The organism is Vescimonas coprocola, from assembly GCF_018408575.1.
Lineage (GTDB): Bacteria > Bacillota > Clostridia > Oscillospirales > Oscillospiraceae > Vescimonas > Vescimonas coprocola.
In genome coordinates this window covers 2,113,532-2,344,217 of the sequence record NZ_AP023418.1, presented here as the reverse complement: position 1 = coordinate 2,344,217, position 230,686 = coordinate 2,113,532, and the positions used below count along the sequence as shown (strand labels likewise).

Genomic DNA, 230,686 nt, shown 5'->3' with positions numbered 1-230,686 from the left:
CGTTTTCCTTTTCGCCCATTTCGGTCAGCTTCCTGCGCAGCTTCAGAATCTTCTTTTGCAGCTGCTCACGCTCATCGGAATATTCCTGCGAAAGAACACAGTAGTTATCCTCCGAGGTCTTGCCGCTGAGCTTGTCCTCATAAAGCGTTTTCAGTAGCTTGGGAATGATCTCAATTTTGCGCTGGTTTTCCCGGTCTTTTCAGCGGATACAGCACATCCCTCCAACCCGCACACGATCCCGCAGCCCCTGCATTTTCCAGAAACCCCCAACAGCGGCGGCTACATATTTTTGCCGCCATTGCAGAAAATAGGCATACCGCCGATGAAGAAGGGCAAGCACACCCACCATCGCCGGTAACAAAACTCAACAGCTGGAGGATGTATATAGATGAAAGCAACTGGGATCGTGCGGCGCATCGATGACCTGGGCCGGGTCGTGATCCCCAAGGAGATCCGCCGCACCATGCGTATCCGTGAGGGCGACCCGTTGGAGATCTACACCACACGGGACGGGGAAGTCATTTTCAAGAAGTACTCCCTCATCGGCGGGCTGGAGGACTTTGCCGCCCAATTCTGCGACACCCTGTCCCGCAACACGGATTTCACCGCCGCTGTCACCGACCGGGACGGCATCGTGGCCGTAGCCGGGGCCGGGAAGCGGGAGCTGCTGGGCAAGAACCTTTCTCCGCAGCTGGAGCAGATCATGGAGCAGCGCAGCATCTATCAGTACCGCTCCGGGCAGGAGCGGCTGCCGGTCTCCGAGAGCACCGGGCAGTATGCGGCGGCGGTGGCCGCCCCCATCCTGTGCGGCGGCGACGTGTTGGGGCTGGTACTCTTTGTCTCGGCGGAGGATCGTCTCCCCGGCGAGGGGGAGTACAAGCTGGCCCAAGCCGTGGCGGGTTTTCTGGGCAAGCACATGGAGACCTGACTGCAAAGGGAGCCGGGAGAGCGATGCTCTCCCGGCTCCCTTCGCCCGTTTATCCCAGCAGCCCGAAGGCTCCATGGATCAGCATACAGACCGCCATCCCCACCGCCGTCGGCAGCACCATGGCCAGCAGCGTCCACCGGCAGCCGCCGGTCTCCCGGCGGATGGTGAGGCAGGTGGTGCCGCAGGGGAAGTGCAGCAGGCACAGGGCCATCATACACAGGGCCGTCTCCGTGGTCCAGCCGCTGTGCAGCAAAATGGCCCGCAGCGCCTCCAGCCCGCCGCACTCCGTCAGCGTCCCGGTGTGCAGATAGCCCATCAGCAGAATGGGCAGCACGATCTCATTGGCGGGAAAGCCCAGCAGAAAGGCCAGCAGCACCATGCCGTCCAGCCCCATGAGCCGTCCCAGCGGGGACAGTACCCCGGCGGCCCGCTCCAGCAGAGAGACGCCCCCGGCGTCCATGTTCCCCATCCCCCAGATCAGCAGCCCCGCCGGGGCCGTCACCGTCAGCGCCCGTCCCAGCACAAACACCGTCCGATCCAGCAGGGAGCGCACCAGCACCCGCCCCACCTGGGGCAGGCGATAGGGCGGCAGCTCCAGTGAAAAAAAGGAGGGCTGTCCTCGCAGCACCGTGGCGCTCAGCAGCTTGGACATGGCCAGCGTCATGGCCACGCAGAACACGATGACCCCTAAAAACACCGCCGCTGCCAGTGCCGACCGCCCCGGCCCGGCGGCATCCCCCAGAAAGAACAGGCCGATCAGGGCGATCAGCGTAGGGAAGCGGCCGTTGCATGGAACGAAGCAGTTGGTGAGGATGGCCACCAGCCGCTCTCTGGGGCTGGCAATGATGCGGCAGCCGGTGACGCCGCAGGCGTTGCAGCCGAAGCCCATGGCCATGGTGAGGCTCTGCCGCCCGCAGGCGCCCGCCGCCCGGAAGCACCGATCCATGCAGAAGGCCACTCTGGGCAGATACCCGGCGTCCTCCAGCAGCGTGAACAGGGGGAAGAAGATGGCCATGGGAGGCAGCATCACCGCCACCACCCACGCCACCGTCCGGTAGATGCCGTCCACCACAGCCCCCTGCACCCACCACGGCGCTCCTGCCAGCAGACCCCGCAGTGGTTCCTCCAGCGCCGTCAGCCACCGGCTCAGCAGCCGGGAGGGGGCATTGGCCCCCTGTATGGTCAGGTAGAACACCAGCCCCAGCAGCAGAAGCATCACCGGAAAGCCTGTAAGCCGGGAGGTCAGCAGCCGATCCAGCCGCCGGTCCGGGGCGTGGGGGTCTGGCCCGGCGCACCGGACGCACTGCCGCCCGATCTCCTCCGCCAGCGCCACCACCGACGCTGTCAGGCTGTCCCGCAGGGCCTGCCCGGAGAGCGCTCCCAGCCGTTGCTGCGCCCGCTGCCACAGGGACTGTTCCCCCTCTGTGGGCGGGCTTCCCCACAGCAGCGCCACGGCCCGGCGGCGGGACATTCCCGTCTCCAGCAGTCCCAGCGCCGCCTCCACCGGAGGGGCGTAGGTCAGCTTCCAGCCGTCCTCCCATGGCTCCCGGCGGCACACCTCCGCCGCCTGATGCCGCAGCTCCGCCAAGCCCTTCCCGCTGCGGGCGGCGGTGGCCACCACCGGCACATCCAGCAGCTGCCCCAAGCGCCGGATCTGGGGCGTGACACCCCGGCGGGCCGCCTCGTCCATGAGATTCACGCACAGCACCAGCCGCTGGGTCTGCTGGCGGAGCTGTAGGGCCAAGATCAGCCCCCGCCGCAGGCAGGAGGCGTCCACTACCACAATGACGGCATCCGCCTGCCCGCTCTGCAAAAACGCCCCGGCCACTTCCTCCTCCGGCGAATCCGCCGCCAGAGAATAGGTCCCCGGCAGATCCACCAGCCGGAACCGCTGCCCCGCCTGCGAAAAATACCCCTCTGCCCGCTCCACGGTCTTGCCGGGCCAGTTGCCCGTGTGCTGGCGCAGCCCTGTCAGGCGGTTGAACACGGTGCTTTTTCCCACATTGGGGTTTCCCGCCAGCGCCACGGTATATGTATGCTCCACCACGCCTCCCCCTTCCCTAAGGATAGACCATTGTATGCCGCCCACCTCCGTTGGGTGCGGGGAGGGTGCGGAAGGGCCTCCAAGAGCGCACAAAAGCCCGCCAGCGGCGGGCTTTTGCGATGACGGAGAGGATGGCGGGCAATGCCCTCCCGACGCCAAAGGCGGCAGCCCTATGGGCTGCCGCCTGAGTCTGTCGAGAAAAGTGAGAACCTCTCGTCAACGGGGAGGAAGGGTGTGTGCGGGAAACCCGGGAAGGGTGTCCTGCACGATGATGATCCCCATTTTTCAGAACTTTTTTGAAGTTCTGAAAAATGCCTCAGCGTGTCGAAAAGACTTTTTCGATACGCTGAGGCGGCAGCCCTATGGGCTGCCGCCTTCTTACTCTGTAGGGAAACGGAATCACTCGGCCTTTTCCACAGCCTCGGTGCGGTAGATGAAGCGCACAGCGCCGTCCATGCCGTCCGTCAGACCGGAGAAGCTGCGGTAGTTGCGGGAGACCTCCACCGTGGCGGTCAGGCGCTCCGCCAGACCCTCCACGTCGTCGCCCAGCACGCTGACCAGCTTCTCCACGCCCTCCTCATTGAACTGCTTCAATCCATCGGAGAGCTGCATGGCGCCGTCCCGCAGCTGCTTCACGCCATCCAGCAGGGCGGGCATATTGCTCTGGAGCCGCTGAGCACCGGCGGCAGCCTGATCCACACCGGCGGTGTAGCTATTCAGGCCCATGTAGAACACGTTGTACTGGTCCAGCTGCTGCTTCAGGCTGCGGATCTGCACGGCACCGGCGGAGGCCTGCTCCGTAGCGGCCATGATCTTCTGCTGCACCTCGTCGGAGGCCATGGTCTCCTCGATCTTCAGCTGCACCTGCTGCTCCGTGGCGGCGTCGATCTTCTGCCGGATCTCCTCCGTCCCCATAAGGGCCGTCACATTCTCGGAGATGGTCTGCTGCATAGCCGGAGTCTGCACCTGCATCTCTACGGCGGCATCCACCTGCGCCTTCAGTTCAGGACTCTGCTGATACTGCTCCATGGTGTAGCCCATGGCGTTGAGCACCTGCCCCAGCACCTGCTGGCGCACCTGCTCCGTCACCTGCGCCGTTACCTGCTGCTGCACGGCCTCGGTCACAGCGGCACGGATCTGATCCCGTGCGGCCTCCACGGCGGCAGTCACCTGCTCACGGGCGGCCTGCTCGGCCAGCGTACCGGCCTCGTCCAGCTGGGCCAGCACGCCGCTCAGCACGGTGGTGTAGTTGTCAATGGTCAGGGAGGGGATGGTGATGCCCGCCTGCGCCAGCTGGGGCTGCAGCTGCTCATCGGCCATAGCCAGCAGGGAGGTAAAGACCTGCTTGGCCCCGGCGTTCAGGGCGCTGCTGTTGGAGCTGAGCTGATCCAGACCGTCCGTCAGCTGATCCACGCCGTCAGACAGCTGTCCGCAGCTGTCCAGCAGCGTGCAGAGTCCGTCATACAGCTGGGAGGAACCGTCCATCAGCTGATCCATGGCATCCGTGAGCTTGCCCAGAGAATCGGACAGGCTCCCCAGATCGCCGGAGGTAAGGTCGTCGGTATCCACCTCGTTGAGGAGGCTGTTGGAGACGACGGTGAGGGTGGTCTCCAGCGTAAAGTCCGTCACATCGGCACTGATCTCTACATAGTCGGGCAGGTCCAGCTGCTCCTTGCTGATGCCCAGATCCTCCTGCAGGCCGGGGAAGGCCATGCCCATGACGGCGATGCGGTCGCCGTCGTTGATGAGCTTACCGTTGGAGACGGTGACATTGGAGAAGTGGGAGGTATCCAGCAGGGCACCGGTAAGGGCCACGAAGGGGACATACACCTTCTGGCTGACGCCGTTGACGGTACGCACCTCATACTGGTTGTTTTCATACTCGAAGCGGATGGTCACCTTGCCGCTCTTGCCCGCCAGCTCGCTGGGGGTGACGGTCTTGCCGTCCAAGGTATAGTGGATGCTCATGCTCACCGGCAGCTCCTTCTGGATGGTGCCGGTCCAGCAGTCGTCCTTCACCTGCTGGGCGTCGTTCAGGCTCTCGATGGCCTTCTGGGCCTCGGCAGGCAGGGCGTTCTTGATCCAGTCGCTGACCAGAATTTTCTGGGTGCTGCCGTCGGCAGCGGTCATGACGTAAACCGTCTCGTCCTTGACGGCCTCCGTGTCGGAGGCGGAGGCAGCCGTCACCACGGCGGACGGGGCCTCGGTATCATTGGCGTCCTTGCCCACGGCGTAGGTGGTGACGCCGGCGGCGCCTACGGCCACCGCCATGGCTAAGATCACAGCCAGAAATTTATTCTTTTTCATTTTACAACCTCCTGTTTACCAATGAGATGGGTCATACCACGGGTGGTGCGGCACACGATGCCGTCGCACAGGATCAGCAGAGCCGACAGCACCAGCAGCACCAGCAGCACGCTGATGATAGCGCCACGGGCCATCAGCATACACATGGAGCCCACGATATCGATGTTGGAATACAGCGCCACGCCGAAGGTGGCGGCGAACAGGCCCATGCCGCTGACGATGATGGAAGGGGCCGAGGTCCGCAGGGCGGTCATGACGGCCTTCTTCTTGTCCTCGCCATTGAGCCGCTCCGCCTTGTAGCGGGTGGTCATCAGGATGGCGTAGTCCACCGTAGCGCCCAGCTGGATGGTACTGATACAGATGGGGGCGATGAAAGGCAGCGACTGACCCAGCACATGGGGCAGGCCCAGATTGATGAAGATAGCCAGCTCGATGACGGCGATCAGGATGAAGGGCAGGGAGAAGCTTCCCTCTACCAGCGTGATGATGATAAAGATGGCGGCGATGGAGATGGCGTTGACTACCTTGAAGTCGTGGTCCGTCGTCTCGATCATGTCCTTCATGCAGGGGGCCTCACCGATGAGCATTCCGCCCTCGTCGTACTTTTTCAGGATGGCGTTCAGCTGATCGATCTGCTGATTGACATCATCGGAGGCCACCTTATACTCGGAGTTGATGAGCAACAGCTCCCACTGGTCGCTCTCCAGCATGGAGCGCACGGAATCCGGCAGCACCTCCATGGGGATCATGGGACCTACCACGCTCTCCATGCCCAACACATACTTCACGCCCGGCACCTGCTCCATCTCGTCGATCATGGCCCGGACGTCGCTGTCCGGCAGATCGGCGTTCACCAGCAGCATATGGGTGGAGGCGATGTCAAACTCCTCGGAGAGCTTCTTGTTGGCGATGACGTACTCCATGTCCTCCGGCAGGCACTGGCCCATGTCGTAGTACACCTCATCGTTGGTCTTATCATAGCTGATGTAGGCCGGGGCAACAAGCAGGGCGAAGATCACCAAAAACACGGGGAAAATCTTGCACACGCCCTTGGCAAAGCCTCCCATATCGGGGATCAGGGACTTATGCCGTGTCCGCTGCAGAGGCTTATCAAGCACCAGGATCAGGGACGGCAGGATGGTCACGCAGCCCAGCACGCCCAGCAGCACGCCCTTAGCCATGACGATACCCAGGTCACGGCCCAGCGTGAAGGACATGAAGCACAGGGCGATGAAGCCGGCAATGGTGGTGGCAGAGCTGCCGATGACGGAGGTAAAGGTGTTGTGGATGGCCACCGCCATGGCCTCCTTGTGGTCGCTCTGCAGGGTCAGCTGCTCGTTGTAGCTGTGCCACAGGAAGATGGAGTAGTCCATGGTCACAGCCAGCTGCAGCACCGCAGACAGGGCCTTGGTGATGTAGGAGATCTCTCCCAGAAAGAAGTTGCTGCCAAGGTTATACACGATGGCCATGCCGATGCTGGCCAGAAACACGAAGGGCACCAGCCAGCCGTCCAGCAGCAGCATCATGGCGGCGCAGGCACAGGCCACGGCCAGCGCCACATAGATAGGCTCCTCCTGCTCGCACAGGTCCTTCAGATCCGTCACCAGTGCCGACATACCCGACACGAAGCACTGCTTGCCGGCGATGGAGCGGATCTCACGGATGGCGTCCATGGTCACGTCCTCCGAGGTGGCGGAGTCGAAGAACACCGCCAGCATGGTGGCGTCATCGGTATTGAACTCGTTATACAGCTTATCCGGCAGCAGCTCCATGGGGATGGAGAGGTCCGCCACGGAATCGTACCACAACACGCTCTCCACGTGGTCCACCTGCTGGATCTTCTCCTTCAGCTGGGCCACCTCCTGCACCGGCATATCCTGCACCACGATGAAGGAGAAGGCTCCCTTGCCGAAGTCCTCCTTCAACGTCTCCTGCCCGATGACGGTATCCATGTCGCTGGGCAGATAATCCAGCATATCGTAGTTGATCCGGGTACCCAGCATCCCAAACACCGCCGGCACCAGCAGGATCAATGCGATCATCAGGATCAGAACACGGTTTTTTACCACCGCTTTAGACAATCCCATTGCATCTCGTTCCTTTCTCACTTGATCTCAAATTCGTCTGTCTCGATGACGTCCGGCTGCTGGTGGCGGATGATCTTCACCGTCAGCAGAGCCACCAGCAGATTCATCACGCCGTCCAGAAACAGCGACGCACCCAGGAGCATGGTCAGCGCCTGCGCCCCCTCGCCGGGCCGCAGCACCAGCAGCACGCCCAGCACACCGGCGCACGCCGCCGCCAGCAGGATGGCCCACCAGCGGTCGATGCCGAAGCGCTTGGCGTCCACGGCGATCTGCACCTTGAACAGCCCGTCCGACAGCACCAGAATGCCGTACACCACGCACAGAAAGCCGATGGTCTCGCCGGGATGGGTCAGTGTTACGATGCCCAAGGCCATCAGCAGCACGCCGAAGGCCAGATCGTACTGGAAGGCCAGCCGAAACAGGTCACGGGACAGATACCCCGCCACCTTCACGGCACCAAACACGATCATCCCAATGCCCAGCAGCTCTCCGATGACGGCCACCGACACGCCGGGCCATACAAACAGCACCACGCCCAGCACGCACAGCAGCACCGACATGATGATGTATCCTGTTTTGGCCGCTCGCATAGGGGTCACAGAACGCATGATACGCATCTCCCTCACTTTTGATGGTCTGAGTTTACCGCTTTCGGCGGCGGGAGAAAATGGACAAAAAATGCCGGGTGTCTGAAAGTCAGACACCCGGACGCAAATTGCCCAGTTTTTAGGCAGTCAGGGGGTATTTGCCTAAATTTTCAATGGTCCTCCCGGCTGCGCTCGATGATGAGCTCCGGCAGGCCGTGGCACAGGCGGCTGATACGCCGCAGCTCCTCCAGCGCCTCATCCTGCATCCCGCCGCTGATCCAGTCGATGCACATTCCGAAGAGTTGGCACTTGATGAAGCGGATCACCGCCCGGCGGTCCGCCTCCGGCAGCTGGTGCTGGGGGAAGGCGGTATCGATGTAGGTGGTGACGGCGTACTCGCACAGACGCATGGTGCTCTCCTCGAAGAGGTCACGGTTCACGGAGTGGTAGATGTGCATCACGGCGCTGCGGTTTTGCAGAGCGTAGCGGAAGGCCATCTCGCAGCACTCGTCCAGCGTGGAGATGGTGGGGTACTCCTCAATGAGCTGGTCGGTGTAGGAGGTGATGATCTCAGCGATGAGGGAGGGGATATCCTGAAAATGGTAGTAAAAGGAGTTGCGGTTGATGCCGCATTTTTCCACAATATCCCGAACGCTGATCTTGTTCAGAGGTTTTTCGTTGAGCAGCTGCAAAAACGCCGTTTCAATGGCCTGCTTGGTAAAATTTGCCATACATACCTCCGTCTCTTCTGCACATACTCTCTCGGAAAATTGATTATAACAGATTTTTCCCCGGCTGACAACCCTCCCAAAGCGCCCAAAATGGGGCATACTATCCCTGCCGTCACGACCGACGGCAGCCAAGAACAGGAGGTCCATGCCATGCGAAAGAAAAAGCCCTTTCACGACCCGGCGCCGGATATCCACGACTTTCCCGGCGTTCCGGAGAGCACCTTCGATCTGGTAAACCAGTACGGCACCTACAACATCCAGCCCACCTCCCACACGGAGAATCTGTTTCCTCTCATCGGGCCGGAGCTGCCGGAGCGCTGGCGCACCATGCGTCTGGGAAAGGACGATCTGGAGGACTTGTAGCGGAAGTCTGCGGGGCAGACGCATCAGGGGCGGGCGCATTTGCGCCCGCCCCTGATGCGCTTTTCTCTTGCAGGCTGTGTCGAAATATGGTAGGATGGATGTATACCATATGGTATAGCGACCCCCAAATACATGATTCGGAGGAAAGAGAAGCGATGAAGCAGATGAAACGGGCCGCAGGTCTGCTGCTGGCGCTGGTACTGGTGCTGAGCATGGCCGCCTGCGGTAAGAAGGACGGAGACGGCGGCGACAGCCAATCCGGCTTCCAGCGTGGCACGATTGAAAACGGCATTTACACCAACACCTTCGTGGGCATCGGCTGCCAGCTGAGCGATGACTGGACCTACTACACCGACGAGCAGCTGGCAGAGCTGTCCGGCGTGGTGGCCGAGAGCAGCGAGGAGATGCAGAAGGCCATGGAGGATGGCAAGAGCACCTATGATATGTTCGCCAGCGCCATGGAGGGCCTTGTGACCATAAACGTGGTGTATGAGGATCTGGGCGCTCTGTACGGCAAGCTGCTGGACGAGGCGGGCTATCTGGAGATCGCCGTACCCAAGCTGGAAGATGCTCTGGCCTCCATGGGGCTATCCAACGTGAAGGTGGAGCAGACTCCGGTGCAGTTCGCCGGTCTGGTTCGGGAGGGCGCTGTTATCTCCGGCGAGATGGACGGCGTCCCCATGTATGAGACGCTGGTGTGCATCAAGCAGGAGGGCTATATGTGCTGCGTGACCATGTGCAGCTGGACGGAGGATATCACCGCCGATCTGGCGGAGCTGTTCTATCAGGCGTAAGCCAAGGCGAAACAAATAAACAGGAGGCCGCAGACAATGCCTGCGGCCTCCTGTTTTTTTGGTTTATTACAGCTCCGGGGCGGCGTTGGTGCGCTGGGAGCGCAGACGGTAAGTGACCTTCTTCAGCTTCCGGCTTCTCATGGAGCTGATGGCCGTGGGGATGGCGCCCAGCAGCGTGAAGGCATACAGCTTCACCAGCTCCCCGATGTAGGTGGAGGAATCGATGATCTCCTGACGCAGCATCTCCGGGATCATGCGGAAGCAGTCCAACAGGCTCAGCTCGTAGTAGTCCTTCAGCTCGTTATAGACGGCGACGGACCAATCCAGCTGGTAGCCCACGTAGGTCATGCCCAGCATCAGCACGATGCTGACCACCAGACCCACGGTGGAGAACCGGCCGCCCAGCAGCTCATAGCCCTTCATGGTGCAGATGGCCATGACGATACCGCTGACTGCCGCCACGTAGCCCAGCTGGCCCAGCAGCACGATGCACGCCACGCCCAGCAGAGAACCCAGCAGCGCACCCACGGTGCCGGCCACCACGTTCTCCTTCTTGCCCAGCTCCGCCTGCTGGTTCTGCTCCTGCAGATGGCCCAGCTGCTGGTAGCAGCTGTCACACAGCAGGGAGGGGACCCCGGTCATGATGCAGGGGTCCGTCTCCACGGCGCTGCCGCAGTTCTGGCAGCAGTTATCATAGCCGGAGGCGTGCAGGAACTCCACCACGGCGGCTACGGCCTCCGCCAGCTTCTCCACCTGATTGGGATTGCCGAAGCGGACATTCAGGGTCAGCTCCACCCGGCTGCGCCGGACGGAGACGCCCGTCACCAGACGGGTCCCCTTGACGAATTGCCGGATGGCGGACTGATCCGGCTCCTGCCCCAGCTTGTGCAGGGACAGGGTCATAACGGCAAGGCCCTGATCGTTGCGCCAGAGCATGGTCTGGTAGCCGCCGACGCTGCCGAAGAGGATGCTGCTCTCGCCGTCCACCGTCAGATGCAGACGCTGGGCGGTCTGGTCCAGAAAGGTCTTTTCTTTTTGAGTCATGGGGTAGTTCTCCTTTTCTCTCTTTCACATGGTTTACACACAACTAGGCCGGAGGATCGTCAGAAGGAGACGACCTCCTCCTTGGGCTTTTCGCAGGGGGCGATGGCGGTGACATACAGCACCGGGCCCTCGCCCTGATAGGCGTCATTGGCCTCTTTCTTCACCGTGGCGGTGATCTCCACCCACTGGCGGTTCTTGAACCTCTCCAGCCCCTCGCCCTTGGCCACCAGAGCCAAAAACTGCATATCGTTCTCGCAGCAGACCATGGCGAAGCGGCCGGGGCAGTGGACACCCTTGAACTTCTTGGAGTGGCACATGACGGCCTTATACCGCACGGTGACACCGTCATAGCGGTCGGGGTTGTCCATCATATCCACATACCAGACACCGTAGTCGTCGTCCGGCACATCCAGATGGCCGTCGGAGAGATCGAAGGGGGACATCTCCGGAGTGACGTACTCCTCACTGGTGCCGTCCTCGTTCTCCAGATAGATATCGGCCCGGCGGTTCACCATCCGCAGGTTGCGGCTGCGGAGCTGGGCCCGCAGCTCCTCGTTGCAGTGGTTGAAGATCAGCATATCGGCGTTGCTGATCTTCTCCATCATCAGCTGGCCCATATTCTTCACATACATCTCGAAGCTTCTGGCGTCCACCAGACACATGATCTGGTAGAGGATCCAGTTGGCAGGCAGGCCGTCCCGGTACAGAGGCTCGATCATCCACATACCGTTATACTCGATGATGACCTGCTTGGGCCGGTACTGCTTCTCCAGCTTCTTGAACAGCTCCGGAGTCAGCTGACTCTGCTCGTCCACCGTGTAGGTGAACACATTGCCCAGCACACGGGGGTCGTACTCCAGCTCCCCCTCCTCGCAGCAGATCAGCAGGGTGCGGTCCTCCTCGGCAAAGCCGTCCCGGAGGATACCGTTGATGAAGCCGGTTTTTCCGGAATCCAGAAACCCGGCGATGAGATAGACAGGAATATCCATAGTTCCTCGCTCCTTACAGGTGTTACAGGCTGAACAGCTCTTTGAGCTTGTCCTCCTTCAGCTGGGCGCCGATGACGCACAGGCGGCCGGTGTAGTCGGCGCTGCCGTAGCGGACGTCCTGCTCCTCAGGGACATAGTCGAAGTGCAGCCACTTGCCGCCGCTGGGAACGATGCCCTTGGCCCGGAGGATGGCGCCGTAGTCGCCGGTATCCAGCGCCGTCAGGATGCGGCGGATGTCCTCCTCCGTGTAGGAGTGGACCGTCTCGGCGCCCCAGCTGGTGAACACCTCGTCGGCGTGGTGGTGATGGTGGTGGCAGGAGCACTCCGGGTCGTCGCACTCGCCGTCATGGTGATGGTGATGCTCATGCTCGTCGTGGTCATGATGGTGGTCATGTTCCTCGTGGTCATGGTGGCAGCAGCCCTCGTGATGGTGATGCTCATGTTCGTCGTCATCGTCATCATCGTCGTGGTGATGGCCGCAGCAGCAGTGGCCCTCGTCCTCGTCGTGGTCATGATGATGGTGATGCTCGTCATGGTCATCATGCTCATCATGGTCGTGGTGGTGATGGTGGTGCTCCGCCTCCTCCGCCTCGTGCTCGGCCTGCATCCTGGCCAGCAGCTCATCGGCCAGAGAGACCTTTTCCACAGCGGACAGCAGAGTCTTGCCGTCCAGCTGGTCCCACGGGGTCGTGAGGATGGCGGCGGTGGGATTCTTCTCCCGCAGCAGAGCCACGGCGGCCTCCAGCTTTTCCTGAGACAGCTTCTGGGTCCGGGAGAGGATGATGGTGCCGGCAGACTCGATCTGATTGTTGTAGAACTCACCGAAGTTCTTCATATACACCTTCACCTTGGTGGCGTCGGCCACGGTGACGAAGGAGTTCAGCTTCATATCCGGCTCGTCCCGAACGGTGTTCTCCACCGCCACGATAACGTCGGAGAGCTTACCTACGCCGGAGGGCTCGATGAGGATGCGGTCCGGGGCGAACTGCTCATGGACCTGGCGCAGAGCCTTGTTGAAGTCACCCACCAGAGAGCAGCAGATGCAGCCGGAGGACATCTCGCTGATCTGCACGCCGGAATCCTTCAGGAAACCGCCGTCGATGCTGATCTCCCCGAACTCGTTTTCAATGAGTACCAGCTTCTCGCCCTGATAGGCCTCGCTGAGCATCTTCTTGATGAGCGTGGTCTTACCGGCGCCCAGAAAACCCGATACAATGTCGATTTTTGTCATAAAACAACCCTTCTTTTCTCCTCCACCATGGCAGAGGACAATTTTTCTCTTATATCATACCCTATTTTTCCAAAAATGCAAGAGGGGGAGACGACTCTCCGCCGCCGGGGCGGAAAACTTTTCTTGACAGGATACTCATACGGCGTTATACTGTACTCACTATAAACGAAAGGAGGCGTACACCATGACGAAGATCAAGCTGACCAGTAAGGGGATCATCGTGTGCGCCGCCGGATCGGCCCGATAAAGGGGCCGATGTGACCGTACTCTGTGTGCGTCCCCGTCCGGGGGCGCATTTTTTGTACGCTGCCGGATGCCGGCGGCGTTTGGACAGGCGGTCTGCGGGCCGCCGGGAGAGAGAAGGAGGCTTATGGAAGAGAATCGATCGACATTCAAGCTGTCGGGGCGGGAGAAGGCCGGGCTCATCTGGCACTATCTGCGCCCCTGCTGGGGGCATTTTGCGGCGGCGCTGCTGTGTGCGTGCCTGTCCATGGCGCTCAACGCCCTGACGCCCCAGATCATCCGTATCACGGTGGACTCCATTCTGGGATCCGAGGAGGCCAAGCTGCCGGCGCTGGTGCTGCGGGTGCTGCCGCTGGAGACGCTGCGGCAGGAGCCTGTCACGGCGCTGTGGTGGGCGGCGGGGGCCGTCATGGTGACGGCGCTGCTGCGGGGCCTGTGCAGCTTCGGGCAGCGGGCGCAGCTGTCCCGTGGGTCCGAGGCCTACGTCAAGGGGCTGCGGGATGACCTGTACCGGCGCATCCAGTATCTGCCCTTTGCGTGGCACAAGCAGCACCCCACCGGCGACATCATCCAGCGCTGCACCTCCGATGTGGACGTGATCCGCACCTTCGTGTGCAACCAGCTGGTGGAGGTGGTGCGGACGGTGTTCCTCATCATCCTGTATCTGTGGATCATGTTCCGCATGAACGTGAAACTGTCCCTGATCGCTCTGGCCTTTATCCCCATTGTGGGCCTGTCGTCGGGGGTATTCTACCGGAAGATTTCCTCCCGGTTCAAGACTGCCGACGAGGCCGAGGGCGAGGTGACCGCCTGCGCTCAGGAGAACCTCACCGCCGTGCGGGTGGTGCGGGCCTTTGGCCGGGAGAAGTATGAGGAGGACAAGTTTCAGGCCAAGAGCGAGCGATATGCCGGACTGTGGATCCATCTGGGAAAGCTCCTGTCGGTATACTGGGCGTCGGGGACGCTGCTGACGTGCCTGCAGGTGATGGTCATCATTCTGGCGGGCATCCATGAGAGCGTGGCGGGAGCCATGACTCTGGGCGCCTTCGTGGCCTTCGTCAGCTACAACGAGTCCCTGGCGTGGCCCGTGCGTTCTCTGGGCCGGGTGCTGTCGGACATGAGCAAGGCCGGGGTGTCCATGGACCGTGTGGGCTACATCCTCCGCTCCCCGGAGGAGCAGGAGCAGCCCGACGACGTTCCCTTCCCCGGCGGGGACATCGTATTTGACCATGTGACCTTCGGCTACGAGGGGCAGCCTGTGCTGAAGGATGTGTCTTTCACCATCCGGGAGGGGGAGACCTTCGCCGTGCTGGGCGGCACCGGCTCCGGCAAGAGCACGCTGGTGCATCTGCTGGACCGGCTGTACGACGTGCCGGAGGGTTCCGGCCGCATCACCATCGGCGGTGTGGACCTGCGGCACATCCGGCGCAGCGACCTGCGGCGGCACATTGGCCTTGTTTTGCAGGAGCCCTTCCTGTTCTCCCAGACCATCGGGGAGAACATCCGGGCTGTGCGCCCCGATGCGCCGGAGGATGCCATGCGCCGTGCGGCGGCCATCGCCTGCGTGGACGAGGCGGTGACCTCCTTCCCGGAGGGGTATGACACCATCGTGGGGGAGCGGGGCGTGACTCTCTCCGGCGGACAGAAGCAGCGGGTGGCCATCGCCCGGATGCTGATGCAGCAGGCCCCGGTGATGATCTTCGACGACTCCCTGTCCGCCGTGGACGCCGAGACGGACGAGAAGATCCGCACCGCCCTGCGCCGGTCTACCGGCAAGGCCACGGTGCTGCTGATCTCCCACCGGGTCACCACCTTGATGCAGGCCGACCGCATTCTGGTGCTGGACGGCGGCCGGGTGGCGGAGCTGGGGACTCACGCCCAACTGGTGGAAAAGCCCGGCATCTACCGGGATATCTATCACATTCAGATGCAGAGTGCCGACCGGGCGCTGCTGGAGGAAGGGGGGAGCGAGCATGGCGGCCATTGACGAAAAGGAATATACCCAATCCTTCGACTGGAGGATCTGGAAGCGGCTGGGGCCGTTCCTGCGGCCCTATCGGGGGGCCTTCGTGTCCATGCTGGTGTTCAACGGCATCTGCGCTCTGGTGGACGTGGTGCTGCCCCTGTTCCAGAAGTACGCCATCCAGAACTTCATCGAAAAGAACACCCTGACAGGGCTGCTGCCCTATGCACTGGCGTATCTGGCGGTCATTCTGGTGCAGGCCCTGTCGGTGGTGATCTTTGCCCGAAACTCCATGCACATCGAGATGAATCTGGGCAAGGATATGCGTGGGGCATTGTTTCACCATTTGCAGACCCTGTCCTTCTCCTTTTATAACGTGACACCGGTGGGCTATCTGCTGACCCGTGTCATGAGCGACACCAACCGCATCTCCAGTATGCTGGCGTGGAACTTTACGGATATCCTGTGGGCAATGTTCTATGTGCTGGGTACCTTTGCCGCCATGCTGGCGCTGAACTGGAAGCTGGCGCTGGCGGTCATCGCCATTGTGCCGGTGATGGCCATTCTGACTGGGTATTTTCAGAACCGCATCCTCCACTGGAACCGGAAGGTGCGTAAGCTGAACTCCCGCATCACCGGAGCCTTCAACGAGGGCATCACCGGCGCACGCACCACCAAGACGCTGGTGACGGAGGAGCAGACCGCCGACGCCTTCCGCAGTCTCACCCGACAGATGCACGACTCCGGCATCCGGGCAGCCCGGCTTAATGCGGTGTTTATCCCGCTGGTGCTGTTCTTCGGCACCATGGCGGTGTCTATCGTGCTGCTGCGGGGCGGCTATATGGTGCTGGATCAGGCGCTGGAGCTGGCCACTCTGTCGGCCTTTACCACCTATGCTGTCAGTATCTTTGACCCCATCCAGATGACCGCCGCCAATCTGGCGGAGTTCATCTCTCTGCAAGCCTCCATCGAGCGGGTAACCGACCTGATGGACGAACAGCCGCAAATTCAGGACACCCCGGAGGTCATCGAGAAATACGGCGATGCCTTCCACCCCAAGCGGGAGAACTGGGAGCCGCTGCGGGGCGAGATCGAATTCCGGGATGTGACCTTCCGCTATCCCGACGGCGGCGAGAACGTGCTGGAGCATTTCTCCCTCCACATCCCCCAGGGGACCACGGTGGCCATCGTAGGCGAGACGGGGGCCGGCAAGAGCACCCTCATCAATCTGGCCTGCCGGTTCTTTGAGCCTACGGAGGGACAGATCCTCATTGACGGCGTGGACTACCGCCAGCGCAGCCAGCTGTGGCTCCACTCCAACATCGGCTATGTGCTGCAGAATCCCCACCTGTTCTCCGGCAGCGTCCGGGAGAACATCCGCTACGGCAAGCTGGACGCCACCGACGAGGAGGTGGAGGCCGCCGCACGGGCCGTGTCGGCGGATACGGTGGTGGACAAGCTGGAAAATGGCTGGGACAGCGATGTGGGTGAGGGCGGCGACCGTCTCTCCACCGGCGAGAAGCAGCTGATCTCCTTTGCCCGTGCCGTGCTGGCCGACCCCCGCATCTTCGTGCTGGATGAGGCCACCTCCTCCATCGACACCCAGACGGAGCAGCTGATCCAGAACGCCATCGACCATCTGCTGACGAACCGCACCTCCTTTCTGGTGGCCCATCGTCTCTCCACCATCCGCAAGGCGGACGTGATCCTGGTGGTGAAAGACGGCCACATCGTGGAGCAAGGCAAGCATGAGGAGCTGCTGCGGCGCAAGGGGTACTACCACGACCTGTACAGCAAGCAGTTCACTCAGGAGAGCGCCGCCCGCATCTTGGGCGAGGGCAGCGCCCAATAAAGCACATATCAGAGCAAACAGCCCCAGCTCCGGCGCAGCACTGCGCCGGAGCTGGGGCTTTCTGCGTGGCGGCGAGGGTACGCCGTCATGTCCCGGCCACGGGATATAGGGTAAAAAGCAGCGGGCCGCCGGTATATCCGGCAGCCCGCTGCTTTTGATATCCTTCCGGCAGAGAGGGGCTTTGACGGGAAAGGAAACACAAAGCAGACCGGAGATATCTATCAGGAATGCATGACTTTCGGCTGAAGTTTGAGGAGGTTTTGCCGGAGTCAGATAAGCTTGTAAATGCCGGCAGCGCCCATGCCGCCGCCGATGCACATGGTGACCATGGCATATTTTCCGCCGGTGCGGCGCAGCTCATTCAGGGCCTTGATGGTCAGGAAGGCACCGGTAGCGCCCTGGGGATGACCCAGTGCCATAGCGCCGCCGTTGGGATTGGTCTTGGCGGGGTCCAGCCCCAGCGTTCTCATGCAGGGGATAGCCTGCGCCGCAAAGGCTTCGTTCAGCTCCACCACGTCCATATCGGCCACGGTGAGGCCCGCCTTTTCCAGCGCCTTGGGGGCGGCGTAGATGGGGCCGAGGCCCATGTAATCCGGCTCGCAGCCGGCCACGGCGAAGCTCAGCAGCTCTGCAACGGGCCGGATACCCAACTCCTTGGCCTTGCTGTCCCGCATCAGCACCACAAAGGCGGCAGCATCGCTGGTCTGGGAGGAGGTGGCGGCGGTCACAAGGCCGCCCTCCTTGAAGCAGGGCTTCAGCCCTGCCAGCGCCTCCAGCGTGGTGCTGCGGCGGATCCCCTGATCCTTGTCAAAGACGATGGGATCCCCGTCGGCATCCACGCCGGGCAGGGGGATGATCTCATCGTCGAACTTACCGGCGTCCTGTGCCGCCGCCGCACGGCGGTGGCTTTGGAGAGCCAGCTCGTCCATCTCCTGACGGGTGATGCCGTAGCGGGCGGCTACATTCTCCGCCGTCAGGCCCATGGGCATATACTCCTCCTCCCGCTGGCGCAGCAGGTCGGGATCGAAGGTATCGCTGATATCCAGATTCACCGGGCAGGCGGTCATGGACTCCACGCCGCCGGCCACCATTACATCCGCCACGCCGCAGGCGATCTGGCCCGCCGCCAATGCAATGGCCTGTAGACCGGAGGAGCAGAAGCGGTTGATGGTCATGCCGCAGACGCTATCCGGCAGGCCCGCACGGGCGGCCACCAGCCGGGCCATGTTGAAGCCCTGCTTGCGCTCCGGGATGGCGCAGCCAACGATGAGGTCGTCGATCTGATCGGCGGGCAGCTGGGGGACACGCTCCAGCACGCCCTTAAGGGTGAGGCCGCCCATGGTCACCGGATGCATATTCCGCAGGGCGCCCTTTTTTCCTGATTTTGCAACGGCGGAGCGGCCGTAGCCCACTACCACCACATGGTCAAACTGTCCCATTAGCAATCTTCCTCCATTTCTTTCAGCTCCGGAGAGACAATGAGCGGCGGCTCCACGGCGGAGCAGATCTCCTCCACGGAGTGGCCCCGGCGCAGCTCGGAGAGCACCAGACCCTCCGGCGTCACATCGATGACGCACCGCTCGGTGACGATATGATCCACGCACCGCCGCCCGGTATAGGGCAGGGTACATTCCTTGACGAGCTTGGGGGAGCCGTCCTTGGCGCACAGCTCCATGGCCACGATGACTTGCTTGGCCCCGTTGACCAGATCCATGGCCCCGCCCATGCCGAAGGCACGGTCGGGGGTGGCCCAGTTGGCCAGATCTCCGTGCTGGGAGACCTGAAGCGCTCCCAGCACCGTGGCAGCCATGCGGCCGGAGCGGATGATGCCGAAGGACTTGGCCACGTCAAAGGCGCAGCCCCCCAGCGCCGGGAGATAGGGAATGCCGCCGGCGTTAAAGAGCCGGTCGCTGATCTCGATGCCCTGCGCCGTGGCCCCTACGCCGATGAAGCCGTTCTCCGTCTGGAACAGGACACCGCTCTCGGCGTAGTTGCCGCAGAGGCTGGGGATGCCGATGCCCAGATTGACCACGTCACCGCTGTGGAAATACCGGGCCGCACGACGGGCGATAAAATGTCTGTTATCCATAGTCGTGCCTCCTTACACCAGGATCATATCCACGAACATACCGGGAACCTCCACCTCGTCGGGTGTGATCTCTCCCAGATCGCAGAAGTGGTCGCACTCCACAATGGACAGGTCCCCGCAGGTGGCCACGATAGGGTGGGAGGCCCGGCCGGTGCTGCCCCGGTAGGCCAGATTGCCGATGGGGTCGGCACGGCGGGCCCGTGTGATGGCGATATCCGCCCGGAGGGCGGTCTCCAGCAGGTACTGCTGTCCGTTGGCGGTGATGAGCTGCTTGCCCTCCTCCACCACGGTACCAAGTCCCGTTTTGGTGAGAACGCCTCCCAGTCCCATACCGCCGCAGCGGATGCGCTCGATCCAGCTGCCGATGGGGCTGAACTCCGCCTGAAGGGTACCAGCCTGGATCTGTGCGTTGGTATCCGGGTTGGTACCCACATGGGTGGTGATGATGCGGTCGATGACCTTCGCCCGGATCAGGCGGCCAATGCCCACACCGGGGTCGCTGGTATCGATGGAATAGACGGTCAGATGCCGGGCGCCGCTCTCCAGAATGCAGTCGATGAGCCGCTCCGGCATCCAGTGGCCGGTCTGGCCGCCGATGGCGATGGTCTGGCCATCCTTGAAGCAGGAGATGATCTTCTCCCGTGTAGTGACTTTACTTTCCATGTGGGGCCTCCTTTCCGGCGGTAAGCGGGACGATACAGTTGAGAATGAGCCCCACGGCAGCCAGCACGGCCGCAGCGGCAAAGGCCCACGTATAGGCCCCGTCCGGGGTGCGCAGACGCACCGCCAGCACCGGGCCGATGAGGCTGGCCAAGCCGAACACGATGTACATGACGCCGTAGTTCTCGGTGATATATTTGCTGCCGAACACCTGCGCCGTCAGCGGCGTCAGGACGGAGGCAAAGCCGCCGTAGCAGCTGGCCGCCACACCCATGGCGATCACGGCGGGAACGGTGGCGTGGCAGAGGGTCAGCAGCAGCATGGCGAGGATGCACACCGCCGACACGGCCGTCACCACACGGCGCAGGCCCAGTCGGTCAGACAGGCTGCCCCACAGGAAGCGGCCCGCCATGTTGCAGGCGGCAAATACGCTGACAAACACCGCCGCCGTAGCGCTGGTGAAGCCGTAGGCGTTCTGGAGAATGGGGGAAGCCTGGCTGATGACGATGACGCCGGCCACCAGACCGCAGGTGAAGATGACCACCATCCCATAGAAGGCCGCCGTTTTGACCATCTGGCCCCGGCGCAGTCCCTCCGCCTGAATGGGAGCGTCGCCGGAGGGGGGGCACAGGGCCTCCCGCAGATCCTGCGGGGGCTCTGCCAGCAGGGTGCTGCCCAGCAGGATCAGCACCAGAAAGGCACCACCCAGAATGCAGAACGTCCCCCGCAGATTCACGCTGCGGATCAGGGCCGCTGCCACCGGCGCCCAGAGAATGGCTCCGGAGCCGTAGGCCGCTGTGCCGAGGCCGGAGGCCATACCGGACTTTTCCGGGAACAGGCGCACCACATAGGCCATCATGGCCGGGTAGACGAAGCCGGTCCCCAGACCGGAGAGAATGCCGTAGAACAGGTAGAGCTGCCACACGCCGCCACTGATCCAGCCGGTGGCCATCAGGCCCGCCCCGAACAGAACGGCGCCCACCACCACGCAGCGCCGGGTCCCCAGACGGCGGATCAGGCCGCCGAAGAACAGCGGCGCCATGGTGGAGCACAGCACCGTCACCGTATACGTCAGGGAGACCTGCTGATCCGGCCAGCCGTGGGCGGCGATGATGGGGGTCTGAAGCACGCTCCATGCGTAGCCGAAGCCGGCGCAGATGCAGATCAGGAGACTGGCGATCATGGCCGGCCAGCGGCGCTTGAGGAATCCGTTGATGTCGTTCATAGGGAGCCTCACAGCTTCTTATGGAGCTTCAGGATGTCGATGAGCATCTGATCCCGGTAGGCGATACACTCGGCATTGGTGTGGCCGATGTAGTCGGGGAAGTTGGCCATCTCCTGATTCACGCCGGGCTGGGCCACCTGCGCCCAGTTGTCCGGCTGGTGGGTCCAGCTGGCCATATCCTCCAGCCAGCGGTCGCCGGAATTGCCCAGCATCTCCACCATGCCGGTGAGGCCGCCGGGGTTGCCCATCTGCATGATCATGTTGTGGCCAAAGATGGCCCAACGGATGCCGGGACCGTACACCAGTGCCTTGTCCACATCCTCCACGGAGCATACGCCCCGCATCACCAGATCCTGCACCTCACGATACAGGGCCAGCTGCAGACGGTTGGCAATGAAGCCGGGGCACTCCTTACGCAGCAGAACGGCCTCCTTGCCAATGGACTGATAGAAATCATAGGCCAATTGGACGCAGTCATCGTCCGTCTTGTCGCAGCGGGTGAGCTCCACCAGAGGAATCAGGTGCGGGGGATTGTAGGGGTGAGCTCCGATGCAGCGCTCCGGGTGAAGCGCCTCGGCCACGATATCGGAGATCAGCAGGCCGGAGGTGCTGCTGGCGTACAGGGCGTCCGGGGCGGCATACTGCTCCACCTGCGCCAGAATGGAGCGCTTGATCTCGATGCGCTCCGGGCCGCTCTCCTGAATGAACTGGGCGTCCTGCACCGCCTCCTCCATGGAGGTGGTGGGGCGCACGCAGGCGATGATCTCGTCCTTGCGGGCGGCGGTGATGGCGTTGTGGGCCACCAGTGTGTCCAGACTGCGGAGCATCTGGTCGTGGCTCTTGGCCAGCTGCTGGTCGTTGATGTCGTAGAGGGTGACGTGCAGGCCCTTCAGGGCATACTGGATGGCCCAGCTGGAGCCGATGACGCCGCCGCCGACACAGGCGACATTTTTGATATCAGAAACGTTCATACCGTCCTCCTTCAGCGAACCAGCGGCGGGATGCCCAGAATTTCACGGGCCTCGGCGGGGGTGGCAGGCTGATTGCCGAAGAGCTTGACGGCCTCCACGGCCCGCTGCACCAGCATCTGGTTGGTGGCCATGATCTTCTTGCCGTTTTCGTCCTTGCCGAAGATGACGTTATCCTCCATCCCCACACGGATGTGTCCGCCCAGCGCCAGAGCGGCGTACAGGATAGGCAGGTGGGCGGCGCCGATGCCGAAGGCGGACCACGTGGAGCCGGCGGGGATGCGGTCCTTCAGATAGATCAGGTTCTCCACCGTAGCGGGCATACCGCCCAGCACCCCCAGACAGAACTGGTAGTGACAGGGGGTGGACAGGTGGCCCTTCTTGACGAAGTAATCGGCGATGCCCAGCATACCGGCATCAAAGATCTCGATCTCCGGCTTGATGCCCTTTTCCAGATAGGCATCGCCCAGCTTCTGCAAAAACTGGGGGCTGTTGACGAACACGCCGCCGGGCATCCAGTTGAAGCTGCCTGCATCGTAGGAACCCATTTCAATGCCGGGAACGGTCATGTGGTGCAGAAAGCGCTCCTCGTCGGTGGCGGGATGCTCCGGGGAGGCCCCGGAGGAGGTGCAGTTGATGATAACGTCGCAGTCCTTGTGGGCACGGATGCCCTCCACGATCTCACGGAAGGCCTGCGTGTTCATAGCACCCTTACCGTCGGCGGCACGGGTGTGGATATGCACCACGGCAGCGCCCAGCTGCCAGCACTCATAGGCGGCCTGCACGATCTGCTCCGGCGTTTCGGGAATATGATAGCCCGCAGGGGTGACAGCACCGGTGAGGGCAGCGGTAATGATGGTTTTTGCCATAGGAAACAACTCCTCGAAATAGGTTTGACCGGGGCCGGAGGCAGCGTACTGCCTCCGGTCTGCGGTACAGAGAAAGGAAAATCAGTCCTTCTTCTCCGGGCGATAGGGGGAGACCTTCTTGTTGGGGTCGAAGGGGTTGACCTCCTTACCGGCCTCCACCTCCTTGAACCACTCGAAGGGCTTGGTGCGGAAGCCCGCCCAGCTCTCACGGGTGGGAGGCTGCTGCATCCAGTCGTGGCAGTAGCGCCAGTCGTTGGTCTGGCTGATGTACTTCTCGTCCTGCTGGCCGGCATGGGTGTCGCCCATCTCACCGGCGGCGATCCGCAGCAGGGAGCCGTACTGCTCGGAGACGGTGTGCAGCTTCAGGTCGTCCACCAGCAGCTTCTTCAGAGGACGCTTGGCAAGGTTGGACATGATGGTGCGGTTCTCATAGGGCATGGTCTTCCACAGGCGGGCGATCTCCCATGCACGCTCCATGACCTTGTCCTTGGGCACGACCTCGCTGACCATGCCCCAATCCAGCATCTGCTGGGCCGTCCACTGGCGGGCGGTCATCATGTAGTAATTACCACGCTTGGTGCCGAAGTAATGCTGCGCCATGAGACCCATGCCGTCGCCGGGGACCAGGCCGCCGTGGGCGTGGGGAACCTCCATCCATGTGTCGTCGGAGCAGATGGTCACATCGCTGAGCATGGCGGAATCCCAGTGGAAGCCGGGGCCGGGAATGGCACCGATGGTGGGTACGTCCAGATCGAAGATCATGTTCTTGATGAGGTTGGTGTCATCGAAATACTGGTGCTGGAAGCGCTGGGTGGGCAGCTCGGAGTAGGTCTCCCAGCCGTTGGGATCGGACTCGGTCATCCAACTGTCGCCGATGTGGGTGAAGATGATGATCTCGTTCTTGAAGTCCAGAGACAGGACACGCACCAGCTGGCCGATGGCCCGGTGGGACATACCGCTGTGCTGCATGGGGCCGTCCAGCGTCTTCCAGGTGACCTGTAGGATGCCGTCCTCACGGTACAGGTCGGCGAAATCCTTGAACCACTCCTTGTACTCTTCCAGCTGGGGGAGCTTCACATAATCTGCCAGGGGCTTACTCATAATCATTTACCTCCAAAAAATTATTTTGTTCGTTGGTTTCGGATAGATGGGACTATATCAGGCAGGCGGCACTCAATAGAGCAGCATTGCCATGACCACTGCGATGATACCGGCCAGCAGGTTCACCACCACGGACATCATGAACTGCTGGAAATAGCCCTCCTTATAGGACAGCTTGAACACAGACAGCTGGAAGGCGATGGCGCCGTTGTGGGGCAGGGAGTCGAAGCCTGCGCCGGAAATGGCGGCAATGCGGTGCAGAGCGCCCAGATTGATGGAGGGGTTGGCAAGGATGGAATCACCAAAGTTCTTCATGAACAGGGTGACGCCGCCGGTGCCGTTGGCGCACAGGCCGGACAGCAGGTTCACCGCCACGAAGGTCAGCAGGTAGGGGTGCATATTCATGGACAGCACCTTCTCCACCAGCAGGGTGAACACAGGGGTAGCCTGTACCACGGTGCCGTAGCCCACCACGATGGAAATGAACACCACGGGGATCAGGGAGCCCTGAATACCACGGACGCAGGTCTGGAACACATGGGGCAGGTACTTGGGGCCTACCAGCACGAACACCAGCACGATGGACAGCACCTGTGCATAGGTGGTGGCCTGCAGGGCGGTGATGCCCAGCTTCTGGAACAGCAGGCTCAGGCCGATGATGGCGGCCACGCAGAGATAGCCCTTCCATGCCGGAGGCAGCTTGGACTCGTCCTCGTCGTTCTGGGGGTCATCGGTATAGGAGACGAAGCCCTCGCCCTTCTTCTTCAGGCGGTTGGTGAGCATGATGAGGTAGACCACGATGAACACCACAGAGAAGGCGGTGCAGACCAGGCTGATGCCCACACCGGCCATGGTGGTGGTGCCCAGATAGGTGGTGGGTGCGATGTTCAGGGCGTTGGGCATGCCCACCAGTGTGCCGTAGGCCACGGAGCCTGCACCGGCGGACATGGCGGCCAGCGCCACCTTACGGGACATATTCAGCTTTTTCAGCACCGGCAGGGCAATGGCCAGAATGGCGTACTGATAGGAGGCCACACCGGCCGCCATCATCAGGCAGGTGATGACAAACAGGGCCACGGCGATCCATTTCTCGCCGAACACTTTAATCAGGTGCGTCGCCATGGCGGAGCCGAGGCCGCTCTCCATCAGGCAGAAGCCGAAGGCGCCGCCGATGGTATACAGCAGCAGGAACTGCTGGAACATGGTGCCTACGGAGGGGAGGAAGGCTGTAAAAATCGAGGTGATGCCATCCGGCGTGCAGAAAGACACCAACAGGGTGCAGGCAAAGACCGTCAGAAACAGGTTGACGCCCTTGAAGCTCAGATAGAAGAACAAGGCAAAGGCAACCACGACGACGATCAGGGAAATAAGGGTGGTAGTGGACACAGATCTCTGATCTCCTTTCTTTTTAAGAAGCAGGAATGTAGGTTACTTCTCAAACACATGGGGAAAACGACGGGGCCGGGGAGGCGGGTTGCAGGGCCGCCCTCCGTAGAACCCACCCGGCGCTGCCCGGAACAGCACCGGCTCACGGCATAGCTTTTTAGCAAAGGGCGTGCCAATTTATTTGGTGATGTCGGAAAATGTCGGCATTACGGGGAAAATTTTTTTGTTGACTTCTCCACCATCCGGCTTCCAAAAAACAGATGATGCGAAAACGCATCATCCCCCCAGTGATTCGGATAATGCAAAAACGCAGCCGATGCAACATTGCATTGACTGCGCTTCTGCGCTAAAAACGGGCCATTTGACAGATCAAAGCCCGTATTTTTTACGCTTGCGGACAATGGTGGATTGATCTGTTTTCAGCAGAGCCGCTGCTTTATAGCTGCTGGGGCAGCGCTTCAGGGCGTCGGCCAGCACGTGCTTTTCGCAGAACTCCATGTAGGCCTTCAGGGAGAAATGCTCCGGGTCAAACTGATAGAATGCCTCCCAGTCGGCGGGATAGATCTCCGGTGAGGTGGAGCGGACGGCATCCTCCCCCAGCAGCGGGGCCAGATCCTGATAGATCTCCAGCGTCCCGGCGGCGCTGGTGACCAGCAGCCGCTCCACCACGTTTTTCAGCTCCCGGATGTTGCCGGGCCAGTCGTAGGCCTTCAGCTGTTCGATGACTCGGCGGGAGAGGACCTTGGTGCGGCTGTAGCGCTTGCAGTAGTAGTCCAGAAAAAAGGTGGCCAGTGGGGCGATATCCTCCCGGCGCTCCCGCAGCGGGGGCAGCTCCAGCGGAATGACGTTGAGGCGGTAGTAAAGGTCCGCCCGGAAGGTCCCGGCCAGCACGCCCTCCTTGAGGTTCTGGTTGGTGGCGGCCAGCAGGCGGAAGTCGATCTCCTGCTCCTCCACAGCTCCCAACCGCTTGCTCTTGTGACTCTCCAGCACCCGGAGGAACTTGCCCTGCAGCGCCAGCGGCAGGGAGTTGATCTCGTCGAGGAACAGCGTGCCGCCGTGGGCCGCCTCAATAAGCCCGGGCTTGCCGGTATTCAGGGCTCCGGTGAAAGCGCCCTTGGTATAGCCGAACAGCTCCGCCTCCAGCAGGTTCTCCGGCAGGGCGGCGCAGTTGATCTCGATGATGGGGGCATCGGCTCGGCTGCTGTTGCGGTGGATGTACTTGGCCAGCACCTCCTTGCCGGTGCCGGTCTCGCCGGATATGAGGACGGTGGAGTCCGTCTGGGCCACCTGAGCGGCAGTCTGGAGGATGGCCTGCATGGCGGGACTGTCTGCGATGATGGTCTCCTTAGCCCGTGTGCGTTCCGGGGAGAGGGCCGGCACCTCGATGGTGCTGTCGTCCTCATAGAGGATAGCCTGCTGATACCGCTTGGCCAGCAGATCCAGCCGAACGGTCTCCACCAACATATACTCCACCTCGCCGCCGCTGCCGAAGATGGGGGTGGCCGTGGCCAGCTGGCGGTAGTGATACCCCTTGGGGGTGAGGACGTTGTTCACCACGGAGACCTTTTTCTTCTCGGTAAAGGCTGTGACGGCCACGCTCACCGACACCTGTCCCTCCGGAATCAGCTGGAAAGCGTTGAGGCGCAGCGCCTCCTCCCGTGTGGCGCCCACCATCTTCAAAAAGGCATTGTTGCAGTAGATGTAATCTCCCTTGCGGTTGAGGATGTAGATCCCCTCATTGATGTTGTCGAAAATTTCGGCCATGAGCAGTGGATTGGCCACAGAGATCCCTCCGTTTCTGTCAGAAAGGTGTCCTGAGTGGACGCCGGTTTTTATGGGGCTACTTTTTACGGGGCTATTGTAATATAAATCCCGGCGGCTGTCTACCGGGATTTTGCCGGAGGGCCTCCCTATCTGTTCATAAAATTTTCATATTATTCCTGTTGCCATTTTGTAACTTTTTTTATATAATACCTTATGGTGACATAATACGGCGCAGCCCGACAGGGTTCGTCGTTTCAAATGCAGCGGGCCGGGTCTCCGGCAACGAGGGATATGATATGATTCGATTGAAGGACGTTGAAAAAACATACGAAAACGGGACGGAGGCCCTGCAGGGCATCTCCTTTACCATTGAGGACGGGGAATTTGTGTTTCTGGTGGGACCCTCCGGCTCCGGTAAGTCTACCATCATCAAGCTCCTGACCGGCGAGGTCATCCCCACGGCGGGGCGGGTCATGGTCAACGGCTTCTCCATGAGCCGCATCTCCGACCGGCAGATCCCCTATATGCGCCGCACCATCGGCGTGATCTTTCAGGACTTCCGGCTGATCCCCAAAAAGACGGTGTTCGACAACCTGAGCCTTGCCATGCGGGCGGTGGGGGCCACGCCCCGTGACATCCGCACCCGCATCCCCTATGTGCTGGAGCTGGTGGGGTTGAAGGGTATGGAGGACCGGTACCCCGACGAGCTGTCCGGCGGTGAGCAGCAGCGTGTGGCCATTGCACGGGCGCTGGTGAACAACCCCAGCACCATCGTAGCCGACGAGCCTACCGGCAATCTGGACCCCAACCGCTCGCTGGAGATCATGACCCTGCTGGAGCGCATCAACGCCCTTGGCACCACCGTGGTGGTGGTGACCCACGAGCGGGATCTGGTGAACCACTTCGACAAGCGGGTCATCATGATCGATCACGGGCAGGTCAACGGCGACGGCGTGGGAACGTATGAGGTATAACAGATGAAGCACGATTTTCGATATTTTTTCCGGGAGGGCATCCGCAATATGTTCTCCCACGGATTCATGTCCTTCGCCGCCATCGGCGTGACGGTGGCGTGTCTGGTGATCATGGGGACCTTTTCGCTGGTGGCCTATAACGCCAACGAGAACCTGAAGGATCTGCAGAAGGAAAACGCTGTGCTGGCCTTCGTGGATGAGAACCTCTCTGACAACGAGGCCAAGGCCCTGCAATCCACGCTGGAGAAGATCCCCGGTGCGGCGGACTGCACCTTCGTCTCCCGGCAGGAGGCACGGGACAGCTACGTGGAGCAGTACGACGAGGACGACCTGTACAGCAACCTGGACCCCTCCATTTTTCGCCATCGGTACGTTATCCATCTGACGGACGCCGCACAGATGCAGCAGGTGGTATCCAATCTGGAGGCCACCCCCGGCATCGTAAAGGTCCGGGCGGACGAGGCCATCTCCAACGGGTTTTTGACGGTGCGGAATGTGGCAAGCCTCATCAGCATCGCCCTCATTGCGGTGCTGCTGGTGATCTCGGTATTCATTATCTCCAACACCATCAAGCTCACCACCTTTGACCGGCGGGATGAGATCGCCATCATGAAGATGGTGGGCGCCACCGACGGCTTCATTCGATGGCCCTTCGTCTACGAGGGTCTGCTCATCGGTCTGATGGGCGCCGTCATCGCCTTTGGGCTGCAGTGGCTGCTATACGAGGCCATTTCCAAGGGCATCGCCGGGTCTGATACCCTGCAGCTGCTGCGGGTGGTGTCCTTCCGGAAAATTTGGGGGCCGGTGGCCGGTGTGTTCGGTCTGGTAGGGATTCTGGTGGGCGTGGGCGGCAGCCTGACCGCCATCCGGAAGTTCCTGAGAGTATAAGGAGGAGTGCAGCATGAGTAAGAAAAAATGGTGCGGCCTGCTGGCCATTCTCATGGCGGTGAGCATCGTGTTCACCAGCGGCGCTCTGCGCCCGGTGAACGTCTATGCCGAGACCATCGCAGACCTGCAGGAGCAGTCGGAGGAGCACCAGAAGAAGCTGGAGGAGATCAACCAGCAGATCGAGGAGGCCGAGGCCAACAAGGCCGATGCGCTGGAGCAGAAAAACCTGCTGGATCAGCAGGCGGACGTCCTCCGCAGCCAGATCTCCAACGCCCAGCAGCAGATCGATGCGCTGGAGGCGGAGCTGGCGGACAACCAGCAGAAGGAGGAGTCCCAGTACGACCTGTTCTGCCGTCAGGTGCGGGATGAGGAGGAGCGGGGTACCGCCTCCTTCTGGTCGGTGATCTTCAAGGCCACCAGCTTCAGCGATCTTTTGGGCCGCATCGACTTCATCAACGAGGTGGCCGAGCACGACCAGAGCGTCATCAACGACCTGCGGCAGCTGCGCCAGCAGATGCAGGCCGACCGGCAGGCGCTGGAGGAGCAGCGCTCCCAGCTGGAGAGCCGCCAGACGGAGCTGGACAGCCAGCTGGAGGCAGCCACCCAGCTCATTGCCAAGTACAACGAAACGGCGGACGGCCTGAACGATCTGGCCGCTCAGGAGAAGGCAGCCGCCGATGAACTGGACGCTCAGATCCAGGCCCGGAGGGAGGAGGAAAACCGGAACAACGGCGGCGATAACAGTGGAGGCGGCGGCGGTGGCGGTGGCAGCGGCTCCGACGAGACGCCCTCCTCCGACGGGTACATCTGGCCCTCGGACTGCCGGCTCATTACCTCCGGCTACGGCGGGCGTGACCAGCCCACCCCCGGCGCCAGCACCAACCACATGGGCGTGGACATCGGCGCCTCCTACGGCAGCTACATCTACGCTGTGAAATCCGGCACCGTAGTGGGTTCTAAGTACAGCTGGGGCGGCTACGGCAACTATGTGGAGATCGACCACGGAAACGGCAACTTCACCCTGTACGCCCACATGAGTGAGCGTCTGGTGGAGGTGGGCGAGCATGTGGAGCAGGGCGAGGTCATCGGCCTGTGCGGCTCCACGGGCATCTCTACCGGCCCCCACGTCCACTACGAGATCTGGGAGAACTACAGCCGCATCAATCCGCTGAACCGTCTGCCGGGGTACATCCCCTATTGGTGGTAAGCGGCCTTTTCCCCACCTGCACCGCTTGGTGCAGGTGGGGAATTTTTTATGCCGTCTTTCTCCCGCCGCCGGGCCATAGACTGGTGGAAAGGGGGCGCTGTGTTATGGTGGGATATGTGCGATGGGAGGAGAAGCGGAAAAAGCTCACCCTGCGGCGCTGTCCGCTGGGAGACGGGGAGGTGTGCCTGCTGGAGGGCGGCGGACGGCTGAATCGGCGGGTACAGCGCCGGGTGCGGCAGGCGGCACAGGCCATGGCTGACGCCGGGGTGCGGTATGCGGCGGCACCGCCGGAGTGGGCGGCGCTGCTGCTTCCCCTTCGGCTCCCGGCCCCGGTGGCACTGCGGCGGGCCATGCTGGGGCAGCTGGTGGACTGCGCCTGCAGGCAGCTGGGACTCTGCCGGTCACAGGCCAGTGTGGTGCTGCGGGCCTCCCGGCCCGACGGAGCCGTTACGGAGGCGGCGGATCTGCTGGCCCGGCGGGTGCGATATCTGTCGCCGCAGCTGGGCCGGGGGCAGGAGGAGCTGCAGCGATCCCTGCGGCACCGGTACGGGCTGGGGGAAGGCTCCCCGGCGGCGCAGCTGGCGGTGTGCTTCGGCGCAGCGGCGGAGGGGCTTCCCTCCCTGCTGATAGGGGAGAGCCATCAGGAGGTACGGTATGTATGGGCCGAGCCGTGGCGGGAAAAAATGAAGCCGTGGGCAGCGGAGGAACCACTGCTGGCGGCGCTGCTGGCGGAGGGAAGCCTTCCGCCGGGTGCGGCTGTCCCGGTGTGGGTAGGACTTGACACCGGCGGGGAAAGAACTTATAATGCAGAGTGATATAGTGTCTGTACTATTTTTGTTATAGTGTTTATACTAATCTCGTGCGGCCATGCCGTATTTGTCAACAGAAAGGAATGGATTCCATGGTAAAAGAATTCAAAATGAGTCAGGAGCGGTACGACGAGCTGAAAAAGGAGCTGGATTACAGCAAGACCACCCGTGCCGACGAGATCGCAGAGCTCATCAAGGAGGCCAGAGGCTTCGGTGACCTGTCGGAAAACAGCGAGTATGACGAGGCCAAAAACGAGCAGGGCAAGCTCTACTCCCGCATTGCCGAGCTGGAGAACATCCTGCTCCACGCCGTCATCGTGGACGAGACGGACATGGATTCCGACAAGGTATCCATCGGCTGCCGTGTCACCGTGACCAACCTGGATAACGGCAAGACCCTGCCGGAGTATACCATCGTGGGCTCTCAGGAGGCCAACGTCATGGAGCGGAAGGTGTCGGAGGATTCCCCCTTCGGCAAGGCCCTGATGGGCAGCAAGGCCGGCAGCGAGATCACCGTGGAGGCCCCCAAGGGCGTTATCCGCTACCGGGTGGACAAGATCGAACGATAAGGAGACCATATCTATGGCACAGCAGAATCAGAATCAACAGGACCTGCGGGAAATTCTCCAGATCCGCCGGGATAAGCTGGCAGCCCTGCAGGAGGCGGGTATGAACCCCTTCGAGATCACCCGCTATGACGTGACCCATCACGCACAGGAGGTCAAGGATCAGTTCGACCAGCTGGAGGGACAGACCGTCTCTCTGGCGGGCCGTCTTATGAGCAAGCGGGGCATGGGCAAGGTGTCCTTCTGCGATCTGAAGGATAAGTCCGGCCGCATCCAGATCTACGCCCGGAAGGATGAGATGGACGAGGAGGCCTATGACCGCTTCAGGAAATATGACATCGGTGATATCGTAGGCGTCAAGGGCGACGTGTTCCGCACCCAGAAGGGCGAGATGAGCATCCGGGCCCATGAGATCACCCTGCTGTCGAAGTCCCTCCAGCCCCTGCCGGAGAAGTTCCACGGTCTGACGGACAAGGAGCTGCGCTACCGCCAGCGGTATGTGGATCTCATTATGAATCCCGAATCCCAGCGGAACTTTGAGATCCGCAGCAAGTTCGTAGCGTATCTGCGCCGGTATCTGGACAATATGGGCTTCATGGAGGTGGAGACCCCCGTGCTCAGCCCCATTGCCGGCGGCGCCAACGCCCGGCCCTTCATCACCCACCACAATGCTCAGGATATCGATATGTATATGCGGATCGCCACGGAGCTGCACCTGAAGCGGCTCATCGTGGGCGGTCTGGAGCGGGTATACGAGGTGGGCCGCATCTTCCGCAACGAGGGCATGGACACCAAGCACAACCCGGAGTTCACCACCTGTGAGCTGTATCAGGCCTACACCAATCTGGACGGCATGATGGATATCCTGGAGGGCATCCTCACCGGAGCCGCCAAGGAGATCCTCGGCACCTACCACATCCAGTGGCTGGGCCACGACGTGGATCTGACCCCCAGCTGGAAGCGCATCACCATGGCCGATGCCGTGCAGAATGTCACCGGCGCCGACTTCATGGCCATTGAGGGCGATGATGACGCCGCCGTGGAGCTGGCCAAGAGCGTAGGCGTGGACATGGAGGGCGTGGCCCGGAAGTGGGGCAACGCCCTGTACGAGACCTTCGACCAGAAGGTGGAGGAGACGCTCATTCAGCCCACCTTCATCACCATGTACCCGGTGGAGGTGAGTCCGCTGGCCAAGCGCAGCCCGGAGGATCCCCATCTGACGGAGCGGTATGAGATGTTCGTCTGCGGCTGCGAGATGGGCAATGCCTTCTCCGAGCTCAACGACCCCATCGACCAGCACCAGCGCTTCAAGGCTCAGGCGGAGAAGCGGGCCAATGGCGACGAGGAGGCCGACATGATGGACGAGGACTTCGTGCTGGCGCTGGAGTACGGTATGCCCCCCACCGGCGGTCTGGGCTTCGGCATCGACCGCTGCGCCATGATGCTCTGCGGCACCGACTCTATCCGGGACGTGATCCTGTTCCCGACAATGAAGCCGTTGGACGCTGACAAGAAGGGTTCCAAGGAAGTTTCGGCTCCTGCGGAGGCTGCTCAGGCGGCTCCGGTTGTGGAGGAAAAAATCGATTTTTCCAATGTGGAGATCGAGCCGTTGTTCCAGGATCAGGTGGATTTTGACACCTTCTCCAAGAGCGATTTCCGTGCCGTGAAGGTTAAGGAATGCGAAGCCGTGAAGAAGTCCAAAAAGCTCTTAAAGTTCGTTCTGGACGACGGAACCGGCGTAGATAGGGTCATTTTGAGTGGTATTCACGAATATTATGAGCCGGAAGAACTGGTCGGTAAGACCTGCATTGCAATCACCAATCTGCCTCCGAGAGCGATGATGGGCATTGACTCTTGCGGTATGCTGATCTCCGCCGTGCATCACGAAAACGGCGAGGAAAAGCTCCATTTGCTGATGGTTGATCCCCACATCCCCGCCGGCGCAAAGCTCTATTGATTGACCTTAAATTGTCGGTGCTTACGCCACAACTTACGCCAATTTACGCCTCACTTACGCCAAAAATGCGATTGAAATTTTGCGATTGCAGGCAAGTTCCGATAGCATAAGTTAAGTTCATATGATTTAAGCCCGCTGATTTCGGTCAGCGGGCTTTTTCTGTTTCTGCCCCTATTACATCTTTGTGATGTGATAGGGGCTTTTTTGTTCTTGTGAGGAGGCGAGAAAATTTTCAAAAGAATATTTTGAAAAATCTTTTTATTTTGGCTCGAAATTTTCCCAATTAAGTATTGAGGGACAAAAACCTCACGAACCTTGAAAACAGAATACACATTCAACAGGTACATTCCTGATCGGGGGTGAAAGCCCCAGCCGAATGAAGGTGCGCCACGAACTTCCTGCCCGAAAGGGTCATCACGGAAAGCAAGGTTGGTAGCGATTCCGAACCATTCTGAAATATCCGCTTGCTACGGATAAGGCGATGAAACGATTCAGGGACAATGATACTTCCCTATGGGGCTGGCGGAGTACCCGGCAGAGGTAAGATTCCTATGAGTTCGGTCAGCAACCGAACGCCTGTTGATTTCCTTTTACGCATTTGGGGGATGAGATCGAGTTAAATGCGACCACCAAAGCGCAGGACTCGCTTCCTGTGTTTTGGTGGATCAGCCGATCCAAATCTAATAAGAAGGCAAATCACAGCGGCAATGCGGGACATCTGCGTTGCCGCTGTGATTTGCAAGTTGGAAAATACGCCGAGCGTGTGATATAATGGGGGTGACAAATCGGAATTTGTGGAGATGATAGGAGTATTTATGAATAAAAAATTAGTGAAAGAATTTTTAATAATAACATTTGTTATAATGCTAATATTTTGGGGTGGTTGTGCTTTAATTAGTCAAATATTTATCTTGACAATAAATAATATATTTTTAAGGATTATGCACATTATTGGGGGATTTTCTCCAACTATTGCCTCTTATATATCACTAAAGAGAAATAACAAAGTTAAGAATTTAAAAGAATGGTTAAAAAAGATATTTGATATAAAACATAATATTTGGACTTATGTTTTAGTAATTTTATTTGTATTGATTTATTATGTTTTGGGGTGTGCAATAAATGGATTTGAATTTGGTGCTCCTATATTTATGCTTATAGTAATTTTACCAATGATGTTATTTGGTGGTGGAAATGAAGAAGTTGGATGGAGAATGATTTTACAACCTGAATTGGAAAAGAAATTTGGATTTCATATAGCAACAATCTTTACTTCTATTATTTGGTGGTTATGGCATTTACCAATATTTTTCATAATAGGAACAGCAAATGCAAATATGAACTATTTTCTTTTTGGAATAATGTGTTTAACCTTATGCTATGCTTTGGCAACAATAAGAAAGGTATCGAAAGGTGTATTTCCTTGTATATTAACTCACTGTTTAATAAATGGCTTATCTGCAATATTTGTATTTAATTATAGTTTGTTAAGTTGTTGTATAACTTTAATTGTAACAATAATAGTATCAATACTAATTTTAAATGTAAATAAAAGATATATAAGATAATAACAAATTCCAGTTTGTAGAAAAGAAAAAACGGGATCGTGCGGAGGAAATTATGAATGAAGAATGCTTGATCTGCAAAGCCCCACTTACCTATCTCGAAGCCGATATTCTGATGGAATGTGAGATTTGCCATAAGAAAGAAAACAGCAAGACGCGCTGCGTGAACGGACACTATGTATGCAGCGAATGCCATACCCGAGGGCTTGATCGCATAATTTCGTTGTGCATGGCGAGCGCATCGAGAGATCCTATCGCCATCATTGAACAGATGATGGCGCTGCCCACCTGTCATATGCACGGTCCGGAGCATCACGTGATGGTCGGAGCGGCGCTGCTGACGGCGTACCACAACGCAGGCGGAGACCTTGATCTTCGCAGCGCATTGACGGAGATGATGAATCGAGGACGGAGCGTTCCCGGCGGCGCTTGCGGCTTTTGGGGTGCTTGCGGTGCGGGAATCAGCACAGGGATGTTTGTGTCCATCATTTCGCAGTCTACGCCCCTGACCAATGAGCCGTTTGCACTGTCCCACAAAATGACGGCAAAATCGCTTCAAGCGATCGGCGAGATCGGAGGTCCACGCTGCTGCAAGCGGGATTCCTTCCTCTCCATCCTTGCTGCCATTGACTTTGTAAGGGAGCATTTCGGCGTTGAGATGGAAAAGCCGGAGATCGTATGCCATTACTCCGCGCAAAACAACCAGTGCATCGGCAAGCGCTGTCCGTTTTCCAAGGTGAATCATTGAGAAATATCAAAACAGTTAGTTAGGAGATGATCGTATGAGAATCCTATCTGAATTATCTTGGTTGTGGGAAACGCTGGGCATTGCGCTTGCGGCTGCGGCTGTCTGCATAGCTTGCGCCGCACTGATCTGCAAGGCAGCGAAGAAGAAACTCAGCAAAAAGGTGTTGGCCGCCATAGGAGCAGCGGCATTTGTGGGTGCGATTCTGGCGGTCATTCTGATCGCCCGGACGCCGATGCCGCTTTGACAGGACAGAATGTGCAGAGCGATGAGATCAACTCAGTATGGCGGCGCTATGATGACCGAGAAAGAAAAGATGCAGAAGCAGATGCTCTATGATATGGACTATACGCCGAGGACACCGGATGAGATGATAGGTGTGCTTTCCCACAAGTAAACAGGGAGGGCCGGAGCATACGCTCCGGCCCTCCCTGGTTTTCGGTTATTTTTCCACAGGCGGCGTTCCCTGTCGGCTCACTCCACCACGGGGAGACTCTTCACCACGGCGGCGCAGCGGGGGCAGAGGTCCTCGTGACCGGCCACGGTACCCACGCTGGTGAGCATCTTCCAGCAGCGCTGGCACTTGGTTCCGGCGGCAGGACGAACGGTAACGGACAGGCTGTCGCCAGTCTCCACACGGACCTGAGACACGATCAGCAGGTCCGCCAGAGCACCCTCCTCCATCTGGCCCAGGAAGGCATCCTCGGCGGGAACGGTGAGGTCCACCTCGGCCTCCAGACTCTTGCCGATGGTCTTGTCGGCACGGGCCTGCTCCAGTGCGCCGTTGACGGCGGTGCGGACGGCGGCGATGCGGTCCCAGCGGGCCATCTCCTCCGGGGAGAGAGCGTACTGGGTGTAGGGCTGCACCATCTCATTGAGGAGCACATTGCGCTCATCGTCGCCGGTACGGTGGGGCATGGCCAGCCAGATCTCGTCGCAGGTGAAGGCCAGAATGGGGGCGAACATCCGGGTCATGGCATCCAGGATCAGGTACAGGGCCGTCTGGGCGCTGCGGCGGCTGAGGCTCTCGGCCCCGTCGCAGTACAGGCGATCCTTGATGATGTCGAAATAGAAGGAACTGAGCTCCACCACGCAGAAGTCGTTGACGGCGTGGGACACCACATGGAACTCATAGTTGTCATAGGCGGTGAACACCTTGGCGATGAGGGCGTTGAGACGGGTCATGGCCCACTTGTCCAGCTCCAGCATATCCGCCGGGGCCACCAGCGTGTTGGGGTCAAAGTCCGTCAGGTTATCCAGGCAGAACTTGGCGGTGTTGCGGAACTTCAGATAGTTCTGGGACAGCTGCTTAAAGATCTCGTCGGAGCAGCGGACATCCACATGGTAGTCGGAGGAGCCGGCCCACAGGCGCAGCAGATCGGCGCCGTACTTGTTGAACACCTCTGCCGGGTCCACGCCGTTGCCGAGGGACTTGTGCATGGCACGGCCCTGACCGTCCACGGTCCAGCCATGGGTGACGCACTCCTTGAAGGGAGCGCCACGGCCCAGAGCGCCCACGGCGGTCAGCAGGGAGGACTGGAACCAACCACGGTACTGGTCAAGGCCCTCCAGATACATGGTGGCGGGCCAGAAGCCCTGCGTGCGCTCCATGGAGGCGAAGTGGGTGGAGCCGGAGTCGAACCAGCCGTCCAGCGTGTCGCTCTCCTGCTCAAAGCCGGCGGACTTGCCGCAGTGGGGGCAGGTGAAGCCCTCCGGCAAAATCTCCTCCGCCGTCATCTCGAACCATGCGTTGGAGCCCTTCTCCTCGAACAGGCGGGAGACGGCGTCGATGGTCTCCGGCGTGCAGATGGGCTTGCCGCAGTCCTTGCAGTAGAACACGGGAATGGGCAGACCCCAGCGGCGCTGGCGGCTGATGCACCAGTCGGTGCGCTCCAGGATCATGGAGCGCATCCGGTCCTTGCCCCAGGTGGGCACCCAGCGCACGTCCTCACAGGCAGCGCAGGCCTCGTCCTTGAAGGACTCCACGGAGCAGAACCACTGGGGAGTGGCCCGGAAGATGATGGGCTTCTTGCAGCGCCAGCAGTGGGGATAGCTGTGGACGATCTCCTCGCTGGCAAAGAGAGCGCCGCTCTCCTTCATATCCGCCAGAATGACGGGGTTAGACTCCTCGGTCTTCATCCCGGCGTACTTGCCGGCATAGTCGGTGTGGCGGCCCTGATCGTCCACCGGCACCACCATATCCATACCGTAGCGCAGGCAGGTCTGATAGTCGTCGGCACCGAAGCCGGGGGCGGTGTGGACGCAGCCGGTACCGGAGTCCATGGTGACGTAATCCGCCAGCACCAGACGGCTGGTCTTAGGCAGGAAGGGGTGGCTGGCCAGCATATTCTCGAAGAAGGCGCCGGGGTGGGTCTCCACGATCTCGTAGTGTTCCACGCCGCCGATCTTCATGACCTTTTCCACCAGCGGCCGGGCCATGATATACATCTCGCCGCCGTCGGCACGGACCACGGCGTACTCCTCCTGCGGGTGCAGGGCAATGGCCAGGTTGCCGGGCAGGGTCCAGATGGTGGTGGTCCAGATGACGAAGTTCAGCTTGCTCTTATCCAGATGGGAGAGCTTGCCCAGATCGTCGTACATGGGGAACTTCACATACACCGTGGTGCAGGGGTCGTCCTGATACTCGATCTCCGCCTCGGCCAGCGCCGTCTCGTCGTGGGGGCACCAGTACACGGGCTTGAGGCCCTTGTAGATGTAGCCCTTTTCATACATCTTGCCAAACACACGAACCTCCTGCGCCTCGAAGGCGGGGTCCATGGTCTTATAGGGGTGATCCCAATCGCCCACCACGCCCATGCGCTTGAAGCCCTGACGCTGGACGTCGATATAGTGGTCGGCAAACTCATGGCAGGCGGAGCGGAACTCCGCCACGCCCATGGCCTTGCGATTGAGCTTGTTCTGCTTGATGATGGCGCTCTCGATGGGCATACCGTGATTGTCCCAGCCGGGGATATAGGGGGTGTAGTAGCCCCGCATGGCATAGCTGCGGGTAATGAAGTCCTTGATGGACTTGTTCAGGGCGTGGCCCATGTGCAGAGCGCCGTTGGAGAAGGGAGGGCCGTCGTGCAGGGCGAAGCGGGGCTTGCCCTCGTTCTTCTTCAGCAGCTCGTGATACAGGTCCAGCTCCTCCCAGTGCTTGAGCATCTCCGGCTCCCGCTTGGGCAGGCCCGCCCGCATGGGAAAGCCGCTCTTGGTCATGTTCAGCGTCTTTTTGTACTCCATGTGTTACCTCCGTGTATGAAAATATATTTGAAAACAAAAAAATGGCCCTTGTCTCCGTAAGAGACAAAGGCCACTAAGAAACCTCTGCGGTACCACTCTTGTTGCCGCACCGGGTGCGGCCGCTCTGCCCCACGAGCCGTGGGGGGAAGGGAAGATAACGGCCCTCTGCCGTCCGGGCTTACTGCCGGTTCAGCCGGATGCTCCGGGGTGATCTTCACCGCTGTCCTCCGTGTCCGCCTTGCACCATACGGCGGCTCTCTTGGCATCGGAGGGACGGGCTACTGTCCCCATCCTCGCAGATATGCATATTCTCCCTTTACTATACCCACTTTTGCGGGGTTTGTCAACGGGAAAAGTTTACTTATTCATGGCCACCAGCGCCATGGCGCCCATGCCCACATACACCACGCAGAACAGGATCAGCAGGGCGGAGATCACGGTATCCATGGTGCCGCCCACCTTGCGCTTGCCGGGATAGCGCTTGCGGACGTAGTACATGAGGCCGCACACGGCCCCCACCAGCACCATCATCCATGCACCGGCCACCACGTTATCCTTCCATACGGTGCTGCGCAGCACCAGCGCCGCCACCAGCACCACGAATACCACGCCGATGAGCACCTTCATGGTGGTGGACATCTTCTCCGGCTCCTGCCGGGCGGAGGTGCTGCGGACCATAGAGCCGGTATCCTTCTGGTAGTTGGAGCCGTTCTTCTTGTGGTGGATGTTCTTGTTGGGGTTGCCGATGGCCTTGCGCTTGTCCCGCTCCATACGGGCGTAGTTGTTGGTCATATCATAGGGTTCTTTCTTCGCCATGTTCATTCTCCTTCGATCGGTAAATGTTCCAGCTCTCTGCGGAGCAGGTCAAAGGCACAGTGGGATGCCAGCATCCGCACCCGGTCCCGTCCGCTGCCGCAGTTCATGTGCCGCACCGCCGTGCGCTCCGGGGTGCTCAGGGCCACGAACACCGTGCCCACAGGGTTTCCCCGGTCGTCGCCGTCGGGGCCGGCCAGCCCCGTGGTGGCCACGGACAGGTCGCTGCCGGTGATGCGCCGCACGCCCTCCGCCATGGCTCTTGCCACCGGCTCGGACACGGCGCCATAGCGGTCCAGCGTCTCCTGCGGCACGCCCAGCACAGAGGCCTTCACCTCATTGGTATAGGATACCACACCTCCCCGGAACACGCAAGAGGCACCCGGCAGATCGGTGATGCGTTTTGCGATAAGGCCGCCGGTGCAGCTCTCCGCCGCCGAGAAGGTCTTGCCGTGCTGGTGCAGCAGGTGCAGCACTGTCTCCTCCAATCCGGAGACATCGATGCCGTAGAGGTAGGCGCCCAGCCGTCCACGCACCTGCTCCAGCAGCGGCGCCATACGCTCCTCGCAGGCGGCAGGACTGTCGCCCTTGGCGGTGAGCCGCAGCATCACCTCGCCGGTCTTGGCATAGGGGGCCAGCGACGGGTTCACCGCCTGATCCATCAGATCCCCCAGCAGCTCCTGCACCTGCGGCTCCGACAGGCCGAAGATCCTCAGGTCGTGGGAGAGGATGGTCCCGCTGCTCTGGCGGCGCAGCCACGGCAGCAGCGCCGTCTCCGTCAGGTAGCGGCACTCCGACGGCACGCCGGGCAGCAGCACCGCCGTCACGTCACCGGCGCAGAACACGCAGCCCGGTGCGGTGCCGACCCGATTGCAGAACACCTCACAGCCCTCCGGCAGCTCCGCCTGATGCAGGGTGCCGGGCGGCATCTCTCGGTGGAAGATGATGTCGAAGTTGCGGCGGATGTCTGCCGCCGCCTCCGGGTGGAAGGTCAGGGGAACATCCAGTACCCGGCAGACCGTCTCCTTGGTGAGGTCATCATAGGTGGGGCCAAGGCCGCCGGTGAAGATCAGCAGGTCCGCCCGCTTCCGGGCGATGGCGATCGCCTCCTCCAGCCGTTGGGGGTTGTCGCCCACCACGGTATGGTACAGCACGTCCACACCTACGGAGGCCAGCGCCTGCGACAGCTCCTGTGCATCGGTGTTGGCGATGTTGCCCAGCAGCAGCTCGGTACCCACGGCGATGATCTCTGCGTGATAGGTCATAGGCTCACTTCCTTTGATGATTTGCTTTTAGGAGGTGTCTCCGAAGGAACGTGCCTCCGGCGGCATACTTTTTGTCAGCAGGTTCTCTTTCTCACTTGATCTTCACGATGTCCCGGTTCTCCATGGCCCGCTGGACCAGACCCGCCACGTCCAGCGCCTGCTCCATCTCCCGGACCTCCTCCACATGGGGCTTCGTCTTGGGATGGCGAGGGGTGAACACCGTGCAGCAGTCCTCATAGGGCAGGATGGAGGTATCGAAGGTGCCAATATGGCGGGCGATGCGGACGATCTCCTCCTTATCCATGCCGATGAGGGGACGCAGCACCGGGAGGGTGGCAGCGTCCTCACTGACGGCCAGCGCCGCCATGGTCTGGCTGGCCACCTGCCCCAGACACTCGCCGGTGACCAGTGCGCCGCAGCCCAGCTCGTGGGCCAGCGCATCCGCCAGACGCATCATGAACCGGCGCATGATGAGGGTGAAGTGATCCTCCGGGCAGCTGCGGCGGATCTCCTCCTGGATCTCCGCAAAGGGTACCACATGGACCGTCAGGCGGCCGCACCACGGCACCAGCTCACGGGCCAGCTGCAGCACCTTTTCCCGTGCCTGCTCGCTGGTATAGGGAGGAGAGGCGAAGTGGATCATCTCCAGCTGAACACCACGCTTGGCCATCATGTAGCTGGCCACCGGGGAGTCGATGCCGCCGGAGAGCAGGCTCACCGCCCGGCCCCCCATGCCGATGGGCAGGCCGCCGGCAGCGGGCTCGGCGGGGGCGTGGACGTAGGCGGCATCCTCCCGCACCTCCACATACACCGTCAACTCCGGATGGTGTACATCCACCTTCAGGTGGGGATAGGCCTCGTGAAGCTCGCCGCCCACCCACTGGCTCAGCTGAATAGAGCTCATGGGGAAGGACTTGTCGGCACGCTTGCTCTCCACCTTGAAGCTGCGGGCCGCCGTCAGGGCCTCCCCCAGATACGTCTTGGCGGTGGCCAGAATGGCCTCCTTCTCCTTGGGGCAGGGAACGGCCCGTGCAATGGCGATGATGCCGAACACCTGCTTGCAGGCGGCATAGGCCCCGGACAGATCGCAGGTCTCCTCCGCCGGCTCCACATAGATGGTACTCTGCTTGGAGTAGATGCGGAACTTGCCGAAGCGGGCGGTACGGCGGCGGATGTTGCTCATAAGCTTCATCTCAAAGCTGCGGCGGTTCAGGCCCTTCAGGACCACCTCGCCCAGCTTACACAGAATGATCTCATTCATAGGTGTTTCTCCTTGTATCTTCAGGTTATCCATAACAGGTAAACGGTATCACTTCAGCATGGCGCTGCTGCGGTACTGGATGGCCTCCGCCAGATGGGCCGGGAGGATCTGCTCCTCGCCCTCCAGATCGGCGATGGTGCGGGCCATGCGGAGGATGCGGTCGTGGCTGCGGCCCGTCAGGCCCAGCCGGTCGAAGGCCCCCTGCATCAGCTTCTCCCCGGCGGTATCCAGCTGACAATACTGCCCGATCATGGCGGGGGTCATATAGGCGTTGCAGGTGACGCCGGTACCCTCGTAGCGCCGCTGCTGCGCCTGTCGGGCGGCGTTGACCCGGCTGCGGACCTGCTGAGAGCTCTCCGGCTGCTCCTTGCGGCGCATGGCCTCGTACTCCACCGACGGCACCTCTACGTGCATATCGATGCGGTCCAGCAGGGGGCCGGAGATGCGGCGCAGGTAGCTTTGCACCTGACTGTCCGTGCAGGTGCAGCGGCCGGAGGGATGGCCGAACCAGCCGCACCGGCAGGGATTCATGGCGCACACCAGCATGAACCGGCTGGGCAGGGTCAGGGAACCGGAGGCACGGGTGATAGTCACCACACCGTCCTCCAGCGGCTGGCGCAGGGTCTCCAGCGCCGCCTTGTCAAACTCCGGCAGCTCGTCCAGAAACAGGATCCCGTTGTGGGCCAGAGAGATCTCCCCCGGCCGGGGTACCGTGCCGCCGCCGGACAGGGACACCGGGGAGGCGGTATGATGGGGGCTGCGGAAGGGACGATGGGTCACCAGCGGGTGGCTGGGCTCCGTCAGCCCCGCCACGGAGTAGATCTCCGTGGTCTGGAGGGACTCCTGCCGGGTCATATCCGGCAGGATGGAGGGCAGCCGCCGGGCCAGCATGGACTTGCCGGAGCCGGGGGAGCCCACCAGCAGCACATTGTGTCCGCCGGCGGCAGCGATCTCCAGCGCACGCTTCACGTTCTCCTGTCCCATGACCTCGGAGAAGTCCGGCATAGGCAGCGTCTCGCCGGTGGGCTGCCACCGCTCCGCCGGCGGGATAGGCGTCTCGCCCCGGAGGTGCTCCAGCAGCTGGGCGACGGTTTCCACCGGGTACACGGTGACACCGTCGGCCAGCGTGGCCTCGGCGGCGTTCCGGGCCGGGACATAGAGCTTGCGGATGCCGCACCGGGCGGCGCACAGGGCCATGGGCAGCACCCCCGCCACCGGGCGCAGGGCGCCGGTGAGGCTCAGTTCCCCCAGAAAGGCGGCGTCCTCCGGCAGGGGCGGCAGCTCCTCCGAGGCCGTCAGCAGCCCCAGCAAGATGGGCAGGTCGTAGACCGTCCCCTCCTTCCGCTGGCCCGCCGGGGCCAGATTCACCGTGATGCGGCTGACAGGGAACCGGGCGCCGCAGGTCTTGACCGCCGCCCGGACCCGCTCACGGGATTCCCGCACGGCGGCATCCGGCAGACCCACCACATCGAAGGCCGGGAGCCCTCCCGACAGGAAGCACTCCACCGTTACCTCATATCCACTGATGCCCGACAGCCCCAACGAGCGCACCGACACCACCATTGCTCCGTCACCCTTTCCCGGAAGTTCCGCAGTTTTCTCTTTATTTTATCACAGTTTTCTCCGGCAGGAAACCCTTTATCGCTCCCCGGCGGCAAGATTTCCGGAAAAATGTCTGAACCACCGTGATAATTTTCACGCACCATGAAAAAAAAGTGTTATTTCGAGGAAATTTTTCATTTTTGACATTTACATCCCGGAAAGACTGTGCTACAATCACAATGTATGGTATGTTTGGTCTCTCTTAAAAAACGGTAACACGTTGACAAAAAAAGGAGGTTCATTTATGGAAAGAAAAATGAAATCCATGGATGGCAACAACGCAGCGGCGCACGTTTCCTATGCGTTCTCTGAGGTTGCGGCCATCTATCCCATCACCCCGTCGTCCCCCATGGCGGACTTCGTGGACCAGTGGTCCGCCAACGGCCTGAAGAACATCTTCGGCACGAAGGTCAAGGTGGTGGAGATGCAGTCTGAAGCCGGTGCCGCCGGTGCAGTTCACGGCTCTCTGGGCGCAGGTGCGCTGACCACCACCTACACCGCCTCTCAGGGTCTGCTGCTGATGATCCCCAATATGTACAAGATCGCAGCCGAGCAGCTGCCCGCCGTGTTCCACGTCTCCGCCCGTACTGTGTCCACTCAGGCGCTGAACATCTTCGGTGACCACTCCGACGTCATGGCCTGCCGCCAGACCGGCTTTGCCATGCTGTGCGAGGGCAACGTGCAGGAGGTCATGGACCTGTCTCCCGTGGCCCATCTGGCCGCTCTGGAGGGCAAGGTCCCCTTCATCAACTTCTTCGACGGCTTCCGCACCAGCCATGAGATCCAGAAGATCGCCGTGTGGGATTACGAGGATCTGAAGGATATGTGCGACATGGACGCCGTGAAGGAGTTCCGTGCTCACGCCCTGAACCCGGAGCATCCCCATATGCGGGGCAGCCACGAGAACGGAGATATCTACTTCCAGCACCGTGAGGCCTGCAACAAGTACTATGCCGCTCTGCCCGCCGTGGTGGAGAAGTACATGGACAAGATCAATGCCAAGCTGGGTACCGACTACCAGCTGTTCAACTACTACGGCGCACCCGACGCCGACCGGGTCATCGTGGCCATGGGCTCCATCTGCGACGTGGCGGAGGAGGTCATTGACTACCTGAACGCCCACGGCGAGAAGGTGGGTCTGGTGAAGGTCCGTCTGTTCCGTCCCTTCGCCCCGGAAAAGCTGGTGGCCGCCATTCCCGCCACCGCCAAGCGTGTGGCCGTTCTGGACCGCACCAAGGAGCCCGGCGCTATGGGCGAGCCCCTGTATCAGGATGTAGTCACCGCTCTGGCCAACGCCGGCAAGAACGACGTGCAGGTCATCGGCGGCCGCTACGGTCTGGGCAGCAAGGATACGCCTCCCGCCTCCGTGTTCGCCGTGTATGAGGAGCTGAAGCGTGACGAGATGAAGCGCCAGTTCACCATCGGCATCGTGGACGACGTGACCAACCTGTCCCTGCCGGAGGATAAGAACTGTCCCAACACCGCCGCCCCCGGCACCATCGAGTGCAAGTTCTGGGGTCTGGGCGGCGACGGTACCGTGGGCGCCAACAAGAACTCCATCAAGATCATCGGCGACCACACCGACAAGTACGTGCAGGCCTACTTCCAGTATGACTCCAAAAAGACCGGCGGCGTGACCATCAGCCATCTGCGCTTCGGCGATCACCCCATCCGCTCTCCGTACTATATCAACAAGGCCGACTTCGTGGCCTGCCACAACCCCTCCTACATCACCAAGGGCTATAAGATGGTCAACGACGTCAAGCCCGGCGGCGTGTTCATGATCAACTGCCAGTGGGATTTCGAGGAGCTGAACCACCACCTGAAGGCCGACGCCAAGCGCTACATCGCCCGCAATAACATCCAGCTGTATACCATCAACGCCATTGATCTGGCCATCGAGATCGGTATGGGCAAGCGCAACAACACCATCCTGCAGTCCGCTTTCTTCTCTCTGGCCAAGGTGCTGCCGGAGGAGGACGCCATCCGCTTCATGAAGGAGAAGGCCAAGGCCTCCTACCTGAAGAAGGGTCAGGACGTGGTGGATATGAACTACAAGGCCATCGACCTGGGTGCCACCGCCTATAAGAAGATCGACGTGCCCGCCGAGTGGGCCGACGCCGTGGACGAGCCGGATACCCGCGAGCTGAAGGGTAAGCCGGAGCTGGTGAAGATGGTCAAGGAGATCCTGGAGCCTGTGGGCAAGATGGACGGCGACAGCCTGCCCGTCTCCGCCTTCGCCGAGCACGTGGACGGTCAGTTCGAGCTGGGCGCCTCCGCTTACGAGAAGCGTGGTGTGGCCGTGTCCGTCCCCACCTGGGACGCCAACAAGTGCATCCAGTGCAACCAGTGCGCCTATGTCTGCCCCCACGCCACCATCCGTCCCTTCGCTCTGACCGCCGAGGAGGCCAAGAACGCCCCGGAGGCCGCCAAGATCGTGGATGTGAAGGCCGGCAAGGGCAAGGGTACCTATCAGTTCACCATGGCCATCAGTCCTCTGGACTGCATGGGCTGCGGCGTCTGCATCGGCGTCTGCCCGGTGAACGCCCTGTCTATGGTTCCTCAGGAGGGTGAGCTTGCGCAGCAGGATGTGTTCAACTACTGCGTGGCCGAGGTGTCCGAGAAGAAGGATATGCAGGACAACACCGTCAAGGGCAGCCAGTTCAAGCAGCCCATGCTGGAGTTCTCCGGCTCCTGCGCCGGCTGCGCCGAGACCAGCTATGCCCGTCTCGTCACCCAGCTGTTCGGTGACCATATGTATATCTCCAACGCCACCGGCTGCTCCTCCATCTGGGGCGGTCCTGCGGCTACCTCTCCCTACTGCGCCAACAAGGAGGGCCACGGCCCCGCATGGTGCAACTCCCTGTTTGAGGATAACGCCGAGCACGGTCTGGGTATGTACATCGGCCAGAACAAGATCCGTCAGGATCTGGCCGAGGAGACCCGCCAGCTGATCGCCGTGGAGTGGGCTCGTCCCGAGCTGAAGGCCGCCGCTCAGGCATGGCTGGACACCATGGAGGACGGCGAGGCCAATGCAGAGGCTGCCCGTGCCTTCGTCAAGGCTCTGGAGGACAGCATCTGCACCGTAGAGGAGCTGGCTGCCGTGCCTCAGTTCGCTGAGCACGCCGCCCAGCTGAAGGCTAAGGGCGCTCTGTTCTGCGACTGCGCCGCCTGCACCATCGCCGCTGACCTGCTGAGCAAGAAGGAGTATCTGGCCAAGAAGTCCATGTGGATCTTCGGCGGCGACGGCTGGGCCTACGACATCGGCTACGGCGGTCTGGACCACGTCATCGCCTCCAAGCAGGATGTGAACATCTTCGTGTTCGATACCGAGGTGTACTCCAACACCGGTGGACAGGCCTCCAAGGCCTCCAACATTGGCCAGGTCTGCCAGTTTGCCGCAGCCGGTAAGGAGGTCAAGAAGAAGAGCCTTGCCGAGATCGCCATGCAGTACGGCTACGTGTACGTGGCTCAGGTGGCTATGGGCGCCAATCCCGCTCAGACCATCAAGGCCATCGCCGAGGCCGAGGCCTATCACGGCCCGTCCCTGATCATCGGCTACAGCCCCTGCGAGATGCACAGCATCAAGGGCGGCATGATGAACTGCCAGAAGGAAATGAAGCGTGCCGTGGACTGCGGCTACTGGAACCTGTTCCGCTTCAATCCTGCTGCTCCGGCAGGCCAGCGCTTCTCCATGGATTCCAAGGCGCCCGCCGGCGGCTATCAGGAGTTCCTGATGAACGAGGCCCGTTACAGCCGTCTGACCCGTGAGTTCCCCGATCGTGCCGAGGCACTGTTTGCCCGGAACGAGGAGGAGGCCAAGAACCGCTATGAGCATCTGCTGAAGCTCATTGAGATGTACGACAAGTAATCTCGGTTCGCAAGATAAAATAAAGGGAGCGCTGCGGCAATGCCGCAGCGCTCCCTTTTGTTTGGTGGACGCCTGCATAATAAAGAAACGTCCCCCGGCAGGATATCCTGCCGGGGGACGTCGGGTAATATCAGTCGTTGGTATAGTTATCGAAGTAGCCCTGAATATAGATGACAGGGGTACCCTTGTCGCCGGAGCCGCTGGTCAGGTCGCACAGGGAGCCGATAAGATCCGTCAGGTGCCGGGGGGTCGTCCCCTCGGACACCATGTTGCCCACCAGACTGACGGAGGCATCCTTTTCCCGGATCTTCTGGGCCACCGCCTGCTGCAGCGCCTCGCCGGACAGGTCACCGAAATCGTGGTCCGCCAGATACTTCAGCTTCAGCTCGTTGGGTGTACCCTCCAGACCGGCGGTATAGCCGGGGGAGACCACGGGATCCGCCAGCTCCCAGATCTTACCGACAGGATCCTTGAAGGCACCGTCGCCGTAGACCATGGCCTCGATGCGCTTGCCGGTGGCCTCGCTGAGCCGCTGGCCGATGGCCTCGGCCACCACGTCGGCATCACGGGGGAAGAGCTTGACACGGGTGTCGTCGGCCTTATTGCTGCCCAGCAGGCCGTACTGCGGATTATAGCCGCTGCCGTTGACGGGAGCGGTCAGCAGATCGTCCAGACCCAGCACCACACGGGCGCCGGCCTTCTTCAGCAGGCGCTTGCTGCGCTGGCGGGTGTGGATATCGCAGCAGATGACGGTATCGGTATAGTCCAGCACCGTCTGCACCCGGTTGGCGAATACGATCTCCGCCTGAGCCCCGGCATCCTCGATGATGCCCTTATAGAAATCCACATAATCCACACCGGTGAAGGGATGGATCACCTTGCCGAAGGCGGCCCGGAACTGCTCCAGATCCAGCACGTCGTGCCACGGGTCGATGCCCGCCTCGTCCAGCTGATCCAGCGACACCAGATGGTTGCCCACCTCGTCGGAGGGATAGCTGAGCATCAGCACCACCTTCTCCACACCGGCGGCGATGCCGCTGAGCAGCAGGGAGAAGCGGTTGCGGCTGAGGATGGGGAAGGTGACGCCCATCGTCTTGCCGCCGGTCTTGGCCTTCACGTCGGCGGCGATCTGCTCCACCGTGGCATAGTTGCCCTGGCAGCGGGCCACCACGGACTCGGTGACAGCCGCCACATCCTTGTCATGGGGCTGGATGCCGTTCTCCTTCAGTGCCGTCAGGACGGAGGAGACCACGCCCTCCACCACATTGTCACCCTCACGGAAAATGGGGGTGCGAACGCCCCGTGCCACCGTACCCAGTGTTCTGCTCATATGAAAAACTCCTTTGTATTGGATTCGTTCGGTCGTACCATTGCACAACATTCTTATTATACGCCTAAAAAACAATAAGTAAAATGCAATTTTCTAATAAGCAACATAAGTTGTTTTAATGTGGCTCCGAAAAACGCACCCCTGCCGCTGCCGGCAGGGGTGCGTTCACGATCCAAAGGCTTATTCGCCGCTCTCTCCGTCGCCGCCGCTCAGGAAGCGGTTCACCAGCTCCAGCGTGTGGGCATCGTCGGTGAAATTGTCCAGATTCAGCACACAATCCCAGTCGTTGCCGGTGATGTCCACCTGCAGGGGGCTATAGCCGGTATCCGACAGGATGTCGCTGATCACCCGGCCCTGGGCCACGTCCTGCTGAGCCGCCTGATACAGCATCTGGGCCTCCACCGCCGTGAGGTTCCGGACGTCGCCGGTATCCACGGAGTAGATGCTGCCGCCCAGCGGAGCGGAATCCGCATCCGCCGTGCCGGAGATCACCAACTCCTGCCGCGCCAGCGGCGTGGACATCATGCGGTTGATGGCCGTATAGAGGGCGGAAGCCCGCCGCACCGGCACGTTATAGCCCCGCTCCAGCGTGGAGCCGTCGGTGAGGGTATACTTCAGGCGGATCCAGATGTACTGGCCGTCCTCTATAAGCGGCGTGCCGTCCAGATCGACGTCGCCGTCCTCCGCCTGCTCCAGTATGGCCCGGTGGATGGCCCGGATGGCCTCGATGGTCTCGGTATCCCCGGAGGTGGCCGTAAAGGGCTGAATGTTTCTGCACTGAGCGGTGACACTCTCGATCTCGTCGGCCTTTGGCACCCGGCGCTCCACACCGGCCACATCCATCCGCACGCACACGCACACCGCTGCCAGCAGCGCCGCCAGCAGCACCGTACCCTTCCAGGTGCGGCGGAAAATTTTCAGGGATTTCCCCAGCAGCATGGACATTCCGAAGCTGCACACCAGCGTCATCAGCACCACGCACAGCAGCATTCCCGGCAGGTAGGCCCGGATATCATTGGAACGGGCCAGACCGAAGGTCACGCTGTACAGGATCATGCCCAGCGCCAGACCGCCTATGCAGCCCACACCGTAGCGCAGCACCGGCCGCATCCACGGGAAGGCCGCCACATCGCCGGAGAGCTCGCTGCGCCGCCGGATACACAGCATACAGGCCAGTGCAAGGATCGCCACCGCAGCGGCGGCATAGATCCCCAGTGCCTGCCAGCCGCCGTTTTCCAGCGGGCTCACATCAGCGCTGACGACGGGATAGCCCACATACTCAGCGACGACGCCCTGAGGATCCGTCAGCCGGCGGACCAGCTGCACCACCGGAGTACACCACAGGGTGAAGCTGCCGAAGCCATCCTCCTGATAGCCGAAGATGAACAGCTCAGCCAGCCAGTGGATCAGCTGCATGACTGCCATCACCAGAAAGTTTATCCCCACATACAGCACAGGCACCGCCAGCAGCCAGCCGGTGAGCATGGCGCACAGCGTGCCAAGAGCCAGAAAGAAGATCTCCGCCAGCGTCACTACCGCCAGCCATACCAGCAGCGGACCCGGCTCGCCGCACACCAGCAGGCTCACCAGTACCACCAGCAGATTCCCGGCGGTGAGCATGGCAAAGCCCGTCAGCAGCTGGGTGAAAAACAGGGTCTGCCGCTTCAGGGGCAGGCTGTGTATCAATCCCACGGACCGGCCGTTCATCAGGTAGGAATACAGGGCCATGGCCAGCACACCGCCGAACACAAAGGCCATGATGACACCCATGCTGTAGGTACCCTGGCACACCTCCGAAACCGTCCGGGTCCCGTAGCTTGCGCCCTCGGCTATGTGCCGCAGATACAGCTGCACCGGCAGCGCCACCAGCCAGATGGCGGTATACAGAAACGGAATGGGCCAGTGGCGGCGCAGATCGCTGCGGGCCAGTGCCGGATTAAAGAACGATGTCACGGACCGCATAGTCAGCACCTCCCAGCTCATAGATAAAGATCTCCTCCAGCGTCAGTGGAATAGCCTCCAGCAGCAGGGGAGCGGTGATCTGCATCCGGTTCAGGATACTCTCCCGGTCGCCCCGGAGGATGTAGGTATGCACCCGGCCCACGGTGGAGTGGTGCAGGATATTCAGCTCCGCCGGCAGGCGGGGCTCGTCGCCGGGGTACACCACCTGCAGCTTCACCGTGGTATCCTGCAGCTCCGACAGGCTCCGCTCCAGCAGCACCTTACCCTGATTCATGATGCCCACATGGTCGCAGACATCCTCCAGCTCCCGCAGGTTATGGCTGGACACCAGCACCGTGGTACCACGCTCCGCCACGTCCCCCAGCAGCAGGGACCACACCTGCCGCCGCATCACCGGGTCCAGACCGTCCACCGGCTCATCCAGAATGAGGTACTCCGGCATACAACACATGGTCAGCCAGAAGGCCGCCTGCTTCTGCATCCCCTTGCTCATGCGCCGCAGCATCTGGCGGTCATTCAGGGGGAACACCTGCTTCATCTTCTCGTATCGCTCCCAGGAGAAGGAGGGGTACGCCCCGGCGTACAGCTTCGCCATCTCGGCAATGGACGCCTGCGGGAAATAGTACCAGTCATCGGGGATCACCACCATGCGCCGCTTGGCGTCGGTGTTCTCCCAAATGGGAGCGCCCTCCAGCAGAAGTTTGCCGCTGTCGGGGCGGTATACGCCGGTAAAGTGGCGGATGATGGTGGACTTTCCGGCGCCGTTGGGGCCAACCAGCCCATATACCGTCCCCTTGGGTACGGTGAGGGTGGCGCTGTCCAGTGCCCGGAAGCCGTCAAAGCTCTTGACCACCTCTTTTGCCTCAAGCATTCTCGTTTCCTCCTCTCCACAGGGCGATCCACTCACCCTCCGTCATGCCCAGCTCCCGCAGCTCCTGCACCAATGGCTGCACCTTGGCCTCCACCTCCCGGCGGCGGACCAGATTCTGCTCCTGTCCCTCCGCCACGAAGGTACCCCGGCCTGCCACGGAGTAGACGTAGCCCTCCATCTCCAGCTGGGCATAGGCCCGTTGGATGGTGTTGGGGTTGATGGCCAGATCCATGGCAAGGCTCCGAACCGACGGCAGCTTTTCCCCCGGTGCCAGCACACCGGTGACCATCAGCCGCCGCAGGCCGTCCTTCACCTGCTCATAAATGGGACGGGCGTCCCGATAATCCAGACGGATCAAAGATGCACACTCCTTCCTCGTGTACTATTCATGTTAGTACACTTAGGTTAGCATGAAACCACCCCCGTGTCAATAGGGAACTGCGTAGAATCCTACTAATTTCCACGGTTTGCGGGCATAATATTCCCGATCTGCTTGGCGAAGGGAGGGAGAAATATGCACGCATATGTCCATCGGGAGACCTGTATCCAGTGCGGTCTGTGTCCCGGCGTATGCCCGGAGGTGTTCAGCATCCTGCCGGGGGAGTCGGCGCAGGCCATCACAGAGCCGATACCGCAGGAGTATCTGGCGGCGGCGCAAGAGGCGGCGGACAGCTGCCCCGTGGGGGCTATCGAACTGAAGTGACGGCGGTTTGATCCTTTCCGGCAGCGATTTCTGTTTTGTCTCCGGCGGGTAGCTGTTCCCAGCAGCTTTTTCTTTATGTCTCCGACGGCCCACTTTTCCCAGCAGCTGGAAAAGTGGGCCGTCGGAGGCAAAAGTCCCCTCCACAGCGGAAAATTTTTCGATTTTCCCACGGTTTTTCGGAATTTATTCTTTACATCCGGAGGATTTTATGGTATTTTATCAGAGTACGCTGCGATGCGTATGGACTTGCCCCTGTTCTTAGTCCCGTGGACGCTTCACCCGTCCCGGCACTCAGACTGCGGGCCAACTAAAAGAAAGGTGGAAACACAACTATGATGCAGAAGGATCAGAAGACCTCTATCATCGAGGCCAACCGCACCCACGCTACCGACACCGGTTCTCCCGAGGTTCAGGTGGCTATCCTCACCGAGCGGATCAACCAGCTCACCGCCCATCTGAAGGTCCATCCCCACGACTTCCACAGCCGTCGTGGTATGCAGATGATGATCGGTAAGCGCCGTCGTCTGCTGGACTATCTGGCCAAGAAGGACATCGAGCGTTATCGTGCCCTCATCGCCAAGCTGGGTCTGCGTAAGTAAGCTGAAAACAGGGTGGTGTGCAGGGCGCACCACCCTTCTTTCACAATTTCCCCGCCCGTATGCGGAGCCGCTTTCAGCCTTTAGCAGTTGAAAATGTGTCGGAAGATGCTGGAAAATCCCTCCTCCGACATGGTTTCAAGTGCTAAATGGTTTGGCTCCCATACGGAAAAATTCAATGAAAAGGAGCTATACCATGTCTACCATTATCACCAAGCGCCAATTCCCCAACTACCACAAGTATACCATGGAGCTGGCGGGCCGTCCTCTGACGCTGGAGGTCGGGAAGCTGGCCGAGCTGGCCAACGCCGCCGTCATGGTCACCTATGGCGAGACCAGCGTGCTGTGCTGCGTCACCGCTGCCGCCCGTCCCCGTGACGGCATCGACTTCTTCCCCCTGAGCGTGGACTTCGAAGAGAAGCTGTACTCCGTGGGCCGCATCCCCGGCAGCTTCAACCGCCGTGAGGGCCGCCCCGGCGAGAAGGGCATCCTCACCAGCCGTGTCATCGACCGGCCCATCCGACCCCTGTTCCCCTCCGATTTCCGCAACGACGTGTCCGTCATGTGTACCGTCATGAGCATGGACCACGACTGCTCCGCAGAGATCGCCGCCCTCATCGGCACCTCCGCCGCTCTGGCCATCTCCGATATCCCCTGGAACGGCCCTGTGGGCGCTCTGAAGGTGGGTCTGGTGGATGGTGAGCTGGTGCTCAACCCCAACAGTGAGCAGCGCAAGGTCAGCGATCTGGATGTCACCGTGGTCTCCACCGGCAAGAAGGTGGTGATGATCGAGGCCGGCGCCAATCAGGTGGATAACGACACCATGTACCGTGCCATCCAGCTGGCCCATCAGGAGAACCAGAAGCAGGTGGCCCTCATCAACCAGATGGTCTCCGAGATCGGCAAGCCCAAGTTTGACTATCCCCACGCCGACTTCAATCAGGAGCTGTTCGACAAGATCGTCCACGACTTCATGGACGAGGCCAAAGCTGCCATGGACACCGACGACAAGAACGTCCGTGAGGCCCGCTGGAATGAGATGATCCAGCACTGGCATGAGAAATATCTGGAGGAGTATCCGGATATGGATCAGTATCTGGAGGAGTTCACCTACAAGTTCCAGAAGAAGATCGTCAAAGCATGGCTGCTGGAGGGCCACCGTGTGGATGGCCGCCAGAAGAACGAAATTCGTCCCCTGTCCGCCGAGGTGGGCGTGCTGCCCCGTGTCCACGGCTCCGGCCTGTTCACCCGCGGCCAGACGCAGGTGCTGTCCGTGGCGACGCTGGACACCCTTTCCGCCTGCCAGAAGCTGGATACCATCTGGGAGGAGACGGAGAAGCGGTATATGCACCACTACAACTTCCCCGGCTACTCCGTGGGCGAGGCCAAGCCCGCCCGCAGCCCCGGCCGTCGTGAGATCGGCCACGGCGCTCTGGCGGAGCGGGCCCTGCTGCCTGTGATCCCCCCGGTGGAGGAGTTCCCCTATGCCATCCGTGTGGTGTCTGAGGTGGTATCCTCCAACGGCTCCACCTCTCAGGGCTCCATCTGTGGCTCTACGCTGGCTCTGATGGATGCCGGTGTACCCATCTCCGCCCCTGTGGCCGGTATTTCCTGCGGTCTGATCCAAGACGACGACGGCTCCTTCACCACTTTCATCGACATTCAGGGCGTGGAGGACTTCCACGGCGAGATGGACTTCAAGGTGGCCGGCACCAAGAAGGGCATCACCGCCATTCAGATGGACCTGAAGAACGACGGCCTGACCATGGAGATCATCCGCAACGCTCTGGACATCACCTACGATGCCCGGTGCCAGATCTTGGATCAGATCATGCTGCCCTGCATTGCCGAGCCCCGGCCTGAGGTCAGCAAGTACGCCCCCAAGATGCTCACCATGCACATCGATCCTGACCGCATCCGTGAGGTCATCGGCAAGGGCGGCAGCGTCATTCAGAAGATCGTGGCCGAGTCCGGCGCCAAGATCGACATCGACGACGACGGCACCATCCACATTGCCTCTCCCGACGCCGAGAGCTGCGCCATCGCCAAGAAGTGCATCGATGACATCGTCTTTGTACCGGAGGTGGGCAAGCTGTACTACGGCCGTGTCGTGCGCCTGATGACCTTCGGTGCCTTCGTGGAGATCGCTCCCGGCAAGGATGGTCTGGTGCATATCTCCAAGCTGGCCGACAAGCGCATCGAGAAGGTGGAGGACGCCTGCAAGGTGGGCGACATGATGTGGGTCAAGTTCATGGAGATCGACGAGAAGGGCCGCTGGAACCTGTCTCACAAGGATGCCATGAAGGAGATCCGGGCCAAGGAGGCCGCCGGGGAGAAGATCCAGTAATTCTCCGGGACGGATCAGCCAATTCTGTGTATAAAGAGTTCCCCATGCAGTGCATGGGGAACTCTTTTTTCGTTTTTACCTGATGCCTCCGACGGATCGCTTTCTGCCGGATGGAGAAAATGATACATCTCCCATTGGGATCCCCCCTCCCAAAAGCAAAAACACCCCCGCCCCTATGTAGGGGCGGGGGTATATTTCCTATGGAACAGCGCTGCCTTACTGGCGCTTCTCCCGGTCGTAGCTCACCACCACACGGCGGTTCGGCTCGCTGCCGATGGAGTAGGTGGTGATGCCCGGCTCGTCCTGCAGGGCGGCATGGATCACATGGCGCTCATAGGCGTTCATGGGCTCCAGCGTCACGCTGCGGCGATACTTGGTGACCTTGCCGGCCACCTTCCGGGCCAGAGACTCCAGACTCTGCTCCCGCTTGGCCCGATAGTTCTCGGCGTCCACGTGGACCCGGATGCGCTTATCCGCACCGGAGTTGACGGCGTAGTTGGTCAGCTGCTGGATGGCGTCCAGCGTCTCGCCGCGGCGGCCGATGAGCTGGCCCAGCTTCTCGCCCTCCAGCGTCACCTGATACCGGCCCTTCTCCTCCAGCGCCACATTCACCTGAGCGGGGCTGTTCATGTGCTGCAGCAGACCCTCCAGAAACTCCCGGATACGGCGGGCGTTGTCGTCGTCGCAGGTCCCGACCGTCACAGTCTTCTGCTCCGGAGCCTTCTCCACCGGCTTCGTCTCCGGCTTTTTAGGCTCCTGTTTCTTGGGTTCGGGCCTTACTTCCGGCTTTTTTCACCTCTGCCTTGGGTTCCGGCTTCTTTTCCACCTTTTTGGTGGGTTCGGCCTTCTTCTCCTCCGGCTCGTCGGTGCCGTAGGTCACACGGATACGGGCGGGCGAACCGCCGATGCCCAGAAAGCCGCTCTTGGCACGCTCCAAGATTTCCAGAGACACGTCGTCCCGCTCCAGACCCAACTGGGTCAGTGCCTTACGGACAGCTTCCTCCTCGGTCTTGCCCGTTACTTCGATATAGCTCATAGACAAAACTCCTTATTCGTAGTGCTTTTCATCATAGGCACGGCCACGTGCATAAGGCCGCTGGCCCACACGTCCGTTTTCATTGGTGCCGCTGTGCTTTTCCTCGCCGCCCTGCTTTTTCTTCTTGGGCTGGGGCTTACGGTCATTGCGGCCACCGCCGTTCATCTGCTGCTGGGCCATGAGTTCCTTCTGCTTCTGGTACTTGGCGTAGCGCTTTTCACGGGCGGCCTTTTCCTTCTCGGTCTCCTCACGATCCAGGATCTTATTGAAGTACTTGTTGAGAGTCACCTCCTGGATCAGGGAGAACACGGTGTTGGCGATCCAGTAGATGCACAGTGCGGCGGGCAGCATATAGCCCATCCACAGGGTCATCAGGGGCATCAGGTACATCATGGTCTTGGCGGAGCCTGCGCCCTCGGTGCTGTTGGTGCGCATGGTGATGATGCTCATCACCAGCTGGGCCGCCGCCGAGATCACAGGCAGCAGCAGGATGCCCCACACGGGCCAGCCGCCGCCGGGGAACTGGCTCAGCAGCGTGGAGGGCTGAGACGCCAGATCCATCCCAAGGAAGCTGTAGTTCAGGTCCACCAGACCATCGAACTTCCCGGCGAAGCTCTCCCAGTGCTCATGGATGAATTTGGCCAGATAGATCTGGTCATAGGTGTTGTTGCTGGCCTCATAGCCCAGCGTACCTGCCAGCGTGCCGATCTCCTCGATGACGGAGGTGGACAGGCTCATGAAGTACCGCAGGGGGGTACGGATGATGGCGTACAGGGCGATCAGGATGGGGAAGGGGATAAAGGACCACAGGCAGCCGGACATGGGGTTCACGCCCTCACGGGCGTACAGGTCCGCCATCTCCTGCTGCTGGCGCTCCCGATTGTTGGCGAAGCGGGTCTGGATATCCTTCACCTTGCCCTGCATCCGGTTCATCCGGAGCATACTCTTCTTGCTCTTGAGCTGGAAGGGCAGGATCACCAGCTTCACCACCAGAGTGAAGAGGATCAGAGCCAGACCGTAGGACCCGGTGAGACTGTAAAACAGCCGGGTCAGCCACGCAAACGGCACGCAGATATAATAGCCGATTTGTGCAAACATGGGGTAGATACCTCCGTTTTATAATGGGATGGGAAAAACGAGGCTGTTGCGTCAGGGGACAGGGTCATACCCGCCCTTGTGGAAAGGATGGCATCGCATCAGACGGCGCAGGGCCAGAAGGCCGCCCTTGGCGGCGCCGTATTTCTCCACCGCCTCCACGGCATACTCCGAGCAGGTGGGGATATAGCGGCACCGGGGCGGAAAAAGAGGGGAGACGGAGGTCTGGTAGAACCGGAACAGCTTCAAAAGCGCCCGCTTCATGCCGTCTCCTCCGGCACGAGGCCCGCCTGCCGCAGCAGGCGGAGATACGTCTCGTCCAGCTGCTGATAGGTGCTGCGGACGGCCCGCCCACGGGCCACTAAAATCACGTCGAAGCCCGGCTGCATCTCCGGCTTGTGGAGCCGGTACAGCTCCCGGAAGCGGCGGCGCACCCGATTGCGGACCACGGCGTGGCCCAGCTTGGTGCTGACGGTGATCCCCAGACGGGACTGTCCCTGACGGTTTTTCTGCCAATACAGCACCATCTGCGGCGACACCAGACTCTTGCCCTTGCGGTAGATGCGGCGGAACTCATAATTTTCTTTTACCGTGACGGCTGCCTTCATAGCGTCCTCTTTTACCAATCTGAATTACATAGACCAATAGGGACGGCGGTTTTTCCCATCCACCGTCCCTGTTTGATTATCTATGACCGATGCACTTTCCGTGACCTCAATGGGTCAGGCGAGCACGGCCCTTGGCACGGCGGCGAGCCAGCACCTTACGGCCGTTGCGGGTGGCCATTCTCTTGCGGAAGCCGTGCTCCTTGGAGCGCTGACGCTTCTTGGGCTGATAGGTACGGAACATTGCATGACACCTCCATCTTTTGTAAGATCAGGCGGCAGAAAAAGCCTCTGCCGCACATACTCGACGGCGGGTGGGAAGCATTCTCCCACGGCCGCAGTTGACATTCGTCAGGCGCTTAAAATTAGCGCATTTGTCATTATACATGAGCTTTTTCCGCCTGTCAACAAAAATCTGAAGGGGAAAAGAGCGGGTTCTTATGAAAAGCGGTGTGTTTTTTCGGCAAAAGCCTGAAATCTGGTGGTTTTCCTCCGGTTTTTCTCCCTACATCTTGTGCCTTCCGGTGCGTCATTTTTTGCAGCTTATATTAGAATAAGTGTAGACTTTTCCGGGGGTTTCTGCTATACTATTCTCGGATAAATTTTTTTCAAATACAGAGATAGAGATCCATCAGGGGGAAAGGGGCGCTTTCATTGAATTCCATTTCTGACGTATGGCAGAGCGTACTAAGCCGATTACAGGAGCAGCTCAGCGAGACCACCATCCGCACATGGTTCGACGAGGTGGACGTGGTCACCATGGAGGACTCCGCCTTCGTGCTGCATTGCAGCAACTCCTTCAAAAAAAGCACCATCGAGACCCGTTTCATGAAGCACATCAAGGCGGCGCTGAAGGACATCTTCTCCTCCGATCTGGAGGTGAAGATCCTCAACGACGAGCAGCTGGCTGCCTATCACGGTGTGGCCCCGGATCAGCCCGGTTCCCTGCTGGATTCCGACGCCTTCACCTTCGAGACGTATGTAGTGGGGCCGCAGAACAAGCTGGCCTATGCGGCGGCACGGGCCGTGGCGGATAAGCCGGCGGAAAACTTCAACCCTCTGTTCATCTACGGCGACTCCGGACTGGGCAAGACCCATCTGCTCTACGCCATCGCCCATCAGGTCAAGCGCAAGCGGGAGGACCTGCGGATCGTGTACATCAAGGGCGACGACTTCACCAATGAGCTGATCGCCTCCATCCGGGAGGGCAGCAACGCCGAGTTCCGGGAGAAGTACCGGCAGGCGGGCATCCTGCTGGTGGACGATATCCAGTTTATCGCCGGCAAGAAGCAGACTCAGGAGGAGTTCTTCCACACCTTCAACACCCTGTATGAATCCGGGCGGCAGATCGTGCTGACCTCCGACCGTCCGCCCCGTGAGATGACCCAACTGGAGGATCGTCTGCAAAGCCGCTTCGTGTCGGGCCTTATGGTGGATGTGGCCCCTCCCGACTTCGAGACGAGACTGGCCATCATCAAGAACAAGGCCGCCATGCTGGGGGTAAAGCTCCCCGACGAGATCTACGGCTACATCGCCGAGAACGTCACCGCCAACGTGCGGCAGATCGAGGGGACCCTGAATAAGCTGCTGGCCTACCGGGATCTGCTGGGGGATCAGGTGGACGAGCAGTCCGTGGGCCGTGCCGTCCGGGATATGCTGCAAAAGAGCAACGAGTACATCCCCTCGCCGTCGGTGATCATCAGCTATATCTGCAAGTATTTCAGCGTGGAGGAGGATGTGCTCCGTGGCCAGCGCCGGGGTCGCAACGAGGTCAACGCCCGGCAGATCGCCATGTACCTCATCCGCCGCATGACCAATCTCTCCCTCAACGACATCGGCAAGGAATTTGGTGACCGGGACCACACCACGGTGCTGCACTCGCTGGATAAGGTGGAGAAGCAAATGCGTACCGACCCCGCCTTTGCCGAGGTGGTGAAGGAGATCACCACCAACATCAACGCCAAGCGCTGACCCCTACTTTTCCACAAGGCTCTGTGGATTCCACAGGGAAAAGCTGGGGAGAAGAAAACACCGTCGTTCCCTGTGGAAAAAGGGGAGGTTTCGTCCACAAACAGCGGTGGAGAACAAACCGTGTCGCAGCAAGGGTTTGCGCCGGTTTTCCACAAGAAAATTCTCTACTGCGGCTGTTACTGAATAAAAGATTAGTTTATGTTCTCTTTCTGAGAAGCATGACAAAAATCGTTCGACAAGAAAGGAAGAAAAATATGCTCCGTTTCTCCTGCGAAAAAGCGCTGCTGCAAAGTGCCGTCAATACCGTATCCCGTGCCGTGGCCGCCAAAAGCTCCATCCCTGCGCTGGAGGGGATCCTTGTAGAGGGCAGCGACCGGCTGACCATGTCGGGCTACAATATGCAGACCGGCATCCGCACCGCCTTTGAGGCCGAAGTTCACGAGGAGGGCCGCATCGTCCTCAACGCCCGCCTGTTCGGTGAGATCATCCGGAAGCTGCCGGACGATCTGGTGGTATTTGCGGCGGATGAGAAATATATGGTGCGCCTGACCTGCGGCGACGCCAGCTTCGAGATCATGGGCCTGTCCGCCGAGGACTACCCGGAGCTGCCGGAGGTGGATGACGAGTACTCTGTGGCTATCCAACAGGGGACCCTGAAGGCCATGATCAACCAGACCAGCTTCGCCGTCTCCACCAACGAGACCCGTCCCATCCACACCGGCTCCCTCTTCGAGATCAACGAGCAGGGCCTGACCATGGTGTCCGTGGACGGCTTCCGTCTGGCTCTGCGGCGGGAGCCGCTGGAGCGCATCGACGGCGGCGCTTTCCGGTTCGTGGCCCCCGGCTCCGCCCTCAACGAGGTGGAGAAGATCTGCGAGGACAGCGACAACCTCATGACCATCATTCAGGGCAAGCGCCATCTGATGTTCGAGACCGGCTCCACCCAGCTGATCTGCCGCCGTCTGGAGGGCGAATTTCTGGATTACCGCAACGCCATCCCCCGGAATAATCCCATCTCCATTCTGGTGGATACCAAGGCCATGCTCAACAGTCTGGACCGTGTCAGCGTGGTCATCAGTGAGAAACTGAAAAGCCCCGTCCACTGCATCTTTGATGCCGGCCGGGTGTATCTGTCCGCCAAGACCGGCAACGGCGAGGCTAAGGACATCTGCCCCGTGGAGGGCGACGGTCAGGGGCTGGAGATCGGCTTTAATAACCGCTTCTTCATGGACGCCCTGCGCTATGCCCCGGCGGAGAAGGTGAAGATGGAGCTGAACACCGGCATCTCTCCCTGCATCATGACCCCCGTGGAAGGGGAGGAGAATTTCCTCTATATGGTCCTGCCGGTGCGGCTGAAGGCATGATAACAAACTGAAATATAGAGAGAGGATTATACGGATAGTTGTTGAACGGGGCGTTTTGCTTGTCTCCGGCAGCCTGTTTTTCCAGTAGCTTTTTATGCCTCCGGCGGCATACTTTTTGCCAACAGCAGCAAAAAGTATGCAAAAAACGCCGCTTGAAACCGATGGTTTCAAGACTTCCTTTACTCTCAAGAGTTGCGTTCGTTATGGGACATAGTGGGAATTGACTCAGCAACAGACCCGCTGCCGCTCCCACTCTGGTGGAGGAAATGTTGCGTTTACCGCTGGGGCAATCCGTTTCCCACGGTAGAACAGCACGTTCCTTCAAACTCCCAATGCAGCGGCAGCGTGAGTAGAAATACGCCAATTCCCTTTTTCGGCAGGACTTAGACCACAGCTCTTGCAAACGAGAAGGAAGTGCAGAAACCATGGGTTTCTGCTGGCGTTCTTTGGGTACTTTCTGCCGCTATTGGCAGAAAGTGACCCGCCGGAGGAACAAAAGAAAAACTGCTGGGAAAAGTGGGCCGTCGGAGACACGTTCCCTATGCAAAAGGGTCTATTGAAAGAAGATCACCCGTCGGAGGAAAAAAAGAAACCCCACCTCATTACCTCACAGGAGGACATCTATGGAAACCATCACCATCACCACAGAATACATCAAGCTTCAGGACCTGTTGAAGCTGGCGGCCGTCACCGCCACCGGCGGCGAAGCCAAGCTCCTCATTCAGGAGGGCCAAGTGCTGGTCAACGGCGAGGTCTGCACCCAGCGGGGCAAGAAAATCCGCCCCGGCGACGACGTGGAGGCCGAGGGCCTGCACTACGGCGTGCGCTATGCGGATTGACGCCCTGACGCTGGAGGGCTTCCGCAACTACGACCGGCAGGCCCTGACCTTCCACCACAGCTGCAACGTCATCTACGGCGAGAACGCACAGGGCAAGACGAATCTGCTGGAGGCCATGGTCTATCTCTCCTGCGGCAAGTCGCCACGGGCCAGAGCGGACCGGGAGCTCATCGGCTTCGACCGGGACAAGGCCCGCATCCTGGGGCAGATGTTTACACGGGACCGGGAGTTCCGCACGGAGGTGGAGCTGTTCCGTGGCCGCCGCCGCAAGGCCAGCGTCAACGGCGTTCCCGCCAAGAACAACGCCGCCCTCTCCGACGTGCTGCACACCGTGTTCTTCTCCCCGGAGGATCTGATGCTCATCCGGGAGGGGGCTGCCGCCCGCCGGCGGTTCATGGACCTGTCCCTCTGCCAGCTGCGGCCCCGGTACGGGGAGGCACTGGCGGAATACCACCGGCTCTATGAGCACAAGACCCGCATTCTCCGGGACAGCGGCGACTACCCCCAGCTGCTGGCCACCCTGCCGGACTTCAACCGGCGGCTGTGTCAGGTGGGAGCGGTGCTGATCCACTACCGGGCCAGATATTGCCGGGCACTGGCAGAGTATGCGGCGCAGGCCCACTACGAGTGCTCCGGCCAGCGGGAGGAACTGGAGCTGCGCTATCAGACGGTCAGCACCGTTCACGACCCCTTTCTCCCGCAGGAGCAGCTGTTTGCGGCCCTGATGGAGCATCAGCAGAGCCATGAGCAGGCGGAGATCGCCTCCCGTCTGTGCCTCTCCGGCCCCCATAAGGACGATCTGGAGGTGCTGGTCAACGGGCGCAGCGCCCGGCAGTTCTGCTCACAGGGACAGGTCCGCACGGCGGCGCTGGCTCTGAAGCTGGCGGATCGGGAAATTCATAAAAACACCATGGGGGAATACCCCATCATGCTGCTGGACGACGTGCTGTCGGAGCTGGATCCCCGGCGGCAGGAGTATGTCCTCAACCGCATCGCCGGGGGGCAGGTGTTCATCACCTGCTGCGAAAACGACCGGCTGGACACCCTGCTCTCCGGCAAGGTGTTCCATATCCGTGGCGGGGAGGTGCTGGCATGAGCTATCTGCACATCGGCAAGAACGTCATGGTCAGCCGCCGCCGCATCATCGGCGTGTTCGATCTGGACATCACCTCCCAGTCCCCCCGGACCAGAGAGTTTCTGGACCGGGCGGAGAAGGACGGCGTGGTGCTGGACGCCTGCGACGATATCCCCAAGTCATTTCTGGTGTGCGACCACCCTTACCATAAGCAGCTGGTCTATATCTCCCAGCTGAACACACAGACGCTTCAGAAGCGCACGGAAAACGATCAACCTGCCGTCACCGGCGGGCAAGGAAAGGAAAGAACCCATGTCTGAACTGGAAAAAGTAACCGCCGTCACCACGGAGTATGACGCTTCGGAAATTCAGGTGCTGGAGGGACTGGAGGCGGTGCGCAAGCGCCCCGGTATGTATATCGGCTCCACCTCCGCCTCCGGATTGCACCATCTGGTCTACGAGATCGTGGACAACGCCATCGATGAAGCGCTGGCGGGCTACTGCACGGATATCACCGTTACCATCAACGAGGGCAACACCATCACCGTCACCGATAACGGACGTGGTATCCCCGTGGATATCCAGAAGCAGACCGGCCGCCCGGCGCTGGAGGTGGTATATACCGTACTGCACGCCGGCGGCAAGTTCGGCGGCGGAGGCTATAAGGTCTCCGGCGGTCTCCACGGCGTGGGCGCCAGCGTGGTCAACGCCCTCTCCGAGTGGCTGGAGGTGGAGGTACACAAGGGCGGAAAGATCTATCAGATGAAGTTCTCCCGTGGCGCCATCACCCAGGAGATGACCGTCATCGGTGACACCGACCACACCGGCACCACCGTCCGCTTCAAGCCCGACGGCGAGATGTTCGACACGCTGGAGTACGACTACGAGACCCTCCACACCCGGATGCGGGAGCAGGCGTTTTTGAACGCCGGTCTGCGGATCTCCATTGCTGACCGCCGCCCCGGACAGGAGCAGGAGGACACCATGTGCTACGAGGGCGGCATCCGGGAGTTCGTTACCTGGATCAACCGCAACAAGACCCCGCTGCACGAGGAGGTCATCTACATGGCCGGTGCCAAGGGAGACTCCACGGCGGAGATTGCCATGCAGTATAACGATAGCTACGCCGAGACCATGGTCTCCTTTGCCAATGACATCCACACCCCGGAGGGCGGTATGCACGAGACGGGCTTCAAGGCGGCCCTGACCCGTGTGCTCAACGCCTACGGCATCAAGTACGGCATGATCAAGGAGGGGGACAAGGTCTCCGGCGAGGACGTCCGGGAGGGCATCACCGCCGTGATCTCCGTAAAGCTGACGGAGGCCCAGTTCGAGGGCCAGACCAAGGCCAAGCTGGGCAACGCCTATATCCGCACGCTGGTGGACGGCCTTGTCTCCGACCAGCTGTCGGTGTATCTGGAGGAGCATCCGGTGGTGGCCCGCACCATTCTGGATAAGGCGCTGACGGCCAACCGGGCCAGAGAGGCCGCCCGCAAGGCCAGAGAGTCCATCCGCCGCAAGACGGCGCTGGGCGGCGCCGCCATGCCGGATAAGCTGCGGGACTGCAACGAGAACAATCCGGAGCTGACGGAAATTTATATCGTGGAGGGCGACTCCGCAGGCGGCTCCGCCACCCAGGGCCGTGACTCCCGGTTTCAGGCCATTCTCCCCCTGTGGGGCAAGATGCTGAACGTGGAGAAGGCCAGAGCCGACAAGGTATACGGCAACGACAAGCTCCAGCCGGTGATCACGGCGCTGGGCGCCGGCATCGGGGAGGAATTTGACCTGAATAAGCTGCGGTACCACAAGATCATCATCATGGCCGATGCCGACGTGGACGGCGCCCATATCCGGACGCTGCTGCTGACCTTCTTCTTCCGGTTCATGCGGCCCCTCATCGAGGAGGGCTACGTCTATTCCGCCGTGCCGCCGCTGTATAAGCTGACCCGTGGCAAGCAGCAGCGGGTGGCCTACACCGACGAGGAGCGGGACGCCATCTCCTCCGAGATGCGGGACGGCAACCCCAATGTGAAGATCGACATCAACCGCTATAAGGGCCTTGGCGAGATGAACCCCCACGAGCTGTGGGAGACCACCATGGACCCGGAGAAGCGCACTCTGCGCCGCATCACGCTGGACGACGCCGTCAAGGCGGACGAGACCTTCACCGTCCTCATGGGCGAGAAGGTGGAGCCCCGAAAGGAGTTCATCGAGAAAAACGCCAAGTACGCTGTGAATCTGGATTATTGATCCCCAATCCTCTGACAAGGAGTAACAATATATGAGTAAGAAACCCCAATACGATCCTGAGGAGATCCGCTTCCCGGACCAGCACATCGTCGAGCGCTCGCTGGTGCCGGAGATGGAGAAGTCCTACATCGAATACGCCATGTCCGTTATCGTGGGCCGGGCGCTGCCCGACGTGCGGGACGGCCTGAAGCCTGTCCACCGGCGTATTCTCTACGCCATGTACGAGGACAACCTCACCAGCGACCGCCCCTTTAAGAAGTCCGCCACCTGCGTGGGCGACGTGCTGGGCCGGTATCACCCCCACGGCGACGCCTCCGTCTACGACGCTCTGGTGCGTCTGGCACAGGATTTCTCCATGCGTTATATGCTGGTGGACGGCCACGGCAACTTCGGTTCCGTGGATGGCGATCCCCCCGCTGCCTACCGTTACACGGAGGCCCGTCTTTCTAAAATTTCCAATGAAATGCTGCGGGATATCCGGAAGGACACCGTGGACTGGGACCCCAACTTTGACGAGAGCCGCAAGGAACCCCGTGTGCTGCCCAGCCGCTTCCCCAATCTGCTGGTCAACGGCTCCTCCGGTATCGCCGTGGGTATGGCCACCAATATCCCACCCCACAACCTGCGGGAGGTCATCGGAGCCTGTATCCACGTGCTGGATGATCCCGATGCCACGCTGGCGGATCTGATGACCTATATCAAGGGTCCCGACTTCCCCACCCGTGGCCTCATCATGGGCCGCAGCGGCATCCGTGCCGCCTACGCCACCGGCCGTGGCCGGGTGGTGATGCGGGCCCGCCACGAGTTCGAGGGGTTCGGCCACGACCGCACCCGTATCATCATCACGGAGCTGCCGTATCAGGTGAATAAGCGGATGCTCATCAAGAGCATGGCCGATCAGGTGGAGGACAAGCGTCTGGAGGGCATCTCCGACATCCGGGACGAGACGGACCGCAACGGTATGCGGATCGTCATCGAGCTGAAGCGGGACGCCAATCCGCAGGTGGTACTCAACCGCCTGTTTGCACAGACCCAGCTGCAAACCACCTTCGCCATCAATATGCTGGCGCTGGTGAATAACCAGTCCCAGCCGAAGATCCTCTCCCTGCGCCACATCATCGACGAATATCTGGCCTTTCAGGAGGAGATCATCGTCCGCCGCACCCGCTATGACCTAAAGGACGCACAGGCCCGTGCTCACCTGCTGGAGGGTCTGCTCATCGCACAGGACAACATCGACGAGGTCATCCACATCATCCGCACCAGCTACGACAACGCCAAGGAGAACCTTATGTCCCGCTTCGGGCTGGACGATGTGCAGGCACAGGCCATTCTGGATATGCGCCTGAAGGCGCTGCAGGGGCTGGATCGTGAGAAGCTGCAGGCGGAGTACAAGGAGCTGGAGGAGAAGATCGCCTACTTCCTGAAGGTGCTGTCCGACGACGCTCTGGTGCGCTCCATCCTGAAGGAGGAACTGTCCGCCATTGCCGAGAAGTACGGCGACGACCGCAAGACGGAAATTCAGGACGTGGAGGACGAGATCGACATCGAGGACCTCATTGAGGAGGAGGAGTGCGTCTTTACCCTGACGGAGAACGGCTACATCAAGCGCACCGCCGTCAGTGAGTACGCCGCCCAGAGCAAGGGCGGCATGGGTAAGAAGGGCATCACCACCCGTGACGAGGACACCGTGGTGGATGTGTTCACCGCCTCCACCCACGACTATCTCCTGTTCTTTACCGATACCGGCAAGGTCTACCGCAAGAAGGGCTACCAGATCCCGGAGAGCGGCAAGACCGCCAGAGGCACCAACATCGTCAACATCCTGCAGGTGGAGCAGGGGGAGAGGATCCAGACCATGCTCCACTACCGGGAGGCCGGGGAGGGCCAGCTGTACCTCTTCATGACCACCCGCAACGGTACGGTGAAGCGTCTGCCGGTGGAGACGCTGAAGAATCTCCGCAACAACGGCATCCGGGCCTTGACGCTGGACGAGGGCGACGAGCTTATCAACGTGCAGGAGACCGACGGCAGCCAGCGCATCCTCATTGCCACCCACGACGGTCAGGCGGTGTGCTTCGACGAGACGGACGTGCGTGCCATGGGCCGCACCGCCGTGGGCGTCCGGGGCATCCGCCTGCGGGAGGGCGACTATGTGGTGGGCGCCGCCAGAGCCGAGGCCGGCAAGACGGTGCTCTCCATCACGGAGCGTGGCTACGGCAAGCGCACCCCGGTGGAGGAGTACCGCATCACCAGCCGTGGCGGTCTCGGTATCCGCAACTATATGGTCACGGAAAAGACCGGATCCATTGTGGGCATCAAGGTGGTGGACGGGCAGGAGGATCTGCTGCTGATGACGCAGGCGGGTATCCTGATCCGCACGGCGGTAGACAGCATCCGCATCGCCGGCCGGGCCACGCAGGGCGTTATCGTCATGCGCTTTAAGGAGGAGGGCGACCACGTCATCTCCATGGCGCTGGCGGACCGGGAGACGGAGAAGGAAACCGCCCCGGCAGAGGAATAAGCCATGGGGAAGAAAAAGGAGCAGTACTGCCCCCTGACCCGGTGGCAGTACTTCACCAAGACCCTGTACCACGATCCCTCCTCCACGGGGGAGTTCACCTATGACGGTGTGGTGTACCGCAAGAGCGAGGCCCTCCAGACGGTGGAGAGCCGAAACTCCCGGCTCCAGATGGGGCTGGTGGGCCTGATGTTTCTGGCCTTTGTGCTGGCTACCTATTTCCGCAGCGCCATGCCGCTGGCGGCAGGCATCCTGCTGATCGTGGCGGGGCAGGCTCTGCGTCTGAGCCGTCTGCCCAAGGACATCCTGTCCCACCTTACCGACACCGGACGGAGGGAGCTGTGATGGAATCATTACAGGTCATCGCCCGCATCCATACGGAGCTGCCGGAGAAGTTCGGCGTGCCGCGCCAGAGCGGGCTGGTGCCACAGCTGCGGGGCCGCATCGTCTTTGAACCGGCCTACCGGAATCCGGACGCCGTCCGGGGACTGGAGGATTTCTCCCATCTCTGGCTCATCTGGCAGTTCTCCGAAGCCATCCGGCAGGACTGGTCCCCTACGGTGCGGCCACCCCGTCTGGGGGGCAATCGCCGCATGGGGGTCTTTGCCACCCGTTCTCCCTTCCGCCCCAACCATCTGGGCCTGTCCTCGGTGCGGCTGGAGCGGGTGGAGCAGAGTGAGGCGCTGGGGCCGGTGCTCCATGTCTGCGGCGCAGACCTGATGGACGGCACGCCCATTTTTGACATCAAGCCCTACCTCCCCTATACCGACAGCCATCCCGATGCCGTGGGGGGCTTCACCGACGGACTGGAGAGCCGCTGCCTGCGGGTGGAGTGTCCGCCCCGGCTTCTGGAGTGCATCCCGGCGGACAGCCGGGAGGGCCTGCTGGGCGTGCTGGCGGGGGATCCCCGTCCCCGGTATCAGGAGGACCCCCAGCGGGTATACGGCATGGGCTTTGCGGGGCAGAACGTGCGATTCACCGTGGACGGGGAGACTCTCACCGTGCATTCCATTGACCCGCTGGAGAAGTAACGCCAATATAGAACGGCATAAGGAACAACGATGAAGGCTGTAACCATCTGCACCGACGGGGGTAAAACCGCTATGCGGTTTTACCGGTGATGCCGTTCTGCTCGCCCCTTGCGGGGCCACCGCAGAATATGGCGGACGGGCCCGCCGGGTCAGGGCCGCCCGATAAAACCATTGGGAGCAACACAAGAACGCCTATGAAAACTGTAACCATCTACACCGACGGGGCCTGTTCTGGCAACCCCGGTCCCGGCGGCTGGGGAGCCATTCTGGAGTGGAACGGTATCGAGAAGGAACTCTCCGGCGGCGAGCCGGAGACCACCAACAACCGCATGGAGCTGACGGCGGTGATCCGGTCGCTGGCTCTGCTGAAGGAGCCGTGCATCGTGGAGCTGTACTCCGACTCCAAGTACGTTATTGACGCACTGGAGAAGGGCTGGGTCTGGGGCTGGAAGAAGCGGGGCTGGGTGAAAAGCGATAAAAAGCCCGCTTTGAACGTGGATCTGTGGGAGCAGCTGCTGCCCCTGATCCAGACCCATCAGGTACACTACCACTGGGTGAAGGGCCACGCCAGCAATGAGAAAAACAACCGCTGCGACCAGATGGCTGTGGCGGAGAGTAAGAGGTTCTGAGAAATTCACAGAAAGTTCATGTGGATTTCATGATTCTGCCATCTTTACAGGGTATTATCTTACTCGTACAAAGGAACCATTCCTTATGTGATTTTCTCTCTCTCCTAACAAACACACAGCAAAAACGCCAGCCCTTGGGGCTGGCGTTTTTGCGTCTCTCCTGCAAGAAAATATTTTTCTGTGCAAGGAGAGGTTTTTCTGTTTAAGGAGAGGCTTTTCTGTTTCAGGAAAGATTTTCCCTGCTTGTCGGGGAACTTTTTGCGTCCGTTTTTCAGGGGGATATTTTGGCCTGCCTGACCAAGTGATTTTTTCGGCTGCCTGATGAAAAAGTGTTTGGCTCTGCTTGCCGAGAAGAATTTTCGTCTCCCTGTCGGAGTCATTTTTTCGCCTGATTGCGGGGATGGATTTTCCCTTTCAAGGGGCAGCCGAGCCTGTCCATGCGGACAGGCTCGGCACGATTTTGGACGGATCGGACAGACAGGACGTCACACGCCACGGAAGAAGGCCCGGATGGCTGCCTCATCGGCGGCGACGCTTCCCTGAGCGAAGCCGCTGCGTCCGCCGCCCCGACCGTGGAGGGCGTCGTTCATATGCTTCACGAACTCCCGCAGGTCTGCTCCCGGATGGATGACGGCGTACTGATACTGCTCCCCCTCTCCGGAGAACACGGCGCATCGCCCGCCGCAGGTACGGCTCACGGCGTCGCACAGCCGTCGGGTGCCGTCTCCCGCCAGATCGTGCCGCACCAGCAGCACCTCTCCGGCGTCCCGGTACTGCTCTGCCAGCAGCCGGAACAGCTCCTCCTCCAGTCCGGCGCACCGGGCCTTCAGGGAGAGGACCTCCCGGCCCTGCCGTTCCACAGCTGCGGAGGTGTCGCCGGGCTTCACCGACAGCTGCTGCCCGATGGATCGGTTCTGCTGCCAGCTGCGGCACAGGTGGGCCATGGCCCGGCCGCCGCACACCAGCTCCAGCCGCACCCCCTCCCGGAGCTTCTGGCAGGAGAGAAATTTCACCAGCCCCACCTGCCCGCTGCCGGAGACATGGGTGCCGCAGCAGGCGCACAGATCGGCCCCCGGAAACTCCGTCAGCCGCACCGTCCCCGTCAGGGTCTTTTTGCTGCGGTAGGGGAGGGCCTCCCGCTCTGCCGGGGAGGGGAATGTCACTCGGCAGGGGTGATCCTCCCAGATGTATCGGTTGGCCTGCCGCTCCACCTCCAGCACCTGCTCCCAGCGGATGTCGGCGTTATAGTCGATGGTCACGACATCGGTCCCCATGTGGAAGCCCACATTGTCGCAGTGGAAGGCGGCGCACAGCATCCCGCTGACGATATGCTCCCCGGAGTGCAGCTGCATATGGTCAAAACGCCGCTGCCAGTCAATGGCGCCGTGGACGGTGCTGCCCACCGCCAGCGGCCCGGCGCAGGTGTGGCAGACGACCCCGTCCCGCTCCTGCACGTCTGTGACCGCCACGCCGCCCAGGACGCCGTGGTCGGCGGGCTGCCCGCCCCCCTCCGGATAGAAGGCGGTGCGGTCCAGCACCACCAGATACCGGCCCTGCTCCTCTTGGCACGACAGCACCGCAGCGTCGAACTCCCGGAGATAGGCGTCCTCATAATAGAGCTTTGTGGTTTCCATAGGCGTCTCCTTTGCGTTTTTTTCCATTATGCCACAAACGCCGCCCCATTGCAACGCCGCCTATTCCGCCAGCGCCGCCAGCTCCTCCGCCGTCAGCCCCGGCTGCACCGCCAGCGAGATGCCGTAGCCCAGCAGCCGCCCCAGTTGTCGGACCTGCCGATCGATGTCTCTGGGGGTCACATACAGCCCCTGCGGTGCCGCTTCGGTGCCGCTGCCCAGCGCCGCCCCGTCGATGACCGTAGGCACTCCCACAGCGATGACCGGCACCCCTACCGTCTCCCGATCCACGGCGGTGCGGTGGCTGCCCACCCCGGAGCCGGGGATCAGCCCCGTATCCGCCAGCTGGACGGTACGGCACAGCCGCCGGGGACTGCGGGCCGCCAGCGCATCCACGGCGACGACGGCTGCCGGGCGCACCGCTCCCGCTGCCGCCCGGATCAACTCACAGGTCTCCATCCCCGTCCGGCCCAGCACCTCCGTACACAGGGCGGAGAGCTCCCCTATGCCCCGGAACGGCTCCTGCCCGCTGCGGACCAGATGCCGGGTCACCAGCAGATGATCCACCGCCGTGGGGCCGATGGCGTCGCAGGTCATGTCCCGGTTGCCGATGCCCGCCGTCAGCACCGGTCCACGGGGCAGGAGCTCCGCCAGCAGGGAGGCAAGACACGCCGCCTGCTGCGAAAAGGGCTGGCTCTCCAGCTCCATGGTGACATAGCGTCCCACGGGCTTTCCCAGCGCTCTGGCTCCCGTCTCGTCCAGGATCCGTACCTCCGTCACGGAGACGCCCTGCCGCCGCTCCGTCCGGGTGACTACCCCGGAGAGTTCTCCGGCTGCGGGGCCGCCTGCCTGCAAATTTTCCGCTGCCTCCAGCGCCAAGTCCGTCCGGATCTGCGTCATACTTGTGTTTCCCCCTCCCGTTGTGCCACAAAATGTGGTAGATTACGGGTAGTTTCCCGCAAAAAATAGGGAATATGCAAAAAAGAATGGCAAAAATTCAAAAAGTGCTTGCAATTTTCAGATAAAGATGTTAAAATATCATCCTGCGTGGATGTTTCATTCCAACGCAGCTACTTTATCGTCGGGGAGGTGTTTGGTTTGCCGAATATCAAGTCTGCTAAGAAGCGTGTGCTGGTGTCCGAGGCTCGTAATGCCCGCAACAAGGCCAATCGCTCTGCACTGAAGACCGCTATCAAGAAGTTCGAGGCTGCTGCCGTGGAAGGCAATCGCACCGAGGCCGAGGGCGCTTACAAGGTCGCAGTGAAGTCCATTGACAAGGCTGCTGCCAAGGGTCTGCTGCACAAGAACAACGCTGCTCACAAGAAGAGTGCGCTGACGCTGAAACTCAACCAGATTGGCTGATCCAAACCAAAGGACACCTGCCGGGTGTCCTTTTTTTTGCCCGGCCGTCGGAAAGTGCGGCCAACAGGGGAAAAGACACAACAGAGCGTAATTTTTCAAAGAAAAATTACGCTCTGTTGTTGGTCAAGTGCCGTTTTGCGGCTTATTTGTAGTAGTCCGTGCCGTCCTCGATGACCATGGGCAGGCCGTTGTGGTACACCGGCAGGGTCTGGAACTTGAAGCGACTGGCCCTGTGCATCCGGTCGATCTTCTCCCGGACGGCCTCGTCCGGGCAGACGCCCCGGCGGATATACTCGTTGACGGCGTGATAGGAAAAGCCCAGATTGTCCTCGTCGGTGAGGCCCGTCAGACCGTCGGAGGGGGGCTTGATGAGGAACCGCTCCGGCAGGCCCAGCGCCCGGCCCAGAGCAATGACCTCCTCCGTGGTGTACATCCCCAGAGGGGAGAAGGCACCGGCGCTGTCGCCATAGATGGTGCAGTAGCCCACCCAGTCCTCCGACAGGTTGGAGGTGTTGAGGACGATGCCTCCCTCCACGGACTGGGCCACGGCATAGAGGGTGGCCATACGGATGCGGGAGGGGAGATTCACCACGGTCTGGCGGCTGGGGGTCAGGCCCGCCTGCTCCAGCTGGGACAGTACCCCCGCCACGGCATCGTGGATGTTGCAGGTGCAGTGGGGGATCTGCAGATGCTCCACCAGCGCTTGAGAGTAGTCGATATCCGGCTGAATGCCGTCGGGCATCAGCACGCCATAGACGTGGTTCCGGCCATAGGCCGCCACCGCCATGGCCGCCACGGTGGAGCTGTCCTTGCCGCCGGAGATGCCGATGACGGCGGTCTTGCCGCCGCAGCCGGCCATCTGCTGGCTCATCCACTCCAGCACCCCGGCAAGCTGGAGCTGTACGTTGAATCCGCTCATGTGATCCCTCCTGTGAATGGTTGATGGATGGGGGAGGTGTCCCCGTTGATGGCTTATTGTACTCCCATTTTCCACAAAATGCAACTGCCGCCCGCTAGGGGCTGCGGAGGGATTTTCCGTATTCCATAGAAAACCGGCGGAAAAGGATCGGATTTCCGGCTTTTCCCGCATTTTCTTTTGGCAAACGACGTGGTAGAATATAGAACAGATCAGAAAAAACGACCCCAAGGAGGAATTCTATGAAGGATAACAAACTGGGTATCATGCCCATCTCCAAGCTCATTTGGAATATGTCCCTGCCCATCATCGTGTCGATGCTGGTGCAGGCCCTATATAATATCGTGGACAGCGTGTTCGTCTCGCAGGTCAGCGAGCAGGCCCTTACCGCCGTGACGCTGGCCTTCCCGGCCCAGAACCTGATGATCGGTCTGGCCACCGGCACCGCCGTGGGCGTCAATGCCCTGCTGGGCCGGGCGCTGGGCGCCGGGGACGGCAAGCGGGCCGATCAGGTGGCCATCAACGGCATTTTCCTGGCGGTGGTGGGCTTTGTACTCTCCGCCGTGCTGGCCCTGTGCTTTGGGGGGACCTTCTTCCGCACCCAGACGGACATCGACTACATTGTGGATAACGGCATCACCTATCTGCGCATCTGCTGCTGTGCCTCGCTGGGAATGTTCTGCCAGATCATGTTCGAGCGCCTGCTGCAGGGTACCGGCCGCTCCATCCTCTCCATGTACACCCAGGGGCTGGGCGCCATCGTCAACATCGTGCTGGACCCCATCTTCATCTTCGTGTTCAAAATGGGCGTGGCGGGTGCCGCTGTGGCCACCGTTATCGGCCAGTTCTGCGGCTGCGGTCTGGCTCTGTATATGAACCTGCGGAAGAACCACGATCTGCACCTTCGGTTCCGGGGCTTCCGGCCGGACTGGAAGATCGTGGGCAATATCTATGCCATCGGGTTGCCCTCCGTGGTGATGGTGGCCATCGGCTCGGTGATGACCTTCTGCATGAACAAGATCCTCATCACTTACCACTCCGCCAAGGAGACGGCGGCTACCGCCTTCGGCATCTACTTCAAGCTCAACAGCTTTGTCTTTATGCCGGTGTTCGGCCTGAACAACGGTGTGGTTCCCATCGTGGCCTATAACTACGGCGCTCAGAATCGCCGCCGCATGATGGAGACCATCAAGCGCAGCGCCATCTATGCCTCCTGCATCATGGTGCTGGGTATGGCCATCTTCTGGGCCATTCCGGGGACGCTGGTCAGTATCTTTAACGCCACGGAGACCATGAAGCAGGTGGCCGTTCCGGCCCTGCGGATCATCTCCCTGAGCTTCTGCACGGCCGGGGCCTGTATCGCTCTGGGCAGCTCCTTCCAGGCGCTGGGGAAGTCGGTGTACTCCATGATCACCTCCATCATCCGCCAGCTGGTGTTTCTGGTACCCATCGCCTATGTGCTGGCCCGCTACGGCCAGTCCATAGGCAACGACGATCTGGTGTGGTGGTGCTATCCCATTGCGGAGATCGCCTCGCTGGGCGTGACGATGCTATTCTTCCTGCGGGTGTACCGTACCGTCATCGCCAAGGTGCCGCTGGACGGCGCTCCCTCGCTGGAGGAGCTGGAGGAGGAGCAGTAAAATTCTTCCATGAAAAGGAGCGGCAGGCGCATAGCGCCTGCCGCTCCTTTTTGCCGCCTCCTTCAGCGGATGAAGTTCGTCTGGTGGCCGCGCTCCGGAGCAGGGAAGTCGTACCCGGCCTCCCGGCCTGCCTGAATGCAGTGCAGCAGCCACGCCATGCTGCGGCCCAGATTCCGCATGGTCTGGAGTCCCTCGCCGTCCAGCATCACATCATCGGGACAGTGGCCGTGGACCATGTTCCAGTAGGTGGAGCCCACCGTTACCATGTTGGAGATGCCGAAGTACTTGCCCAGAGCGTCCAGACTGGCGGTGGTGCCTGCCCGCCGGGCGGAGGCCACCGCAGCGCCGGGCTTTCCGGCAAAGGCGCCGCCTCCGGCGTAGAATACCCGATCCAGGAAGGACAGCACCCGTCCGCTGGGATGAGCGTAATAGACCGGTGTGCCGAATACGAAGCCGTCGGCCTGCCGGGACTTGGCGATGAAGTCGTTGACGCCGTCATCGGTGAATACGCAGCCGTTCTTGCTGCACTGGTTGCAGCCGATGCAGTCCCGGACGGGGCCGCCGTCCAGCTGCACGATCTCGTAGTCGATGCCCGCAGAGGTCAGGGTCTTGCCCACCTCCGTCAGGGCGGTGTAGGTGCAGCCCTTGGGGTTGCAGCTGCCGTTGAGCATTAGAACCTTCATGGGATGATACCTCCTTGAAAATGTGTGATGTGTGGTTTTCTCTTTTATACCCCCGGCGGGTAGCTTTCTCTTTTGTCTCCGGCGGCATATTTTTCCTAATGGGGACAATCCTCTCATGTCTCCGACGGGTGACTTTCTGCCGCTATTGGCAGAAAGTTACCCGTCGGAGACACGTTCCTTATGCAAAGCGCTGCTGTTGACAAAAAGTATGCCTCCGGCGGGAAAACAAAAAACTGCCATTGAAAGAACGCACCTTACCGGTGGTAAAAAATCCACCGGCACGTCCGCAAGATCGATCAGGATGCAGCATCAGCCGCCCCGAAGGTTCGGGACGGCTGATGCTTGAGCGATTAATAGGCCAGCTTCTCCGTCAGATAGGCTTTCAGCTGGCTGATGGGAACACGCACCTGCTCCATGCTGTCCCGCTCCCGGACGGTGACGCACTGGTCGCCGGGATTCTCCCCGTCGCCCACGGTATCGAAGTCCACGGTGATGCAGAAGGGCGTGCCGATCTCATCCTCCCGGCGATAGCGCTTGCCGATGGAGCCGGTCTCGTCGAAGTCCAGCATGAAGTCCTTGCACAGCTCGTTGTAGATCTCCATGGCCGGCTCGCTGAGTTTCTTGCTCAGAGGCAGGATGGCTGCCTTATAGGGGGCCAGCGCCGGGTGCAGCCGCAGCACCACACGCACGTCGTCCTTGCCGTTTTTATCCTGTCCCACGACCTCCTCGTCGTAGGCGTCGCACAGCACTGCCAGCACACTGCGCTCCACGCCCAGAGAAGGCTCCACCACATAGGGGATGTAGCGCTGGTTGGTCTCCGGGTCGAAGTAGGTCAGATCCTTGCCGGAGACGTTCTGGTGCTGGGTCAGGTCATAGTCGGTGCGGTCCGCCACGCCCCACAGCTCGCCCCAGCCGAAGGGGAACAGGAACTCGAAGTCCGTGGTGGCCTTGGAGTAGAAGCACAGCTCCTCCGGGTCATGATCCCGCAGCCGCAGGTTCTCGTCCTTCAGACCGATGCCCAGCAGCCAGTTGTGGCAGAAGGTGCGCCAGTACTGGAACCACTCCAGATCGGTGCCGGGCTTGCAGAAGAACTCCAGCTCCATCTGCTCAAACTCCCGGACACGGAAGATGAAGTTGCCGGGGGTGATCTCGTTGCGGAAGGACTTACCGATCTGGCACACGCCGAAGGGCAGCTTGCGCCGTGTGGTGCGCTGGGTGTTGACGAAGTTGGTGAAGATGCCCTGCGCCGTCTCAGGCCGCAGATACACCGTGTTCTTGGCGTCCTCGGTGACGCCTTGGAAGGTTTTGAACATCAGGTTGAACTGCCGGATGTCGGTGAAATTGTGCTTGCCACAGCTGGGGCAGGGGATGTTGTGCTCCTCGATGAAGTCCTTCATCTCCTGCTGGGTGAAGGCATCGATGGGCTTGGGCAGCTCCACGCTGTTCTCGCCGCACCAATCCTCAATGAGCTTGTCCGCCCGGAACCTCTCCTTGCACTCCCGGCAGTCCATCAGAGGATCGGAGAAGCCGGACAGATGGCCGCTGGCCACCCAGGTCTGGGGGTTCATGAGGATGGCGGCGTCCTGCCCCACGTTGTAGGGATTCTCCTGAACGAACTTCTTCCACCACGCCTTTTTGACGTTGTTCTTCAGCTCCACACCCAGAGGGCCGTAGTCCCAGGTGTTGGCCAGACCTCCGTAAATTTCGGAGCCGGCAAAGACGAAGCCCCGATTTTTGCACAGGGCCACGATCTTGTCCATGGTTTTTTCCGTGTTTTTCATGACGATTCTCCTTTGTATGATGATTTTTCAGCGCAGTTAAAATAAAAAACGCCCTGAACTGCCGACGCAGCTCAGGGCGAACTAAAAAGTCCGTGGTTCCACCTGAATTTGGATTGCTCCACACTCTCGTGCCGCTAACGGGGCTTCCGGCGGGCATTTCCTCCCGCAGCTCCGGGCCGCCACGCCCATCATCGCCTGTAACGCTTCAAGGGTATCATGTTTTCCCCCGTCCGTCAAGGGGGAATTTCCCCGGTGCTTGGTGTGTTGGGGGTGCCTCCGGCAGCATCCTTTTTGCTGCTGTTGGCAAAAAGGATGCCGACGGAGGCACAGAAGAAAGCTACCCGCCCAAGGAAAAGCCTGTTTGACGGAAGTACGTCCCATCAAAAAGGATGGCTGCCGCTGGCAGCCATCCTTTTTGATGAACTTATTCCTCCTCCTGCGCCGTGATCTGGATATGCAGCTCATCCAGCTGCTTTTGCTCCACGGTGGAGGGAGCGCCCATCATGACGTCCTGAGCGTTCTTGTTCATGGGGAAGGGGATGATCTCCCGGATGGAGCTCTCGCCCGCCAGCAGCATCACCATGCGATCCACGCCCGGAGCGATACCGGCATGGGGAGGTGCGCCGTAGCAGAAGGCGTTGTACATGGCGGGGAACTTCTTCTTCACGTCCTCCTCGCCCAGCCGCACCAGCTCGAAGGCTTTCACCATGATCTCCGGGTCGTGGTTCCGGACGGCGCCGCTGCTGAGCTCCACGCCGTTGCACACCAGATCGTACTGGTCGGCAGTGATGGTCAGGGGATCGATCTCGCCCCGCTCGGCCTTCAGCAGCACCTCCAGCCCGCCGCTGGGCATGGAGAAGGGGTTGTGGCAGAACTCCAGCTCACCGCTTTCGTCGCCGATCTCGTACATGGGGAAGTCCACGATCCAGCAGAACTCGTAGCGCTCCTGATCCATGTGACCGGCGCAGGCGGCGCCGAAGGTCTTGATGAGTACACCGGCGGACTTGGTGGCTGCTGCGCCGGCCGCCACCACCACCAGCGTATTGGGTGCCAACGTCAGAACCTGCTCCAGCTGGGACCGCAGGCCAGTGACGAACTTGGCGATACCGCCGGCCAGCTCGCCCTTCTCATCCACCTTGAACCAGTAGGCCTTGCTGCCGGACTGCACCTCGCAGTCGGACAGGAGCTTTTCTACCTGCTTGCGGGTCAGAGCGCAGTCGGAGATATCTACCATCTTCACGGTCTGGCCCCGCAGAGGCTCAAACTCGCTGTTTTCAAAGAGGTGGGTGACGTTCTTGCAGGTCAGGTCGATGCGCAGATCCGGCTTGTCGGAGCCGTAGGTTTCCAGCGCCGTGTTATAGGGGATGCGGCGGAAGGGGGCGGCAGAGGCGACGTCATAGGTGCCGAACTTGGCGAAGATAGGGGGCAGCACGTCCTCCAGCACGGCGAATACGTCCTCCTGTGTGGCGAAGGCCATCTCCATATCCAGCTGGTAGAACTCGCCGGGGGAACGGTCGCCACGGGCGTCCTCGTCCCGGAAGCAGGGGGCGATCTGGAAGTACCGGTCGAAGCCGGAGGTCATCAGCAGCTGCTTGAACTGCTGGGGAGCCTGTGGCAGGGCATAGAACTTGCCGGGATGCTTCCGGGCAGGCACCAGATAGTCCCGTGCGCCCTCCGGGGAGGAGGCCGTCAGGATGGGAGTGGTGATCTCCAGGAAGCCGTGCTCCGTCATGGCGGCCCGCAGAGCGGCCACCACCTGGCAGCGCAGGACGATGTTATTTTTCACGGCGGGGTTCCGCAGGTCCAGATACCGGTACTTCAGGCGCTGGGTCTCGTCGGCCTCCCGGCTGCGGTTGATCTCAAAGGGCAGGCTGTTGTAGCGGCAGCGGCCCAGCACCTCGATCTTGCTGGGGACCACCTCAATGTCGCCGGTGGGCAGCTTGGGGTTTTTGCTGGCCCGCTCCCGGACGACGCCCTCCACGCTGATGGTGGACTCCTTGTTCAGGTCCCGGATGATGGCCATCATCTCCTCGGACTCGATGACCACCTGCGTGGTGCCGTAGAAATCTCGCAGCACCACAAAGGCGAAGTTGCTGCCCACCTCCCGGACATTTTCCATCCAACCTACGATCTTCACGGACTTCCCGGCATCGGCCAGCCGCAGCTCCCCGCAGGTATGGGTACGCATCTGCATCATAGCTTTCACTCCTGTTTCTGATAATGTATCGTAATATTTCTATGGAATATTGCTTCCTGTTATCGGTTTTTGTCCTTATTCCACGATAACGCTGCCCTGCTCCCGGAGGGCCAGCCCCTCCCGGATGCGCTGGAGGGTCTCGTCGAAGGGCAGTGTGGTCTGCTCGCCGGAAACCATATCCTTGCAGGCCACCACCCCGGCGCTGACCTCGTCGTCTCCCAGAAACACCACATAGGGGACGCCGATCTTGTCGGCATAGTTCATCTTGGCCTTGAACTTCTTCTGCTCGGTGTAGAGCTGGGTCCGCACTCCGGCTGCCCGCAGCCGGGTGGACAGCTGGATGGCGGGGGTCAGCTCCGCCGTCATGGGCAGGATCAGCACGTCCGCCGGGGCCGTGGGCAGCTGGGGATTCAGCATCCCTTGCTCGCCCAGCACGTAGAACAGTCTCGTCAGGCCGATGGAGATGCCCACGCCGGGCAGCTGCCGGTCGGTGTAGTACTCCGCCAGATTGTCGTACCGTCCACCGGAGCAGACGGAGCCGATCTCCGGATGATCCAACAGGGTGGTTTCGTACACCGTGCCGGTGTAGTAGTCAAGCCCACGGGCGATGGTCAGGTCCACGGCGAAGTTCTCCTCCGGTACGCCGAAGGCCGCCAGATACTTCACCACCGTCTCCAGCTCGGTAAGGCCGGCGTCGAACACCTCATTGCGGCCCCGATAGCCCTCCAGCGCCGTCAGCACCTCCTGATTGGAGCCGGTGATGGCGATGAAACGCAGGATATCCCCGGCGGCCTCCTCGGTGAGACCCAGCTCCCCGGTGAGAAGCCCCCGGACCTTGTCGGGGCCGATCTTATCCAACTTGTCCACGGTGCGCATGATGTCGCCGGACTGCTCTGTCAGCCCCAGCATGGCATAAAAGCCGTTGAGGATCTTCCGGTTGTTGACCCGGATCTGGAACCGCTTCAGCCCCAGCCGGGTGAAGGTCTGGTAGATGATGGAAGGGATCTCCGCCTCATTGGCGATATCCAGCTTGCCGTCTCCGATGATGTCGATGTCCGCCTGATAGAACTCCCGGAACCGGCCCCGCTGGGCCCGCTCCCCCCGGTACACCTTACCGATCTGATACCGGCGGAAGGGGAAGGACAGGTCGCCGCCGTGGAGGGCCACATACTTGGCCAGCGGCACCGTCAGGTCAAACCGCAGGGCCAGATCGGCGTCGCCCTTCTGGAAGCGGTAAATTTGCTTCTCCGTCTCGCCGCCGCCCTTGGCCAGCAGCACCTCGCTGGCCTCGATGACGGGGGTATCCAGCGGCGTGAAGCCGTAGAGAGCGTAGGTCTTGCGGAGGATGTCCATCATCCGCTCCAGCTGCTGCTGCGGGGCGGGCAGCAGCTCCATAAAGCCGGACAGCGTCCGGGGGGTGATCTTTGCCATAGTCATGCTCCTTTGTGGAAAAATGTGGGAATTTGTGAAAAGCGTGCCGCACCGACGGCAGGGGAGGGGAGATGCGAAAAAACGCTCCCGTCCCGTGATTGGGACGAGAGCGCATTGCTTCGTGGTGCCACCCAATTTCGGCCGTAAGGCCCTTTCAGACTCCTGTTGCGGGGAGTCGGCCGCAGATGTCTCCATCTCCGCTGGTGAAGCCGTCCTTCACGCTGTGTGCCGCAGTGCGCTTGCAGCCGTGGCGCACCTCTCTTCACCGGCAGGGACAGGCTACTCATGCTCCGTCATAGCGGTTTGAACGCAGTCTATTGTAGGGGATATGCAGGGAAATGTCAAGCGGTAAAGGGCTTGGTTTTGGGATTGACGATGTTGCGCCAGTCCAGATCGCCACGGGCCAGACCCAGCACCAGCATCTCCGCAGAGGCCAGATTGCTGGCATAGGGGATGTTGTTCTGGTCGCACAGGCGATAGATGTTGGCGATGTCCTCGTTGGGGGCCTTGTTGCGGGGATCGTCGAAGCACAGCACCAGATCGATCTCGTTGTAGGCGATGCGGGCAGCGATCTGCTGGCCGCCGCCGTGGGAGAAGGACAGGAACCGGTGGATGGTCAGCCCCGTGGCGTCGGAGATGATCTGGCCGGTGGTGGCGGTGGCGCACAGGGTATGCTGGGCCAGAATCCCGCAGTAGGCGGTGCAGAACTGAGCCATCAGCTCCTTTTTGTTATCATGGGCGATCAAGGCGATATTCATGTTATTCGCTCCTCTCTTCTATGGATTCAGATACGCATCAGGGGGATACGCTGCCCCATGATGCGCCGTGCAATATTCTCGTAAGCCCTTGCGGCGTAGTTGCTGCACTCCCGCAAGGGGATGCCGGTGTTTAGGGCATAGGGGACGTTCCGGTCCTCCGGTACCACGCCCAGCAGCGGCAGACCCGCTGCGTCCATGGCGTCGTCGATGGTGGTGTGAAGGCTTCGCAGCAGCTTCTTCTCCACCCGGCCCACCACCAGATGAAGGTTGCCCCGTCCCAGACGATCCAGCTCCATGACGGTGCGCTGGGCGTCCCGCAGGGAGGAGGCGTCGGTGTTGGTGACCACCACCGCCCGGTCGGCGTAGTCGCTGGCCAGATGGAAACCCATCCCCAGCCCCGCCGGGGCGTCGATCAGGCAGTAGTCGTAGGTCTGCCGGATGCGGTCCAGCAGCGCTTTCATCTGCTCCGGTGCAATGGGCATGGGCCGGGCCGACAGGGGGGCTGTCAGCAGGTGCAGCTTGGGATACTTGGGGTGCTGCACCACGGCATCCTCCAGCGTACATCGCCCGGCGATGACGTCGGTGAAGTCCATCAGAGCCCGGTCGCTGAGCCCCAGTGCCAGATCCAGATTCCGCAGGGTGATGTCGCAGTCCAGACACAGGGTGCTGCACCCCAGCGCCGCCAGCGCCAGCCCCACATTGGCTGTAAAGGAGGTCTTGCCTGTGCCGCCCTTGCCGGAGACGACTGCTATGATTTTACCCAATTTTATACCTCCTTGCGTCATTTGAAAAGGAAAAAATGAAAATTTTCAGAAAAATTTTCTCAAATCCAAGACTTCTGGACATTTATGTCCCGGCTTTATCGCAGGGGTGCTTTCTTGATGCGGGCGAAGGCACGGGGGAAGCCCGCCGGCGTGGGACGCTCCTTCCGGATGCGGACGACCCGGTGGGTCACCTCCGTTCCCGGAATGGTGTAGTCCGTCACGTCCTCCACAGCGCCGCCCAGCTGGGCAATGGCGCTGCGGGCCTCTTGCAGCTCCGGGTCGCTCTCCACGGATTTCATGGCCAGAAACACGCCGCCCACCTTCACTAGCGGCAGCGTCAGCTCGCACAGTACATTCAGCTGGGCCACCGCCCGTGACGTGGCGATGTCGAACTGCTCCCGGTGCTTCCGGGCGAACTCCTCCGCCCGTGCGTGGACGCAGCGCACCCGCCGCAGTCCCATGGCGTCGGCGGTCTCCCGGAGGAAATCCACCCGCTTGCCCAGACTGTCCAGCAGCGTCAGGTCGAAGTTCGGCTCCAGGATCCGCAGGGGCATCCCCGGAAAGCCGGCGCCGGTCCCCACATCCACCACGGACTTCCCCTGGAAGTCCGCAGCAGTCAGTAGGTACGCACAATCCAGCAGGTGCAGCGCCGCCACGTCGCAGGGATCGGTGATGGCCGTCAGGTTCATCACCTGATTCCTCTCCAGCAGCCGCCGGGAGAACTCCTCCAGTCCCTCGATGGCCGCTGCATCCGCCGGCAGCCCGTAGGCCGCCAGCCCCTCCCGCAGCAGCTGCTCCGGGGTCACTGGTTCTTCTCCTTCAGCAGGTCACGGATCTCCGTCAGCAGCTCCTCGCTGGTGGGACCCTTGGGCTCCTCCGGGCCGGGGGCCTCTTCCTTCTTCTTGTGGAAGCGGTTGATGGCCTTGATCATAAGAAAGATCACCAGCGCCACCAGAATGAAGTCGATGATGGTGGTGAGGAAGGTGCCGATGCCCAGCGTCACGGCCTCTGTAACCACTTTATCGCCGTTCATAACGGCGGGCTTCAGTACGATATCCAGCTGGCCCAGATCGATGCCGCCGATGAGCATCCCCACCAGAGGCATGATGACGTCGTTGACCAGAGAGGTGGTGATCTTACCGAAGGCGCCGCCGATGACTACGCCGATGGCCATGTCCAGCACGTTGCCCCGCAGGGCGAACTCCTTGAACTCGCTCAGAAATTTCTTCATGGATATCCTCCGAGAGTTTACATAATCAGCGTTTGGGAACCAGCTTCTCGCAGCCGCCCATGTAGGGCTGGAGCACCTTGGGGATCAGCACGGTGCCGTCGGGCTGGAGGTTGTTTTCCAGAAAGGCGATGAGCATCCGGGGAGGGGCCACGCAGGTGTTATTCAGGGTGTGGCACAGCTGCATCCGGCCGTTCTCGTCCTTGTAGCGGATCTTCAGGCGGCGGGCCTGTGCATCCCCCAGATTGGAGCAGGAGCACACCTCGAAGTACTTCTGCTGCCGGGGAGACCAGGCCTCGATGTCGCAGGACTTGCACTTCAGGTCCGCCAGATCGCCGGAGCAGCACTCCAGCTGCCGCACGGGGATATCCAGAGAGCGGAACAGCTCCACGCTGTAACGCCACAGCTTCTCGTACCACGCCTTGGAGTCCTCCGGCTTGCAGACCACGATCATCTCCTGCTTTTCAAACTGGTGGATGCGGTAGATGCCCCGCTCCTCGATGCCGTGGGCGCCCTTCTCCTTGCGGAAGCAGGGGGAGTAGGAGGTCAGGGTCTGGGGCAGGCTCTCCACCGGGACGATCTGGTCGATGAACTTGCCGATCATGGAGTGCTCACTGGTACCGATGAGGTACAGGTCCTCACCCTCGATCTTATACATCATGGCGTCCATGTCCGTCTGGCTCATGACGCCCTCCACCACGCTACCGTGGATCATGAAGGGGGGGATGCAGTAGGTGAAGCCCTTGTTGATCATGAAGTCCCGGCCATAGGCCAGCACGGCCTCGTGGAGCCGGGCGATGTCGCCCATGAGATAGTAAAAGCCGTTGCCGGACACCCGGCCCGCAGCGTCCAGATCGATGCCGTCGAATCGCTCCATGATGTCCGTGTGGTAGGGGATGTCGAAGGCAGGCACCGTAGCCTCGCCGAAGCGCTCTACCTCCACGTTGCAGCTGTCGTCCTTGCCGATCGGCACGGAAGGGTCGATCATCTGAGGGATCACCAGCAGGATGTGGTGGATCTGCTGGCTCAGCTTCTCCTCCATCTCCTCCAGCTGAGCCAGACGGTCGGCGTCGGCCTTCACTTGCGCCTTCACCGCCTCGGCCTCCTCCAGCTTGGAGGGATCCTTCTTCGCCTGTCCCATCAGCATCCCCACCTGCTTGGAGAGCTTGTTGCGCTGGGCCCGCAGATCATTGCCCTCGTTCTCGGCGGCTCGCTTCTCGGCATCCAACGCAATGACCTCGTCCACCAGCGGCAGCTTGGCATTCTGGAACTTCTTGCGGATGTTCTCCTTTACGGCATCTGGGTTCTCCCGGATAAATTTGATATCAAGCATAGTCTGACCTCTTTCTGTGTTTCACGTGAAACACTTATTTGGTTTTCAGGGCGTGGAGGGCGTCCAACAGCTGATTCAGATCCTCCACCCCGTAGTATTCCAGTTCGATGCGGCCCTTTTTTCGGCCCGTGACAATGCGGCAGCCCCGGCCCAGACGGCTACCCAGTTCCTTGGCGGCCTCCTTGGCATAATCGACGGAGAGCCCATCCGGTTCCGGCTGCTCCGGCTTGGGGGGAGCCGTCAGCTTCTTCACCAGCTGCTCTGTCTGCCGCACCGACAGCTCGTCCTTGATGATGGCGTTAGCCGCCGACTCCTGCATGGCAGGGGAGAGGGGGAGAATAGCTCTGGCGTGTCCGCTGGAGAGCCGCCCGTCCTCCACCATGGCCCGCACCGGGGGACACAGCTTCAGCAGGCGCATGGCGTTGGCTACGGCGGACCGGGATTTGCCCACCCGCTGGGCCGTCTCCTCCTGGGTCATGTTGTACTGCTGCATCAGCGTCTGGTAGCCCTCAGCCTCCTCCATGGGGTTCAGATCCTCCCGCTGGAGGTTCTCGATCATGGCCAGCTCCATGGCCTTGCGGTCGTCGGCCTCGATGACGATGGCCGGCACCTCCGACAGACCCGCCATCCGGGCGGCCCGCCAGCGCCGTTCACCGGCGATGATTTGATAGTACCCTGACTGCAGCTTTCGCACCGTCAGGGGCTGAATGATGCCATGCTCCCGGATGGAGTCCGCCAGATCGGCCAGAGCGTCCGGGTCAAATTGCTTCCGTGGCTGGGAAGCGCAGCTCTCTACTTGGGAAATGGGCAGGTACAGACTGGTTTTCTCCTCTTCGGGGGTCATCACATCGTCCCCCAGCAGGGCGGCCAGTCCCCGACCTAAGCCCTTGGATGCATTCGCCATGGGATCGCTCCTTTCATCCGTTGTTTCTCTTCAAAAACTCCTGTGCCAGCTGCACATAGGCCTCAGCCCCGCGACAGCTGCGGTCATAGGAGGTGATGGGCTTTCCGTGGCTGGGCGCCTCCGAAAGCCGCACATTCCGGGGAATCACCGTGGCGTAGACCTTGCCGGGGAAGAAGCGCTTCACCTCTTGGGCTACCTGAATGGCCAGATTGGTGCGCCCGTCGAACATGGTCAGCAGCACACCCTCGATCTCCAGCTTGGGGTTCAGGCTCCGCCGCACCAGCCGCACGGTGTTCATCAGGTCGGACAGCCCCTCCAGCGCATAGTACTCCCCCTGCAAAGGTACCAGCAGGGAGTCCGCCGCACACAGAGCGTTCAAGGTCAGTAGTTCCAGCGACGGGGGGCAGTCGATGAATACATAGTCGTAGTTGTCCCGCACCTGCTCCAGCGCCATCCGCAGCCGAAACTGCCGCTCCGGCAGGTCGATCATCTCCACACTGGCTCCGGCCAGTGCCTTGCTGCTGGGCAGCACGTCACCATAGGAGGTGCGGACGATGGCCTTTTCCGTCTCCACGCTGTTGATGAGCACGTCATAGATGCCGTTGGATACGGTCTTGTCCACGCCCATACCGGAGGTGGCGTTGGCCTGCGGGTCAAAGTCGCACAGCAGGATGCGCTGCCCGGCGGCCTTCAGGGCAGCCGCCAGATTCACGCAGGAGGTGGTCTTGCCCACACCGCCCTTCTGATTCACGATCGCAACGATTTTCGCCATACGCAACCCCCGTCACTCTTAGAGTTCTCTAATATGAGAATATTATATCAACTGTCACAATTTTTTTCAATAGGGAAGGAGCATACTTTGCAAAAAAAGAGATGTTTCACGTGAAACATCTCTTTTTTCCTATGCACTTGTCTCCGGTAATTGTTTCACGTGAAACAATTACACCAACAGAACGCCGCCCACGGGGGGGAGGGTCAGCCGCAGCATCCCATTCCGGGCGAAGAAGTGCTGTCCAGTCAAGGCATCCTTAGCCAGCGCTCCCGCCCAGGGGATGGACAGCTCCAGCGGCTGCATCCCGGCGTTCATGGCCGCCACCGTCACCTCGTCCTCGGACTGCCGCCGCAGCACCAGCCCACCGCCCACGGCGTAGAGATAGCCGATATCTCCGCACTGCAGGGATAACCGCTGCTTCCGCAGAGTACCCAGCTGACGGAAATACGCCAGCAGCGACGAGTCCTCCTGCCCCCACGGGTAGGTGCCACGGTTCAGGGGATCCTCGAAGCCCTGCATTCCGGCCTCGTCGCCGTAAAACACCGTGGGGGAGCCGGGGAAGCTGTACAGCAGCAAAGCGCCCAGCCGCAGCCGGGCCAGCCCCATGTCCAGCTCCTCCGGACTGAGGCGGTACGCTGCCCGGTCGTCTTTGCTCTCCGGTGTCCGGGCCGCTCCCAGCATGGTCAACAGCCGGGGCGTGTCATGGGTACCCAAGATGTTCAGACCGCTGTGAAAGGCCGCAGGCGGATAGTTCTCCCGGACCTCCTCCATGTCCCGGCGGAAAGCCGACGCATCACCGCCCCGCAGCCAAGCCAGCGCCGCCGTACGGAAGGGGTAGTTCATAAGCCCGTGGGTCTCCCGGCCCAGCAGATACCTCCGCCGATGGGAGTAGGCGATCTTGTTGCTGCCGTCCTCCCACACCTCGCCCAGCAGGAAGCTGTCTGGCTTCTCGGACTCCATGGCCTGTCGAATTTCAGCGATGAAGTCATCGGGCAGCTCGTCCGCCACATCCAGTCGCCAGCCGTCGGCCCCTTGCCGCAGCCAGTGCCGCACCACGGAGTCCTGACTCCGCACGATGAAGTCCCGATAGGTGGGCGCCTCCTCGTTCACCGCTGGCAGGGTCCTTACCCCCCACCACGCATCGTAGTCCGTGGGCCACGGATGGAAGCTGTACCAGTCGAAATAGAGAGAATCCTGACTCTGCGCCGCCCCCAGCTCTGGGTAGAAGCCTTCGGCGTTGAAGTAGCGGCTGTTGCTGCCGGTGTGGTTGAATACACCGTCCAGCAGCACCCGGATGCCCCGCCGGTGGGCCTCCCGGCACAGCTGGCGGAAGTCCTCCTCCGTCCCCAGCATGGGGTCGATGCGGCGGTAATCGGCGGTGTTGTAGCGGTGATTGCTGTCCGCCTCGAAAATGGGACACAGATACAGCGTGGAGACGGAGAGACTCTGCAAATAGTCCAGCTTGGAAATAATTCCCAGCAGGCTTCCGCCGAAGTAGTCGTTGTTGCGAATTTCGCCCGCTTTATCGGGCTGCCATTGGGGGGTGTCGTCCCAACGCTGATGCACCAGTCGCTGCCCCACCATGCCGTGGCCGTCCGGCACCGCCAACCGGCAGAACCGGTCGGGAAAGATCTGATACGTCACCCCCCGGCCGAACCAGTCGGGGGTATGGGTGGGCTCATACACCGTCAGCTGCCATCGCTGACGGTCCGCCTCACCGCCGCAGCCATTGCGTCCCAGCCAGAGGAGGGAGCCGTCGGGCCGCCGCACCCGGAAGGCGTACCAGATCAGCTCCGGCTCCACCGGTGCCGTCAGCACGCCTTTCCAGCCATCGCCGGAGGGGGAGAAGGGAACCTCCTGCTCCAGCCCGGCAAATTCCTGCCGTACCAGCAGGCAGCACGCCTCCAGCGGCTCATCGGCCCCCAGAGTAAAATGTACCTCGGCGCCGCAGGACACGGCGCCGAAGGGATCCTTATATCGAACATCACGAGAATCGAACCAAACAGACATGAACAGGGACCTCTCAGTTTAACAGAGTATTTTCGCCGATGATGGCGGTGCCGATCTCCTCCCGGCTGAAATAAGCATTGAGGATATCCACCGCCGTCTCCGCCAGAGCCGCACCGGCGCCGCCCTTTTCGATGACCACCGCCACGGCGATCTGGGGATCGTCATAGGGGGCAAAGCACACGAAGGTACCGTTGTTGGCATCGGTGACGCCGGTCTCCGCCGTACCGGTCTTGGCACCGGCGGGCACCACGCACTTGGAAAAGTAGGTGGACAGGCTCCCGGTGGTCAGATCGTGCATACCGGTCTTGATGGCCTCCACCGTGCTGTCCTGCATCTCCACCACGTTGACGGGGTCCTTGTCGTAGGCATAGACCACGGCGGAGTTGTTATAGGTCTTGACGTTTTTCAGCAGGTGGGCCGCATAGTGCTCACCGTTGCCTACCAGCGTGGCGATGTAGTTGGCCAGCTGCAGCGGCGTAAACAGGTTATAGCTCTGGCCGATGGCGGCGGTCAGGGTCTGACCGTCGGACCACTCCAGATCGTTGGCCTCGGCGTACTCCGGGGAGGCCAGAGCGCCCTTGGCCTCGGCGCTGTTGGGGCCGCCGATCTCGATGCCGGTGTACTGCCCCAGACCGAACTGGGTGGCATAGTCGTCCAGCGTCTTAATGCCCGTCAGACGGCCCACCTCATAGAAGAAGTAGTTGCAGGATACGGTGATGGCCTCCGACACGTTCACCCGCCCGTGGGTGGAGCCGTAGGAGCTGTAGATCCAGCACCGGGGCTGGGGGGAGGAGTAGTAGTCGTAGATGCCCCGGTCCAGAATGGTGGTAGAGGGGGTGATGACACCGGATTCCAGCGCCGCCACCGCCGTGCAGGGCTTGAAGGTGGAGCCGGGGGCGTAGGTGCCGCCAATGGCCCGGTTGAACAGGGGAGCTCCCTTGTCGTCGGAGGCCAGCGTGTCATAAATTTCGTCCCACTTGCTGATGTCATAGGTGGGGTAGGAGGCCAGCGCCAGCACCTCACCGCTGCCCACGCCCACCACCACGGCGGCGCCGCCACGGCGGATGCCGTCCTTCTCGGTCATATCACCGATGGTCTTGCTGAGGGCTTTTTCCACGTCCTCCTGCAGGTCGATGTCCAGCGTCAGAGCCACGGTGTTGCCGGGCTTGGGTTCCTTGGTGTAGAACTCACCGGTGATCTGGCCATCGGAGGTGGTGGTAATGAGTTTGGTGCCGTTCTCGCCGTGGAGATACTCCTCGAAGGCCTTCTCCACGCCGCTCTCGCCCACCAGAGCGTCCATGGAATACCCCTTGTCCCGGTATCCCACGATGCCGTTGTCCGGATCGCCCACCCAGTCCTCCTGATAGATGGGACTCAGCCGCCCCAGCACATGGGCGGCGTAGGTAGTGTCATACACACGGGCCGAGGCCGTGCCGGTGGTGACACCGGCATAGCGGCCGTCCACCACCTGATTGATGAGCTCCACCGACACATCGCTGGCGAAGGTGTAGGTACCCCCCGCGATGTCCCGCAGGGCCAGTTGGTAGCGCACGCCGATGATAGCCCGTGCGTCAGTGTCGGAGTAGCTGTCCGCCACGCCGTAGAGCTTGCGCAGTTGGGCCATGAACAGCGGGGCCTCCTGCGTGGGCCGCAGGGTACCCACCGTGATGGCGGGCAGATCCTCCGATTCCAGATATTTCCGGAAGGCACCCTCGTCGGTGGGGGTGGTGTAGGTAAAGGGCGGCTCCTTGCTCACCGGCAGGGTGTCCGTCCACTTGACGTTGTTGCTGCGGCACAGCTCCAGCAGCCGGAAGATGGCGTCGTTGCAGTCCGTGTCGCTTTCAAATTCCTCGTCGGAGAACACCAGCGTATAGGTCAGCCGGTTGGAGATCAGCACCTTGCCGTTGCGGTCGGTGATGATGCCACGGGAGGCCTCCACCGTCTGAGCGGTGGCGTTGCTGGCCAGCGAGCGAGCCTTATAGTCCGATCCGTTGAGGATCTGTGTATTGTACAGTACACCGCAGAAGATCAGCAGGATCATCCCGAAGATCAATACCAGCGGCACCAGCCGGGATTTGGCCAGATAGGATTTCATAGCATACTCCTTTCAGGGGACTCACTCGGAGTAGATCCGCCGGCGCACCCAGCGGAAGGGAAGATAGACCAGCACCGTCAGCGGCAGTGTCACCAGGATCTCCCGCCCTGCCAGTGACGAGGCGGCGGAGAAGGCCACCCCCTGCTGATACGTCATCAGCAGAATTTGCAGCCCATCGGTGATGACCAGCGCCGCCAACCCCATGAGCACGGCGCACAGAAGCCCCGGCGTAATGAGGTAGTTGGCCACGGCAGCGGCGGCCAGCGCCGCCAGAAAAAATGCCAGAATATGGAAGCAGGGGATCAGCCCCGGCTGGGTCAGATCAAACAGCAGACCCATGGCCAGCGCCACGCCCATGCCGCCGTAGGCTCCCTCGAACATAGCTAAGACCGCCACCATCACCGGGGGCAGATAGGGATGCACGTGCAGCAGGGAGATGTGATCCAGCGCCAGCCCCTGCAATAAAAGCAGCAGAAAAACACCTGCGGTGTAAAACACCCATTTCCAGATGGTATCACGTCGGCTCATAGTGTCTCCCTCAGTCCACGGTGTCGAAGGAGGTGATGACAAACACCTCCGACAGGGAATCCAGATCCGTCTTAGGGGCCAGCACCGCATAGCGGGTCAGGCCGTTGTCATCGGTGCGGATCTCCTCCACAGAGCCGATGACCAGCTGGGAGGGGTAGTAGCCCCCCAGCCCGGAGGTGACGATGAGGTCGCCGTTGATGAGACTGGATTCCCCCTCCAGATACGACAGCTTCAGCCGCCCTGTCTCCATCAGGGCCAGATCGCCCATGGCCACCGTCACCTCGCCGGTGCGGAATACCCGTGCGCCCAGGGAGGAGTCCGTGTCCAGAATGGTGGTGATGGTGGACCAGTTGAGTCCGGCCTCCCGGATGACCCCCACCAGATTGCCCTGATCGTCCACCACGCAGTTGCCCACGGCAATGCCGCTGGAGGTGCCCTTGTTGAGGGTCATCACACGGGACCAGTTGGAGGTGCTGCGGTCCACGATAATAGCGGATTCAAAGGTGAAATCCCGCCGCTGCTGCCGCAGATTCAGCAGGTTCCGCAGCCGCTGGTTCTCCTCGCTGTCGATCTTGGTCTGATCCAGCTGCCGCTGCAGCTCGGCGTTCTCCTTTTTCAGGTCCGCATTCTCCTGCTGCAGCGCCTCTACGTCCTCGAAGCGCTGGCTTATGGAGCTGAACCACCCGCTGACAGCGGAGCCTACCGCCCGGAAGGGGGAGGCAATGACGCCCCCGGCGTTCTGGAGAAAGCCGGTCTGGGAGCTGAGAGCGGAGGCCACGCACAGCAGCACCGCCACCACCGTCACCGCCGCCAGCATCATGATGCCGTTTTTCTGGAAAAAATTCTTCATAGTCCTGATTCCTTATTACAAAGTAATGCCCATTACGCCAGCAGCGTCACACCGAATTCCGCCAGCATCCGGCTCAGCAGCACCACCGGCAGACCCATGACGTTGAAAAAGTCCCCGTCGATGCGCTCCACCAGCAGCGCTCCCTGCCCCTGTACGCCGTAGGCCCCGGCCTTATCCATGGGCTCGCCGCCCCGGATATAGGCCAGCAGCTCCTGCCGGGAGGCCTCCCGGAAATAGACGTCGGTGGACTGGGTGCGGGTGAGGGCCTTTTCCCCCTGCCGCACCGTCACGCCGGTGCAGACCTTGTGCTTTCGTCCGGACAGCGCCGTCAGCATGGAGAGGGCCTCCGCCTCGTCATGGGGCTTCCCCAGCCGCTGGTCGTCCAGAAAGACCATGGTGTCGGCGGTGATGACGATGGCATCCGCCGGCGCCTGCACCGCCTGAGACTTCTCCCGGCTGATGTAGGCCACGATATCCTCCGGCGCCAGCTCCGGGGGATACCACTCCTCCACGTCCGGCACGGAGATTTCAAATTCACGGAGCCCCATGCGCCGCAGCAGCTCCTGCCGCCGGGGGGAGCCGGAGGCCAGTATGATCCTCGCCATGACCCTTACCTCCCGGTGGAGCCGAAGCCGCCGGAGCCCCGTTCCGTCTCGTCCAGCTCCTCCACCACCGTCAGGGTGGGCCGCAGAATGGGCAGCACCATCAGCTGGGCGATACGGTCGCCGGGCTGGATGGTGTAGGGGACGTCCCCGTGGTTCACCAGCCCTACCGTCAGCTCGCCCCGGTAGTCGCTGTCAATGACCCCCACGCTGTTGGAGAGGGTGATGCCGTGGCGGGCGCCCATGCCGCTGCGGCTGCACACCAGCGCCACATACTCCGGCCCCGGCAGGGCGATGGCGATGCCTGTGGGGATACCCTGCCGCCCGCCGGGAGCCAGCGTCACCGGCTCCTCCATGCAGGCGCACAGATCCATGGCCGCCGCACCGGCGGTGGCGTAGGCGGGCAGGGGGAATTTCGTTCCCATCAGCGGCGATACCGCCTTGACCTTCAACTCTATCATAGCAAATTTACTCCTAAAATATAAAAACGAATTGTTAAAATCGATTTTCGTCCCCTAAAATCTTCCGTTATTCCTTTTCCGGCACCGTGATATCCGCCACGGAGTAATCCCCCAGATCCAGCAGCTGCCGGACGCAGTAGGGGATAGGCCGGTGGAACACCGGCCCGTCCACGGCGATGGTGTGGAATTCTCCGTTCTCGCCGCAGATGTCCACGCCGCAGGCGATCATCTCCTCCACCATGGCCCGGTCCATGACCCGGCCCAGCAGCTGCCGGGGCAGCACCCGGCGGTCCAGCGTCTTGATGAGACACCGATACCCCAGTTCCAGCACCTCCCGGACGTTCTCCTGCCGGTCGTGGTGCCACAGGGGGTATACCGCCTCCAGCCCCACGTTTCGGCAGCGCTCCTCGCCCCAGGCCCGGTTGTTCTCAATGTCAATATCCCCGAAGCACACCAGCTCCACCCCCTGCTCCTTGGCCCGGCGCAGCGCCGCCTCCATGGACAGATGGTACTCCTCGCCGCCGGTAGGCACCGCCAGCAGCGGCAGCTCCAGCGCCTTGCCGTATTCCTCCAGCAGTGCCGGGTCCACCCCGTGGAAGTAGGAGCGTCCCGCTTCGGGATTGAACATCACCAGCAGCGCCATAGGCTCTGCTCCCGCCTCCAGCATTTTGTGCAGGCACAGGGTGCTGTCCTTGCCGCAGCTGTACGACAGGATAAATTTCTTCCCGGCCACGCCGGCCAACGTATTTTCCACCGAAGCCTCCTGTTTTGGGACAATGTATTGATAACTTATAGGAATTTTTCCATTAAAAATAACGAGATGTATTCACTCTACCCCCCGGTAGAACAGACCCCGTGTCAGATCGGCCGGGATATAGTCCCCCTGCCCCTGATACCGCTGCAGCGCCGCCACGCACTCCGCCGGGGATTCCGTGGTGAACCGCAGCCGGGCATAGGTGAGCCCCAGCCGCCGCCACTCCGGCTTGTCCGCCAGAAAGAGGGTACGGCTGTTCTCCAGCTCGTTGCGGTGGCCCCATGCGGGCATCAGCGGGAATCGGGCCCCGGTTCGGTCGGTGAGGACGTTCTCCCCGGTGCAGCGGCAGGCGGCGGAGCGCTTCCGGTAATCGCTGCTCACATCGCAGCAGCCCAAGCTGTTGGCAATGACGCAGTTCTCCATCAGCATCAGCGGCAGGCGGCCATAGACCACTGCCTCGCAGGGCAGATACTTTTTCAGATCCCGGATCTGCTGATGCCGCAGCTCGAAGGATACGGCGCCGGTGGAGAGCCCCAGCTCCCGCAAAAACAGCAGCGCACGGGAGTTGAATACGTTCATCCCCAGATCGCCCCGCAGCGGCAGTTCCAGCCCCTCGGCAATGGGCAGATGACCCAGATTGCTCACGGCCACGGCGGCCAGCACCTGCCGGTGCCGCACCAGCATCTCCCGCAGCACCGCCTCGTCCTCCGTCCGGAAAATGCGGGGCAGCACGGCGCAGAAGGACGTCCGGTCCAGATACGGGGTCACATCCAGCGTATCCAGCCACTCCACCGGCAGATAGATCATCTCCGGGCGGCAGTCCGCCAGCGCCTGCGTCAGCTGCGCCGGCTTCTGGAGGGAGCAGGTCAGCAGCGGCTGCGCCGGCTCCACCGGGGCATCCGGCAGCGGTTCCGGCTGGGCGATCCGGCGTTCCGGCACGGCACACAGGGTATCCTCCAGCGCCGCCAGTCCCTCCCGCCGCAGGGCGTTGACCGCCCCGGCGGAGAGCATCAACCCCTCCTCCAGCGTCACCCGCACCTCCCGGCAGCGGAAGGTGGTGCCGCCGGTCTTTTTCAGACGGGCCTGCAGCTCCTCCGCCGTCAGCGCCCGGTTTCGGGCGGTCTCCGGCACGGGGCCTGTCACCTCCGCCCGCTGATCCCCGGCCCGCACCGTCAGGCGCACCGGCTCACCGGCCCGGCAGACGCAGTCCATGTCCACCGCCACCGTCCGGCGATCCCCCTTTTCGTACAGTGTCCGGGCCTGGGCAAACAGTTCCTTGGGCTCCGGGACATTCTCCGGCCGGGTGCCGAACATCTGCGGCCCCTTCCGGCCCAGATAGTATCCGTCGGTGAAGCCGCTGCGGCTGAAGGCCAGCTCCAGCTGCCGCTGCTCCTCACGAGTGGGGCGGCGCTTTTCGTCCAGCAGCCGCCGGTAAATGGAGGTGATGACCGCCACGTACTCCGGCCGCTTCATGCGCCCTTCCAGCTTCAGGCACGCCACCCCCATGTCCTCCAGTTCCTGTAGGTAGGGGGAGAGGTTGGCATCCTTCAGGCTCAGAGGATGGCCTCCCGCCGCCGGGGCATTGACCCCATAGGGCAGGCGGCAGGGCTGAGCGCAGGTACCCCGGTTGCCGCTGCGTCCTCCGATAACGGCGCTGAGGGCGCACTGACCGGAGTAGCACATACAAAGAGCGCCGTGGGCAAAGACCTCCACCTCCGCCGGACAGTCCCGGCAGATGGCGGCAATGTCCCGGCGGGACAGCTCACGGGCCAGCACCACACGGGTAAGGCCCAGCTCTGCCGCCCGGCGTGCGCCCCCCAGCGTGTGCAGGCTCATCTGGGTGCTGGCGTGGAGGGGCAGCTCCGGCGCCGCCTGACGGGCCAGCTGCCACACCCCCCAATCCTGGATCAGCACCGCATCTGCCTCCAGCCGGGAGGCCTTGTGCAGCAGCTCCGCCGCCCCCGGAAGCTCCCGGTCGGTGAGCAGGGTGTTCAGGGTCAGATAGACCTTCACCCCTCGGAGATGGCAGTACCGCACCGCCTGCGCAAACTCCTCCTCCGTGAAGTTTTTGGCGCTGCGCCGGGCGTTGTAGGCCCCGAAGCCCATATACACGGCATCGGCGCCGCTCTGCACGGCGGCCACCAGAGAATCCCACCCTCCGGCGGGAGAGAGCAGCTCCGCCATTACTTGTGACCCTGCTGCGCCTTGAACAGCTGCCGCTTCAGCTCCGAGGCCTCCGCCTTGGCCTGAGACGCCTCGTCCAGATATGTTTTCAGCTGACGACGCAGATTCTCCGCCGCCTCCTGAGCCTTCAACAGCTCGTCCGCCAGATTCACCGCCGTCAGCACGGCGGCGTCAATGCGGCTCACATGGGCGCCCTCCTGCAGCTGCGTCATCTTCTCATCCACCAGAGCACCTACCTTCTCCATGTAGGCGGCGCTCTCATCAGCGACCAGGGTGTAATCCTCGCCGCAGATGCTCATTGTGATACGATTCGCCATAGTGACCTCCTGCTTTCTATGTAAACTGAGTATTTCTGGATAGCTATACAGAATCTATTATAGCACAAAATCCCACCGGGAAAAGACTTTTCTTCCCCAAACGGGGATTTTTCAAAAAATCCCGGCGGGACGCTTTACGCAGACGGGGTTTTCGTGTAGAATAGAGGGACGAAAAGAGAGGGGGCGCAGCGCCGTGGCGGGATATATCCTCCGGGAGGATCAACCGAATATCGTGCTCCCGGCCCAGCAGGCGGACCGCCTCATCGGCCGGGGCGACGGGGATGCGGCGCTGCTGTATCTGTGCCTGCTGCGGGCGGACCGTGGTGTCACGGCGCAGGAGCTGCAGCGTCGACTGAAGTGGAGCCAACTGCGCCTTCATGCGGCGGAGACGGCCCTTCAGGAACTGGGACTCATCGACCGGCCCCCGGAGCAGAAGCCCCCGGAGCCGGCGCAGGAGCGCCCGGTGTACACGGCGGATGACCTGACGGATCTCCTCACCGGCGACGCCGGCTTTCGGATGCTGGTGCCCCAGACGGAGGAGAAGCTGGGCAAGCGCCTGAAAACGGCGGACCTGCAAATTCTGGCGGGACTGTATGATGATCTGGGCCTTCCGGCGGATGTGATCTATCTGCTGGTGTGCCACTGTGTCACCCGTTCCGAGGAGCGCTACGGCCCCGGACGGCGGCCCACCCTCCGCCAGATCGAGAAGGAGGGCTATCACTGGGCGCAGCGGGGCCTCTTCGATCAGGAGAGCGCTTCCCGGTATCTGCGGGATTGGAACGTCCGCCGCTCCGCCATGAGCCGGTATATGCAGGTGCTGGGGCTGGGCGACCGCCGCCCGGTGGAGAGCGAGGAGCGCTACATCACCGACTGGATGGACAAGGGCTTTCCCCCGGAGACGGTGGCGCTGGCCTACGACAAGACGGTGTTTTATAAGAAGGAGCTGAACTGGCGATATCTTAACGGGATCCTGCGCCGCTGGCACGAAAACGGCTGGCATACGGAGGAGGAGGTCCGCCAGAGCGATAGCCGCAAGCCCTCCCGGCGGGAGGAGAAGAAGGACGACTCCCGTATGGAGAAATACATGAAGTGGTAAGGAGGGAACTCCATGGCATACGATGGAAAGGTGCTGCGTCAGGCCACCCTGCGCTTTGACGAGGACAAGCAGCGCCGTCAGGAGCAGCAGCGCCAGCGGCAGCAGCAGGTCTATCAGCAGTGTCCGGAGCTGGAGGGCATCCAGCGGGAGATCCGGGGCACCATGGGCGAGATCATCGCCTCCGCCCTGCGGCGTGGCACGGACCCTCTGCCCGCCATCCGGGTGATCCGGGATAAGAACCTCTCCCTGCAAAGGCGCCGGGCGGAGCTGCTGGCCCAGCTGGGCTATCCGGAGGATTATCTGTCGGAAAAGCCCCGCTGCCCCCTGTGCGGCGATACCGGCTACCGGGGCGACGGCCTGTGCAGCTGCCTGAAAAAATACTATGCACAGGAGCAGATCCGGGAGCTGAGCCGGATGCTGGACATCGGCAGCCAGAGCTTTGATACCTTCGAGCTGGACTGGTATTCCCCGGATCGTGGCAGCCTGCCCCGCTCCCCACGGGAAAACGCCCAGCGGAACCTGAACCTGTGCCGGGACTTTGCTGCCCGCTTCCGTCCGGGGCGGGAGAATCTGCTGCTGTTCGGTGCGCCGGGGCTGGGGAAGACCTTCCTCTCGGCCTGCATCGCACGGGTGGTCAGCGAGGATGGCTTCTCTGTGGTATACGATACGGCGGGCCATGTGTTCAGCCAGTTTGAAAGCGCCAAGTTCCGCCGGGACGACGACGGTGATACCGCCGGGGAGGACGTGGAGCGGTGCATGAACTGCGATCTGCTGATTCTGGACGATCTGGGAACGGAGATGACCACCAGCTTCGTTCAGAGCGCACTCTATCAGCTCATCAATGGCCGTCTGCTGGCGGGGAAAAGCACCGTCATCAGCACCAATCTGGACCCGGAGGAGCTGGGCCGCCGCTATGGAGCGCCGCTGCTGTCCCGTCTGGAGGGGGAGTACCAGCTGCTGCCCTTTGTGGGGACGGATATCCGCCGCCTGAAGCGTGAACGGGGATAAGCTTTGGATCTGCCGTCGTGCATCAGAATAGGACAGACTGCAAAGGGCAGGCATCACATGATGCCTGCCCTTTGGCTAAGGTGAGGGATGTTTTTCATTTTTCCGGCGCACGGTTCCCAGCAGCTTTTTATGCCTACGGCGGGTGCCTTCCTTTCCATAGCGAAAGAAAGATTTACCGTCGTGTCAGCCGGTTTCCAGCCGTTTGCGCAGCGTGAAAACCGGGACGCTTCCTCGAAACCGCCTTGCTGCATCCGCCACCGGCGGCGGTTTTGCATACTTTTTGCCGCTGTTGACAAAAAGTATGCCGCCGGAGACAAAAAAAGCTACCGGAAAAAGTCACCCACCGGAGAAAAAACAAGCCTTCACAGCGATCTGCTGCCGAAAAATCTCATCTAAGTGAAAAAGTTGATTTCCCGACACGTTGCGGGGGATTTTTCATCCCTCCCCGGCTAAAATAGAGGGCAAAAGGAGGGAACCGCCATGATGCATCCCCGCAAAGGCGAATTTTTTTCCAGCCGTGTCCGCTATATTTCCCTGAACCAGATCCGCTCCAATCCCCAGCAGCCCCGCCGCAGCTTCGACGAGGATTCCCTGTCGGAGCTGGCGGAAAGCATCCGCAGCTACGGCATCCTCCAGCCCCTGACGGTGCGCCGTCAGGGGACAGGCTATGAGCTGGTGGCCGGAGAACGGCGCCTGCGGGCCGCCGCCATGGCGGGACTGCGGGAGGTGCCGTGTCTGGTGGCGCAGGTAGGGGAGGAGGACTCGGCGCTGCTGGCGCTGATGGAGAACCTCCAGCGCCGGGATCTGGATTGCTGGGAGGAGGCGGAGGCCCTGTCCCGGCTCATCGCCCGCTACGGGCTCAGCCAGGAGGAGGCCGCCCGTCGTCTGGGCCGCTCCCAGCCGGCGGTGGCCAACAAGCTGCGGCTGCTGCGGCTGCCGGACTCCGTGCGGCAGTTTTTGCAGGAAAACGGCTTGACGGAGCGCCATGCACGGGCGCTGCTGCGGCTGGGGACGGAGGAGCAGCAGCTATCGGCGGCGCAGGTATTCTGCCGGCGCAGGATGAATGTGGCCGCCGCCGAGGCCTACATAGAGGATCTGCTGCACCGCCAGCAGGTGACGCCCCCCAAGGGCCGCACCACCTACATCATCAAGGATGTCCGGCTGTTCCTCAACAGCGTGGATCGGGGCCTGCACCTGATGCGTCAGGCGGGAGTCAACGCCGACTGGGGCCGTCAGGATACCGACGAGGAGATCCTTCTGACCATCCGTATTCCCAAGCGGGTGCGGACATAATGCGGCGAAGTGTATAAAAAACGGCGTCTGTAATGAAATTGTAACCTATTTTGCCCCTTTCCGTAGTATACTGCATGATAGCGCAGTGTGCGCTGCACTGTATAGTAAAGGAGGGGCTGTATGGAAGCACAGAAGCCCTTGGAGCAGGAAACGCCGGAGACCACCCCACAGGAGGCCCCCACGGCTACCATCCCGCAGCCGGAGAGTACCCCGGCAGCGAACCCGGAGGCGGACCCCATCCCGGAGGAGATGGACGCATCGCCGGAGTCCCCGGCCAAAAAAACCGCTGGGAAGCTGGCGGCCCTCATCGGCGGCGGCATCGTGGCGGTGCTGGGCATATTCTATCTGGTTTTGTGCATCGTCTCCGCCAGCCACGGCACCATCCTCGGCCGCACCGACGTGATGGGCGTGGATATGAGCGGCCTGACCGTCCCGCAGGCGCAGGAGCGCTGGCAGCAGGAGGGACAGGCCGTATGCCAGACGGCTCAGCTGCCCCTGACGGTGGACGGTGAGACGGCGGGACAGGTGTCCCTGTGGGAGCTGGGGGTCTCCGTGACCCCGGAGACGGCGGCCCAGCTGGCCTATGACGCCGGACACAGCGGCCATTTTCTGGAAAACGGCTGGAGCCTTCTCCGCAGCTGGTTCCGGGAGACGTCCCTGACCCCGCCGTGGACGGCGGATGACGCCGCCTTGCAGGAAAAAGCGGCGGAGCTGGCAGAGCAGCTGGATATGGCGGCTGTTGACGGGGCCTGTCGGCTGGAGCAGGGAAAAGAGGACGGTTTTTTGGTGACGGTGCCAAAGAACGGCCGCAAGATAGACCTCCCGCGGTTAACCGATGCCCTGCGGGCGGCGCTGGCCGCCGGGACGTTGGAGCCGGTGACCTGCGCCTATGAGGTGGTGGAGGCCAAGCCCGTGGACTTCGACGCCTTTGCCGAGGCCTACGCCACGGCGAAAAACGCCTCCTATAACGCCGCCGCCGATCAGGTGGAGGAGGGGACGGTGCAGGTGACCTTTGATGCCGCCGCCGCCCAAAAGCTGGTGGCTCAGGCTCAGCCGGGACAGGAAATCACCGTTCCCGCCCAGATCCAGCAGCCCAAGGTCAGCAAGGCGGCGCTGGAGAAGGTGCTGTTCCGGGACGTGCTGGCCAGCTGCACCACCTACGTCAGCGGCGCATGGGGCCGCATCCAGAACGTCCGCAAGGCGGCCCAGAACATCTCCGGCACGGTGCTCAACTGCGGCGACCAGTTCAGCTATAACGACGCCATAGGCCCTACCACGGCGGACTACGGCTTCTACGCCGCCCCCGGCTACGTGGGGGGCAAGACGGTGGATGTCTACGGCGGCGGTGTGTGTCAGGTGTCCTCGACCCTGTACTACGCCACCCTGAAGGCTGATCTGGAGATCGTCATGCGTTACTGCCACCAGTACGCCCCCGGCTACATCAAGTGGGGGTGCGACGCCACGGTGTACGATGGCTTCCCGGATTTCATCTTCGCCAACAACACCGACTACCCCATCAAGATCGTCACCTATTGGAACGACAACAACGTGACGGTGGAGATCTTAGGCACCAAGGTGGATGACAGCTATGTGGAGATGGTCAGCGAGACGGTGGACGTCATCCCGTGGGAAACCGTCTATGAGGAGACGGATGAGCTGGCGCCGGGGGAGAAGCAGGAGATCCAGACCCCCTATACCGGCTATGTGGTGCAGACGTGGCGCAATGTCTATGCCGGGGACGGGAGCCTCCTCTCCAGCACCTTCGAGGCCACCAGCAACTACGAGAGCCGGGATCAGATCATCCGCATCGGCAAGGCAAAGCCCTGAGAGCCATACATACTGCCTCAAAAGCAGCAAAAGAGCCGCACCCACAGGTGCGGCTCTTTTCTTATGGAAAGCATAGGGGGTGCGGTCGTTTCGCCCGAACCCCACATTACCGGCACAGATAGGAGAACCAGCCCTCGCTCTGGCGGGTGCGGAGGATGTCCCATCCCGCTTCCCGCAGGCGCTGGGCCACCTCCTCTGCCCGGTCGTCGATGATGCCGGAGCACAGGAACAGGCCGCCCTCCTTCAGGAAGGGACGCACCTGACCGGACAGGCCGATGATGACGTCCGCCACGATGTTGGCCACCACCATGTCATAGCCCCCGCCGATCTCCGCCTTCAGCTGCTGATCCGACAGCACATCGCCCCACCGGACGGTGTATCGGGAGCGGTCGATGCCGTTGAGGGCGGCGTTTTCATAGGCCACCTCCACGCACTTCTCGTCGATGTCGCAGGCGAAGGCGTGCTCCGCCCCCAGCCGCAGGGCGGCGATGGAGAGGATGCCGCTGCCGCAGCCCAGATCCAGTACCCGCTCACCGCCGTGGATGGTTTCCTCCAGCGCCGTCAGGCACAGCCGGGTGGTGGCATGGCTGCCGGTGCCGAAGGTGAGCCCCGGATTCAGGATCAGAGGGATGCGGCCCTGTGTATTGGCCTGCTCCCACTCCGGCACCACAATGAGACGTTCCCCGATCTCCATGGGCTTATAAAACTGCTTCCAGTTGTTCTCCCAGTCGGCGTCCTCCAGATTGTTCATGGTCAGCAGCAGGGGAGCGTACTCCGGGTGCGCCGCCTTCAGCTGCGACAAGGCCATCCGCACCTGCGCCAGCCGGTGATAGCCCTCCGGGTCGTCTGAGAGGTAGAAGGTGATGCGGCAGAGGCCCTGCTTCTCCTGCATCAGTTCCTCGTCCACATAATCCCAGTACTGGTGATTGTGCTCCAGAAAATCCCGGAAATCCCCCTCGTCATCAATGACCAGCCCCGTGATGCCCTGCTCCTCCAGCAGCTGCGACACCGGGTCCAGACCCGCCGGGGAGGTGTCTAGTTTCAATTCCAGCCACTTCATGCCTTACCGCTCCGTTCCCACGAAGAACAGGCCCATGGTGTTGGGGCCGGTGTGGCTGCCGATGACCGGCCCGATGTAGTGGATGCGGATATCCGTGGTGCCGAAGCGGCGCTGGATCTCCGCCGCCACCTGCTTGGCCTCCTCCTGGCAGTCGGCGTGGCAGATGAACATGGTCTGCTTCTCCGGCTCGATAGCCAGCCGCTCGATGGCGTCCAGCAGGGCCTTGAGACTGGCCTTGCGGCCACGGGCCTTACCCACCATGGTCAGGCGGCCCTCGTTATCCGTGTGCATCACCGGCTTGATGGAGAGCATGGTGCCCACCAGCGCCGTGGCGGCGGAGACCCGGCCGCCACGCTTCAGGAAGTTCAGGTCATCCACGGTGAACCAGTGGCAGACGTGGAGCTTGTTGTCCTCCACCCAATCCCCCAGCTGGCTGAGGGTCAAGCCCTCTTTCTTCTTCTGAGCCGCCAGATACACCAGCAGTCCCTGCCCACGGGAGGCGCTGAGGGTGTCGATGACCCGGATGGTGCGCTCCGGGAAGTCCGGAGCCACGTTCTCCGCAGCGATCACGGCGGACTGATAGGTGGTGGACAGCGCCGACGAGAAGCACAGGCACAGAATATCCTGTCCCCGGCCCAGCACGGTCCGCATGGCGTCCTCGAACTGGCCCACGTTGGCGGCGGCAGTGGTAGAGGTCTTGCCAGCCCGCAGCCGCTTGTAAAACTCCTCATTGGTAATGTAGCGGCCGTCCAGCGTGTTGGGGTATTCCTCCCCGTCCATGGTCATGGTCAGGGGCAGCACCTCCAGCTCCAGCTCACGGGCCATCTGGTCGGTGAGGTCGCAGCAGCTGTCGGTCATGATGATGTAATCCTGCATGGGTAGCTCCTCCTTTGGGTGGTTGATGAAACGGGGCAGCGCCCCGGATGGGATGATGGGATGAATCTAATATATCATATCAGGATAGACGAAAAAAGTGTCGGAATAGAATTTACAACTTGTTCATAAATTATTTTCCTACGCAGAAGCGGGAGAAGATGGTCTGCACCAGATCTTCTCGGATGCGCTTACCGTTCAGCTCTCCCAGCGCCTCCAGTGCCGCCTCGGCGTCGGTGAGAACGACGTCGGGGGTCATGCCGTCCTCCAGCGCCCTGCGGGCGGAGCGGACAGCCTCCAGACTGCGGGCCACGGCGTCAGCCTGCCGGGCGTTGGTGAGAAGCTCCCCTTGGGCCTGTCTCCCGGCGGGATACAGGGCCTCCACGGCCCGGCACAGGGCGTCCACGCCCTCTCCTGTGGCGGCGGACAGGGGATAGACCTGCCCGAAGCGCTGCGACAGCGCCGCCGGTTCCACCCCGGCGGGGAGGTCCGTCTTGTTGACGATGACCAGCTGCCGGGGAACGGCGGCAGCGGTGGCGATGGCGTCCTCGTCCTCCGCCGTCAGGGGCCGGGAGCCGTCCAGCACCAGCAGGGCCAGCGCCGCCTGTCGGGCGGCATCACGGGTGCGCTGCACCCCCAGCCGCTCCACGGCGTCTCCGGTGTCCCGCAGGCCGGCGGTGTCGCACAGACGCAGCAGCACATGGCCCACCTGCACCTTCTCCTCCACGGTATCCCGCGTGGTGCCGGCCACGTCGGTGACGATGGCCCGGTCATAGCCCAGCAGGGCGTTGAGCAGAGAGGACTTTCCGGCGTTGGGCTTGCCTAAAATCACCGCCGGGACGCCCTGCCGCAGCAGCTGTCCCCGGCGGAAGGTGGCCAGCAGCGTCTCCAGTGCCGTCTCGCTGCGGGCGAGGGTCTGGGACAGCTGACCTTGGGTCAGGGGATCGATGTCCTCGTCGGGGTAGTCCACCACGGCATAGAACCGGGATACTACCTCCATAAGCCCGTCATAGATCTCCTCTACGCCCCGGCTGAGACGGCCCTCCAGCTGCCCCACAGCGTTGCGGGCGGCGGCGGGAGATTCGGCGTCGATGAGGTCCGCCACGGCCTCTGCCTGAATGAGGTCCATCCGCCCGTTGAGGAAGGCCCGCTGGGTGAACTCACCGCCTCTGGCCTGCCGGGCGCCTTGGGCGAACAGGGCGTCCAGTCCCTCGTTCAGCACCACCGGAGAGCCGTGGCAGTGGATCTCGGCGCAGTCCTCCCCGGTGTAGCTGTGGGGGCCGGGGAACAGCACCGCCAAAGCGCTGTCTATGATGCGTCCCTGCCGGTCGTGTAGGTCTCCCAGTACCATCCGCCGGGGGGCCTGTCCGCTGATGGGGCCGCCGTGGGCGGGGGAGAATACGACGTCCAGGATACGCCGGGTGTCCGGGCCGGACAGACGCAGGATGCCGATGGCGGAGGGCAGCTGCGGTGTGGCGATGGCGGCAATGGTATCGGGCATGGGAGTCACTCCTTTTGGGGGGATGTTTCATGGTATGATGTATGGCATTATACCATGAACGCCCGAAAAAACCAAGCTGTTTTGCAATTTGCAAAGAGAGGGGGCCATGCCCGCCCCCCCAAGGGGGACACTTTCGCCAACGGGGCGGAAGGGTGTGTGCGGGAAACCCGGAAGGGTGTCCTACACGAGGATGATCCCCATTTTTCAGAGCTTTTTGAAGCTCTGAAAAATACTTCAGCATGTCGAAAAAGCCTTTTCGACATGCTGAGGGCCATGCCTTGCGGCATGGCCCCGGAGAAAACGCTGAGGAAAAAGGTCACTTATGTTGAGGAGAGGGATCACTTACGTTTGAGGAGAAGTAGGGGTCACAGCAGCTTCACCGCCGCCGCCAGCAGGCACAGGCCCAGAGCCAGCGCCAGAGTGCTCAGACGGTTTTTCAGCCGATGAGACATGGAGAAAATCACTCCGCCAGAACCTTGCCCATGGCCCGGCAGGCCTCCAGTGCGGCGTCGTCCGGCGTCTCGCAGCAGATGACACTCTCGCACACCAGATTGATGCCTGCGTCGTCACAGTCCTTCTCCCAGTCACGCATCCACTGACCGTCACCCCAGCCGTAGGAGCCGAACAGGCCCACACTCTTGCCGCCCAGACGGTTCTTGCAGCCGGAGAACATGGGCTCGAACTCGCACTCCTCCAGCACCTCGGAGCCCATAGCGGGGCAGCCGAAGGCGATGGCATCCATACCGGCCAGAGCGCCGGCATCCACGGCGTCGGGAGTCAGCAGCACCGCCTCGGCACCGGCCTCCTTCATGCCCTCCAGCACCGCCTGAGCCATGGCCTCCGTGTTCCCGGTGCTGCTCCAATACACTACCGCAGTCTTTTTCATGATGGTTTCGTTCCTTTCTCTGTTGAAAAATATGTCACACGGCCAGCTGCGCCAGTCCGGAGCCTGCCCGCCACAGGGCGCAGCACCGGTCGGTGCAGCGCTTATACTGACGGAACAGCTCCTTGGCCCGCTCCTCGTCGCCATAGACCTTCCACAGTCCGGCACACTTGAAGCGGCAGGCCTTGTTCTCGATGAAGCCCCGTACATCCTCCGGAGGATAGCTGAGGAACAGCCCGATCTCGTGGGGGAATTCGTCATTTTCCCGCAGACGACGGATGAGACAGGCCACGCACTGCCCGGCGCTGTGACATGGGTACCCGGACTCCTCCAGCAGGCGCACGGCCTCGGCATCCTCCAGATCCTGCCGCAGGCGGCTGGGCCGGTAGAGGTACAGCAGCGCACGGCCGCCGTCAAAGCGAAGGGGCAGCAGACACAGGCCCTTGCCCGCCAGCAGACGGTTGATGCGGCGCACCTCCTGCCGCAGCTCCTCCGGGGAGTCGCAGGGACAGGAGAACAGGCTGCCGGTCTTGATCCCGGCCAGAGTAGGGGCGCACTGACGCACCACAAGCTCCTCAGACATGATGTAAGCCCTCCTTATCCGGCGTGCTTTTCCAGAATGTTCCGTAGAGCGGACAGGGAGCTGGTGTGACAGCGCTCGATGACCGTGTCGCAGCTCCTCAGCTCCCGCAGGGCGCTCTGGACCATTTTGTGGGACATGGTGCTGGTGAAGAAAATGGTCAGATCCGGGTCGCCCAGCTTGTTTTTCAGGCCGCCCACAGGCTTGATAAAGACCTTGGCCCGACAGCGGTAGGATTGACACAGATCCATATAGCGGCGCTCCATACACTCGTTGCCGCCCAGAATGACAATGCTCATAGGTGTTCCTTTCTTATCATGGCTTCCCGGCCGACAAATATGCGGCGGGGAGATGGCTGGTTGATTTCGCTTACCTGATTCGTGGTTCTGCGATGTTCTGATGCTCTAATGATCCGGTTGGTTAGATACATCTAACTTGGTGGTAGTTTAACATCTCTAACTGCGCTTGTCAACCCTTTTTTCAAATTTTACCTACCACGTAGGTGGGAAAGAGGATGGCTCGCCCGTGAGGGGGAGATTTCCGGCGTTTGCACGCCGCCGGAGGCAAAACAGAAAAACTGCCGGCAAAAAGCATCCCGCCGGAGACAAACAGCAGGCACGCAGGAACCACCCTGCGTGCCTGCTCTATACGCATAAGGCTGTCCCACCGCTGTGGTCAGCTCTCCATCATCAGCTGAATGATCTGCTTGTCCGTCTGCGCCATGCCCAGTCGGGCCAGCCGGCCCACGTTGGCGATGGTGTTCTCCACGCCCTTTTTCACGATGCCGTCTCCGCCAAAGAACTGGTTGCCGCTGCGATACATGGCCAGCCCCAGCAGCCCGGCGTCCACGGCGGCGGCGATCTTGGCGGCGCAGCTGGCCTTGGCCCCGTCGCAGATGATGCCGGAATCCATGGCTACGGTATTGACCACCGTGTGGGCCACGGTGTCGTAATCCCCGCCCTGCAGATACGCCAGCCCTGCGGCGGCGCCGCATCCGGCGCTGACGGCTCCGCAGTAGGCGGACAGCCGCCCGATGCCGGTTTTCAGGTGGATGGTCACCAGATTCGCCACCGCCAGCGCCCGCAGCAGCTCCTCATGACTGCGGCCCGTGGCACGGGCGCAGACGATCACCGGCACACTGGAGGTAATGCCCTGATTGCCGCTGCCGGAGTTGATGACCACCGGCATCTCGCACCCGTTCATCCGGGCATCGCTGGCTGCGGCGGCGTAGGCCCGCATCCGATAGGACAGATCCTCCTCATGCCCCCGCAGCAGGGTCTTGCCGATGTTGGCCCCGTAATCGTGGCGCAGGCCCTCCTCAGCGATGGCCATGTTACACCGGATCTGCTGCTCCAGCACCTCCTCCACGTCCTCCGTGGAAAGACAGTCGGCAAAGGCCACGATGCCCTCCACCGTCAGGCAGCTGCGGTCTGTGAGACTGCCGGAGCCCTCGGAGATCTCCCGCTCCAGCAGTACCTGACCGTCCCTCCGGACGGATACCACGTTGGTGTGGTGGCCCACAAGGCGCACCTGAGCGCTGTCCGGGCCGTGAAAAACCGTCACCTGAATGTCGAAGATATAGGGCGTGTCGGCATGGCGCACCTCCACCGGCACGACCTTCAGGAAGGGAGAGATGGCGGCGCTCTGCGCCTCCGTCATGCCGGAGAGCACCTCCAGCTGGGCCTCGGCGTCTCCGGCCACAATGCCCGCCGCCGCAGCTGCCGGGATGCCCCGCAGCCCGCCGGTATGGGGGACTACCACGCTTTTGACGTTCTTGATGATGTTGCCGCTGACCTCCACCAGCACCCGATCCGGCAGTGCGCCCAGAACGCTGCGGGCCTTGGCGGCGGCGTAAGCGATGGCGATGGGCTCGGTGCAGCCGGTGGCGGGGCGCAGCTCCTCCCGGAGGATCTGCACATACTGCCGGTAGCACGCATCGTGTCGTTCCATACGATCCCTCCTGCTCTTTTTTATCCATCTTACCGTATCCCCGCCGGGAAGTCAATCTTTGTCCACAAATAGCGCACAAATTGCAAAGCACGCAGGCCCATGCGGGACCTGCGTGCCTGTATTGTGCTTATTGCTCCAACAGCGCCTCCAGCTGCAAAAGCAGCTCCAGCGCGCTGTGGAAGGAGAAAACGGCGCCGCCCTTCAGGTCACGGAGCTGCCCCTGCCAGCTGTAATGCTGGCGCAGCCGGACCTCCAGCTCCACATCGGCGGGGGCCGCCGCAGCGGAGGGCTTTTCCGGCACGGGACTGTCGGTGGCGGTGTTCATCCACTCCTCCAGCAGGACGATGAGCCGGGCCAGACTGGTGAACTCCGCCCGGCAGCCCAGAGCGGCGCTGTACACATAGCCGCAAAAGCCGTTCTCCCGGCTCTGGAGCGTCAGGCGAAAGGCCCCCAGACCCGGCGTAATGCTTCGGTTTTCTTGCATGGAGTGATCCATCCTTTCTGAAACCGGCGGCGGAGCCGTCCGGTGGGGTGTCAGTCTTTGGGTTCGGCCAGATGGACCATGCCCCGCAGATCGATGGCCCGAGTCTGAAAAACGGCGCTGCTTTGGGCAAAACGCTGGTGCATCGCCTGCTGGAGCCGCTGAGCGATGGCGCTATGGGTCTCCGACCCGGCGCCCGGCAGCAGCACCCAGTATTGCCCGGCGCCAATCTGAGTGAAGGGGTCGCCGGAGCGCAGGCAGCCCTGCAGGATCAGCTTCATCTGCTGCATATAGACGGCATTTTTCTCCGGCTGCGCCTCCCAGCCCTCCAGACACAGCATCAGCAGCTGGGCCTTCAGGTCGGGGTCACGGCGCATGGAACGCAGGTACAGCAGCACGATCTCCCGAAAGGTGCCGTTGTCGCAGGCCAGCGCCCTGCTCTCGCCGTCGCCGGCCAGCAGGAAGGTCTCCAGAGCCGCCGGCCCCATGCCGCCGCCGTACAGTTCCTGCGAGGCGGTGAGGCGGGCGGCCTCCAGCTCCGGGGAGGGGGTCAGGCCGTAACTCTCCTGATACAGCTTTTGCAGGGCCTCGTAGTGGTCCAGCGCCTGCTGGGCCTGATGGCTCCGGGTGAGATTCTGCATCAGCAGCAGATTGAACTCCTCCGACAGAGGGTCCAGATGCACCGCTTGGGCGCACAGGGCCGCCGCCTCGGCGTACTCCTGAGTCCTCATCAGCTCTTGCACCAGTCTGCGGAACAGCCGCACAAACAGGGAGCGATAGTAGGCGTGAAGATCGGTACACCACAGTTCGTCGGCCGCATCCGGCAGAAAATCCCCCTGATACAGATCGGCGGCCTCCCGGCCCAGTGTCCGGAGCTCCTCCGGGTCGGGGGTCTCCAGCGCCCGGCGGGCCAGATCCTCAAAGACATCCACGTCCAGCCATGTATCGGTTCCGGGAACCCAGCGGTACAGGCCGTTTTCGTAGCGAATCATGCCCTTGGTGTCGGAAAAGCCCAGTGTAGCCATGGCGTTGCGTGCCCGGCTGGCGTTATTTTGCAGAGTGCTGGCAGGATTGCTGCCGCTGCCGTCGGGCCACAGAAGGTCGATGAGCTCCTGAGCGGGGATGCCCCGATCCCGGTGCAGGATCAGGTAGGCCACCAGCGTCCACAGCCGTCCGGAACGGCCGGCGAGACTGACCATCCGGGGCTCCTTCATGCCGGTCTGCTGCAGGGCAAACCACCCCAGCATCGTGGCCCGGATGTGTGCGATCTCTCTCATAATCAGCCTCCTCTATAGGGGTGCGGTGCTCTGTCCCGGCCCCACGCTGCGATCATATCATGGAGGAACAAGGGCGGATCCGCATCCGTCCTTGTCCATCGGTGGTACGATCACTATATCACAATTCAAACCGCTTGTCACTCGGAAATTTTGGGCCTTGTGCGCTGGGATGCACAACTGCCCGGCGTATACAAGGGGATAAAAAGCCGAGGAAGCTGCCCGCAGGCAGCTTCCCCGGTGAATGAGTCAGCCAGTGATTGTTTGTTACCGGCTGCGCTTTTTGCGGGAGGGAATGACCGTCACAGCCATACCGGAGATGGCCAGCAGGGCCAGCCACAGCACCAGAGTGCTGCTGTCGCCGGTGGTGGGCTTGCCGGGCTCCACGGGAGTGGTAGGCTCCTCAGCGCCGCAGCGGCTGCACTTGCCATCCTTGTAGTCGTGGCCCAGAGCGGGAATCACCTCGCCCTGCTTCACGACAGTCTGGCAGACCTTGCAGACCTCGTTGCCGGTGTAGCCATCCTCGGTGCAGGTGGCATCCTTGGCACCCACCAGTTCCGTGTCGTGGCTCTTGGCGGGAATGACCTCGGTCTTGCTGGAGGTATACTCCTTATCCTCGAAGGTGACCTTAGCGGTATAGGTGCGGACGCCGGTGGTCTCGCAAGCGGCGGGCGTGGTGACAGCGCTGGTCACCTCTGCCGTGACGTTTTTCACATGGGAAGTATCATTGCCGCAGGTGAATGTGGCAGAAGCGGTGAAATCATCGTTCCACTTCCACACCGGGGCGCCATAGGCATGACCGGTAGCGGGGATGACCTCGGTCTTGGTATCGGTGTAGTCCTTACCATCGAAGGTGACCTTAGCGGTATAGGTGCGGACGCCGGTGGTCTCGCAAGCGGCGGGCGTGGTGACAGCGCTGGTCACCTCTGCCGTGACGTTTTCCACATGGGTGGCATCGTTGGTGCAGGTGAAGGTGGCAGTGGCCTTGAAATCATCGTTCCACTTCCACACCGGCTCACCGTAAGCATGATCGGTAGCGGGGATGACCTCCGTCTTGGTGTCGGTGTAGTCCTTACCATCGAAGGTGACCTTGGCGGTGTAGGTGCGAACGCCGTCCGTCTCGCAAGCGGCGGGCGTGGTGACAGCGCTGGTCACCTCTGCCGTGACGTTTTCCACATGGGAGGTATCATTGCCGCAAGTAAAGGTGGCAGAAGCGGTGAAATCATCGTTCCACTTCCACACCGGGGCGCCATAGGCATGACCGGTAGCGGGGATAGCCAGCTTCTCCAGCGTCGTCTCGGTCTTGCCCTCGGCATCGCTGAACAGCTTGCCGCAGACGGAGCACTTCCAGTAAGCCTCCACGCCGGCGGTCTCGCAGGTGGCAGGAACCTTCTCCACAGCGGTCAGCTGGTGGCCCACAGGGGGATCGGGCAGATCCGCCAAAGCGGCATCCACGTCGGCCTGAGAGACGTACAGAGTGGTCAGCACGTCCATAGCGGCGTCATAGGCCTTGGTCAGGCAGTTCTGCTCCAGATAGTAGGGGTTCGCCTCAATCTCGGCGTTGATGGCCGCTACACGGCGGGTCAAAGCGTCTTTGTTGGCCATGTCAAAGTAACCGGCACTGTCGCCGGAGCCCATGGCAAAGCCGCCGCCGATGTCGGAGCCGTAGGCCACCGTGAACTGCACACGCACCACGTCGCCCTCGGACAGATAGGAATCGGCAAAGCCCACGTTGGGGAATACGTTCTTCAGGCAGTACATCCAGCCGGAGGCGCTGGTGTAGTCGAATTCACCCAGACTGGTCTCGTCCGTCCGGGTCTGGATATCGAAGTTCTTCTCCTCCAGCTTCTCCCGCAGGGCCTGGGGGATGCTGTCGCCGGTGGGATCAATGCCCGCCAGCGCATCGCCCTGGATGTGGGACAGATAGAAGCCGCTCTCCAGAGAGCCGGTGTTGCTGTAGGTAAAGCCTCTTTCCTCCAGCAGACGGGCCAGCGCCTGAGCAGCGTTCTCGCCCTCGATGATGTCCACATAGCAGGGCTCAATGATGTAGCCGCCGCCCAGAGACAGGGCCTCCACGGTGAACACGGCCTTGCCCACCACATCACCGGGCTCGGCCTTCACATAGGTGATGGTATAGGTTACAGAGGCCTTGTGGGCCTTGACAACGACGGTGTTGACGCCCTCCTTGGTAAAGTGCAGGGTATAGCTGGTCTTGGTGTCATCGTCCCAGTTGACGGACACCGGATCACCGTTGAGGAGCACGGTGACCTCGCTGGCAGGCAGCTTGTTGCCGTCGCCGTCCTTGGCAAAGACGTCGAAGGTCATGCGGGAGTTGCGCTGGGTGATGCCATCCTCCAGCGTGGTCTCCAGCGTGACGATATCCTCCCGTACCGTCACCTCAAAGGTGGTGGTGAGCTGACCGAAGGTCACGGTGATGGCCTGCTGCCCCACGGTTTTCAGCAGGGTGGGGGAGAGGGTGTACTGGTCGGCGGACAGGGTGGAAGCGCCGTTTTTGGTGACAGCCTGCACCACCAGACCGGCGGTATTCAGCGTGTCGCCCTCGGTATAAACGGTTTTCTTGGGCAGAGTCTTGACCTGAATGGCAGTGACCAGAGGCAGCTCCACATTCACGGCCTGATCCTCACCGCCCACCACGGTCAGTGTACCCTTAGCGGGCAGATAGCCCTCCTTGGTGACTACATAGCTCCACTTGCCGCTGGCCAGCGTGCGGGTGGCGGAGGCAGCGGTGGCGTTGATGGTGACGGTATCGTTGCTGCTGTTGGTCAGCTGGATGGTGCAGCTGTTGACGGCGTTTCCGGAGTCATCCTTCACGGAGAAGGTGACGTCCGCCGTATTGGGCTTGACCACAGGGATGGTGATATCCGGCAGGGCGCCCAGCTTGAAGCTGCTGTAGCTATGGGGAACACTGATGGAGAGATTGGGCAGGGAATTGCGGTGCGAGCCGATATCCTTGCAGTTGCCGTAGAAGCTGAGAACGCCGTTCGTCAGGACATAGGGCTCATCAGCATCCCAGTCGGCGGGGATCTTTACCTCCACGGTGCGGCAGCTGTCGCCGTCCGCCCGGTCGAAGAGGTGACGCTGGTAGAAATACTTATCGCCGGTGACGGTATCGCCGCTGCCGGGATCGGTGTAGGAGACGTAGGCGTAGAGGCTATACAGGTTCGCCATGGTGTTGGCGGGGTGATACACGCCGGTGAGCTGCACGGTGACGGTGTCGCCGGGCAGGATATCACGGGTGGGGTCGGTCTTGTTGGTGATGACTACCCCGGCCTTCTTCACGGTGATGACCTGATAGGTGTCGGCGCCATCCTTGCTGATCTTGACGATGTTTTTGCCCTCGGTGAGAGTCAGAGTCACGTCGCCGCCCTTGGTGGTCACACCGTCGGTGCCGAAGCCGCCGGTGTAGGTCATGGCCGTCTCGGTGAGCGTGGGGCGCAGCAGGGTGACGGTGCTGCCGGCGGCGGGCCGGAAGGTGTACTGGCAGCCGTCATCGCCGGTGTAGTACAGCACGTCTGCCTCAGCATCCAGCTTGTTACCGGCCACCTTCCGGTCACCGTTGTTGATGGTCATGTTGGCATCCGGGCCGTTGGCGGCGTTCTCGCCTACCTCCACCACCACCACACCGGTGTTCTCCGGCCAGATGGCGCCAAAGGTCTTGTTCTTGTTGATGTCCCAGCCGCAGTCCGTCACATACATGGCGTCATAGGTCACCAGAACGACGGCCGTACCGGCGCTGTTGGCGGTGATGCGGCCGCTGTCATCCACGCTGACCACATTGGTGCCGTCCACATCCAGTGCCGTGTAGTGGAACACGGGCTCCAGCGTGGAGCCTCTGCTGCCGGCGGCGTAGCTGTTGGAGATCTGGAACATACGCAGGGGCGCAGCTGCTTCATGCCGCCCACGGTCAGGGCGACGCTGCCGGTGTAGTCCACACCGTTGAGGCGGATATCCGCCGCATCACTCTCCTCGTCCCGGAGAATGGCCTTGGGATTGCCGGTCATGGTTTTCGTCAGGTCATATCGGGTGGTGGCGCCGGTGGATTTGAACATACCGGTGGCGGTGACAAGCCCGTCGCCGGCGGCCTGATAGATGTAGCTGCTGCCGGCCGCCAGCCGGAAGGTGTAGACGTCGCTGTCATCGCCGGTGAGATCGGCATCGCCGGGAATCAGCGTACCCTGCCCATAGGTGGTGGAGGGAATGCTGTGCATGACGACACGGCCGCCCTTAGGCACCACGAAGCCGGTGCTCACGATCTGGGGCAGAGTGACGCTCCACGTAGCAGAGCCCGTCAGCTTCTGGCTGGTGGGCTGGGAGGCCTGATAGCCCTCGGCCGCTCTGGCCTCGGAGGGCTGGACGGACCAGGTGTAGGTACCGGGGGCCATGAGGTAGGGGTAGCCTACATAGCTGCCGGACTGATGGGGCTCGCCGGGGGTCATGACGGTGCCGTCGGCGGCCTTGACCTCGGTGGTGAAGTCATCTGCCGTCCAGCCGATCTCGATGGCGTAGACATAGACCAGATACAGCTCGAAGGTCTGCTCACCGCTGCCTTCGGTGACGGTGAGGGTGCCTGTGCCAAGGAGATATTCGCTGCCCCGCACAGTGTCCCGTGCCTCATAGGTATAGACGCCGGGAGCCGTCAGAAACTCATATACGTTGTAGTCGCCGCTGGTGTCTGCGGGGATGGATACGGGCTGGCCCGCAGCATCCTTCAGGGTCAGGGTCATGCCGGTACCCCGGCCCTGGGAGGTGATGATCTTCACCTGCCGCATCCCCTCCGGAACGTTGACCGTCACGGGAGCCACGGCGCTGGTGACACTGGTGGGCTTGTTGCCCGCCACGGTGTTGGTGACCACCACACGGTACCAGAAGCTGCCCGGCGCCTCGGTGGAGGGGGTGTAGCTGCTCTGGGTGGCGTCGGTGATGTCCTCGAAGCCGTCGGCGGCGGAGGTGGTGCTCACCTGCCACTGATAGCTCAGGGTGCCGCTGCCGGTGGCCTGCACCGCCAGAGCGTTGGCCCTATCGCCGCAGGTGTAGGTGACAGCCGTCGTGGACAGGTCCGCCGTCAGAACGGGAGCCGGGGCGGCGGGGGAGTCGTCCTTCTCCACGAACTCCAGAATATAGGCGGAGCTGGTGTCTGCATAGCTCCGGGTCTTGACCAGAGACAGGTTCTTCTCGTAGCCGCCGGTGCGGGTCTCGATGGTATAGGGGGCGGAGGAGCCTACCTCATCTGCTGACCAGTAGTCCACGGGAGCCGGCCAATCATTCAGACCGTCCTTCTGTGTGTAGCCGCTGCCGGAGCTGCTGGCCTTATCCAGATAGACGGTGCCGTAGAGCTGGACCGTCTTGGTCCCGGCGGGGACAGTGACCTTATAGTGGGGGATATCCTCCCACGCAAAGGTCAGATAGTCTACAAATTCATACTCCAGCGCATCGCTGCTGCCCACCAGAGTGATCTTCTCGGGCTTTGCATCGGCGGCGGCCCAGGCCGAGACCGGCAGGACGCTCACCAGCATCAGCAGGGACAGCATCAGCGCAAGGAGCTTCTTTCCGTACGACGTGCTCTTTGTCTGCATTTCGTTTCTCCTTTTCTCAAATATGTCGTGGTGTCAGTGGGATCGGCGGCCCTGCGTGCAGGCCGCAGCCCTCACCTCCTCTCCGATGGGATTTTCTTGTCTGCCGTACGGACCCCCGTGGCCGGGGGCGGCTTTTGCTGATGGCACAAAGCAAAAGCGTCCGTGCCGCCGGTTCGGCAGCACGGACGCATCAAGGGCGTTCTCTTTGTGCAGGCAGTCCCGGTGCAGGCAGGTACCGCAGCGGACGGCCCGGTGTATCTGACTTATCCGTCCCGTCGGACTTGCCGCCGGGAGGGCTTCACAGTGACCCACTCGCAGGGATTTGCACCCTATTCCACCTGTCCCCTCACAGGGACGGGACCGTCTGCTGAAAAAGAAACGGAGTCCAGTTCAATGGCTGGAACGTTATCCTCCTCATCATAACACAAGGGCGACCGTTTTGCAATATCATACCGAAAAATCATTTGCCGGAAAAAGGCCGGCCACTGCCGGGGAAACCCGAACCCCGCCCGGCAGAAAAAATTCCCCGGACAGGACACTGTCCGGGGAATGCTTCGGTGCGATAGACTCGGCTTTACTCGATGGAGATGGTGTAGTAGTACACCGGCTGACCGCCGCTGAGGAGGGAGATCTCCGTCTCCGGGCAGGCCTTGGTGAACAGGGCCTGCGCCGCCTCGGCCTCCTCCTGCGACACGCCCTCGCCGTAGAACAGGGTGACGAAGGCCGCCTCCCGCTCCGCCGCCAGCGCCGCCAGTCGGGTCAGCAGGGAGGTGATGTCCCGCTCCGTGCCGAAGAGCTTGCCGTCCAGCAGGGCCAGATAGTCGCCCTCGTTGATGGCGAAGCCGTCGAAGTCGGAGTTGCGGGCGGCATAGGTGATCTGGGCCGTGGTGACAGCGGCGGCCGCCTCGGTCATGGCCGCAAGAATGGCCTGCGGATCCTCCTCCGCCGTGTCCACGCTCATCATGGCGCTGATGCCCTGAGGGATGCTGTGGGTGGGTACCACGATGACCTGCTTCTCTGTCAGCCCCACGCACTGCTGGGCCGCCATGACGATGTTCTTGTTGTTGGGCAGCACGAACACGATTTCGCTGGGGGTGTGGTTCACCTCCCGCAGAATGGCCTCCGTAGAGGGGTTCATGGTCTGGCCGCCGGATACCACCCGGTCCACGCCCAGATCCCGGAAGGCCGCCGCCAGTCCGTCTCCGGCGCATACCGCCAAAAAGCCGTAGCACTTCTCGGCAGGGGCCACAGCCTGCTCGGCCTGCTCCAGCTCCGCCTCGATGGCGTCCAGATCGTCGGTGCTCTGGGCCTTGCGGCCCGCTGCCAGATCGGCGGCCTGGGTCCGCATATTCTCGATCTTGGCCAACTCCAGCGTACCGTATCGCTGGGCCGCCGTCAGGGCCTCACCGGGGGTGTCGGTGTGAACATGGACCTTGAAGGACTCGTCGTCCTCGCCGATGACCAGACTGTCACCGATGCTGTCCAGATAGGCCCGGAAGGGGGCCAGATCCACGTTGGGATCGTTCTTGCGGACGATGAACACCGTGTCGAAGGCGAAGGTGATGTCCTCGTCTCCGATGGCGGCAAAGTCCGCCTTGTCGTGCTCCGGCTCCTCCTCCACCTCCGGCATGGGCTCGCCCCGCAGACTGCTGAGCATCCCCTCCAGAATGATGAGGTAGCCCTTGCCGCCGGCATCCACTACACCGGCCTTTTTCAGCACCGGGTTCATCTCCGTGGTCTCGGCCAGCGTCTCATAGCCCGTGGCAATGGCCTCCGCCAGCACATATTCGGCGCAGTTCTGCTCCTGCGCCGCCTCCTCAGCTCTGGCCGCCGCCAGACGGGATACCGTCAGCACCGTGCCCTCGGCGGGCTTCATCACGGCGCCGTAGGCTGTGGTCACGCCCTCGGACATGGCCGCCGCCAGCTGTACGCCGTCCATCTCCTCCAGTCCCTTCACGGACTTGGAGAGTCCCCGGAACAGCAGGGACAGGATAACACCGGAGTTTCCGCGGGCGCCCCGCAGCAGGGCGCTGGCGGTGATCTTGGCGGCCTCGCCCACCGTGGCGGGCTCGCACTTTTTCAGCTCCGCCGCAGCGGTCTGGATGGTAAGGCTCATATTGGTGCCGGTATCGCCGTCCGGCACGGGGAATACGTTCAGGTCGTTGATGGCCTGCTTTTCACGGGTGATACAGGCGGCGCCGAAGGCGACCATCTGCTTGAAGGCGCCGCCGCTGATTTTTTCTGTCATGCTCTTGCTTCTCCTCCTACCGACGTTCATCAAACGGTGATGGAGTCCACAAAGACATTCACTTCACGGACCTCCACGCCGGTATTTTTGGTGACCACATATTTGACCTCGCCCATAATGGAGCGGCATACCGTGGCGATATTCACACCGTTCTCCACGATGATGTGCAGTTCGATGGACACCGTGCCGTCCTCGTTATAGGTGACCTTTACGCCCTTGCTCATGGCTTCCCGGCGCAGCAGATGGACCAAGCCGTCCGTCATGCTGCGGTAGGCCATGCCCTTGACGCCGAAGCAGTTGGTAGCGGCGGCGCCGGTGATGCTGGTGAATACGGCGCTGCTGATACTGATCTCGCCCCGCTGGGACTGGACCTTAATCATAGTATTCTTCCTTTCCGTTCAGGATAAAGGGCAGACTGCCCGATGATACGATTGATACTAATACAGAGCATTATATCGCATTTATCCGCAGATAACAAGGGGAAATTGCAAAAGAGGGCATCATGGCGTACATATTCCGCTTCCTGCGGCGCAAACTATGGGCGTTTCCATTTTATGACGCAGGAGGTAGCGCAAGCTATGGTGAAAGATTTCATCGACACAAATGAGTTCACACGGGAGCAGCTGGTGGATATGATCGAGCTGAGCCTTGCCATCAAGCGGGCCATCCGCAGCGGGTATTATCCGCCCCTGATGCAGGACATGACACTGGGCATGATCTTCCAGCAGTCCTCCACCCGTACCCGTGTCTCCTTCGAGACAGCCATGAGCCAGATGGGCGGCCACGCCCAGTATCTGGGACCGGGAATGATCCAGCTGGGCGGCCACGAGACCATCGGGGATACCGGCAAGGTGCTGTCCCGTCTGGTGGATGTGGTGATGGCCCGTGTCATCGAGCATCGGACCGTCGTGGAGCTGGCCCAGTCCTGCACCATCCCGGTGCTCAACGGAATGTCCGACTACAACCACCCCACGCAGGAGATCGGGGATATGTGTACCATCTTCGAGCATCTGCCCCCAGGGCAAGCGCCTGAAGGACGTGAAGGTGGTGTTCGTGGGGGACGGCACGCAGGTCTGTGCCTCGCTGGGCTTCATCACCACCAAGCTGGGGATGCACTTCGTCCACTACGGCCCGGCGGGCCACCAGCTGACGGAGAAGCATCAGACCATTTTAGAGCGCAACTGCCAGCTCTCCGGCGGCAGCTGGCTGGTGACGGATGACCGCTCCGCCGTCCGGGACGCCGATTTCATCTACACCGACGTGTGGTACGGCCTGTACGAAAATGAGATGCCCAAGGAGGAGCGGGTGCAGGTGTTCCACGACTATCAGGTGAACCGGGAGCTGATGGCGCTGGGAGCCATCGGCTGCAAGTTCCTCCACTGTCTGCCGGCCACCCGTGGCGAGGATGTGACGGACGAGGTGGCGGACTCCGCCTCCTCCCTGTGCTGGGAGCAGGCCGGCAACCGCCTGACGGCCATGCGGGGCCTGCTGGTGTACTTCACCCGCTGCCGCCCGGAGCACACGGAGCTGGAGATCGCCGCCGCACGGGACACGCTGGAGCGGTTCCTGCAGGACCGCATCTACTGCTGACGGCCTATGGAAAACCGCAGAAAATTCCGCTTGGCGGATGTGATCCTGTCCGTCATCTGCGTGGTATTCGTGGCGGAGGCGGCGGCGCCGGTGGCCTCCATCGGCAACAGCCAGTACTTCTGGTGGCTGTTCATGATCGCAGCGTTCCTGCTGCCCTACGGCCTCATCGCCTCGGAGCTGGGGACGGCCTTTCCCGGTGACGGCGGCCTGTACGACTGGATCCAGACCGCCTATCCCGGCACCTGCTGGGGCGCACGGGCCTCATGGTACTACTGGATCAATTTCCCGCTGTGGATGGCATCTCTGGCGGTGGTATGCCCGGAGCTGCTGGAGGTGATCTTCGGCGGGCGCATCGGCCCGGTGTGGTCACTGGTGATCCAGCTGGCCTTCATCTGGATCGTCACATGGATCGCCGCCTATCCGGTGTGTGACAGCATCCTGATCCTGAACCTCAGTGCCGCCATCAAGATCCTGCTGGCGCTGACGGTGGGGGTGCTGGGCATCGTGTACGTGTCGAAAAACGGCTTCGTCAACAGCATGGAGGCCCGGACCTTCCTGCCGTCCTTCGATCTGAACAGCCTGTCCTATATCTCCGTCATTCTCTTTAACTTTCTGGGCTTCGAGGTGGTCTGCACCTACGCCGACAATATGCAGGCCCCCCGGCGGCAGATCCCGCAGGCCATCGTCACCGGCGGCATCGTCATTGCCGCCATCTACCTGTTCTCCGCCTTCGGCATCGGCGCCGCCGTGCCGGTACGGGACATCAGTCCGGATTCCGGTCTCATCGATGCCGTGTCCCTGATGACCGGCGGGGCCGGCGGTACGCTGGTGCGGGTGGTGGCTCTCTTGTTTTTGGTGACGCTTTTTGGTAATATGATCTCATGGTCCATGGGCGTCAACTCCACCGCCGCCTACGCCGCCGATCGGGGCGATATGCCGGCGGTGTTCGCCCGGCGCTGGAAGCGCAACGATATGCCCGTGGGTTCCGCCGTCACCAGCGGCATCGTGGCCTCTGCCGTGTGCCTGCTGGGGGCGGTGATGGAGCGGCTCAGCCCCGACTCGTCCCTGTTCTGGAGCTTCTTCGCCTTGAATCTGGTGATGCTGCTGCTGAGCTATCTGCCGGTGTTCCCGGCGTTTCTGACCCTGCGGCGGAAATTCCCGGATCGGGAACGTCCCTTCCGGGTGCCGGGCCGCAGCGGCTTTCTGAAGTGGCTGGCCTATGTGCCTATGGCCCTGATCATTCTATCCATCATCTTTACCGCCGTGCCGCTGTCGTGGGATCGGGAGACTCTCACCGGCGTGCTGCCCATCACCGTCGGCTCCGTGCTGAGCGTGCTGCTGGGCGAGGTGCTCATTGCAGCCCGGCGGCCCCAACACTGATTGCAGGAGGAAGCATTATATGGCAAAACGTATCATCGGCTCTACCCCCAAGGCGGACGGCTATCGGATGCCTGCGGAATTTGAACCCCAGGACGGGGTGTGGATGCTCTGGCCGGAGCGCAACGACAACTGGCGCAGCGGGGCCAAGCCCACACAGGAGACCTTCTGTCAGGTGGCCCGTGCCATTGCCCGGTTTGAAAAGGTCACCATGTGCGTCAGCGCCGGACAGTATCAGAATGCACGGGCCCGCCTTCCGGAGGAGATCCGGGTGGTGGAGGTGTCCTCCAACGACGCATGGGTCCGGGACTGCGGCCCCACCTTTCTGGTAAACGGACAGGGCGGCCTGCGGGCGGTGGACTGGACCTTCAACGCATGGGGCGGCCTGTACGACGGCCTGTACTTCCCGTGGGACAGGGACGATCAGGTGGCGCAGAAGATCTGTGAGATGGCGGACGTGGACTCCTACCGCACGGAGGGCTTCGTGCTGGAGGGCGGCTCCATCCATGTGGACGGCGAGGGTACCGTGCTGACCACGGAGATGTGCCTGCTGTCCCCCGGCCGGAATCCCGATCTGTCCAGGGCGGAGATCGAGGAGAAGCTGTGCCAGTATCTGGGCTGCGAGAAGGTGCTGTGGCTCCGGGACGGCATCGATCCCGACGAGACCAACGGCCATATCGACGATGTGGCCTGCTTCGTGGCGCCGGGGGAGGTGGCCTGTATCTGGACGGAGGACAAGGACAACCCCTTCTATCAGGCGGCGCAGGACGCCTACCGCACCCTGTCTCAGGCCACCGACGCCAAGGGCCGGCGGCTGAAGGTGCATAAGCTGTGCCTGACCCGTGAGCCCTGCCGGCTGGAGGGCGCCGAGACCATCGACGCCGTGGAGGGTACCGTCCCCCGTGAAAACGGCGAGGTGAGCATCGCCTCCTATATGAACTTCCTCATTGTCAACGGCGGCGTGATCCTGCCCCAGTACGGCGACGAGAACGACGCTCTGGCAGTGCGGCAGGTGCAGGAGATGTTCCCGGACCGTGAGGTGGTGGGCGTGCAGACCCGTGAGGTGGCCTTCGGCGGCGGCAATATCCATTGCATCACCCAGCAGCAGCCTCGTCCCTGACGGACAAAGCAAGGGGCAGTGGCTGAAACAGGGAAGCAGCCGAAACGGGAGAATAACAGCTGAAGCAAGAAAATGATTAGCAAAAAGGAACGTGCCATGGCACGTTCCTTTTTGCATGGGGAGCATCTCAAGTGGAGAAGAGTATTTCCCTGCTTTGCCTCCCCGCAAAAAAACAGGCGGGTGATCCTCACCCGCCTGTTTCTCACAAGCTCGCTCAGTTGAACAGCTTGGCAATGGAGATCTCCTGATAGATGCGCTCGATGGCCTCGGCAAACATGGGGGCCACAGACAGATACTTGATCTTGCTGCACCCCTCGCCCATGGACTCCGGAATGGTATTCAGCAGCGCCAGCTCCTCGATGCAGCTGGCCTCCAGCCGCTCCAGAGCGGGGCCGGACAGCACACCGTGGCTGGCGCAGGCGAACACGCGGTTGGCGCCGCCCACCTCCACGATGGCCTTGGCGGCGTTGCAGAGGGAACCGGCGGTATCCACCATGTCGTCAAAGAGGATGCAGTCCTTACCGGCCACGTCGCCGATGACGTTCATCACCTCGCACTGGTTGGCCTTCTGGCGGCGCTTATCCACGATGGCAAGGTTCATATGCAGCTTCTGGGCGAAGGTCCGGGCACGGGCCACAGAACCCACATCCGGGGACACCACCACCATATCCTCGGCCTTGGAGCCGAACTTCTTGGCATAGTAGTCCACGAAAACCGGGTTGCCCAGCAGGTTGTCCACAGGGATGTCAAAGAAGCCCTGGATCTGGCTGGCGTGGAGGTCCATGGTCAGCACACGGTCCGCTCCGGCGGCGGTGAGCATATTGGCCACCAGCTTGGCGGAGATGGGATCACGGCTCTTGGCCTTGCGATCCTGACGGGCATAGCCGAAGTAGGGGATCACAGCGGTGACACGACCGGCGGAGGCCCGCTTGCAGGCATCGATCATAATGAGCAGCTCCATGAGACTGTCGTTGACGGGCTTGCAGGTGGAGTTGATGAGGAACACATCGCTGCCTCGAACGGACTCGTACAGGGAGACGGAGGCCTCGCCGTCAGCGAACGACTTGACCTCGGCCTCACCCAGCTTGGTGCCGATAAGCTTGCAGATCTCCTCCGCCAGCGCCGGATTGGAGTTGCCGGTGAAGAGCTTGATGTCCTTGCCATGAGAAATCATTGTTTTACACACTCGCTTTCTATCATATTCCAAAAATTTCTCTCTCTTGGTGCAGATATATTGAGACGACTGCCGTCGTAACTCACGTTATTTCTTCCACGTTTTCCGCAGCCGGTCCGCCCAGCCCCGGATGTTGGTCTGGCGCTGACGGGCGATGGCCAGAGCGCCCTCCGGCACATCGTCGGTAACGGTGGATCCGGCGGCGGTGTAGGCCCGGTCCTCCACGGTGACGGGGGCGATGAGATTGGTGTTGCAGCCCAGAAACACGTCGTCGCCAATGGTGCAGCGGTGCTTTTTGTGGCCGTCATAGTTGGTGGTGACGGTGCCGCAGCCGAAGTTCACCCGCTGTCCCACGTCGCTGTCGCCCACATAGGTCAGATGGCTGATCTTGGTGCCGTCTCCGATGACGGAGTTCTTCACCTCCACGAAGTCCCCTACCCGGCAGTGGTCACCGATACGGCAGTTGGGCCGGACATAGGTGAAGGGCCCCACGGTGGTGTGACTGCCGATGGTGCTCTCATTGACCTGCGAGGCGTTGATGGTGGTGTCCTTTCCCACGATGCAGTCCCGCACCATGGCGTTGGGGCCGATCTCACAGCCGGAGCCGATGGCGGTATGGCCCCGGAGGATGGTGCCCGGCAGCAGCGTCACGCCGGGAGCAATGGAGCAGCGGGGGTCGATATAGGTGGTGGCGGGGTCTACGACGGTGACGCCCGTCATGCGCCGCAGCAGCAGCTCACGGGCATCCGGCATAGCGGCGTTCAGCGCCGCCTCATCCGCCACCGGGCGGAATACCGGCGGCAGCGTCTGCGTCTGCCACAAACTGCGGATACCGCAGGCCTCCGCCGGGCAGTCCGTCAGAGGGATGCCGCTCTCCAGCCGGGCCTTCAGCGTCCCGACCTCGGCGGCGTATACGCTGCGGCTGTCCTCCGGGCCGTACACCGGCACCACGGGGCCGGGGACCACGATGACCTCACCCTCTGCATCGGCCAGCGCCTCCTGAGCGGAGGCGAACAGCCGGGTGTCGAAGCCCTCCATGACCTCCCGTACCTCATCCTGCCACGCCTCGTCACACACAATAAAAAACCGCTGAGCGCCGCAGACCGTCAACTCCTGTGCCACCCAGGTCAGTACCGGGCAAAACAGGATCGGCCGCAGCATCAGCGGTTTGTCACAGGGGGCGCAGCCGCCCTTCAGATCCAAAAATACCACACTACGATCCATGGGAATCCTCCCCCTCTCTGCATACTGCCTCTATTATAACAGACTTTACAAAGAAATCCAGTATTTTCACATATTTTCCCGGCAATAATTTTTCTCAGGGCAGGAAATCTCTCCCACGGAGGAGAGGGAGCCGCAAAAAGCGACGGTTTTTGCGGTGAAGCGAAGGAAAATTTTATATTTTTAAGAAAAAATATGTGGATTCTGCAAGTTATAGTTGCATTTTTTTGCGGATTGCATTACAATACATGAATCGATGAAACGATGCGCCCGCGGGGGCGGGAAGGGAGGGAGCGGCTCCGTGCTGAATATCGTATTGGTGGAGCCGGAGATCCCCCAGAACTGCGGCAATATCGCCCGCACCTGCGCCGCTACCGGCAGCCGCCTGCACCTGATCCGCCCGCTGGGCTTTGATATCTCCGACCGGGCCGTGAAGCGGGCGGGGTTGGACTACTGGCATCTGGTGCAGGTGCAGGACTACCAGAGCCTGCCGGACCTCTTTGCCCAACACCCGGAGGCGGGGGAGGAACTGTGGCTGGCCACCACCAAGGCCCCGCAGGACTATACGCAGGCCCACTTCACGCCGGACAGTTGGCTCTTCTTCGGCAAGGAAACGGCAGGGCTGCCGGAGTGGTTCCGCACGGCCCACCGGGAGCGCTGTATCCGTCTGCCCATGCGGCGGGAGGCCCGCAGCCTGAATCTCAGCAACTCCGTGGCCATCCTCACCTACGAGGCCCTGCGCCAAAACGGCTTCCCCGGCCTTACCGGCACGGGGGAGATGGCGGAATAAGTACTATTTTTCATAAAGGAGTCTACCGATATGAACTACAATAAAAAGACCATCATGGATGTAGACGTGGTGGGGAAGAAGATCCTGCTGCGCTGCGACTTCAACGTCCCACAGGATAAGGCCACCGGTGCCATCACCAGCGACAAGCGCATTGTGGCAGCCCTGCCCACCATCCGGTACCTGCTGGAGCGTGGGGCGGCGGTCATCGCCTGCTCCCATTTAGGCAAGCCCAAGGGCCAGTGGAAGGAGAGCCTGACGCTGGCTCCTGTGGCGGAGCGGCTGAGCCGGCTGCTGGGTCAGGAGGTCATCTTCGCCAAGGACATCGTGGGCGAGGACGCCAAGAGCAAGGCGGCGGCCCTGCAAGGCGGCCAGATCATGCTGCTGGAGAATCTGCGCTTCGATCCCCGTGAGGAGAAGAACGACCCCTCCTTCGCCAAGGAGCTGGCCTCCATGGCGGAGCTGTATGTCTCCGATGCTTTCGGCACGGTCCACCGGGCCCACGCCTCCACCGCCGGTGTGGCGGCTTTCCTGCCCGCCGTCTCCGGCCTGCTGGTGGCCCGTGAGCTGGAGGTCATGGGCGGTGCATTGGATAACCCCAAGCGTCCCTTCGTGGCGGTGCTGGGCGGCGCCAAAGTCTCCGACAAGATCAATGTCATCAACAATCTGCTGGATAAGGCTGATACCGTCATCATCGGCGGCGGCATGGCCTATACCTTCGCCAAGGCGCAGGGCGGCTCCATCGGCAAGAGCCTGTGCGAGGACGATAAGCTGGACTACGCCCGCCAGATGATCACCAAGGCGCAGGAGAAGGGCGTGAAGCTGCTGCTGCCTACGGACACCGTGGCCGCCACGGAGTTTGCCGCCGATGCCGAGAGCCTTGTGGTCCCCACCGACGCCATCCCCGACGATATGGAGGGGCTGGACATCGGCCCGGAGACGGTGCAGCTGTTCTGCGACGCCGTCCGTGGCGCCGGCACCGTGGTGTGGAACGGCCCCATGGGCGTGTTCGAGTTCGAGAAGTTCGCCGCCGGCACCCGTGCCATGGCGCAGGCGCTGGCCGACAGCGGCGCCGTGACCATCGTGGGCGGCGGTGACAGTGCGGCGGCTGTGGAGCAGATGGGCTTTGCCGATCGGATCACCCACATCTCCACCGGCGGCGGCGCCTCTCTGGAATTTCTGGAGGGCAAGGAGCTGCCGGGCGTGGCGTGCCTGCTGGATAAGTAAACACAGAGCGTTGTGTGTTCTATGATATATAGGGAAAGATATGTAAGGAAAGAGGAGCAAGAGAAATTATGAATCGCAGATACCGTAAGACCATTATCGCCGGCAACTGGAAGATGAATAAGACTGCCAGCGAGACTAAGAAATTTGCCGAGGAGCTGAAGGCCATCCTGCCCAAGGCCAAGTGGTGCGACGTGGTGGTGTGCGTCCCCGCCGTGAATATCCCCGCCGCCATGAAGGCCTTCAAGGACGTTCGGGTGTCCGTGGGCGCTCAGAACGTATTTTATGAGAAGTCCGGCGCCTACACCGGCGAGGTGTCCGCCGATATGCTGAAGGATCTGGGCGTCAAGTACGTCATCATCGGCCACTCCGAACGGCGGCAGTACTTCGGTGAGACGGACTTCACCGTCAATAAGAAGGTGCTGGCGGCGCTGGAGGCGGGCCTGCATCCCATCATCTGCGTGGGCGAGAGCCTGGAGCAGCGGGAGCTGGGCATCACCATGGAGCTCATCGCTCTGCAGGTGAAGTCCGCTCTGGCCGGCGTACCGGCGGAAAAGGTCCGCAAGTGCGTCATCGCCTATGAACCCATCTGGGCTATCGGCACCGGCAAGACCGCTACCGCCGAGCAGGCGGCGGAGGTCTGCACCTTCATCCGCACCACCGTGCGCCACCTGTACGGCGCCCGCATCGCCCGCTCCGTCACCGTGCAGTACGGCGGCTCCATGAAGCCCGCCAACGCAGCGGAGCTGCTGAGCCAGCCGGATATCGACGGCGGCCTTATCGGCGGGGCCTCCCTGAAGGCGGCGGACTTTGTGGAGATCGTCAACGCCGCCAATCAGGAATAAGCCTGCGGGAGGAACTGCTATGGGTAAAACGCCTACTACTCTCATCATCATGGACGGCTTCGGCCTGACCCAGCCCGGCCCCGGCAACGCCGTCAGTCTGGCCAATACCCCGGTGCTGGATCGCCTGTGGGCGGATCATGCTCACACCACCCTGTCCGCCAGCGGACTGGACGTGGGCCTGCCGGAGGGGCAGATGGGCAACAGTGAGGTGGGCCACACCAACATCGGCGGCGGCCGGGTGGTGTTTCAGGATCTGCCCCGCATCAGCCGTGCCATCGAGGACGGCACGTTCTTTGCCAACGAAGCCTATAACAAGGCGGTGGACGACTGCCTGCAAAAGGGGACCCGGCTGCACCTGTGCGGCCTGCTGTCCGACGGCGGCGTCCACTCCCATATTCAGCATCTGTACGCCCTGCTGGAGCTGGCCCGCCGCAAGGGGCTGGACCGGGTGTATATCCACGCCTTTCTGGACGGACGTGACGTGTCCCCCACCAGCGGCAAGGGCTTTGTAGCGGACTGCGCCGAGACCTGCCGCCGTCTGGGGGTAGGCAAAATTGCCACCGTCATGGGCCGCTACTATGCCATGGACCGGGACAACCGCTGGGAGCGGGTGCAGCTGGCCTATGACGCCATGGTCTACGGCGAGGGCAACCAGAACCCCGACCCGGTGGACGCCGTGGCCCAGTCCTATGTGGCAGGCGTCACCGACGAGTTCATGGAGCCGGTGGTCTGCGACAGCGACGGCACCGTCTCCGATAACGACAGCGTCATTTTCTTCAACTTCCGTCCCGACCGGGCCAGAGAGATCACACGGGCCATCGTGGACCCGGACTTCACCGGCTTTCAGCGGGAGTTTTTCCCCACCACCTACGTCTGCAATACGGAGTACGACGCCTCCATGCCCAACGTGCTGGTGGCGTGGCCCCGTGTGGCGGTGAAGAACGGGCTGGGCGAGTACCTCAGCTCACTGAGCCTGACCCAGCTGCGGATCGCTGAGACGGAGAAGTATGCCCACGTCACCTTCTTCTTCAACGGCGGTGTCGAGAAGCAGTATCCCGGCGAGGACCGGGTGCTGGTGCCGTCCCCCAAGGTGGCCACCTATGACCTCCAGCCGGAGATGAGCGCCTATGAGGTGTGCGACAAGTGCGTCGAGCGCATCAACTCCGGGGCCTACGACGTGGTGATCCTGAACTTCGCCAACTGCGATATGGTGGGCCATACCGGGGTACTGGAGGCCGCCGTGAAGGCGGTGGAGACGGTGGATACCTGTGTGGGCCGTGTGGTGGAGGCCACCCTGAAAATGGGAGGCATCGCCATGATCACCGCCGACCACGGCAACGCCGAGGTGATGCGCCAGCCCGACGGCAGTCCCATGACCGCCCATACCACCAACCCCGTGCCCTTCATTCTCTGCGGTGCCGGCACGGAGCTGCGGACCGGCCGTCTGGCGGATATCGCCCCCACCATTCTGGATGTGATGGGTCTGGCCTGCCCGCCGGAGATGGACGGTAAGAGCCTCATCGTCCGGTGAGAAAAATGCCCTTCCGCCGAAAAAATGATTAAAAAAGTCTCTGCCTGTGCATACTGAGGGCAGAGACTTTTTTGCGTCCCATTTCGGCGTGCCGCACACCGTCAACCATGCGGCTTCCGGCGCTCTGCGCCGGAACGGAAAGGCAGCTATGAGCAGAATCGACCGTTCCAAGTCCCGCTCCGCCGGCGGCAAGGGCTTCTACATAGCCCTTGCTCTCTGCCTTGCGGCAGTGGGAGCCATCGGCTATTTCACCCTGATCCGCCCCGCCAACGTCACCATCGACGACCCCACCCCGCCCACCCGGCAAACCGAGCGCAATGACGCCCAGTGGACGGCCCCGGTGCTCCAGCCGGAGCCCATAGAGGTCCCGGCCGTGGAGGAGGAGCCCGCCCCGGAGCCGGAGGACCTGCTGCCGCAGGTAGTGTCTCCGCTGGACGGCACCACCGTCACGGTGTTCAGCACCACGGAACTGATGTATGACGAAACCATGGCGGACTGGCGCACCCACAACGGGCTGGATATCCAAGCCGCCGAGGGTGACGCCGTCAAAACCGCCGCCAGCGGCATGGTGGTGTCGATCAAGAGCGACGAGCTTATGGGAACCACCGTGGTCATCGAGCACGCCGGCGGCTACACCACCCAGTATAGCTGCCTGCAGGCTGAACCCCCGGTAACGGAGGGCCAGCAGGTGGCGGCGGGGGATATCATCGGTCTGGTGGGCAGCACCGCTGCCGCCGAGAGCAGCATGGGCCCCCATCTGCACTTCTCCGTGGCCAAGGACGGCGTCATCATTGACCCGTCGGAGTATATCGGCTAAGCCGTGCAGCGCGGGCATCGTCCCCCGACCAACCACGCACCCATAAAAGGCCCCGCTGCGGCATCGCCGCAGCGGGGCCTTTTGCGAGAGCCGCAAAACCTGCCAAAAACGTTTGAAATGTATGGAATATTTGGCTAAAAATTTCAATATTTTTGGCTCATATGTTCAATTTTTATGGAAAACGCACAGAAAATTCGTGTACCATTTTGCCCAAAAGCCGCAGACAGTCCCGCCGCCGGTTTGGTATAATATACCCGGAACAAAAAGAGCCGTCCCGGACGGCGAAAACGCAACAGGGTGAAAGGAAAAGGATTATGGCCATCAAAATTGGTATCAACGGCTTCGGCCGTATCGGCCGTGTGGTGCTGCGGATTCTGGCGGAGGATCCGGAGCAGTACGAGATCTGCGGCATCAACCTCCGCAAGGCGGACGTGGACTACATGGTGTATCTGCTGAAATACGACTCCGTATTCCGCAACTTCAACGGCACGGTGGAGCACGAGGGCGGCGACCTGGTGGTCAACGGCCATAAGATCAAGGTGTTCAGCCAGTCTGACGCCGCCATGATCCCCCTGGCATGAGTGCGGCGCCGAGTACATCATCGAGTCCACCGGCGCCAACAACACCACCGAGAAGGCCTCCCGCCACTTCAAGGGCGGTGCCAAAAAGGTGCTTCTGACGGCCCCTGCCAAGGACGAGGTGACACCCACCTTCGTGTTCGGCGTCAACGACAGCCTGTACCGCCCGGATATGAAGGTGGTCTCCAATGCCAGCTGCACCACCAACTGTCTGGCCCCGCTGGCCAAGGTGGTGCATCAGGAGTTCGGCATCGAGCAGAGCCTCATGTCCACCATCCACGCCTCCACCGCCAAGCAGAAGGCCGTGGACTCCCGTGGCGGCAGTGACTGGCGCACCGGCCGCTCCATCCTCAACAACATCATCCCCACCTCCACCGGTGCCGCCAAGGCCGTGGGCCGGGTCATTCCCTCCCTGAAGGGCAAGATGACCGGCATGGCCTTCCGTGTGCCAACGGCGGACGTGTCCGTGGTGGACCTGACGGCCCGCCTGTCCCGCACCACCACCTATGCCGAGATCTGCTACGCTATCCGCCACGCCTCGGAGACGTACATGAAGGATATCATCGGCTACACCACCGATCAGGTGGTGTCCACCGACCTCATCGGCAACCCCTGCCCCTGCATCTTCGACGAGACTGCCGGCATCATGCTGGACCACGACTTCGTCAAGCTCATCGCCTGGTACGATAACGAGTGGGGCTACAGCAACATGGTGGTTCGTATGCTGCGGCATATGTACGAGCAGGATCAGGCTGCCCAGTAAGCTTCTTTTTTCACCCAAACCATACAAAACCGGGAGCGGAGCCGTTTCGGCCCCGCTCCCGGCCTTCTGCGCTCCATCGACAGGCAAGGCCCCTCAGTCATTTGGCTGAGGGGCCTTGCCCTATAAGGGGGGAAAAGAAGGGTATCAGATTCAGAACCGCCGTCTCCGCCGACGGGGCGCCATACCGGTGACGGCTGCGCCGTACATCCTGACGGTCCCGACGCTCTGTCTCACGGGGAAGCTCCCTTCGGTTTGTAACGATTCCGTGAATCCTGCGGCAGGGCGCTTGCTTTCGCCGGGACCGGGTGCTACACTTTATCTATTATGCGGTGCAGTTCCCAAGGAGGAGCGTTCTATGGTCAAATTCAGCGTGAAAAAGCCGCTGACTGTCTTTGTGGCGGTGCTGGCTGTGTTGGTGCTGGGCGTGGTGGCGTATCTGAAAATGACGCCGGACCTGCTGCCCAACATGGATTTCCCCTATGTGGTCATCGTCACCACCGACCCCGGTGCCAGCCCGGAGGCGGTGGAGTCCGCCGTCACCCGGCCCATGGAGCAGTCCATGTCCACGCTGGATCAAATCAAGTCCGTGACCTCTACCTCGCAGGACAGCGTCTCCATGGTGGTGCTGGAGTTTGAGGACGGCGTGAACATGGACACCGTCAGTGTGGATATCCAGCAGAAGATCAACATCCTGCAAGGCTCTTGGGACGACGGCGTCGGCACCCCCTATGTGCTGAAGATCAACCCCTCCATGCTGCCGGTGCAGGTGGCGGCGGTGTCGTACAGCGGCAAGGATGTGACGGAGCTGTCGGATTTTGTGGAAAACACCCTCACCCAGAAGCTGGAGGGCATCTCCGGCGTAGCCAGCGTCACCGTCAGCGGCACGGTGCAGCGGCAGGCCCATATCATCCTCAGTCAGGAGAAGCTGGACGCCCTCACCGCCACGCTGCGGGAGGCCATCGGCAAGACACTGGACGAGACGGCCAGCCAGCTGGAGGGGACCCGCAGCCAGCTGGAGAGCGCCAAGGGGGCCATCCGCTCGACGGAGGAGTCCGCCGTCCGGGAGGCCGCCATGCAGGCCCTGACCGCCGTGCAGCAGTCTCTGACCACCCTCCGCAGCAGCGAGAGCCGGCTGGAGGCGAACCTGAAGGAGCTGGCGGAGATTCAGGCACTGAAGGTGCAGCTGGATGCCAAAAACGCCGTCTATCAGGCCCGGATGGAGGCCATCCGGCAGGACGATTCCCTGACGGAGGAGGAGAAGGCGGAGCAGCTGGCCGCCATCGAAAACGACCCGGAGTACATCCAGCTGCAGGCGGACCTTGCGGAGCTGGAGCTGCGAATCGCCGCACTGAACACCTCGTGGGAGCAGGCGGCGGAGGACGCCAGACGGTGGCGGGAGACGCTGGAGCAGCTAAAAGAGCAGATCCGCCGGCTGGAGGATGATTCCGAGGTGGCCTCCATTGCCGATGAGGTAACATCGGGAGTCATCACCATGGCCGATGGCGTCACCCAGCTCCTCTCTGCCAATGTGCAGCTGGACAGCGCCTTGACCCAGCTGGAGCAGGGTCTCCGGACGCTGGAGTCCTCCCGTGCCTCGGCGCTGGAGCAGGCGGACCTCTCCGGGGCTCTGAACATCCAGACCATCACCGCCCTGCTGACGGCTCAGAACTTCTCCATGCCTGCCGGGTATCTGCAGGAGAACGGTGTGAACTACATGGTTTCCGTGGGCGACAGCATCTCCTCCCGTCAGGAGCTGTCGGACATGGTGCTCTTTGATCTGGGTCTGGAGGGCGTGGAGCCGGTGAAGCTCTCCGACGTGGCGGAGATCGTGGTGACGGATAACTCCGATGAGATCTACGCCAAGCTCAACGGCGACAACGGCGTCATCGTCTCCTTCAACAAGCAGTCTGCCTACGCCACGGCGGAGGTGTCCGACAACATTCAGGCCCGCTGCGACACGCTGGAGAAAGAGTACGACGGCCTGCACTTCGTGCCGCTGATGGATCAGGGGGACTACATCTATATCATCATTAACTCCATCCTGTCCTCCTTGGGCTGGGGCGCTCTGTTTGCGGTGCTGATCCTGTACCTGTTCCTGAAGGACCTGCGGCCCACCCTCATCACCCTCTGCTCCATCCCCGTCAGCGTGATCTTCGCCGTGGTGCTGATGTACTTCTCCGGCGTCACCATCAATATGATCTCCCTTTCGGGTCTGGCGGTGGCAGTGGGTATGCTGGTGGATAACTCCGTGGTGGTCATCGAGAATATCTACCGGCTGCGCTCCAAGGGAGCCACCGTCATTCAGGCGGCGGTGTCCGGTGCGGCGCAGGTGGTGGGGGCCATCACCGCCTCCACCCTGACCACGGTGTGCGTGTTCCTGCCCATTGTGTTCGTGGAGGGCATCACCAAGCAGCTGTTCACCGATCTGGCCTTGACCATGACGTATTCTCTTCTGGCCAGCCTCATCGTGGCCCTGACACTGGTGCCGGCCATGGCCTCCGGGATGCTGAAAAAGGAAAAGGCCGTGAAGGCCGGCCTGCTGGAGCGGGTCTATCCCGCCTACCGCAGGGCGGTGGGCTGGTCGCTGGGCCATAAGACCGTGGTACTGCTGCTGGCGGTGGTGCTGCTGGCTGGCTCTGCGTGGGGTGCCGTCAGCCGGGGCTTCGTGTTCATGCCCCAGATCGATATGAATAACATCAGCCTCACCGTTACCATGCCGGAGGGCATCAGCCGGGAGGAGGCGGTGGCACTGGCGGACGAGGTGGTGCGCCGGGCCGGTACGGTGGAAAATGTGGATGCCGTGGGTGCCATGATGTCCTCCGGCAGCGGCATGGATATGAGCAGCATGATGGGCGGCTCCGGCGGTGCCTATGATGTCACCGCCTACGTCACCATGCCGGAGGGGGCCTCCGGCGCCAAGGCAGGCAAGGCCATCAAGGAGCTGTGCGCCGACCTGCCCTGTCAGGTGACGGCCTCCGGCTCCATGGACAGTATGTCCACCTATCTGGCGGGCAGCGGCGTCTCTCTGAAGGTCTACGGCGATGACATGGAGGACCTCCAGACCTCCGCCAAGGCGCTGGCGGCGGCCCTGAAAACCGTGGAGGGTACCGGCGAGGTGTCCGACGGTCTGGAGGAGGCCACCACGGTTCTCCACATCTCCGTGGACCGCAACGCCGCCATGGAAAAGGGCGTCACCGTGGCGCAGGTGTATATGGCGGTGGCCTCTGCCCTGACCAACACCTCCGCCTCCTCCGGCCTGACGCTGGATGGGCTGGAGATGGAGGTTTCCGTCCAGTCCCCGGAGGAGAGCCGCATGACCCGTGAAAAGCTCATGGATCTGGAGATCACCCCGTCCAGTGGTACGAATCTAGACAGTATGAGTAACATAAGTGGTATGAGCGGCAGCACCTCCTCCATGGGCGGAATGTCTGCGCTGGCGGGCGGCAGCACGTTCTCCGGCGGCAGCGCCCTGACGGACGCTGCCGGTCAGGAAGTGTCCAGCTTCCGTCTGGGCGACGTGGCCACCATTGAGGAGACCGTCAGCCTCGGCAGCATCCAGCGGGAGCAGCAGCGCCGCTGCGTTACCGTCACGGCGGAGGTAGCCGAGGGCTACAACGTCACCAAGGTCACAGCCGCCGCCCAGACGGCGGTGGCCGGGGTAGACCTGCCGCAGGGCATCACCGCCCGGTTCAGCGGCGAGAACGAGGCCATCATGGATGCCATGGGCCAGCTGCTGCTGATGCTGGGGCTGGGGGTGCTGCTGGTGTATCTGGTGATGGTGGCGCAGTTCCAGTCGCTGCGCTCCCCGCTGATCGTCATGTTCACCATCCCGCTGGCCTTTACCGGCGGCTTTCTGGCCCTGCTGATCTCCGGCATCGAGCTGAGCGTGGTGTCCCTCATCGGCTTTGTGATGCTGGTGGGCGTCATCGTCAACAACGGCATCGTGCTGGTGGACTACATCAACCAGCTGCGCCTGTCGGGGATGGAGCGGCGGGAGGCCATTGTGGAGGCCGGTGTCACCCGTCTGCGGCCCATTCTCATGACGTCCATGACCACCGTTCTGGGCCTTGTGGTCATGGCCTTCGGCGGCGACGCCGGTACGGCTCTGATGCAGCCGGTGGCGCTGGTGTGCATCGGCGGCCTGCTGTACGCCACCCTCATGACGCTGCTGGTGGTGCCGTGTATGTATGACCTCCTCAGCCGCCGGGAGCTGCGGAAGGTGGAGGAGACGGACCTGCAGACGCTGGATATCTGATGAGATAGAGGACTCTTCGGAGACTTTCTCTGATAGGCAAATAGACAAAAAGCAGGCACATGGCCATCCGGCCATGTGCCTGCTTTTTGTCAGGAGCCCGTATGGGACCGGCGCAGATGCTCCACCAGCGCATATACGATGCGGACGTCTGCCTCCGTCAATCCGGAGATGCTGATGGAGGCGGAGCTGATCGCAGTGTTTTATTTTGCGCTGCGGCTCAGCGACAAGCGCAAAAACGGCTGAGCGGGACAGTGTTTTGCTCTGCATGGGAGATGGTCAAGGGATTTGACGCAGGATGGGCAGATCTCTGCCCGGCAAAGCCATGCTTGCCCTCGTCCATCTATGGTATTCTGAACAGAAAAAACAGGGAGACGGCCCGGCATAGACGGGTGTCCGTAAAACAGTTGATCCTCCGTATGGCTTAGACCATGCGGAGGATTTGTTTATGTCTAATCTTCAAACTTGCTGGCGGCAAACGGTTTGTCAAAACCGTTTGCGGACGGCAAGTCCACAGGGGATAGCCGCTTTAGCAGCGCAAGGGGGTGTAGCCACCTTGACGGAAGGTCGTGACGAAACATGTTCGGTCGGGCAGTTTTCTTCTGCTGACCGGGAATGAAGCGACCCAGGACGCACATACTCCCGATAGGAGAGTATAGAAGTGCGCCCTTTAGTTCCTAAAGGGATTTTATCAGTTCGACAAATCGGAAGTTTCCGTTGCTTGTCTATTTATATAAAGCCTCTTTTTTTGCTTCTTCAATCAATATAGGTTGAATTAAAGGATATGTCCAATTTTCAACTAACTTATCTGAAATCAATATCTTCTCAATCTCACTATGTAATTCCTCAAATGAGTTAATGTCTGCAATAAATAACATTCCGAAAGTTTCATCATCAATATTTTCATTTACTCGTGTCTTTCCTTTAACAGAATACACACATATTGGTTCAATTCTAAAATCAACTGCTCCTGTTTCTTCTTGTAATTCTCTTTTAGCTGTTTCTAAAATACTTTCTCCAGGTTCTCTGTGACCTCCTGGTATTTCATAAGTCTCTCTTTCTTTGTGTTTACAGAATACCCACTTGTTATCTGTTTTGGATATTATCACTGCAAACTTCAAAAATTCATCTGCGACATTGTCATAAAATTTTACTTCTACCATTCTATCAATACCTCGTCAAATTCAAATTTATCTAACTGTTTTATGAATTAAAATCTACTGATTGTAATGATACAACACTTCTTTTCCATGCCTTTCAGCATACTCAATTTCTTTTTTCACAGATGTTCCAATATAACCATCCATATTTACAACATATATTCCATCACTTAAATCTATTTTTCTGTAATGAGCATCTTCAAGTTTTAAAAGTTCATCTTCAGTTGGAACAATATTATCTTCACAATAAACACATTGTAATATATTATATCTTATATCCTTTGCTTATTTCAAGGTCATAAGCAATTTTTTTCATATCTTCGGCAAATTTCATGCTTCCACAAATTGTATAAGTTTTCACCCAATCACCTCATCAAATTCCGATTTGTTGCTCACTTTTCGTATTCAAATTATACCATAAAACTTGTGAACAGTTCTACCGCAACTTTGGACTATATGAGAAAAGTCCGAACAGTTTTCTGCCCGGACTTCCTCGCTCAATCATAAATCAATTCCGCTTTCACAATCTCCTCTGCCTGTGCCTTGCAAGCGTTCATCTGCCGCACCCATTCCATTTGATTATCGGCTTTCAGTTGCTCGGTCACGCCGTTTTGCTCTGCCAGTGACCGCACGATCAGCTTCATGCGGTTTCGTGCCGCTTCGTCAATCTTAGCGCAATACTGTCTTACATACACCCAGCTATGGGCCGCCTCTCTGTTTTTTGGTCCGCAGATATATGGCAGCGAGGAGGCTGCCGCCATTATGCGGTGCGGTGGCTGTTTCTCCGCCGGAGCACCAGCAGCAGGAGCGCCAGACCGGCGCAGGCTGCCAGCACGATCACCCACAGCGTCAGGGGTGCCTCGTCCCCGGTGGGGGCGGCGGGCAGCTTCTCGGTGACGGTGTCCGCCTGCCGGAGCTCACGGCTGGCCTGAGCGTCGGCAAAATACTTGCCGCAGGCGGCGCAGTACCAGTACTCGATGTTGCCGGGGGCCTCCGTGGTGGCGGCCTTGGCCTCCACATGGCGCAGATCGGCGTGACGATGGGCGTCCACGTCGCCGTAGGCCCCGCCGCAGACCTCACACACGGCCCGGTCCACGCAGGTGGCCTCGCCGCCGGTGCAGCTCTCGGTCTCCAGAGCGCCGCAGCCGGAGATGGTGCAGGTGCGGGTGTGGGTGTCGTCGCCGTTGGAGCTCCAGTCGCCCCAGGTATGGCCGTCGTTGACGGTGATCTCCAGCCGGGACTCGTTGCCGGCGGGATCAGTGGCCGTCACCAGCTGCGTCCCCTCGGCGGGCCGGAGCACCAGCCGGCCCTCTGTCAGCTCCACGGGAGTGCCGTTTACGGTGACGGTGACGGGGTATGCGTCGGTGATGGTCAGGGTCACTGCGGCGCAGTACACGCCGCCGTTTTCAGCCCCGGTGATGGCGGGGGCCGTGGCGTCCAGCACCATGCCGTCGGAGCGGAGGCAGGTGACGTTGCCCGCCCGGTCGGTGATGCGGGCATAGACCACATACGCGCCGTCCGGAGCCAGCGCCAGCGCCTTTTCATAGGGCAGGAAGGTCTCCTGCTCCAGCGCCGGGATGTCCAGATCCTCGGCGCTCAGCAGATACTCCGTGGCCGCCACGCCGCTGGTCTCGTCGGCAGAGGTGATGACCACAGTCTGCTCCTCCCGATAGAAGAGGTCGAAGGTGATCCTGGACAGGAAGGACTGCCAGGCCGTCCGCTCGTCCACCCGGATCTCGCCGGTGGGCTGGGTGCGGTCGATGCGGTACTGCTCCGTCACCTGAAGGGAGATGGCACCGGTGGCCAGATCCTTCACATAGAAGGTCAGCCGGCCCTCCGCCGTCTCGTCGGCGGCCCGCAGGGTCTGCTGCCACACGCCGTCGGCGGTGTCCGTCAGGGACAGGAGATAGCCCTCCGCCGCCGTCACCACGAAGTCGTGGTTGATCCAGTCGTTGGAGTTGACGGCATACTCGCCGCCGGTGAGGGCGTAGGGGAGGATGGAGGCAGTAATGCCGGTGGGCTGGGTCAGGGCGTAGTTCCCGGCGTCAGCGCCGGTGAGGGAGAACTCGGTGAAACGAATGGCGATGTCCTCTGCCGTCCGGATGGAGGTGAAGGAGGGAGCCCCCTTCACCAGCGCCACATGGTCGCCGGACACGGCGTTGCCCAGAGTGGGCTCACCGTCGTACTCCGCCCGATCCGTGCCGTCGTAGAGCTTATCCTGAATGTGCAGGTCCTCCACCGTTACCGGCCGGACGGTGATGTCCGCCGTGGTGCCGGCAGGCTGGGAAGCCAGGGTGTAGTTTTCGGCGGCGTCGCCCTCCAGCGAGAAGCCGGAGAAGGAGACGGTCTTGCCGGTGCCGACGTTCTTGCCGTCGTAGGCGGCAGAGCCGGTGACGATGCGGAGGTCATTGCCGTCGAAGTTGGCGCTGAGGGTGCCGCCCGTCACGATGGTGGCGTCGGTGGTGCCGTCATAGGTCTTGGAGGGCTCCACGGTGACGCCGTCGATGGTGACACTCTTGGCGGTGATGCGGAAGTTCCGCTGGGCGCTGGCGGAGGCGTAATCGTCGTCGGCCGCCGCCGTGACCCGGACGGTGTAGCTGCCCACAGCCTTGGGGGCCTGCGTGGTGAACTCGCCGCCCTGCGCCCGGTATTCCACCGTGAGAGCGCCGGTTCCGAGAGAGGTGATGGCGGGAGTTTCCACCGGCTGGCCGTTGTAGTCACGGCTCACGTCATCCAGAATGGCGACGCTGCCTTCGGCCTTCTGGACGGACAGGGCCACGGAGGTCATGGCCGGTGCCTCGCTGGCCTCGTAGCGGGCGTTGTAGGCCACGTCCAAGGGGGCGTAGGTGACGTACAGGGTGTAGTCCCCGGCGGCCAGCGCCTGCAGCGTGGCGGCAGGCAGGGTCACGGTGCCGTCCTCGGCGGCGGTGAAGCCCGCCAGAGGCGTGCCGTCCGCCAGCTGCACGCCGGTGACGGTGTTGCCGTTGAGGGCGACGTGGAAGGAGACATCCTGTCCGCTGCGCTTAACATAGGTGATCTGCCGGGTATCCGCCTGAGCGTCGGTGTAGACCACCACGCCGTCGGAGTTCAGAACGGTGATGTTCCCGGCCCGGTCCGTGACCCGCAGGTACGCATAGCCCTTCTGGCCGGGCTGGATGGAGAAGCTGCCGCTGCCGTCGGTGAGGGATAGGTCCGTCCAGCTGCCGGTGATGGCGTCCTGACTGGCAAAGACGGTGTCAGACAGCATCCATGCCGCCGTGTCCACGCCGCTGCCCAGGTCGGAGGCCGTTACCGTCACGGTCTGGGTGCTCTTGAAGAACAGGCCGAAGGTGACGGTGTTCAGGAACTGGCGGAAGGGATTCCCGGCGATGGTCAGCTCCGCCTCCGGCGGGGTGATATCCGCCACGCCGGTGACGGTGATGGTCAGGTCGCCCTCCACGCTGGGGATCAGGCACTCGTCGAAGTCCACATCGCCCATGCCGCCGGGGGTCTGGCCGTTGACCAGCAGGGAGTAATCCGGCAGCTTGGAGTAGCCGGGGGCGATATCCACCCGGAACCGGTAATCCTGCCCGTGGCGGACGGTGGTCTCGCCGGTGAAGGTGAAGCCTGTGCCGGTGGGCGGTGTCACGGTATAGGTCCGATACACCGACACCGTGACAGTGGTGCGGTTGCCGGCCACGTCTACGGCCACGATCTCGTGGGAGACGTTGTCGGCAGGGAGGGTGTACAGGCTGCCCTCGGCGGTGGCGGGCTGGCCGTCCACCGTGACGGTGAAGTCATGGGCGTCGGTGACGGTGAAGGTCACGTCGTCGTAATAGGTCTCACCGTCGGTGATGCCGGTGATGACCGGGGCGTCGGCGTCCTCATCTGCCACATGGCCGCAGCCGCACAGCAGCTTCTGGTTCAGCCAGACGTACTGGTGCTGGGCATGGGGAACCACGTCCACGCCACCGACGATGGGGACATAGCCGTTGATGATGCCGCCGTCGGAATAGGCGTAGCCCTCCGCCAGAAGGGCGGCGCAGGGGCTGCCATCGATCTGCGTGATCTCGCCGAAGTGGCCGCCGGTGAGAGCGCCGCCTCCGCCGGACTGGACGTTGACGCTGCCGAAGGTGCCGGCGCTGGCGACCAGCTTGCCGCCATGGTTGATGGTGACATCACCGGTGAAGGTACCGCCGGTGACGGTCACGGTGTCGGAGATGGTGACGGCACCGAGGAAGCTGCCGCCGGAGACGGAGGAGCCGTCCTGCAAGGCCACGGCACCGTAGAAGGTGCCGCCTTCGATGCGGTTGGACCCGAAGATGCTGGCGGAGCTGGTGTAGCTGCCGCCGGAGAGGGTGACGGCGGCATCCTTGGCCAGCGTCACCTTGCCGCCCAGCATCACGCCCTGCGCCGCCGTCAGCGTGAAGGAGCCGCTATTGACGGAGATGGGATCGGTGCTGCTGCGGAGAACCGTGAGGGTGCAGCCACGGTAGGCATCGGTCCGGGCCAACGCCAGAGCCTCCGACAGGGACAGATAGTAGCCGGTGGAGCCGTTCAGCTCCACGGAGGCGGCTACCTCCGCACGGCACTGGCTGCACCGATTGTCGGCATCCACGCCGGGGTGGTCACAGGTCAGCTCCCGTACTGTCAGAACGTCGGTGCGGACGGAATAGCCCTTGTAGGAGAAGATGCCGTAGTACTGGGCCGGCCCGTCGATGAAGGTGTAGATGGTGAAGGGGTTCTGCCAGGCCACTGCACTGCCGTAGCTCTTGATCCGGTCGGGATCGCCCACCTGATACCACTGGAACTCGATGGTGGGGCTGCTCTCGGGGATGTGGAAGGTGACCTCCGTGACGAAGTCCGGCCGATAGCCGACGGGGGTGGTGGGATAGAGGTCCGTGTCCACAGGGTAACGGGTGATGGTGAAGGGAGGTGTGGTGACGGTGACGTCCTCCAGATAGCGGAGATTTTCCTCCATGACCACGTCACCGGTATTGGCGTAGCTGCCGTCGGCCTTTTGGAAGGTATAGCCCTCCGCCGGGAAGAACAGAGGCGTGCGGGAGGTATCCTCGCCGCTGTAAGCGATGCGGGCGAAGGTGCCGCCGGTGACGGACAGATCAGCGCTGTCGGAGGCCAGATACACCCGGTTGAACTGGCCGCCGGTGATGGCGACATGGCCGCCCAGCACCAAAATGGTGCCGTCCCGCCACAGCTTACCGCCACCCTGACTGTCGCAGATGGTGAGACTGGCGTCGATCATCAGGTCGTTGGAGCCGGAGAGGGTCTTGCCGTTGAGATCCAGCGTATAGGTGCCGGTGGGGAGGCCCATGCTGCCCCAGAGGGCATCCCTCAGCAGGGTGATGGCGGAGCCCTCCAGCGCTGCGGCATACTGGGCAGCGTCCTCAAAGACGGCGAAGTAGCGGAGGGTATCATCCTTAGCCACCTTGGCCACCATCTTGGTGCCGCAGATGCGGCAGGTGATGCCGTCGATCTCATCGTGGGGGCAGGAGACCACGGCGACATTTTCCAGCGTGGGCGTGATGTCACTGCGGCGGATCAGCTGGCCGTCCGCCTGCTGATAGGCAGTGCGGAAGGGCAGAGCCGCACGGGGATATACGGCATCCTCCGACGTAATGCGGGCGAAGGTGCCGCCGAAGAGGGTCACGTTGTAGGCCTGAAGGTTCAGCGTGTTTTCAAAGCAGCCGGCCTCCACCGTCAGGCGGCCGCCCTTTACCGTCAGTGCCTGACCGGTGATCTTGCCGGAGCTGGTGCTGTCACGGATGGTGAGGTTGCCGGAGCTCTGCTCCAGCGTCATGGGAGCCGACAGGGTCAGGGTGTGGCCCTCCAGCGCCAGCACGGCTCTTATGCCGTCCAGAGAGAAGGCATCGGCAGGCAGAGAGGCATTGGTCAGCATGACCACCGCCGTGAAACGGGCGCCGTCCTCGTCGGCATCGGCGGAGGTCAGCGCATCCTCCAGATGCGGAAAGAAGGCGTCGTTCCACCGGGCCTCTGCCTGAAGGCCGCAGTGACTGCACAGGCCGGTATCGTCAAAGCCGTGACCGGCGTACCACTGGAAGTGAACGGTGGTGCCGTTGCCGGCCTCGTCGGTGACGGTCAGGGTCTGCTGTCCCTCCTGAGAGCCGGAGACGGCGCTGAGGCGGAGAACATACCAGCCGTCCTCGGCGGCGTAGGTCATCTCCGTGCCGTTGAGGGTGACGCTCTTGAGATGGTCATCCCGGAAGGCGATGCGGAGACCGTCCTGGCAGTAAATTTGGTTCTCGGCCACATCGGAGGAGATCTCCGGGGCGGTGGCGTCCACCGTCAGGTCATCGGTGCTGAGGTAGGTGACATTGCCCGCCCAGTCGGTGATCTTGGCATAGACGATGCTGGTCTGATCGTCCGGCAGGGCCACGGCCTTGCCGGGATAGGGCCGGAACTGATGGGCAAGATCGCCCATCTTGTCGGAGGTATAGCGCTGATCCGTCACCAGATACTCCACCGTCACGGGGTAGAGCTCGGGGTCATAGCCGGCGTGGTCAACGCTGTCATCGGCAGCCTCGATGGTGAACCGGGCGCCGGTGGGGAAGAACAGGCCGAAGGTGACGGTGTTCAGGAAGTCCTGCCACCAGTTGTTTTCATCGATGATGATCTTGCCGGTGGGCGTGCGCAGGTCCTTGAGGGGAGTGCCGTAGGAGACGCCGCACAGGGAGCAAACCGGCAGCGTAAAGTAGCTGTCCGGTATCTGGCCGTCGTGGGGGCAGGCATAGCCGCAGCCGCAGTAGCCCGGCCGTCCGCTGCGGACGTTGTGGGTGTGGGCCACCACCTGCACCTCGCCGCTGAGCGTATAGGTGCCGGAGAAGCGGCTGAAGGAGGGCTCGGTACCCAGATCCACCGGCGTGCCGTCGGCGTGGGCCAGCGAATAGCCCTCCTTCAGAATGGCCAGAAGGGTGGCGGCGTTGGCCTCCGTCTCGTGGATGGAGTAGGACAGGCCGTTGTGGAAGGTGCCTCCGGCGATGGAGACGTGGGGTGTCTCCGCCGGAGCAGAGGCGTAGGTGCCGGCAACCCGGCCGGTGAACTCGCCGCTTTCGATGGTGAGACGGGCACCGTCGGGGGCATAGACGGAGGCGCTGGTGTCGCCGTTGGGGGGCGTGGCCCCGATGGCGGTGACATTGGCCAGCGTCACATGGGTGTCGGTACCCAGAAGGGTCAGGGCCTGGGCCTTGCTGCCGTTGCCGGTGCAGAGGTTCTCCAGCGTGCCGTTTTCGATGCGGAGCTGGCCGCCGGTGACGGTGACGACGCCCTCCTTATCGTCGGAGGTCTTGCCCGCTATGGTGTGGTTGTGGAGGTCCAGCGTGAAGCGACCGCCGGTGATGGTCACCACCGGGTCGTGGACCAGAGGCTGGCCGTCGTCGATGAGATCTGTCAGCAGCCGCAGGGTGCAGCCCTGATGCTCCTCCGTCTGGGCGGCGGTGAAGGCTTCGCCGGCGGCGGCATAGCGCTGGGTGACGGCACCGTCCGTCAGGAGCACAGCCTCGTATACCCGCTTGCCGCACTTGGTACACAGGCCGGTATCATCGCTGGCGCTGTGGAGGCAGGCGGCTGCGGACAGGGACAGGGCTGCCGTGCCGTCCTTCCGGTATTGCTTGTTGGAGAAGGTGTAGCCATCGGTGAGGGTGTCGGCCTCGGCATCGTAGGCGGAGGAGGCGGTGATCTCCGGCAGGAGGCTGCCGTCTGCCAGAGCGGTGGCGTAAAGGGCCATGTTCCGGCCGGTGACGTAGAGACTCAGGGGCTGGGCGGCGTCCTCGGTATTGGTCATGGTGAGGGTAGAGCCGGTGCCGAGGATCCGCATACCGTAGCTGCGGTCATCGTTGGAGACACCGGCTCTGGCGTAGATGGTGCCGCCGCTGAGCTGGGTCTTGGACTTGTTGGAGACCACGCTGAGGGCCGCCAGTGTCCCGGAACTGGCGTTAGGGGTGTCGCCGGTGGTGGCCCGGAGGGTGCCGCCGCTCATGGTCAGCTCATCGCTTCCGTAGAAGCCGTAGGCGCTGTAGTCCAGTTCCCGGTCCGTGCCGTTGGCGGTGCCGATCAGCTCACCGCCGGTGATCTTGGCGGTGCCGGTGCAGTAAAGGCCGTAGGCGTTAAACTGGCCGCCCCAGGTCTGGTACGACGAGTCGGGGCTGCCGGAGATGCCCTCCAGCTTGCCGCTTTCCATAATGAGACGCTTGAACTCGACGCCCACATTTCTGGAGCTGGTGCAGGACACGCCGCCCTGACCGAAGACGCAGCCGTCGGTGAGAGTGAAGCGGCTGTCGCATCGGATACCCTTGGAATCGCCCTTGACGGAGGTGCCGCCGTAGCCCAGCACCTTGGAGTTCTCTCCGGACACGGTGAGCCAGCTGACGGCATTGAAGCCGACGCTCTCATAGGAGCTGTTGACCTGTCCGCCGGTGGCGGTGACGGCGGCGCCGTTCTTGACGATGACCTCCTCGCCGGCGAACACGCCCTGGCTGCCGTACTGGTCACTCTCGCCGCCCATGGCCGTCAGCTGAGTGCCGTCCAGCTCCAGCGCATTGACGGAGCTGTAATCCACGTACAGGCCGTAGCTGTATCGACTCAGGGCGTGACCTGCGGCGGCGGTCACCTTGCCCAGTCCCATGGTCCAGGTGTCGCCCCGGCCACTGCCCTGCTTGTCGAAGTACAGACCATAGCTGGCATAGCCGGTGCGGGCGGTGAGCTGGGCCTCCACGGAGCTGCCGTGGGTGGTGAGGCGGCCCCGGAGGCCGACGCTGCTGCCGTCGTCGGCGGAGGCAAAGTCCGGACCGGTGGCCCGGAGGATGCCGTTATCCAGCGTGACGTTGGCGCAGATGGCTGCGCCCTCGGTACCCTCGTCGGTCTTGAGCACGGCACCGCCGTCGGGGTCGTCATACTCCACCGTCAGCGTGCCGGGGATGAACATATCCAGCGTGGCGCTGCGCCAGCCCCGGCCATAGACCGTCAGGCTGCCGCTGCCGCGCAGCTTCACCTCGCCGCTGCTGTATACGGTGGATCTGCTGCCGCCGGTGAGGGTGCTGGTGGTACCGTCGGCCAGATCGATGGTGGCCCCGTCGGGCAGGATCAGCGCATGGGTGCTGTCGTCGCTGACCGTCAGGGTCAGGCCCGTGAGGGTCAGGGTCTTGGTGCTTTGTGTCCACGACCAGCCGTCGCCGGAGGTATCCTCCGTGATGGCGGTCAGGTCCATGGGAGTGGTCACCGGCGGCGTCTCCTGAGCCAGGACCTCCATCGGCAGCATGGATAGGACCATGACTACCGACAGGATCACCGACAGGAGCTGCTGCACGGTCTTACTGCGCAAGTGCATTCGATCATCTCCTTATCAATTCCATTTGCCTGCCTGCCGGTATCGGCAGGGCATATTACAACATCTACATTCTATCGGGATGCCTCCGCCGCCGCAACGGCTTTGGCACAAACGGTCAGAATTTGACACAAACGGTTGATTTGTGATAAAGAGGGCGATGGACAGACCATCGGAATGCATATAAAAACACGGGGTCTGCGGCAGCGCCGCAGACCCCGTGTCCGGAATGAGAAGGCTTATTCGTAGATTTTGGCGGTCTCCTCGCCTCGCAGCACCCGCAGAGCGCCCTCTGCCAGCGCCAGCAGCTCGCCCTCGCCGGGGTACACCGTCACCGGTGCGATCCAGCTGACGTAGCCCTTCAGGGCGTCCACTGTCTCCTGACCGTGGGCAATGCCGCCGGTAAGGATGATCTGATCCACCTGCCCTTTCATGGCGGCGGCCATAGCACCGATCTCCTTGGCGACCCGGTAGTGGAAGGCGCCGATGACCTCCCGCACCTTGGCGTCGGTGGCGGCCCGGCGCATCAGCTCCTGCATATCCGTGGAGCCGGTGTAGGCCAGCAGACCGCCGTTGCCGGTGATCATGCGGCGAATCTCCTGCTGGGTATACTTGCCGCTGAAGCACAGATCCACCAGTGCGCCGCTGGGCAGTGTCCCGGACCGCTCCGGGGAGAAGGGACCCTCGCCCTCCAGAGCATTGCCGGTGTCCACCACCTCGCCCTTGACGTGAGCGCCCACGGACACGCCGCCGCCCATGTGGCAGACGATGAGGTTCAGGGACTCATAGGGCTTGCCGATCTCCTTGGCGTAGCGCTTGGCCACGGCCTTCTGGTTCAGGGCATGGAAAATGCTGCGGCGGGTGATGAGGGGGTGGCCGGAGTAGCGGGCCAGAGGCGCCAGCTCATCCACCACGGGGGGATCCACGATGTAGGAGGGGATGTGCAGCGCCGAACCGATCTCACGGGCCAGCAGGCCGCCCAGATTGCTGGCATGGTGGCCGTAGGGACCCTTTTTCAGGGTGTCGATCATGGCATCGGTGGTGAGGTAAGTACCGCCGTGGACAGGCTTGAGAACGCCGCCCCGGCCGCACACGGCGCTGAGGCTCTCCAGCGGGATACGGTGCTCCTCCAGCGCCTTCAGGACCAGCCGGCGGCGGAAGGCCTCCTGCTGGGGAATGGTTTCGAACTGGGCCAGCTCCTCGGCAGAGTGGTGCAGGTTCTCCTCAAACAGCATCTTCTCGTCGTCAAACACGCCGATCTTGGTGGACGTGGAGCCGGGATCGATGGTCAGAATTCTGTAAGACATAAGACATACCTCCTGTATGCGTGTATCGTTTGCTCTTTTTTTAACGAATCGATTATAACACCGGCCAAAACCTCCGTAAATGGCATTTTTCACCATTTTGCAGCACTTTTTTGCAGGAAATCCTGTTTATTTTTTGCCTGCATTGACAGGCGGGAGGCCGAGCGGCACTTACGCCTGCCCGGAGGAGGTGTCCAGCTGCAGGACCACGGGGCAGTGGTCGCTGCCGTAGACCTCCGTGCGGATGGCGGCGTCCGTCACACGGGGCAGCAGCCGCCGGGACACGATGAAGTAGTCGATGCGCCAGCCGGCGTTCTTCTCCCGTGCATGGAAGCGGTAGCTCCACCAGGAGTAGGTGACCTCCTCCGGGTGCAGGGTGCGGAAGGTGTCGGCAAAGCCGCTTTCCAGCAGCCGGGTCATTTTCGCTCGCTCCTGGTCGGAGAAGCCGGGGTTTTGGCGGTTGGTCTTGGGATTTTTCAGGTCCATCTCCTGATGGGCCACGTTCAGGTCGCCGCAGTACACCACGGGCTTTTTCCCGTCCAGCTCCAGAAGATACGCCCGCAGATCGTCCTCCCACTGCATCCGGTAGGGGAGCCGCTTCAGCCCGTCCTGACTGTTGGGGGTATAGCAGCACACCAGATAGAAGTCCGGGTACTCCGCCGTGATGACCCGGCCCTCGTGGCGGTGGATATCCGCTCCGAAGCCGTAGGTGACGGACAGGGGCTCCTCCTTGGTCAGCACCGCCGTGCCGGAGTAGCCTTTTTTATCGGCGGAGTGGAAGTAGCGGTGATAGCCCTCCAGATCGAACACCGCCTGCTCCGGCTGGAGCTTGGTCTCCTGCAGGCAGAGAATGTCCGGGTCCTCGTTTTTCACATATTCCAGAAAGCCCTTGGTCAGGCACGACCGCAGGCCATTGACGTTCCAGCTTACCAGCTTCATGGGGGATTCCTCCTGTTTTCGGCGGGATTTTCTGATATTATACCGTGTTTCCGCGGGAAAAGCAACAAAGCGGTTGACAGACCGGGCGGCATGGGATAAACTGAACGTGTCTATCGTCCCGGCCCGTGGCTCCGTGCGCCGCTGCGGCGCTTTTTCTTTGCCCGGACGATGGCGGTTCTATGCCTGCAATTTTAAGCCGTCCTTCCATTCGGGACGGCGGAAAAGGAGATATCCACCCATGGAAAAGAAGAAGTTCTATATCACTACCCCTATTTACTACCCCTCCGACAAGCTCCACATCGGACACACCTACTGCACCGTGGCCACCGACGCCATGGCCCGCTATAAGCGGCTCACCGGCTGCGATGTCATGTTCCTCACCGGCACCGATGAGCATGGCCAGAAGATCGAGGACAAGGCCAAGGCTGCAGGCAAGACGCCCAAGGAGTTTCTGGATGAGATCGTGGAGGGCCCCAGAGGGATCCTCGACCTATGGAAGCTGATGAACATCTCCAACGACCGGTTCATCCGCACCACCGACGACTATCATGTGGCCTCCATCCAGAAGATCTTCCGGAGGATGTATGACAAGGGGGATATCTATAAGGGGACCTACCGGGGCAAGTACTGCAAGCCCTGCGAGAGCTTCTGGACCGAGAGCCAGCTGGTGGACGGCAAATGCCCCGACTGCGGCCGTGAGGTGACAGATGCCGAGGAGGAGGCCTACTTCTTCCGGCTGAGCAAGTACGCCGACCGGGTGCGCCATCTGCTGGAGGACACGGATTTTCTGGAGCCCCGGAGCCGTGTCAACGAGATGGTCAACAACTTCATCAAGCCCGGTCTGGAGGATCTGTGCGTCAGCCGCACCAGCTTCTCCTGGGGCATCCCGGTGGACTTCGACCCCGGCCACGTGGTCTATGTGTGGGTGGACGCTCTGTTCAACTACACCACGGCGCTGGGCTTCCTGAATGACAAGTATGACGACTACGAGAAGTACTGGCCCGCCGATGTCCACTTCGTGGGCAAGGAGATCGTGCGCTTCCACTCCATCATCTGGCCGGCCATGCTCATGAGCATGGAGATGCCCCTGCCCAAGAAGGTCTACGGCCACGGCTGGCTGCTGCTGGACGGCGGCAAGATGTCCAAGTCCAAGGGCAATGTGGTGGATCCCTATCTGCTGGCGGAGAAGTTCGGCGTGGATGCCCTGCGGTTCTTCCTGCTGCGGACCTTCCCCTTCGGCAGCGACGGCAATTTCTCCAATGAGCTGCTGATCCAGACCATCAACATCGATCTGGCTAACGATCTGGGCAATCTGGTGAGCCGCACCACCGCCATGGTGGAGAAGTACTTCGGCGGCACCCTGCCCACGGAGCGGCAGGAGGGCGAGCCGGATACGGAGCTGAGGGCCATGGCCTCTACCCTCCGGGATCGCTATGAGGCGGAGATGGAGCGCTTCCAGTTCCAGAATGCGCTGGAGCAGGTGTTCAAGACCATCCAGCGGGCCAACAAGTATATCGACGAGAACGCCCCGTGGGCGCTGGCCAAGGATCCCGCCAACCGGGTGCGGCTGGCTACGGTGATGTATCATCTGCTGGAGACCATCCGCATCTGCGCTACGCTGCTGACGCCCTTTATGCCGGAGAGCGCCGAGAAGATCTTCGACCAGATCGGCGCCTGTGAGGGCTGCCGGACATGGGAGAAGGCCAACGTATGGGGCTCCCTGCGCCCGGACGCCACGGTCCATAAGGGCGAGGCTCTGTTCCCCCGTATCGACGCCGAAAAGGCGCTGGCAGAGCTGGAGGAGCTGGAGGCTCAGCAGCGCAAGGCGGCGCTGCCGGCGCTGGAGGTGGAGCCCTACACGGAGGAGAAGGTGGACTTCGACACCTTCTGCAAGTCCGATCTGCGGGCGGTGAAGATCAAGAACTGCGAGCCGGTGAAAAAGAGCGACAAGCTGCTGAAGTTCACGCTGGATGACGGCTCCGGCACGGATCGGGTCATCCTCTCCGGCATCCGGCACTACTATGAGCCGGAGCAGCTCATTGGTAAGACCGCCGTGGCCATTCTGAACCTGCCGCCCCGGAAGATGATGGGCATCCCCAGCTGCGGGATGCTGATCTCCGCTGTCCACAAGGAGCGGGGGGAGGAGAAGCTGCACCTGCTGCTGCTGGACGACGCTATCCCCGCCGGCGCCAAGCTGTGCTGAGACGCCATATGATATCATAATAAATAACAAACAGGCGGGCGGCCCATCGGGCTGCCCGCCTGTTATTTATATGTGCTTGTGCGGGGCATTTTCCGGTCTGCGGCAGCAAAAAAACCGGCCCGAAGAAAAATCGGGTCGGAAGGGGTTGACAAACGCAGACACATTTGGTACAATAAGACGCTTATATTCGGATAGTGGGGCCATATTCCCATCTCATCCGTAAGTGTATGATACCAGCTTTCGGCGGAAATTACAAGCGGGAACGGCAGAAAACGGACAACTGACCCGTGCGTATCACGACGAAGGCGGCGCCCTCACGGCGAGGGAGAGCCTGTGCCGGAGACGGCCCCTGCGGAGGCCGGGACAGGCGGCGTGGATGTGTAAGAGGATGTTAAAAAGCTAAAAGAAAGGCGTGAGTGTTGAAGATGGCCAAGGACAAGTACTATGGCAAGACCCTGCGAAAGAATTTTGCCAGACACGAGGAAGTCATGGCGATGCCCGACCTGCTGGAGATCCAGAAGAAATCCTACAAGTGGTTTCTGGACACCGGCCTGCGGGAGGTGTTTGCGGACGTAGCCTCCATCACGGACTATGCCGGTAATCTGGAGCTGAGCTTTATCGATTACAGCATGGACGAGAAGCCCAAGTATGACGTGGAGGAGTGCAAGGCCCGTGACGCCACGTATGCCGCCCCCATGAAGGTCAGCGTGCGGCTGCGGAACAAGGAGACGGGCGAAATCAAGGAGCAGGAGATCTTCATGGGTGATTTCCCCCTGATGACCCACTCCGGCACCTTTGTCATCAACGGCGCCGAGCGTGTGGTGGTCAGCCAGATCGTCCGCTCCCCCGGCATCTACTACGGCAAGGAGATCGACCTCAAGACCGATCTGCCCCTGCTGACCTCCACCGTCATTCCCTACCGTGGCGCATGGCTGGAGTACGAGACCGACACCAGCGAGGTGTTCTGGGTCCGCATCGATAAGAACCGGAAGCTGCCCATCACCTGCCTGATCCGTGCGCTGGGCCTCAAGACTGACAGCGAGATCATGGACCGCTTCGGTGACGATCCCCGCATCGTGGTGACTCTGGAGAAGGACGCCTGCAAGACGTATGAGGACGCCATGCTGGAGATCTACCGCAAGCTGCGTCCCGGCGAGCCCCCCACGCTGGACTCCGCCGAGACCCTGATGCAGAACCTGTTCTTCGATCCCCGGCGGTACGATCTGAGCATCGTGGGCCGGTATAAATTCAATAAGAAGCTGACCCTGTGGACGCTGGCCAAGGGCCAGCAGCTGGCTATGCCTGTGGCCGATCCCGCCACCGGCGAGATCCTCTTCGACGAGGGCCACGTCCTCACCGGCGCAGAGTGCCGGGAGCTGGACGCCATCGGCGTGGCGGAGGTCTCCGTGAAGCTGGACAGCGGCGATGTGATCCGGGTGTTCACCAACCGGATGTGCGACATGAGCCGCTACGTGGATTTCGATCCCAAGGAGTGCTGCGGCATCAAGGAGCGGGTGCGCTTCGACGTGCTGCAGGAGCTGCTGGGCCAGTACAGCGGCGAGGAGCTGATGGAGCAGTGCAGGCTCCACGCCGACGATCTGGTGCCCAAGCACATCATCGTGGACGACATTCTGGCCTCCATCAACTATATGAACGCTCTGGCCCACGGACTGGTCAACAAGGATGATATCGACCATCTGGGCAACCGCCGCCTGCGCTGCGTGGGCGAGCTGCTGCAAAACCAGTTCCGCATCGGCTTTAGCCGCATGGAGCGTGTCATCCGGGAGCGCATGACCATTCAGGATCTGGATATCGTCACGCCCCAGAGCCTCATCAACATCCGGCCCGTTACGGCGGCCATCAAGGAGTTCTTCGGCTCCAGCCCCCTGAGCCAGTTCATGGATCAGACCAACCCCTTGGCGGAGCTGACCCACAAGCGGCGTCTGTCCGCTCTGGGCCCCGGCGGCCTGTCCCGTGAGCGTGCCAACATGGAGGTCCGTGACGTGCATTACAGCCACTATGGCCGTATGTGCCCCATCGAGACGCCTGAAGGCCCCAACATCGGCCTGATCTCCTATCTGGCCACCTATGCACGGGTCAACGAGTACGGTTTTATCGAGGCCCCCTTCCGCCGGGTAGAGCATCCCTCCGGCCGTGTCACCGACGAGATCACCTATATGACCGCCGACGTGGAGGATCAGTACATCGTCTGCCAGGCCGCCGAGCCGGTGGACGAGAACGGCTGCCTCATCGGGCCCCGTATCACCTGCCGCCATCAGGACGAGACCATTCAGGTGGAGCCGGAGTACGTGGACTATATGGACATCTCCCCCCGTATGATGGTGTCCATCGCTACGGCCATGATCCCCTTCCTGCCCAACGACGACGCCAACCGTGCGCTGATGGGTGCCAATATGCAGCGGCAGGCCGTGCCTCTGCTGCGGCCGGAGGCCCCCATCGTGGGCACCGGTATGGAGCACAAGATCTGCCTGGACTCCGCTGTGGCGGTGCTGGCCGAGGGCGACGGTATCGTCACCAAGGTGGACGCTACCAACGTGTCCGTCAAGTATGACGCCGGCGAGACCAAGGACTATAAGCTCATCAAGTTCCTGCGCTCCAACCACGGCACCTGCATCAACCAGAAGCCCATCGTTTCCGTGGGCGAGCGGGTCCACGGCGGCGACGATCCCACGGTGCTGGCTGACGGCCCTGCCACGCAGGAGGGCGAGATCGCTCTGGGCCGCAACATTCTGGTGGGCTTCATGACGTGGGAAGGCTACAACTACGAGGACGCCGTGCTGCTCAACGAGCGGCTGGTGAAGGAGGATGTGTATACCTCCATTCATATCGAGGAATATGAGATCGACGCCCGTGACACCAAGCTGGGGCCTGAGGAGATCACCCGTGACATCCCCAACGTGGGCGAGGATGCTCTGAAGGATCTGGACGAGCGGGGCATCATCCGGGTGGGCGCCGAGGTCCACGCCGGGGACATTCTGGTGGGTAAGGTCACCCCCAAGGGTGAGACCGACCTCACCGCTGAGGAGCGCCTGCTGCGGGCCATCTTCGGTGAGAAGGCCCGTGAGGTGCGTGATACCTCCCTGAAGGTGCCTCACGGCGAGAGCGGCATCATCGTGGATGCCAAGGTATTTACCCGTGAAAACGGCGACGAGCTGGGGCCGGGCGTGAATCAGGTGGTCCGTGTCTACATCGCTCAGCGCCGCAAGATCCAGGTGGGCGACAAGATGGCCGGCCGTCACGGCAACAAGGGCGTCGTGTCCCGTGTGCTGCCTCAGGAGGATATGCCCTTCCTGCCCGACGGCACGCCGCTGGATATCGTGCTGAATCCTCTGGGCGTTCCCTCCCGTATGAACATCGGTCAGGTGCTGGAGGTCCATCTGGGCTATGCCGCCAAGACGCTGGGCTGGAAGGTGGCCACCCCCATTTTCGACGGCGCCACCGATAAGGATATTTCCGAGGCCCTGCAGCTGGCGGGTCTGGACCCGGAGGGCAAGAGCTGGCTGTACGACGGCCGCACCGGCGAGCGCTTTGACAACAAGGTCACGGTGGGCTATGTGTACTTCCTGAAGCTGCACCATCTGGTGGATGATAAGATCCACGCCCGTTCCACCGGCCCCTACTCTCTGGTGACCCAGCAGCCCCTGGGCGGCAAGGCCCAGTTCGGCGGCCAGCGCTTCGGTGAGATGGAGGTGTGGGCGCTGGAGGCCTACGGCGCCAGCTACACCCTGCAGGAGATCCTCACCGTCAAGTCCGACGATGTGACGGGCCGTGTCCGGACCTATGAGGCCATCGTCAAGGGCCACAACGTGCCGACCCCCGGCGTGCCGGAGTCCTTCAAGGTGCTGGTGAAGGAGCTGCAGTCCCTGTGCCTGGATATTCAGGTGCTGGACGAGGACGGCAACCAGATCGAGCTGAAGGAGGACGAGGACGCTCTGGATACCTTCAATCTGGCCCGGATGGATGCCGACGACGAGCGCCAGAACCGCTATGCCGACGACAACGAGCTGGCGGATGCGGGCTTTGACTACGTGGCCGACGAGGAAGTGGACGCTTCCTACGACGGCGACGGGGAAGAATTTTAAGGACAGGAGGAGCAGCATACTATGAGTTACGCAACATTTGACGCCATTAAAATCGGAATCGCTTCTCCGGAAATGATCCGTGAGTGGTCCTACGGCGAGGTGAAGAAGCCGGAGACCATCAACTACCGCACCCTGAAGCCGGAGCGGGACGGCCTGTTCTGTGAGCGCATCTTCGGGCCCACCAAGGACTGGGAGTGCCACTGCGGCAAGTATAAGAAGATCCGCTATAAGGGCAAGATCTGCGACCGCTGCGGCGTGGAGGTCACACGGGCCAAGGTGCGCCGTGAGCGCATGGGCCACATCGAGCTGGCCACCCCCGTCAGCCATATCTGGTACTTCAAGGGTATCCCCTCCCGGATGGGCCTGCTGCTGGACATCAGCCCCCGCATTCTGGAGAAGGTGCTGTACTTCGCCGCCTATATCGTCACCGATCCCGGCGAGACGCCGCTGGTGAAGAACCAGATCCTCTCCGAGAAGGAATACCGGGATATGCGGGAGAAGTATGAGGATGACTTCGATGCCGGTATGGGTGCCGAGGCCGTGAAGAAGCTTTTGCAGCAGGTGGATCTGGAGGGCCTGAGCCAGCAGCTCCACGCCGAGCTGAAAACCGTCTCCGGCCAGAAGAAGGCCCGTGTGGTGAAGCGGCTGGAGGTGGTGGACGCCTTCCGCCTGTCCGGCAACAAGCCGGAGTGGATGGTCATCGACGTGCTGCCGGTGATCCCCCCGGAGCTGCGCCCCATGGTGCAGCTGGACGGCGGCCGGTTCGCTACCTCTGACCTCAACGACCTGTATCGCCGGGTCATCAACCGCAATAACCGTCTCAAGCGCCTGATGGAGCTCAACGCCCCCGATATCATCGTCCGCAACGAAAAGCGGATGCTGCAGGAGGCCGTGGATGCCCTCATCGACAACGGCCGCCGTGGCCGTCCCGTCACCGGCGCCAATAACCGTGCCCTCAAGTCTCTGAGCGATATGCTCAAGGGCAAGCAGGGCCGCTTCCGCCAGAACTTGCTGGGCAAGCGTGTGGACTACTCCGGCCGAAGCGTTATCGTGGTCGGCCCTGAGCTGAAGATCTACCAGTGCGGTGTGCCCAAGGAGATGGCCGTGGAGCTGTTCCGCCCCTTCATCATGAAGAAGCTGGTGGAGGACGGCTCCGCCAACAACATCAAGTCCGCCAAGAAGATGGTGGATAAGGGCCGCACCGAGGTGTGGGACGCTCTGGACGAGATCATCAAGGATCACCCCGTGATGCTCAACCGTGCGCCTACGCTGCACCGTCTGGGCATTCAGGCCTTCGAGCCGGTGCTGGTGGAAGGCCGTGCTCTGAAGCTGCACCCCCTGAACTGCACCGCCTTCAACGCCGACTTCGACGGCGACCAGATGGCGATCCACGTCCCCCTGTCCGCCGAGGCTCAGGCCGAGGCTCGTCTGCTGATGCTGTCGGCCAACAACCTGCTGCGTCCCCAGGACGGCGGCCCCGTCACCGTGCCTACGCAGGATATGGTGCTGGGCTCCTACTACCTGACCTTCGAGCGGTTTGAAAACGGTATGTGCCAGATGACTAATGACGAGTTCTGGCCCGAGGGCATCGACTTTGCGCTGGCCGGTAAGAGCTACGACGAGCTCACCGACGAGGAGAAGGAGCAGAACCGCCTCAACGTCTACCGGGACGAGGACGAGGTGCTGATGGCCTACAACGAGCACATCATCGGCATCCACCAGCCCGTGTGGGTGCGGGTGGAGAAGAAACTGGGCGACGAGACGCTGCGCCATGTGGTGCGGGCTACTCCCGGCCGGATCATCTTCAACCGCAACATCCCCCAGGATCTGGGCTTTGTCAAGCGCTTCAACGAGGACGGTACGCCCTCCGATAAGTTCTTTGACTATGAGATCACCGAGACCTGCGGCAAGAAGCTGCTGGGCAAGATCGTGGACCGCACCATCAAGCAGTATGGCTTTACCATCGCCGCCGAGGTGCTGGACAACATCAAGGCCACCGGCTATAAGTACTCCACCCGTGGCTCCATCACCATCTCCATTGCGGATATGACGGTGCCTGAGAAGAAGTATTCCCTCATTGCCGAGACGGAGCAGCGAGTGGTGGATATCGAGGACCAGTACAACATGGGCTTCATCACCGACGAGGAGCGCTACAAGCTGGTGGTGCGTGAGTGGGAAAAGACCACCAACGATGTTACCGACGCACTGACCGCCAGTCTGGATAAGTATAATCCCATCTTCATGATGGCCGACTCCGGCGCCCGTGGCTCCATGAAGCAGATCCGTCAGCTGACCGGTATGCGTGGCCTGATGGCCAACACCGCCGGTAAGACCATCGAGATCCCCATCAAGGCAAACTTCCGTGAGGGTATGTCCGTGCTGGACTACTTCACCTCCTCCCGTGGCGCCCGTAAGGGTCTGGCCGATACGGCTCTGCGCACCGCAGACTCCGGTTATCTGACCCGCCGCATGGTGGACGTGTGCCAGGATGTCATCATCCGTGAGGATGACTGCGGCGTGGACAAGGGCATCGTGGTGTCCGAGATCAGCGAGAACGGCCAGGTCATCGAGAAGTTCTCCGAGCGTGTCAAGGGCCGCTTCCCGGTGCGGGACATCCTGAAGCCCGGCACCGACGAGGTGCTGATCTCCAAGGATCACATGATGACCGAGGACGACGCCGCCCTGATGGAGAAGTTCGATATCCACTCCGCCGAGATCCGCACCGTGCTGACCTGCAAGGCCCACAGCGGTATCTGCGCCAAGTGCTACGGCATGAACCTGGCCACCTCCAAGCCGGTGGGACCCGGCGAGGCCGTCGGCATCATCGCCGCACAGTCCATCGGTGAGCCCGGTACCCAGCTGACCATGCGTACCTTCCATACCGGCGGCGTGGCCGGCGGCGATATCACCCAGGGTCTTCCCCGAGTGGAGGAGCTGTTCGAGGCCCGCAAGCCCAAGAAGATGGCCACCCTGTCGGAGATCGCCGGTAAGGTCCGCTTCGAGGATGCCACCAAGGGCAGCCTGCTGAACATCATCGTCACCGCCGACGACGGCGATACCCGGACCTACTCCATGCCCCACACCGGTCTGCAGGTGCGGGACGGCGAGGTCATCGAGAAGGGCCGCCAGCTGCAGGACGGCGCACTGAATCCCCACGATGTGCTGCGGATCCGTGGCGCTTCGGCGGTGCATAACTACCTCATTCAGGAGGTCCTGAAGGTGTACCGTCAGCAGGGCGTGGACATCAACGATAAGCACATCGAGGTCATTGTCCGCCAGATGATGCGCAAGGTCCGGGTGGAGGACGCCAATGACGCCACCGGCCTGCTGTCCGGCGCCATGGCCGACGTGCTGGAGGTGGAGGACGAGAACGCCAAGGTGCGGGCCCGCATCGCCGCCGGTGAGGTCAACGCCGAGACCGGTGAGCCGCTGCAGGAGGCCACCTATACCCAACTGCTGATGGGTATCACCAAGGCATCTCTGGCCACCGATTCCTTCCTGTCCGCTGCCTCCTTCCAGGAGACTACCAAGGTTCTGACCGAGGCCGCCATCAAGGGCAAGGTGGACCATCTGGTGGGCCTGAAGGAGAACGTCATCATCGGTAAGCTGATCCCCGCCGGCGCCGGCCTGAACGCCTATCGGCACTTCGCTGAGGAGCTGGTGCCTGAGGAGGGCGCTGCCGACAGCGTATCCATGGAGGAGAACATGCCTGCGGAAGAACCTGCCGACGAGACGGAGGAGTAAGCGATCCCTATCATAACGTACTGAAAAGAGCGTTCCCTGGGGTAGCTGTCCATAAAACAGGTTTTGAGAAACAAATACTATGGCAGTTGCCGGACAAGGGTTGCTGACAAAAGGGGTATGTGTCATTAAGGCACATGCCCCTTTGCTTTTGCAGTTGCCTTTGTTGATGGTAGATGGATAGGATGGATTTTGTACGATTTAAGGTCGATAATCCGGAATTAGCTTCCCTGTGAGCAACGCAAAAATCATGGGCAACGATGCGTCCATGCCCTTGCACAAGTACAGCTCATAGGTCAGTTAAATGCCGATTTCCAACCTGTTTCATAAGGGTACTTCTGATATCATCTTTCAGAAAAGTAGTCAGAAATCTCTCACTCAAACCAATCCTTGTGAGGATAGGAAAGAAGTTTGCGGAAACGATAATTTTGTCCCTTATTCCGCGCTTCTGCAATCTGTGTACTGCGCTCACCGTTCCATTCGCTATTGCATGGTTACAATTAGTTATTCACCATCCAATGAACAGTGGGATCCCTTTCCATAAGCAGCACATCATTTACAGCGATAGAAACCTCTGAATTTGAAAACTGTTTTCGCCTGTCCTGCCGAGTAAGTAGGATAGACAAGCACAAAGAAACATGCTATAATTTCCATAAAAGCTCTAAAAGGCCACGTTAACATGTCAGGTCGCTGTCTGGCGGCACTTATTAACGGAGGTTTGGGTTATGAATGACAAACAAACGAAAAAGGCTATGGTCGATGCAATCAATGTGATGATCCGCCACGCGGACAAGGGTCCTTCCGGATTTTGGGTGGAGGATCACGAAGGCTGCGGCAATCCAGCGGTCTTTCCGGAATTTGAGGAGGGCTTGAAGCGAGGAAGGCTCGTCCAGAAAGAGCATTATTTTTGCCCATGGAATACCGCCATTATGTACGGCGATGGGCATGGCAACATAAACACAGGGTGTTACCATAGCTGTTCTATTGACAAAGCGAGGTATCTGTCTGCTCAGGAACTGAAAGAGATTCTTGTCCGCTTCAAAACACGCATGGAAAATAGAGATTACGATTGCGTTGACCATTTATCGCCGTTGCTGACAAAAGCCGAAAGCAGACACATAGAGGATCGCATTCTTGCGGAGCAGCATGAGTGCGAACGCTGCGAAAGGCAAAAGCGGCAGGATCGGCTCAAAAAAGCCGCTGCTCTGATTGCCAAGTATCCAGATGAAGAATCGCTTTTGGCAATCAATTATGGAGAAGATACATGCGTAGATGAAGAAGACGGCCTCGTATTTTTCAATCCGGATTCTCGTAAGGATGTCGTTGGCGCAGAAAAGATGTCCTATGATGAATATCTGGATGTCCAGCTTGCTTCTTTAGGGCACGCTTATCGTTCCGGATTTGCAAACGGCATATTTAATTATCTGCTTGAATTCAAAGGACAGATTGAGAAAGTCAATCCAAAACATATTTGCTTCAAGCGGATCTTCATTAGTGGAATGTACACCGATGGGACAATGTTTGATGATAAAGAGGATCACGTCTGGATGGACAAATCCGGCTTTGAAGAGTGCGCCGTTGGTGACAGTGTTTCGTTCTGCGCCGAGGTCTACCGCTATGTAAAAACCGGAAATGGAAAACTGATTGATTACGGACTGCGTAACCCGACAGGCATCCAAAAGATCGAAGCCTACGAGCTTCCCAGCGATGATGAACTGATTATGCAGGAAGTTAAACAGCTTATCTGCGAGACTTGCTTTCTAAGCGAGCGGTGCAATCGCAATTACTGCATGATGGATCCAAAGCAAAAGCATTTGCTCGAACAAGAAATGTTCCATGCAATAAAGGCACAGACAGATAAGGAGACGCAGAAATGAAACGATCCTTTCTTATGTGGGGACTTGTAATTGCATTGTTGCTGAGTGGGTGCGGATCGTCAGCATCCCGTGTTGAAACACTGAAAAGCTGGTCTTTCCAGTATAACGAGGGAACAAGCGATTACAGCCTTTTCTTTGGTTTGGCTGATAAAAATGATAAGTCCCTGTCAGCCGATGTTGATGTGGATATTCGAATCGTAAATGATGCGGATGAAGAGGTTTATGCTGGTACAAAGTCCGTTTCTACTGATGATTTCAGTTATTATTCCAGCCAAGCTGCCGGAGAGCAATATCTTGCCAATGTGAGAATCCCTGCCTCTGAGATCAAAGCCGGAAAATCCGCAAGCGGGAAGGTTTATTTCACCGTGTACAAGGAAAACGCAGTTCAGTTTGACGAAGCAAACTGCGATGCTCTGTATTGCTTGCCTATTGAAGATGTTCAAGTGACGTTTGATTCATTTCCGCTGGATCTGAAGGTGAAAGACTTCATGGGGAGTACGGCATCCGTGATCCAAATTCAAGGAGCCGAGTTTACGTTTGACAAAGACTATTCTCCGCAGCTGACCATTACGATTACCGGAGAAAAGAAGAGCGGGAGCAGTGATTCCGGGTATGATATGATTAGTTATAAGCTGTATGACAGTGCGGGTTATCTGGTAGACTCCGGCAATATATACCTATCTTCTCTGAGCGCCGGAGATAAATTCAAGGATGACTCTGTTGTGATCTATGGCATTACTCCCGGCGAATCCTACACATTCCAGTTATCAGAGTATAGCTGGTGAGCTTTCGTAATTTTTCACAAACATAAGGGCTTGGGACTATTCCAAAAATGAAAACAGGGCGTTTCGGCGGTTAGCCGGAACGCCCTGTTTTTTCGGTGTGGGTACTCACCGGATTTGCTTGCTGCTCTGCAAGGAAATCCCGGTCAACCCACGCCGTTTTTCGCAAGTGTAGCTACACTTGCTGAGCTTGTTCTTCCTCTCATAATCGCATTGACTCGAACGTTTGTTCTCGTTATAATTAGGCTGAGAGATTAAAAAAGTCTTGGAACGCAGCTGATTTTCATTGGAAAATGGTGGCATCGCCGCCTTGATTACCGGCTTGCACAGGCGAACGAGCCTGTTAAGGACACGCAGCGAGGCGAAGCCGATTCCTTGACTGGCACGGGCGGCTGTGCGACCCGGCGAACTGCCTGTAAGTCTCCTGTGAATCCCTGTACATTGCCCAATGGAATCCCGGAAATTGTCGCGATATACTGAATAGCAATAGGTCATATCACGCACTTTGCTCCGGGAGATTCATGCGGCAATGCTCGGAAATCTGAATGAAAAGGAAGGTGCAAATGGATAACAAGAAACGTAACGTCCAAGTGGAATCGGACGGCAGCCGCAGTGCCCTCGTTCCTCTCTGGCAGGAGTTACCGCAGATCACGGTACGCCTGAAAGAAGGAAACACCATCTACCGCTTTCCTGCCAGCTTTGACGGAATGCACACCCTTCCCGAAAAAGCGGTGAAGCTGATCGACTCCGAGGGGAGTGTGTGATCGTGACCAACAGCAACCTTGTCTTGGCAGACTGTCCTCTGATGATGGAGGAATCTACTATGAAGCAGTCTGACAAAATTACCGCGCTGTATTGCCGCCTGTCCCGTACGGTCCGACGCAGACTGCCCGGATGCTGAAAGAGGATCATGTGTTGACGCCCACCGTTTATCAGGACAGGCAAAAACGAAAAGTCCGCTGCGCTTTGCCGGAGAATCCATACAACTGGAACGGCAGTACCGTTGCTGCAATTCTGGAACGGATGGAGTATTGCGGGCATACCGTGAACTTCAAAACGCACCGGCAGTCCTACAAAATCAAGAAGATCATCGAGAATCCACCGGAGCAATGGAAGATATTCCGAAACACCCATGAAGCCATTGTGGATGAGGACACCTTTCAGCGGGTACAGGAGCTGCGCCGCAACAAACGCAGACCGGCAAGAACGGGCAAGAGCAATCTCTTTTCCGGCGCTGCCTACTGTGCCGATTGTGAGGAAAAAATGTACTACTGCACCTCGCGGAACTTTGAAGAACGACAGGATCATTTCGTCTGCTCTACCTCTCGCAAGAAGGGAAAAGACGTGTGCGGGACGCACTTCATCCGCGCGGTCGTTCTGGAAAAGGGTGTGCTGAAATTTCTGCAAATCCTGCTTTGGTATATCTCCGATTGCGAGGATCTGTTCCGCGATAAGCTGGGTGCAAAGCGTAAGGAGGACTTCAAGAAAGAACTCGCCGCAAAGCGCAGACAGCTCACGCAGGCACAGCGCAGGATGGAAGAGCTTGACCGTCTGTTCAAACGGCTCTATGAGGACAAGATCTCCGGCAAAATCAATGATAGCCGATTTGAAAAGCTGTCCGCCGACTATGAAAATGAGCAAGCAGAGCTGACGGAGAAGATGCAGCTTTTGGAGCAGGAAATTACCCAGCAGGAGGAAGAAGCCGACAGCATTGAGCAGTTCATCCTCCGGGCGAAGAAATATCCCAACTTGCAGGAACTGACGCCCGCTGTGCTGCATGATCTTGTGAACAGGGTCTATGTTTCCGCGCCGGATAAGAGCAGCGGGCAGCGAGTGCAGGATGTGCATATCAGCCTTGCCTGCATTGGTTTCCTGCCGGAGAGCATCATTGCCGAAATGCTCACGCACGCAGCAAAAAGCAGAACAGCGTGACTTCCGCCACGCTGTTCTCTCTAAACCTTATAAACCTGTCTTATGCGCCACTACCCGCGGGGCGCTCTTTTTTCTGCCCGGAAACGGAGGATTTTCCCGATGGGCTGCGTTGGTCCATTTCCGGGGAATTGGTCATTTCGACGGCATAGCGGAATCTGAGGCCGGAAAAACGTAGAAAAATTCCGCCATACGGAATGAACGCTTGACGCAGACCGGTGGAGACGGTATGATAGAGAAAAATATCCGTCGGAGAAGGGAGAGCACCATGATCTACTATACCGCCGATCTGCACTTTCACTATGCACCGCTGCTTCCCTCCCGGCCCTTTGCCACCGTGGAGGAGATGGACGAGGCACTGGTGAAAAACTGGAACGACACCGTGGGGTCGGAGGACACCGTCTATCTGGTGGGAGACATCGGCTGGAACGGCGGCCGGGTGCCGGGAGAGCTGCTGGAGCGGCTGTCGGGCCATAAGCACCTGATCCGTGGCAACCACGACACCGGCTATGAGGACGCCGGGCGGCTGTACCGCTGGTTCGAGACGGTGACGGACTTCAACGAGATCGACGACGGAGAGACCCACATCCTCCTGTGCCACTATCCCATGCTGTACCGCAAGCGGGGCTACATGATCCACGGACACCTCCACCACGGGCGGGGCCGGGACTATGAGCTGCTGCGGCAGCTGCCCCGTGTGCTGAATGCCGGGGTGGACGTGAACCGCTATCGTCCGGTGACGCTGGCGGAGCTGGTGGAGAACAACCGGGCCTTCTATGCCGGGGAGCGGGACGACGAGGTGCCACCACCGCCGCCTATGGAGCGAGGGCTGCCCGGAAGTCTGCCGGGAAAGCCGGACTTCCGGCCTATCCCCCGGCGGAAGGAGGACGTATGATGCCGCAGGAAAAAGGAAGCGTGCGGTCGCTGGGCAAGGCACTGGAGCTGCTGGAGCTGCTGAACCGGAGCCGGGTCCCCATGACCCTTCAGGCGCTGAGTCAGGCCTCCGGCTATCCCAAGAGCACCATCCACTCGCTGCTGGCCACCCTGCGGAGCTACGGCTGCATCCGGCAGGAGTCGGATGGCCGGTACTATCTGGGGACAAAGCTGTTCGAGTGGGGCTGCGGCGTGTCCGCTGCGTGGGAGATCACCCGCTGCGCCCGTCCCCATTTGGAGCGGCTGGCCCAACAGACTCAGTATACGGCTCTGCTCTCCTGCGTGGAGGGCAGCGACATCGTGGTCATCGACCAGCGGGTCAGCGGCACGGGGATCCAGGTGGCCTCGGAGATCGGCGGCCGTACGCCCCTTCACGCCACATCGCAGGGGAAACTGCTGCTGTCCCAGCTGCCGGATGCCACGGTGCGCTATCTGATGAACGGTCAGGGCATGGATCCCTTTACCCCCCATACCATCGTGGACCTGGCGACGCTGACGGAGGAACTGGAGCGTATCCGCCAGTGGGGATATGCCATCGAAAACGGCGAGTACAAGATCGGCTTGCGGTCCGTGTCGGCTCCGGTGTTCGACCGGGAGGGGCAGATGCGCTACACCCTGACGGTGGTGGGCCTGTTTCGCCATGTTGCCTCCGGGGAGTTCGAGGAGGCGGTGGACATGGTCTGCGCCGCCGCCGGGAGTCTCAGCCGGGAGCTGGGCTATCATGCGTAGGGCGTTCCGCCATACGGAATTATGTTCTGCTTTGCGAAAAGGATATTTTCTTTTGCCGGGGCAGATGGTAAAATAGACTTACGATAGAAAAGACTGCCGCCATGGTGCGGCGCTCTTTTCGACGAGCGTGATATGCAAATGAGGATAACGGAGGAAAAGCAGTGAAGAGAACGAGTGGAAAGCGGTGGATATCGCTGGTACTGGCAGTGTGCCTGTGCCTGCTGGTTGGCTGCGGCGGCAAGCAGACGGGCTACGACCCCCTGAAAGGGGTGGAGACCCGGATGATCACCGACTCCGCCGGACGGCAGGTGGAGATCCCTGCCGAGATCACCCGCATCGCACCCAGCGGCTCCACAGCCCAGATGATCCTGATGCCGGTGGCCTATGACCTGCTTGTGGGGCTCAGCAGCAGCCCCAGCACGGCACAGATGTCCTATTTTCCGGAGGAGATGCGGTATCTGCCCACCTTCGGCCAATTCTACGGCAGCAAGGCCAGCCTGAATATGGAGTCCCTCATCGCCGCCCAGCCCCAGCTCATTATCGACTTGGGCGACGCCAAGGACAGCATCGCCAAGGACATGGACACCATTCAGAAGCAGACGGGCATCCCCACCATCTTCATCGAAGCGGATCTGGATGATATGGCGGCGGCCTACCGGACGCTGGGGGACATTCTGGGGCGGCAGGAGCAGGCGGAGGAACTGGCGCAGTTCATTGACCGCACTGTCACCATGGCCCAGACCAACGCCGCAAAAATCCCGGAGTCTCAGCGACTCAAGGTGCTCTTCGGCACCGGCTCCACGGGCCTTGCCTGCAACGCAGCCGGGTCCGCACAGGCGGACGTCATCGACCTTGTGGGGGCGGTGAACGCCATCATCCCGGAAGAAATTACCAACCGGGGCGGCGGTACCACCGTCAGTCTGGAGGAGGTATACGCCGTGGAGCCGGATGTTATTCTGCTGGCCTCCGGCGGCCCCTACGATACCCTGACGGAAGGGGACTGGGCGGGCCTCACCGCCGTGCAGCAGGGGCGGTACTACGAGATACCGGGCCTGCCCTACGACTGGATGAGTTCCCCGCCGTCGGTGAACCGGGTGCTGGGCATCTGGTGGCTGGGGAATCTGCTGTACCCCCAGCTGTATGACTACGACATGACGGCTGTGGCACAGGAGTACTACCGGCTGTTCTGGCACTATGACCTGTCGGCGGAGGAGGCGGCCGGGATGCTGAGCCGATCCACCCTGCGGACGTGACCCCATACGGGGAGGAGAACCTGCGAGGAAGAAGTGCAATATCCGCCTGCGGCGGCTGAGCCGGTGGATGCTGGCCTGCCTGACGGCGGTATGCCTGCTGCCGGGAAGGACGGAGGCCGGCGGCAAGCCCTCCGCCGGAGGGACAGACCCCTCTGCCCCCCGGCGGCAGTCAATCCAATGGACAGACCGGCCAGAAGGGCCGCATTACCGGCGAACCCGGCGGCGCACGGGTGCTGTATTTCAAAAAAGAGAGGGACGAATAAATGAGCACCTTGTTTCACAATATCCTGCGGGCAGTAGCCAGCGCCATGGAGATCCCGGTGGTGATCTGCCTGCTGCTGTTGGCGTTTTCCGTGTTTTCACTGGGTTGGTGGCTGGCGGAGCTTCTGGGAGAGCGGCGGCATATGAACGCCAGTCTGCCCCGGCTGCTGGAGACCATGCGAAGCGGCGAAAAGCCCCTGCCGGACTGCATCGCCGCTGCGGTGTGCCTGTGTGTGTATCCACGGTGCGCCGCCGGTGGTATAACGGCTATATGGCGGATCTGGAAAAGCGGGGTGAGGTGTACTATGATGCCAAGACCGGCACCGATTACATCGTCCCCAATGCGGCGGGGAACTGACCCATGGAGAAGCTGATGACCGGGAGGACCTACCGGCGGCGCTTTCTCCTGCTGGGCGGGGTGTGCCTGCTGCTTCTGCTGGGCTCCATGCTGGTGGGGCGCTACGGTCTGTCTGCGGGTAAGCTCCTGCATATGCTGTGGACAAGGCTCACCGGCGGCGCTGCGGACTGGTCCGTCAGCGACGAGAAGGTGGTGTTTGCCATCCGCCTGCCCCGCATTGCGGCGGCGGCGCTGGTGGGCGCAGCGCTGGCCGTCTCCGGTACGGCCTATCAGGGGATGTTCCGCAACCCCATGGTGTCGCCGGATATTCTGGGAGCCTCCACCGGCGCAGGCTTCGGCGCAGCGTTGGCTATCCTGCTGGGGGCCGGGTATTTCGGCATCTCCCTGTCCGCCTTCTGCTTCGGCCTGCTGGCCGTGGCGGCGGCGTGGCTGGTGAGCCGTCTGTCCCGCTCAGACCCCACGGTGGCGCTGATCCTGGCGGGTATGATGATCTCCTCCCTGTTTTCCGCCGGGACGTCCTTTATCAAGCTGGTGGCGGATACCCAGCAGCAGCTGCCCGCCATCACCTATTGGCTCATGGGCAGCCTCAGCTCCATCAAGGCCGAGGACGTGCGCTTTCTGGTGCTGCCGGTGGCGGTGGGACTGCTGCCGCTGTTTTTCCTGCGCTGGCGGATGAACCTGCTGACGGTGGGGGAGGAGGAGGCCCAGTCCATGGGCGTGCGGACGGGGGCACTGCGTCTGGTGGTGATCCTGTGCGCCACGCTGCTGACCGCCGCCAGCGTGGCGGTGTCCGGTATGATCGGCTGGGTGGGTCTGGTGATCCCCCACTTCTGTCGTATGTTGTTCGGCTACGACTACCGGCGGCTGATCCCGGCGGCGGCCCTGTTCGGGGCGGCTTTCCTGCTGGCGGTGGATGACATCGCTCGGCTGGTGACCACCGGTGAGCTGCCTCTGGGTATCCTGACAGCCTTCGTGGGAGCGCCGCTGTTTCTGTATCTCATCATCACGGGAGGGCGACGGCATGAGCATTGACGTGGAGAGACTCTCCTTTTCCTACGGCACTCACCCGGTGCTGCGGGATGTCAGCTTCCGGGCCGAGCCCGGACAGCTGGTGGCAGTGCTGGGGCCAAACGGGGCGGGGAAGAGTACCCTGTTCCGCTGTATGCTGGGCTTTCTGCCTCACTATCAGGGGAGCATCTCCCTGTGCGGGCGGGACGTGCGGCATCTGCCCCGGCGGGAGCTGGCCCATCTGGCGGCGTATATCCCCCAGTCCAGCCAGCCGTTGTTCGACTACACCGTCCGGGACACGGTGCTTATGGGCGCCGCCGGAGGGCTGGAGCCTCTGCGGCAGCCGGGACGGCAGCAGCTGGAGACGGCGCAGCGCATGATGGAGCTGGTAGGCATCGCCCCGCTGGCAGACCGGGGCATCCGCCGCATTTCCGGCGGCGAGCGGCAGCTGACCCTCATTGCACGGGCCTTGGCCCAGCAGGCGAGGATCCTTCTGATGGACGAGCCCGCCGCCAATCTGGATTACGGCAACCAGTTTAGGCTCCTGCAGCAGGTGCGCCGCCTGACGGAGCAGGGCTACACGGTGCTGCTGTCCACCCATAATCCGGAGCACGCCCTTCGCTTCGCCACCCATGTGCTGGCCCTCCACGGCGGCACGGTGGCGGCCTGCGGCCCGGTGGAGGAGATGCTGACGGAGGAGCTGCTGCACACCCTGTACCGTATCCCTCTGACGGTGGCGCAGGTGCCGGTCACCGGTGGCACGGTCCGCAGCTGCGTCTATGACCCGGCCAAGCCGTGAAGCTGTATATCATGTCCTGTGGGGCTGCATATCAAAATTTTCAGAGAGGAAGGGACCTGCACATAAAGCAGCACAGGAAGCGTGTATCGGCGCTGCTGCTGACTTTGTGCATGGTGCTGAGTCTGGTGATGCCGGTCTCGGCTCTGGACGGGCAGGTGCAGGCAGAGCGGCGGGAAGGCTATGACGTTGCCGCCATCCACTATACGGACGGCGAAGGCAATGAGCGGCCTTTACCGAGACGGCTTCCGGCTACGCCGATACCCTGCCGGAGGGCGTAACGGAAGAGCAGGTCATGGTGGAATACTTCTCCACCATCCGCTGGGACGGGGCAGTGGATCTCTCGTGGTATAATGGGACGGATACCGAGTTCACCATCACCACCGCCCGGCAGCTGGCGGGTGTGGCAGAGCTGGTGAACAGCAATGCCGCCGACTTCGCCGGCAAGACCATCCGCCTGGGGGCGGACATCTCCCTGCTGCGGTATGTGGAGCCCGGCAAGCCCTGGTGAGCCTTCCCAGCCCACCCCGCCGGAGAAACCCACTACGCCCGATACCCCGCCACCGGCGACAGCAGCAATGTGACCGCCCTGTGGGTTGTGTTGGCTGCGGCTGGCGTGGGCATCATCGTGCTGGTGGTGCTGCTTGTCACTAAGCGCAAGAATAAGAAGGACTAAGCTTCATCGGGAGAAAGCCCTGCGGCCCGTGTGGGCTGCAGGGCTTTCCTGCCCCCGTCTGTGCCGAAGGGGAGGAGATTTTGCGCCGCCGGAGCCTTTTTCCTATTGTGCATCTGCCGCCGACATGGTATGATAATGTCAGTAATGAGCAAGGGTAAACACGCCTGACAGCTTGTCCTTCCGGCGATTTTACGCTTCGTCTCGGTGGGCATCGGCCTGCCGGGGCGCCTCTATCCGGTAAAACTGGCGGCTCTGCCGCCTCTAAAGCATAAGGAGAGCGAAAAACTATGAAATTAGGTATTGTCGAAAGCGAGCCTGTTTCTGAAACTCTCCGCAAACGCACAAATGCCGATAAGGTTTGATAGGACAGGCATTTTCGGATGAAGTCAAAACATAAAAGTTCCTATTTCCCTACGCATCCCCACGCAGAAATGGCGTAAAAATGGCGTAGAGGAACCGGCGGTACGCAGTTGCGAAAATCGCCTGCTGCAACATTACTAAGAATATTCAAGTTGCCCTGCGCACCGGCGCAGAGAGATACAAGGCGTTTCACTCCTTTGATCCCCCAAACACAAATGAGCCTTCTCCGTTTGATATAGAAACGGAAAAAGCTCATTTGCATTGTACACGCCTGTCAAGCGGCGCAGAACTTTGGCAGCGCTATGCCTCATCCTCCGCCAGCATACGGTATCCGACGCCAAGCTCATTGATGATGTAGCGCTTTTCACCGGGCGTCACGCCCATTTTCTTACGGATGTTCTTCATATTGACTTGCAGCTTCTTGACGCTGCCATAGTCCGAATACCCCCAGACCGCCCGAATGATGGCGGCATACGTCAGCACCTTTCCGGCGTGAACGGAGAGAAACGCCATGATGTTGTATTCCGTCTGGGTCAGGTCGATCTCCTCTTTGCCAACAAAGACCTGCCGCGTATCATAGTCGATCAGCAGGTCCTGAAGTTGGAATTTTCCGCCGGGGGAACTTTCCTTCTCTTCGCTGTGCCGATGGCTGCGGAGAACGGCACGGATGCGAGCCAGCAATTCCTCCGTGCCAAAGGGCTTGGTGATATAATCATTCGCCCCCAGATCCAACGCCTCCACCTTGTCCCTCTCGTTGGAACGGGCGGAGAGCACAATGATGGGTACAGTGTCCGTCTTTCGCACCTCTTGAATCAGACTCATACCATCTCTGTCCGGCAGACCGAGATCCAGAACGATGAGGTCCGGATGATGGGAGGCATACATCATCATGCCAAGCTCGCAGGTTTCCGCACAGAGCACCTGATAGTCGCTGGTTTCCAGATTGGCTTTGATAAAGCTTCGGATGTTGGCCTCGTCCTCTACGATCAGAATTTTGTACTTGTTATTGCCCATCGTCCTCACCCCCTCTTTCCAGAGCAAAGCGGAATACCGCACCGCCGCCCTTCCTATTTTCCGCAGTGATCTCGCTGCCGTGCGCCTTGACGATGGCGGCGCACACGGATAGTCCGATCCCCATATTGCTGCGGGTTCCGTCCACCGGTGCGGCGGACTTTTCATAACTTCCGGTGAAAATCTTTTGAAGTGCATCATCCGGGATGCCGCAGCCGTTGTCGGCAACCTCAAATACCGCCTTATCCCCCACAAGAGAAACGGAAAGCGTCAGCTCCGTCATGCCTTTTGCGTGGAATACGGCATTTTCCAGAAGATTCAGCAGTACCTGCTCAATAAGGAGCGAATCCATGGGAATGTCCACAAATTCCTCCGGTATCTGTGTGATGACCTTCTGATTCGGATACTTTTTGGAAAACTTCATGAGAACCGAGTCGATCAGCTCATCCAGAACCGTGGGTGTCTTCACGACTTCCACTTTCGCACCGTCGATTCTTGTAACCGACAGAAGATTTTCAACCATGCGGATGAGCCATTCGCTGTCCTCCTGAATTTCTCCCAACAGCTTGAGCTGCTGCTCCTTTGGCAGCGCATCATACTTGGAGATCAGCGTGGAGGAGGACCCGTATATAGAGGTGAGTGGTGTGCGCAGATCATGGGAAATCGCCCGCAGCAGATTGCCCCGCATTCTCTCTTTTTCATTCTCCGTCCGCAGCTTTTCCTGATCCCGAATGCGGCTGTTCAGCGTACTGGTGAAAACGGCAACTGCCAGCATAATGACGGCAGATAAGATGCTTTCCCCCACGAAAAAGTCGAAGACATAATAGGGATAGGTAAAGGCAAAATTCACCGCAAATACGCTGACAATTGCCGAAGTGATGCCATAGCAATACCCGTGGGTTTTCAGCGAGATCAAAAACACGCCGAACACAAAGATCATGGGTACCAGCGTCTGCATGGTAAAGAGCTTCTGAATCAGCAAATTGACGGCAAAGGCACTGCAAAAAATAAGGATCGAAAATAGAGTGTCCTTTTGTCGCTGTCGATTCTTCATCATGCTTCTCCTGAAATTTATTGCGGTATCATACGCCATGCTTTTCGGTTTCGGGCGAAGCCCGGGAGAAAAACGGCTTAAATCCAGTGGTATAAATAACTGCCAGCAGTTATTATATCGCATAAGCGGAAGCGCTTCAAGATTTCTCACAGGAGGATATTGCGCCGCACTCGTTTCTTTACCGAATCTACACCGGGAAAATGCTATCATATAAGCACACAGCGAAAAGGAGAAAGAAATCCGTGGAAAATGACAGTAGCGACGATAACGGTAACTGCTCTTATATGGTCTGTTCGTATGTGGCATATCTACGCCCTTTGCTGCGGTATCGGGTATAGGTGTGTCTTTTTGCATGAAATGATCGTATGAACAGAACATAAAGGAGTCTGAAATGAATTATTTTGGAAGCATTTTCGCAATGGTGGCCTGCATCGCCATGTCCGCCTATTTCAGCGCCACAGAAACGGCATTCTCGTCTCTGAATAAGACCCGCCTCAAGGTGTTGGCGGACAATGGAAACAAGCGGGCAGCGCTGGCGCTCAAGCTGTCCGAAGATTATGACAAGCTGATCTCCACCATCCTGATCGGCAACAATATCGTCAATATCATGGTGGCGTCTATCGGCACACTTCTGTTCGTCGGACTTTACGGCGACATGGGTGCGACGGTTTCTACGGTCGTCGTAACGATCGTTGTTTTGATTTTCGGTGAGATCACCCCCAAAAGCGTTGCAAAGGACACGCCGGAACGCTTTGCCATGTTCAGTGCGCCCTTTATCCGGCTCTGGATATGGGTGCTGACGCCACTGAACTTCCTGTTCTCCCTGTGGAAAAAGCTGGTTTCCCGTTTCTTCAAGACGGACGACAACACCAAAATGTCCCACGAGGAACTGCTTCTTTTCATGGAGGATATGGCGCAGGACGGCGGCATTGACGAAAACGAGGGCGAGCTGCTGCGCAATGCTCTTGAGTTCCGTGACCTGACGGCGGCAGAAATTTTGACCCATCGAATCGACTTGGAGGCCGTGGACATCGGCGAAAGCCATGAGGAAATTGCCAGAGCCTTTACGCAGTCCCGCTTTTCCCGTCTGCTGGTCTACCGGGATACCATCGATCAGATCGTTGGTGTTCTTCATCAGAAGGACTTCTATATCAGCGGCAAGATGACGGATCAGCCTATTGCGGAGATCATGACGGAGCCGCTGTTTGTCTATCAGCACACGAAGATCCGGGATATTTTGAAAATGCTCCAGCATCAGAAGTCCCATGTCGCCGTAGTCGTAGATGATTTTGGCGGAACGCTTGGTATTGTTACGATGGAGGATATTCTGGAAGAACTGGTCGGTGAAATTTGGGACGAACACGACGAGGTGGAAGAAGATTTTGAAAAGCTGGACGAGAATACCTACCGTGTGGACTGCTCCGTCAGCTTGGAGGATTTTATGGAATTCTTTGGCGTCAAGCTGGAATCGGACAGTGTTTCCGTCGGCGGCTGGGTCATGGAGCAGCTGAATAGAGTCCCCAGTAAGGGCGATTCCTTTACCGCTCAGAATTTGGAGATCACGGTCTCCGATCTAAGTGCGTACAGGGTATCCTTCATCACAGTCAGGCAATGTGGCGTCTGTTTGGCCTGCGAACAATAAAGCGATCGCACGATTCATAAGGGGTGAGGATGATGTCGGAAGAAATGGTTTGCAGAAAGCGCCGCCTTTCGTCTTTTCAAATTATCATATTGGGCTTTGCTGGGGTCATTCTGCTCGGAGCGCTGCTGCTGATGCTGCCGCTTTCCACAACAGCCGGGTGCGTAACGCCATTTCATGAAGCGCTTTTCACTGCAACCTCTGCCGTCTGCGTGACGGGTCTTGTGGTGCAGGATACCGGCAGCTATTGGTCGGTCTTTGGCCAGACGGTGATCCTGACGCTGATTCAGATAGGCGGGCTCGGTGTTGTCACTGTGGCGGCATCGTTTGCGCTGCTGTCCGGGCGAAGGATCTCTCTGATGCAGCGCAGCACCATGCAGGACGCCATCTCAGCGCCAAAGGTCGGAGGGATCGTCCGGCTGACACGGTTCATCCTGCGAGGGACATTTCTGATCGAACTGATCGGTGCGCTCGCCATGCTGCCGGTGTTTTGCCGGGACTACGGATGGCGTGGCGTCTGGATAGCGGTATTCCATTCCATCTCCGCCTTTTGCAACGCAGGGTTTGACATTCTGGGAACGAACCATAACCTGTATCCCTCTCTCACCGGTTATGTCCAAAATCCGGTGATCAATATCACGGTCATGCTGCTGATCATAACCGGCGGCATCGGATTTCTGACGTGGGATGACATCTTTGAAAACAAGTGGCGGTTTCACCGTTATCGAATGCAAAGTAAGGTCATTCTCGTTACGACACTCACGCTGATCGTCCTTCCGGCGCTGTTTTTCTTCTTTGTGGACTTTGATGCCCTTCCCCTCGGAGCGCGGGTTCAGGCAGCCCTGTTCCAATCGGTCACGCCGAGAACGGCGGGCTTCAACACAGTCGATCTACCCGCCATGTCCGGTGCATCGCTGGGCGTGATGATCCTTCTGATGCTCATTGGTGGCTCTCCTGGGTCTACGGCAGGCGGCATGAAAACCACCACGCTGGCAGTTCTGCTTTCCAATGCTGCCGCAACCTTCCGCCAGCGGGACAGCGCCCAATTCTTTGGGCGCAGAGTCGATGGCAGCGCCGTCAAAACCGCCGCAACCGTCCTGACGATGTACCTTGCGCTGTTCTTTGGCGGAGGCGTTTTTATCAGCGTGTATGAAAATCTCCCGCTGTCCTCCTGCCTGTATGAAGCAGCGTCGGCGGTAGGCACGGTTGGACTGACATTGGGTATTACGCCGCAGCTGCATATTCCCTCGCAGGTGGTATTGATCGCGCTGATGTATCTGGGCAGGGTCGGCGGGCTTACACTCATTTATGCAGCGGTGTCCAGCAAAAAAACCGGCAACGCAAAGCTGCCGCAGGAAAGAATCATGATTGGATAAGTAAAGGAGCATCTATCCCATGAAAAATGTTTTATTGATCGGAGCAGGCCGCTTCGGGCGGCATATCGCCATGCAGCTCTCTCAACTGGGGCATCAGGTCATGGCAGTCGATACCAATGAGGAACGGGTCAACGATGTGCTTCCGTTTGTCACCAACGCACAGATCGGCGACAGCACCAATGCGGAGTTTCTGCGTTCGCTGGGTATCGGAAATTTTGATGTTTGTTTTGTGACCATCAGCGGTAATTTTCAGAACTCGCTGGAAACCACCTCGCTGCTGAAGGAACTGGGTGCCAAATGCGTGGTATCCCGTGCCGAGCGTGATGTGCAGGCAAAGTTTCTGCTTCGCAACGGTGCAGACCATATAGTCTACCCGGAAAAACAGGTGGCAAAATGGGCGGCGATCCGATTCACTGCCGACCATATTTTCGACTACATAGAGATCGACGAGCAGCACGCCATCTTTGAAGTGCAGGTGCCGGAGGCGTGGATCGGGAAAAGCGTTGGTGAGCTGGATATCCGCAGAAAGTTTGGCATCAACATTCTTGGCATCAAACGAGCCGGAAAAACGGATGTTTCCGTTACGCCGGACACTATATTGTCCGATGACATTACGATTTTGGCGTTGGGTGAGTATAAAGCCCTGCAAAAGTGCTTCCGGATTTGACGGGACTCCCCATACCAACGGAAAGGAAATACATGGAGAAAAAACCACAAAACACAGCCAGTGACAGAAACGAGAATCCCGCACCGCAGGGAAGCAAGTGGCAGACGATCATTCGCTATATTGCCCGCACGCTGGTGCTGCTGATCGTATTCGCATGGGCGCTGGTAAACCTTGACGCTGTTTTGCGGTTTCTCGGCAAGGTGCTTGCGCTGTTCACTCCGTTTCTGATCGGCGGCGCGATTGCTTTTTTGATCAACGTAGTCCTTCGACCGTTGGAGTGCTGCTGGAACAAGGTGTGCCGCAAAGCTCCTGCAAAGCTGGTCCGCCCTGTGTGCCTGACAGCAAGCACCGTACTTGTCTTTGGAATTCTGTTTGCCGTGGTGTTTATGATGATCCCCAGCCTGCGGGAATCCGGCGAAGAGTTTGTCCAAAACATTCCGCTCTATGTGGAGGAGATCGGGCGGTGGTGGACAGGCGTTGTCCAGTTTGCCGCAAAATATAAGATTGTCCTGCCCGAATACACCATAGACTCTGACCTGTTGATCGAGAAGCTCACCGCCTTGATCAGCGACGAGGGAAGCGGCATCCTCACCGTGACGTGGGGTGCGGCAACCTCCGTCCTATCCGTTTTGGTGGACGTTCTCTTGGGACTTGTCTTTGCGCTGTATCTGCTTGCAAAGAAGGAAGTCGTCGCAGCACATTTGAAAAAGCTCGTTGTGACAGTCCTTCCGCAAAAGAAGGCGCAGCGGCTGCTGAGTATCGCCTCTCTGACCAACCAGACCTTCACAAATTTTGTCAGCGGTCAGCTTACCGAAGCGGTCATCATCGGCGTTCTGTGCTTCTTTGGAATGCTGATCCTTGGGATCCCGTATGCCGGTGCGGTCTCGGCGTTTGTGGCTGTTACTGCGCTGGTGCCGATTTTCGGCGCATGGCTCGGCGGCGGTCTTGGTGCGTTTTTGATCCTGCTGGCAGAACCCGGCAAGGCTCTGTGGTTCATTCTCTTTTTGCTCGTTTTGCAGCAGGTGGAGGGCAACCTGATTTATCCCAAGGTGGTCGGTAAGTCCGTTGGGCTTCCCGGACTGTTGGTGTTGATGGCTGTTACGATCGGCGGCGAAGCATTCGGCATCTTAGGGATGCTGTTCAGCGTTCCCGTCTGCGCCGTGCTGTACAGTCTTTATCTGGAGTTCATGAAGAAAGCAAGCGCCCGGCACTGAATGATTCATAATCGGATACCTTCTGAGCATCGGGCTGTATGCCAAATGCAAAGGGCTTGGGATACTCCCAAAATCGCCGTGTGTCCGGACAGCGGCTGTGCTTGCCGTTCTCTCAAATCTCAATATTCGCAGATCGTGATGTCCCCGCTTTTTCGAAAGCGGGGACATTTTTTCTTCTCCGATACTTAAAAAACGGCAGAAAATGTCCGCTGTGTAGTAGAGGGCTTTTTGAAAATATTGCGCATCTTTTTCCGGACAAAAGGCAAAAACATGTCCGTGTGTTATTCGGCGATTTCAACATTCATCACAAAATCCCTCTTGACTTTTTTCGGGAATTGCATATACTGACAGTGAGGAAACTCGTGTTTCCGTTTTTCGAGCCGAACCTCTTCCCGTTACTGGAGGGGGGGCGGCTCATTTTTTATACCTTCGTGCGAATAGGAGAGAACCGTTTTCTTCCAATGCAATCACATCAAAACCGAACCCAGTGCTAACCACGCTGCGAACTGCTCTATCATCTACAATGCGTATAAGCTCATCGGTATTGATGGATCCTGTGCACTGTAACACAACCCCTCCAGGAGTTTTTGCAATATGCTTTGTGGCTTTTCGAATCGCCATATCTGCCGCTTTCGCTATGGAAGGAAAATTTTTTGCGCTACCCCCTAATTTGCAAGAATTTTGTCCGTTGTAAAGTGAGAGGCAAACACTCGTGAGGCAAAACCGTGACACCTCGATTCATTCTGCCCGTTGAATAGTGAAAGGACCTTTTGGAGCAAAAGCGCAGACCTCGCTCCTTCGACCTAAAAAATTTTTCGGACAAAACCGGAAAATGTGTCCGTTGGTTAAGCACCACGAAAGGAGACATTTCCATGGACAACATCCTCACCGTCCCCATCCACCACAAAATGACGCTGACCGCCAGAGAAGCAGCGGAGTACAGCAACATCGGCATCAACAAGATCGACAGTATGCTGAGAGCGCCCAACTGCCCCTTCGTTTTGCTCGTCAGGACGAAAAAGCTGGTCAAGCGCCGGGAGTTTGAAGAGTACATCAGCCAAAAGCTGGTGATCTGACGGCAAAAGATAATTTGTAAAAACAGCTTGAGAGAAAAGAACCTATCTGCTATAATTATGTCGTTGCAGTAGGCTCTTTTCTCTATGCGACGAAGTAGGAATCGAAAAATTCTGTATGCACGCTTTACGCCATACCTACGCCACAAGAGCGATTGAATGCGGCGTACAGCCCAAAGTGCTGCAAAAGCTGCTGGGTCACGCAAGTATAAAAACAACGATGGACAGATACGTCCATGTCACATCTGAATCCTTGGATCAGGCTGTACGGCAATTTGAATCAGGCAGGGTTTCTTGGCATATAAGTCCATGCGAAAATGGCGTAAAAATGGCGTAAGCCAAACACGCCGGATTCCGGAAACCCTTGAAAATCAAGACTTTTTAAGGAGAGCGAAAAACTATGAAATTAGGTATCGAGGGCGATTCACCTGATTCTATATCTCAATAGTACTCCATAAATGCCGATAATTCTTGATTTCAGCGTATTTTCTGCACAAATTTCCACTATATAACTTCATGCAATTCCATACTACTCCACGCCGAAATGGTGTAAAAATGGTGTATGGAAAATCGGATTGCAGGCGCGAAAATGACACACTACTACCGCCCTCAAAAATCGAATGAAAGCTCTGATGAAACACACAGCCATCGGCATGACCGTCCAACGGATATGCCGATGGTTGTTTCATTTTCTGCTGCATTTCGGGGCGAATATGGAGAAAAATATCGCCAGTACGTCGCTTGAATTTCCTGCCCATCTTGCCACTCCGCCTTGTGATAACGGCATTTCGTGTGCCAATAAAGGGTGGAATCTTACCTTTGCAGGGCTTTGCTTGAATAGCAAAGCCTTATCTAAAATCATTTGTCGAATTTTGTATTTTGTCAGTTATAACTTATATTTTTGCAATTTCTCCATTGAGTTTCAATCGTAAATGTGATATACTGTGGTCAGCCACGGAAGGAGGGTGAAGTTTTATGATTAAACGCGAACTGTATATGAGCCGTATCCGTCCGTTCATCGGAACGGAGCTGGTCAAGGTCATGACCGGTATCCGCCGCTGCGGAAAGTCGGTCATGTTGGAGCTGATCCAGCAGGAGCTTGCGGAGTCCGGCGTCAGCCCGACGCAGTTTATCTCCATCAATTTTGAAGATATGAGCTATTCCCACCTGCAAACCGCGCAGGCGCTGCACGACGAGATCACCAAACGCGCCAAGGAGATCGGCGGCAAGATCTACCTCTTTTTCGATGAGATTCAGGAGGTCAAGGGCTGGGAGAAGTGCATCAACTCTCTCCGCGTCTCGCTGGATTGCGACATCTATATCACCGGCTCCAATGCAAAGCTGCTGTCCGGTGAGCTTGCGACCTATTTGGGCGGACGGTATGTGGAGTTTGTGATCTATCCGTTCTCCTTCGCAGAGTTCATGGAGCTATATCGCTCAATTGCGCCCGATACCTCCATCCAGCAGTGTTTCCAAAAGTATTTGCTCGCCGGAGGGATGCCCTATCTCGCAAATCTCCGATATGCGGATTCGCCGTCCAAGCAATATCTTCACGATCTGTTCAACTCTGTCCAGCTCAAGGACATCGTGAAGCGGAATAAAATCCGGGATGTAGATTTGCTGGAACGGATCATTGCCTATGTGATCGCCAATGTGGGAACGACCTTCTCGGCGACCTCTCTTGCAAAGTTCCTGAAAAACGAGCAGCGCACCGTCGCCCCGGAAACAATTCTGAACTATATCAAATACTGCTGCGAGGCGTACCTGTTCTATCAGGTGAAGCGGGAGGACTTGCAGGGCAAACAGATCCTTGCCTCCAATGAGAAGTACTATATTGCCGATCACGGCATCCGCGAGGCTGTTTTCGGCGGCAATATGCGGGACATCAATCTCATTTTGGAGAATATCGTGTATCTGGAATTGCTACGCCGGGGTTACGAAGTGACTGTCGGCAGAACGGGAGATAAGGAAATTGATTTTGTATGCGACAAGCGCGGCGAAAAGCTGTATGTTCAGGTGTGCTATCTGCTCGCCTCCGATGAAACGGTTAACCGCGAGTTTGGCGCGTATGATAGCATCCGTGATAACTTCCCAAAGTACGTTGTTTCTCTCGATGAGTTCGATATGAGCCGAAATGGGATCAAACACCGAAATATCCGCGATTTTCTCTTAGCTGAGGAATGGAATTAAGTAAGAAGCCCAGCATCGCGCCGTTTGACGTGATGCTGGACTTCTTAAAACTCAAAATGGCAAATCCAAATGATAGGCATCTTTGACTTTTTGCAATTCCTCCATAATCTTATGGGGACAATTAAAAAGGAGTTCCTGTAGAGAAGGGAATAAAGTATACTCTCGCGGATTTCCATAGCTTGTCCAACTGCTTGCATATACAAGCTCATTTTGAACAAAAAATTCAAGGCAACTTCCATAGTTGTTTGAAAGTGTGGAATCAAGTGTGTTTTTGCTCTCCCACTGCCTTATATTTTCGATTTCTCCTTCTGCCATCCAACGGTCACCAAACGCGCGCATTCTCTCTTCCACGATATAAGCAATAAACAGCCGTATATTAATGTCAAGCGTGTCATCTGACCAGATTTTTTTGAATATGTTGACGGCTAATTCAATATGCTGATCTACGCATTTTTTAAGTGGTGGAAGTATCTGTGCTGCGTTTGCAGAGTATTTGCGAAAAGTGTCGATGCCAAATTCCAGAGTATCGTTATTCAAAGCCCCGTTATCAAAAGATGACAGCAGATCAAACGCGTTATCGACATTTACGCCACGGATTTCGCATTTGTTTAACCAGCTTGAAATAGTAGATTTAGAGACTTTTCGAACATTTTCATGAAGTATGTAGTATAGCACGATTCGTTCATCGTCAGTGGTTATTTCTGCAATAGTATCTGCGATGGAATTATCAGAACCACCCGGGGGCAATTCTCTCGCTTTCAAATATTCTGCATACCTTGTTCTAAGTTTATTATTCTCGTACGTGATAAGACTCGCTTTTGTGTGCGGAGCCGATACCGCTTCGCTCACAGTATCATAAATGTATGAAATATCTGTATCGGAATCCAACCGTCTTAACTTATATTCGTTATTTAGGAATCCGTACATGTTGCCCGAATTAATTTCCGGCAAGGCAACTGGAATTACAGGAACGTCCTCATACCAGAGCACCCCCGCTTCATTCAGGCAATAGGCACTCTGATAGTAATCATGCGAAAGAATCGCAATGCTAACTGCGCTGCTTTTCAGCGCAGATCTGACTTCATCAGAAATGCGTTCATTTATGTCGTTGCCCGGCAGAGAAGAGCAGAAAACCGTTTCCTTAGAAATTCCGGTTCCTGCAAAAAAGTCAACAAGCATATCCGCAATACCTTTATCAGTTGATCGGTGGCTTATGAAAATTGTATTTCTCACCTTTTTCCCTTGTGTTGCATTGATGGGGTTATGCGCGTTATACTCAGCCAATCGTTCACTATATGTTCTTGCAGAATTATTTAGAATGACAAAGTATGGCTCATTATCAGCCCATTTAACATCAATATAGCCGAGTCCTTTTAGCTCTCTTATGATACCGTCAAGTTCTTGCTCTTGTTGCATAGAAAGCCCGTTGTATTGTTCCCGCAATACCTGCGTAGGGTTTTCTGAACAGACCAGCTTTAACAGTAACCCTTCAGAATTAGATGGAAGTTTTCTAAAATCCATAGATTCTCCTCATAATTGTGGTTTGTCCAACACATACATCAACTGACTTGCCAGCATAATCTGCTCCATAGCCTCACGTTTTTCATATTGAAGATTGGCATGAGCCGCAGGATTGCGATAGGCTGCCACGATTCCTTCAAACAGAGATTGGATTCCGCGTCGGTAGTCCCTGCCGCTGGTGGTAGTTGTGTCACAGAATTTGAAAGCGCCGTTCTCGCTCATAAGTGCGCCAATCACATCACCAATCTTCGCGGGAACTGCTGCGCCGGTTTTTAACTCCAAAAACTTTTCACGCAGACGAGATTCTACTTCTTTGACCGCCTTTTCTGCTGCGGTTGAGTAGTGACCATCTACATATAACTCATGGGAGACATTCACAATCCGCGGATGAATTGCAGACCAGAACCGGGCAATGGAAGGTTCTGCTCCGATATGGCAAATAATTACCATCAGCTCACCAAAGGCAACAGGATTCACAAGTGCGGGGCTCATACCGTTTCCTTGAAAAAGAATGTTTGCAATACCAGGCAGCATAGCAGCGTAGAAAGGATACTCCGTTTGTGTTTCTTTTGCTATTACGCCGATCCACTGGTGAATGCGCTGAATTTTCTGAGGCGTATGGAGAAACTGCATATTTAAGGGCGTATTTGTATTGTCTATCCATTTTCGCAGCTCATACAGTTCGTTTTCATACGGCAGTTTCAAAACACGCACCTCCCTTACAGCGCCTTTACCGTGTCGATAAACTGACTCATGCTCATTGCACCCGGCAAGAGGTTTTCGTCATTCTCAAACACCATATAATAGCGATAATCCTTGCCCGCTGCTGTACGCCACGCTTGACCGAGAGCAATCCTCTCCCGGCTACCATCATTTTTCAGATGTTCGCCCTTGGTTTCCGCGCAGATGAGCTTGCCGCTTTGGGTCATAATCAGAATATCGGGATAATGCTTGATAAAGCCATTGATTGCAAAATCCTGCTTTGCAATATTCCTGTGCCACCAGCGGACATTCGGCAGGGCGGTCAACTCCACAATCAGCTTTTCTTCCAGCTTGTTCATATCGCCGTTCTCCGCCGTGTACAGCGAACGGGCATATATGTCGGTATATGTGGCAGGATGGATAGAGGGGCGCAGACGGAAATAGGGCTTGCAGACGATGCGCTCCGTTTCCAGCCACTTTTCAAAAGTTTCCCGATAGTGGACTTCCAGCAACGTTTCAATCTTGTCACGGATCTTCGCCGCATAGCCCAGCGGGGCTTTCTCCATGGCGGCAAGCTGCGCCTTGTCCATATCGTCCACGATACGGTTTATGTAGGCACGCAGCTCGGCAGCGTCCACCATATTCAGCTTGTTAAGCTGATTGAACATCATTTCCTTGCATTGACGCACCCGGCTTTCCGGTGGCAGATTGTTGAACCACTCCTTGAAGTACCGCTGCTCGGCACTCTCCATCTTGAACACCTTCGGCAAACCGCCGTCCTGCTCCCGCACGTCGATTTCGCGGATTTCATCGTCTGCGGCGGCAAAATCAACGTCGTATGCCTTGCCCTTGAGGGTAAAGCCCTCTGCCAGCATTTCCTTGTCCAGCAGTTCAAAAGAACCGTCCGTAAACAAAGATTGCTCAACTTTCAGGAAAAACTGCGGGATTTGCAGCGTTTCAATATCTTCCCGGAACTGCGGGTTTACCCCAAACGATTTCACTTTATCCCGCACCTCCCACGGAAGATTGTCCATCACCGGATCATTGCCGGTCTGCTGAATTGCGTCTGTGTACGCCTTTTCGACCTCTGCGGCAGCATCCAGCATGGTGTCGGCTTTCGGGGCGATTTCAGGCGTTTGCACTTGTTCTCTGCGCCGCTCCAACTCTGCCCCGATCAATTTCCCATCCAGCCCCGAAAAATCGTCCTCGGCGCTTTCCGGTTTGGAAGTTCCTTGCGGGTCAGGCAGCGTGATTTGCTCTGCTGCCTGTTCGGGAATCTGCGGTTTTGCGGACTCACCGATCCGATAGTCCTTATCGCTGAATCCTGCGCTGTTCAAGCCCTTGACGATATGCGCCACAGTATTGTTGAAGTCGTTGGAAGAAGTCAGCACATAGGACATATTGAGCGCACTCTGCGTGTGTTGGCTCGTATGTGGAAGACGGAGAATCCGGCCCAAAATCTGCTCCACGTCAACCTGACTTGTCTTATTGGCAAGGGACGCAAGGATATAGGCAAAGGGGCAATCCCAGCCCTCTTTCAGCGCATTGACCGTGATGATATACCGAATCGGGCAGCTTGGGGACATCAAATCGGTGTTTTTCAGTTCGTTCACATCGGCGGTTCGAATGGCAATTTGCTCGGCGGGAATCCCGGCGTCCACCAGCTTGTCCCGCAGTTTTTCAAAGGTGGTCGCGTCCTCTTTGCCCTTCGGCTGTGCCTGAAACAGCGCGATAGGACGGATATATTTACCTGTTTTGGCGTACTCTGCATTTGCGATTTCTTCCAGTTTGTTCCGCAGGTCGATTGCATCAATCAGCACCTCAGATTGGCTGTCCCGGTTATAGACGATCACGGGCAGCTTTACCATGTGTTCGTTTTTCAGCTGCACCGCGTCCACATAGGAGATAATATTGCTCTCCTTTTTCGGTGTGGCGGTCAAATCCAGCACAAAGCAGGGATTGAAGTTTTCCAGCATTTCAAGGCTCAATTCCGACCGGGCATGGTGGCTCTCGTCCACGATGACAAGCGGGTTAAGCTGGTTGATAATCTGGAACAGGGCGGTTTCGTCCGCTTTTTCAATGGGGCTGTCGGGTTTGCCCAGCACTTTTGCAAACTCGGCAAGGTTGCTGTTCTCCTGATAGGCTTTCAAGACCTCCTTGCCGCGACCACGGAACGAATCGTAGGACAGCACCATAACCGACAACTGCTCCGTTACGGCGGTGGGGTTGAAGTTTTGACCGTTCAAAAGCTCCTGCTTGGTGTAAACCTCCACACGCCCACCGAAATCCACGTCGATTTTCTGACGGTAGGGATGGGATGTGTCTTTCAGAGCTTTTGCTGTCTGCGTCAGAATCGCATCCGACGGAACAAGCCACACGACCGCCTTTGTCTTGGTAGCGGGGAGTGCGTCAAAGATAGGGCGAACGGCGTTGCAGGCAATAAAGGTCTTGCCGCCGCCCGTCGGCACCTTGAAGCAAAGGTTCGGGACGCCGGGTATCACGTTTTGGTATAGCCCTAAAGCCGGGGCTGATTTCTCCTGCCAGAACAGGCGAAACGCCGCTGCGTCATTCTTTGTTTCGTTCAGCAGTTCCAGATAGCGGGTCAAGTCCGCTATGACCTTTTTCTGATATGTTTTCAGTTCCATACAGCGAACACCCCCTTACAGTCTGCTAATGTCTCTCGGAATCTTCTTGAATGTAACGCCCATTTTTGCCAGCTTGTCCTCGCTGATGGAGCAGCGGTCGGCATAGATCACCGTTCCATCGGCTTTTTCCATAATGGTGGAGAGGAACGCATAGTCCAGCACCGTCACGCGCTGCGGCTCGTAGTAGAAGTAATAGCCCGTGCTGTTGTGCTTGCCGAGGTAATACGGATTGCCGCCGCTGGGCGGGGCGTAGGGCTGCTTGGTTTCCATGAACCAGATGTATTCGCGGATTTTCTCCGGGGCAACGGCTTCATTCAGGCAATCACCCACAAGCAGCGGTTCACCAAGATCATAGAAGCTGAAACTGCCACCCGTACCCTCCACGGCGTTCTTGCCCTCGCCGTAGCCACGGATCACGCGCTTGACGCGCTCGGCGGTGATGCTGTCGGCGTAGTCCATCATCTCGACAAGAATGAACTTGCGGTGTCCGCCGTCCGCCTTGTTCATGTTCAGGACAGCATGGGCGGTAGTGCCGGAACCGGCAAAAGAATCAAGGATAATAGAATTGGAATCAGAAGCAATCTGTAAGATACGTTCTATTAAGTGATAAGGTTTTGGGGTGTCAAATGGCATTTCCCCACTAAAAATAGACTTAATCTCCTTTTTTGCATCCTGAGTATGGCCAACTTCTTCATATGACCATAAGGTCTGCGGAACGATACCATCAGAAACTTCTGTGAGAAAGATTTTGGGAGCAGGAACGTTATTTCCGTCTTTCCCCCACCAAATTCGGCCATCTTTATCCAGTTCGTGGAACTTCTCTTCTGAAACGCGCCAATACGAGCCAGATGGTGGCCCATTAATTACACGTCCACTTGGGCATGTGATGGAGTATGTACCTTTACTATAATAATTTCTTGCAGCTAAATTGTTGGGACGCCATAAACCACGAGGATCATTATCCGGGTTTTTATATGCCTTATTCTGCTTTTCAGTTCTTGGCATTTTATGAGGTGTCCACATATCTGCATTTTTTCCAAATACCAGAATATAGTCATGATCCTCTGAAAAGTGTTTCGCTGTACTTTTAGGCGCATAGTTTTTACGCCATATTACAGTGGCTATAAAGTTTTGCTCACCGAATACTTCATTGCAAATAGAACGGAGATTGAAGAATTCTGCGTCATCAATACTGATAAAGATTGCCCCATCATCCGCTAACAGCTTTTGCAGCAGCTTCAACCGCGGGTACATCATGCACAGCCACTTGTCATGGCGGGTCAGGTCCTCGCCCTCTTTGCCGACAACCTCGCCCAGCCACTTTTTGATCTTCGGGTCGTTGACGTTATCGTTATAGACCCAGCCCTCGTTGCCGGTGTTGTAGGGCGGATCGATATAGATGCACTTGACGCGCCCCTCGTACCGGGGCAGCAGCGCTTTCAGGGCTTCCAGATTATCGCCCCGGATAATCATGTTTTCGCTGCCGTTATCCTCATCGTGCTGTCCGTTTTCATCAAAGCTATACTTGCGCTCCAACACCCGAAACGGCACGTCCTGATGGTGATTGATCACCTTGCTTTTTCCAATCCATTCAAGTGTCGGCATGGCTGATTTCCTCCGTAATCGTGTTATCCTCATTTCAAATGAGGGTATTTCTTCCCTGACCCTCAGCAGTAATGAGGGTCACTTCTGGCTATGTCTGTATAGCGGTTATTGTGGTGAAAGACCTATCCTGTCTTGGAAGGACTAAATCCTTGTCCAACGCTGTCATCGTTTGTCGAATCGACAATTTGGGTAGATTCGTGACAAGGGGTCAGTGCGCCCATTCGCACCCGCGAGATGGAATAGACCCCATTATTTCGAGTTAGAGTCGCTGATATAATCTGCGGCTCATTTTTCATTTTCGACGGGCTTCTTGATATACTTGCCGTTCTTGATTCTCGCGTCCGCTGGCTTCTCTGCGTCCTCTGGAATCCCCCAGACCGAGCCAATGCGGATAGCACCGGGGACGCGCCCCTCGCTGCACAAAATCTGAATACGGCGGGTGGAGATACCCCAGCGTTCGGCGGTTTGCGTGATAGATAAATACTTCATGGGCAGTACTCCTGTTGCAGTTCATTCCTGCGTCTGCTTACAAAATCACAGTATAATTATAATCGTCAAAGCGAATAAAAGCAATGGCTTCCTGAAAAGTTCAGGAAGTATTTTCAATTCAGACATGAAAGGGGTGTGGGGCTTCCCCAAAAATCAAAATGGGCGTATCGGCTGCAAAGCTGAACCGCTCATTTTTTCGGTGTGTACGGACACCGGATGTGCTTGCTACTCTCTCAAATCTCATATCCGCAGATACAACGCGCTCCCGCTTTTGCAAAAGCAGGGGCGCATATTTTTTGAAAATTTCTCATTTCGATACCTGCGTTTTGACTTAAAAATGTCCGTTGTAAAGTGAAAGGAAAAAATTTTTTGCCGCCATACTCAACAAACGGCAAAAAGGTGTCCGTTGTAAAGTGAAAGGAGTTCTTTGATATGCCAGACCGTACACGACCCATCCGCAAAGAAATCTGCCTGAATGAGCAGGAATTGAGTCTGATTCGCCACAAGATGAACCAACTCGGCACCCGCAACTTCGGCGCGTATGCCCGGAAAATGCTGATCAACGGGTACATCATCAAGGTCGATTACACCGAGCAGAAGAAGCTGGCTGCCGCTGTCAGCAGGATTGCCACAAACATCAACCACGTCTGCCACCGCATCAACAGTACCGGGCATTTCTACGATGCCGATGTTGCCGAACTGAAAGAACGGATGGCTGACGTATGGGAGATGCTGAAAGCACAGCAGAGAAACGAATTGTGATTCGGGAAAGGAGTACAGATATGCCGCGCATGAGCAAATCAAAAAAGCTGGAATGGTCGTTCTTCCTGAATGACCGGGGACGCAAGGCGTACAACACCCTCTGCCGCCGCTGCGTCCATGACTGCAAGCAGAGTTTCCGGGCGGTTGTCGTTATTTGCCCACATTATCGGTCAAAGAGGGCAAAAAAGGGTGGCACATCTGCGTACTCCCCTCGTGGACCTGACAGAAAACCGCCATAGCAGCCGTATCACACCAGACCAGAGAGGATGTGATGAAAAATCTATTTCAAACTGAATACTGCATTGCCGCCATTCATTCCCTTGCCGCGCTTCATGCTGGCGGGCGAATACTCCATCAACGCCAAGCTGCTATATGGGCTTCTGCTCAACCGCACCATGCTTTCCCAGAAAAGCGGTTGGGTGTCCGAGGATGGGAATGTGTATGTGATCTATACGATCAAGCAGATGGCAAACGATCTTGACCGGAGTGAGCGGACGGTCAAGACCGCCCTGCGGGAGCTGGAAAATGCCGGATTGATTACCCGCATCCGTCAGGGCTGGAATCAGGCAAACCGCATCTTTCTGCAAATCCCGGACAGGGTGCAGGTTTCTTCCCGTCCAGAGGGCAATATCTGCCCAATGGATGTGCAGGATTCTTCCCCTTGCATGGGACAAAAATTGCCTACAAGTAATACTGATACAGAATATAAAGAACATAGTAAGACTGAAAAAGTAGAGAGTACGCGCCGCCGATATGGAGAGTTTCAAAATGTTTTCCTGTCAGGCGAGGAATGTACCTGGCTGGAAGCGGCTTATCCCGGCAAAGCTGCCGAATACATTGAGCGGCTGTCCCGGTACATGGCTTCCAATGACAGGCACTATGCCAATCACTATGCCACCATCAAGAAGTGGCTGGACGAGGACAGCAAGGGCAGGAGTGCGAAAAACTATACCTACGATGATAACGAGGGAGAATGTCTATGAATCCGATTTTTACGAAAATGGTTGATGCCGTTGAAGCGGCTAATGCCGCACCTGACGATTACATCAATTCCGCTGATGGGCTGAAATACTGCGGCAAGGGCCACACGCCGAAAGAAGCCTTTTATCCCGCAGAACTTCAGGCACAGGGCTTTACCAAGCACCCGGTTATGTGCAAGTGCGCTGCCGAACGCCGAGAACAGGAAGAAGCGGAGCGCCGGGAATACGAGCGAATGTCCTATATGACAATGCTCCGCAGCGAAGCGTTCCGTGATATGCCCGCCGCTGGCTGGCGGTTTGAGGCAGCCGCAGTTACGACACCCCAGCTTGAAAAGGCGAGGGGTTACGCGCAGAACTGGGACGAGTTCAAAAAAGCGGGGATCGGGCTTCTCCTGTTCGGGAACGTTGGCACAGGAAAATCCTATGCCGCTGGATGCATTGCCAACGCTCTGATTGACCGTCTGGAGTCCGTCCTCTTTGTGGGAATGTCTGATGTAGTCAACCGTATGCAGGGTAACTTCGGTTCGGACCGCGACCATTACATGAAATCGCTTATGCGCCCCGACCTCCTCATTCTGGATGATTTGGGGGCAGAACGTAACACCAGCTTCGGTAAGGAGCGAGTGTTCGATGTGGTTGACAAACGGCTGCTGACCGGCAAGCCCATGATCGTCACCACGAATATCCCGCTTTCCGTTATGAAGCAAGCTGTCGATCTGGATGACCGCCGAATTTATGACCGCATCTTGGAGGTCTGCGTCCCGATCATGTTCGATGGAGACAGCTTCCGCAAAAGCACCGCTGCCGACAATCTGAAAACGGCGGCTCGTCTGCTCGGCTGATAAACCCAAGAAAGGAGCTTTTACATGGAGAATTGCATCGGCACCGTTCCGATCCATCTGAAAATGACGCTGACCGCCAGAGAGGCAGCAGAATACAGCAATATCGGTATCAACAAGATTGACAGTATGCTGAGAACGCCCAACTGCCCGTTCGTGCTTTTCGTCGGCACAAAGAAGCTGGTCAAGCGAAAGGAGTTTGAACAGTTCATCAGTGAAAAACTGGTGATATAAGTGGCTTCGGAAGATTTGTAAATAAGAGGAGAGTTTTTTCACGCAACGGCTTGAGAAAAAGGACGTTATATGCTATAATTTATGTGTAGTAGTGCGTCCTTTTTCGCAAGCGCGGAAAGGATACAATCTATGGGTAAGAATCTGAAAGGCAAAGAATGTGGTAAGGGTATCTGCCAGAGAAAGGACGGTTTATATTACGCACGGTTCGTAGATAAAACAGGAAAGCGGCATGAGAAGTATCTTCCGACGCTCCCCGAAGCTCGCAACTGGATTGAAGAATCAAAATACGCCGATGCGCACGAGGATGTTTTCGTAGCCACCGATACGACGGTGGATCAATGGTTTGATTTTTGGATTGAGAACATTGTGGGTGATTTAGCCCCCAATACGCTTCGCAACTATCGGGAGCGGTATGTTCACAATATTCAGCCTGTTATGGGCAAAATGATGATTGCCAACGTCAAGCCGATGCACTGCAAAAAGGTGTTCATACAGATGGATGCTGACTATGCGGGTTCCACCATCCGTCAAGCCTATATCACAATGGGTACGATGTTCAAGGCTGCGAAGATGAATGACCTGATTGCCAAGCACCCAATGGACGGTGTGCGGTTTACAAAGCCGGTTCGTGCGACAGACGATATTAAGTTCCTCACCCGTGACGAGCAGCGCGTGTTTCTTGAAACAGCGAAACGCTCCCGCAACTACAATCAGTACGCACTGATTCTTGAAACCGGCTTGCGTACCGGAGAGATGATCGGACTGACGTGGGACGCGATTGACTTTGAAAAGCGCACGCTCACGGTCAACAAAACATTGGAGTTTCGACACGGTGAACAGTATTGGCGTGCGGGTCCTCCGAAAACACAGCACAGCTACCGCACAATACCGTTGACGGATCGGGCTTATGAAATCCTCAAAGGTATTTGGAACAGCCGCCCGGAGCAAAAGGAGTCACCGACGCTGGACAAAACGCTTGAGTACATAGACAGACGTACAGGCGTTTCTTCTCGGCTTGTCATGCGCGATCTTGTCTTTATCAACTGGCGAACAGGAGAGCCAGCGAAGAACAGTTCCTATGATACCCACTTATATAAGCTCTGCGACGAAGCAGGGATCAAACACTTTTGTATGCACGCTTTACGCCATACTTATGCCACGAGAGCGATTGAAAGCGGTATGCAGCCGAAGGTGCTGCAAAAGTTGCTGGGTCATGCCAGCATCAAAACAACAATGGATCGGTATGTTCATGTGACTGCCGAATCGCTGGATTATGCCATCAAGCAATTTCAGCAAAATGGTGTAGTCTGATAAAATCCAATAAAGCCAAATGCGGAAATGGTGTAAAAATGGTGTAACAGCCAAGACGCCAAACGCTGAAACCCCTTGAAAATCAAGGAAAATTGAAGGAGAATGAGTACAAATGAAATTAGGAATCGTGGGGCTGCCCAATGTGGGAAAGTCCACTCTGTTCAACGCCATCACCAACGCCGGTGCCGAGAGCGCCAACTACCCCTTCTGCACCATCGAGCCCAATGTGGGCGTGGTGGCCGTGCCGGATGAGCGGCTGGACAAGCTGGCGGAGATGTACCAGCCCGATAAAAAGACCCCCGCCGTCATCGAATTTGTGGACATCGCCGGTCTGGTGAAGGGAGCCAGTCAGGGAGCGGGCCTCGGCAACAAGTTTTTGGAGAACATCCGCCGTACCGACGCCATCGTCCATGTGGTGCGCTGCTTCGATGACGAGAATATCATGCACGTGGTAGCCGATGCCGGTACCAACGTACCGGTGGACCCGCTGGGGGACATCGAGACCATCGACATGGAGCTGATCCTGGCGGATCTGGAGATGGTGAACCGCCGGGTGGAGAAGGCCGCCAAGGCCGCCAAGGGCGACAAGAAGTTCCTCCACGAGGCGGAGGTGTTCAAGGCACTGGCGGAGCATCTGGACGCCGGGAAGTCCGCCCGCACCTTCTCCTGCGGCGATGACGACCGGGCGCTGGTGGAGACCTGCGACCTGCTGAGCCTGAAGCCCATCATCTACGCCGCCAACATGGACGAGGCGGGCTTTGCCGATTATGAGAACAACCGCTACTTCCGGCTGGTGCGTGATCTGGCACAGAAGGAGGGCGCACAGGTGCTGCCCATCTGCGCCAAGCTGGAGCAGGACATCGCCGAGCTGGACGATCCGGAGGAGCGGGCCATGTTCCTGGAGGATCTGGGCATCGAAAAGTCCGGTCTGGATCGCCTGATCCAGTGCAGCTATGATCTGCTGGGCCTGATCTCCTTCCTGACCTACGGCAAGGACGAGTGCCGGGCGTGGACCATCCGCAAGGGTACCAAGGCCCCGCAGGCGGCGGGCAAGATCCACTCCGATATCGAGCGGGGCTTCATCCGGGCGGAGACCATCAACTTCGACGAGATGATGGCCTGCGGCGGCAGCGTGGCCGCCGCCAAGGAGAAGGGGCTGCTGCGGTCCGAGGGCAAGGATTATGTGGTCAAGGACGGCGACATGATCTACTTCCGCTTCAACGTATAAGCATGACCTGCAAGGGACACGGTTTGCCGTGTCCCTTTTTCATCCCCGGCCAATTCCGCCGTTTACAAAGGACGGTTTTTCTGATATGATAATGCATATCTATGGACTATCTACGCACAAAACAAAGGGAGAACATCCTCCCTGTGCGGATAGAGCGTGCCTTTTTTATGAAAGGAGACAACTGTTATGAACCAAGAGATCCAGTCTATTCTGGCCAGGGTAGACCACACCCTGCTGGCCCAGAGCGCCACTTGGAACGAGATCAAGGCCATTTGCGACGACGGCGTCAAGTACGGCTGCGCCAGCGTGTGCATCCCCGCCTCCTATGTGAAGCAGGCGGCGGAGTACGTGGACGGCAAGGTTGCCATCTGCACCGTCATCGGCTTCCCCAACGGCTATGACACCACCGCCGCCAAGTGCTTCGAGGCGGAGGACGCCGTGAACAACGGCGCTTCCGAGGTGGATATGGTCATCAACATCGGCTGGGTGAAGGACGGCCTGTACGATCAGGTGCTGGAGGAGATCCGGGCCGTGAAGGCCGCCTGCCACGGCAAGCTGCTGAAGGTCATCATCGAGACCTGTATGCTCACCGATGCCGAGAAGATCGAGATGTGCCGTGTGGTGTCCGACTCCGGCGCCGAGTACATCAAGACCTCCACCGGCTTCGGCGGAGGCGGCGCCACCCGTGAGGATGTGGCCCTCTTCAAGGCCCATGTGGCTCCCCATGTGAAGATCAAGGCTGCCGGCGGCATCGCCGACCTCAACGACGCCCGTGACTTCGTGGCCCTTGGGGCCGACCGTCTGGGCACCAGCCGCATTGTCAAGGCCGTGAAGGCCATGGAACAGGAATAAAAGGAGGAACCATCTATGCCTACCCCCCATAATAACGCCGCCCCCGGCGCCTTCGCCAAGACCGTGCTCATGCCCGGCGATCCCCTGCGCTCCAAGTTCATTGCCGAGACGTTTCTGGAAAACCCCGTGCTGGTGAACAACGTCCGTGGCGTGCAGGGCTATACCGGTACGTACAAGGGCGTGCCGGTGTCCGTCATGGCCTCCGGCATGGGAATGCCCTCCATCGGCATCTACGCCCACGAGCTGTACACCCAGTACGGCGTGGAAAACATCATCCGTGTGGGCTCTGCCGGAGCCATGCGGGCCGATCTGGAGCTGGGCAGTGTGGTGGCCGGACAGGGTGCCTGCACCAACTCCAGCTTCGCCGACCAGTACGAGCTGGGTGTCCACTATGCCCCCATTGCCGACTTCGATCTGCTGATGGCCGCCGTGGAGTCGGCCCGTGAGCTGGGCGTGAAGATGCCCGTGGGCAACCTCTACTCCTCCGATACCTTCTATGACGCCGCCGGCCGCAACGCCCGGATGCAGAAGATGGGCGTCATGGCCGTGGAGATGGAGGCCGCTGCTCTGTACTGCACCGCCGCCTATCTGGGCAAGCGTGCGCTGGCTATCTGCTCCATCAGCGACAATCTGGTGCTGGGTACCGAGCTCACCGCCGACGAGCGCCAGACTACCTTCACCAACATGATGAAGATCGGCCTGGAGGTAGCGGTAAAAATGACAAAATAAAGCCGTTTTGCCCACAAAGCACCCGTTTTTTCGAACCCTGCCATGGTGAAAAATGCAGCAGACCCTGCAAATAGGGCTTGCCCTTTCCTGCCGTATCTGTTATAATGCACCTGAACGGGCAAGCTTTGCCCGAATAAATGAAGGAAGGTAGAACAATCATGAAAAGAGTTCTCGCTATGATCCTTGCGCTTGTCATGGCTCTGGCTCTGGTTGCCTGCGGCAACAAGAACACGGACGATGGCAAGAAAGACGATGACAAGAAAGACACCCCCACCGTCATCACCAACCCCGATGAGGTTCAGGATGAGATGACCTCCTCCGACGGCAAGTACGAGGTGGCTTTCGTCACCGACGTGGGTCAGCTGAAGGATAAGTCCTTCAACCAGGGTACTTACGACGGCGTGAAGCTGTACGCCGCCAACAACAACCTGTCCTACAAGTACTATCAGCCCGCCAACGGCAGTGAGGTCACCGATGATGACCGCTTCGCCGCTATGAAGGCCGCCGTGGACAACGGCGCCAAGGTGGTTGTCTGCGCCGGTTATCTGCAGGAGGCTGCTCTGCGTATGGCGGCCAAGCAGTTCACCGATGTGTCCTTTGTCTTCATTGATGGTTATCCCGTCGGTGAGGAAGCCGATGTGAAAGATTCCCCCGCTCTGAAGAACATTGCCGGCGTTGCCTTTAAGGAAGAGCAGTGCGGCTATCTGGCCGGTTACGCTGTTGTCAAGGAAGGCTACACCAAGCTGGGCTTCACCGGTGGCGGCGGCGGCAACAACCCCGCCTGCTGCCGTTACGGCTATGGCTTCGTGCAGGGCGCTGACGCCGCTGCCAAGGAGCTGAACGAGAAGGTAGAGATCAACTACTCCTGGCAGTATGGTGCCAGCTTCTCCGCTTCCCCCGAGCTGCAGACCATGGCCGCCGGCTGGTATCAGGCTGGCACTGAGGTCATCTTCGCCTGCGGCGGTTCCATGTTCGCCTCTGTCGCCGCTGCTGCCGGCGCTGAGGAGGGCAAGGTCGTCGGCGTGGACGTGGACCAGTCTGGTGAGTCCCCCACCGTGATCACCTCCGCCATGAAGGGCCTGGCTGACTCTGCTCAGTGGGCTCTGGGCAAGTTCTATGCCGGTGAGTTCGCCTCCATCGGCGGTGTCCAGACCTCTCTGGGTGCCAATGAGAACGCCGTGGGTCTGCCCACTGCTACTTGGTCCCTGACCAAGTGGAGCGTTGATTCTTACAAGGTCATGCTGCAGGACATCAAGGACGGCAAGATCGCCATCGACAACAACTACGACAATCTGGCCAGCACCGAGAATGTCACTCTGAACATCGTCGGCTAAGCCTCTGCGTGTCGAACTCCACAGCGCCCGTGCTCTGCACGGGCGCTGTTTTTTGCTCCAAAGCCCCGGATGCCTCCCGTGGAGATTTGCGGCATCCCGCTTGTCAACCGGCGGCCGTCATGCTATAATTTTCCAAGGAAGCCGGAAGGGGGGAGCACACATGGGACTGCACGACGGACATCGCCAGCGCAAGCGGGAGCGCTTCCTGAAGCAGGGAGCCGACGGTCTGGCGGATCATGAGGTGCTGGAGCTGCTGCTGTACTATGCCATCCCCCGCCGGGACACCAACGAGCTGGCCCACCGGCTGATCCAGCACTTCGGTACGCTGGACGCCGTGTTCCAGGCCCCGCCGGAGGCACTGATGCAGGTGTCCGGCATCGGGGAGAATGCCGCCGTGCTGTTGAATCTGGTGCCGGCGGCCCAGCGGTGCGCCCGGCGCAGCGTCTCTGCCGAACGCATCCTCAACTCCGTGGAGCGCTGCGGTGCCTACTTCATGGACCTGCTGGATGCTCAGCGCCGGGAGCTGCTGTATCAGGTGTGTCTGGACGGCAAGGGAAAGGTGCTTTCCTGCAAATGCCTGTCCCAAGGCAGCGCCGATATGACCTCCCTCAGCATCCGGCAGGTGGTGGAGAATGCCCTGCTGTCCGGCGCCGCAGGCGTGGTGCTGGGCCACAATCACCCCAGCGGTGTGGCTCTGCCGTCGGCGGAGGACCGGGCCGCCACCCTGCAGGTGCGGGACGCTCTGGCCACCATGGATATCCGCCTGCTGGACCACATCATCGTGGCCGACGGTGATTTCGTCTCCATGGAGGCCAGCGGCCTTCTGTACGGCTGACCCACTCGAAAGGAAATTCCCCCAGCGCCCCGCTCCGGATGGAGCGGGGCGCTGCCATGTTTTCCCTCCACAAAATCAGAACATTTGTTTCAAAATTCATATTTACATATGAGATTTTTGTGGTAAAATAAAGTGATATACACTGAAATTGCAGGAGGCCCATTCCATGCCCCAGTTCAAAGTTATTTCGGAATATACCCCCTCCGGCGACCAGCCGCAGGCCATCGAAAAGCTGGCGGAGGGACTGGAGAACGGCCTGCGCCAGCAGGTGCTGCTGGGCGTCACTGGCAGCGGCAAGACCTACACCATGGCCAAGGTCATCGAGAAGGTGCAGCGCCCCACGCTGGTGCTGGCCCACAACAAGACGCTGGCGGCCCAGCTGTGCGAGGAGTTCCGGGAGTTCTTCCCGGAAAACGCCGTGGAGTACTTCGTCTCCTACTACGACTACTATCAGCCGGAGGCGTACATCCCCCACACGGATACCTTCATCGAGAAGGACGCCGCCATCAACGCCGAGATCGAGCGCCTGCGCCACAGCGCCACGGCAGCCCTCTTTGAGCGGCGAGACGTCATCGTGGTGGCGTCGGTGTCCTGCATCTACGGCTTGGGGGATCCCATCGACTACGCCAACATGGTCATCTCCCTGCGGCAGGGGAAGGAGTACCCACGGGAGCAGCTGCTGCGGAAGCTGGTGGAGATCCGCTACGACCGCAACGACGTGGCCTTTGAGCGCAATATGTTCCGGGTCCGGGGGGACACGGTGGAGATTTACCCGGTGTACGCCAACGGCTACGCCATTCGGGTGGAGTTCTTTGGGGACGAGATCGACCGCATCTCGGAGATCAACCCCGTCACCGGTCAGGCCCAGCGGGTGCTGCAGCACGTGGCCATTTACCCCGCCAGCCACTACGTCACCACCAAGGAGAAGATGGAGCGGGCGGTGCAGGAGATCGAGCGGGAGCTGGCGGAGCGCAAGGCCTACTTTGAGGATCACGGCAAGCTCATCGAGGCCCAACGCATCGACCAGCGCACCCGCTACGATGTGGAGATGATGCGGGAGCTGGGCTACTGCACCGGCATCGAGAATTACAGCCGGGTCATCTCCGGCCGGGAGCCGGGCTCTCCGCCCACCACGCTGCTGGACTACTTCCCGGAGGACTTTGTCCTCTTTGTGGACGAGAGCCATGTGACCCTACCTCAGGTGCGGGCCATGTATAACGGCGACCGGGCCAGGAAGGAGAGCCTGGTGGAGTACGGCTTCCGCCTGCCCTGCGCCTATGATAACCGCCCCCTGAAGTTCCCGGAGTTTGAGGAGCGCTTCCGTCAGGCGGTGTTCGTCTCCGCCACGCCGGGGGAGTACGAGCGGGAGGGAGCCGACCAGATCGTGGAGCAGGTGATCCGCCCCACGGGCCTGCTGGATCCCCGTGTGGAGGTGCGGCCCGTCACCGGCCAGATCGACGATCTGGTGGAGGAGATCCGGATCCGTGCCGCACGGGACGAGCGGGTGCTGGTAACCACCCTCACCAAGCGCATGGCGGAGGATCTGACGGACCACATGAAGGGCCTTGGCCTGCGGGTGCGGTATATGCACTCCGACATCGCCACCATCCAGCGGATGGAGCTGATCCGGGACCTGCGGCTGGGGGAGTTCGACGTGCTGGTGGGCATCAACCTGCTGCGTGAGGGACTGGACCTGCCGGAGGTGTCCATGGTGGCCATTCTGGACGCCGATAAGGAGGGCTTCCTCCGCAGCGAGACCAGCCTCATCCAGACCATCGGCCGGGCCGCCCGCAACGCAGAGGGACTGGTGGTGCTGTACGCCGATACTGTCACCCCCTCCATGAAGGCGGCCATTACCGAGACAGAGCGTCGCCGGAAGAAGCAGGACGCTTACAACAAGGCCCACGGCATCGTCCCTCAGACCATCCGCAAGAGCGTGCGGAAGGTGCTGGAGATCTCCCATTCGGCGGAGGAGGAAAAGACCACCGCCCGCCGCAAGCTGACGGACGCCGAGCGGGAGGCCACCATCCGCCGGCTGGAAAAGGAAATGAAGGAAGCCAGCAAAATGCTGGAATTCGAATACGCCGCCCTGCTGCGTGACCAGATCATCGAGCTGCGGGGCCAGAAGTAACAGGAGGCGCTATGGCCCATATACCCACCGTGGATATCCGCCAACTGGGGGATATCTCCTTTGACCGCCAACTGGAGCTGGCCCGGCAGCCCAACCGGGATTACGACGTGGACCGGTGGCTGTTCGTCCCCAACACCTACACCGAGTACCGGTACATTCTGGGTACACGGGGGGAAAAGCCTCTGATCTGCGTGGGCATCAACCCCTCCACCGCCCGGCCCGGTGCGCTGGATCCCACCCTGAAAAGCGTGGAACGCATCGCCCGCAACAGCGGCTTTGACTCCTTCATCATGTTCAACGTCTATGCCCAGCGGGCCACCTCCCCCGACGATATGGAGCGCACCTGCAACCCGGAGTTGCACCGGGAGAATATGCGGGCCTTTGCCTACATTCTCTCCCGCACACCGGATCCGGTGGTGTGGGCGGCCTGGGGGACCATCATCGAGAAGCGGGACTACCTGTGGCCCTGCCTGCGGGATATGATCGCCTTGGGAGAGGCCGCCGGCGCCCGGTGGGTCACCTGCGGCAAGCGCTCTGCGGCGGGGCATCCCCATCATCCCCTGTACCTCCGGGCAGACGCCGTGCCGGAGCCCTTCGACGTGGCGGCCTACGCCGCTGCGGGGGAGACCCGTGCTGCCGCTGCGGCCCGTGGCCGTCGCCGCCGGATATGAGGAGGGGAGCGCTATGACGGAGAAGCGTGCCGGGCTCAGCGCCATGACCCTGAAATACATCGCCATGGCCACCATGCTGGTGGACCATATGGGCTACGTCCTGTTCCCGTGGATCCTGTGGCTGCGGTGCGTGGGGCGCATCGCCTTTCCCATCTTCGCCTTTCAGATCGCTGAGGGCTGCATCCGCACCCATGACAGGCGGCGGTACGCCCTGCGGCTGCTGCTGTTTGCGGTGCTGACGGAGGTACCCTTCGATCTGGCCTTCAACGGCCAAGTGCTGTACCTCGGCTACCAGAATGTCCTGTGGACGCTGCTGGCCGGGGCGCTGGTGTGCTGGGCGGCGGACTGGGCGCAGAGGACCCCGGACGCCCTGCACCTTCTGGCGGCCACGGCGGCGTTTGCCGGAGCCTTCTGGCTGCTGGAGGTCTGCCATACGGACTACGGCGGCTGGGGCATGGCCCTGATTTTGTTGTTTCACCTGTCCCGTGGGAACCGGCTGATCCAGCTGGCGGGACTGGCGGTGTTCTGTGTCGCCAGCGTAGGCGGCGTCAGCATCGAACTGTACGCACTGGTGAGCCTTGCCTTCATCTGGCTCTATGACGGGCGGCGGGGCTATTGCAGCCGCCCCATCCAGTGGTTGTGCTACGCATTTTATCCCGTTCACCTGCTGCTCCTGTGGCTCTATGCCCGGACGGTGGACGGCATATGGTATTTGACATAAGGAGATACATCATGGCAAAGCATAAAGAGGAAAAGACCAACGTCATGCGGGTGCTGGATCAGAAGAAGATCCCCTATACCGCCCACACCTACGACCCGGAGAGCGGCATCGACGGCGTGTCCGTGGCCCGTTCGCTGGGGCAGGATCCGGCATCGGTGTTCAAAACGCTGGTGGCCCGTGGGGCCAGCGGCGGTTACTATGTGTTCGACATTCCCGTGGCTGCCACGCTGGACCTGAAAAAAGCCGCCCATGCCGTGGGGGAGAAGTCCGTGGCCATGCTGCCTCAGAAGGAACTGCTGCCCCTGACGGGCTACGTCCACGGCGGGTGCAGCCCCGTGGGCATGAAAAAGCTGTTCCCCACGGTGTTTCATGAGACGGCGGCGAGCCTGCCTGTCATCATGGTGTCGGCGGGGAAGCTGGGGTACCAGATCGCCTGCGACCCCAAGGCACTGTTGGCGCTGGTGAGGGCCGATACGGCGGACATCATCACGGAGGAATGACGGATGCAGCTGCGTTTTATCGACGAGCACAATGACCGGGGCCACCTGCTGTGGGCGGAGGAGCCGGTGGGGTTGGCCCTGCGGGGCGAGACGCAGCAGACGGCGCTCTCCAAGCTCCCGGCGGAGCTGACGGCCTATCGCCGCTGGCTGGGTCTGCCGCCGGTGCCGGCGGTGGGAGTTGTCACGCAGGAGGCGGCCAGCCCTCTCAACGTCCACGATGCCGACAGCGACATCCTGCTGCCCTCCGAGCACCGCCCCCTGACGGCGGAGGAGTATGAAGCACGGAAGGCACTGGCCCTGCGGTCGGCGGAGGACTTCCTGACGCTGTACCGCTCCATCCCCGACAAGACACACACCACCCTCCCCCAGCGGGAGACCTTCTACGGGGACGTCCCCCTGACGGCGGAGGAGATGTACCGGCATACGAAAAACGTCAACGCCTACTACTTCGGAGAGATCGGGGTAGAGATCGGCAACGAGCCGGATATCCTCATCTGCCGCCGGGCGGGCTTCGCCGCACTGGAGCGACAGCCCCGGTACCTTCACAATGCCGTGTTTCACGGCAGCTATGACGAGGACTGGACGCTGCGGAAGGTGCTGCGCCGCTTTGTGTGGCATGACCGCATCCATGGCCGGGCCATGTGGCGCATGGCCTGCGCCCTCTGCGGCAGCCGCCGGGTGGCCGACCCCTATCGCTTCGCATAAATCGGAGATCAACAGGAGAAAAACACCATGCAGGATCATATTTATATCAAGGGTGCACGGGAGAATAACCTCAAGAACATCGACGTCACCATCCCGCGGGACAAGCTGGTGGTGCTGACGGGGCTCTCCGGCAGCGGCAAGTCCTCTCTGGCCTTTGACACCATCTACGCCGAGGGCCAGCGCCGGTATGTGGAGAGCCTGTCCAGCTACGCCCGGATGTTTCTGGGCCAGATGGATAAGCCCGATGTGGACTATATCGACGGCCTGTCCCCGGCCATTTCCATCGACCAAAAGACCACCAGCAAGAACCCCCGCTCCACGGTGGGCACGGTGACGGAGATCTACGACTATCTCCGCCTGCTGTGGGCCCGCATCGGCACCCCCCACTGCCCTAAGTGCGGCAAGGAGATCCGCCAGCAGACCATCGACCAGATCATCGACCAGATCCTGGCCCTGCCGGAGGGGACTCGGATTCAGGTGCTGGCCCCGGTGGTCCGGGGCCGCAAGGGCGAGCACGCCAAGGTGCTGGAGGATGCCCGCCGCTCCGGCTATGTCCGGGTGCGGGCTGACGGGAACCTCTATGACCTGTCGGAGGATATCCCGCTGGAGAAAAACAAGAAGCACCACATCGAGATCGTGGTGGACCGGCTCATCGTCCGGCCCGATCTTGGCCAGCGGCTGACGGACTCCGTGGAAACGGCGTCCCACCTCTCCGGCGGCATCGTCATCGTGAATCTGCTGCGGGAGGAGCAGGATCTGGTCTTTTCCCAGAACTACGCCTGCGACGACTGCGGCATCAGCATCGAGGAGCTGACGCCCCGGATGTTCTCCTTCAACAACCCCTACGGCGCCTGCCCCACCTGCACGGGGCTGGGGATGCAGCTGAAGGCGGACCCCGCCCTCATCATCCCCGACGACAGCCTCTCCATTCTGGACGGAGCCATCACTGCCAGCGGCTGGAACTCCATCCGCTCCGACGGCATCAGCCGGATGTACTTCGAGGCCTTGTCCAAGAAATATCAGTTCTCCCTCCGAACCCCGGTGCGGGAGCTGCCGGAGTCCGTGCGGCAGATCATCCTCTACGGCACCGGCGGCGAGAAGCTGGAGCTGCACTATGACCAGCCCCGTGGCAAGGGCGTATTATATCAGCCCTTCGAGGGGGTGGCCAACAATCTGGAACGTCGGTATCAGGAGACTCAGTCCGACGCCAGCAAGCGGGAGATCGAGGAGTTCATGTCCCAATGCCCCTGCCCGGCCTGCCGGGGCCGCCGTCTGAAGCCGGAGGCACTGGCGGTGACGGTGGGCGGCCTGTCCATCTGGCAGGCCACGGAGCTGCCGGTGGATGAGGAGCTGGCCTTCTTCAACGGCCTGACCCTGACGGAGACGCAGCAGCTCATCGCCGCACAGATTTTGAAGGAGATCCGCTCCCGGCTGGGCTTTTTGCAGTCCGTGGGCCTCAGCTACCTGACCCTGTCCCGCTCCAGCGGTACCCTGTCCGGCGGCGAGAGCCAGCGTATCCGGCTGGCCACGCAGATCGGCAGCAGCCTGATGGGAGTGCTGTATATTCTGGACGAGCCCTCCATCGGCCTGCACCAGCGGGACAACGACAAGCTGCTGGCCACCCTCTGCCGCCTGCGGGATCTGGGCAACACCCTCATCGTGGTGGAGCACGACGAGGACACCATGCGGGCCGCCGACTATCTCATCGACATCGGCCCCGGCGCCGGAGCCCACGGCGGGCAGGTGGTGGCCGCCGGCACGCCGGAGGAGGTCATGGCCGATCCCGACAGCCTGACGGGCCAGTATCTCAGTGGGAAAAAGCGCATCGAGGTGCCGGCCGCCCGCCGCCCCGGCAATGGGAAGCTCCTGACGGTGCGGGGCGCACGGGAGAATAACCTGAAAAACATCGACATCTCCGTGCCGCTGGGGACCTTCACCTGCGTCACCGGTGTCTCCGGCAGCGGCAAGTCCTCTCTGGTCAACGAGATCATCTATAAGCGGCTGGGCGCCGAGCTGAACCGCATGAAGACCCACCCCGGCAAGCACACCGCCATGGAGGGACTGGAGCATCTGGACAAAGTGGTAGGCATCGACCAGAGCCCCATCGGCCGCACGCCCCGCTCCAACCCCGCCACCTACACCAATCTCTTCAACGACATACGCAATCTCTTTGCCGCCACGCAGGAGGCCAAGGCCCGTGGCTACGGGCCGGGGCGCTTTTCCTTCAACACCCGTGGCGGCCGGTGCGAGGCCTGCTCCGGCGACGGTCTGCTGAAGATCGAGATGCACTTTCTGGCGGACGTGTACGTCCCCTGTGAGGTGTGCCACGGCAAGCGCTATAACCGGGAGACGCTGGAGGTGAAGTACAAGGGCAAGAGCATCGCTGACGTGCTGGATATGACGGCGGAGGAGGCGCTGGCCTTCTTTGCCCCGGTGCCGAGGATCGCTGAAAAGCTTCGAACCCTCTGCGATGTGGGACTGGGCTATGTGAAGCTGGGCCAGTCCTCCACCACTCTCTCCGGCGGTGAGGCCCAGCGGGTGAAGCTGGCCACGGAGCTGTCCCGCCGTGCCACGGGCCGCACCTTCTATATTCTGGACGAGCCCACCACGGGCCTGCACTCCGACGATGTGAAAAAGCTGCTGGAGGTGCTGCAGCGGCTGGTGGACGCCGGGAACACGGTGCTGGTCATCGAGCACAATCTGGATGTCATCAAGTCCGCCGACTGGCTCATCGATCTGGGCCCGGAGGGCGGCGCCGGGGGAGGAACCCTCGTCTGCGCCGGTACTCCGGAGACGGTGGCGGCCTGCGAGGCCTCGTACACCGGCCAGTATCTGAAGAAGTATCTGTTCTGACTGTCTGCGCCGGTTGCGGCGGCGGAGAAAATGTGATAAGCTGGCATCGAGACACCTGCCCTCCCGCCTTCTGCATACAATGGCATGAGGTGATGGCATGGAACTGATGGGAGACGGCCTCATCGCCTTTTTGGCGGCGGTGGGCGTGAGCACCATCCTCTGGCTGCTGGCAGAGACGCTGCTGCGCCGTCATAGGCCGGTGGCGGAGGCTATATTGGTGCTGCCGGTCCGGGGCGACGGGGCCACGCTGGAGCGGGCTCTGCGCCTGACCATGGAGCAGCGCACGACGGGGGAGACCCCCATTCTGCTGGCGGACTGCGGGCTGGACGAGACGGGACTGCGTCTGGCGCAGGGCCTGACGCAGCGATACAGCCGGGTGCAGCTTTGCCCGGCGGAGGAATTGGAAAATTATCTGAAGTGAGGAACGAGCTATGGGTGAGCGCTGCACGGTGGAGGGAACCGTCCAACACGTGATCTTCCAGAATGAGGAGAACGGCTATACGGTGCTGGGCCTGCTGACGGAGGAGGGTGAGCTGGTGACAGTGGTGGGATGTATCCCCTGCGTGGCCCCCGGTGAAAAGCTCACCGCCGACGGCCTGTGGGTCAGCCACCCCTCCTACGGTCAGCAGTTCGCCGCCGAGACGGTGGAGCGTCTGATGCCGGAGACGGAGGAGGAACTCATCAGCTACCTCTCCTCCGGCATCATCAAGGGCGTCGGCCCTGCCACGGCGGAGCGGCTGGTGGAGCGGTTCGGCGGCGAGACGCTGGCTGTTATCGAGGAGGAGCCGGAGCGGCTGAGCACCGTCAAGGGCATCACCTCCAAGCGGGCCATGGAGATCTCCGCCGCCTTCCGGGAGCTGACGGGACTGCGTCGGGTCATGGAGTTTCTGGCCCGGTACGAGCTGCCGGTGGAACTGGCCATGCGGCTGTACCGCACCTACGGAGCCGATGCGCTGCCCCGCCTCCGGGCGGACCCCTATCTGCTGGCGGGGGAGCGCTACGGCGTAGCCTTTGCCGATGTGGACGAGATCGCTCTGAGTATGGGCTTCGGCGGCGACAGTCCCTGCCGCACGGAGGCGGCAGTGCTGTACGAGCTGGAGCACAATCTGGGCAACGGCCATGTGTTCCTGCCCCGCCCCAAGCTGCTGGCGGCCACGGAACAGCTCATCGGCGCCCCGCCGGAGCTGGTGGAGCAGGCGCTGGATACGCTGGAGAGCCGTGGCGCCGTGGTGGAGGAACAGATCGCACGGGTGGATGCCTGCTACCTGCGCCGGATGTATCTGGCAGAGAGCGAGACGGCCCGGCGGCTGCTGGCGCTGCGGGATGCCCCCCGGTCACAGGGCCGGGGCGTGGAGAAGCTGATCCGGGAGATGGAGGAGCAGCAGGGCATCGCCTATGCCCCTCAGCAGCGTCAGGCGGTGGAGTTGGCGGCCCGCACCGGCGTGCTGCTGTTGACCGGCGGCCCCGGCACCGGCAAGACCACCTCCACACGGGGCATCGTGGCCCTTTTCGAGGGCATGGGCCTTCAGGTGCTGCTGCTGGCCCCCACAGGCCGTGCCGCCAAGCGCATGAGCGAGCTGTGCCGCCGGGAGGCCCAGACCATCCACCGGGCGCTGGGTATGACCTATAACGAGCTCACCGGCGAGACGGTGTTTAAGAAAAACGGCAAAGAGCCGCTGGAGGCCGATGCCGTCATTGTAGACGAGATGAGCATGGTGGACCTGCCGTTGATGCAGGCATTGCTGGAGGCTGTGAAGCCCGGCTGCCGTCTGGTGATGGTGGGGGACCCCGACCAGCTGCCCTCCGTTGGCCCCGGCAACGTGCTGGGGGATCTGCTGCGCTCCCACGCAGTGGCCGCCGTGTCCCTGACGGAGGTGTTCCGTCAGGCGGAGCGTTCCGCCATCATCCGCAATGCCCACGCCGTCAACAGCGGCCGTCCCCCGGAGCTTGGCAGCGGCCAGAACGACTTCTTTTTCCTGTGCCGCCGGGCCCCGGACCGTCTGGTGCAGACGGTGGTGGACCTGTGCCGCACCCGCCTGCCGGACAACATGGGCATCCCCGCCGATCAGATTCAGGTGCTGTCTCCCACCCGCCGGGGCCTTACCGGCACCGTGAGCCTGAACCGGGCGCTGCAGGCAGCTTTGAACCCCCCTGCCCCGGACAAGCACCAGAAGACGTGGGGGGAGCTGACCTTCCGGGAGGGGGATCGGGTCATGCAGACCCGCAACAACTACGACGTTCTCTGGCAGAAGGACGACGGCGAGATGGGTACCGGCATCTTCAACGGCGACGTGGGGGTCATTCAGGAGATCGACCCCGGCGGCGAGCTGGTGACCATCCGCTTCGATGACCGCACCAGTGTCTATACCCCGGATCTGCTGGGCCAGCTGGACATGGCCTATGCCATGACGGTACATAAGGCGCAGGGCAGCGAGTACCGGGCCGTGGTGCTGGTCAGCGCACCTGCCGCCGCATCTCTCATGGTGCGGGGGGTGCTGTATACTGCCATCACACGGGCCAGAGAGCTGCTGGTAATGGTGGGGGACGATGTGATCCCCGGAAAAATGGCAGAAAACGACCGGCAGGCCCGGCGATACAGCGGCCTGCGCCGCAGACTCATGCAGGGAGGTGGCAGCGATGGCGCTTCAGGATGATCTGAACCGGCTGCAAAAGCAGCTGGGGAATTTTCTCTTTCCCCGGAAATGTCCCTTCTGCGGGACCGTCACCGGCGGCCGCCTGCTGTGCGGCAGCTGCGAAAGGACTCTGCCCTATACCGGGGAGAACGCCCTGTGTCAGGGGACCTTCGGGCGGTGCGCCTCGCCGCTGTACTATACCGGCCCCGTCCGGGAGGCTATCCTCCGCTTCAAGTTTCAGGGCCGCACCGGCGGACTGGACTGCTTCGGCCGATTGATGGCCGACTGCGCCGCCCGGTGGTATCCCGGCGAGTTTGACACCGTGACGTGGGTGCCGGTGAGCCGCAAGCGCCTGCGGCAGCGGGGCTTTGACCAGTCCCGTCTGCTGGCGGCCAGCCTGTGCGTGGATTGGCACGTGGCCCCGGTGGAGACCCTCCGCAAGGCGGTGGACAACCCCGCCCAGTCGGGGCTTACCGACGCTGAGCATCGCCGGGCCAACGTGCTGGGAGTCTACGAGGCCCTGCCGGAGAACGTCCGGGACAAGCGTCTCCTGCTCATCGACGATATCGTCACCACCGGCTCCACCCTCACCGAGTGCGTCCGGGTGCTGCGGGCGGCCGGGGCCGCCGACGTGGTGTGCCTGACGCTGGCCCGCACCGAGGAGGAGCACTGATTAAGGGGAATGCGGCATGCGGCGAGACACCGCCGGTATGGAAATGCCGCAAACGGCGCACAATAGCACCGGGACTTGTCTGCGGCGGGACGTGATTTCCTAAAAAACTGTGAACATTTGTTTACGAAGCCATAAAACCGGGAAAACACTCTTGCAAAATGCGGAAAGCGCCTTTATAATTGTAGCTTAGAGAAGAATCGGCTGCCTGCAGCCGTGTCCCATAACAGAAGAAAACGAGGTGCAGCGTATGTGTTCATTGGCAAAGGATATCGGGATCGATCTGGGTACCGCATCGGTACTGGTCTATATTAAGGGTAAGGGCGTCGTGCTCAACGAGCCGTCTGTGGTGGCCATCGACAAGAATACCGGCCGCCTGCTGAAGGTGGGCGCCGAGGCTCAGGCTATGCTGGGCCGTACCCCCGGCAACATCGTGGCCATCCGCCCCCTGCGGGACGGCGTCATTTCCGACTACGATATGACGGAGCGGATGCTCAAGGAGTTCATCCGCAAGGTCACCGGCGGCTTCCACCTGTTCCCGCCCCGGATCATGGTGTGCGTCCCCTCCGGCATCACGGAGGTGGAAGAGCGTGCCGTCATCGACGCCGGCCGTCAGGCAGGCGCCCGCCGTGTCTACCTCATCGAGGAGCCCGTGGCGGCAGCCATCGGCGCCGGCATCGACATCACCAAGCCCGACGGCCATATGGTGGTGGATATCGGCGGCGGCACCAGCGACATTGCCGTCATCAGCCTCTCCGGCGTGGTGGAGTCTGCCTCCATCAAGGTGGCCGGCGACCAGTTCAACGAGTCCATCGTCAAATATATGCGCCGCAAGCACAATATCCTCATCGGCGAGCGCACGGCAGAGCAGATGAAAATGGAGATCGGCTGCGTCTATCCCAAGGAGGAGGAGGCCACCATCGAGATCAAGGGCCGCTGCCTGATGACGGGCCTGCCCAAGACCATCACCGTCAACTCCACCGAGATGATGGAGGCCTTCGAGGAGCCGGTGGAGCGTATTCTGGAGGCGGTTCACAACGTGCTGGAGCGCACGCCCCCGGAGCTGGTGGCGGATATCTCCAATAACGGCATCGTCATGACCGGCGGCGGCAGTCTGGTGGACGGCTTCGACAAGCTGATCACCGCCCGCACCGGCATCCATACGGTGGTGGCGGAGGACGCCATCTCCTGCGTGGCGGAGGGTACCGGCAAGAGTCTGGACTCTCTGGGCGATATGCAGGACGGAACGGTGAATCTGTCCCGCAGAAGACAGATGAACTGAGAAGCATTGACTTTGCACCGAAAAGCAGAGCTTCGGCTCTGCTTTTCCTGTAACCGGGCCGGGAGCGGAATCCCTGTCCCGCAGCATCAGAAAAGGAGGAGTCCCCATGAAGTTTTCCAGCAAAGTGCAGAAATGCGGCCTGTCGCCCATGCGTAAATTCCACCCCTATGCGGTGGCCGCCGAGGCCAAGGGCCGGAACATCTATCACCTGAACATCGGTCAGCCGGATATCGAGACGCCCAAGGCGTTCTTTGATGCCGTCCGCAGCTTTGACCAGCCGGTGCTGGAGTACGCACCCTCTCCCGGCGTCCCCGCCCTCATTGAGGCCATCCGGGACTACTATGCTGCGCTGGATATGCACTTCGCCGCCGAGGATATCCTCATCACCAACGGCGGCTCCGAGGCTCTCCAGATCGCCATGAACTGCATTCTCGACGACGGCGACGAGATCCTCATCCCGGAGCCCTTCTACCCCAACTACAACACCATGGCCCGCACCTGCGGCGCCGTGATCCACCCGGTGTCCACCTCCCCGGAGGAGGGGTACTTCTACGCCGACCGCCGCCGCATCGAGGCGGAGATCACCCCCCGCACCCGTGCCATTCTGGTGACCAACCCCGGCAACCCCACCGGCACCGTCCTGACCCATGAGGAGATGGAGATGCTGGTGGATGTGGCCCGGCAGCACGACCTGTTCCTCATCGGTGATGAGGCATACCGGGAGTTTGTCTACGCCGGGGAGCCTCTCCAGTCCTTCGGTGAGTTCACCGATGCAGCGGAGAACGTCATTCTCATCGACACGGTGTCCAAGCGCTTCTCCGCCTGCGGCGCCCGCATCGGCTGCCTCATCTCCCGCAACCGGGAGCTCATGGCCCACGCTATGAAGTATGCTCAGTGCCGTCTGGCGGTGCCGACGCTGGATCAGTTGGCCTCCGCCGCATTGTATCAGGTGGGGCCGGAGTATTTCGCCGCCGCCCGTGAGGAGTATAAGCGCCGCCGTGACACGGTGGTCCGCAAGCTCCAGCAGATTCCCGGCGTGGTCTGCAAGTGTCCCAAGGGCGCCTTTTATCTGATGGCCGCTCTGCCGGTGGACGATGCCGACACCTTCCAGCAGTGGCTGCTGGAGGAGTTCGAGGATCACGGCGATACCGTCATGTTCGCCCCCGGCGAGCCCTTCTACGGCACTCCCGGCAAGGGCAAAAACGAGATCCGCATTGCCTACGTCCTGAAGCAGCAGGATCTGGAGCGTGCCATGGATCTGCTGGCGCTGGGTATCCGTGCCTATCAGCAGCGATAAAGAACCACAGCCGGAGCGTTTCGCTCCGGCTGCCCTTCCGTCAGGAAAGCGAGGATATGATGATGTTTCAAGGCTATGACCAGCAGACGGTGGATTTTCTCTGGGGCATCCGCTTCAATAACGACCGCAGCTGGTTTCAGGAGCATAAAGAGCAGTACCGGACCCACCTGCTGGCCCCCACCCGTGCGCTGGGGGAGCAGCTCTACGACGGCCTCCATGCCATGCTGCCCCATGAGCCGCTGATACTGAAGGTCAGCCGCATCTACCGGGATGCCCGCCGCCTCCATGGGCAGGGACCCTATAAGGATCACCTGTGGCTCTGTGTCCGCACCGGCGATCAGGACTGGACCGGCCGCCCCACCTTCTACTTTGAAATTGCCCCGGACTATTACAGCTACGGCATGGGCTTCTGGTGTGCCGCCCCGGCCCTCATGGCCCTGTACCGCCAGCGCATCGACGCCGACCCCAAGCCGCTGGAGAAGCTGGTGCGCCGCTTTGACCGCCAGCAGACCTTCCGGCTCACCGGCCCGGAGTATGCCCGCAGCAAGGGACAGGTGTCCGACCTCCTGCGCCCGTGGTATCAGAAAAAATCCCTGTCCCTGCAATGCGAGGCCCCGCTGGACGAGCGTATTTTCAGCCCCCAGCTGCCGCAGGAGATTCTGGAGAGTTTCCGGGAGCTGCTGCCCTTCTACCGCTACTTTACAGATCTCTGCGCCGCTCTGTCCCGTCAGGAGGGGAAGGACGAATGAATAAAAGCCCGGCAGACCTTCGGTCTGCCGGGTTTTTTGCGGAGCGGTAAAATGCAGTAAAAACCCCCGGAATTTGCAGAAAGTACTTGAATTCTGTCAAGCACGGTGCTATGATACAACTATCAAGCGTGCGGCCAAAAGCCCGTGGGCTTTTTATCGTTTCTAAGAAACGATAAGGGGTGTTCAAAGGGAGTGTCATCCTGAGGAGAGGCGCAGCCCCGACAGGAGGATCCGTATCCCTTTTGCGGCGTCCCGCTACAAAAGCCTGCCAGCCAAGAGCCCCACACGCAAAAAATAGGAGGAGATACTTATGACAAACCGCAAGAGTACCAAACGGGCCTTGCTGGGCAGCGTCATGGCCATGGTTCTGTGCCTGGCCATGCTGATAGGCGCTACCTTTGCATGGTTCACCGACACCGCATCCACCGGTGTCAACAAGATCCAAGCCGGTAATCTGAAAGTGGCGCTGGAAATGAAGGATGCCGCTGGCCAGTGGGTTCCCGCTGAGGGCAAAACGCTGGACTTCGTCAAGGCCGCTGCGGGCGAGCAGGTTCTGTGGGAGCCGGGCTGCACCTATACCCTGCCGGAGCTGCGTGTCATCAACAACGGCAATCTGGCCCTGAAGTACAAGGTGACCATCACCGGCATCAACGGCAGCGCCAAGCTGAACGAGGCCATCGAGTGGACCATCGGGGATGTGGCGATGGGTGCCGAACAGCACCTGAAGGCCGGTGAGAGCAACGAGTTCACCATCAAGGGCCACATGAAGGAGTCTGCCGGCAACGAGTACATGAACGAGTCCATCGACGGCATCGCCATCACCGTTGCGGCTACGCAGGACACCGTGGAGAACGACAGCTTCGGCAACACCTACGATGAGGATGCGGAGTATCCGATTGTTGCCATGGATACTCTCCAGGAGCTGATTAATAACGCCACTGAACCTGTGTCTGCGAAGCTGGAAGGCAATATTGCCGGAAGTCTTACGGTTCCCCAGGGTAAAGATGTCACGCTGGATCTTAATGGTTTTACGCTGACCGGCGGCGACTCCCATGCGATTTTGAACCATGGTACGCTGTGCATAAAGGACAGCAGTGGCAATGGAAAGATCGTTGCGTCAAAAGCCAATACATCTGCGCTTCGTAACGCTGCTGTTTGCGTGATAGACGGCGGTACCTTCACCCGCGCGGCTGGGGTGGACAACAAGTGGCACACTGTGGAAAACTTTGGTACCATGACCTTCAACGGCGGTAAAGTGATTGCTGAAGACGGTCAATCATTTGCCATTGTCAACGGTTGGAATTATATAAATCCCGGCGAACAAAAAGCTACCATGACGATCAACAACATCGAAATGGAGGCCGGTCCAAACGGTTTTAAAAACTGCGCTGGTGGCACTCTGACAATGAACGGTGGCACATTGCATTGTACCGGTTTCTGGGGATTGTCCAATGACTCAACCGGTGTTGCAACGATTAACGGCGGCAAAATCATTTCTGACAATTACGTTGCCATTTCCAACGGCGGTGCAAAGATGGAGATCAACGGTGGTACATTTACCGGCCCTCAGGGAAGCCTTTATGTGCAGAATTATGCGCAGGGTACAGTCGTAATGGGCGGTAGCTATGGGAATGAGACAGTGGAGTTTATGCGGAATTATTGTCCTGAAGGCTATACAGCTACGCTTAAAGACGGTATGGTTGTCGTAAGCAAGGATTGATTATTGTATAAGTCCAAACCCCTTTCCAAGTCCTCTCACTCCTCGGAGTGAGAGGCAATCAAAGGGCATATCGTCGACACAAGCTTTGTATCTTTCCGCCCGCCGTAAGCGGCAGGCGTCAATCACGGTGCTGTGTCTCCTCTCCCCAACAAAACCGCTTTGCTTGTTTTGTCGGGGACCCCGGATGAATATGCCTTTTGATTGCCTATACAAATTCCATCGAAAACTGAGCGCAATGTAATGAAGGTGTACCCCGTCTTCCTCCACCGGGCGAAGCACGCAGCAAAGGAGGTGCAGAAACCATGGGTTTCTGCCGGCGTTCTTTGGAAACCACCTCGCTGTATCCGCCACAGGCGGATACAGCGAGGTGGTTTCGGGGAAGTGTCCCGGTTTCCATGCCGCAACGTGGCTGGAGATCGGCTGACACGACGGTGCAGACTTTCTGCCGCTATTGGCAGAAAGCTGCCCTCCGGAGGCAAAACACAAAAACACCCCAATAAAATAGCAGCCCCTCCGCCTTGCGGTGGAGGGGCTGTAATTTCATAAGCTGCTTTCCAAGAAAAGCTTACTCCTGATCGCAGTTGGGGCAGTGGCCATTCTCATCCAGATGAGCGCCGCAGCGGGTGCAGAAGCTGGGCGCCACGGGAGCCGCCTGCTCAGCGGGCTGGAAGGGAGTCGACCGCTGGGCGGGAGCCGCAGGAGCCACGGGCGTTACCGGAGCAGCGGGCTTAGCGGGCTGGGTACGGTGCAGCTCCGGCACGGCGAACAGGTCGGCGTCGGCGCTGCGCTCGTTCTGGTTTTTCGGCTTGCGGTTGATGGAGATGACGTTCTTCAGCAGCAGGACCGCCATCATCAGCAGCTCATAGCACAGACGTACCGCAATGGGGCCCAGCACCATCAGCAGGATGCCGTAGCCGCCCAGCCAGTGACGGCCGGTCCAAGTCTCCGGAGCCATGAACAGCATGAAGAAGCCGCACAGAATGACGTAGGCCGTCACGAAGATGTACAGAGCCTGCAGGATCTTCTCCACGATCAGGAACTTAAAGTTCACAGCGTCGTGGAGGAACTTGCCGAAGCGGCCCAGCTTCTCCCGCTTGCTCTCCGGTACGATCATCACAAAAGCTACCACCGTAGCGGCGATAGCGAGGATCGTGGCGATGATGCCGAAAGCACCCAGGTTGATGTTCAGATAGTTCATAGCTACCATCCTTTCGTTTCATATGATTTTCTCTGTTGCCCTTCGTCGAAAGCTGTCGAAGTGCGGGAGTATCGTATCACGAAAGGGGAAGCTTGTCAACATCCGACCAAAGTGGACAGAGGCAGGACGGATATCCACTTGACAAATGGTCCCAAAATGGGTATATTATGTACCAGTCAAGTGAACATCTTCCACCTTGGGGGAGTAATTCCACTTCGCAGCCTGCGGAGTGAGGCAGTTTCGTCAAACCGGCGTTCAGGCGCCCGGACTGCTTTGAAAGAATGAGACTCATGCGTGGGCTTCGGCCTGCGCATGAGTTTTTTTGTTACGCCGGGTGGGTAAAATGGAGATGGGGGGAGGACCCCCGAAGAAGGAGTGGTTGGATGCAAAAGGAATACACCCAAACAAAGGAACAGGTGCTGGAGGGCCTGCGGACAGACCGGCAGGGCCTTTCGGCGCAGGAGGCGGAGAAGCGCCTTCGGGAGCACGGGGAGAATCGCCTGAAGGAGGCGGAGAAGCTGACCTTGTTTCAGCGGTTCGTGCAGCAGCTGAAGGATCCCATGCTGCTGATCCTGCTGGCGGCGGCAGCGGTATCCGCCGTGACCAATATCCTGTCCCATGAGAGCTTTACGGAGGTCATCATCATCCTGATGGTGGTGCTGCTGAACGCCATTCTGGGTGTGGTGCAGGAGAGCAAGGCGGAGGCCGCCATTGAGGCTCTCCAGACCATGACCGCCGCCACCTGCAAGGTGCTGCGGGACGGGCAGCAGGTGACTATGGAGAGCCGCCTGCTGGTACCCGGCGACGTGGTGCTGCTGGAGGCGGGCGACGCCGTCCCGGCGGACGGGCGCATTTTAGAGAGCGCCTCCATGAAGATCGAGGAGGCAGCCCTCACCGGCGAGAGCGTCCCCGTCAGCAAGTTTACGGAGCCCCTCGCCGGGGAACAAGTGTCGCTGGGCGACCGGAAGAACATGGCCTACATGGGCTCGGCGGTGGTATACGGCCGGGGCCGCATGGTGGTCACCGCCACGGGCATGGATACGGAGATGGGCAAGATCGCCGGTGTGCTGGCCCAGACGGAGCAGGAGGAGACACCCCTGCAGCGTAAGCTGACCCAGCTGGGCAGCACCCTGTCCAAGATGGTGCTGGCCATTTGCGTGTTCATCTTTGTATTTGACCTGCTGGTGGCGGGTTCCCTGACGCTGGAGAGCGTGCTGGAGACCTTCATGGTGGCGGTGTCGCTGGCGGTGGCCGCCATTCCGGAGGGCCTTGCCACGGTGGTGACGGTGGTGCTCTCCATCGGCGTCACCAAGATGAGCCAGCACAACGCTGTGATCCGCCGTCTGACGGCGGTGGAGACGCTGGGCTGCACGCAGGTCATCTGCTCCGACAAGACCGGTACCCTCACACAGAATAAAATGACGGTGGTGGAGCACACCGGCCCGGAGGGACTGCTGGGTACCGCTATGACCCTCTGCAACGACGCCGTGGAGAATCCCGACGGCACGGTGCAGGGCGAGCCCACGGAGGCGGCGCTGGTGCGCTTCGGCGTGGACAGCGGGCTGGATAAGAACCGGCTGGAGCAGGAGCAGCCCCGTGCGGCGGAGGCTCCCTTCGACTCCTCCCGGAAGATGATGTCCACCATCCACCGCATGGATAACGGCTTCATTCAGTACACCAAGGGCGCACCGGATGAGGTGCTGCGCCGCTGCTCCCGGTATGAGGAGAACGGCCAAATGCTGCCCATGACCGAGGAGAAGCGTCAGGAAATTCTGGCTCAGAACAAGGCCATGGCGGATAAGGCTCTGCGTGTGCTGGCGGCGGCCATCCGCCTGTGGGAGGGCGGCCTGCCCAAGGACGACAGCCCGGAGTATCTGGAGCAAGATTTGTGCTTCGTGGGTCTGGCGGGCATGATCGACCCGGTGCGTCCGGAGGTGAAGGCCGCCATCCAGCAGTGCCGCACGGCAGGCATCCGGCCGGTGATGATCACCGGCGACCACAAGGATACCGCCGTGGCCATCGCCAAGGAGTTGGGGATATTGGACGATCCCTCGCAGGCCGTTACCGGCAGCGCTCTGGACAGCCTCAGCGACGAGGAGCTGGCCAAGGAGGTGGAGAAGTACAGCGTGTACGCCCGTGTACAGCCGGAGCATAAGGTCCGCATCGTTAACGCATGGCGCAAGCGGGGGGCCGTGACGGCTATGACCGGCGACGGCGTCAACGACGCCCCGTCTATCAAGTCCGCCGACATCGGCGTGGGCATGGGCATCACCGGCACCGACGTCACCAAGAACGTGGCGGATATGGTGCTGGCCGACGACAACTTTGCCACCATCGTGGGCGCCGTAGGCGAGGGCCGCCGTATCTACGACAATATCCGCAAGGCCATCCAGTTCCTGCTGGCCTCCAATATGAGCGAGGTGCTGGGCGTGTTCGTGGCTACACTGCTGGGCTTTACCCTGATGAACCCGGTGCATCTGCTGTTCATCAACCTCATCACCGACTGCTTCCCGGCGCTGGCACTGGGCCTGGAGCGGGAGGAGCCGGACGTGATGGAGCGGCCGCCCCGCCCCTCTGATGACGGCATTTTCGCCGGTGGTCTGGGCTGGGACATCGCCTATCAGGGCATCCTCATTACCGTTATCACATTGGTCTCCTACATCATCGGCCACTGTATGGAGGTGGGGTATTTCGAAATGCCCAAGGGCGTCTCCGACGACGGTATGACCATGGCCTTCCTGACCATGAGTATGTGCGAGATCTTCCACAGCTTCAATATGCGCTCTCAGCGGCGCAGCGTGTTCAGCCTATCCAGTCACAACAAGGTGCTGTGGTTGGCCATGATCGGCAGTCTGCTGCTGACCACCGTGGTGCTGGAGGTGCCCTTCATCGCCAACGCCTTCGGATTTACGCCGGTGAGCTGGACGGAGTACGGTATTGCGCTGGGTCTGGCGGTGCTGGTGATCCCCGTGGTGGAGATCGTAAAAGCCTGCCAGCGGGCCCATGGCCGGAGAAAGAAACAGCTTTAAGCCTGTCGAATCGCATCCGCCGGGGCGGCTTTTGCCGCCCCGGCGCTCTGTCAGAATCCTATAAAATGCCGGGTCACCGCCCGGCGTTTTTCTTTCTGCGGGAATTTGCGTGGCGGCGGAAAGTGTGGTACAATCATCTATTATGACAAATCCCTCGGAAGGAGGCGTATCTATATGAGCGATGAACGGATGGAGCAGAACCGGCAGCCGGAAAAGGCAGATGTGGTGTTCTTTTCCCCGGAGATGCTGCGGCTGGCGGATCAGCACCGGCGGGAGCAGCAGGAGCGGCTGGAGAACTGCCGCCAGGCGGCCCGGAATGGTGACTGCGCCGCAGCGGTGCAGATGGGACTGCATTATTTTTACGGCACCGGCGGCGTGAAGAAGGATCCGGACAAGGCCTTTGCATGGTTCAGCCGCACGGAACCGGACGACCCCACGGCTCTTTACTGGCTGGCGGTGTGCCATGACAACGGCACCGGCGTGGAGCGTGACCCGGTGCGGGCCTTTGAGCTGTTTCGGGAGAGTGCCAAGCTGGGCTATCTGCCGGCGGTGTGCGATCTGGGCGTGTGCTACGAAAACGGGCAGGGAACGGAGAAAGATCTGGACCGGGCCATCCAGTGCTACCGCCATGCGGCGGAGGAGGGCTACGCTCAGGGACAGTGCAATCTGGGGGCCATGTACTACTTCGGCGTGGGAGTGGAGAAGGACTATGGGCAGGCGGCCCGGCTCTTTACCCAAGCGGCGGAGCAGCAACATCCACGGGCGCAGTTCCTGCTGGGTCTGTGCTATGAGTTCGGCAACGGCGTGGAGCAGGATGCCAAAAAGGCGGCGCTTCTGTATCAGGAGGCCGGGAAGGGCGGCAGCGCTGAGGGCCTGTGTGCTCTGGGCGTGCTGCACCACGCCGGAAAGGGCGTGGAGAAGGACGATCGCCGTGCGGCGGAGCTGTTTCGTCAGGCAGCGGAGCTGGGCCTGCCCAGAGCGCAGCTGTTCCTGGGTCACTGCTACGACGACGGCATGGGGGTGGATCAGTCGCCGCCTCAGGCGGTGGAGTGGTTCCGTCAGGCGGCGCAGACGGGCTATCCCGACGCCGTGATGCAGCTGGGGCTGTGCTATCTGTACGGTCACGGGACAGCGACCGACGAGAAGCAGGCGGCGGAGCTCTTTCAGCAGGCCGCCTCGGCGGGGAACATCCGGGCCATGAACGAGCTGGGGCTGTGCTATGAGGCGGGCCGTGGCGTGGAGAAGGATATCCACCGTGCAGTGGAGCTGTACCGTCAGGCGGCGCAGTCCGGTATGGCGGCGGCTCAGTGTAATCTGGGCGTACTGTACCGGGAGGGCCTCGGCGTAGAGCAGGACGACCGCAAGGCGGCGGCCCTGTTCCGGGCCTCGGCGGGACAGGGCTTTGCCCGTGGACAGTTCCTGCTGGGGCTGCACTTGGAGGACGGCCGGGGCATCGACCGGGATGAAAAGCAGGCGGCGCAGGAGTACCGCCGTGCGGCGGGACAGAACTATCCCAATGGCATGGCGGCGCTGGCCCGGTGCTATGAGCACGGCGTCGGGCTGGAGCGCAACCCCTATCTGGCGGCGGATCTCTATGACCGGGCGGCCCGCCGGGGCCATGTGAGGGCGGCCTATGCCCTGGGGAATATGCTGCTCTCCGGCGACGCCATCGGGCAGGATCCGGCCCGTGCGCTGGAGCTGTACCAGCAGGCGGCACAGGCCGGGCACATGGGCGCTCTGCGGCAGGCGGGCCGGTGCTATCAGAAGGGGAAGGGCTGTCAGAAGGACGAGGCCAAGGCCTTCGACTGCTTCCGGCGCAGCGCCGAGGGCGGAGACGGCCCGGCGGCGGTGGCGCTGGGATACTGCTACCAAAAGGGCGGCGGCTGCCCGGCGGATGCCGCCCAAGCGGCTCACTGGTACGAGGAGGCGGCCCGCCGGGGCCTGCCGCTGGGACAGTACGATCTGGGCTGCCTGTATGAGGCGGGACAGGGCGTTCCACGGGATCGGAGAAAGGCACTGGAGCTGTACCGTCAGGCGGCACAGGAGGTCCCGGAGGCCCGTCAGGCGGTCCGGCGGCTGGAAAAGACCGGCAGAACCCAACGGATCGCCGGCTGGGCGCTGGTGACCTACGCCATACTCATGGGAGCCGGGCTCTGGGAGGGCAGCGCCGGTGACCGGATCATCTGGCTGGCGGCGGCGGCCCTTCCGGCGGTGGCCGGAGGGTGCTGCCTGCACTACGGTCGCCGTCTTGCACCGCCGCTGAGTAGGATCGGGCGGATCGCCCTGACGGTTTTAGGGGCCGTGCTGGCCTTCCTCTTTGTGGTGGGGGTCGTGGTGCTGCTGGACCCGGCGGAGGCAGTGGACGGCGCCAGCGTGTGGCTCACCGGCTGCGCCGGCGTCGGTGCGGCAGCCCTGCTGCTGAATGGCCTGCGGAAGCCTCGTACATAAAACGGCGCAGCGGGGGCGTGTACCAAACGGTACACGCCCCCGCTGCATATGAGAAAGAGAGAGACTCGAAGAAAGCTTCGTTATTTCATCGATCAATGACGGCCGAAGAAGTAGTCGTACAGGTCGCTGTACCCATTTCCGCTGTAGCCGTTATTGCCGTTATTGTAGCTGTTGTCGCCGCTCTGGCTGCTGTCCGTGGTGTCGTCGGTGGTTTGGGGCTGTGCGTCGAAGGTCAACTGGGTGGTGATCTCCTTGCCGTCACGCAGAACGGTGAGGGTCACGGTATCCCCGGCCTTGAAGCCCTTCTTGGCGGCGGACAGATCCTCCATGGAGGTGATCTGAGTGTCGTTGAGCTTGGTGATGACGTCGCCCAGCTTCAGCCCTGCCTTATCCCCGGCGCCGCCGTCCTCCACGGAGTAGACGAACACGCCCTCGGTGGCGTTGATCTTATACTGTGCCGCCATCTGCTGGGTCATGGTGCCGGCGGTGATGGCCATGTAGGCCTTATTGCCGACGGAGCCGTTCTCTATGATGTCCTTGATGATGGACTGCACATCGTTGATGGGAATGGCGAAGCCCAACCCCTCCACCGTGGTATCGGCGTAGCTGGAGTACTTGGCGGACACGATGCCCACCACCTCGCCGTACAGGTTCATCAGGGGGCCGCCGGAGTTGCCGGGGTTAATGGAGGCGTCCACCTGGATCATGTTGAAGGGGGTACCCTCCACGTTGATGGCACGGTTCACGCAGGATACGATGCCCTGACTCATGGAGAAGGTCAGCTCACCCAGAGGGTTGCCGATGGCCAGCACCGTGTCACCCACGTTGACATCGGTGGAGCTGCCCAGCGTTACAGCCGGCAGATCCTTGGCATCGATTTTCAGCACAGCCACATCGTAGTCGCTGTCGCTGCCCACCAGCGTGGCAGGATAGGTGTCGCCGTTATAGAGGGTGACGTTGATGGAGCTGGCGTTGGCTACCACGTGCTGATTGGTGACGATATAGCCGTCGGCGGTGTAGATGAAGCCGCTGCCGGAGGAAGCGGACTCGGTCTGCTGGCCGAAGATGTTGGTGGAGACGGCGGAGCAATTGATGGACACCACACTGTTGACCGTGGAGGCGTACACCTCGGAGGGAGTCATCAGGGTTTGCCCGTCTACCTTTTTCACGCTGACGGTAGCGGCGGTACGGTTGCTCTGCTGCACAGTGGTCTTGCCGGTGCGGCTGCTGTTCTGGGCCAGAATGGCGCCGCCGAAGCCGCAGGCTGCGCTGATAACGGCACAGCTGAGGATCAGGGCCACCACACGACCTACACCGCCGTGGTGCTTCTTGGGCTGCACCGGGGTGTCTGTCACCACCGGCTCGGCGGCGGGCTCCACGGTGGACCCGGCCGCAGACTCTGTATGAGATTCTGCGTTGGGATCACGATAGCTGAAGTGATACAGGTTGTTCTCGTCATGAAACTCGTTGGACATATGAAAAACCTCCTTTTGGGATATTGCCCACGGCGGGGAACTGTGCTATGATGTTTAGCGCCGTTCCGTTTCTTTGTCTATTATCATACCCGGAAAGCTTAATGTAAGCTTTAAGAAACGGATTTTTCTTTGAACATTTTGTAAAGGAGGTGCCGCCGTGCTGAAGCTGGAGGGCTTGAAGCTGACCCCGGAGGAGAAGGAGGCGGCCCTGCACCGGAAGGCAGCCCGGCTGCTGCGCATCCCGGAGGAGGATGTGCTGTCGGTGCAGGTGCTGCGCCGTTCCATCGATGCACGGGAGGAGCTGCATCTGGTGTACACCGTGGCGGCGGAGGTGCGGCAGGAGAAGCAGGTGCTGCGCCGCTGCCGGGACCGGCGGGTCAGCCGGTACGCCCCGGAGCGGTACGCTTTGCCGGAGATATTGTCTCCGCCGGAGGTGCCGCCGGTGGTGGTGGGCGCCGGGCCGGGCGGCCTGTTTGCGGCGCTGGTGCTGGCCCGATGCGGCCTGCGCCCCATTCTGCTGGAACGGGGACAGGATACCGTTACCCGCCAGCGGGACGTGGAGACCTTCTGGCGCACCGGCGTGCTGGACCCGGAGTCCAACGTACAATTCGGAGAGGGGGGAGCCGGGGCCTTCTCCGACGGGAAGCTGAACACCGGCACTAAGGATCTGCGCCACCGGTGGATCTTAGAGGAACTGGTGCGATGCGGTGCGCCGGAGAGTATTCTGACGGATGCCAAGCCCCATGTGGGGACGGATATGCTGCACATCGCTCTGCAAAACCTGCGGCAGGAGTTGCTGTCGCTGGGGGCGCAGGTGCGCTTCGGCCACCGGCTGGAGGGACTGGAGAGCCGGGATGGCGTCCTGACGGGGCTGCACGTCCGGACAGGGGAGGGGACGTACCGTCTGCCGGTGCGGGCGGTGGTGCTGGCGCCGGGCCATAGCGCACGGGATACATTCCAGATGCTGTACGACGCCGGGATCCCCATGGAGGCCAAGCCCTTTGCCGTGGGGGTCCGCATCGAGCACCGCCAGCGGGACATGGACGCCGCCCAGTACCGGCAGTATGCGGGTCATCCGTGCCTGCCGGCCTCCACCTATAAATTGTCGTGCCATACAGCGGCGGGCCGGGGCGTGTTCTCCTTCTGCGTCTGCCCCGGCGGACAGGTGGTGGCGGCGGCCTCGGAGCCGGGGCGTGTGGTGACCAACGGCATGAGCCACTACGCCCGCAGCGGCGAGAACATCAACGGCGGGATGCTGGTGGGCGTCACACCGGAGGATTTCGGCACGGATCACCCTCTGGCGGGGGTGGCGTGGCAGCGGCAGTTGGAGGCGGCGGCCTTCCGACTGGGAGGCGGCGGATTTCTGGCCCCCTGCCAACGGGTGGAGGACTTTCTGGCCCACCGTCCCTCCACGGGGCCGGGAGCGGTGCTGCCCAGCTATCGTCCCGGCGTCACGTGGTGTGACCTCCATGACTGCCTGCCGCCGTTTCTCACGGGGGCTATGGAGGAGGCGCTGCCCCTGCTGGAGCGGAAGCTCCGGGGCTACGCCCAGCCGGATGCCCTTTTGACGGCGGTGGAGACCCGCTCCTCCTCACCGGTACGCATCCTGCGGGATGAGAGCGGACAAAGTGCGCTGCGGGGACTGTATCCCTGCGGCGAAGGGGCGGGCTATGCCGGCGGCATCCTGTCCGCCGCAGCGGACGGTATGCGCTGCGCAGAAAAAATCTGGGAGGTATATTCATGATGAGAAAGCTTGCAGTGGTGGCGGATTATCTGGACGACAGCCACCGTACCCATATCGAAAAGATGGCCGGGGACGCCGGTTTCACCGTGGATTATTTCACCGAGGGCCACCTGCCTCAGGATCGGGCAGGGGAGTATGAGGTGATCTACGGCACCGTCCCCCCCAAGGAGCTGAAGGCCGCCACGGCCCTGCGGTGGTTCTGCTGCTCCTATGCCGGTATGGATCAGTGGAAGGACGACGCCCTGTATCACAGCCCGGAGGTGATGCTCTCTAACTCCTCCGGGGCCTACGGCGTGACCATCAGCGAGCACATGGTCATGGTGACGCTGATGCTGCTGCGGCAGATGCCCACCGTGCAGGAGTGGATGCGCCGCCACGATTGGAGCAACGAGAAGCCCCCCATGCGCTCCGTCTGCGGCAGCCGCGTCACGGTGCTGGGCACCGGCGATATCGGCACCTCCTTTGCCCGCCGGGTGAAGGCCATGGGAGCCAAGACCGTGGTGGGTGTCTCCCGCAGCGGCCGCCGTGTGGACGATGCCTACGACGCCATGTACACCACGGCGCAGCTGGATCAGGTGCTGCCGGAGACGGAAATTCTGGCCATGGCCCTGCCCGGCACGGCGGAGACGGAGGGCATCCTCTCCCGCAGCCGCATTGCCCTGCTGCCCAAGGAGGCGGTGGTGGTGAACGTGGGCCGTGGCACCGCCATCGATCAGGACGCCCTGATGGAGGCCCTGAACGCCGGACGGCTGGCCGGTGCGGCGCTGGATGTGGTGCGCCCGGAGCCTCTGCCCCCGGAGCATCCCCTGTGGAACACCAAAAACCTCCTGTTGACGCCTCATCTCTCCGGCTTCATGTCGCTGGGCATCACACGGGATACAGCGGTGGCCCTCTTCTGCGAGGATTTCGAGAACTACATCGCCGGCCGGCCCCTGAAGCGGCTGGTGGACCGCCGCAAGGGCTATTGATAACGGGATATAGAAGTATATAGGAACAGGGCCTGCCGCTATGCGGCAGGCCCTGTTCCTTTGTGCCGCCCCGAAGGGCTTCCTGTTACAGACTATACCGCAGCGTGCGGTACAGCCGCTGGGTACACCGTGCCAGCGTCCGGGATACCGTGGACTTGCTGATCCCCAGCTCCTGTGCGATGTCCGTGACCCGCTTGCCCTGGGTGAAGTGCATCCTCAGCAGCTGCCGCTGCCGGGGCGTCAGCTCCTCCTCCACCGCCAAGGGCAGATTCACCAGCAGACGCCGGATCTGCTGGCGGTTGTCCTCCTGCTGTCCCTGCTGCCACAGCTGCAGGCTGGCGATATCCAGCGGGTCATAGCGGCCGGAGCCGTCAGATACGGTATGCCGCATAGCGGTGGCACCCCCTGTCATAGTAGTGGGCGGTGTGATACGCCAGCTCACGGGCCTGCCGCCGCAGGGGCATCAGCTCCCGGATGCGCCGCTGCAGACACAGCACCTCCTCCGGGTCCTGGGCCGTCAGGGCCCGCTGATGCAGCTGCCGGATGCGCTCGCCGATAGCGTCGGCGCTGGCGGCATAGTCGTGGGACATTTCCTGCAAGGTCATAGAACTTCCTCCTTCCGATCTCCCCATGTTCCTCCTATGTACGGCGAAAAAATTCGCCGGGAACGCAAAAATACTGTTGACAAACGGGCCTTCATCTGGTAGTATAGATTCGCTGGTCAAATGCTGGTGTAGCTCAGCTGGTAGAGCAGCTGATTTGTAATCAGCAGGTCGGGGGTTCGAATCCGTCCACCAGCTCCAATTTGATATGGGGGATTTCCCGAGTGGCCAAAGGGGACAGACTGTAAATCTGCTGGCAACGCCTTCGGTGGTTCGAATCCACCATCCCCCACCAAACCGACGAGTCTTTTACGAGACTCGTCGGTTTTCTTTTTGTCCGAGAGCCGATGCCGTCTCCTGACGGGGCGCAGGAACGATCCTCCGGCCCAGCGGTTCTAAATACCAGTAGCTTTGGATATGATACCCTTGTGATGCCAGTATTCTTGTGAGTGAATTAAGACTATCACAAGAATCTTGTTATGTCAAGAGGGAATTAACAAGTTTCTTGTTAAAATGCCTTGACAGAAAACAAGAAATATGGTAGCATCACAGTGAAACCGTCGAAGGAAGTCGAAGGAGGGCGTGACCATGAGCTTTGGCGATCAGCTGAAGAAGCGCCGGGAAGAGCTGGGCCTGTCCCGCTCGGAGCTGGCGGACCGGCTGGGGGTATCCCGGTCGGCGGTGGGCAATTATGAGACCGGCGTCAGCGCTCCCAAGGAGGAGGTGCTGCTGCGGCTGTTCGATGCCCTTCATGTGGAGCCCAACTATCTGTATCGGGATGCCTACCGGGGCGGGGGAGAGGGGGTCAGCGACGAGGAGCGGAGCCTGCTGGAAAAGTACCGTCGGCTGGGCCTCTCCGGGCGCCAGACCCTCCACACCGTGGCGGATGCGCTGGGGACCATGCAGCAGGAGCTGCAGGCCGCCGCCCCGGAGCCTGCGCCCCGTGTCATCCCGCTGTATTGCTCCCCGGCTGCAGCGGGCTATGCCGCCCCGGTATTCGGGGAGGATTATGAGCCCTTGCCCGTCACCGGTGAGGTCCCCACAGGGGCGGAGTTGGCGGTGCGGATCCAGGGCGACTCCATGGAGCCCTATATCCACGACGGCTCGGTGGTGTACGTGAACCATGACCCCCTGCGGGCGGGAGACGTGGGCATCTTCTGCGTGGACGGCGATATGCTCTGTAAGCAGTACTACCGGGACCTGCTGGGGGTGGTGTATCTGTTCAGCCTCAACCGCCGCCGGGCGGATGCGGACGTGATCCTGCCCTCCAGCAGCGGCCGCAGCCTCACCTGCTTCGGCCGGGTGATGCTCCACGGCTTGCCTATACCGGAATAAAAAAGACCCGTCGGAAAACCAATGGCTTTCCGACGGGTACTTTTTTCCCGCTCTCACAAAATAAAGCCGCCGTCGCAGGTCAGCACCTGCCCGGTGATGAAGTCCGCCTTGTCCGAGGCCAGAAACGCCACGGCGTGGGCGATGTCCTCCGGCGTTCCCAAGCGGCCCATGGGAGTCTCCTGCGCCAGCTGGGGCAGTACCTCGGCGGGCAGGGCATCCAGCATATCTGTGCGGATGACACCCGGCGCCACGCAGTTCACCCGGATGTGGGTGGGGGCCAGCTCCGCCGCCAGAGATCGGGTCAGGCCGATGAGGGCCGCCTTGGTGCAGGAGTAGGTGACCTCGCAGCTGGCGCCCCGCAGCCCCCAGATGGAGGAGGTGTTGATGATGCACCCCTGGTGGTGGTGCAGCATGGCAGGCAGCACCGCCTGAATGGCGTGGTAGGCGCCGTCTACGTTGACGGAGAAGTAGCGGTGCCACAGCTCATCGGTGATGTCCTGAAATAGGGCCTGTCCCGCCACACCGGCGTTGTTCACCAGCAGCGCTACCGGGCCGAAGGCATCCTCCACCTGCCGGACCATGGTATTCACCTGTTCCCGGCAGGCCACATCCGCCTGCACCGCCATCACCCGGCAGCCCTCCCCGGTGAGCTGTTCCACCAGTGACCGGGCGCAGTCCTCCCTCTCCCGATAGTTGATACATACGGCCCAGCCCTGCCGGGCCAGTTCCGTGGCCACGGCCCGGCCGATGCCACGGGAGGAGCCCGTGACCAGTGCGATTTTCTCCATGAAGTGTTCCTCCTTGTGCGCCTACGATGTTCTTTGACAGCAGTATAACAAAAACTTTTCAGATTGGCAAGAAAAGTGTTGACAAACGGGAGACTTTCCGGTAGAATACTTTTGTTCGCACGGTTAGCTCAGCTGGTAGAGCACATGCTTGACGTGCATGGGGTCACAGGTTCGAGTCCTGTACCGTGCACCACACGTCAAAGTCCCGGAATCACTACGATTCCGGGGCTTTTCTTTTTTTTGCTCATTTCTTATTTATTAGTAACGTGTTAGTAACAGCGTCCACAAGTGTCTGTGCGTCTATGTGCGTATATATGTTTGCGGTGGTGGAATAATCGGCGTGTCCGAGTGTTTTTTGCAGCATTTCCGGTGGCAATCCCTCTTTTACCGCACGGGATGCGTATGTGTGGCGTGTGGGGCCTTGCGCTCTATGCCGTGTTCGCTGGATGTGTGATGGTTAGAATAATTATATAAAATGTAATTGTATGCAGTCCAACAAATGGGGTGCAGTTCAGATCACCCGGTGCCCTTTTTATCCCCGAAGGGCTGGAAAAACCCATCGTGAGAAAATTTTCGCACCCTGCCTGCCGAAGTACCTCCGCCCCGTGAGAATTTTGTATCACACCCGAAAAAACTGCCAAATTGTACCATTTGCCCACGTGACCTGACCGACACTCCGCTGCTCTGCGCAGTTTCCACGAAAAAGTCTGCAGAATCATTCTACAATACAGGACTACAAGCAGCATAAACGGACGAACTTTGTTAAATAATAGTTAATATATACGACGAGATAAGTTTTTTGATTGTTAAACTTTAGTCAACTTTACGGTTGCAATTTTTTTATTACAGAGATAGAATAATATCAACAACCAATGTGTGTGTTGTTCCGCCACGGGCGGCATTCAAGATGTAAGGAGAAAAAGTATGTTCAAGAGATTCACCAACGCTTGCGTGCGTGTTGTGAACCGCTGGCTGCCGGATGCATTCCTGTTTGCCGTCATCCTGACCTTCGTGGTCTATGTGGCAGCCATGTTCGCCACCGGCATGGGTCCCATCAAGGTGCTGGCTGCATGGGGCAATTCCGACGGCTTCTGGGGTCTGCTGGCCTTTTCCATGCAGATGGCTCTGGTGCTGGTGCTGGGTTCCGCCATGGCTTCCGCCAAGCCCTGTAAGAAGGTGCTGCGGAAGGCCGCTGGTCTGTGCCACAATAATATGCAGGCCATCGTCATCACCACCATGGTCTCCACCGTGTGCTGCTGGCTCAACTGGGGCTTCGGCCTGGTGGCCGGTGCGCTGCTGGCCAAGGAGGTGGCCAAGCGGGTCCCCACCGTGGACTATCCCCTGCTGATCGCCTCTGCCTATTCCGGCTTCGTCATCTGGCACGCCGGTCTCTCCGGATCCATTCCCCTGACGCTGGTCACCGGCGCCAAGTTCGGTGAGGTCACCTATCAGGCCGCCATCACCGAGACCATCTTCCACCCCATGAACATCATCATGTGCGCCGTGGTGCTGCTGGCCATGCCCTTCATCAACTACGCCATGCACCCTGACCGGGAGCGTGCCGTCACCATCGATCCCACCCTGCTGGTGGAGGACGAGGATAAGACCTACGAGATCAACACCCCCGCTGAGAAGCTGGAGCATTCCAAGATCCTGTGGGGCATCCTGTGCCTGGCCTTTCTGGTGTATATCATCTACTACTTCGTCACCAACGGCTTTACGCTGGGCCTGAACATCGTCAACATGATCTTCATGTTCCTCGGTATCCTGCTCCACGGCGACCTGCGCCGCTATGTGGACGCTGTGGCGGAAGCCGCCGGCAGCGCCTCCGGTGTGCTGCTGCAGTTCCCCTTCTATGCCGGTATCATGGGTATGATGGTGGTGCAGAATGAGGCCGGTGTGTCTCTGGCAGGCGTCATCTCCCAGTTCTTCGTGAACATCTCCAACAACGTCACCTTCCCCATGCTGTCCTTCCTGGCAGCCGGTATCGTGAACTTCTTCGTTCCCTCCGGCGGCGGCCAGTGGGCCGTGCAGGGTCCCATCATGATGCCTGCCGGCGCAGAACTGGGCATCGGCGCTGGCCGTACTGCTATGGCCATTGCATGGGGCGACCAGTGGACCAACATGATCCAGCCCTTCTGGGCCTTGCCTGCGCTGGGTATCGCCAAGCTGTCTGCCCGTGACATCATGGGCTATCTGGTGGTGGTCCTGCTGTTCGTGGGTCTGGTAGCCTGCTTGGGCTTCCTGGCCTGGGGTCTTCTGTTCTGATATCTTCCTATCTTTTCCATACTCCTCAAAGCAAAAGAGGCTGGGTGTCCACCCAGCCTCTTTTGCGGTTTCGATTTTACTTCACCCAGCCCATCAGCTGCACGAAGTTCCAGATGAGCTTGCAGCCATAGAAAATGATCACACCGCCGCACACCTTATTGATGATGTTCAGCGCCTTCTCGTTGAATTTGCTGCCCAGCAGCGACACAATGGTGGAGAGAGTCAGAAACCAGATCACCGACGCACTGCCGAAGCCGAAGATAAAGGGTAGATCGCCCCCGGTGGGCAGGCTGGCCCGGAAGGCCCCCAGCATCATGGTGCCGTCGATGATGGCCTGCGGATTGAACCACGTCACCACGAAGGCGGTGGTGAACAGCTTCCATACCGGCACGTTTACATCCTTACCGCCCTCCAGCGATGCCTTGGACCGCAGCAGCCCGATACCGATCCAGATGACGATGAGACTGCCCAGCCCCAGAATGACCTTCTGCAACCACGGCAAAGCCTGCATCAGAGCGCCTGCCCCTAAAAAGCAGGAGACACCCAGCGAGACGTCCCATAGAATCACGATCAGCGCCGTCAGATAGACCCGGCTGCGCTTCTGGGTCAGGGCGCTGTTGATGACAAACAGATTCTGCAAGCCAATGGGGGCCACATACGCCAGTCCCATGGTCAGTCCCTGCAAATAAATGTTCATAGCGGTGATTTTCTCCTTATTGGTTATTTACTCCGGTTTTGCTACCTGCTATAATGATAACACATTCTCCCCGAAGCGCAAGAGCGCAGATAAAGCTGAGCAGGTAAGGAGGAACTGACCGTGTCCCATTATGACTGCCCCTGTATGGAGAAATGCCCCCTGCACTACGCCATGTCCCTCATTGGCGGCAAGTGGAAGGTGCAGATCCTGTGCTCCGTCACCAACGCCGGGACCATCCGCTACAATGCCCTGCGGGGCAAGCTGGATGGTATCAGCAACACCGCGCTGTCCTCGGCTCTGCGGGAGCTGGAGCGGGACGGATTGATCCTGCGCCGGGAGTATCTGGAGGTGCCGGTGCGGGTGGAGTATGCCCCCACCGAGGACTGCCGCCGCCTGCTGCCCATTCTGGAGCAGCTGTCCGACTGGGCGGAGGCCCGTATGCCCGCCGATGAATCCACAACGAAAAAGGAGGAACCGCAATGACCATCCAAGAAGCACTGGAAAAGCTGCAAGGCTATGAGAAAGCCACCTTTGCCCTGAACCACGCAACGGGCCTTATGTACTACGATGGCGCCACCATTGCCCCCAAGGGGACGGCGGAGCTGCGGGGCAGCACTCTGGGTGAGCTCTCCCGCATGGGCTATGAGCTCACCACCGCCCCGGAGACGGTGGAGATGCTCCGCACCCTTATGGAAAACCGTGAGGAGCTGGACCCCATCACCCGCCGGAAGGCGGAGGAGCTGTGGCGTGACTACGACCGCACCCACCGTGTTCCGGTGGAGGAGTACGTAGCCTATCAGGAGCTGTCCGCCAAGTCCGACGCCGTGTGGCACGAGGCCAAGGAGAAGAATGACTTTGCCCTCTTCGAGCCCTATCTCCAGCAGATGTTCGATGCCAGCCGCCGCATGGCCGGCTACTGGGAGCCGGAGAAGGCCCCCTACGAGACCATGCTCTCCACCTTTGAGCGTGGCCTGACGGTGGCCCAGTGCGACGCTTTCTTCGCCTCCCTGCGGGAGAAGCTGGTGCCGCTGATCCAACAGGCCACCGCCCACGCCGACCGGGTGGACGATGCCCCTCTGCACCGGAACTACCCCGTGGCTATCCAGCGCCAGTTCTCCGACTTCATCATGGACGTCATGGACATCGACCGGGACCACTGTATCATCGGCGAGACGGAGCACCCCTTCACCACCAACTTCTCCCGTGACGACGTCCGCATCACCACCCACTACTTCGCCGATCAGGTGGCCTCTTCCCTGTACTCCGTGGTCCATGAGGGCGGCCACGCCCTCTATGAGCTCCACACCGGCCGGGAGTTGGCTCGCACCTGCCTTGGAAACGGCGTCTCCATGGGCATCCACGAGAGCCAGTCCCGGTTCTACGAGAACATCATCGGCCGCAGCCGGGCCTTCTGCTCCGTCCTGCTGCCGTGGCTGAAGGAGCACTTCCCCGCCCAGCTGGTGGACGTGACGGAGGAGCAGTTCTACCGCATGGTGAACCGCTCCCGGCCCTCTCTGATCCGCACCGAGGCCGATGAGCTTACCTACTGCCTGCACATCATGGTCCGCTATGAGCTGGAGAAGCAGATGTTCGCCGGCACCATCACCGCCCACGACCTGCCCGCCGCATGGAACCGGTTATATAAGGAGTATCTGGGCGTGGATGTCCCCTCCGATCGGGAGGGCGTCCTGCAGGATTCCCACTGGGCCAACGGCAACATCGGCTATTTCCCCTCCTACGCCATCGGCTCCGCCTACGGCGCCCAGTACCTGCTGGAGATGCAGAAGGATCTGGACGTG

187 protein-coding genes, 3 tRNA genes, 6 pseudogenes and 1 other annotated feature (2 of these 197 cut by a window edge) are annotated in these 230,686 nt (G+C 60.3%); of the genes and pseudogenes, 106 read left to right on the top strand and 90 right to left on the bottom strand.

Annotated features, from left to right (window positions below):
* Positions 1–2: pseudogene (locus KJS28_RS12875) on the bottom strand (DUF4368 domain-containing protein) (its annotated part extends 190 nt beyond the left edge of the window); the annotation flags it as partial.
* Positions 3–388: 386 nt separating this feature from the next.
* On the opposite strand from KJS28_RS12875, the gene KJS28_RS11380 reads away from it, so the two are divergent.
* Complete coding sequence (locus tag KJS28_RS11380) at positions 389–928, top strand: stage V sporulation T C-terminal domain-containing protein (protein WP_213541065.1); 540 nt, start codon at positions 389–391, stop codon at positions 926–928.
* Positions 929–977: 49 nt separating this feature from the next.
* Here KJS28_RS11380 and feoB read toward each other — a convergent pair whose 3' ends face one another.
* From feoB to KJS28_RS11355, 5 genes are all read right to left on the bottom strand, one after another.
* Positions 978–2,972, bottom strand: a complete 1,995-nt coding sequence (feoB, locus tag KJS28_RS11375; protein ID WP_213541064.1) for a ferrous iron transport protein B — start codon at positions 2,970–2,972, stop codon at positions 978–980.
* A 399-nt stretch (positions 2,973–3,371) separates the two neighbouring features.
* Entirely contained in the window at positions 3,372–5,279 is a 1,908-nt protein-coding gene (locus KJS28_RS11370) for a hypothetical protein (protein ID WP_213541063.1), read from the bottom strand.
* Positions 5,276–7,366, bottom strand: a complete 2,091-nt coding sequence (locus tag KJS28_RS11365; protein WP_213541062.1) for an efflux RND transporter permease subunit — start codon at positions 7,364–7,366, stop codon at positions 5,276–5,278. The genes KJS28_RS11370 and KJS28_RS11365 overlap by 4 nt, the downstream gene beginning before the upstream one ends.
* 17 nt (positions 7,367–7,383) lie before the next feature.
* Positions 7,384–7,974: an HdeD family acid-resistance protein gene (locus KJS28_RS11360; RefSeq protein ID WP_228298394.1), complete on the bottom strand. Its 591-nt coding sequence runs from the start codon at positions 7,972–7,974 to the stop codon at positions 7,384–7,386.
* 149 nt (positions 7,975–8,123) lie between these two features.
* Entirely contained in the window at positions 8,124–8,684 is a 561-nt protein-coding gene (locus KJS28_RS11355) for a TetR/AcrR family transcriptional regulator (protein WP_213541060.1), read from the bottom strand.
* Positions 8,685–8,834: 150 nt separating this feature from the next.
* Here KJS28_RS11355 and KJS28_RS11350 point away from each other — a divergent pair, with 150 nt between their 5' ends.
* Both KJS28_RS11350 and KJS28_RS11345 read left to right on the top strand, forming a co-directional pair.
* Positions 8,835–9,047, top strand: coding sequence for a hypothetical protein (locus KJS28_RS11350; RefSeq protein WP_021858514.1), 213 nt, complete (start codon positions 8,835–8,837; stop codon positions 9,045–9,047).
* 155 nt (positions 9,048–9,202) lie between these two features.
* Positions 9,203–9,841, top strand: a complete 639-nt coding sequence (locus tag KJS28_RS11345; RefSeq protein ID WP_213541059.1) for a hypothetical protein — start codon at positions 9,203–9,205, stop codon at positions 9,839–9,841.
* A 66-nt stretch (positions 9,842–9,907) separates the two neighbouring features.
* Here the strand turns inward: KJS28_RS11345 and KJS28_RS11340 are convergent, their stop codons facing one another.
* The 3 genes from KJS28_RS11340 to KJS28_RS11330 are packed head-to-tail and all read right to left on the bottom strand — an operon-like array spanning position 9,908 to position 13,105.
* A complete protein-coding gene (locus KJS28_RS11340) occupies positions 9,908–10,885 on the bottom strand; it encodes a hypothetical protein (protein WP_213541058.1) in 978 nt (325 codons plus the stop codon).
* A gap of 59 nt (positions 10,886–10,944) precedes the next feature.
* Positions 10,945–11,874, bottom strand: coding sequence for a TIGR03943 family putative permease subunit (locus KJS28_RS11335; RefSeq protein WP_213541057.1), 930 nt, complete (start codon positions 11,872–11,874; stop codon positions 10,945–10,947).
* Positions 11,875–11,896: 22 nt separating this feature from the next.
* On the bottom strand, positions 11,897–13,105 hold the full coding sequence (locus KJS28_RS11330; RefSeq protein ID WP_213541056.1) for a CobW family GTP-binding protein: 1,209 nt from the start codon (positions 13,103–13,105) through the stop codon (positions 11,897–11,899).
* A gap of 370 nt (positions 13,106–13,475) precedes the next feature.
* Between KJS28_RS11330 and KJS28_RS11325 the strand changes: the two genes are divergently transcribed.
* Both KJS28_RS11325 and KJS28_RS11320 read left to right on the top strand, forming a co-directional pair.
* Positions 13,476–15,335 (top strand): ABC transporter ATP-binding protein, encoded by a 1,860-nt coding sequence (locus KJS28_RS11325; RefSeq protein ID WP_213541055.1) that lies wholly within the window; start codon positions 13,476–13,478, stop codon positions 15,333–15,335.
* The gene (locus tag KJS28_RS11320) at positions 15,322–17,163 is read left to right on the top strand and encodes an ABC transporter ATP-binding protein (protein WP_213541054.1); all 1,842 of its coding nucleotides are present in this window, start codon (positions 15,322–15,324) and stop codon (positions 17,161–17,163) included. Before KJS28_RS11325 ends, KJS28_RS11320 begins: the two co-directional genes overlap by 14 nt.
* Positions 17,164–17,432: 269 nt before the next feature.
* Here the strand turns inward: KJS28_RS11320 and KJS28_RS11315 are convergent, their stop codons facing one another.
* The 9 genes from KJS28_RS11315 to KJS28_RS11275 all read right to left on the bottom strand — a co-directional run bounded on the left by KJS28_RS11315 (position 17,433) and on the right by KJS28_RS11275 (position 27,243).
* A complete protein-coding gene (locus KJS28_RS11315; RefSeq protein WP_213541053.1) occupies positions 17,433–18,602 on the bottom strand; it encodes a thiolase family protein in 1,170 nt (389 codons plus the stop codon).
* Positions 18,602–19,252 carry a CoA-transferase gene (locus tag KJS28_RS11310; protein WP_213541052.1) on the bottom strand — a complete coding sequence of 217 codons (651 nt, stop codon included), beginning with the start codon at positions 19,250–19,252 and terminating at the stop codon, positions 18,602–18,604. Before KJS28_RS11310 ends, KJS28_RS11315 begins: the two co-directional genes overlap by 1 nt.
* Before the next feature lie 12 nt (positions 19,253–19,264).
* Positions 19,265–19,915 carry a CoA transferase subunit A gene (locus tag KJS28_RS11305; protein ID WP_213541051.1) on the bottom strand — a complete coding sequence of 217 codons (651 nt, stop codon included), beginning with the start codon at positions 19,913–19,915 and terminating at the stop codon, positions 19,265–19,267.
* A complete protein-coding gene (locus tag KJS28_RS11300; RefSeq protein ID WP_213541050.1) occupies positions 19,905–21,137 on the bottom strand; it encodes an L-lactate MFS transporter in 1,233 nt (410 codons plus the stop codon). The genes KJS28_RS11305 and KJS28_RS11300 overlap by 11 nt, the downstream gene beginning before the upstream one ends.
* A gap of 8 nt (positions 21,138–21,145) precedes the next feature.
* Complete coding sequence (locus KJS28_RS11295) at positions 21,146–22,108, bottom strand: 3-hydroxyacyl-CoA dehydrogenase family protein (protein ID WP_213541049.1); 963 nt, start codon at positions 22,106–22,108, stop codon at positions 21,146–21,148.
* An 11-nt stretch (positions 22,109–22,119) separates the two neighbouring features.
* Positions 22,120–22,974: a beta-keto acid cleavage family enzyme gene (locus KJS28_RS11290; protein ID WP_213541048.1), complete on the bottom strand. Its 855-nt coding sequence runs from the start codon at positions 22,972–22,974 to the stop codon at positions 22,120–22,122.
* An 81-nt stretch (positions 22,975–23,055) separates the two neighbouring features.
* Positions 23,056–24,075 (bottom strand): enoyl-CoA hydratase/isomerase family protein, encoded by a 1,020-nt coding sequence (locus KJS28_RS11285; protein ID WP_213541047.1) that lies wholly within the window; start codon positions 24,073–24,075, stop codon positions 23,056–23,058.
* A 72-nt stretch (positions 24,076–24,147) separates the two neighbouring features.
* Entirely contained in the window at positions 24,148–25,461 is a 1,314-nt protein-coding gene (locus KJS28_RS11280; RefSeq protein ID WP_213541046.1) for a GntP family permease, read from the bottom strand.
* A 369-nt stretch (positions 25,462–25,830) separates the two neighbouring features.
* Entirely contained in the window at positions 25,831–27,243 is a 1,413-nt protein-coding gene (locus KJS28_RS11275) for a sigma-54 interaction domain-containing protein (RefSeq protein ID WP_213541044.1), read from the bottom strand.
* Positions 27,244–27,521: 278 nt separating this feature from the next.
* Here KJS28_RS11275 and ftsE point away from each other — a divergent pair, with 278 nt between their 5' ends.
* The 10 genes from ftsE to KJS28_RS12675 all read left to right on the top strand — a co-directional run bounded on the left by ftsE (position 27,522) and on the right by KJS28_RS12675 (position 36,333).
* A complete protein-coding gene (ftsE, locus tag KJS28_RS11270) occupies positions 27,522–28,199 on the top strand; it encodes a cell division ATP-binding protein FtsE (RefSeq protein WP_021858521.1) in 678 nt (225 codons plus the stop codon).
* Positions 28,200–28,202: 3 nt separating this feature from the next.
* Entirely contained in the window at positions 28,203–29,087 is an 885-nt protein-coding gene (ftsX, locus tag KJS28_RS11265; protein ID WP_213541042.1) for a permease-like cell division protein FtsX, read from the top strand.
* 13 nt (positions 29,088–29,100) lie between these two features.
* Positions 29,101–30,294, top strand: a complete 1,194-nt coding sequence (locus KJS28_RS11260) for a murein hydrolase activator EnvC family protein (protein ID WP_213541041.1) — start codon at positions 29,101–29,103, stop codon at positions 30,292–30,294.
* Positions 30,295–30,398: 104 nt separating this feature from the next.
* Positions 30,399–31,109, top strand: coding sequence for a hypothetical protein (locus KJS28_RS11255; protein ID WP_213541039.1), 711 nt, complete (start codon positions 30,399–30,401; stop codon positions 31,107–31,109).
* A gap of 86 nt (positions 31,110–31,195) precedes the next feature.
* A complete protein-coding gene (greA, locus tag KJS28_RS11250; protein ID WP_021858388.1) occupies positions 31,196–31,672 on the top strand; it encodes a transcription elongation factor GreA in 477 nt (158 codons plus the stop codon).
* A 13-nt stretch (positions 31,673–31,685) separates the two neighbouring features.
* Positions 31,686–33,626 (top strand): lysine--tRNA ligase, encoded by a 1,941-nt coding sequence (gene lysS / locus KJS28_RS11245; protein ID WP_213541037.1) that lies wholly within the window; start codon positions 31,686–31,688, stop codon positions 33,624–33,626.
* A gap of 815 nt (positions 33,627–34,441) precedes the next feature.
* The gene (locus KJS28_RS11240) at positions 34,442–35,194 is read left to right on the top strand and encodes a type II CAAX endopeptidase family protein (protein WP_213541035.1); all 753 of its coding nucleotides are present in this window, start codon (positions 34,442–34,444) and stop codon (positions 35,192–35,194) included.
* Positions 35,195–35,246: 52 nt separating this feature from the next.
* Positions 35,247–35,939: a DUF5714 domain-containing protein gene (locus tag KJS28_RS11235; RefSeq protein ID WP_213541033.1), complete on the top strand. Its 693-nt coding sequence runs from the start codon at positions 35,247–35,249 to the stop codon at positions 35,937–35,939.
* Positions 35,940–35,973: 34 nt separating this feature from the next.
* Positions 35,974–36,183, top strand: a complete 210-nt coding sequence (locus KJS28_RS11230; protein ID WP_213541032.1) for a hypothetical protein — start codon at positions 35,974–35,976, stop codon at positions 36,181–36,183.
* 21 nt (positions 36,184–36,204) lie between these two features.
* Complete coding sequence (locus KJS28_RS12675) at positions 36,205–36,333, top strand: hypothetical protein (protein WP_267873546.1); 129 nt, start codon at positions 36,205–36,207, stop codon at positions 36,331–36,333.
* 77 nt (positions 36,334–36,410) lie between these two features.
* On the opposite strand, the gene ileS is transcribed toward KJS28_RS12675, so the two are convergent.
* From ileS to KJS28_RS11205, 5 genes are all read right to left on the bottom strand, one after another.
* A complete protein-coding gene (gene ileS, locus KJS28_RS11225; protein WP_213541030.1) occupies positions 36,411–39,179 on the bottom strand; it encodes an isoleucine--tRNA ligase in 2,769 nt (922 codons plus the stop codon).
* A gap of 56 nt (positions 39,180–39,235) precedes the next feature.
* Positions 39,236–39,482 (bottom strand) — a binding site (T-box leader).
* Between the two features lie 54 nt (positions 39,483–39,536).
* Positions 39,537–39,995 (bottom strand): hypothetical protein, encoded by a 459-nt coding sequence (locus tag KJS28_RS11220; protein ID WP_213541022.1) that lies wholly within the window; start codon positions 39,993–39,995, stop codon positions 39,537–39,539.
* Between the two features lie 2 nt (positions 39,996–39,997).
* Positions 39,998–41,257 carry a competence/damage-inducible protein A gene (locus KJS28_RS11215; RefSeq protein WP_213541021.1) on the bottom strand — a complete coding sequence of 420 codons (1,260 nt, stop codon included), beginning with the start codon at positions 41,255–41,257 and terminating at the stop codon, positions 39,998–40,000.
* 91 nt (positions 41,258–41,348) lie between these two features.
* Positions 41,349–42,518: a tRNA uracil 4-sulfurtransferase ThiI gene (gene thiI, locus KJS28_RS11210; protein WP_213541020.1), complete on the bottom strand. Its 1,170-nt coding sequence runs from the start codon at positions 42,516–42,518 to the stop codon at positions 41,349–41,351.
* Positions 42,519–42,566: 48 nt separating this feature from the next.
* Entirely contained in the window at positions 42,567–44,081 is a 1,515-nt protein-coding gene (locus KJS28_RS11205) for a YifB family Mg chelatase-like AAA ATPase (protein ID WP_213541019.1), read from the bottom strand.
* A gap of 283 nt (positions 44,082–44,364) precedes the next feature.
* On the opposite strand from KJS28_RS11205, the gene nifJ reads away from it, so the two are divergent.
* The gene (nifJ, locus tag KJS28_RS11200; protein WP_213541018.1) at positions 44,365–47,991 is read left to right on the top strand and encodes a pyruvate:ferredoxin (flavodoxin) oxidoreductase; all 3,627 of its coding nucleotides are present in this window, start codon (positions 44,365–44,367) and stop codon (positions 47,989–47,991) included.
* 130 nt (positions 47,992–48,121) lie between these two features.
* Here the strand turns inward: nifJ and KJS28_RS11195 are convergent, their stop codons facing one another.
* The 4 genes from KJS28_RS11195 to KJS28_RS11180 form a co-directional block, all read right to left on the bottom strand.
* Positions 48,122–49,321 carry a coenzyme F420-0:L-glutamate ligase gene (locus KJS28_RS11195; RefSeq protein WP_213541017.1) on the bottom strand — a complete coding sequence of 400 codons (1,200 nt, stop codon included), beginning with the start codon at positions 49,319–49,321 and terminating at the stop codon, positions 48,122–48,124.
* A 180-nt stretch (positions 49,322–49,501) separates the two neighbouring features.
* Positions 49,502–51,304 (bottom strand): hypothetical protein, encoded by a 1,803-nt coding sequence (locus KJS28_RS11190; protein WP_213541016.1) that lies wholly within the window; start codon positions 51,302–51,304, stop codon positions 49,502–49,504.
* Positions 51,258–52,154, bottom strand: coding sequence for an ABC transporter ATP-binding protein (locus tag KJS28_RS11185; protein WP_213541015.1), 897 nt, complete (start codon positions 52,152–52,154; stop codon positions 51,258–51,260). The genes KJS28_RS11190 and KJS28_RS11185 overlap by 47 nt, the downstream gene beginning before the upstream one ends.
* Positions 52,147–52,512, bottom strand: coding sequence for a GntR family transcriptional regulator (locus KJS28_RS11180; RefSeq protein WP_213541014.1), 366 nt, complete (start codon positions 52,510–52,512; stop codon positions 52,147–52,149). The genes KJS28_RS11185 and KJS28_RS11180 overlap by 8 nt, the downstream gene beginning before the upstream one ends.
* Positions 52,513–52,668: 156 nt before the next feature.
* Between KJS28_RS11180 and KJS28_RS11175 the strand changes: the two genes are divergently transcribed.
* The 3 genes from KJS28_RS11175 to KJS28_RS11165 all read left to right on the top strand — a co-directional run bounded on the left by KJS28_RS11175 (position 52,669) and on the right by KJS28_RS11165 (position 55,800).
* A complete protein-coding gene (locus tag KJS28_RS11175) occupies positions 52,669–52,857 on the top strand; it encodes a ferredoxin (RefSeq protein ID WP_213541013.1) in 189 nt (62 codons plus the stop codon).
* Positions 52,858–53,189: 332 nt separating this feature from the next.
* Positions 53,190–53,456, top strand: coding sequence for a 30S ribosomal protein S15 (gene rpsO, locus KJS28_RS11170; protein WP_021859252.1), 267 nt, complete (start codon positions 53,190–53,192; stop codon positions 53,454–53,456).
* A 193-nt stretch (positions 53,457–53,649) separates the two neighbouring features.
* Positions 53,650–55,800 (top strand): polyribonucleotide nucleotidyltransferase, encoded by a 2,151-nt coding sequence (locus KJS28_RS11165; RefSeq protein ID WP_213541012.1) that lies wholly within the window; start codon positions 53,650–53,652, stop codon positions 55,798–55,800.
* 216 nt (positions 55,801–56,016) lie between these two features.
* On the opposite strand, the gene jag is transcribed toward KJS28_RS11165, so the two are convergent.
* The 6 genes from jag to rpmH form a co-directional block, all read right to left on the bottom strand.
* A complete protein-coding gene (gene jag / locus KJS28_RS12565; protein ID WP_228298393.1) occupies positions 56,017–56,502 on the bottom strand; it encodes an RNA-binding cell elongation regulator Jag/EloR in 486 nt (161 codons plus the stop codon).
* Positions 56,503–56,548: 46 nt separating this feature from the next.
* Positions 56,549–56,836 (bottom strand): Jag N-terminal domain-containing protein, encoded by a 288-nt coding sequence (locus tag KJS28_RS12560; protein WP_228298392.1) that lies wholly within the window; start codon positions 56,834–56,836, stop codon positions 56,549–56,551.
* Positions 56,837–56,848: 12 nt separating this feature from the next.
* Positions 56,849–57,934 carry a YidC/Oxa1 family membrane protein insertase gene (locus KJS28_RS11155; RefSeq protein ID WP_213541011.1) on the bottom strand — a complete coding sequence of 362 codons (1,086 nt, stop codon included), beginning with the start codon at positions 57,932–57,934 and terminating at the stop codon, positions 56,849–56,851.
* A gap of 51 nt (positions 57,935–57,985) precedes the next feature.
* Positions 57,986–58,195 carry a membrane protein insertion efficiency factor YidD gene (gene yidD, locus KJS28_RS11150; protein ID WP_021859248.1) on the bottom strand — a complete coding sequence of 70 codons (210 nt, stop codon included), beginning with the start codon at positions 58,193–58,195 and terminating at the stop codon, positions 57,986–57,988.
* The gene (gene rnpA, locus KJS28_RS11145; protein ID WP_021859247.1) at positions 58,192–58,539 is read right to left on the bottom strand and encodes a ribonuclease P protein component; all 348 of its coding nucleotides are present in this window, start codon (positions 58,537–58,539) and stop codon (positions 58,192–58,194) included. Before rnpA ends, yidD begins: the two co-directional genes overlap by 4 nt.
* Before the next feature lie 106 nt (positions 58,540–58,645).
* Positions 58,646–58,780, bottom strand: coding sequence for a 50S ribosomal protein L34 (gene rpmH / locus KJS28_RS11140; RefSeq protein WP_021859246.1), 135 nt, complete (start codon positions 58,778–58,780; stop codon positions 58,646–58,648).
* Between the two features lie 410 nt (positions 58,781–59,190).
* Here rpmH and dnaA point away from each other — a divergent pair, with 410 nt between their 5' ends.
* The 10 genes from dnaA to rnhA all read left to right on the top strand — a co-directional run bounded on the left by dnaA (position 59,191) and on the right by rnhA (position 70,216).
* A complete protein-coding gene (gene dnaA, locus KJS28_RS11135; protein WP_021859245.1) occupies positions 59,191–60,507 on the top strand; it encodes a chromosomal replication initiator protein DnaA in 1,317 nt (438 codons plus the stop codon).
* Between the two features lie 254 nt (positions 60,508–60,761).
* On the top strand, positions 60,762–61,871 hold the full coding sequence (dnaN, locus tag KJS28_RS11130; RefSeq protein ID WP_213541010.1) for a DNA polymerase III subunit beta: 1,110 nt from the start codon (positions 60,762–60,764) through the stop codon (positions 61,869–61,871).
* Between the two features lie 623 nt (positions 61,872–62,494).
* Complete coding sequence (locus KJS28_RS11125) at positions 62,495–62,710, top strand: RNA-binding S4 domain-containing protein (RefSeq protein WP_213541009.1); 216 nt, start codon at positions 62,495–62,497, stop codon at positions 62,708–62,710.
* Positions 62,700–63,806: a DNA replication/repair protein RecF gene (gene recF, locus KJS28_RS11120; protein ID WP_213541008.1), complete on the top strand. Its 1,107-nt coding sequence runs from the start codon at positions 62,700–62,702 to the stop codon at positions 63,804–63,806. Before KJS28_RS11125 ends, recF begins: the two co-directional genes overlap by 11 nt.
* Positions 63,803–64,105 (top strand): extracellular matrix regulator RemB, encoded by a 303-nt coding sequence (gene remB / locus KJS28_RS11115; RefSeq protein ID WP_213541007.1) that lies wholly within the window; start codon positions 63,803–63,805, stop codon positions 64,103–64,105. The genes recF and remB overlap by 4 nt, the downstream gene beginning before the upstream one ends.
* Positions 64,098–66,035, top strand: coding sequence for a DNA topoisomerase (ATP-hydrolyzing) subunit B (gene gyrB / locus KJS28_RS11110; RefSeq protein WP_021859240.1), 1,938 nt, complete (start codon positions 64,098–64,100; stop codon positions 66,033–66,035). Before remB ends, gyrB begins: the two co-directional genes overlap by 8 nt.
* Before the next feature lie 31 nt (positions 66,036–66,066).
* Positions 66,067–68,559: a DNA gyrase subunit A gene (gyrA, locus tag KJS28_RS11105; RefSeq protein ID WP_213541006.1), complete on the top strand. Its 2,493-nt coding sequence runs from the start codon at positions 66,067–66,069 to the stop codon at positions 68,557–68,559.
* Between the two features lie 3 nt (positions 68,560–68,562).
* Positions 68,563–68,901 carry a hypothetical protein gene (locus KJS28_RS11100; protein ID WP_213541005.1) on the top strand — a complete coding sequence of 113 codons (339 nt, stop codon included), beginning with the start codon at positions 68,563–68,565 and terminating at the stop codon, positions 68,899–68,901.
* Positions 68,901–69,587 carry a tRNA (N6-threonylcarbamoyladenosine(37)-N6)-methyltransferase TrmO gene (gene tsaA / locus KJS28_RS11095; protein WP_213541004.1) on the top strand — a complete coding sequence of 229 codons (687 nt, stop codon included), beginning with the start codon at positions 68,901–68,903 and terminating at the stop codon, positions 69,585–69,587. The genes KJS28_RS11100 and tsaA overlap by 1 nt, the downstream gene beginning before the upstream one ends.
* Before the next feature lie 194 nt (positions 69,588–69,781).
* Positions 69,782–70,216 (top strand): ribonuclease HI, encoded by a 435-nt coding sequence (rnhA, locus tag KJS28_RS11090; protein ID WP_213541003.1) that lies wholly within the window; start codon positions 69,782–69,784, stop codon positions 70,214–70,216.
* A gap of 485 nt (positions 70,217–70,701) precedes the next feature.
* Here rnhA and KJS28_RS11085 read toward each other — a convergent pair whose 3' ends face one another.
* Complete coding sequence (locus tag KJS28_RS11085) at positions 70,702–71,850, bottom strand: alanyl-tRNA editing protein (protein WP_213541002.1); 1,149 nt, start codon at positions 71,848–71,850, stop codon at positions 70,702–70,704.
* Positions 71,851–71,910: 60 nt separating this feature from the next.
* Positions 71,911–72,747 (bottom strand): GPR endopeptidase, encoded by an 837-nt coding sequence (gene gpr / locus KJS28_RS11080; protein WP_213541001.1) that lies wholly within the window; start codon positions 72,745–72,747, stop codon positions 71,911–71,913.
* Positions 72,748–72,945: 198 nt separating this feature from the next.
* On the opposite strand from gpr, the gene rpsT reads away from it, so the two are divergent.
* Positions 72,946–73,209, top strand: coding sequence for a 30S ribosomal protein S20 (gene rpsT / locus KJS28_RS11075; RefSeq protein WP_021859233.1), 264 nt, complete (start codon positions 72,946–72,948; stop codon positions 73,207–73,209).
* Between the two features lie 142 nt (positions 73,210–73,351).
* Here the strand turns inward: rpsT and nadE are convergent, their stop codons facing one another.
* On the bottom strand, positions 73,352–74,128 hold the full coding sequence (nadE, locus tag KJS28_RS11070) for an NAD(+) synthase (protein ID WP_213541000.1): 777 nt from the start codon (positions 74,126–74,128) through the stop codon (positions 73,352–73,354).
* A 239-nt stretch (positions 74,129–74,367) separates the two neighbouring features.
* Between nadE and KJS28_RS11065 the strand changes: the two genes are divergently transcribed.
* Positions 74,368–75,765, top strand: a complete 1,398-nt coding sequence (locus KJS28_RS11065) for an MATE family efflux transporter (RefSeq protein ID WP_213540999.1) — start codon at positions 74,368–74,370, stop codon at positions 75,763–75,765.
* 62 nt (positions 75,766–75,827) lie between these two features.
* On the opposite strand, the gene KJS28_RS11060 is transcribed toward KJS28_RS11065, so the two are convergent.
* From KJS28_RS11060 to KJS28_RS10965, 20 genes are all read right to left on the bottom strand, one after another.
* Positions 75,828–76,448, bottom strand: coding sequence for a flavodoxin family protein (locus KJS28_RS11060; RefSeq protein WP_213540998.1), 621 nt, complete (start codon positions 76,446–76,448; stop codon positions 75,828–75,830).
* A 350-nt stretch (positions 76,449–76,798) separates the two neighbouring features.
* A complete protein-coding gene (locus KJS28_RS11055) occupies positions 76,799–78,229 on the bottom strand; it encodes a glycine--tRNA ligase (RefSeq protein WP_213540997.1) in 1,431 nt (476 codons plus the stop codon).
* Between the two features lie 424 nt (positions 78,230–78,653).
* Positions 78,654–80,426 (bottom strand): aspartate--tRNA ligase, encoded by a 1,773-nt coding sequence (aspS, locus tag KJS28_RS11050; protein WP_213540996.1) that lies wholly within the window; start codon positions 80,424–80,426, stop codon positions 78,654–78,656.
* A gap of 75 nt (positions 80,427–80,501) precedes the next feature.
* Positions 80,502–81,857, bottom strand: coding sequence for a histidine--tRNA ligase (hisS, locus tag KJS28_RS11045; RefSeq protein WP_213540995.1), 1,356 nt, complete (start codon positions 81,855–81,857; stop codon positions 80,502–80,504).
* 341 nt (positions 81,858–82,198) lie between these two features.
* Positions 82,199–82,615, bottom strand: coding sequence for a methylglyoxal synthase (locus KJS28_RS11040; protein WP_213540994.1), 417 nt, complete (start codon positions 82,613–82,615; stop codon positions 82,199–82,201).
* A gap of 26 nt (positions 82,616–82,641) precedes the next feature.
* On the bottom strand, positions 82,642–83,379 hold the full coding sequence (gene minD, locus KJS28_RS11035) for a septum site-determining protein MinD (protein ID WP_213540993.1): 738 nt from the start codon (positions 83,377–83,379) through the stop codon (positions 82,642–82,644).
* Between the two features lie 95 nt (positions 83,380–83,474).
* Entirely contained in the window at positions 83,475–84,185 is a 711-nt protein-coding gene (gene rsmG / locus KJS28_RS11030; protein ID WP_213540992.1) for a 16S rRNA (guanine(527)-N(7))-methyltransferase RsmG, read from the bottom strand.
* A complete protein-coding gene (gene mscL, locus KJS28_RS11025; protein WP_213540991.1) occupies positions 84,182–84,610 on the bottom strand; it encodes a large-conductance mechanosensitive channel protein MscL in 429 nt (142 codons plus the stop codon). The genes rsmG and mscL overlap by 4 nt, the downstream gene beginning before the upstream one ends.
* A gap of 25 nt (positions 84,611–84,635) precedes the next feature.
* Positions 84,636–85,940 (bottom strand): serine--tRNA ligase, encoded by a 1,305-nt coding sequence (gene serS / locus KJS28_RS11020; protein ID WP_021858287.1) that lies wholly within the window; start codon positions 85,938–85,940, stop codon positions 84,636–84,638.
* Between the two features lie 34 nt (positions 85,941–85,974).
* Complete coding sequence (locus tag KJS28_RS11015) at positions 85,975–86,844, bottom strand: ParB/RepB/Spo0J family partition protein (protein WP_213540990.1); 870 nt, start codon at positions 86,842–86,844, stop codon at positions 85,975–85,977.
* Between the two features lie 13 nt (positions 86,845–86,857).
* Positions 86,858–87,616: a ParA family protein gene (locus tag KJS28_RS11010; RefSeq protein WP_021858285.1), complete on the bottom strand. Its 759-nt coding sequence runs from the start codon at positions 87,614–87,616 to the stop codon at positions 86,858–86,860.
* A gap of 168 nt (positions 87,617–87,784) precedes the next feature.
* Complete coding sequence (locus KJS28_RS11005; RefSeq protein WP_213540989.1) at positions 87,785–89,626, bottom strand: glycoside hydrolase family 13 protein; 1,842 nt, start codon at positions 89,624–89,626, stop codon at positions 87,785–87,787.
* A gap of 13 nt (positions 89,627–89,639) precedes the next feature.
* Entirely contained in the window at positions 89,640–91,721 is a 2,082-nt protein-coding gene (locus tag KJS28_RS11000; protein WP_213540988.1) for a penicillin-binding transpeptidase domain-containing protein, read from the bottom strand.
* A 21-nt stretch (positions 91,722–91,742) separates the two neighbouring features.
* Positions 91,743–92,249, bottom strand: coding sequence for a hypothetical protein (locus KJS28_RS10995; RefSeq protein WP_213540987.1), 507 nt, complete (start codon positions 92,247–92,249; stop codon positions 91,743–91,745).
* A gap of 10 nt (positions 92,250–92,259) precedes the next feature.
* Positions 92,260–93,099 carry a rod shape-determining protein MreC gene (gene mreC / locus KJS28_RS10990; protein ID WP_213540986.1) on the bottom strand — a complete coding sequence of 280 codons (840 nt, stop codon included), beginning with the start codon at positions 93,097–93,099 and terminating at the stop codon, positions 92,260–92,262.
* A gap of 32 nt (positions 93,100–93,131) precedes the next feature.
* Positions 93,132–93,704: a Maf family protein gene (locus KJS28_RS10985; RefSeq protein WP_213540985.1), complete on the bottom strand. Its 573-nt coding sequence runs from the start codon at positions 93,702–93,704 to the stop codon at positions 93,132–93,134.
* Positions 93,705–93,709: 5 nt separating this feature from the next.
* Positions 93,710–94,159 carry a dUTP diphosphatase gene (dut, locus tag KJS28_RS10980; protein ID WP_407701765.1) on the bottom strand — a complete coding sequence of 150 codons (450 nt, stop codon included), beginning with the start codon at positions 94,157–94,159 and terminating at the stop codon, positions 93,710–93,712.
* A 70-nt stretch (positions 94,160–94,229) separates the two neighbouring features.
* Positions 94,230–94,916 (bottom strand): Dph6-related ATP pyrophosphatase, encoded by a 687-nt coding sequence (locus KJS28_RS10975; RefSeq protein WP_228298391.1) that lies wholly within the window; start codon positions 94,914–94,916, stop codon positions 94,230–94,232.
* 72 nt (positions 94,917–94,988) lie between these two features.
* Positions 94,989–97,100, bottom strand: a complete 2,112-nt coding sequence (locus KJS28_RS10970) for a U32 family peptidase (RefSeq protein ID WP_213540983.1) — start codon at positions 97,098–97,100, stop codon at positions 94,989–94,991.
* Complete coding sequence (locus tag KJS28_RS10965) at positions 97,100–97,417, bottom strand: cell division protein ZapA (RefSeq protein WP_021858276.1); 318 nt, start codon at positions 97,415–97,417, stop codon at positions 97,100–97,102. The genes KJS28_RS10970 and KJS28_RS10965 overlap by 1 nt, the downstream gene beginning before the upstream one ends.
* Before the next feature lie 193 nt (positions 97,418–97,610).
* Here KJS28_RS10965 and KJS28_RS10960 point away from each other — a divergent pair, with 193 nt between their 5' ends.
* The 5 genes from KJS28_RS10960 (at position 97,611) to KJS28_RS10940 (ending at position 102,641) form a co-directional block, all read left to right on the top strand.
* Positions 97,611–98,513, top strand: coding sequence for a DnaD domain protein (locus KJS28_RS10960; protein WP_213540982.1), 903 nt, complete (start codon positions 97,611–97,613; stop codon positions 98,511–98,513).
* 12 nt (positions 98,514–98,525) lie between these two features.
* On the top strand, positions 98,526–99,521 hold the full coding sequence (locus tag KJS28_RS10955; protein ID WP_213540979.1) for an ATP-binding protein: 996 nt from the start codon (positions 98,526–98,528) through the stop codon (positions 99,519–99,521).
* Positions 99,522–99,608: 87 nt separating this feature from the next.
* Entirely contained in the window at positions 99,609–99,917 is a 309-nt protein-coding gene (locus KJS28_RS10950) for a hypothetical protein (RefSeq protein ID WP_213540978.1), read from the top strand.
* An 84-nt stretch (positions 99,918–100,001) separates the two neighbouring features.
* Entirely contained in the window at positions 100,002–100,814 is an 813-nt protein-coding gene (locus KJS28_RS10945) for a ParB/RepB/Spo0J family partition protein (protein ID WP_324614740.1), read from the top strand.
* Positions 100,815–100,934: 120 nt separating this feature from the next.
* Positions 100,935–102,641, top strand: a complete 1,707-nt coding sequence (locus KJS28_RS10940) for a VanW family protein (protein ID WP_213540977.1) — start codon at positions 100,935–100,937, stop codon at positions 102,639–102,641.
* Between the two features lie 106 nt (positions 102,642–102,747).
* Here the strand turns inward: KJS28_RS10940 and prmA are convergent, their stop codons facing one another.
* From prmA to KJS28_RS10880, 13 genes are all read right to left on the bottom strand, one after another.
* On the bottom strand, positions 102,748–103,701 hold the full coding sequence (prmA, locus tag KJS28_RS10935; RefSeq protein WP_213540975.1) for a 50S ribosomal protein L11 methyltransferase: 954 nt from the start codon (positions 103,699–103,701) through the stop codon (positions 102,748–102,750).
* Between the two features lie 3 nt (positions 103,702–103,704).
* Positions 103,705–104,577 carry a DegV family protein gene (locus tag KJS28_RS10930; protein WP_213540973.1) on the bottom strand — a complete coding sequence of 291 codons (873 nt, stop codon included), beginning with the start codon at positions 104,575–104,577 and terminating at the stop codon, positions 103,705–103,707.
* 130 nt (positions 104,578–104,707) lie between these two features.
* On the bottom strand, positions 104,708–106,075 hold the full coding sequence (gene mnmE / locus KJS28_RS10925; RefSeq protein WP_213540972.1) for a tRNA uridine-5-carboxymethylaminomethyl(34) synthesis GTPase MnmE: 1,368 nt from the start codon (positions 106,073–106,075) through the stop codon (positions 104,708–104,710).
* Positions 106,076–106,535: 460 nt separating this feature from the next.
* On the bottom strand, positions 106,536–106,961 hold the full coding sequence (locus tag KJS28_RS10920) for a flavodoxin (RefSeq protein ID WP_213540971.1): 426 nt from the start codon (positions 106,959–106,961) through the stop codon (positions 106,536–106,538).
* A 34-nt stretch (positions 106,962–106,995) separates the two neighbouring features.
* Entirely contained in the window at positions 106,996–107,541 is a 546-nt protein-coding gene (locus KJS28_RS10915; RefSeq protein WP_213540969.1) for a DUF3793 family protein, read from the bottom strand.
* A gap of 14 nt (positions 107,542–107,555) precedes the next feature.
* Positions 107,556–107,837 (bottom strand): DUF2325 domain-containing protein, encoded by a 282-nt coding sequence (locus tag KJS28_RS10910; protein WP_213540967.1) that lies wholly within the window; start codon positions 107,835–107,837, stop codon positions 107,556–107,558.
* A gap of 376 nt (positions 107,838–108,213) precedes the next feature.
* Positions 108,214–109,488 (bottom strand): L-cysteine desulfidase family protein, encoded by a 1,275-nt coding sequence (locus KJS28_RS10905; protein WP_213540966.1) that lies wholly within the window; start codon positions 109,486–109,488, stop codon positions 108,214–108,216.
* Positions 109,489–109,615: 127 nt separating this feature from the next.
* Positions 109,616–109,972, bottom strand: a complete 357-nt coding sequence (locus KJS28_RS10900) for a hypothetical protein (protein WP_213540964.1) — start codon at positions 109,970–109,972, stop codon at positions 109,616–109,618.
* 50 nt (positions 109,973–110,022) lie between these two features.
* Entirely contained in the window at positions 110,023–111,246 is a 1,224-nt protein-coding gene (locus KJS28_RS10895) for an AfsR/SARP family transcriptional regulator (protein ID WP_213540962.1), read from the bottom strand.
* A 264-nt stretch (positions 111,247–111,510) separates the two neighbouring features.
* A complete protein-coding gene (locus KJS28_RS10890) occupies positions 111,511–114,432 on the bottom strand; it encodes a bacterial Ig-like domain-containing protein (protein WP_228298485.1) in 2,922 nt (973 codons plus the stop codon).
* Between the two features lie 539 nt (positions 114,433–114,971).
* A complete protein-coding gene (locus KJS28_RS12555; RefSeq protein ID WP_228298390.1) occupies positions 114,972–116,837 on the bottom strand; it encodes a DUF8696 domain-containing protein in 1,866 nt (621 codons plus the stop codon).
* A 574-nt stretch (positions 116,838–117,411) separates the two neighbouring features.
* Complete coding sequence (locus tag KJS28_RS10885) at positions 117,412–119,085, bottom strand: DAK2 domain-containing protein (protein WP_213540959.1); 1,674 nt, start codon at positions 119,083–119,085, stop codon at positions 117,412–117,414.
* A gap of 29 nt (positions 119,086–119,114) precedes the next feature.
* The gene (locus KJS28_RS10880) at positions 119,115–119,465 is read right to left on the bottom strand and encodes an Asp23/Gls24 family envelope stress response protein (protein WP_021857882.1); all 351 of its coding nucleotides are present in this window, start codon (positions 119,463–119,465) and stop codon (positions 119,115–119,117) included.
* Between the two features lie 42 nt (positions 119,466–119,507).
* Between KJS28_RS10880 and KJS28_RS12870 the strand changes: the two are divergent.
* From KJS28_RS12870 to aguA, 4 genes and pseudogenes are all read left to right on the top strand, one after another.
* Positions 119,508–120,032 (top strand): annotated as a pseudogene (locus KJS28_RS12870) (hypothetical protein); the annotation flags it as partial.
* A gap of 106 nt (positions 120,033–120,138) precedes the next feature.
* On the top strand, positions 120,139–120,675 hold the full coding sequence (locus tag KJS28_RS12865; RefSeq protein WP_267873543.1) for an ornithine carbamoyltransferase: 537 nt from the start codon (positions 120,139–120,141) through the stop codon (positions 120,673–120,675).
* Between the two features lie 6 nt (positions 120,676–120,681).
* Entirely contained in the window at positions 120,682–122,055 is a 1,374-nt protein-coding gene (locus tag KJS28_RS10870) for an APC family permease (RefSeq protein WP_213540958.1), read from the top strand.
* 19 nt (positions 122,056–122,074) lie between these two features.
* Entirely contained in the window at positions 122,075–123,172 is a 1,098-nt protein-coding gene (gene aguA / locus KJS28_RS10865; protein WP_213540956.1) for an agmatine deiminase, read from the top strand.
* A 214-nt stretch (positions 123,173–123,386) separates the two neighbouring features.
* Here aguA and KJS28_RS10860 read toward each other — a convergent pair whose 3' ends face one another.
* Together KJS28_RS10860 and KJS28_RS10855 are read right to left on the bottom strand one after the other, a co-directional pair.
* Entirely contained in the window at positions 123,387–124,346 is a 960-nt protein-coding gene (locus KJS28_RS10860; RefSeq protein WP_213540955.1) for a ribose-phosphate pyrophosphokinase, read from the bottom strand.
* Positions 124,347–124,433: 87 nt separating this feature from the next.
* Positions 124,434–125,570 (bottom strand): GlgC family sugar phosphate nucleotidyltransferase, encoded by a 1,137-nt coding sequence (locus tag KJS28_RS10855; protein WP_213540953.1) that lies wholly within the window; start codon positions 125,568–125,570, stop codon positions 124,434–124,436.
* A gap of 298 nt (positions 125,571–125,868) precedes the next feature.
* Here KJS28_RS10855 and KJS28_RS10850 point away from each other — a divergent pair, with 298 nt between their 5' ends.
* From KJS28_RS10850 to KJS28_RS10820, 7 genes and pseudogenes are all read left to right on the top strand, one after another.
* Complete coding sequence (locus KJS28_RS10850) at positions 125,869–126,357, top strand: tRNA (cytidine(34)-2'-O)-methyltransferase (protein WP_213540951.1); 489 nt, start codon at positions 125,869–125,871, stop codon at positions 126,355–126,357.
* 30 nt (positions 126,358–126,387) lie between these two features.
* On the top strand, positions 126,388–127,581 hold the full coding sequence (locus KJS28_RS10845) for a phosphoglycerate kinase (RefSeq protein WP_213540949.1): 1,194 nt from the start codon (positions 126,388–126,390) through the stop codon (positions 127,579–127,581).
* Positions 127,582–127,649: 68 nt separating this feature from the next.
* A complete protein-coding gene (gene tpiA / locus KJS28_RS10840; protein ID WP_021858029.1) occupies positions 127,650–128,423 on the top strand; it encodes a triose-phosphate isomerase in 774 nt (257 codons plus the stop codon).
* 19 nt (positions 128,424–128,442) lie between these two features.
* The gene (gene gpmI / locus KJS28_RS10835) at positions 128,443–129,954 is read left to right on the top strand and encodes a 2,3-bisphosphoglycerate-independent phosphoglycerate mutase (protein WP_213540947.1); all 1,512 of its coding nucleotides are present in this window, start codon (positions 128,443–128,445) and stop codon (positions 129,952–129,954) included.
* A gap of 148 nt (positions 129,955–130,102) precedes the next feature.
* Entirely contained in the window at positions 130,103–130,771 is a 669-nt protein-coding gene (locus tag KJS28_RS10830; protein WP_213540945.1) for a M23 family metallopeptidase, read from the top strand.
* A 314-nt stretch (positions 130,772–131,085) separates the two neighbouring features.
* Positions 131,086–132,112: pseudogene (gene gap / locus KJS28_RS10825) on the top strand (type I glyceraldehyde-3-phosphate dehydrogenase).
* A gap of 355 nt (positions 132,113–132,467) precedes the next feature.
* Positions 132,468–136,367 (top strand): efflux RND transporter permease subunit, encoded by a 3,900-nt coding sequence (locus KJS28_RS10820; protein ID WP_213540944.1) that lies wholly within the window; start codon positions 132,468–132,470, stop codon positions 136,365–136,367.
* Between the two features lie 722 nt (positions 136,368–137,089).
* On the opposite strand, the gene KJS28_RS10815 is transcribed toward KJS28_RS10820, so the two are convergent.
* From KJS28_RS10815 to KJS28_RS10795, 5 genes and pseudogenes are all read right to left on the bottom strand, one after another.
* Positions 137,090–137,527, bottom strand: coding sequence for an NUDIX hydrolase (locus tag KJS28_RS10815; RefSeq protein ID WP_213540942.1), 438 nt, complete (start codon positions 137,525–137,527; stop codon positions 137,090–137,092).
* A gap of 494 nt (positions 137,528–138,021) precedes the next feature.
* A pseudogene (locus tag KJS28_RS10810) lies at positions 138,022–138,207 on the bottom strand (TnpV protein); the annotation flags it as partial.
* A gap of 77 nt (positions 138,208–138,284) precedes the next feature.
* Entirely contained in the window at positions 138,285–146,864 is an 8,580-nt protein-coding gene (locus KJS28_RS10805) for a YDG domain-containing protein (protein ID WP_213540939.1), read from the bottom strand.
* A 236-nt stretch (positions 146,865–147,100) separates the two neighbouring features.
* Complete coding sequence (gene buk, locus KJS28_RS10800) at positions 147,101–148,168, bottom strand: butyrate kinase (protein ID WP_213540938.1); 1,068 nt, start codon at positions 148,166–148,168, stop codon at positions 147,101–147,103.
* A gap of 168 nt (positions 148,169–148,336) precedes the next feature.
* A complete protein-coding gene (locus KJS28_RS10795) occupies positions 148,337–149,104 on the bottom strand; it encodes an exodeoxyribonuclease III (RefSeq protein ID WP_213540936.1) in 768 nt (255 codons plus the stop codon).
* Positions 149,105–149,342: 238 nt separating this feature from the next.
* On the opposite strand from KJS28_RS10795, the gene metG reads away from it, so the two are divergent.
* From metG to KJS28_RS10715, 16 genes and pseudogenes are all read left to right on the top strand, one after another.
* On the top strand, positions 149,343–151,307 hold the full coding sequence (metG, locus tag KJS28_RS10790; protein WP_213540935.1) for a methionine--tRNA ligase: 1,965 nt from the start codon (positions 149,343–149,345) through the stop codon (positions 151,305–151,307).
* 425 nt (positions 151,308–151,732) lie between these two features.
* Positions 151,733–155,410, top strand: coding sequence for a DNA-directed RNA polymerase subunit beta (gene rpoB, locus KJS28_RS10785; protein ID WP_213540933.1), 3,678 nt, complete (start codon positions 151,733–151,735; stop codon positions 155,408–155,410).
* Positions 155,411–155,431: 21 nt separating this feature from the next.
* A complete protein-coding gene (rpoC, locus tag KJS28_RS10780) occupies positions 155,432–159,154 on the top strand; it encodes a DNA-directed RNA polymerase subunit beta' (protein ID WP_213540931.1) in 3,723 nt (1,240 codons plus the stop codon).
* 722 nt (positions 159,155–159,876) lie between these two features.
* Entirely contained in the window at positions 159,877–161,028 is a 1,152-nt protein-coding gene (locus KJS28_RS10775; RefSeq protein WP_213540930.1) for a hypothetical protein, read from the top strand.
* Positions 161,025–161,813: a hypothetical protein gene (locus KJS28_RS10770; protein WP_213540928.1), complete on the top strand. Its 789-nt coding sequence runs from the start codon at positions 161,025–161,027 to the stop codon at positions 161,811–161,813. Before KJS28_RS10775 ends, KJS28_RS10770 begins: the two co-directional genes overlap by 4 nt.
* Before the next feature lie 560 nt (positions 161,814–162,373).
* A complete protein-coding gene (locus KJS28_RS10765) occupies positions 162,374–162,574 on the top strand; it encodes a hypothetical protein (protein WP_213540927.1) in 201 nt (66 codons plus the stop codon).
* A 130-nt stretch (positions 162,575–162,704) separates the two neighbouring features.
* The gene (locus tag KJS28_RS10760; protein WP_213540926.1) at positions 162,705–163,742 is read left to right on the top strand and encodes a DUF4368 domain-containing protein; all 1,038 of its coding nucleotides are present in this window, start codon (positions 162,705–162,707) and stop codon (positions 163,740–163,742) included.
* 226 nt (positions 163,743–163,968) lie between these two features.
* Entirely contained in the window at positions 163,969–164,634 is a 666-nt protein-coding gene (locus KJS28_RS10755) for a metallophosphoesterase (RefSeq protein WP_213540924.1), read from the top strand.
* Positions 164,631–165,401, top strand: coding sequence for an IclR family transcriptional regulator (locus KJS28_RS10750; RefSeq protein ID WP_213540922.1), 771 nt, complete (start codon positions 164,631–164,633; stop codon positions 165,399–165,401). Before KJS28_RS10755 ends, KJS28_RS10750 begins: the two co-directional genes overlap by 4 nt.
* Positions 165,402–165,562: 161 nt before the next feature.
* Positions 165,563–166,654, top strand: coding sequence for an ABC transporter substrate-binding protein (locus KJS28_RS10745; protein WP_213540921.1), 1,092 nt, complete (start codon positions 165,563–165,565; stop codon positions 166,652–166,654).
* Between the two features lie 263 nt (positions 166,655–166,917).
* Positions 166,918–167,289 (top strand): hypothetical protein, encoded by a 372-nt coding sequence (locus KJS28_RS10740; protein WP_213540920.1) that lies wholly within the window; start codon positions 166,918–166,920, stop codon positions 167,287–167,289.
* Positions 167,277–168,305, top strand: a complete 1,029-nt coding sequence (locus KJS28_RS10735; RefSeq protein ID WP_228298388.1) for a FecCD family ABC transporter permease — start codon at positions 167,277–167,279, stop codon at positions 168,303–168,305. The genes KJS28_RS10740 and KJS28_RS10735 overlap by 13 nt, the downstream gene beginning before the upstream one ends.
* Positions 168,295–169,080, top strand: coding sequence for an ABC transporter ATP-binding protein (locus KJS28_RS10730; RefSeq protein WP_213540919.1), 786 nt, complete (start codon positions 168,295–168,297; stop codon positions 169,078–169,080). The genes KJS28_RS10735 and KJS28_RS10730 overlap by 11 nt, the downstream gene beginning before the upstream one ends.
* Positions 169,077–169,358 carry a hypothetical protein gene (locus KJS28_RS10725; protein WP_213540918.1) on the top strand — a complete coding sequence of 94 codons (282 nt, stop codon included), beginning with the start codon at positions 169,077–169,079 and terminating at the stop codon, positions 169,356–169,358. The genes KJS28_RS10730 and KJS28_RS10725 overlap by 4 nt, the downstream gene beginning before the upstream one ends.
* A gap of 14 nt (positions 169,359–169,372) precedes the next feature.
* Entirely contained in the window at positions 169,373–169,588 is a 216-nt protein-coding gene (locus KJS28_RS10720; protein WP_213540917.1) for a hypothetical protein, read from the top strand.
* A gap of 57 nt (positions 169,589–169,645) precedes the next feature.
* Positions 169,646–169,753: pseudogene (locus tag KJS28_RS10715) on the top strand (hypothetical protein); the annotation flags it as partial.
* Between the two features lie 660 nt (positions 169,754–170,413).
* Here the strand turns inward: KJS28_RS10715 and KJS28_RS10710 are convergent.
* Both KJS28_RS10710 and KJS28_RS10705 read right to left on the bottom strand, forming a co-directional pair.
* Positions 170,414–171,127: a response regulator transcription factor gene (locus KJS28_RS10710; RefSeq protein ID WP_213540914.1), complete on the bottom strand. Its 714-nt coding sequence runs from the start codon at positions 171,125–171,127 to the stop codon at positions 170,414–170,416.
* Entirely contained in the window at positions 171,117–172,328 is a 1,212-nt protein-coding gene (locus tag KJS28_RS10705) for a sensor histidine kinase (protein WP_228298387.1), read from the bottom strand. Before KJS28_RS10705 ends, KJS28_RS10710 begins: the two co-directional genes overlap by 11 nt.
* A gap of 241 nt (positions 172,329–172,569) precedes the next feature.
* Here KJS28_RS10705 and KJS28_RS10700 point away from each other — a divergent pair, with 241 nt between their 5' ends.
* From KJS28_RS10700 to KJS28_RS10665, 8 genes and pseudogenes are all read left to right on the top strand, one after another.
* Positions 172,570–173,820, top strand: a complete 1,251-nt coding sequence (locus KJS28_RS10700) for an HlyC/CorC family transporter (RefSeq protein WP_213540912.1) — start codon at positions 172,570–172,572, stop codon at positions 173,818–173,820.
* A 32-nt stretch (positions 173,821–173,852) separates the two neighbouring features.
* On the top strand, positions 173,853–175,193 hold the full coding sequence (locus KJS28_RS10695; protein WP_213540910.1) for a TrkH family potassium uptake protein: 1,341 nt from the start codon (positions 173,853–173,855) through the stop codon (positions 175,191–175,193).
* Between the two features lie 19 nt (positions 175,194–175,212).
* Entirely contained in the window at positions 175,213–175,860 is a 648-nt protein-coding gene (locus KJS28_RS10690) for a potassium channel family protein (RefSeq protein WP_213540908.1), read from the top strand.
* Between the two features lie 32 nt (positions 175,861–175,892).
* The gene (locus KJS28_RS10685; RefSeq protein ID WP_213540907.1) at positions 175,893–177,074 is read left to right on the top strand and encodes an AI-2E family transporter; all 1,182 of its coding nucleotides are present in this window, start codon (positions 175,893–175,895) and stop codon (positions 177,072–177,074) included.
* Between the two features lie 872 nt (positions 177,075–177,946).
* Positions 177,947–178,150, top strand: coding sequence for an excisionase (locus KJS28_RS10680; RefSeq protein WP_213540906.1), 204 nt, complete (start codon positions 177,947–177,949; stop codon positions 178,148–178,150).
* Positions 178,151–178,241: 91 nt separating this feature from the next.
* Positions 178,242–178,484 (top strand): annotated as a pseudogene (locus KJS28_RS10675) (tyrosine-type recombinase/integrase); the annotation flags it as partial.
* 225 nt (positions 178,485–178,709) lie between these two features.
* Complete coding sequence (locus tag KJS28_RS10670) at positions 178,710–178,892, top strand: hypothetical protein (RefSeq protein WP_213540905.1); 183 nt, start codon at positions 178,710–178,712, stop codon at positions 178,890–178,892.
* Between the two features lie 230 nt (positions 178,893–179,122).
* On the top strand, positions 179,123–180,337 hold the full coding sequence (locus KJS28_RS10665; RefSeq protein ID WP_213540903.1) for an ATP-binding protein: 1,215 nt from the start codon (positions 179,123–179,125) through the stop codon (positions 180,335–180,337).
* A 51-nt stretch (positions 180,338–180,388) separates the two neighbouring features.
* Here the strand turns inward: KJS28_RS10665 and KJS28_RS10660 are convergent, their stop codons facing one another.
* The 5 genes from KJS28_RS10660 to KJS28_RS10640 form a co-directional block, all read right to left on the bottom strand.
* Positions 180,389–181,858, bottom strand: a complete 1,470-nt coding sequence (locus KJS28_RS10660; protein WP_213540902.1) for a toll/interleukin-1 receptor domain-containing protein — start codon at positions 181,856–181,858, stop codon at positions 180,389–180,391.
* Positions 181,859–181,867: 9 nt separating this feature from the next.
* A complete protein-coding gene (locus KJS28_RS10655; RefSeq protein ID WP_213540900.1) occupies positions 181,868–182,572 on the bottom strand; it encodes a TIGR02391 family protein in 705 nt (234 codons plus the stop codon).
* A gap of 5 nt (positions 182,573–182,577) precedes the next feature.
* A complete protein-coding gene (locus KJS28_RS10650) occupies positions 182,578–185,205 on the bottom strand; it encodes a DEAD/DEAH box helicase (RefSeq protein ID WP_213540898.1) in 2,628 nt (875 codons plus the stop codon).
* A gap of 15 nt (positions 185,206–185,220) precedes the next feature.
* Positions 185,221–186,810, bottom strand: coding sequence for a site-specific DNA-methyltransferase (locus KJS28_RS10645; RefSeq protein ID WP_213540897.1), 1,590 nt, complete (start codon positions 186,808–186,810; stop codon positions 185,221–185,223).
* Between the two features lie 285 nt (positions 186,811–187,095).
* The gene (locus KJS28_RS10640) at positions 187,096–187,299 is read right to left on the bottom strand and encodes a helix-turn-helix domain-containing protein (RefSeq protein WP_213540895.1); all 204 of its coding nucleotides are present in this window, start codon (positions 187,297–187,299) and stop codon (positions 187,096–187,098) included.
* A gap of 432 nt (positions 187,300–187,731) precedes the next feature.
* On the opposite strand from KJS28_RS10640, the gene KJS28_RS10635 reads away from it, so the two are divergent.
* The 24 genes from KJS28_RS10635 (at position 187,732) to KJS28_RS10525 (ending at position 212,335) form a co-directional block, all read left to right on the top strand.
* On the top strand, positions 187,732–188,061 hold the full coding sequence (locus tag KJS28_RS10635) for a plasmid mobilization protein (protein ID WP_213540893.1): 330 nt from the start codon (positions 187,732–187,734) through the stop codon (positions 188,059–188,061).
* 20 nt (positions 188,062–188,081) lie between these two features.
* The gene (locus KJS28_RS12550; protein WP_228298386.1) at positions 188,082–188,300 is read left to right on the top strand and encodes a hypothetical protein; all 219 of its coding nucleotides are present in this window, start codon (positions 188,082–188,084) and stop codon (positions 188,298–188,300) included.
* Positions 188,301–188,363: 63 nt separating this feature from the next.
* A complete protein-coding gene (locus tag KJS28_RS10630; RefSeq protein WP_213540885.1) occupies positions 188,364–189,044 on the top strand; it encodes a replication initiator protein A in 681 nt (226 codons plus the stop codon).
* Entirely contained in the window at positions 189,041–189,883 is an 843-nt protein-coding gene (locus KJS28_RS10625) for an ATP-binding protein (RefSeq protein WP_228298385.1), read from the top strand. The genes KJS28_RS10630 and KJS28_RS10625 overlap by 4 nt, the downstream gene beginning before the upstream one ends.
* Positions 189,884–189,907: 24 nt before the next feature.
* Entirely contained in the window at positions 189,908–190,114 is a 207-nt protein-coding gene (locus tag KJS28_RS10620) for an excisionase (protein ID WP_213540884.1), read from the top strand.
* A 129-nt stretch (positions 190,115–190,243) separates the two neighbouring features.
* A complete protein-coding gene (locus tag KJS28_RS10615; RefSeq protein ID WP_213540883.1) occupies positions 190,244–191,425 on the top strand; it encodes a tyrosine-type recombinase/integrase in 1,182 nt (393 codons plus the stop codon).
* Positions 191,426–191,537: 112 nt separating this feature from the next.
* On the top strand, positions 191,538–192,653 hold the full coding sequence (ychF, locus tag KJS28_RS10610; RefSeq protein ID WP_213540881.1) for a redox-regulated ATPase YchF: 1,116 nt from the start codon (positions 191,538–191,540) through the stop codon (positions 192,651–192,653).
* A gap of 186 nt (positions 192,654–192,839) precedes the next feature.
* Complete coding sequence (gene deoC, locus KJS28_RS10605; protein ID WP_213540875.1) at positions 192,840–193,505, top strand: deoxyribose-phosphate aldolase; 666 nt, start codon at positions 192,840–192,842, stop codon at positions 193,503–193,505.
* A gap of 15 nt (positions 193,506–193,520) precedes the next feature.
* Positions 193,521–194,234 (top strand): purine-nucleoside phosphorylase, encoded by a 714-nt coding sequence (deoD, locus tag KJS28_RS10600; protein WP_213540873.1) that lies wholly within the window; start codon positions 193,521–193,523, stop codon positions 194,232–194,234.
* Positions 194,235–194,392: 158 nt separating this feature from the next.
* Positions 194,393–195,568 (top strand): BMP family ABC transporter substrate-binding protein, encoded by a 1,176-nt coding sequence (locus tag KJS28_RS10595; RefSeq protein WP_228298384.1) that lies wholly within the window; start codon positions 194,393–194,395, stop codon positions 195,566–195,568.
* A 160-nt stretch (positions 195,569–195,728) separates the two neighbouring features.
* Positions 195,729–196,403 (top strand): RadC family protein, encoded by a 675-nt coding sequence (gene radC / locus KJS28_RS10590; RefSeq protein WP_213540869.1) that lies wholly within the window; start codon positions 195,729–195,731, stop codon positions 196,401–196,403.
* A 166-nt stretch (positions 196,404–196,569) separates the two neighbouring features.
* Positions 196,570–198,534, top strand: a complete 1,965-nt coding sequence (uvrB, locus tag KJS28_RS10585) for an excinuclease ABC subunit UvrB (protein WP_213540867.1) — start codon at positions 196,570–196,572, stop codon at positions 198,532–198,534.
* 11 nt (positions 198,535–198,545) lie between these two features.
* Positions 198,546–199,205, top strand: coding sequence for a DUF1643 domain-containing protein (locus KJS28_RS10580; protein WP_213540865.1), 660 nt, complete (start codon positions 198,546–198,548; stop codon positions 199,203–199,205).
* Between the two features lie 13 nt (positions 199,206–199,218).
* On the top strand, positions 199,219–199,926 hold the full coding sequence (locus KJS28_RS10575; protein WP_213540863.1) for a TraX family protein: 708 nt from the start codon (positions 199,219–199,221) through the stop codon (positions 199,924–199,926).
* An 11-nt stretch (positions 199,927–199,937) separates the two neighbouring features.
* Positions 199,938–200,426 (top strand): Cys-tRNA(Pro) deacylase, encoded by a 489-nt coding sequence (gene ybaK / locus KJS28_RS10570; RefSeq protein ID WP_213540860.1) that lies wholly within the window; start codon positions 199,938–199,940, stop codon positions 200,424–200,426.
* A 3-nt stretch (positions 200,427–200,429) separates the two neighbouring features.
* On the top strand, positions 200,430–201,131 hold the full coding sequence (locus KJS28_RS10565; protein WP_213540858.1) for a hypothetical protein: 702 nt from the start codon (positions 200,430–200,432) through the stop codon (positions 201,129–201,131).
* A gap of 27 nt (positions 201,132–201,158) precedes the next feature.
* Positions 201,159–203,984 (top strand): excinuclease ABC subunit UvrA, encoded by a 2,826-nt coding sequence (gene uvrA, locus KJS28_RS10560; RefSeq protein WP_213540857.1) that lies wholly within the window; start codon positions 201,159–201,161, stop codon positions 203,982–203,984.
* A 97-nt stretch (positions 203,985–204,081) separates the two neighbouring features.
* Positions 204,082–204,405 (top strand): hypothetical protein, encoded by a 324-nt coding sequence (locus tag KJS28_RS10555; protein ID WP_213540856.1) that lies wholly within the window; start codon positions 204,082–204,084, stop codon positions 204,403–204,405.
* Positions 204,406–204,415: 10 nt separating this feature from the next.
* Positions 204,416–206,638 (top strand): SF1B family DNA helicase RecD2, encoded by a 2,223-nt coding sequence (gene recD2, locus KJS28_RS10550; RefSeq protein ID WP_213540855.1) that lies wholly within the window; start codon positions 204,416–204,418, stop codon positions 206,636–206,638.
* Entirely contained in the window at positions 206,622–207,290 is a 669-nt protein-coding gene (locus KJS28_RS10545) for a ComF family protein (protein WP_213540854.1), read from the top strand. The genes recD2 and KJS28_RS10545 overlap by 17 nt, the downstream gene beginning before the upstream one ends.
* Positions 207,291–207,537: 247 nt before the next feature.
* Positions 207,538–208,569: a rod shape-determining protein gene (gene mreB / locus KJS28_RS10540; protein ID WP_213540853.1), complete on the top strand. Its 1,032-nt coding sequence runs from the start codon at positions 207,538–207,540 to the stop codon at positions 208,567–208,569.
* Positions 208,570–208,675: 106 nt separating this feature from the next.
* The gene (locus KJS28_RS10535; protein ID WP_213540852.1) at positions 208,676–209,866 is read left to right on the top strand and encodes a pyridoxal phosphate-dependent aminotransferase; all 1,191 of its coding nucleotides are present in this window, start codon (positions 208,676–208,678) and stop codon (positions 209,864–209,866) included.
* Between the two features lie 56 nt (positions 209,867–209,922).
* On the top strand, positions 209,923–210,615 hold the full coding sequence (locus KJS28_RS10530; RefSeq protein ID WP_228298383.1) for a DUF2461 domain-containing protein: 693 nt from the start codon (positions 209,923–209,925) through the stop codon (positions 210,613–210,615).
* A 310-nt stretch (positions 210,616–210,925) separates the two neighbouring features.
* Positions 210,926–212,335 carry a SipW-dependent-type signal peptide-containing protein gene (locus KJS28_RS10525; RefSeq protein ID WP_213540850.1) on the top strand — a complete coding sequence of 470 codons (1,410 nt, stop codon included), beginning with the start codon at positions 210,926–210,928 and terminating at the stop codon, positions 212,333–212,335.
* Positions 212,336–212,900: 565 nt separating this feature from the next.
* Here KJS28_RS10525 and KJS28_RS10520 read toward each other — a convergent pair.
* Positions 212,901–213,533 carry a hypothetical protein gene (locus KJS28_RS10520; RefSeq protein ID WP_213540848.1) on the bottom strand — a complete coding sequence of 211 codons (633 nt, stop codon included), beginning with the start codon at positions 213,531–213,533 and terminating at the stop codon, positions 212,901–212,903.
* Positions 213,534–213,916: 383 nt separating this feature from the next.
* Between KJS28_RS10520 and KJS28_RS10515 the strand changes: the two genes are divergently transcribed.
* A complete protein-coding gene (locus tag KJS28_RS10515; RefSeq protein WP_213540846.1) occupies positions 213,917–216,562 on the top strand; it encodes a cation-translocating P-type ATPase in 2,646 nt (881 codons plus the stop codon).
* A gap of 174 nt (positions 216,563–216,736) precedes the next feature.
* Complete coding sequence (locus KJS28_RS10510) at positions 216,737–219,010, top strand: tetratricopeptide repeat protein (protein WP_213540844.1); 2,274 nt, start codon at positions 216,737–216,739, stop codon at positions 219,008–219,010.
* Between the two features lie 92 nt (positions 219,011–219,102).
* On the opposite strand, the gene KJS28_RS10505 is transcribed toward KJS28_RS10510, so the two are convergent.
* The gene (locus KJS28_RS10505) at positions 219,103–220,485 is read right to left on the bottom strand and encodes a S1C family serine protease (protein WP_213540842.1); all 1,383 of its coding nucleotides are present in this window, start codon (positions 220,483–220,485) and stop codon (positions 219,103–219,105) included.
* Between the two features lie 157 nt (positions 220,486–220,642).
* Between KJS28_RS10505 and KJS28_RS10500 the strand changes: the two genes are divergently transcribed.
* Together KJS28_RS10500 and KJS28_RS10495 are read left to right on the top strand one after the other, a co-directional pair.
* Positions 220,643–222,229, top strand: coding sequence for an NAD(P)/FAD-dependent oxidoreductase (locus KJS28_RS10500; protein ID WP_213540840.1), 1,587 nt, complete (start codon positions 220,643–220,645; stop codon positions 222,227–222,229).
* On the top strand, positions 222,226–223,197 hold the full coding sequence (locus KJS28_RS10495) for a D-2-hydroxyacid dehydrogenase (protein ID WP_213540838.1): 972 nt from the start codon (positions 222,226–222,228) through the stop codon (positions 223,195–223,197). Before KJS28_RS10500 ends, KJS28_RS10495 begins: the two co-directional genes overlap by 4 nt.
* Positions 223,198–223,282: 85 nt before the next feature.
* Here the strand turns inward: KJS28_RS10495 and KJS28_RS10490 are convergent, their stop codons facing one another.
* The gene (locus KJS28_RS10490) at positions 223,283–223,588 is read right to left on the bottom strand and encodes an RNA polymerase sigma factor (RefSeq protein ID WP_021858156.1); all 306 of its coding nucleotides are present in this window, start codon (positions 223,586–223,588) and stop codon (positions 223,283–223,285) included.
* A complete protein-coding gene (locus KJS28_RS10485) occupies positions 223,569–223,802 on the bottom strand; it encodes a hypothetical protein (protein ID WP_213540836.1) in 234 nt (77 codons plus the stop codon). Before KJS28_RS10485 ends, KJS28_RS10490 begins: the two co-directional genes overlap by 20 nt.
* A 122-nt stretch (positions 223,803–223,924) precedes the next feature.
* Between KJS28_RS10485 and KJS28_RS10480 the strand changes: the two genes are divergently transcribed.
* The 3 genes from KJS28_RS10480 to KJS28_RS10470 all read left to right on the top strand — a co-directional run bounded on the left by KJS28_RS10480 (position 223,925) and on the right by KJS28_RS10470 (position 225,134).
* Positions 223,925–224,000, top strand: a tRNA-Thr gene (locus KJS28_RS10480).
* 9 nt (positions 224,001–224,009) lie between these two features.
* Positions 224,010–224,094: transfer RNA gene (locus KJS28_RS10475), tRNA-Tyr, on the top strand.
* Between the two features lie 293 nt (positions 224,095–224,387).
* Positions 224,388–225,134 carry an XRE family transcriptional regulator gene (locus KJS28_RS10470; RefSeq protein WP_213540834.1) on the top strand — a complete coding sequence of 249 codons (747 nt, stop codon included), beginning with the start codon at positions 224,388–224,390 and terminating at the stop codon, positions 225,132–225,134.
* Positions 225,135–225,187: 53 nt separating this feature from the next.
* Here the strand turns inward: KJS28_RS10470 and ymfI are convergent, their stop codons facing one another.
* Positions 225,188–225,922 (bottom strand): elongation factor P 5-aminopentanone reductase, encoded by a 735-nt coding sequence (gene ymfI, locus KJS28_RS10465; protein ID WP_213540833.1) that lies wholly within the window; start codon positions 225,920–225,922, stop codon positions 225,188–225,190.
* 117 nt (positions 225,923–226,039) lie between these two features.
* On the opposite strand from ymfI, the gene KJS28_RS10460 reads away from it, so the two are divergent.
* Positions 226,040–226,115: transfer RNA gene (locus tag KJS28_RS10460), tRNA-Val, on the top strand.
* A 51-nt stretch (positions 226,116–226,166) separates the two neighbouring features.
* Here the strand turns inward: KJS28_RS10460 and KJS28_RS12860 are convergent.
* A complete protein-coding gene (locus tag KJS28_RS12860; RefSeq protein ID WP_407701764.1) occupies positions 226,167–226,370 on the bottom strand; it encodes a tyrosine-type recombinase/integrase in 204 nt (67 codons plus the stop codon).
* Positions 226,371–226,846: 476 nt separating this feature from the next.
* On the opposite strand from KJS28_RS12860, the gene KJS28_RS10450 reads away from it, so the two are divergent.
* The gene (locus KJS28_RS10450) at positions 226,847–228,190 is read left to right on the top strand and encodes a short-chain fatty acid transporter (RefSeq protein WP_213540829.1); all 1,344 of its coding nucleotides are present in this window, start codon (positions 226,847–226,849) and stop codon (positions 228,188–228,190) included.
* A 76-nt stretch (positions 228,191–228,266) separates the two neighbouring features.
* Here KJS28_RS10450 and KJS28_RS10445 read toward each other — a convergent pair whose 3' ends face one another.
* Positions 228,267–228,887 (bottom strand): LysE/ArgO family amino acid transporter, encoded by a 621-nt coding sequence (locus tag KJS28_RS10445; protein ID WP_213540827.1) that lies wholly within the window; start codon positions 228,885–228,887, stop codon positions 228,267–228,269.
* A gap of 120 nt (positions 228,888–229,007) precedes the next feature.
* On the opposite strand from KJS28_RS10445, the gene KJS28_RS10440 reads away from it, so the two are divergent.
* Together KJS28_RS10440 and KJS28_RS10435 are read left to right on the top strand one after the other, a co-directional pair.
* The gene (locus KJS28_RS10440; RefSeq protein WP_324614733.1) at positions 229,008–229,370 is read left to right on the top strand and encodes a winged helix-turn-helix transcriptional regulator; all 363 of its coding nucleotides are present in this window, start codon (positions 229,008–229,010) and stop codon (positions 229,368–229,370) included.
* Positions 229,367–230,686, top strand: the 5' portion of a protein-coding gene (locus KJS28_RS10435; RefSeq protein ID WP_213540825.1) for a gluzincin family metallopeptidase. It continues 180 nt past the right edge of the window; 1,320 of the gene's 1,500 nt are visible here — the first part of the coding sequence; the start codon lies at positions 229,367–229,369; the stop codon falls past the right edge of the window. The genes KJS28_RS10440 and KJS28_RS10435 overlap by 4 nt, the downstream gene beginning before the upstream one ends.

Excerpts from the sequence above, each read along its gene's own strand:
- KJS28_RS11380 (WP_213541065.1), top strand. The coding sequence starts at position 389 with ATGAAAGCAACTGGGATCGTGCGGCGCATCGATGACCTGGGCCGGGTC.
- KJS28_RS11370 (WP_213541063.1), bottom strand. The coding sequence starts at position 5,279 with ATGAAAAAGAATAAATTTCTGGCTGTGATCTTAGCCATGGCGGTGGCC.
- KJS28_RS11365 (WP_213541062.1), bottom strand. The coding sequence starts at position 7,366 with ATGGGATTGTCTAAAGCGGTGGTAAAAAACCGTGTTCTGATCCTGATG.
- KJS28_RS11360 (WP_228298394.1), bottom strand. The coding sequence starts at position 7,974 with ATGCGTTCTGTGACCCCTATGCGAGCGGCCAAAACAGGATACATCATC.
- KJS28_RS11355 (WP_213541060.1), bottom strand. The coding sequence starts at position 8,684 with ATGGCAAATTTTACCAAGCAGGCCATTGAAACGGCGTTTTTGCAGCTG.
- KJS28_RS11350 (WP_021858514.1), top strand. The coding sequence starts at position 8,835 with ATGCGAAAGAAAAAGCCCTTTCACGACCCGGCGCCGGATATCCACGAC.
- KJS28_RS11345 (WP_213541059.1), top strand. The coding sequence starts at position 9,203 with ATGAAGCAGATGAAACGGGCCGCAGGTCTGCTGCTGGCGCTGGTACTG.
- KJS28_RS11340 (WP_213541058.1), bottom strand. The coding sequence starts at position 10,885 with ATGACTCAAAAAGAAAAGACCTTTCTGGACCAGACCGCCCAGCGTCTG.
- KJS28_RS11335 (WP_213541057.1), bottom strand. The coding sequence starts at position 11,874 with ATGGATATTCCTGTCTATCTCATCGCCGGGTTTCTGGATTCCGGAAAA.
- KJS28_RS11330 (WP_213541056.1), bottom strand. The coding sequence starts at position 13,105 with ATGACAAAAATCGACATTGTATCGGGTTTTCTGGGCGCCGGTAAGACC.
- KJS28_RS11325 (WP_213541055.1), top strand. The coding sequence starts at position 13,476 with ATGGAAGAGAATCGATCGACATTCAAGCTGTCGGGGCGGGAGAAGGCC.
- KJS28_RS11320 (WP_213541054.1), top strand. The coding sequence starts at position 15,322 with ATGGCGGCCATTGACGAAAAGGAATATACCCAATCCTTCGACTGGAGG.
- KJS28_RS11315 (WP_213541053.1), bottom strand. The coding sequence starts at position 18,602 with ATGGGACAGTTTGACCATGTGGTGGTAGTGGGCTACGGCCGCTCCGCC.
- KJS28_RS11310 (WP_213541052.1), bottom strand. The coding sequence starts at position 19,252 with ATGGATAACAGACATTTTATCGCCCGTCGTGCGGCCCGGTATTTCCAC.
- KJS28_RS11305 (WP_213541051.1), bottom strand. The coding sequence starts at position 19,915 with ATGGAAAGTAAAGTCACTACACGGGAGAAGATCATCTCCTGCTTCAAG.
- KJS28_RS11300 (WP_213541050.1), bottom strand. The coding sequence starts at position 21,137 with ATGAACGACATCAACGGATTCCTCAAGCGCCGCTGGCCGGCCATGATC.
- KJS28_RS11295 (WP_213541049.1), bottom strand. The coding sequence starts at position 22,108 with ATGAACGTTTCTGATATCAAAAATGTCGCCTGTGTCGGCGGCGGCGTC.
- KJS28_RS11290 (WP_213541048.1), bottom strand. The coding sequence starts at position 22,974 with ATGGCAAAAACCATCATTACCGCTGCCCTCACCGGTGCTGTCACCCCT.
- KJS28_RS11285 (WP_213541047.1), bottom strand. The coding sequence starts at position 24,075 with ATGAGTAAGCCCCTGGCAGATTATGTGAAGCTCCCCCAGCTGGAAGAG.
- ftsE (WP_021858521.1), top strand. The coding sequence starts at position 27,522 with ATGATTCGATTGAAGGACGTTGAAAAAACATACGAAAACGGGACGGAG.
- ftsX (WP_213541042.1), top strand. The coding sequence starts at position 28,203 with ATGAAGCACGATTTTCGATATTTTTTCCGGGAGGGCATCCGCAATATG.
- KJS28_RS11260 (WP_213541041.1), top strand. The coding sequence starts at position 29,101 with ATGAGTAAGAAAAAATGGTGCGGCCTGCTGGCCATTCTCATGGCGGTG.
- KJS28_RS11255 (WP_213541039.1), top strand. The coding sequence starts at position 30,399 with ATGGTGGGATATGTGCGATGGGAGGAGAAGCGGAAAAAGCTCACCCTG.
- greA (WP_021858388.1), top strand. The coding sequence starts at position 31,196 with ATGGTAAAAGAATTCAAAATGAGTCAGGAGCGGTACGACGAGCTGAAA.
- lysS (WP_213541037.1), top strand. The coding sequence starts at position 31,686 with ATGGCACAGCAGAATCAGAATCAACAGGACCTGCGGGAAATTCTCCAG.
- KJS28_RS11240 (WP_213541035.1), top strand. The coding sequence starts at position 34,442 with ATGAATAAAAAATTAGTGAAAGAATTTTTAATAATAACATTTGTTATA.
- KJS28_RS11235 (WP_213541033.1), top strand. The coding sequence starts at position 35,247 with ATGAATGAAGAATGCTTGATCTGCAAAGCCCCACTTACCTATCTCGAA.
- KJS28_RS11230 (WP_213541032.1), top strand. The coding sequence starts at position 35,974 with ATGAGAATCCTATCTGAATTATCTTGGTTGTGGGAAACGCTGGGCATT.
- KJS28_RS12675 (WP_267873546.1), top strand. The coding sequence starts at position 36,205 with ATGAGATCAACTCAGTATGGCGGCGCTATGATGACCGAGAAAGAAAAG.
- ileS (WP_213541030.1), bottom strand. The coding sequence starts at position 39,179 with ATGGAGTACAAAAAGACGCTGAACATGACCAAGAGCGGCTTTCCCATG.
- KJS28_RS11220 (WP_213541022.1), bottom strand. The coding sequence starts at position 39,995 with ATGGCGAAGAAAGAACCCTATGATATGACCAACAACTACGCCCGTATG.
- KJS28_RS11215 (WP_213541021.1), bottom strand. The coding sequence starts at position 41,257 with ATGACCTATCACGCAGAGATCATCGCCGTGGGTACCGAGCTGCTGCTG.
- thiI (WP_213541020.1), bottom strand. The coding sequence starts at position 42,518 with ATGAATGAGATCATTCTGTGTAAGCTGGGCGAGGTGGTCCTGAAGGGC.
- KJS28_RS11205 (WP_213541019.1), bottom strand. The coding sequence starts at position 44,081 with ATGGTGGTGTCGGTGCGCTCGTTGGGGCTGTCGGGCATCAGTGGATAT.
- nifJ (WP_213541018.1), top strand. The coding sequence starts at position 44,365 with ATGGAAAGAAAAATGAAATCCATGGATGGCAACAACGCAGCGGCGCAC.
- KJS28_RS11195 (WP_213541017.1), bottom strand. The coding sequence starts at position 49,321 with ATGAGCAGAACACTGGGTACGGTGGCACGGGGCGTTCGCACCCCCATT.
- KJS28_RS11190 (WP_213541016.1), bottom strand. The coding sequence starts at position 51,304 with ATGAGCTGGGAGGTGCTGACTATGCGGTCCGTGACATCGTTCTTTAAT.
- KJS28_RS11185 (WP_213541015.1), bottom strand. The coding sequence starts at position 52,154 with ATGCTTGAGGCAAAAGAGGTGGTCAAGAGCTTTGACGGCTTCCGGGCA.
- KJS28_RS11175 (WP_213541013.1), top strand. The coding sequence starts at position 52,669 with ATGCACGCATATGTCCATCGGGAGACCTGTATCCAGTGCGGTCTGTGT.
- rpsO (WP_021859252.1), top strand. The coding sequence starts at position 53,190 with ATGATGCAGAAGGATCAGAAGACCTCTATCATCGAGGCCAACCGCACC.
- KJS28_RS11165 (WP_213541012.1), top strand. The coding sequence starts at position 53,650 with ATGTCTACCATTATCACCAAGCGCCAATTCCCCAACTACCACAAGTAT.
- KJS28_RS12560 (WP_228298392.1), bottom strand. The coding sequence starts at position 56,836 with ATGAGCTATATCGAAGTAACGGGCAAGACCGAGGAGGAAGCTGTCCGT.
- KJS28_RS11155 (WP_213541011.1), bottom strand. The coding sequence starts at position 57,934 with ATGTTTGCACAAATCGGCTATTATATCTGCGTGCCGTTTGCGTGGCTG.
- yidD (WP_021859248.1), bottom strand. The coding sequence starts at position 58,195 with ATGAAGCGGGCGCTTTTGAAGCTGTTCCGGTTCTACCAGACCTCCGTC.
- rnpA (WP_021859247.1), bottom strand. The coding sequence starts at position 58,539 with ATGAAGGCAGCCGTCACGGTAAAAGAAAATTATGAGTTCCGCCGCATC.
- rpmH (WP_021859246.1), bottom strand. The coding sequence starts at position 58,780 with ATGTTCCGTACCTATCAGCCCAAGAAGCGTCAGCGCTCCAAGGAGCAC.
- dnaN (WP_213541010.1), top strand. The coding sequence starts at position 60,762 with ATGCTCCGTTTCTCCTGCGAAAAAGCGCTGCTGCAAAGTGCCGTCAAT.
- KJS28_RS11125 (WP_213541009.1), top strand. The coding sequence starts at position 62,495 with ATGGAAACCATCACCATCACCACAGAATACATCAAGCTTCAGGACCTG.
- recF (WP_213541008.1), top strand. The coding sequence starts at position 62,700 with ATGCGGATTGACGCCCTGACGCTGGAGGGCTTCCGCAACTACGACCGG.
- remB (WP_213541007.1), top strand. The coding sequence starts at position 63,803 with ATGAGCTATCTGCACATCGGCAAGAACGTCATGGTCAGCCGCCGCCGC.
- gyrB (WP_021859240.1), top strand. The coding sequence starts at position 64,098 with ATGTCTGAACTGGAAAAAGTAACCGCCGTCACCACGGAGTATGACGCT.
- gyrA (WP_213541006.1), top strand. The coding sequence starts at position 66,067 with ATGAGTAAGAAACCCCAATACGATCCTGAGGAGATCCGCTTCCCGGAC.
- KJS28_RS11100 (WP_213541005.1), top strand. The coding sequence starts at position 68,563 with ATGGGGAAGAAAAAGGAGCAGTACTGCCCCCTGACCCGGTGGCAGTAC.
- tsaA (WP_213541004.1), top strand. The coding sequence starts at position 68,901 with ATGGAATCATTACAGGTCATCGCCCGCATCCATACGGAGCTGCCGGAG.
- rnhA (WP_213541003.1), top strand. The coding sequence starts at position 69,782 with ATGAAAACTGTAACCATCTACACCGACGGGGCCTGTTCTGGCAACCCC.
- KJS28_RS11085 (WP_213541002.1), bottom strand. The coding sequence starts at position 71,850 with ATGGAAACCACAAAGCTCTATTATGAGGACGCCTATCTCCGGGAGTTC.
- gpr (WP_213541001.1), bottom strand. The coding sequence starts at position 72,747 with ATGACGCAGATCCGGACGGACTTGGCGCTGGAGGCAGCGGAAAATTTG.
- nadE (WP_213541000.1), bottom strand. The coding sequence starts at position 74,128 with ATGAGCGGATTCAACGTACAGCTCCAGCTTGCCGGGGTGCTGGAGTGG.
- KJS28_RS11065 (WP_213540999.1), top strand. The coding sequence starts at position 74,368 with ATGAAGGATAACAAACTGGGTATCATGCCCATCTCCAAGCTCATTTGG.
- KJS28_RS11060 (WP_213540998.1), bottom strand. The coding sequence starts at position 76,448 with ATGAAGGTTCTAATGCTCAACGGCAGCTGCAACCCCAAGGGCTGCACC.
- KJS28_RS11055 (WP_213540997.1), bottom strand. The coding sequence starts at position 78,229 with ATGAAAAACACGGAAAAAACCATGGACAAGATCGTGGCCCTGTGCAAA.
- aspS (WP_213540996.1), bottom strand. The coding sequence starts at position 80,426 with ATGATGCAGATGCGTACCCATACCTGCGGGGAGCTGCGGCTGGCCGAT.
- hisS (WP_213540995.1), bottom strand. The coding sequence starts at position 81,857 with ATGGCAAAGATCACCCCCCGGACGCTGTCCGGCTTTATGGAGCTGCTG.
- KJS28_RS11040 (WP_213540994.1), bottom strand. The coding sequence starts at position 82,615 with ATGAATATCGCCTTGATCGCCCATGATAACAAAAAGGAGCTGATGGCT.
- mscL (WP_213540991.1), bottom strand. The coding sequence starts at position 84,610 with ATGAAGAAATTTCTGAGCGAGTTCAAGGAGTTCGCCCTGCGGGGCAAC.
- serS (WP_021858287.1), bottom strand. The coding sequence starts at position 85,940 with ATGCTTGATATCAAATTTATCCGGGAGAACCCAGATGCCGTAAAGGAG.
- KJS28_RS11015 (WP_213540990.1), bottom strand. The coding sequence starts at position 86,844 with ATGGCGAATGCATCCAAGGGCTTAGGTCGGGGACTGGCCGCCCTGCTG.
- KJS28_RS11010 (WP_021858285.1), bottom strand. The coding sequence starts at position 87,616 with ATGGCGAAAATCGTTGCGATCGTGAATCAGAAGGGCGGTGTGGGCAAG.
- KJS28_RS11005 (WP_213540989.1), bottom strand. The coding sequence starts at position 89,626 with ATGTCTGTTTGGTTCGATTCTCGTGATGTTCGATATAAGGATCCCTTC.
- KJS28_RS11000 (WP_213540988.1), bottom strand. The coding sequence starts at position 91,721 with ATGAAATCCTATCTGGCCAAATCCCGGCTGGTGCCGCTGGTATTGATC.
- KJS28_RS10995 (WP_213540987.1), bottom strand. The coding sequence starts at position 92,249 with ATGAGCCGACGTGATACCATCTGGAAATGGGTGTTTTACACCGCAGGT.
- mreC (WP_213540986.1), bottom strand. The coding sequence starts at position 93,099 with ATGAAGAATTTTTTCCAGAAAAACGGCATCATGATGCTGGCGGCGGTG.
- KJS28_RS10985 (WP_213540985.1), bottom strand. The coding sequence starts at position 93,704 with ATGGCGAGGATCATACTGGCCTCCGGCTCCCCCCGGCGGCAGGAGCTG.
- KJS28_RS10970 (WP_213540983.1), bottom strand. The coding sequence starts at position 97,100 with ATGGCGGAGCTGCTCTCTCCCGCCGGAGGGTGGGATTCTCTGGTGGCC.
- KJS28_RS10965 (WP_021858276.1), bottom strand. The coding sequence starts at position 97,417 with ATGGCGAATCGTATCACAATGAGCATCTGCGGCGAGGATTACACCCTG.
- KJS28_RS10955 (WP_213540979.1), top strand. The coding sequence starts at position 98,526 with ATGGCATACGATGGAAAGGTGCTGCGTCAGGCCACCCTGCGCTTTGAC.
- KJS28_RS10950 (WP_213540978.1), top strand. The coding sequence starts at position 99,609 with ATGTTTTTCATTTTTCCGGCGCACGGTTCCCAGCAGCTTTTTATGCCT.
- KJS28_RS10945 (WP_324614740.1), top strand. The coding sequence starts at position 100,002 with ATGATGCATCCCCGCAAAGGCGAATTTTTTTCCAGCCGTGTCCGCTAT.
- KJS28_RS10940 (WP_213540977.1), top strand. The coding sequence starts at position 100,935 with ATGGAAGCACAGAAGCCCTTGGAGCAGGAAACGCCGGAGACCACCCCA.
- prmA (WP_213540975.1), bottom strand. The coding sequence starts at position 103,701 with ATGAAGTGGCTGGAATTGAAACTAGACACCTCCCCGGCGGGTCTGGAC.
- KJS28_RS10930 (WP_213540973.1), bottom strand. The coding sequence starts at position 104,577 with ATGCAGGATTACATCATCATGACCGACAGCTGCTGCGACCTCACCGAC.
- mnmE (WP_213540972.1), bottom strand. The coding sequence starts at position 106,075 with ATGCCCGATACCATTGCCGCCATCGCCACACCGCAGCTGCCCTCCGCC.
- KJS28_RS10920 (WP_213540971.1), bottom strand. The coding sequence starts at position 106,961 with ATGAAAAAGACTGCGGTAGTGTATTGGAGCAGCACCGGGAACACGGAG.
- KJS28_RS10915 (WP_213540969.1), bottom strand. The coding sequence starts at position 107,541 with ATGTCTGAGGAGCTTGTGGTGCGTCAGTGCGCCCCTACTCTGGCCGGG.
- KJS28_RS10910 (WP_213540967.1), bottom strand. The coding sequence starts at position 107,837 with ATGAGCATTGTCATTCTGGGCGGCAACGAGTGTATGGAGCGCCGCTAT.
- KJS28_RS10905 (WP_213540966.1), bottom strand. The coding sequence starts at position 109,488 with ATGGAACGACACGATGCGTGCTACCGGCAGTATGTGCAGATCCTCCGG.
- KJS28_RS10900 (WP_213540964.1), bottom strand. The coding sequence starts at position 109,972 with ATGCAAGAAAACCGAAGCATTACGCCGGGTCTGGGGGCCTTTCGCCTG.
- KJS28_RS10895 (WP_213540962.1), bottom strand. The coding sequence starts at position 111,246 with ATGAGAGAGATCGCACACATCCGGGCCACGATGCTGGGGTGGTTTGCC.
- KJS28_RS10890 (WP_228298485.1), bottom strand. The coding sequence starts at position 114,432 with ATGGCGAACCTGTATAGCCTCTACGCCTACGTCTCCTACACCGATCCC.
- KJS28_RS12555 (WP_228298390.1), bottom strand. The coding sequence starts at position 116,837 with ATGCAGACAAAGAGCACGTCGTACGGAAAGAAGCTCCTTGCGCTGATG.
- KJS28_RS10885 (WP_213540959.1), bottom strand. The coding sequence starts at position 119,085 with ATGACAGAAAAAATCAGCGGCGGCGCCTTCAAGCAGATGGTCGCCTTC.
- KJS28_RS10880 (WP_021857882.1), bottom strand. The coding sequence starts at position 119,465 with ATGATTAAGGTCCAGTCCCAGCGGGGCGAGATCAGTATCAGCAGCGCC.
- KJS28_RS10870 (WP_213540958.1), top strand. The coding sequence starts at position 120,682 with ATGGAAAACCGCAGAAAATTCCGCTTGGCGGATGTGATCCTGTCCGTC.
- aguA (WP_213540956.1), top strand. The coding sequence starts at position 122,075 with ATGGCAAAACGTATCATCGGCTCTACCCCCAAGGCGGACGGCTATCGG.
- KJS28_RS10860 (WP_213540955.1), bottom strand. The coding sequence starts at position 124,346 with ATGATTTCTCATGGCAAGGACATCAAGCTCTTCACCGGCAACTCCAAT.
- KJS28_RS10855 (WP_213540953.1), bottom strand. The coding sequence starts at position 125,570 with ATGGATCGTAGTGTGGTATTTTTGGATCTGAAGGGCGGCTGCGCCCCC.
- KJS28_RS10845 (WP_213540949.1), top strand. The coding sequence starts at position 126,388 with ATGAACTACAATAAAAAGACCATCATGGATGTAGACGTGGTGGGGAAG.
- tpiA (WP_021858029.1), top strand. The coding sequence starts at position 127,650 with ATGAATCGCAGATACCGTAAGACCATTATCGCCGGCAACTGGAAGATG.
- gpmI (WP_213540947.1), top strand. The coding sequence starts at position 128,443 with ATGGGTAAAACGCCTACTACTCTCATCATCATGGACGGCTTCGGCCTG.
- KJS28_RS10830 (WP_213540945.1), top strand. The coding sequence starts at position 130,103 with ATGAGCAGAATCGACCGTTCCAAGTCCCGCTCCGCCGGCGGCAAGGGC.
- KJS28_RS10820 (WP_213540944.1), top strand. The coding sequence starts at position 132,468 with ATGGTCAAATTCAGCGTGAAAAAGCCGCTGACTGTCTTTGTGGCGGTG.
- KJS28_RS10815 (WP_213540942.1), bottom strand. The coding sequence starts at position 137,527 with ATGGTAGAAGTAAAATTTTATGACAATGTCGCAGATGAATTTTTGAAG.
- KJS28_RS10805 (WP_213540939.1), bottom strand. The coding sequence starts at position 146,864 with ATGCACTTGCGCAGTAAGACCGTGCAGCAGCTCCTGTCGGTGATCCTG.
- buk (WP_213540938.1), bottom strand. The coding sequence starts at position 148,168 with ATGTCTTACAGAATTCTGACCATCGATCCCGGCTCCACGTCCACCAAG.
- KJS28_RS10795 (WP_213540936.1), bottom strand. The coding sequence starts at position 149,104 with ATGAAGCTGGTAAGCTGGAACGTCAATGGCCTGCGGTCGTGCCTGACC.
- metG (WP_213540935.1), top strand. The coding sequence starts at position 149,343 with ATGGAAAAGAAGAAGTTCTATATCACTACCCCTATTTACTACCCCTCC.
- rpoB (WP_213540933.1), top strand. The coding sequence starts at position 151,733 with ATGGCCAAGGACAAGTACTATGGCAAGACCCTGCGAAAGAATTTTGCC.
- rpoC (WP_213540931.1), top strand. The coding sequence starts at position 155,432 with ATGAGTTACGCAACATTTGACGCCATTAAAATCGGAATCGCTTCTCCG.
- KJS28_RS10775 (WP_213540930.1), top strand. The coding sequence starts at position 159,877 with ATGAATGACAAACAAACGAAAAAGGCTATGGTCGATGCAATCAATGTG.
- KJS28_RS10770 (WP_213540928.1), top strand. The coding sequence starts at position 161,025 with ATGAAACGATCCTTTCTTATGTGGGGACTTGTAATTGCATTGTTGCTG.
- KJS28_RS10765 (WP_213540927.1), top strand. The coding sequence starts at position 162,374 with ATGGATAACAAGAAACGTAACGTCCAAGTGGAATCGGACGGCAGCCGC.
- KJS28_RS10760 (WP_213540926.1), top strand. The coding sequence starts at position 162,705 with ATGCTGAAAGAGGATCATGTGTTGACGCCCACCGTTTATCAGGACAGG.
- KJS28_RS10755 (WP_213540924.1), top strand. The coding sequence starts at position 163,969 with ATGATAGAGAAAAATATCCGTCGGAGAAGGGAGAGCACCATGATCTAC.
- KJS28_RS10750 (WP_213540922.1), top strand. The coding sequence starts at position 164,631 with ATGATGCCGCAGGAAAAAGGAAGCGTGCGGTCGCTGGGCAAGGCACTG.
- KJS28_RS10740 (WP_213540920.1), top strand. The coding sequence starts at position 166,918 with ATGAGCACCTTGTTTCACAATATCCTGCGGGCAGTAGCCAGCGCCATG.
- KJS28_RS10735 (WP_228298388.1), top strand. The coding sequence starts at position 167,277 with ATGGAGAAGCTGATGACCGGGAGGACCTACCGGCGGCGCTTTCTCCTG.
- KJS28_RS10730 (WP_213540919.1), top strand. The coding sequence starts at position 168,295 with ATGAGCATTGACGTGGAGAGACTCTCCTTTTCCTACGGCACTCACCCG.
- KJS28_RS10720 (WP_213540917.1), top strand. The coding sequence starts at position 169,373 with ATGGTGGAATACTTCTCCACCATCCGCTGGGACGGGGCAGTGGATCTC.
- KJS28_RS10710 (WP_213540914.1), bottom strand. The coding sequence starts at position 171,127 with ATGGGCAATAACAAGTACAAAATTCTGATCGTAGAGGACGAGGCCAAC.
- KJS28_RS10700 (WP_213540912.1), top strand. The coding sequence starts at position 172,570 with ATGAATTATTTTGGAAGCATTTTCGCAATGGTGGCCTGCATCGCCATG.
- KJS28_RS10695 (WP_213540910.1), top strand. The coding sequence starts at position 173,853 with ATGTCGGAAGAAATGGTTTGCAGAAAGCGCCGCCTTTCGTCTTTTCAA.
- KJS28_RS10690 (WP_213540908.1), top strand. The coding sequence starts at position 175,213 with ATGAAAAATGTTTTATTGATCGGAGCAGGCCGCTTCGGGCGGCATATC.
- KJS28_RS10685 (WP_213540907.1), top strand. The coding sequence starts at position 175,893 with ATGGAGAAAAAACCACAAAACACAGCCAGTGACAGAAACGAGAATCCC.
- KJS28_RS10680 (WP_213540906.1), top strand. The coding sequence starts at position 177,947 with ATGGACAACATCCTCACCGTCCCCATCCACCACAAAATGACGCTGACC.
- KJS28_RS10670 (WP_213540905.1), top strand. The coding sequence starts at position 178,710 with ATGGAAAATCGGATTGCAGGCGCGAAAATGACACACTACTACCGCCCT.
- KJS28_RS10665 (WP_213540903.1), top strand. The coding sequence starts at position 179,123 with ATGATTAAACGCGAACTGTATATGAGCCGTATCCGTCCGTTCATCGGA.
- KJS28_RS10660 (WP_213540902.1), bottom strand. The coding sequence starts at position 181,858 with ATGGATTTTAGAAAACTTCCATCTAATTCTGAAGGGTTACTGTTAAAG.
- KJS28_RS10650 (WP_213540898.1), bottom strand. The coding sequence starts at position 185,205 with ATGGAACTGAAAACATATCAGAAAAAGGTCATAGCGGACTTGACCCGC.
- KJS28_RS10645 (WP_213540897.1), bottom strand. The coding sequence starts at position 186,810 with ATGCCGACACTTGAATGGATTGGAAAAAGCAAGGTGATCAATCACCAT.
- KJS28_RS10640 (WP_213540895.1), bottom strand. The coding sequence starts at position 187,299 with ATGAAGTATTTATCTATCACGCAAACCGCCGAACGCTGGGGTATCTCC.
- KJS28_RS10635 (WP_213540893.1), top strand. The coding sequence starts at position 187,732 with ATGCCAGACCGTACACGACCCATCCGCAAAGAAATCTGCCTGAATGAG.
- KJS28_RS12550 (WP_228298386.1), top strand. The coding sequence starts at position 188,082 with ATGCCGCGCATGAGCAAATCAAAAAAGCTGGAATGGTCGTTCTTCCTG.
- KJS28_RS10625 (WP_228298385.1), top strand. The coding sequence starts at position 189,041 with ATGAATCCGATTTTTACGAAAATGGTTGATGCCGTTGAAGCGGCTAAT.
- KJS28_RS10620 (WP_213540884.1), top strand. The coding sequence starts at position 189,908 with ATGGAGAATTGCATCGGCACCGTTCCGATCCATCTGAAAATGACGCTG.
- KJS28_RS10615 (WP_213540883.1), top strand. The coding sequence starts at position 190,244 with ATGGGTAAGAATCTGAAAGGCAAAGAATGTGGTAAGGGTATCTGCCAG.
- ychF (WP_213540881.1), top strand. The coding sequence starts at position 191,538 with ATGAAATTAGGAATCGTGGGGCTGCCCAATGTGGGAAAGTCCACTCTG.
- deoC (WP_213540875.1), top strand. The coding sequence starts at position 192,840 with ATGAACCAAGAGATCCAGTCTATTCTGGCCAGGGTAGACCACACCCTG.
- deoD (WP_213540873.1), top strand. The coding sequence starts at position 193,521 with ATGCCTACCCCCCATAATAACGCCGCCCCCGGCGCCTTCGCCAAGACC.
- KJS28_RS10595 (WP_228298384.1), top strand. The coding sequence starts at position 194,393 with ATGAAAAGAGTTCTCGCTATGATCCTTGCGCTTGTCATGGCTCTGGCT.
- radC (WP_213540869.1), top strand. The coding sequence starts at position 195,729 with ATGGGACTGCACGACGGACATCGCCAGCGCAAGCGGGAGCGCTTCCTG.
- uvrB (WP_213540867.1), top strand. The coding sequence starts at position 196,570 with ATGCCCCAGTTCAAAGTTATTTCGGAATATACCCCCTCCGGCGACCAG.
- KJS28_RS10580 (WP_213540865.1), top strand. The coding sequence starts at position 198,546 with ATGGCCCATATACCCACCGTGGATATCCGCCAACTGGGGGATATCTCC.
- KJS28_RS10575 (WP_213540863.1), top strand. The coding sequence starts at position 199,219 with ATGACGGAGAAGCGTGCCGGGCTCAGCGCCATGACCCTGAAATACATC.
- ybaK (WP_213540860.1), top strand. The coding sequence starts at position 199,938 with ATGGCAAAGCATAAAGAGGAAAAGACCAACGTCATGCGGGTGCTGGAT.
- KJS28_RS10565 (WP_213540858.1), top strand. The coding sequence starts at position 200,430 with ATGCAGCTGCGTTTTATCGACGAGCACAATGACCGGGGCCACCTGCTG.
- uvrA (WP_213540857.1), top strand. The coding sequence starts at position 201,159 with ATGCAGGATCATATTTATATCAAGGGTGCACGGGAGAATAACCTCAAG.
- KJS28_RS10555 (WP_213540856.1), top strand. The coding sequence starts at position 204,082 with ATGGAACTGATGGGAGACGGCCTCATCGCCTTTTTGGCGGCGGTGGGC.
- recD2 (WP_213540855.1), top strand. The coding sequence starts at position 204,416 with ATGGGTGAGCGCTGCACGGTGGAGGGAACCGTCCAACACGTGATCTTC.
- KJS28_RS10545 (WP_213540854.1), top strand. The coding sequence starts at position 206,622 with ATGGCGCTTCAGGATGATCTGAACCGGCTGCAAAAGCAGCTGGGGAAT.
- mreB (WP_213540853.1), top strand. The coding sequence starts at position 207,538 with ATGTGTTCATTGGCAAAGGATATCGGGATCGATCTGGGTACCGCATCG.
- KJS28_RS10535 (WP_213540852.1), top strand. The coding sequence starts at position 208,676 with ATGAAGTTTTCCAGCAAAGTGCAGAAATGCGGCCTGTCGCCCATGCGT.
- KJS28_RS10530 (WP_228298383.1), top strand. The coding sequence starts at position 209,923 with ATGATGATGTTTCAAGGCTATGACCAGCAGACGGTGGATTTTCTCTGG.
- KJS28_RS10525 (WP_213540850.1), top strand. The coding sequence starts at position 210,926 with ATGACAAACCGCAAGAGTACCAAACGGGCCTTGCTGGGCAGCGTCATG.
- KJS28_RS10520 (WP_213540848.1), bottom strand. The coding sequence starts at position 213,533 with ATGAACTATCTGAACATCAACCTGGGTGCTTTCGGCATCATCGCCACG.
- KJS28_RS10515 (WP_213540846.1), top strand. The coding sequence starts at position 213,917 with ATGCAAAAGGAATACACCCAAACAAAGGAACAGGTGCTGGAGGGCCTG.
- KJS28_RS10510 (WP_213540844.1), top strand. The coding sequence starts at position 216,737 with ATGAGCGATGAACGGATGGAGCAGAACCGGCAGCCGGAAAAGGCAGAT.
- KJS28_RS10505 (WP_213540842.1), bottom strand. The coding sequence starts at position 220,485 with ATGTCCAACGAGTTTCATGACGAGAACAACCTGTATCACTTCAGCTAT.
- KJS28_RS10495 (WP_213540838.1), top strand. The coding sequence starts at position 222,226 with ATGATGAGAAAGCTTGCAGTGGTGGCGGATTATCTGGACGACAGCCAC.
- KJS28_RS10490 (WP_021858156.1), bottom strand. The coding sequence starts at position 223,588 with ATGCGGCATACCGTATCTGACGGCTCCGGCCGCTATGACCCGCTGGAT.
- KJS28_RS10485 (WP_213540836.1), bottom strand. The coding sequence starts at position 223,802 with ATGACCTTGCAGGAAATGTCCCACGACTATGCCGCCAGCGCCGACGCT.
- KJS28_RS10470 (WP_213540834.1), top strand. The coding sequence starts at position 224,388 with ATGAGCTTTGGCGATCAGCTGAAGAAGCGCCGGGAAGAGCTGGGCCTG.
- ymfI (WP_213540833.1), bottom strand. The coding sequence starts at position 225,922 with ATGGAGAAAATCGCACTGGTCACGGGCTCCTCCCGTGGCATCGGCCGG.
- KJS28_RS10450 (WP_213540829.1), top strand. The coding sequence starts at position 226,847 with ATGTTCAAGAGATTCACCAACGCTTGCGTGCGTGTTGTGAACCGCTGG.
- KJS28_RS10445 (WP_213540827.1), bottom strand. The coding sequence starts at position 228,887 with ATGAACATTTATTTGCAGGGACTGACCATGGGACTGGCGTATGTGGCC.